This window comes from Pantoea sp. RIT-PI-b (genome assembly GCF_001187905.1).
Classification (GTDB): domain Bacteria; phylum Pseudomonadota; class Gammaproteobacteria; order Enterobacterales; family Enterobacteriaceae; genus Pantoea; species Pantoea nemavictus.
This window is the reverse complement of record NZ_LGIS01000012.1, coordinates 691,386-916,685: the sequence shown is the minus strand read 5'-3', so window position 1 is coordinate 916,685 and position 225,300 is coordinate 691,386. Positions and strand designations below refer to the sequence as shown.

Below are 225,300 nucleotides of genomic sequence, written 5' to 3'. Positions count from 1 at the left end.
GAACGCGATAAGGCAGGAACCGGACAGCGTGAGAGAACTGGATATTGAAGAGGCGCGGGCCGGGCTGGCCGGGAATTACAGGAATATCGTGTATGTGTATTAACAATATTCCTGGGGATCCCTCAGCCTGTAGGGTCGCCATTCATGGCGACCAGGTAACTTTATATGCAGCAAGCAGATCAATCAGCACGCCTATTCTCCTCGCCTGTTAGAATGACCGTCGTTCAGAAGTAAAACGATGAGGTTTAGTTGTGTCGACGTTAGTGTTTAGAGAAGCGAAGCGGGCAGATGTGGATCGTTGTTACGCGATTGAAATTGAAGCCTATGAAGGTGATGAGGCGGCAACGCACGAGAAAATCGCTACCCGCATCGCGCAATATCCACAGGGCTTTTTGTGCCTGGAAGCAGACGGTGAAGTCATCGGTTTTATCAATGCGGGTTGTGCGTGGGACGTGGTGATGTCGGATGAGGATTTCAAAGAGCTTATCGGCCACGATCCTGCGGCACCCAATGCGGTGATTATGTCAGTAGTGCTCGATCCTGCTTTCCAGGGCAAAGGCTATGCGTCGCTGCTAATGCGCCAGTTTATTGAGCGCATGAAGCTGATGAACAAGCAAACCATTCACCTCATGTGTAAAACCCAGCACGTTGAGCTGTATAAAAAGTGGGGATATCAATACATCAAACCGTCCGAGTCCGATCATGGCGGAATGGCGTGGCACGAGATGCTGATGACGCTGTAATTATTCCAGTGCGCACCCGACGAGACCGTCAGGTGCGTCATACGTGCCAAGCCTGATGCGCAAAATGCGCATCTAGGCCGCGACACCTTTCGGTTGGTCCGACATATGTCCCGCCCATAAACTCGCCACCCATTTCACGCCTTTAGCGGTAAAACGTGCCTGCGAAAACGCATGCTGATTTTCGCCGCGGCCGGATCGCAGCGTAAAATAACCCGCCTGCATATGATGCTGCTGTGGTGCCAGCGTGCCTTTTTCACGGTACATAATGTTGCGCGCTAAGAGAAATTCACGAAACTCCGTTTCCTTCACTTTCAGCATTTTGCACAACTGACGAAAGCCGAGCGAGTCTTCAACTTCGACAAAGCGGTCAAAGAATTCAGCCTTAGGCGTAGATAACGCAAGTTGCTGTTCGGCAGCGCGACGCTGTTCAAACTGTTCCGCCCAGGCGCGGGCCGCTTCGGCCGGATTGGTGAAATCGGGCAGATGAGTAAATTGTTCACGCTGCTGCCAAAGATCGAGTATTTCCGCAGTAAAGCCGGGCGAGAGTCGCGCCACGGCTAACAATGAGTCCCGCTTATTGAGCTGCAACTCCTGCCGTATTTCACCCAGATGCTCATAATGATTAACCGTCAGCGGCTGGGAAAGACGCTGGGCGGTTTCCAGGCTTTTAATCAGGCGTTTCACTTCACCGTGTGTGATGCCTGTGACCCTGGCAATTTCACGACTGCCCATCAACAAGGATGTATTCAAAGCAGACAGACTTTCGGTTGAGATCATCATCATTATCACCTCTTGCAGACTCACTTAGCCCTTTGGCTGTTGAATTAGTATACGTATCACTGTTTATATATCCAGTATTAATTTTAACCGTTCTTGTAAGATGTTCGGCTTTGCGTAACGTTTCACAAACCAGGGGCGCGGCGACCCCACAGTTCTACGTATTCTCTTAAAGTGACGCTTAACCCGTTTATTAAATTGTCGTTCCGGGTGCTGTTTGTTAATTTTGTCTCAATTTTCCGGGCTTTTATCAGCTATCTACGACCCTTTGCCGTAGGGCTAATGCACGCCTTTTTTTAACAGCAATGATTAAGTCACTAGCGGCCGTGCTGCTGGAGAAACCATGAAAAAGAATAAATTCAAAACCCATCTGGTCTCATTAGGTTTACTGGCAGAGAAAAAGCTTACCAAACGCAGAACGCTACCTGACTACAATCCGGCTGCGGAGCAGGATATCAATTTGCTGCCGCGCCAGACGGCACCTGCAGCCATACCGCGTCAGATTTGGATGTATTGGGAAAGTGAAACGTTGCCGGCGGAAGTGCAGATTTTTGTCGATAAAATCGTGCGCGAAAATCCCGGCTATCAGGTTACGGTGATTAATAACCTGAATATTCAGGACTACCTGCCGGGTTTGCACTTCGTGCATCAGGATATGCGACCTTCACACAAAAGTGATGTCATCAGGCTGGAACTGCTGCATCGCTACGGCGGGATCTGGATGGATGCCACCATTATTCTCAATCGCACCATGGATGAGTTGCTGGCGGTGAACAGCGCGGATCGTTATGACCTGATCGCGTTTTATCGCGAAAGCTCCACGCTGGATAAAGCCTATCCGGTGATTGAATCCTGGTTTCTTGCCGCGCCGAAAAATAACGCCTTTATAGCGCGCTGGCTGCACTTCTTCCGCCCGATTGTGGAAGTCGGTGCCGATGAGTTTTTCCGTCGTCTGCTCGCGCTGCCTGATTATGAAACTATTGTGCAGGGCATTACGCCGCCCGATTATCTGGTGGTGTATATCGCACAGCAGCAGGCGTTACGCGAAAACAATCAATACAACTTCTATCTGCGGAAATGCGAAGCCAGCGCGTTGCTTTATCAGAGCCTGGTGGAGTGGCGTCCGGTTAAATTGAGCCGCATGTTGATGGTGGATCGTTTGCCTGCGGTGCTGCCGCCGCTGACCAAATTGACGGGGTTTGATCGTAAATATCTCGACACTAACCTGAAATATGGCGTGGTGAACAAAGATAGCTTGCTGGGACAGATCTTGTTGACCCGCCAGCAGGGCGCTCGCCCGCAAACACCGATTCCGGCGCTGACGGGCAAGGTGTAGTCGATTAGGGTTTGATCAGCTGTTGCAGTGCCGTGGCGCTGTTTTCATCGTCCGGCACATACACCAACAGTCGATCGCCGTTGCGCGACGCCGACCACCAGTTATTTTGCCGCAGCGTGAGTTCACCCACTTCCGCGCGGTAGAAACGTTTCACGCGGTTCTCCACCTGGCCCAATTCATAGCGCTGCCAGGTGTGGGCAAACTCATCTGAACTATTCAATAAGCGGGCAAGATAGCTTTCCCAGTGTGGATCGCCAAGGTGCTCGCCCATCTGCCCACGAAACATCGCCACCATTTGCGGCATCACTTCATCCCAGTCACTAATGACGTTACGCCATACCGGATGGTTGAACGCCAGCCAGATGCAGTTGCGATCTTCCGGCGCGATTTCGGCCAGGTCGACGCCCATCAGCGCACACCATGCAGCGTTGTATCCAAGGATATCGAAGCGCGGCGTCTCAATAATGGCGGGCAACTGGATGGCGTCGAGCATTTGCTGATTATGTGCGGCGATTTTGCAGCAGGCCGCCGCAACGCGCACCGACGGCAACGAATGCCCGGCGAGCGAAAACAGGTGCTGGGTTTCCACATCATTGCACTGCAACGCGGCTGCAATCGCCGTCAGGGTTTTCGGCGAGGCCTTAATATCCCGCCCCTGTTCCAGCCACGTATACCAGGTGACGCCAACATCCGCTAACTGCGCGACCTCTTCACGTCGCAAACCCGGCGTGCGGCGATGGCGCATGCGCGGCAAACCCAGACGATTAGGGTCAAGGTTTTCGCGCCGCGTGCGCAGAAAAGTCCCCAGTAATTTGCGGTTGTTATGTTCGGCGCTAACAGGCGCGGATGCCAGGCTCATAAACAGATCCTTAGACGAAGCGGGTAGTATTTATACCATGATAAACAAGAACTGGTACCCGTTTAACGGTTAGGTGATGCTATGTGGTATAGCAACCAAAAACAAGGGCAAAACCGATGCAAACATCGCAACTACAACGCACAGGATTGATGGTCCTGCTTGCCGGGCAACTGCTGCCCATGATCGATTTTTCAATTGTTAACGTGGCGTTGGACGCGATGGCCCACACGCTACAGGCCACTGCGATTGAGCTGGCGTTAATCGTTGCGGTGTACGGCATTGCCTTTGCCATCTGTCTGGCGATGGGCGGACGTCTGGGTGATAACTACGGACGCCGTCGCGTATTCCTCGCGGGAGTATGGATCTTTGGTATTGCATCTTTATTATGCGGCATCGCTAACAGCGTCAGTCTGTTGATGTTTGCCCGTGCGCTACAGGGCGTGGGCGCAGCCTTTATCGTGCCGCAAATCCTCGCTACGCTGCACATCACGCTAAAGGGCAGAGCGCACGCGCGCGCTATCGGCTTGTACGGTGGGATTGGCGGACTGGCATTTATCATCGGTCAGGTGCTGGGCGGTTTTCTTATCAAAGCCGACATTGGCGGTTACGGCTGGCGCAGCGTGTTCCTGATTAATCTGCCGATCTGCCTGTTTGTGTTGATCACCGCACGCCGCTTTGTGCCGGAAACTCAGAACACCCAGCGAGTGCCGGTAGATGTTAGCGGCACATTGCTGCTGGCGGGCGCGATTGGTTGTCTGATGCTGGCCCTGGCGCTGGGTCCGCTGCTGCACTGGTCGTGGCCGTGCATTTTGCTGCTGGTACTGTTCCCGCTGTTTCTGCATCGTCTGCGCCAGAGTTCGCTGCGGCTGGAAGCGGCACAAGGCGCGCCGCTGCTGCCACCTTCTTTGCTGCGTCTGCCAAGCGTGCGTTTTGGTTTAACCCTGGCGGTGCTGTTCTTCTCCTGCTGGAGCGGCTTTATGTTCTCAGTGGCGTTGACGTTGCAGGCCGGATTAGGGCTGACGGCGTTCCAGTCGGGTAACGCGTTCATTGCGCTTGGCGTAGCGTATTTTATTGGCGCGATGCAATCGACGCGTGTCGTCGAGCGTTTGGGCAAGCGCGCAACCTTGTTGATGGGCTGCGGCATTCAGATGGTTGGCCTGCTGGTGCTGATCGCTACGTTACAACTCGCCTGGCCGCAGGTCGGCATTTTCACGCTGATTCCCGCCACGGTGCTGATTGGTTTTGGCCAGTCGTTTATCGTCAGTACCTTCTACCGCATCGGCATGAGCGGTGTGCCGCATCACCAGGCGGGTGCCGGCAGCGCGGTGCTTTCTACCGTCCAGCAATCGGCGCTGGGTTTAGGTCCGATGCTGCTCGGCGGGGTCTTCACGCAGATCTACGCGCACGGTAATCATCTGACGGCGATTACCGGCACGCTCGGCGTTGAGCTGGGGATGATGGCGCTGCTGGTGATTTTCACCAGCCTTAATCGCCGAACTTTTCAGCCGGTAACGGCGGAAGGGTGATTGGCAAAATTATCGCCTTCGATGAAGGCGATAATTTCAGAGATCGCATCAGGGTTTTAAACCTTGCAGAGTGTAATTAGCGGGGATCCATTGATAGGCAGGATGATTATTAATGGATGCCGCGCTAACGACATGGCCCAGGCCGGGGAAGGCATGATGCGCACCGGCGATCCACTCATGGTTATCAGCCGCATCGCGCAATATCTTTTCACGCGACTTTTCGGCCTGAATGCTGTTTCCATCAAAGGTTACGGTGACTTCAGGTTGAGACATTTGCACCGCCGTTGAATGAACCAAATCACCCCAGGCCAGCAATTTTTGGTTTTCGCTGTCAAACTGATACACCGTATGACCCGGCGTGTGGCCGCCCGCAGGGAACGCCATCACGCCCGGTAATATTTGTGTTTCACCGCTAAAGGTTTTCAATTTCCCCGCAGCAACAATCGGTTGCAGCGCATCGCTGGCCTGTTTGAATGCTTTTTGCTCCTCGCCTGCAGACTGAGCACTGTGTGCCGGATCCAGCCAGTAATCAGCGTCTAGCTTATTCACATACACGCTAGCGTTTACAAACGTCGGTTTGCCGTTGTTACTCACCCCACCAATGTGATCAGAGTGAATATGCGTCAGCAGCACGGTATCAATTTGTTCCGGTGAATAACCGCTGGCGCGCAAATTTTGCAGTAAATGCCCGCCGGCATGGCCGAAAAATTCGCCTGCGCCAGAATCAACCAGGATCAGGTGAGTGCCGGTATTGACCAAAAAAGCATTAATTGGCGTCTCAACCTGAGTAGAAAGAGATTGTGCCGCGAGCAGACGTTTTATGGTATCGACCGGCGCGCCTTGCAGCAGCGTATCCATCGGCAGAACGGCGGTACCGTCTAATAGCGCGGTGACTTCATAATTGCCAAGCATCATGCGGTAATAGCCGGGGGCCTGGGTTTTAACCTGAGCCACCGGCTGGGCGAGTAAGCTGGTCGGTAACAGCAACATGGCAAGAAGCAGCGTTTTTTTATCGCTAAAAGTTTTCACGAAAGTTCCTTTTAAGTGGTGCATTGAGAGTGTTGATTTGTCACTTCAAATTATGAAGTGACTTCGCGTGAAGCGTCAAGCTATAATATTTGCAGGCAAAAAGTCGGAGATTTTACGTTTATGAGTTGGGACACTATTTGCGAAAGCGTCTGCCCGATCGCACGATCGCTATCGGTGGTCGGTGACCGCTGGACGTTACTGATCATGAGGGAGATCTCTTTAGGCGTGCGCCGCTTCGATGACTTACAGGCGCAAACGGAGATGTCCTCATTTTTGTTATCAACACGTCTGAAGGCGTTGGAGAGTGAAGGCGTGCTGGAACGCCGCCTTTATTGCGAACGCCCTAAACGATTTGAATACCATGCCACGGAGAAAGGCAAAGAACTGGACGCCGTTTTATTGGCATTACGCAGTTGGGGAATGAAATGGGGCGGTTTTGATCCAGTTGATGAGCCTGCGGTAAAGCTCATCAACAAGCGTACGGGCGAGGAAATCGATGCCAGCTGGAGCCCAGCTGCGCAGGATATGCCATTTACCTTTAATGCGGTTGAAAGTACGTTGAGCCAAAAATTTATCGCTGAACGTGAGGCTAAAACCACACAGTTTCGTGCCGCTAAACGCACTGCCAAATCCTCTGCCACAGAAAAAACCTGACAAGCTGCCGATCCTGCCGCTACATCCTGTGCGGCAGGACGGTATTATTCAGGATTCGCTTAGGCGCGCTCCGGTCTCCGCATCAAACAAATGAATCTTCTCGGCGTTAAAGCCCAGCATAATGCTGTCGCCGCTCACCGCTGCATGGCGACCGGCGATCTGCATATGCAGCGCCTGACCATGCCATTCAAGATGCAATAAGGTTGATTCGCCGGTGATCTCCACCACTTTCACCTGCGCCGCCGCGTTGCTGCGGGTTTCCAGCAAATCGTGTGGACGCACGCCGAGCGTCACTGCTGCGCCTGCACGCTCGCGCGCCGCCGCTTGCCAGCGCGTGGGCAGCGGTTGCCACAGATCCTGGCACTGCACGCCGGGCACGCCATCACGCGTGATCAGTTGCGCCGGTAATAGGTTCATTGGCGGTGAGCCGATAAAGCGCGCAACAAAGGTATCGGCCGGACGATCGTAAATCGCCAGCGGCGCGCCTTGCTGCACAATGCGGCCATCCTTCATCACCACGATTTGGTCGGCGAGCGTCATCGCCTCCACCTGGTCGTGCGTCACGTAAACCATGGTGGTTTTAAAACGCTGATGCAGCGATTTGATCTCGGCGCGCAGCTCCATGCGTAGCTGGGCATCAAGGTTCGAGAGCGGTTCATCGAACAGAAACACTTTGGGATTCCGCACCATCGCGCGGCCCATCGCGACACGCTGGCGCTGCCCGCCCGATAAGGCGCGAGGATAGCGCTGCAGCAGCTTGTCGATGCCGAGAATCCCGGCGATGCGCGCAATTTTGCTCTGCTGCTCCTCGCGCTTCACTTTCTTCACCTGCATATGAAACGCGAGGTTTTCCGCTACCGTTAAGTGCGGATAGAGCGCATAGCTCTGAAAGACCATGGCGATATCGCGATCGGCCGGATCGCGATCGTTGATCTGCACCTTATCCATCAAAATCGCACCGTCCGACAGGCTTTCCAGGCCGGCCAGCAGCCGTAACAGCGTGGATTTGCCACAGCCGGATGGGCCGACCAAAACGGTAAAACTGCCGTCAGGAATAGTGAGATCGAGCGGATGCAGCACCGACTGTTTTGCGTAGCGTTTGGCCACTTTTACGAGTTCAACACTGGCCATAAATTAACACTCCTGAGAAAGTTGCAGTTGATGCCAGTCGGGATAGCGACGCGGCAGTGTGCTGATGGCCAGCGACGCCACCGCAATGCCCCATTGCAAAGCCGTATTAAGATCTTGCTGATGCAGCAGGGCGGTGAGAAATCCGGCATTAAAGCTGTCGCCTGCACCGATGGTATCCACCACCGTCACCGCACGCGCAGGCTGACTCACGGCACGTTCAGTTTGCCAGCAGCTGGCGCCCTGCGGGCCGCATTTCACCACGCAGCCGCCGCGTCCGCTCAGCTGCTGCGCCAGCCATTCCGCACTTTGCGTCAGATTCTCTGCCGCCGCCAATCCGCGTGTTTCCACTTCATTGAGCAGCAGCCAGTCACACAGCGGCAGCCACTGCATCACCTGCTGGCGCACCTCGTCGCTCCAGCCCTGCGGTGGCCAACCGGTATCAACGGCGGTGATAAAGCCGCGTTGCTGCAGTTCGCTAAGCAGCGCGGGATATTCGCCATACAAGTGCAGGCACAAGAAGGTGCCGCACAGCAGCACGATATCGCCGTCAGCCGCTTTCGCAGGCAGCTGATCCAGCACATCCTGCGCGCTGAGTTTCACGATATGCCCGAGATTGCTGAGGAAAGAGCGTTCATGATCCGAATGCGTGACGCCAACCGTGAGCGAGGTTTCACAGCTGTAGCGCGTCCAGTGCGCGGCGCTGTGGGGAAAATGGCTCGCCAGCCAGGCGCTTAGGCCATCGTTGCCCTGATTGGCGACCGCGCGATGGCGCACCTGCATCGCTTCCAGCGCCAGCGCGCAGTTGCCGGCCGATCCGCCAGGGCGCAGCTCGCTGTGATTGAGCATCACTTCGGTGCCGCGCTGCGGCCAGCTATCCAGCGTGCCCATGATCAAATCGACATTAATGTTACCCACCACGTAGAGCGTGGCGGTGAGTTTATGTTCCATCATCCTTTACTCCCGCCACTGGCAAGGCCGCTGACCAGCGTCTTTTGCAGCCAGATGGCAATAAACAGCGGTGGCACAGAGGCCAGAATGCCGACGGCGGCGATCAAGCCATCATCGGTGGCGCGACCGGCAGTGAATCCGGCAATGGTGACCGGTAAGGTTTGTGCTGCGATGTTGCTGGTGAACAGCAGCGCGTAGAAAAATTCGTCCCACGCCAGCAGCCAGCCAAACAGCGCCGCGGCGCCCAGCACCGGCTTGGCCAGCGGTAGCGTGATGCGCAGCAGAACCTGCCAGACGCGCAAACCATCCAGCCGTGCCGCCTGCTCAATATCCTGCGGCAGCGTATCGAACTGGTTTTTCAGCATCCAGGTCAGGAACGGCAGAATCAGCGAGCAGTAAACAATGATCAGCCCAGGCCGCGTGTTCAACAGATCAAACTGCTGTAACAGGAAGTAGAGCGGCAACACAAACGCCACCGGTGGCACCATATAGATAGCCAGCGAAGCGAACAGCCAGCCGTCGCGACCGCGATAGCGTGAGAAGCTGAACGCTGCCGGAATGGCCAGCAACAAGCAGATCAGGGTCGCGCCGGTGGCCACCAGCAAACTGTTCCCCAGCGCATGCAGGAACAGCACGCCGGGCTGGCCGGGTTCCAGCGACAGCAGTTTGCCGTAGCGGGTGAAATCCCACTGGCGTGGCAACCACTCCAGCGGCACGCGGGTAAGATCACTGGCGGCGCTGACGCTCATCAAGAACAGCCAACCCATTGGTGCCAGCACTGAAAACGCCACCAGCAGTGCGGCAGCATATTTGCCGACATGACGTAATTTAAGCTTCATGCGCGCTTCCTTTGCGGCGCTGCCGCCACAGTAACAGCATGTAAAGCGTGATCAGCACCGCGCACAACAAGGTCATCAACATCGCGTAAGCCGCGCCGCTACCGGCACGCAGATAGCTGAATGACTCCTGATAAACGTAGAAACTGAGGGTTTTGGTGCTATCAACCGGGCCGCCACGCGTCATCACATAAATGATGTCGAAGATTTTGAAGGCGTCGATGGTACGTAGCACCAATGCCACGCTGAGCGGACCGACAATCGCCGGGAAGGTGATGGCACGAAAACGGCGCCATGCCGATGCGCCATCCAGCCGCGCGGCTTCGAACAGATCGTCTGGTATGGATTGCAGCGCTGCCAGCACCAGCAAGGTCACCAGCGGATAGTTTTTCCAGATATCGGCAAACATCACTGCATTGAGCGCCGAATCGGGCGAACCCAGCCAGCTGCGATAGCCGTCAATGATGCCAAGTTGCGTCAGCAGGGCGTTGATGCTGCCGTAATCCGGGTTGAAATTCAGGCGCCACATCATGGCGTTAACGATGGTTGGCAGCGCCCACGGCAGAATCACCAGCACGCGCAGCACGTTGCGTCCGGCAAATTTCTGATTCAGCAACAGTGCCACCAGCACGCCAATCACCCCCTCAATCGCCACCGACACCACGGTGAAATAGAGCGTGCGCCACAGTGAACTGCGAAAATCTTCATCGGTAATCGCGAACAGGTAGTTTTCCAGACCAATCCAGCCCGGCGCATCACCGCTGCCAATTAAGGCCGCATCGGTGAAGCTTAGCCAGATGGTGCGTAACAGCGGCCATGCGGTGAGTAACAGCATCACCAACAGCATGGGTGCCAGCAGCACCCATGCCTGCCGTTGTTCGCGTTGACGCAAACTCAGCATTGTTGCCCCTTAGCGCAGACGCGCCGCACTCTTATCTACCGCCTGCAGCGCGGCATCTGGCGTCGCGCTGCCGACCAGCACCTGCTGCAACTGCTGCTGCAGGGTATTGGAGAGGCGTGAATAGTCGGCGGTTTCCGGACGCGACAGCATCACGTTGAGCGACTTATCCGCGGCGGCGATCAGGCTTTCCTGATTTTTCATCACCGCCGGATCCTGATACGAGCTTTTCCAGATGGGCAGACTCAGTGTGGCGTATTTGTTCTGCACCGGCTGTGAGGTCATGTAACTAATGTATTGCCATGCCTGATCTGCATGCGTGCTGCCTTTGGTGATGCCGAGGCCCATCGAACCGTTTACCGCACCAAATTTGCCTGGCGCGTCGCCCGGCGCTGGAACGATACCCACCTGGCCGGCGACCTTACTCTGTTTCGGATCGTTGGCCATGTTGTACATGTAGGTCCAGTTGAGCGCGAAGGCCGCATCACCGTTGGAGAAGGCTTTACGCACGTCCTCTTCCAGATACTCGCGCGAGGCCGGATTGCTCAAGCCTTCATCCAGCGAGCTTTTCATTAGCTTGACCGCTTGCAGCGAGGCAGGTGAGGAAAAATCGAGTTTGTCGTTGTTATAGAATTTGCCGCCGAAGCCGGAAACCAGCGTGGTGTAATCGCACACCAGCGCTTCTGCCTGCGACCAGCTCCACACCAGCGGATATTTAACGATATTTTTCTGCTTGATGATGCGCGCATCGTCCATTACCTGCTGCCAGGTTTGTGGCGGCGTGGTGATACCGGCTTTTTCCAGCATCGCTTTGTTGTAATAGAGATATTTGGTATCAAGGATCCACGGCATGCCGAGGGTTTTGCCTTTGAACTGCACGGTGTTCATCGCGCCAGGAAAAATCTGCCCTTTTTCGTCGGCACTGATACGGCTGCTAACATCCTGCAGCAGATCAAACTTGGTGAATTCCGCCGGCCAGATGGCGTCAAACAGCACCACATCGTAGCCGTTACCGCCTGCACCACGCGCTGCGACAATTTTGTCGTGCAGCGCTTCGTACGGCACAAACTCAAGATTAACCTGCACGTCCGGGTGCGCTTTCTGAAACTCCTGCGTCATCGCGCGAATATCATTTTCGCTGTACGCCGCCTGCGTCATAAACAGCGCATTTAACGTGGTTGCCGCCGCCGCGCTGCCAACGCTGGCTAACAGAACCGCTGCAAAACAACCTTTTATGACTGGATTGAATCGGATTTTCATGGTGTTTCCGCCTTGAAGCTAATGGAAAGCAATTTATTAAATCAATTTGATGGATTTAATAATGCACACAGGTAGTCAGATTGCTGCAGCTGACATCGGGTAGCTAAAGCAATTGACGTGCCAGGGCATAAATCTCGAATGCCGCTGGACACTTTTTGGCACAGATTTTTGTGGCTGTCAGGTAAACAGGTTGTAAATTGTGTGGCCGATCATAGATATTCAGGCGGGTATAAATGAGGGCAAGCCTAAGAGGTCGCAATAACTCTTTTCAGGATGCATGGTTTAGGTGCAGATGCATTGTGCATTGCGATATTAACGCGCATGCCATAATGGCAAATTAACGTCATTAGTGATGGTTGCTGACAGCAGGCGATGTACCGACGCTATTGTTCCTCCATCATCACGTATTTACCTCAGGCATACCCACGCTTGATGAAACGATGTGCAGGGGATTGAGCGAGCTGGAAGCACTCATAAATGGAAACGCCGGCAGGATAGTCGCTATTTCTTCCGGACACGTTCATCGTCCTGTTGCGGACACCTTCGAGGGTATTCAGGCCAGTATAGGTGGCTCAGTGTGCCCGGCTAATCCAGTGTGATTTGGCTCGAACTCTGTACCTCCTGTAAAGGAACCGCCCATATAGATGCTTCACCGATATGAGGAAGGGGAGCTGTGAAGTCATCAGGGCTGAATCGGGTAAATGCATTTTTGCATTAGGTTAAATTTTCCTGTCGCAGGACGGCTAAATAAAACAATGCATTGTCCGCTTAGAGCGATCAGCGGACGTCGGTGATTAGTCTCTTTAGCTAGATTACAGGTATAAGCCGCTAATTTAAGAGGTCACATCTGTTACTTATTCTGAGTAGCAGTGCTCCGCAGACGGGAAGCTGCCGTCTTTGACGGCAGCAATGTAACTTTTTAATGCGCCCTGAATGTCATCCTGACCTTTCATAAAGTTTTTGACGAATTTCGGGGACCTGCCGGTGATGCTAAGGCCGAGCATGTCGTGCAGCACTAAAACCTGTCCATCTGTATCCGGGCCAGCGCCGATGCCGATGACGGGGACGGACACCGCCCCGCTAAGCGTTCTGCCCAGCGAAGCGGGGACGGCTTCAACCAGCACCATTGCCGCGCCAGCTTCTTCAAGCTTTTTCGCGGTGTCGACAAGTGCGGCCGCCTGATGGCTGTCACGTCCCTGCACTTTAAAACCGCCAAAAACGTTAACCGACTGAGGGGTGAGTCCAATATGGGCGCAAACCGGTATACCGTTACGCGTCAGCTGACGCACTGTGTCGCACAGCCACTCTCCACCTTCAATCTTGACCATCTGCGCACCGGCCTGCATTAACTGCGCGGAGCTATGCAGTGCCTGCTCAGCCGAGCAGCAGGTCATGAATGAAAGGTCGGCTATGATGAAGCCGCCGTTGTTTCCCCGCTTAACGCAGGCCGTGTGATAAACCATATCTTCCAGTCTGACCGGCAGGGTGCTGTCATGACCCTGTAGAATCATTCCCAGCGTATCGCCGATGAGAAGCATCTCAACGCCAGCCGTGCTCAGCTCGTGTGCAAACGTGGCGTCGTAGCAGGTGAGCATGGTGATTTTCTCGCCGCGCTGCTTGAGGTTTTTCAGATGTGTCAGTGTGACTGATGACATGGTGTTCTCTGCTAATTCGTTACGTTGATGAGGGATGTTGCGGGGGCGATAATATCCGCTTTCGCAATGCTAACTGTATTGCTCGGTCTGCAAGACGCGATAAATCCCGGGCTGACGTTTCCATGACGTTGAATGTATTCATAGAGTTCCTGCAGCATGATGCGTTGTTACAAGCCTTTATGGCCAGGCGTCAGAGAAACTGCTCTGTCAGCAGTAGGGCCGCAATAATGATCATCAGGCTGCCCGAAATCCGGCTGACGTTCAGTGCGGCGCGCGGTCGCGTTTTAAGCACCGTGCCGGAGCCATACCCCACAAGCAGGTAGATCACGCCGCAGCTGATTACATGCACCATCCCCAACGCGATCATCTGCATTGGAAGCGGCCAGGTAGCGTGGACGTCAGTGAACTGGGGCAGCAGGGCTAGAAACAACAGAAAAACCTTCGGATTAAGTCCACTGATGCAAAAGCCCTTCAGCGCCCATTTCAGTGGCGAACCTGCATCATCATTCTGCCCCGCCGCTGGCGCTGTTGGATGGCGCAGCATGCCGAGGCCGAGCCAGAGCAGATAGGCCGCCCCGGCTACGTTCAGGAGCGTCAGTACGCCCGGTGTGCCTGCAATGACTGAGCCGACCCCCGCAGCCACTATTAGTGTTGCAATTAGATGGCCGCTCAGCATGCCGGTAACCGCCGGCACTACGCGGCGTCCCCGGATGCCGGCTGAAATGGCGTAAGCCCAGTCGGCGCCGGGCGTGATTACGAAAAGCACGGAAACAGCCCAGAAGGTGGCGAACATACTCAGTGACATGTGTCGTTATCCTCATTGACCTCATCTCTTAACGGCCATTTATTAGTGCCTGAAACTTGCATGTAGGGGAAACTTTTACCTGACAAATACTTTTAAAAGTTGAAGAAAGAATATCGCTTATTATGCGGAATGTGCTTTCATTTACAGCTTAAAAACGAAAGTATTATGGGAGGTTTTCAGTAATGGACAGAATAGACTGCAATATTCTTGCAGAACTACAGAAGGACGGGCGGCTTTCGCTCACTGACTTGGCGGAACGGGTGGGGATCAGCCTGTCATCATGCCAGCGCCGGGTCAGAGCCCTTGAGCAGGAAGGGGTAATCACCGGCTACCGGGCGCATTTGGATCCGGCAAGATTCGGGCTGAACTTTTCAGCCATAGTTTTCGTTACCCTGCGCGAAGGGGACCGAAAGGCGGTCAGTGCTTTCGAGGAGGCAGTAAAGGAGATACCGCAAATTATTCAGGCGCAGCGACTGTTTGGCGATCCGGATTATCTGCTTCATGTTATCACCCGTGACCTGCCGGCTTTTCAGGAACTGTACGATGAAAAACTCTCTGGTATGTCAGGCGTGCAGCGGCTTACCTCAACACTGGTTATGAAAACGGTTGTGAAAGATCGCGCGCTGCCTGTCTGACGCTTGTGCAAGGCTTCCGCCATTCGATATTTTCAAAAAATTTTTGGCATGGAGAAAATGTTGTGTTGAGGATCTGTACAAAATGTCGAACTTCCGCTTATGGCACATTGCGGACACCTAGTTATGAAAGTTCTGCTATCAACGAGAAATTGACCGACCCGCTTCCCGATAAATAACCATCAAGATATAAGTCATTCTTCATGAGTAACGTGAAGAGAACAGATCTGTGTTCGTTAGCTACGAAGTTAATGTAGCGTCCTTACCGGCATGACCAATTTGCTGTTGCACTCAGCCAACACCCATTCAGCTCCCCGAAGGGGTTGTAATCACTGTGGGCGATCAGGGATATTGATGCGGCTATTCACAGCGCGGTTGAAGAGGGAAGGGAGCAAGGTGAAAACATCGGGAACCAATCTGGAACATGCACGCGCGCACAATCGTCGCGTGATCATTGAAGCCATTCGCCTGCATGGCGAATTGACCCGCGCCGAGCTGGCTCGTCTGACCGCGCTAACCCCGCAGACCGTGTCAAACATCGTCGCTGAACTGGAGCAGGCGGAACTGCTGACCAGCCGCGAACCGCGCAAGCAAGGGCGCGGACAACCGGCCATTCCAGTGACGCTCAATCCGGCCAGCGCTTTTTCCATTGGTATCCATCTTGATCACCAAACGCTGCTGATTGTGCTGGTGGATCTCACCGGCGAAATTCACTTTCGCCGCCTGATTCTGGTGCAAAAGCCGGAGCCGGATGCCACATTAGCGCGTATTGAAGCGGTGCTGAGCGAGATCAAAACGCAAATGGGTGATCGCTGGCAAAAGGTGCTCGGCATTGGCGTGGTGATGCCGGGACCGTTTGGCGTTGAGGGCATCTCTTCGGTGGGACCCACCACGCTGCACGGCTGGGAGCAGGTGGATATTGAAGCCAAACTGGCGGCGATGAGTGGCGTGCCGGTAACGCTGGAGAACGATGCCACGGTAGCGGCGATTGGCGAGCGTTTTCATGGCGTGGCGCGCCAGCTGAACTCGTTTATCTATCTCTACATTGGCACCGGTTTGGGCGCGGGCATCATCATGGATGGTCACGTATACAGCGGCCACGCGCATAACGCCGGTGAAGTGGGACATGTGGTGGTTGAACCTGGCGGACGCGAATGTTATTGCGGCAATAACGGCTGTCTTGAGCGCTACGTGTCGCTACAGGCGGCGTATGAGTTCTGTGGCCTCGATCCAATGACGGCGCTGCCGGAAGATCTGCTCGAGGTCGATCCGGCGCTGTTCGACCGCTGGATTGATACCATGCTCACGCCGCTGCGCCAGGCGATTAATCTGCTGGAATGCATCTTCGATGCCGAAAGCGTGATCATCGGCGGCATGATGCCCGCCGCGCTGCTGGACAAAATCATCCGTCGCCTGCCGCCGCTGTATCAATCGGTGCGTGGCCGCTATCTCACCGGCACCCGCTTAAAAATCGGTATGACCGGTAGCGATACCGCCGCGCTTGGCGCCGCAGCGCTGCCGATTTTCGACGAGTTTAATCCGCAGTTTCAGGTGTTGATGAAGTGATCAGGCCGGACAACTGTCCGGCCTGACGCTTTACGCTTCCCTTCTGGTACTTTGCTCATCCAGCTTTTGATTGAACTGGCTGGCGCTCCACTCTTGCTGCACCGCTTCGTGTACCAGTGCCTGCTGCGTTTGCGGCACCATTCCGCCCAGCGGTGGATCGGTGTCGAGATTGGTGGGGAAGGAGTAACCCCGCGCAGCCACGTTGATTACGGTGTTCAGCTCCTGCTGGGTAAGCTGGCTGTTTTTCAGCAACGGATAAATCAGCTTGAGTAACTGTTCGTGGTTCACTTTCTCCATCGGCACGCCAAATGCGGAGGAAACCTGCAGCAGATTCGCGGTCCTGATGTGATCGGTGGTGGTGTTGTTACCTGCGGCATGGAACAGCGCCGGGTTAAAGAACAGACCATCACCTTTTTCCAGCGGCAGCTGGACGTAATTTTGGTTAAAGAACTCAACGAACGCCGGGTCACGATAGGCGATATAACCCAGCTCATACTGATGCGACCAGGGTAGTAAACGGGTCGGGCCCGACGCCAGCGGCATGTCGGTATGCGCTACAGCACCTTGCAAGGTCAGATATTGCGAAAGAATCTGCACCGGCACCGGGAATTCTGCAGCGAATGCGCTTTGCTGGAAGCCAAGGTGGTAATCCCGGTGCGGCTGCTGAGCTTCACCGCCGGGGCGCACCTGATTCACTTGCGAGGTCATGCTCCACGCCGGGCCCAGCCAGGCCTGACAAATTAACTCCAGCGTCGGATTGGCGTAGTAATCCACGAAGGTTTGCGGGCTGGTTTCACCCAGTTTTTGCAGCGCATTCCAGATACGCCCATTGTTGCCCGCTCGCGAGAAGTGATCGGCCTGAATTTTGGATTTGGCCTCATTGCTCATAATGGTTTCGAAAAACTGCGAAGCGCGATCAATAACGTCAAGATCGCTGTATAACCCGCGCACCACGAACACGCCAGGACCGTATGAGAGCGCTTTGTGCAGCTCGCCCAGCAGCGCTTTTTTATCTTTTTCCGCCGCTATATCCAGCGTGACACGATCGTAAATCAGCACGTTTGCCGCCGCTTCGCTCGCCAGCGGATATTCACTGGCATCGAGCTGCTGGGTACAGAATGTTTTGAAGTCTTCAACAGAGACCTGATCTTCACGGGCAAAATAGGGTGACATCATAACGACCTCATTTTCTTGATGGAGTGATAGAGCGTCATCGTACGCCAGCAGGTTATCAGCAGGCGGCATGACAGGGTTGATGAGTGTTAAAATAGCAGCTACATTTCATTAACAGCACGTCAAAAAAACCTCACTCCTACATCATGTGACCTATGCCTAAATTTACCCAAAAACAAATCTCAGCTCAGTCCGGTTTGAGCCTCGCCACCATTGATCGCGCCATGCATAATCGCGGTCGTGTGCATCCTCAAACGCAGCACCGCATCCAGCAAGCCTTAGCCGACCTGGAACTGCAGCAGAAAAGCAGCCTGGCGCAAGGGCGAACCCTTTATTTCGATGTCATCATGCATACGCCGGAGCGTTTCAGTGAGCTGGTGAAAGAGGCGTTCAGCAGCCAGATATCCAGTTTCGCCTCATTTAAAATCCAGCTCCGCTTCCACTGCAGTGAAGAGATGACGGTGGACGAAGTTGAACGGCTATTGAAAAAGTGCTCGCTTAGCACGCACGGCATCATCCTCAAAGCGATGAATTCGAGTCAGCTGGTGCCAGTTATTAATAATTTGATTAAGCAGCGTATTCCGGTGGTCACGGTGGTCACGGATATCACCGGCAGTCATCGCCTGCGTTATATCGGCATGGACAACGTTAGCGCGGGCCAGTCGGCGGCCTTCCTGATGTCAAAGTGGTTGGGAAGCGAAGCAGGCACCATTGCCGCAATCACCGGCAATAAAGCTTTCGTCGGTGAGCAGGATCGCATTCGCGGCTTTCAGCAGGGGATGAAATCCTTTTCCCCACAGCATCAGATTAAGGTTGTCGCGGGTGGATCGGGCATTGACCATTTGATGTATGAAACCCTGCAACTGTTTCTGCAGGATCATCCTCACATCGATGCGGTTTATACCGTAGGCGGAGGAAATGGCGGGATTTTGCGGGCGTTGGATGAACGTAACATTCAGCCGAAGGTTTTTGTTGGGCACGATCTGGACCGGGAGAATCGCGCCCTGATGCAGGCGGGAAAAATCGATGCGCTGATTGAGCATAATCTGCAACTGGATGCGCAACACTCGTTCAAAACACTGCTGGAGTTTCACGGATTTTTGCCGGAAGAGCGCAACTATGCGCCTTATTCGCGTATCAATATCATCATGCGCTACAACATGTACACCTAAGAAGCCTGACGGCGTCAGGCTTCAGAGGGCATCAGCGATATTTCGGCTGTTTCCACACCGTTCCCTGCTGATGGCTATCGACCACCGCATCGACAAAGGCTACGCCCTTCAGTCCATCATGGATTTGTGGAATAACTGCGCCAATGCCTGAAACAGCACGCTTTTCATCACGCGCCCGCAGTGCCGCCGCGAAGCCGCTATATAGATTGGTAAAGGCTTCGATATAACCCTCAGGATGGCCGGGCGGCGTGCGGGTGCGCGCCCGGGTTATCGCATCCAGATCGTCACGTCCCCGTTTAATGATCTGGGTATACCCTTCCAATGAGGTGTAAATCAGTTCGTTTGGCTGCTCTTGCGCCCATGTCAGGCTGCCGGTTTCACCATACACCCGCAGCCGCAGCGCATTGGAACAACCAATCGCCACCTGCGAAGACCACAGCATGCCGCGCGCGCCGCCTTCGTAGCGAATCAGTACGTGGGCGTTATCGTCCAGAGCACGTCCTTCTACAAAGGTGGCTAGATCAGCCATCACGCTCTCCGCTTTTAAGCCGGTCACATATCCCGCGAGATGATAAGCATGGGTACCAATATCGCCAATCGAGCCGCCGCGCCCATTCTTTTGCGGGTCGACTCGCCATGCCGCCTGCTGATTGTTTTTCAGCTCGACGCCGGTTGCCATCCACTCCAGCGGATACTCCACCTGCACCGTTCTCACCTTGCCAATCAGCCCGGCCTGGACGCGCATCCGGGCTTCCACAATCAGCGGATAGCCAGAATAGGTATAAGTGACACCCAGAAAGTGTCCGGTCTGACTCACAACCTCGGCCAACGCTTCAGCATCCTGTAACGTGGTGGTGAGCGGTTTCTCACAAATCACATCAATGCCGGCTTCGAGGAAAGCCTTCGCGATGGGGAAGTGGGTAAAGTTTGGGGTGCAGATGGCGACCACATCAATGCCGTCAGCGCGTGCCGCCTCAGCCTGCGCCATGCTGGCATAATCACGGTAAGATCGCTCAGTCGCGATGTAGTTTTGCGCTGCAAAGCGATGCCCCTGCTCGGCATCAACGTCAAACGCTCCCGCAACCAGTTCATACTGATCGTCAAGGCGTGCGGCAAAACGATGGATTCCGCCAATGTAGGCACCTTCGCCACCGCCAACCATGCCTAATCGGATACGACGTCCACTCAACGGTGACCTATGCATGTTTTGCTCCTTCAATGCCCAAAATTTTACGGTTAAGTGATGGGTCGGCCCAGGACTTACAGAAATCATCAAACGGTTTATCGGTAACGCGAATAATGTGGTCGCTGATGAACTGCGCGCCTTCACGTGCGCCATCTTCCGGGTTTTTAAAGCAGCATTCCCACTCCAGCACTGCCCAGCCATCGAAGCCGTAGCCGGTCAATTTAGAGAAAATGCCGCTGAAATCGGTCTGGCCATCGCCGGGTGAACGAAAGCGACCAGCGCGGCTGGTCCAGGATTGATAGCCGCCATAGGCGCCAGTTTTACCATTCGGCCTAAATTCAGCGTCTTTAACGTGGAAAGCCTTGATGCGTTGGTGGTAGTGATCGATATAGGTCAGGTAATCGATGCCCTGTAATATCAGATGACTAGGGTCATACATGATGTTGCAGCGTAGATGGTTGTGGGTTTTTTCCAAAAAACGCTCAAAGGTCAAACCATCATGCAAATCTTCCGTGGGGTGGATTTCATAACAAAGATCGATTCCCTGTTCGTCGAATGCGTTAAGAATCGGTATCCAGCGTCTCGCCAGCTCGTTGAAGCCCTCATCAATCAAGCCTTCTGGCCACTGCGGATAGGGATAGAGAAATGGCCACAGCAGCGTGCCGGAAAAAGTGACATGTTTCTCCAGGCCTAAGCGGCGTGATGCGCGCGCTGCCAGATAAAGCTGTTCAGTTGCCCACTGCTGGCGTGCTTGTGGGTCATTGCGCAGACTGGCTGGGGCAAAGCTATCGGCGGGTAAATCAAACGCAGGATGCAGTGCAACCAGCTGTCCCTGCAAGTGGCTGGCTAAATCGGTCAACTGCAGGTCATGTTCAGCCAGCACGCCAAGGATCTCATCCGCATAGGTTTGGCTCTCGGCGGCTTGCGCCAAATCAATAAGGCGACGATCCCAGCTGGGAATTTCAACGCCTTTAAATCCTTTTTCCGCTGCCCAGCCAGCCATGCCAGATAAAGAGTTAAACGGTGCATCGTCGCCAGCGAATTGCGCCAGAAATACCGCAGGGCCTTTAATGGTTTTCATAACGTCTCCAAAATAAAAATGCACCTGCAACCTTCACAGGTGCCAACGTCAGACACAGGAAAAAACGACGGTTAATTTGTCATGAACTTCTGGTAATTTTGCGGTGTGACTAACTGGAACGGAATAAAGTTAATATCCTGGACCTTTTCACCTTTGGCCGCTTTTTCCGCCATATCCACCGCACCATAAGCTTGTGATTTTGCATCCTGGAATACGGTAACGGTAAGTAAGCCGGTTTTAATTGCCTGCAATCCATTTGGTCCGCCGTCAGTACCACCGACTAAAATATCTTTACCAATTTTAATACCATTACTTTTAATGGCCATGGCGGCACCAATAGCCATTTCATCTGCGTTGGCGGAAAGAATATCAATTTTGTCGCCCGACAAAATCCAGTTATTCATCAGATTCATGCCATCTTCACGCATCCATTTCGCGGTATCTTCAACAATCACATGCATATTAGGATGTTTGGCAATGATCTCTTTTGCTCCCTGGGTTCTGAAGCGGGTAGCATCATTGCTTAATAACCCTTTCATGATGGCGACGTTAACGCTTTTACGATCTTTCACTTGATCTGCCAGATACTGCATCTGTAAACGTCCGGCTTCTATTTCATCGCTGCCGATATAGCTCACGCCATCACCCATTTTCGCATCTGAAGGCATACGGTTGAGGAAGATGAGGGGGACCTTAGCGGCGCGTGCCGCATCAGCCATATTTTTGGTTCCCTGGGTATCAACCGGGTTAACAATAATTACGTCGACTTTACCGTTAATAAAACTTTGCACCTGGCTCAATTGTTTATCAACGGCGCCCTGAGCATCCTCAAATTGAATTTTCATATCCGGATGGGTTTTCGCCTGCTCAATAATATAGCCTCTCAGGCGCGAGAGAAATACATCATCCATTTGGGCGATGCTGACGCCGACCTGTACGGCATTCACTGCAGGGCTTAGCGAAAGTAAGGTAAGACAGAGTAAGATGAATTTTTTCATAATGGTCTTCCACGTTAATTATTAGTCTCAGAACTAATCTGATGTCGGGTGTTTTATTATTAACTTCACTTACGTAGGGTTTACTAACAACGCGCTTAATTTTGTGCGTGATTTAAAGAGTAATAACGAAAATTAGGGTGGCGTCCTTGCCAATAAAGTCCTTAATTCAATTTCACTACGCTCTGAGTGTCGGCTGACAGCTGAGCGGCATCGGCAAGTCGCAGCGCCAGACAGCCATCATGAATGGTGACAGGTAGCGCGCTGCCGTTGCTGATCGCTTGAATGAAAGCGTCGATTTCCAGCCGATACGCATCGGTGTAACGCTGCATAAAGAAGTCCAGCAGCGGGCCACGCACTTCGGTGTGCTGGGCGCCAAAATGGCGCACCGTGGTTTCACGATGGTTGTCATTGATCATCATGCCGCCAGAGCCAAACGCTTCCAGACGCTGATCGTAGCCATATACCGCCTGGCGGCTGCAGTTGATCTGACACTGTTTACCGGAGGCGGTCCGCAGCTGCACCATCACCGTGTCGTAATCCCCTAACGCTTCCAGCGAAGGCTCAAACAGGCGACTGCCGGTGGCAAACACCTCAACGGGTTCCTCACCCAAAATCCAACGCGCGAGGTCAAAATCATGGATCACCATATCGCGGAAGATACCGCCGGAATGCTTGAGATAGTTCAACGGTGCCAAACCAGGATCGCGGCTGGTGATCACCACCTGGTGCAGGTCACCAATATCTCCCTGAGCAATCCGCTGATGAATTTCGTTAAAGCCTGGATCGAAGCGACGGTTGAAACCCAGCATCACTCTGCTGGCCTTCTCGCCCAGCGCTTTTTCGGCCGCCAGAGCTTTGTGGATATCAAGGTCGACCGGTTTTTCGCACAGCACGGCTTTGCCCGCGTTGGCTGCAGCCAGCATTAGTTCAACGTGGGTATCGGTCGGTGTCCCGATCACCACGGCATCGACAGCCGGATCGTTAATCGCCTCAAGCGGATCTTGCACCGCGCGACCACCCCACAAAGCCGTTAACGCATGGGCATTTTCAATAAAGGGATCGGCAACCATAACCAGCTGAGCGTCTTTATGACGCGCCACGTTGGCGGCATGAACCTGACCAATGCGGCCAGCGCCGAGGATGGCAATTTTGAGCATGATGTTCTCCGGGTCGAGAGGTTTATTATTATCAGGGCAATTGGCTCATCAGGTCGTTAAGCGCCAGAACCTGCTTATTGACCACCAGATCCGTATCGAGCTGACCAGTGAAAAAGTTGACGATGTTGGTGGCAGCGGAAATCGACATGCGCATCGCCGCCTCTTCGGTCAGTCCTGCGGAATGTGGGCTGAGAATTAATTTGTCGCGCTGGGCCAGTAGCGCGGTATTTAGCGTGGGCGGCTCCTGCTGTAATACATCAAGACCCACGCCACCCAATGCATCGTTTTGCAGGGCGGTTGCCAGCGCCTCTTCATCGACAATGCCGCCGCGCGCGGTATTGATTAAAATGGCGTGGCGTTTCATTAGCGCCAGTTCGTCCGCGTCAATCACCGCTTTATCACCGCTTAAAGGCAGATGGATAGTGACCGCATCGGCCTGTTGCAGGCCCTCATTGATGTCTGCAACGCGGGTTACGCCGCTTTCTACGAAACTGTTATCGGGCAGGAAAGGATCGTAAGCGATGACTTTCATGCGGAAGCTTTTTGCCAGGCGCGCCACTTCACGGCCGATGCGACCAAAACCGAGAATGAATAAGGTTCTGCCAGCCACCTCTACGGCGGAAAAACTGTTGCGACGATTCCATTCACCCTCACGAATGCTGCTATCGAAATAGCAGATGCGTTTTGCCAGAGCCAGCAGCAAGGACAGCGTGTGTTCCGCCACGGAAAGTGAATTCACATTGCCGACAATGGTCAGCGGAATGTTGCGTTCGGTAAGGGCGGCAACGTCAACCGAGTCATAACCCACGCCGTGACGTGACACCATGCGCAGATTTTTTCCAGCAAAGATCTCTTTAGCCGTAAGCGGCTGCGTACGGATTAATAGCGCATCCGCTTCGGCAATAAAGGGCGCATAACTCGCCACGCTGACCTCGTGCACCAACTGCACGTTGAATCCAGGCGCGTTATGCAGAATATCGAGCCCGGCCGGATGAATTTTTCCGGCAACCAGAATGTTTGGCATCTCAGTAACCTCCCGGCTGGGTTGATGGCGTTGCCTGGCCGTTACCGTTGAGTTCGCAGAATTGCTGCACGCTACTGGCTGCTGCGCCACGCAACAGCTGGACGTCGTTAGAAAGCGTGACTAAATCGAATCCCCATTGCGCCGCGTTGGCCGCATAAGCGGCAGAACCATTGTGCAGCCCCGCCTTTTTCCCAGCACGATGCGCAGTGGCGAGAATATGCTTAATCGCATCGACAATTTCCGGTTCAGTGCGATCAAAACCCGTGCGATATTTTCTGCCGGTAAGTCCTAACGTCAGATCGGCTGGGCCGATATAGACGCCGTCCAGTCCGGGGGTAGCGACAATCGCTTCGATATTGTCAAAGGCTTCGGCGGTTTCGATCATCGCCAGGCACACCACGTGATCGTCGGCCTGCTGGCCGTAATCCTGGCCGGCGGAGAATGTCACGCGCGTTGGGCCAAAACTGCGGCTGCCGTGGGGTGGATAACGCACGCAGGAGACCAGCGCCTGCGCTTGCTCTGCGGTGCTGATCATCGGACAGATAATGCCCCACGCACCGGCATCCAGTGACTTCATGATGATGCCGGGTTCCAGCCAGGGCACGCGCACCATCGGGGCAACGCCGCTGGCGCGCATCGCCTGCAGCATATGCGTTGCTTGCTCATAGCCGACAAAACCGTGCTGCAAATCGATGGTTAGCGCGTCGTAACCCTGTTCAGCCATGATTTCAGCTGTGAAGGCGTTGGCGATGCTAAGCCAGCCATTGAGTACGGTTTGCCCTGCATTCCAGCGTGCTTTGATATTATTCAGCTTCATCAATCCGTTCCTTACAGCACGATTTGCGCCGGTTTGACGTTCATATAGTCGTGAATACCTTCACTTCCGCCTTCACGCCCCATGCCGCTGGCTTTCACGCCGCCAAACGGCACTTCGGCAGCGGCCAGCGCATAGCTGTTAATACCGACCATGCCGGATTCGAGGCGCGCCACGGTTTCACGAATGCGGGCCGGATCGCGGGTAAAGGCGTAAGCGGAGAGGGCAAAATCAGAGTTATTAACGCGGCGCCACAGATCGTCGCTGTCGCTAAATGAGGTGATGGCGGCAATCGGACCAAAATTTTCTTCGGCGATCGCCAGCGCGTCGTCGGGGACGTCGGCAATCACGGTTGGAGCGAAGAAGTAGCCGCCGTTTAATTCGATACGTTCGCCGCCGACCACGATGCGTGCTCCTTTCTCGCGCGCATCCGCCACGATCGCCTCGATGGCTTTGAGGCGACGAGGATTGATCAGCGGGCCCATTTGCGTGCCTTCATCCAGCCCGTAACCGACCTTGATTTTTTTCGCACGCTCGGCAAAGCCTTGTACGAAGTCGTGATAGCGGCTTTGGTGGACATAAAAGCGATCGCAAGTGACACAAACCTGGCCACAGTTGGCAAATTTGGTGGCCACGGAAAGGTCGAGCGCTTTTTCCAGATCGGCATCGTCATAGATGATGACCGGCGCGTTACCGCCCAACTCCATGCTAAGGCGCTTAATCGTGGCCGCTGAATCGCGAATCATCTGCTGACCAAGCTGCGTTGAGCCGGTCAGCGAGACTTTCTTCACCACCGATGAAGCAATCAGCGGTTCATAGGTGGCGGCGGTTGGCCCGACGACCAGATTCGCCACGCCAGCCGGCACGCCCGCTTTGCGCAGACACTCAAAAATCATCATGGCGGAGCCAGGAACTTCACTGGAGGGACGTAATACCACCGTGCAGCCGGCGGCGAGCGCAGGTGCGAGCTTGCGTGCCACCAACACCACCGGGAAATTCCATGCGGTAAACGCCGCCACCACGCCGACCGGTTCGTGCGACACTTCACAGCGTCCGTCTGGCACCCGGCTTTCAACAATGCGGCCATAGATACGACGCGCCTCTTCGGCGTACCAGATAAATTGGTCGGTCGATAATTCCCATTCGCGTCTGGCCTGCGCCAACGGTTTGCCACTCTCCTTCGAGATGATCTGTGCGGCTTCTGCCGCCAATGCCGTCATCTCTTTTGCCACCGCCTGCAGCAAATCCGCCCGCGCCCAGCCTGAGGTGGTTCGCCATGCGACCAGCGCCGCTTCTGCGCTGGCCAGCGCAGATTGGGTGTCGGCTGCAGAGGCGGCGGCAATTTCACCCAGCGTTTGCCCGTTGCCGGGATCGGTGACGATCACCGGTTCTGCACCGCTGCCCTGACGCCATTCGCCATTAATAAACTGTCCAAAGTTTTGATACATGTTGATCCATTCCTCCGGTAGCGGTTTCAGGCTTAAAACGACGGCCTGAAACGGTCAGCTGGGAGGGAAGACCTGGGATGGGAATCCCTCAGCAGCATTGATAGTTGCAATGTTAGGATCGGAGCAATAAAAATTGCAATGCAATGGCAGGTGTGAGGTTAAAATGAGGTTTTAGTTTAAATTATCTATACAAATCAAAATCTAAAGTGGGTTGTATTTCGTCGAAAAAGGTGTTTCATTCAGACTAAAAGTGAATTCTTCGAACCAAATCACAAATATTACGCAGAGCTTTTCCCTGTTGGCAGCGAATGCGTTAGAACTAATTGCATTAAGGTTTTACTTGCAATTTTTATTGCGGTAGCGTGCTGGCGAGATGGGCTGTACGCCGAAAAGGAATGATGGATGAGCAAGATTGAGAAGATGCAAACCACGCTGCCGCATGAAAATTACGAGCAAATTGTGGATGAGATTACTAAACGCTATGCGCAGCTGTCGGTGCGGCATCAGCAGGCGGCACGCTATGTGACGCAAAACCCGAACACGGTGGCGCTGGAATCGATTAACGCTGTCGCCGCGAAATGTGGTCTGCACCCCTCGGTGCTGGTGCGTTTTGCGCAGGTGTTTGGCTATAGCGGTTTTAAACAGATGCAGAGCGTATTTCAGACCCGACTCGCCACGGCGGCACCGGGTTACAACGAGCGCATCACCGCCCTGGAGAATGATCTGCGCAAGAATGAGCAGAAGGGCAGCCTCGGCTTTTTGCAAAGCCTGGTGATACGGGACATCGCTACGCTGCAGGAGCTGCTGAGCAACGTAGCGGAAAGCGATCTCGATGCGACCGCGGGGTATCTGAAGGGGGCGGAAACTATCTATATCGCCGGTCAGTTGCGCTCCGAGCCGATTGCGTTATTGCTGCGCTACCTGCTCACCATGCTGAATCGCCGGGTGATCCTGCTGGATTCCGCCGGCGGGCTGGCGCCGGAAATGGCTAACAATATGCGTGAAAGTGACGTGCTTATCGCCATCGCGTTTCGCCATTATGCCAAAGAGGTGATCGCCATTGCCGACCATGCCAGCGCGCGCACCATTCCGGTCATCGCCATTAGCGATGGGCCGCTATCACCCTTAGCTAAAAGCGCCAGCGTGCTGTTCAACATTCCGGAAGAGGAGTACAGCTTTTCGCGATCGCTGGCCGCGCCGGTGTGTCTGGCGCAAAGCATCGCCATGGCGCTGGCAGCAGTATTGCAGCCGGAAGTGGCGCAGCCGCGCATCGAAAGCATTACTGAACGTGAGAAGCGCACAGAATCACCGCGTAAACGCAACCGCGCCTAATTGAATTAACGGGCTCCCGCTCGCAGCTGAGTGGGAGTTTTTTCGCCTGAAGTTGCAACTTATATTGCGGTTATTTGTTTTTAGCAATTTAAGTTGTGAAATATAACACCATGCTGCACAGCAGCATCTCTGAAAAGTGAGTAAGGATATGGCTACAATTCGTTGCACGACGGCTCAGGCGATAGTTCGCTATCTGAGCAATCAGTTTACCGAGGTGGATGGCAAACGCGTGCCGCTGTTCCCGGGCGTGTATGGCATTTTTGGCCACGGTAATGTCACTTGCCTGGGCGAAGCGCTAGAAGCGGCGCAAGATGTATTACCCACCTGGCGCGGGCAGAATGAGCAGTCGATGGCGTTTGCCGCCGTGGGATTTGCCAAGGCGATGGTGCGACGTCAAATCATGGTGGTCACCGCCTCGATTGGTCCTGGCACCACCAATCTGCTCACCGCTGCGGGCGTAGCGCATACCAGTCGTCTGCCGCTTTTAATGATCTGCGGTGACAGCTTTGCCCGTCGCCATCCCGATCCGGTAATGCAGCAGGTCGAGCATTTCAACGATCCGACCCAAACGGTGAATGATGCCTTTAAAGCGGTGTCGCGCTACTGGGATCGGATTACCTATCCTGAACAGATCCTCTCCTCTCGGCCACAAGCCGTGGCAACGATGCGCGATCCCGGCGACTGTGGCCCAGCCTTTATTGGTGTATGCCAGGACGTGCAGGAGATGGCGTGGGATTACCCAGAAGAGTTCTTTGCTCCGCGTTTGCATCTGATACCGCGTCCACGTCCCGATCGCCAACTGCTGGCACGCGCTGCTGAGTGCCTGAAACAAGCTAAACGTCCACTGATTATTTCCGGTGGCGGCGTGCGCTATTCGCAGGCTGAAGCAGAACTGGCGCAGTTTGCCCTGGCGCATGGCATCCCGGTGGTGGAAACAATCGCCGGAAAGGGCGCGTTTACCCACGATGACCCGATTCATTGCGGGCCGATTGGCATTCTCGGTTCAACCTCGGCCAATGCGCTGGCCGCCGAGGCGGATGTGGTGATTGCGGTGGGGACGCGTTTGATGGATTTCGTCACCGGTTCATGGACGGTATTCGATCATAAAGCACAATTTATTGCGCTCAACGCCGCGCGCTTTGATGCGCACAAGCATCTGGCCATCCCGCTGGAGTGTGATGCCCGTGAAGGCATTAGCGAACTGCACTCGGCGCTCGGCAGCTGGAAAGCAGCCGATAGCTGGCTGGAAAAAGGTCGCCGGGCGTTTGCCAAATGGAACGAACTGATTGCGGCGCGGCAGGAACGCACGGTATCGGAGGGCGATCCCACCTACGCGCAGGTGATTGGCGTAGTGAATGCGGCGGCGGCGGCAGAAGATTACATCATCAGCGCGGCGGGCGGACTGCCCGGTGAACTGGTGAAGGGTTGGCGGGTGAAGAATCTAGGCACGTTTGATTGCGAATTTGGCTTCTCCTGCATGGGCTATGAACTCTCCGCTGGCTGGGGCGTGGCGATGGCTGAGCAGGATCGCGACGTGTTCGTGATGATTGGTGACGGCACCTACATGATGATGAATTCCGATATCTACTCCAGCGTTCTTTCAGGCCATAAATTCATTTTGCTGGTGTGCGATAACGGCGGCTATGCGGTGATCAACCGTCTGCAAAATGCCAAGGGCGGCGCCTCATTCAATAACCTGCTGAAAGATTGTCGGGTACAGGAGCCGTTTCACGTCGATTTCGTTGCTCATGCACAATCCATGGGGGCACTGGCGCGCAAGGTCTCCTCGCTGGATGAGCTTGAGGAAGCGATCGGCTGGGCCAAAGGAAACGATCGCACCACGGTCATCTCCATCGATACTCATCCGTTTGACTGGACGCCGGGCGATGCCTGGTGGGATGTCGGCGTGCCGGAAGTCAGCGCACGTGACAGCGTTAACCAGGCGCGTGAAGAGCACGTTAAAGGTCGCCTGGCGCAGCGCGTCGGCATTTAATCAGGGAGTTCATGATGTTAAAAGCCAAACTGGGCATCGCGCCCATTGCCTGGTCGAACGATGACCTGCCGCAGTTGGGTGGGGATACGCCGCTCACGACCTGCTTGTCTGAAAGTCATCAGGCGGGATTTCAGGGTGTTGAAACCGGCGGTAAGTTTCCCAAAACTGCTGACGCGCTAAAGCCGCTACTGCAAGAGTATCAGCTGGATTTGGTGTCAGGCTGGTACTCCGGCACCTTGCTGGACAACAGCGTGGAGGAGGAGATCAAAAAATCACTGCCGCAAATGCAGCTGTTTCGTGATTGCGGCGCGGCTTGCCTGGTGTATGGCGAAACGGCCGGCACTATCCAAAATCAGCAACATGTGCCGCTGGCGCAGCGTCGTCGTCTTACCGATGAACAGATGCGCGAGTACGGCGAAAAACTGATCCAGTTTGCGGCGTTTTGCCAGGACTACGGCGTGCCGCTGGCGTTCCATCATCACATGGGAACCGCCATTGAGGATGAACATGATATTGACCGCTTGATGGCCGTCACCACGCCAGAAGTTGGGCTACTGTTTGACGCCGGTCACCTGGTGTTTGCAGGCGTCGATCCAATGCGCATTCTGGAAAAACATGGCGATCGCATCATTCACGTGCATACCAAAGACGTGCGCGAAGAGATCCTGCGCGCCTTAGATCGACATCGCGATTCCTTCCTCGATGCGGTGCTGCAAGGGGTTTATACCGTCCCCGGCGATGGCATGATCGATTTCAGTGCCATTGTTAATAAGTTGGCGCAAATCGGCTATCAGGGCTGGTTTGTGGTGGAAGCAGAGCAAGACCCAGCCAAAGCACCGCCGCTGGAATACGCGCTTATTGGTTATAAAACACTTCGTTCGGCGCTCGACGCAGCCGGTTATTCAGTCATTTCAGGAGCACTATGATGAACCAGTTAACAGGTAAAGTGGCCGTGGTTACCGGTGGTACGCAAGGCGTGGGCGCAGCGATTGCGCGTCAGTTTACGCAGTTGGGCGCTAGCGCAGTGGTGATTTGTGGCCGCAATCAGGAGAAAGGGACCAAGGTTGCCGAGCGTTTAAACGGGGAAAGTGCAACCAAAGTGGATTTCGTGCGCGCGGATTTATCTAACGTAGAGGATTGCCGTCACGTCATCGCCACCGCAGATAAACTGCATGGTCGCGTCGATATTTTGGTTAACGCCGGCGGCATGAGCGATCGCGGTACCATTTTAGATACCGATCCCGAACTCTTCGACCGCATCTTCGCCACCAACGTTCGTGGCCCGTTCTTCCTGATGCAGGAAGCCATCAAGCTGATGCGCCGCGATAACATTGCGGGCAGCATCGTGAATATCTGTTCGATGTCATCGCTGGCGGGTCAACCGTTTATCGCCGCGTACTGCTCGTCCAAGGGCGCGCTGGCCACCCTGACACGCAACACCGCCTACGCCTTATTGCGTAACCGCATTCGTGTGAATGGCCTCAACATTGGCTGGATGGCCTCGGAAGGCGAAGATCGCATCATGAAGCAATATCACAGCGCAGAGGATAACTGGCTGGAGAAAGCGGCGGCGTCACAGCCGTTTGGCCGCCTGATCCAACCGGAAGAAGTGGCGCGCGCGGTGGCATTCCTCGCCAGCGAAGAGTCCGGATTGATGACCGGCTCAATGATTGAGTTCGATCAGTCAGTCTGGGGTGGCTACGATCAAGCTGCTGCACCTGCTTCCCCGCTTTAAGCACTTTCCTCAGCCTGTGCAAGCAGGCTGGTTCCTCATTTTTATCGACTCATAAAAGAGGATGCGACATGAATCTAAAACAACTCGATAGCATTGCTCACTTTTATAATCAGCTGCTGCTTCAGGTTCGCTTTCTGAAATTCAGTGAGCGGCGAACACCAGAAGAGGAGAAAAAACAGTTGCTGGTTCAGTGGCTGCTTAAAGAGAAAAAGTTGAAGACCTTTGGTGAAGAGTGTCGCCATGAGATCGCCTATATGATCCTCGAAATAGAGAGCAGCAGTCTCAGCGACTTTGAAAGCAAAGTGGAGCATCTTGAGACGAACTGCGCTGCTATTCGACTGGAGATGGAAATGAGTCAGGCGCTAAAGTGGGAAACGTCAGCAAAATCGGGTTACGGCTAAGATGTCTGCCTCAGGACGAGGCAGATTTGGCGTTCAACTCACCATTCAACGATCGTGCCCGCTTCTCCTTGACCTTCCAGACCAACCACAACGCAATAAACCACGTCGGCGAAACCGCTAAAGCGGCGAGCGTGTCGGGATCGAACACCATAATCACTACCGAGAACAGGAAGAACATCAGCGTGGCCCAGGCCATGATGACGCCACCGGGCATTTTAAATTTCGATTTTTGATGCAGATCCGCACGTTGCCGGCGATACACCAGGTAGGACACCAGAATCATTCCCCAGCAGTAGATAACCAGAATTGCGGCCAGGGTGGAAACGATGGTGAACAGCGTAGAGACATTCGGCACAAGGAACAGCAGCAGGGTTCCGCTCAGCATACAGAAGCAGGAGAACAGCAGGCTGCGCAGCGGAATGCGCGTGGTGCGCGACAGAATGCGGAATTGCCAGTGCGCATGCTTCTCAACCGACAAGCCATACAACATGCGGGTACTGGAGTAGACGCCACTATTGGCGGAAGACATCGCCGAAGTGAGCGCCACAAAATTGATGATCGCCGCCGCCGCAGGCAGGCCTGCCTTAGCAAACAGCGTGACAAACGGGCTGGTGTCTGGCGAAACGCCCTGCCAGGAGGTGACCGCAATAATCACCATCATCGAGAGCAGGTAAAAAACCACAATACGCAGCGGCAGAGCGTTGATGGCGCGCGGCAGAATTTTCTCGGGATCGCGCGTTTCCGCGGTCATGGTGCCTAGCAGCTCAATCCCGGTATAAGAGAAAATAGCGATTTGGAAACCAGCGAGAAAGCCGGTGATGCCATGCGGCATAAACACGGCGGGATCGGTCAGATTATGTAGCGATGCGGTGACGCCATCAGGCGAGGTCCAGCCGGTAAACACCATCCATCCACCGGTTAAAATCAGCGCAATGATGGTAATCACTTTGATCAGTGCGAACCAGAACTCCGCTTCACCAAAGGCTTTCACCGACAGCATGTTAAACAGACAGAGAATGCCTAAGGTAAATAGCGCCGGTATCCACGCCGACATTTCCGGGAACCAATACTGCATATAGGCGCCGCATACCACCACGTCGGCAATGCAGGTGACGACCCAGCTCAGCCAATACGACCAACCCAAATAGAAGCTGGCTTTCGGCCCGAGATAATCACCGACAAAATCGGCAAATGAACGATAGTCCAGCCGGGTCAGCAGCAACTCACCCATCGCGCGCATCACCATATAGCTGAAAAAACCGACCAGAATGTAGATGATCAAAATAGAGGTTCCGGCAACGGCAATATTGCGTCCTGCTCCCATAAACAACCCGGTGCCGATGGAGCCTCCCAGCGCGATCATCTGAATATGACGTTCGCTGAGCCCGCGCTGCAGTTTTTGCGGGGCGTCGTTAGCCCGAGCAGGCTGAATCTGCTCTCGTATCGGTTTGTTAGACACAATAATTCCTTCAGTCTGGCAAAGAGGCGCATAGCGATGCCTGCCCGCAAGCATCAGTGGCAAGTTAGGGTTTTATTCTTTCCGCAAAGGCATAGCTAAACGAATCTGTTAAGCGCAGTGAAACTGGCACGTTTAAATAGTTGAAAGAAAAACAAAACTAATAAAAGCCTAATTCATGATCGATATTTCCCGCTGAGTTTCACTCATCGTGGTTGCCTGAGTTAACAAAGTCAATGCGATAAAATAACACTTTATTCACTTTTTGATGACCATCAAAGAACTGAAAAATAGGAAAAAAATCCAAGTTTATGCAGTTAAGTGAATATTTTATGCATAAAAATGCATGTCTTAAGGGGACGTTTCATTGCTTATTTATTCATTCATCAACACGATTTGGCATGGGAAAAATTAATGATTTCTTTTTTCGTCGTGATTCTGTTTTTTTAAAAGTGCTAAATTAAAGCCTGCCTAGTGCAATGCATTACCTTTCCACGTCTTTTCAATATAAATAACTCTGAATAAACAGGCTTCTCATGGAAAAGTTATCTTACGCGTCTGAAAGCAGTACATCTCCCTGGACTACCTACCTGAGCCAAATTGACCGCGTTGCGCCTTACCTCGGTGAATTGTCTCGCTGGATTGAAACGCTGCGTCATCCCAAAAGAGCACTGATTGTCGACATCCCGGTACAGATGGATGACGGCTCCATCCGCCACTTTGAAGGCTATCGCGTGCAGCACAACTTATCGCGCGGGCCAGGCAAAGGCGGCGTGCGTTACCATCCAGCGGTAGACCTGAACGAAGTGATGGCGCTCTCTGCCTGGATGACCATCAAGTGTGCGGCGGTCAACCTGCCTTATGGCGGGGCAAAAGGCGGCATCCGCGTTGATCCTCATGCGTTATCAGAAGGTGAGCTGGAGCGATTAACTCGCCGCTATACCAGTGAAATCGGTCTGATTATTGGGCCACAGAAAGATATTCCAGCGCCAGATGTCGGTACCAACGGCAAAGTCATGGCCTGGATGATGGACACGTACTCGATGAACCATGGCACTACCATTACGGGCGTGGTGACCGGTAAACCGATCCATCTTGGTGGCTCGCTAGGCCGTGAAAAAGCCACTGGCCGCGGCGTATTTATCACCGGACGTGAAGTGGCGCAACGCTCTAACATCACCATTGAAGGTGCACGCGTGGCGCTGCAGGGCTTTGGTAACGTAGGTAGCGAAGCAGCCCGTCTTTTTGCCGAAGCCGGTGCGCGCGTGGTGGTGATTCAGGATCACACCGCGACCTTGTTCAACGAGGGCGGCATCGATTTGAATGCGCTGAGTGCGTGGCAGATTGAGCACAAGCAGATCGCCGGTTTCCCCGGTGCGCGTGAAATCGAGAAAGAGCAATTCTGGACCACGGCGATGGATATTCTGATCCCGGCGGCGCTTGAAGGGCAGATTACGCGTGAGCGTGCGGAAATTATCAGTGCAAAACTGGTACTTGAAGGGGCGAACGGCCCAACTTACCCGGATGCCGATGATGTACTGGCCAACCGTGGCGTGCAGGTGGTTCCGGACGTGATCTGTAATGCCGGCGGGGTAACGGTCAGTTACTTCGAGTGGGTGCAGGATATGGCGAGTTTCTTCTGGAGCGAAGACGAAATTAATAAGCGTATGGATCGCATCATGACCGAAGCGATGATTCACGTTTGGGATAAGGCGGCAGAAAAACGCTGTTCACTGCGCACCGCCGCTTATATTGTTGCCTGCGAACGTATTCTGCTGGCACGTAAAGATCGCGGTATTTATCCTGGCTAATTTACTTTGTTGTTAACGCTGCTGTGCAAAACCGGGAGTGATACCATTTCCGGTTTTAAACTTCCTCAAATAACCGGCTTCATCGGAAAACACACTCTGTCTAGCGTCGTAATATTACGCTTCGCTTTAATTGCTTTTTTAGAATTAAACGCACTGCATTTATTTGATTAATGTAAGAAAAGCTAAGTGCATTGATAAAACGTCATCGCCGCTGCGAGAGGACGTTTATCCTGTCGTTCATGCCAGATTTACCCCACGCAGGCCTGACCAGCAGCGCGCCGCCGACTGGGTAATCATCACCGAGGGTTCCTCGCTAAACTCACTCACTAACGTAACAATCCTGTCGGTTAAACTCCTTATATTTTCACTGCCTACATAAACATATTCATTGGTGGGTAAAACGTAAGCATAACCTTTCTCACAGACCAGGCTACGCGAAAACCCATGTTCCAGCATGGCATACAGCAGTTCAATTTGCGTGCCTGCAGTGGGATCTTTCAGTTCGATGCGAATAGTGTAACTGAGCATAATGTCATCTCCGGCTAAATAAAATTTAAGTTTACTTAATTTTAATTCGTCCGAAAATTTTATTTCCAGTTTAAGATAAATCCTAACGAGCATTGAGCTATAAGCGAAGGGTGCAGGTTATTATTTTTAGTAATGACTGGTACTATTAAGCGCAGCGATATTCATTCATATGATATTAAATTAATTAACCTGGCGTTTATTACGTTCGGCTTATTTAGGTTGCTATTTAATTAGAGGTGGCGGAGTTCATAGGGCTATAATTAATTTATGGCTCATTCTGATTTGGTTGCTAAAAAAGCGTGCAAGACAGTTTCCGCAAAGGGCGATTTTTAAGAGTGGTGTTAATCCTATTTATCTTATGCCTCATGTGGAGTAGCAGATGAAATTAACCGTAACCGATTTCTACGTGTTTAGTCGGGAAGATGCTGATGGCTGTTGCTATCTTCATCGTGATGGCTGCCGTTTGAGCCCTGCCTACAACAATCGTGTGTTTATGGGATCCTTTTATTCGTCTGAACACGCCTGGCAATATTTTTATACCCATCACGGTGAGCACCGGGCAGCGCTTTGTCTGTTGTGTATGAAAGAGTGAGGTCAAGCTTACTCAGCCGAAACATGCCATAAACGGTGGGTATCACAACTGCCCCTAAAGCGGTTGCTGCGCAAAGGCCTCTTTAAGCGCATCAATCGCACAGCGAAGCCGCTGGGGCATCGCGGCGGTTTTCAACCACACCGCGTAAATCGGTAGGCTGTTACTGCGCGTGTGCGGCAAGACCTCAATCAGCTTTTTCTCCTCAATATCCCGACTGACCAGCCAGCGTGGCAACTGCGCGATGCCGTAACCTTGCTGCGTCGCAGCATACACCGCGCTCATGCTACTGAAGCGCAAGCGCTCGTCCGGCTGCCAATACACCATCTCTTCCTGCGCGTTCTTCAGCAGCCACGGCTGGGATCGCCCTTGCTCAAGCAGGGTCAGATGCGGGAAGTGAGCCAGATGGTCAGTTTGCGCCAGCGCTTTACCCGCTGCCAACAGCGAAGGGGCGGCGCACAGCAGCAGCGGTTGCTGGCCGATGAGGCGCGCGGTGAGATCGGCATGATGTCCAGGCGCGCCGATCCGTATCGCCAAATCCACACCTTCCGCTGCCAGATCGATACGCTGGGTGGAGAGTCGCACATCCAGTGACAAACCTTGCCAGCGTTGGGTGAGAGGCAATAACACCGGCATCACCCATTTTTCGCCCAGCAGAGGCGGAGCCGCGACGCGCAGCTGTCCTGTGGGTTCGCTGGCATGTGACATCAGCCGATTCTCTGCCGCGTCAAGGCTGGCGAGGATCTGCAAACAATCCTGGTAAAACTGTTCACCTTCACTGGTGAGCGACAGTGAACGGGTGGTGCGCTGGAACAGTTTTACCTGCAAACGTGATTCGAGGCGGGCCACCGCCTTTCCCACCGTCGAGCGTGATAATCCCAACTGCTCGGCTGCCGGGCTAAATCCACCGGCCTGCGCGGCCTGCACAAAGGCGCGGATGCTGTTCAACCTGTCGACGTTAATCATCAGTAAGCTCGTTTTATTGGCGATTTTAATTCGTCAGTATGGCGAATTAATGGCGTAACTGGCGAATTAAAATCGTGGCAGGCTAAGGTTTTCTTCTTTGGAAACCTGGCATGACCCGTCCAATCTCACACTCTCCGGCAACCTTGATCAGGCTACAGCTCGGTATCTGCCTGGCCAGCTTTCTCGGCTGTATTGATTTCACGATTGTTAATACCGCGTTGCCCGCGCTACAGCGGCATTTTGGCGGCGATATTGAAGATGTGCAGTGGGCGATGACGCTGTTTGTGATGGCGCTCTGTTGCTGCATGGTGATGTCCGCCAGGCTGGCTGAGCGTTTTGGTGCACGTCGGGTGCTGTACGCTGGAATGCTGCTGTTTGGTATCGCCTCGCTGGGCGCTGGACTGGCATTTAACCTGCTGGCATTGAATATTTTTCGCTTGCTGCAGGGGGCGGGCTGCGCGGTGCTGTATACCGTTAGCGCCACTATTCTGATGGAGACGATGCCTGCAGCCAGACGGGGAAGCGCGCTTGGCTGGCTGTTTGCTGCCAACGGCCTCGGGTTGGCGCTGGGGCCGGTGGCGGGCGGCGTGCTGGTCAGCTGGCTGAGTTGGCGTGCAGTGTTCTTGCTGAATGTGCCGCTGCTGGCGCTGAGCTTCCTGTTTTGCTGCGGCAGCGTGGCGGCATCAAAAAGACGTGCTGACACCCGGCTGGATATACCCGGCTGGCTGCTGATGACCGCTGGATTGGTTCCATTGCTAATCTGGACCAGCCATGTCACGCGCTGGGGTATGTTATCGCTGCCGTCAATTTTAACACTGACGCTATCGCTGCTGTTGTTGCTGGCCTTTGTCATGGTAGAGAGACGTTCGCTGCAACCGGTCATCGATTTCCGCATGCTGCGTAACAGTGGCTTTGCGGCCGCTTGTCTGTTATCGGTGCTGCTGGCGATATTTTACTGCAGCGCATTTATGCTGATGCCGTTCCGATTGATTGCCATTTTCCATCTAAACGATGCGCAGCTTGGCCTGATGCTGCTGCCGGTGACGCTGGTGATGGCGCTAATTTCGCCCTTAGCCGGTCGTCTTGCCGATCGCTTAACGGCCTGGCCGGTGATGGCGGCAGGATTTGCCCTGCTTACCGCTTCTGCGTTGCTGCAGAGCATAAGCAGCGCATCGTTATCCCATTACATGCTGGCATTTGTATTGATGGGAGCTGGCTGGGGCGCAATTCTTGGACCCTCAGTCGCCGCCGCGCTCAGCGCATTACCTGTGGCGCGCCATGCGCAGGGAATAGGCATCTCCTGGACGCTGCACAATCTCGGTGGCGCGTTAGGACTGGCGATGGCTACACAGATTTATCAAACCGCTGCGACCTTAGGTTTTCAAGCAGTGATGTGGGGATTGGCGGGCAGCGCGCTGCTTGGCACGCTGGTGGCGATAAAGGGCTGAAGCCGTACTATGAGAGAAGTGGCTGAGTGATTTATTGGTGAGGATATACAAGCCTTATTTGTTATTAACGTGTTGTAACATGAGGGCATATTGGGCAGCCAGCTAATACCCTAAAGAAATTTTATCCACTTCATCAAGTGAACCCTGAATTATGTATATTATTTCCCAGGATTCGTTAAAAATGTCACTTATATCAGTTTATCTGATAGGAGAGTTTGATGGTTAACGGATGACCGTCTACGCTGTAGCTTGTTTCATTATCCAGAGATAAAATATTGCCACTATAAACTACGCGTACGCTATCTTTCGCGTCTTGTTTAATAGACGAAATACTGCCGTAACCTTCCATAAATGGAATCTGTTTTTTTAATTCCATTAGTAAATGCTGATTGGTGCCGAGTAAATGATCCGAAAGGTAGTAGCGATAAAGGGTGGACACTGTCGCGCCGCCGCTGTCGTTCATCGTCGTATAGAGCCATAAGTGGTCACTGATTCGATGGCTATTTTGTAATGTATCGTTGGCGGGATTATCACTTTGTGTATTTAGCCATAGCAAGCTGATGAAACCTATCAATAGGCTAACTGTAATGGCGCAATGCAGCCATTTAGTAACCGAGTTGACGCGCATATTCGATGCCCTCACGGATAGCTCGTTGATCGATAGGGTCATCTCCATAAGGGGCATCGCCGTACCATCGGTTCCATTTTTCCCTGGATGATGCCATTCCGTGCTCCTAAAATTTCCCTGTTCTGACGATTATCATAAAACCTCCATTTTATTGCGGGTATTAAAATAAATCTCACTAATGTGTTATACCCTTCATTCCAGAATAAAAATCTTCCCGTTTGTCTGTTAAAACAGGATGCCTGCATTTTAGCGGCTGACTTTTTTACACCCTAAGATTTTGCAGTTGAATTATCTCTGCGACACGCATTTATCACAGGTAATGGAGTTTGATCCTCTAAACAGAAATGCTTTAAATCTGTTGGTGCTGTAACGATTATCTATTTTAATCCCTCACTTTCTCACAAGAGACTGCCGCATGCCGAAGCCCCACACTACATCCGATGCCCAGAAGCGCGCGTTGATCGCCGGTTCTGTGGGTAATTTCATTGAGTGGTATGAGTTTGCCGTTTACGGCTTTCTCGCCACGGTGATCGCGCAAAATTTCTTTCGTCTGCAGGGCGAAGCGGAGCTGACCGGTCTTATCCTGGCCTATGCTTCCTTTGCGGTGGCCTTCTTTTTCAGGCCGTTGGGGGCGATATTTTTTGGCCGCATGGGCGACCGCCTTGGGCGCAAGCCTACGCTGATTTTCGTCTTGATCATGATGACATTGGTGACGACAGCCATTGGTCTCATTCCTGTCTATGCCAGCATTGGCGTGGCGGCACCGCTGATCATTACCGGGCTACGTATTCTGCAGGGCCTGTTCGCCGGTGGAGAATACGGCGGCGCGGTTTCCCTGATGACGGAATTCGCGCCCAAAGGAGAGCGCGGACGCTACGGCGCCTGGCAATCTTTCACCGTGGCATTAGGCCTGCTGGCGGGGGCAGGCATTGTGGCACTGCTCTCTGCGCTATTGACGGCGGATGAGATGCACAGCTGGGGCTGGCGTATTCCGTTCTTCCTCGCCTTGCCGATGGGTGCAGTAGCGCTGTGGTTGCGCTATAGCATGGAAGAGACGCCGAGTTTTGTGCATCAGCAACAGGCCAAACAACAGCGTCAACCTCAACCTGTTAGCGCCAGCGTGGGGGCAACGTTAAAAACTATCTTGCTGGCAATTAGCCGCGTGATGGTGTGGTCTGCGGCGGGCTATACCTATCTGGTGATTATGCCTACTTATTTACAGTCATCGCTGCACACCGGTTTTAATCAGGCGCTGCTGATTGCGGTGATCTCGAATCTTGGCTTTGCGGCGACCATTATTCCGGCGGGCATCCTCAGCGACAAAATCGGTCGGCGCAGCGTAATGGTGATCGCGGCATGCTTATTACTGGTGCTGGCGCTTCCATTATTGAAAGTATTACAGGCCGAATCTTCGACGCTGCTGATTAAAGCGATGGTGGTGTTTTTCGCGGGTGGAATTGTCGGATTGCTGGCCGGACCGGGCCCGGCAATGTTGGCGGAAATGTTCCCAACGCGCGTGCGTTACACCGGACTTGGACTGGCCTATTCATTATCCAATGCGATTTTCTCCGGCTGTGCGGGACTGATCATCACCTCGCTGATTAAACAAACGGGTAATCTGGATATTCCGGCCTGGTACATTATGGTGACCGCCGCGATCAGTATTCCAGCACTGATGACGCTAAATAAGAGAGATCATTTGCGATCGCTGGATGAATAACTGTGAAGTCTGATGTAAAAGGGCGCCTTTTCGCTGCGCCCTGTGAAAACAATTAACTGCCGCCAACAAGGTGAGTACAACGTTTATTCACATCCCAGCTCGGTTCCGGCACCGTTTGGAATTCGGTAAACACATTCGCGGGATTGGTCTTAGCCGTAATGGTGTACGACTCTGGAATTTCGCGCGCACCGTAGCGTGGGGCGAGGAAATAGCGCTTACCCGGTTTTGGAATCAACGAAACCCACTGGGTTATCACATAGCCAGATGGGTTATAGAGGTACTGTCCGGCGACCACGGCATTGGGTCCGCCGCCGGTCAGCTGCTGAAAAGCAACCAATCTGTTTGGCGGGACTTTACGGGTGATGACGCTGCCATCGGCGCCCAGCACGCTGGAGTCTAATTCGTAACGTTCAACGCGGTCATAACAATCGCCTTTCTTTTCATAGAAAGCGACATAAAGTGTGCCGACATGGCCTTTATATTCCTGCACCACCAAGGTTGCAGCATCAGCACCTGAATAATCTTTATAGTCGAGCGGTAACAGCGCGGAGCAGCCTGCAAGTAGGCTAGCCGGAATAAAGGCCACCAGGCGTGACAATGATTGAATGGATAACAGCATGCGGTATTCCTTCCCTTATAAAATAACCGCAGCTGTTATCGGCACATTGTCGGTAAAGTTGATGGTAAAACGAAAAGCTATTTGGCCGATCCCGCCAGCCGAATAAAGAGATGCAATAGGTTTTAGTGGTTTACCATTTGCTTAACCGCTTCCTGCACCGGCACCTCTCCACCTGTCAGCTCGATGATGATGCGGCTGACGCCCGGCTGCTCGACCAGCTCTGCCAGCGTAGCCGCGACGTCATCGCGGGAGATATCGCCATAAGGGATCGCCAGCCCGGCGCGCACCAGGCCGCTGCCTTTCTCATCCGTCAGCGTGCCGGGGCGCAGGATCACCCAATCAAGGTTACTTTCCGCCAGCGCGACGTCTGCCATCTTCTTCACGCGCATATAGTTTTCAAAGGTGGCGGAGAGGTTCTTCGCTCTGCCAACTTCCGGAAACGCCGAAACCAGCAAAAAGCGCGCAATGCCGGCCTGCTGCGCGGCAGCCACGGCGGTGTTTAATCCTTCACCGTCAATAGCGTTAGTCATCTCTTCGCCGCCTTTGCCGCCGGCCCCGGCGGTAAACACCACCACGTCGCTGCCCGCCATCAATGCTGCGAGAGAAGTCACATCCAGCGCGGTTAAATCGCCGTTAATCGGCTCGGCGCCCAGCTCACGTAACGGCTGTTCCTGTTCGGCTTTACGGAACAGTGGATGGGCAACATGGCCCTTTTTAGCCAACAGGGCAGCAAGGCGGCGACCAATGTTTCCCGCACCGCCAATGATAAATACCTTGGACATATATGCCTCTCTGGTGGGTTTAAAAGTTGGCAAGTGTAGGATGCGATTGTGGTTAGCGCCACTGGCGGCTTATGGAACACGGGTTGGGTCAGGAAAAAAACAGCGCAGTTTCTGCCGCTCGCGCCCGCTATCATCGATATTCTCCGCCGCCAGCCAGCGGCTTAATGCCTGATCAATCACCGGCCATTCACCATCAATAATCGATAACCCATCAGTATCGCGATTGCGCTGTTTACGCGTCATCGCCTGACGGAAACGGCCTTCGAAGGTAAATCCCATGCGCTCTGCCGCGCGACGCGATCCCTGATTCAGCGAGTCACAGCGCCAGGCGACGCGGCGATAACCCAACGTGAAGGCCTGTTTGAGTAATAGAGTTAACGCCTCGCTGCCCAATACGTTGCGCTGCATCAGCGGCGACCAGGTGACATGGCCAATCTCGATTGCCCCGTTTTGCACATCGATATTGGCAAAGCACACCGCACCGACAGCCTGTTGGCGTGCATTGTCGATCACCGCATAACACACCAATGCGCTGTCGCTCATTTTGTTGTTAACCCACTGTTCCATCTCGATTAATGATTGCGGTTTGGCAGCGCCCAGCCAGGTCCAGTCGCGATCGTCCGGTGCCAGCGAGAAGGCAGTAAACAGCGCCTCGCTGTGCACCCGCTGTAACGGGGCTAACTGACAAAAGCGGCCCGTAAGCACTGCCGTGGGAGGAAAAGTGGCGGGTTGCCAGTCGGGTAAGGGCACACCAACGGGTTGACCATATTGATTGAGTTGTGTCACATCATCTCCTTAAAGGTAGCCTGCAACCGCGCTGGTGGTGAGCTGCACCAACATCTGCTGGGCAGCATCGTTAGCGTCATGCTGCCACAGGGCGATGCCCATGCTGCCAGGCGACGGCAACTGGGCGTTGAACGAGCGTAAACCCGCAGGTAACCCAATTTGGCTACGCAACGTGATGCCGAGCCCAGCCTGCACCGCCGCCCATACGCCACTGAGACTGTGGCTGGTAAACACCACGCGCCAGTCGATGCCCGCTTGCTCCAGCACGGCAAGTGCACGTGAACGCATCAGACACGGAGCGTCAAACATCACCAGCGGCAAGGCGTCGCCGCTTGAGAGAAGGGCGCTGAGAGAAAAATCCTCAGCGCCGATCCACGCCAGCGGTGTTTGTCCCAGCAGTTCACTTTGCGCGGGAAGATTATCACCCTGCCACAGCAGCGCCATATCGAGACTTTGCTCCGTCATCGCCTGCAGTAACGGCTGATTGCGATCCACGCGCGCGCTGATACGCACACTGGGATGCTGGCGACTAAAGGGACCAAGAATGCCCGGCATCAGTGACTCACCAAAATCCTCCTGCATACCGATACGCACTGCGCCCTGCAGCAGCTCGCCGCGCACGGCGCGCCAGGCCTCATCGTTCAGACAAAGCAGACGACGCGCGTAGCTCAGCAGGATTTCGCCGCCGGGCGTAAGCGCCAGATGACGTCCACATTTGGTCACCAGCTCCATGCCGCACTGCTGCTCCAGCTTTTTCAGCTGGGCGCTGACTGCCGATGTTGAGCGACACAGCTGCTGCGCTGCCAGCGCGAAGCTACCGCACTCAATCCCCAGCACAAAACTGCGCAGCGCATCGCTATCCAGCGAGACGGGAATCTTCTCCATAACCATCCTTCAAATCGGGATTATCAGTCCTGAATAATTTGATTTTCAGGATTGTAGCAGCGCATCACAATCGCTGCATGTTCAAGGCCGGAGAAAAACATGAGTAAGCCACTCGATCGTGATTCGTTACAGCGCGTTGCACCGAAATTAGCCGAATTAACCGAGCAGGTGCTTTTTGGCGATATTTGGCAGCGATCGCTATTGTCAGCGCGTGAGCGCAGTCTAATTACTCTCGCCACGCTTAGTGCGCTCGGTCGTGAGCAGCAGCTGCCGTGGCATCTCGATTTTGCCCAGAAAAACGGACTGAGCCGGGAAGAGCTGGTGGAACTCTTCACTCATCAGGCTTTTTATGCAGGATGGCCTGCGGCGGTAACTGCACTGGCTTTGCTGCAAGAGGAGAACCACTCATGCCCTTTAGCCGAATAACGGTGCGTGACGGCTGGAGCGATGCCGATCTGCAGACATTATCAGAGACGCTTCATGAGGTATTGGTGGCAGAATTTAACGTGCCAGCCAGCGATCGTTTTCAGGTGATTGAAACCGTCAGCGCGCAGCGATTTATTTATGATCGCAGTTACCTCAGCGGCGGTCGCAGCGACCGTTATGTGCTGCTCACTATCGTGGCGGGTAAGCCGCGCAGCATGGAACAGAAGCGAGCAACCTATCGCCTGTTGAGTGAACGCCTGCAGCAGCGGCTTGGGCTCGATCCCAATGATCTGATGATCATTACTCAACACACTCAACCCGAAGACTGGAGTTTTAGCAGCGGCGAAATGTTTGAATTGGGTATGATCCAATAGAACCGTACTTGTCGCGCATGGCATATAAATCTGTGCGTAACAAGTTGCGCCGCTACAGCATAGGCGATGGGTGAATATAAATTACTCCATCACCCAATGCCCAGCGCTCACCTCGCGGTAGCGGCGCGTTTCTGGGACAAATCCCAGCGCGCGCACCGGACTTTTTAGTTCGCTGATGTCAATCTGACGTTTCACATGACGACGAGCCGGATCGGGCACCGGCACCGAGGACAACAGTTTGCGCGTGTAGTCATGCTGCGGGTTTTCAAAGATAGCCGCACGCGGGCCAATCTCGACGATTTCTCCCAGCAGCATCACCGCGACGCGATGGCTAATGCGCTCTACCACCGCCATATCGTGTGAAATAAACAGATACGACAAGCCAAGACTCTGCTGCAGGTCGAGCAGTAGATTGATGATTTGCGCTTTCACCGTGACATCCAGCGCCGACACGGATTCATCGGCGATGATCATTTTAGGATCGAGCATTAAAGCGCGCGCGATGCAGATGCGCTGGCGCTGGCCGCCGGAAAATTCATGCGGATAACGTTTCATCATGCTGGCGGCCAGGCCAACGCGCTCCATCAGTGACGCCGCTTTTGCGCGCGCCTCGGCTTTGCTGCCTAAGCGATGCTGCAGAAAGGGTTCGGTAAGCGCCTCCAGCACCGACATACGCGGATTAAGGCTGGCGAACGGATCCTGGAAAATCATCTGCATGGTGCGGCGCAGGGTGCGCAGTTCATTGGCGGAGAGATTCAGCACGTCGTAACCATCAAAGGCCGCTTCGCCCGCCGCTGGCGTAACAAGCCGTGTTAACGATCGTCCGGTGGTCGATTTTCCGCAGCCCGATTCGCCCACCAGCGACAAGGTTTCGCCCGGCATTAAATCAAATGAGATGTTCTCCACCGCATGCACCGCGCCGGTTTTGCGGCTAAACACCCCTTCATGGATACTGAAGCGGGTGCTGAGATTTTTCACTGATAACAGCGGCTGGTGCGGTGTCGCGGCAGCTGCGGCGACCGCTGTCGCCGTATCATCAAGGGAGAACTTACGCGGGCCATCAATGCCGCGCATCGCACCTAACTGCGGCACGGTGGCAATCAGCGTGCGGGTATAATCGGCGGCGGGTGCCGAGAAGATGGCGGCGGTGGTGCCGGTTTCTACTACATCGCCCTGATACATCACCAACGTACGATCGGATACTTCGGCAACCACGCCCATATCATGCGTGATAAATAGCACGGCGGTGCCTTCCTCTTCCTGCAACGTTTTGATCAGGTCGAGAATTTGCCCCTGAATCGTCACGTCGAGCGCGGTAGTGGGTTCATCCGCAATCAACAGCTTTGGCCGCAGCGCCAGCGCCATGGCAATCATCACGCGCTGCCGCATCCCGCCGGAAAAATGATGCGGATAATCATTAAAGCGTTTGGCGGCATTCGGGATACGTACCTTCTCCAGCAGACGAATCGTCTGTTCACGTGCGGCACGTTTACTGATTTTGCGATGATTGATCAGCGCTTCCGCAATCTGATTGCCGATAGTGAAGGAGGGATTCAGGCTGGTCATCGGCTCCTGAAAAATCATCGCCACCGCGTTGCCCCGCATATCGCGCATGGCGGACTCGCTCAGCGTCAGCAGATCAACGCCATTGAGCATAACCTTGCCGCTTACGCGCGCGTGGCGCATGTTGAGTAAGCGCATAATCGCCATTGAGGTAACGCTTTTGCCCGATCCCGATTCACCGACGATCGCCAGCGTTTCGCCCGCCGCGACGGTTAACGACACATTTCTCACCACCTCGCGCCATTGATGGTCAACGCGGAAGGCGACCGTCAGATTTTCAATGCGCAGAACCGGTTCGACTGCTGCTGAGGCGCTGTTCATTTCGCTGCCACAAAACGCGCTGACAGGTGGCTTACCGGCAGGAAGCTGAAGTCGGTATCAAACGGGTAAGCAGGCTGCAATTTGCGCTTACGCGTTAAGCGTTCCACATACTGATCGACTACGCCTTCTGACAGCGCCATTAAATTAGGATTAGCCAGCGGCGCCAGCTCCGGCGACAAATAGCCCGATTTCACCACCACGATTTTGGCGCTTGCTGGATCGAGGCCGAGCAGGGCGAAATCCGCCAGGTTGTGATAGGGACGGCGACGATCGGCCACCACCAGCGTAATGCCGTCGATTTGCAGCAGCGCCTGTTTCGCCAGCGAACGGGCATCGTCGCTAAGATGCTTCACCACGAATTCGCCTTGCACTTTTCCGCCTGCCGGATCGAGCGAGGCACCCACGCTGAGCTGCAGCGTGGCGCCCACGCCAGCGGCAAACGCCGCATCGGTGGCGGGTTTATCGGTAATTCCTGCCACGATAACGTCCTGCGCCCGCTGGCGAATCAGTTCGGCCAACACATCAGCACGATCGCCCACGCCGCCGCCGGTAGGATTATCACCAGAATCCGCCAGAATGACTGGTGCGGTTTCACTGGCGATGGCCATGGTTACGCACTCATCAATGCTGCCGGTAACGCAGCCAAAACTGAATTCGTCGCGCGCCTGCCAGTAAGCTAATGCCAGTTTGGCGGCCTGCTCAGATAACACATCGGCGTCGGTACCCGTCATGATTGCAGCGGCGGTGGCACGCGGTTCATCTGCCCAAACGTAGCCAACCATCAGCGACGCATCCCAGATGTGTTCCAGCGCATTAATTGCAGGTAAACGTGCATACAAACTTTTGGCTGGCTCATCTTCCGTGCTGGTACGTTCACCGGGCAACACTACTGGAATCGGCGCCCACACCACGCCCGGTTTAACCCCGCTTTGCAGGCTTTTAACCAGCATCGATACCGAGCGGCGCATGGTCTCTTCCACATCAATGTGCGGCGCAGTGCGATAGGTGGAGAACATATCGATGGCATCGATGATACGCTGCGTAACATTGCCATGCAGATCGTAGCTCACCGTAATCGGGCAATCTGCGCCAACTAACTCGCGGGTGGCGCTGATCCAGTCGCCTTCGGCATCTTCCATGCCTTCAACGTACACCGCACCGTGCATGGCGAGATAAACGCCATCCACCGGTAAATGTGCGGCCAGGCGCGTCAGGAAATCGTGCTTAAAATCTTCGTAGGTGATGCGTGCCACCGGGCCTCCGGCGATGGCGCGCGCGTGGAAGGTGGGCAGAAACTCGGCATCATAATCCTGCAGAAAGGCAAAGTAGGGGTTGGTAATCAGGTCATCACCGCGCACGATGCGGAAGTCGTCGGCATAATTCAGCACCGGATTGTAAGTACTGCACTCAGTATGAATTCCACCAAAAGCAATGCGCATAGCAGCCTCCGCTAGTCGGGTAAGTGAATGATAAAACGATACGCCGCCACACTGGCCGCGGCTCTGGCCCAGCTCTCTTCATCAATGACCATGCTGGATATCGGCGTTTTGCCGATAATCGATGGCAACACGTGGCTATCAATCGCCTGCAGCACCACGGTTTTTAGCAGCCCGTCAAACGCATCGGGCTGATGGGCAATCACAATCATTTCGGGGTCATTCATCTGGATTATGTTGGCGATCGCCAGGCCCAGCGCATGACCGGCCTGATGTAAAATTGCGATCGCTGCGCTGTTGCCTTTCACCGCCAGCGCCTCCAGCTCGGTAATCGAACCGCTCTCCAGCGCTTTATCGCGCATGCTTTCACGAATGGCGGTTAACGACGCCAGCGTATCAAGGCAGCCGCGTTTGCCGCAGCGGCAGGGACGCCCGCCTGGTTCGATGGTGCAGTGGGCAATTTCACCGGCGCCGCCGTGCGCCCCGCGATGCAGTTGCCCCTGAAAAAAGTGCGCCGCGCCAATGCCATCACCATGGGAAATCAGGCTGAAATTGCGCGCCTTTTTCGCCACCCCGAATATCTTCTCGCTCACCGCCAGCGCTTTGGCATCGTTTTCCAGCGAAACATCCAGCCCGGTTTGCTGTTTCAACAGCTCGGCGAGCGGCACGTTCTTCCAGCCCAGCAGCGCCGACTGCACGCAAACAGCCTGATTTTCATCGACAAAGCCGGAGAGGGTAACGCCAAGACCGATCAGTTGATCCGGCGAAATCGTTTTTTGCGCAATCAGCGCCGGAATCGCAGCTGCAATGGTCACCGCCAGCTGCTGAGGATCAAGATTCAGCGCCATGTCGGTAGAAGCCAGCGTGCGGCCATGCATATCAATCAACACTAAAACTACGCGCTCACCGAGCAGCGAAGCACCGAGAAAATAGGCGCTGTCGGCGCGCATTTTTAATAAAATTGATGGACGACCCTGCCCAGTAGATTCAGCAGCACTCTCCTCCAGCAGTCCGGCGCTCAGCATCTCTTTTACCAGCGGACTAATTGCGGCTTTGCTCAACTTCATCTTTTCCGCCAGCGCGGTGCGGCTCATCCCATGCGAGGCAATAAGCAAACGTAAAATTTGTTGCTGATGGGGATTGAGCATGCGGGTTCTCACAGCGTTAACACTTATGCGCTGACAATAATAAGGCCAGAAAACAAATACAACGATATTTAGTTAATTTTCTGAATGCAGATCTAATTATAAGTAAATTATATGAACCTACATCTTGGCTTTTGTTTAGGGATTGTGGCTTATATAGCGCAACGCTGTGGTAAAGATTTCGTAGGGGCGCCATTCATGGCGACCAATACATTCAGGTGCGCATAAATGTGCACTCTACAACGACTTGTTCATTCACCGATCGTTTCAATGATTCATTGAGGGCCTTCATGGAAAGCAAACATAAGCATTTCAAGGTACTGACGCTGGCCGGTTGTCTATTGGCGTCACTGGCGAGCGCCTCCGTTTTCGCCAGTCAGCTGGTGATCATGCAAAACGAACCGCCGCGCAGCATGGACCCAGGCAACCAAACCGCGACCTTTACCGGTACGGTGCTGGACCCGATGTATGAAGGCCTTACACGTCTCGGTGATGACGGCAAAATCATTCCGGCATTAGCGCTGTCGTGGACATCCGATGAAAGCGGACTCAACTGGACATTTACCCTGCGGCCCAATGTGAAATTCCATGACGGCACGCCATTTAATGCCGATGCGGTAGTAGAAAACTTTCAGCGCCATTTAAATACGCAGCGCGGTTTAGCGGGCAGCGGCAAAATTCGCACCTTTATTCAGGATGTGAAGAAAAAAGACGATTTGACGGTCACGTTTCAGCTGAAAAAAATTAACCCGGCATTTTTAACCGTATTAGCCTCTGGTCCGGGTTTAATGGTGAGCCCAAAAGCGGATAAAGACGGCACAATTAACAATAAAGCTGACGGCACGGGCCCGTATAAATTGGTGCAATATAAATCCGGCGAATATGTGCTTGAACAAAAGAATACCGACTACTGGGGAAAATCCTCCGGTCCGGATGAAATTAAATGGACGTGGAGCAGCGAACCTTCAGTAATGAATATGGCGCTGCAATCGGGGCAGGTCGATATTATTAACCCGGTGCCGCCGCAGTTTGCTGGCATGTTGAAAAACAATGCCAACGTCAATCTGAAACAGTCGCCGGGTGCGGCGGTGTTCTGGGTCGATCTCAATACCCAGAGCAAAGCGCTCAGCGATGTCCGCGTGCGCCAGGCGTTGAATTTCGCCACGGACCAACAGGCGCTGGTCAAAGCCATCATGTTTGGCTATGCGCAACCGGCTAACTCTGCGCTGGCACCGGTTGATCCAAACTACGACAAGAATCTGCACGACTATCCGTACGATGTGCAGAAAGCCAAAGATCTGCTGAAAGCGGCGGGCTACGCCGATGGCTTCGCGCTTTCGATTGCGGTACAGGCGCCGGATGCGCGCACCGCGCAGGTGTTACAGGGCATGTGGAGCAAAATTGGCGTAAAACTTACCGTGCGCCAGATGGAGAGCGGCGTATGGACCAAAGCCGCCTTTGCCGATGGCAAAGAGAAAGCCGCGCAGGGGACCGATGCGGTGCTGGCATCCTGGTCTTCCGGCTTATACGGCTCAGACCTGCAGTTGCGTCCGCTGTATCACACCAGCAGTTTCGCGCCGGGCGGCGCCAACCTCGGCTTCTTTAGCGACAAACAGACGGATGAACTCATCGATACCGCAGCCTCCACGCTCGACGATGCCAAACGCAAAGATCTCTATTTCCAGGCACAAAAGCAGATCAGCGGATTAGCGCCGCAGGTGCTGCTGTTCTATCAGGACGATCTCTATGCCGCACGTAAAAATATCAGCGGTGTGATCATGCAGCCGGGCGGACAAATTGTCGTGCGCGATGCGGTGAAGCAATAAACCAATGGCTGATGTGAAATGAAAGCGTACGTCGCAAAAAAGGTGCTTTCGCTGCCGCTCATTATCTTCGGCGTGTCGATCATCGTGTTTATCGCCATCCGTGCGCTGCCGGGCGATCCGGCGCGGCTGATGGCCGGCCCGGAAGCGCCACAGGAAGCGGTGGACAGTATGCGAGTGCGGCTGGGGCTGGATCAGCCCTTGCCGCTGCAATACGTCAAGTTTGCCGCGGAAGCGCTGCATGGCAACCTCGGATTGTCGCTGCAGTCGCAGCGTCCGGTGATGACGGAAATCAGTGAGCGGTTGCCCTACACCTTATCGCTGGCGGCGCTGGCTTATCTGCTGGCGATTGCGATTGGCGTACCGGCGGGGATGACTGGCGCAATTTATCGCCAGCGCATTCCCGACCAAATCGTTATGGTGCTGACCATCGCCGGTGCGTCGATTGCTAACTTCTGGCTGGCGCTACTGGCGATGAACTACTTTGCCGTAGAGCTGGGCTGGCTGCCGCTGCTGGGCGCTGATTCATGGAAAAACTACATCATGCCCACCGTCACGCTGGCGATCTTGCCGATGGCGATGATTGCCCGCATGACGCGTTCCAGCATGCTGGATGTGTTGAGTCAGGATTACATTCGCACCGCCAAAGCCAAGGGATTGTCCTCTGGCAGCATTCACTGGAAGCACGCGCTGCGTAATGCGCTGATCCCCATCGTCACCATTGTCGCCCTCAACTTCGGCAGCCTGATTGGCGGCGCGGTGGTCACCGAATCGGTGTTCAACTGGCCGGGGATTGGCCGCTTGCTGGTGGATTCAGTGCGTTACCGCGATTATCCGGTGATTCAGGGCGTCACTCTGGTTGCCGTAACCGGCGTGGTGTTGATGAACCTGGTGGGCGAAATTTTGATTGGCTTGCTCAACCCGAAAATAAGGTTCGACTGATGAACAGTATTGAAAGCGCCGCGCTGCCGCCGCGTTCACGCAGCCGAAACCTGCTCAGAATGCTGATCGCCAATCCGTCAATTGCCATTGGCGGCGCGCTGGTGCTGCTGGTAGTCCTCGCCGCCGCGCTGGCTCCGCTGATAACCCATTGGGATCCGGTCGAGCAGGATTTACTTAATACCTTACAAGCGCCTTCGGCCGCACACTGGTTTGGGACCGACGATTATGGTCGCGACATTTTTTCACGCGTGATTTACGGTGCGCGCATCACGCTGTTTGAAGTGAGCCTCAGCGTGGCAATATCCATGGTGATCGGCATTCCGCTCGGCATCATCTCCGGATTGGCTGGGCGCAAGATTGATGCGCTCATCATGTGGGTGATGGATATCATCTTTGCCTTTCCCGGCATTGTGCTGGCGATTTTGATTGTTAGCGTATTGGGAGAAGGACTCACCAATATGCTGATTGCCATCTCGCTGTTCTCGATTCCGGTGTATGCGCGCCTGAGCCGCAACCTGACACTCGGCCTGAAGAATATGGAGTACATCGAAGCGGCGCATATGCTTGGCGTGCGCTATCCGCGCATCATCACGCACTATATTTTGCGCAACTCCATTGGCCCGCTGATTGTCCAGTCGACGTTAACGGCGGGCGCCGGGGGGCTTTCTGCCGCCAGCCTCTCTTTCCTCGGCTTAGGCGTGCAGCCGCCAATGCCAGAGTGGGGTACTATGATGAGCGACGGGCGCAACTTCCTTGGCCTGAATATCTATGTGTCACTCTTTCCCGGATTGGCGATTTTGATTACCGTACTGGGCTTCAACGTGCTCGGTGATGGATTACGTGATGTGATGGATAAACGTTTATGAGTGAACAACCTGCGGTAATTTGCCTCGATCTGGGCGGCTCATTTATCAAGTTAGGCGCGATGGATGCGCAGGATCAATTAACCCTGCTCGATCAGCAACCCATCCCGGCCGCCAGCTGGGAAGATTTCACCGCGCTGGTTAGCCAGATGATTGCCCAACATCAGGCGCATTTTGCCACCCATAGCCCGCTGGCGATCTCCACCGCCGGCATTGTGGCGCCAGAGTCAGGCGAGATGTTTGCCAGTAACATTCCCGCGTTTCATCAGCGCAGTCTGGCTAACGAACTGGGCGCGCTGCTGCACCGCCAGGTCATTGTGCATAACGATGCTGACTGCTTTACCGTGGCCGAAGCGTTAGCCGGTGTCGGAAGAGGGCATAAAGTGGTGTTTGGCGCCATTCTCGGTTCAGGCGTGGGCGGCGGATTAGTGGCGGATGGCCGCATTATTACCGGACAAAATGGTTTGACCGGCGAATGGGGACACGGGCCGATTACGCTCACCGAAGTGGAAATTGATGGCACCACCGTGCGCCTGCCGCGCCTGAGCTGCCCGTGCGGACAAAAGGGCTGCCTCGACAGTTACGGAGGCGCGCGCGGTCTTGAGAATCTGCATCAGACATTGCATAACTGCACCGCCAGCAGCGTTGAGATTATTACACGCTGGCAGCAGCAGGATGCGCTGGCACAGCAAACCATCAAGGCGTGGCTGCAGCTGGTCGGTCAGCCGCTCGCCTACAGCATCAATATCACTGGTGCCTCACGCGTGGCGGTGGGGGGCGGATTGGCGTCCGTAACATCGCTGATCGCAGCATTGGACGAAGTGGTGCAGGGCTATGTATTACGCCGCACCTCACAGCGTTTAGTGGTCCCCGGCGAGTTCGCGCATCACGGCGGCATGATGGGCGCCGCACTTTTGGCCCGGCAAAGTCGCCAATACTGAATTCATGCACGTTTTGTAGCGGCGCGATTTATCGCGCGAATCAATGGCTGCAGTGTGCCAATTCCTATTTTGCGCAATAAATTGCGCCGCTACGGCATGTGCGGGTTTTTACGCTATCATATGCCGCTTACTTAACTCAGTTACGACGATGGTTGCTGTTTAATGCGTCCACGATCCTGACTGAGTTCTTCACCTGTGGTTCGGAAAACTCATGTCATCAGTACAACCCCAACTTACTCAGCTGCCGAATGAGGCATCGCTGCCGCGTCAGAGCGTGCTGAAAGCCCTGTTCGCACTCGGCACCGGCGGTTTTGCCATTGGTACCGGCGAATTCGTCATCATGGGCCTGCTGCCCGATGCAGCCAAGGGCCTCAACGTATCGATTCCCTCCGCTGGGCATCTCATCAGTATTTATGCCCTCGGCGTGGTGATTGGTGCGCCACTGCTGGCGGTATTGGGCGCACGCGCCTCACGTCGTAACTTCCTGATGACGCTAATGGGCCTGTTTGCCGCCGGTAACCTGCTGAGTGCGATTGCGCCCGGCTATTACTCGATGCTGCTGGCGCGTTTCCTCGCCGGTTTCCCGCACGGCACCTTCTTTGGCGTAGCGGCGCTGGTAGCTGCTGGCCTGGTCGAACGCAAAAAGCGCGCGCAGGCGGTGTCGATGGTGCTGTTTGGCCTGACTATCGCCAACTTACTCGGCGTGCCCGCCGTCACTGCCATAGGTCAATGGTTCGGCTGGCGTGATGCGTTTGCCATTGTCGGCGGTCTGGCGCTGGTGACCTTGCTGTTGATTTGGCTGTGGGTGCCGAACGTGGCTGGCGACAAACAGGCCAGCCCGCTGCGTGAACTCTCCGCTTTGACGCGCAAACAGGTGCTTTTAACGCTAGCGATTGGCGCGGTGGGCAGCGGCGGTTTGTTCTCGGTGTTTAGCTACGTTAAACCGACCATGACCGAACTGGCGCAGATGCCGGTGAGCTGGATTCCCGCCGTGCTGGCGCTGTTCGGGCTGGGCATGATTATCGGCAACATTGCCGGTGGCCGTCTGGCCGATCGCGGCATTGAAAAGACCATCCGCATTTTGCTGATCTGGTCATTTCTGGTGCTCAGCGCCTTTGTGTTTGCCGCGCACTATGCGCTGGCGGGTGCCATCAATGTGATGCTGGTGGGCACCATGGTGGCGCTGGCGGCGGTGCTGCAAATCCGCTTGATGGACGTGGCCGGTGATGCGCAAACCATGGCGGCAGCGATGAATCACTCGGCGTTTAACCTGGCGAATGCACTCGGCGCGTGGCTGGGCGGCGTCACTATTTCAGCTGGCCTGGGCTGGCAGTCAACCGGTTGGGTGGGCGCGATTCTGGCGGTGTTAGGCCTGCTGATTCATGCGGTGGCGATGCGCGATGCGCGCCGTAAATCCATCACTTTTGCTCACGAAAGTCACTGATAATTATTAATAAGCACACACCGTAGCGGCGCAATTTATTGCGCATTGCCAGGATGGGCAAAGTGCCTCCATTGGTAAACGCGATGAATCGCGTCGCTACGTTTGGTGCAAGTCATTGATTACGCCAGCTTCTCCTGCAAAAAAGCCATAAACACCCGATTAATTTCACTGCGCTGGCGATGCTGTGGATAAAGCGCATTCAGATTCAGCGTTGCCGGTTGCCACTCTTCCAGCACGGTAATCAGCTCGCCACTGGCTAACGCCGGTGCCACGATGAACTCGGGCAGCAGAATCAGCCCCAGCCCGGCAACGGCCGCATCGCGCAGCATCTCTCCATTATTGCTAACCATCGGCCCTTGCACGCTAATCACTTTGCGCTCATCGCCTCTAAACAGTTCCCAGCCCGTTTGGCTTTCGCGCCCGTAGAGCAGGCACAAATGCTCGGTGAGCGCTTCTGGCGTGCGCGGTGCGCCGGCGCCCTGCAGGTAAGCCGGACTGGCGCAAATGACTCGCCGGAACTCGCCGAGTCGTTTGGCGATCAAACTGGAATCGGGCAGCGTGCCAATGCGGATCGCCATATCGAAACCTTCGCCCACCATATCGACATAGCGATCGGCCAGTTCAACCTGGAACTGCAATCCCGGATGCAAGCTGAGAAACTCGGCGATAAACGGCGACAGATGGCTGATGCCAAACGACATCGGCACGCTGAGGCGGAAACTGCCTTGCAGCGCCTGACGGCGTCCCGATACCGCCAGCTCGGCTTCCTGCACATCATCGAGAATGCGCTGCGCGTGCTGCGCAAACAGCTGTCCGTTATCCGTCACCGATAACTTACGCGTATTACGATTGAGCAGACGCGTGCCGAGCGACTCTTCCAGAGCGGCAATACGGCGGCTGACATATTGTTTCGACAGCATGAGCTGTTCGGCGGCGGCGGTGAAGTTACCGGCTTTGATTACGGCTACATAAATGCGAAGATCTTCAATCTGCATATTGTCCACTCATCGGTGACACTCATTGTCATTTGAACGCATTGTTAGGCAAATCAGTTTACGTATACTTATCTGCAACGGGAAGGGTAATCGCCCTCCAACAGCACATTTGAGGAGCAGATCATGATTGAACAACGCCTGTCAGAACAACGCGGAGTGGGTGACCACGGTTGGTTGAACTCACATCACACTTTTTCATTTGCTAACTATTGGGATCCGCAACAGACCGGCTTCTCCGATCTGCTGGTGATCAATGATGACCGCGTTGCCGCGGGCCGTGGATTTGGTGCGCACCCGCACAACAATATGGAAATCATCTCCTATGTGCTGGAAGGCGCGCTGGAGCATAAAGATTCCATGGGCACCGGTTCGGTGATTGTGCCGGGCGATGTGCAGCTGATGAGCGCCGGTAGCGGCGTCACGCACAGCGAGTTTAACCACTCGAAAACGGATAAGGTGCACTTCCTGCAGATCTGGATTGTGCCTGCTGAACGTAACACGCAGCCGGGTTATCAGCAGGTTTCCGTGGCAGAGAGTGACAAGCGCGGCCAGCTGCGTTTGATCATTTCGCCAAACGGTGACAACGGTTCGCTCAGCGTGCATCAGGATATTCGTATTTATGCCGGACTGTTTGACGGAGCAGAGCAGCAGACTTTCGAACTGGATGCCGATCGCTACGCCTATATTCACGTGGCACGCGGCAACATCGAAGTGAACGGCGTGACGTTCAAAGAGGGCGACGGTGCACGGGTTCGCAACGAAACTGCGCTGCAGTTCGCTAACGGTGATGATGCGGAAGTGCTGGTATTTGATTTGCGTCCGCTGGAAGTGAATCATCCGCAGCGTTAATGATTAAAAAGAGTGCAAAGAGCAGTGCGAGCCATCGCGCTGCTTTTTTTTATGCGCGATCACAGCGTATGTAACACTTTTTCTTAACATTAATTGCAGTGATTAAGATCGCAATAATTATTTCCATACTCTCTTTAATAGATAGCCATTGAACCTAAGCATCATGGCTAAACATGGAGAGGGCAGCATGCACGAAAAAATCCCCGGAACGCGTTGGTATCGCGTCATTGCCCCAATTCTTATCACCTGCATTGTTTCATTCATGGATCGCGTCAATATCAGCTTCGCGCTGCCTGGCGGTATGGATCAGGATTTGGCGATCACCAGCCAAATGGCCGGTGTGGTCAGCGGCATCTTCTTTATCGGTTATCTGTTTTTACAAGTGCCTGGCGGTCGTATCGCGGTGAATGGCAGCGGGAAACGTTTTATTGCCTGGTCGCTGGCCGCGTGGATGGTGGTCTCCATCGCCACCGGGTTTGTCACCCATCACTATCAGCTGCTGGCGCTGCGTTTCGTGCTAGGGATTTCCGAAGGCGGCATGCTACCGGTGGTGTTAACCATGGTCAGCAACTGGTTTCCGGAAAAGGAGCTGGGACGCGCTAACGCCTTTGTCATGATGTTCGCGCCGCTGGGCGGCATGTTCACCGCACCGATATCGGGCTACATCATTAACGTGCTGGACTGGCGCTGGCTGTTCATTATTGAAGGTCTGCTTTCTGCCGCTGTGCTGCTGGTGTGGTGGCTGGTGATCGCCGATCGTCCTGAGGATGCGCGCTGGTTACCCGCCCGAGAAAAAGAGTATCTGCTGCGCGAGCTGGCACGTGAAAAGGCCCAGCATCTTAAAAAGGAACCGGTTAGCAAAGCGCCGTTAAAAGCGGTGTTCCGGAACTCGGGTCTGATGAAGTTGGTGGCGCTGAACTTCTTCTACCAAACCGGGGATTACGGTTACACGCTGTGGCTGCCGAGTATCCTGAAAAATCTTACCGGCAGCAATATGGCGGGCGTTGGCCTGCTGGCGGCGATCCCGTTTGTCGCCACAGTTCTGGGCATTTACGCCATTTCCTGGTTGAGCGATCGCACCGGCAAGCGGCGTTTGTGGGTGATGGTTTCGCTGTTCTGTTTCGCCGCTGCGTTGCTGGCTTCGGTGGTGCTGCATGACAACGTCGTCGCCGCCTACATCGCGCTGGTGGTGTGCGGCTTCTTCCTGAAAGCGGCGACCAGCCCATTCTGGTCGATTCCCGGACGTATCGCCGCGCCGGAAGTGGCAGGTAGCGCACGCGGTGTCATTAATGGTTTAGGCAACCTGGGCGGATTCTGTGGGCCGTATCTGGTGGGCATCATGACGCTGCTGTACAGCCAAAACGTGGCGATTTGCTGGCTGGCGGGATCGCTGGTGATCGCGGGCATCTTTACGCTATTACTGCCAAAAGCGTGCGATATCAATCCTTCCGAGCCGCGCCGACAGGTAAAGGAAAATCATTTGATGAGTGTGAAACATTAAGTCGAGGCTAGTCAGGAAGGGGGAAGGATAATTGCCGTATAAGCAGCTGGCACTATTCTGAAAATTAACCTTGGGTACGCGTAATAATTAAAAAGGGAGCAGCTAATCCGTTGCTCCCTTTTATACGTTTCAATCAATCGAAAGATTATGAATAGCCAGCACAGCACGCGCGGCTTCTTTGCCTTTCTTGATGAAATGCTCGGTATAGAAGTTTTCGATGACATCAACCGGCTGGAAATTATGCGGGGTTAATGACACGGAAAACACCGGCACGTTGGTCGTCAGCTGTACGTTCATCAGGCCATCCACCACGGCTGCCGCGACGAAATCATGGCGATAAATACCGCCGTCCACCACCAGCGCCGCGCAGACAATCGCATCGTATTTGCCGGTTTCTGCCAGACGCTTAGCCAACAGCGGCATTTCAAATGCGCCAGGCACTTCCAGCACTTTTAATTGCGCTTCAACGGATTGATCGGCTAATTCTTTTTCGAAACCCACCAGAGCGTTATGGACAATTTCTTTGTGCCATCCGGCTTTAATAAATGCAATTTTAATATTGTTCATGATTATTCCGACATCACCTGTAATTTGTTCGCGCTATTAAATTAAGAGAGAAATCCATACTCTCAGCAATAATGTGTTTGTATACCATATGTTACGTTTGTAATCTACCAAGCCTAAGTAGCGATAAATGCCGTGATATGTAATGCCTCGTAAACTATCTGGTTATTCCGCGCTTGACGGCGACCATCGCCTGCAATACAAATAGACGCGTCGGGGGAGTCTCGCCACAGAGACTGAGAGGCTAATAGCGCACTGCGCGGCTTAGCGACCCTTTGAACCTGACCCAGTTGATACTGGCGTAGGAAGACTGATAGCTTGTTAGTTTGGCTGTCTGGCGCTAAGGCAAGCTCGATGGTTGGCGCCCTTTCCCTTCTCCTGTATCTGCGGGTCTCAGTCAACACTGAGAGGCCGATGTGAACTTCCCCTTTTTAAACATCCTGGAACAGGCGCTGTGAGCCGCTGGAGCGTGCTCGGCTGCGGCGTGGCCGGCTTGTGCGTGGCAACGTTGCTGGCGGAACGCGGTGAAGAGGTTGAGGTGATCGGCGATGCATCGCGGCGTCCGGCTTCCTGGTTTGCGGGTGGCATGCTGGCGCCCTGGTGCGAATCCGAAAGCGCACCGCGCGAGGTGATCTCCCTTGGACAGCACTCTGCCGCGTGGTGGCAACAGCGCGTCAGCAGCGTCGAGCATCAGGGTACGCTGGTGGTGGCGCCGCCACGCGATAGCCAGGAACTCAACCGTTTCGCCCGCATGACCGAGCAACATCAATGGGTCGATCCCAGTCACATCGAACCAGCGCTGGAAGGGCGCTTTGCGCGCGGTCTGTTCTTCGCTCAGGAAGCGCATCTCGATCCGCGCCTGGCGCTGCAGGAGATGCGTGAAAAGCTGATCGCCCGCGGCGTAGCCTTCAACTCGCATGCACCGAGCGGCCAGATTATCGATTGTCGAGGTATCCATGCGGCGCCCGAACTGCCGCGCCTGCGCGCAGTGCGCGGTGAGATGCTGATTCTGCACAGCGATGAGGTGCAGTTTTCCCGTCCGATCCGCCTGTTGCATCCGCGTTTTCCCTGCTATCTGGTGCCGCGTCGCGGCGGCCATTTCATGCTCGGCGCCACCATGGTTGAGAGCGACGATGCCAGCCCAATCAGTGCCCGCGCCATGATGGAGTTACTCAGCGCCGCTTACGCTATTCATCCGGCATTAGCGGAAGCGCGCGTCATCGAGAGCGGCAGCGGGCTGCGTCCGGCCTATCCGGCCAATCTGCCGGAAATTCACTTTCAAAATGACACCTTTTATCTCAACGGCATGTATCGCCACGGTTTTCTGCTGGCACCGATGCTGGCAGAGCAGCTGATGCAGCGCCTATCTGGAGAGCAATCCTATGAACATTCAGCTTAATGGCCGCGCCATCAGCACCCAGGCCACCAGCCTGAGCGAATTGTTGATCGAGCAGCAAATTGATGTGGCCTGCGTGGCCACCGCCTTTAACGGCGCCTTCGTGCCGAAAAGCCAGTACGACACGCAGCTGCTGGATGAAGGTTGCCAGCTGGAAGTGCTGTCACCGATGCAGGGAGGCTAAGCGATGTTTTACGATCTTGATCCCCAATCACGCTTCCTGCTCGGCACCGCGGGCTATCCTTCGCCGGCGATTTTACAGCAGGCGATTGCCGCGTCTGGCAGCGAAATCATCACCGTTAGCCTGCGACGTGAAGGCGCTGCCGGTGCAGCATTTCGCGATCTGCTGACCGGACTCAACATCCGCGTGTTACCGAACACCGCCGGCTGTCACACGGTGAAAGAGGCGGTCACCACCGCACATATGGCACGGGAACTGTTCAATACCGCGTGGATCAAGCTGGAAGTGATCGGCCACGCCGACACGCTGCAGCCCGATCCGTTCGCGCTGGTGGAAGCGGCGCGCATTCTCTGTGCCGACGGCTTCCAGGTATTTCCCTACACCACTGAAGATCTGATCGTTGGCGAAAAGTTGCTGGCGGCAGGCTGTGAACTGTTGATGCCGTGGGGCGCGCCGATCGGTTCCGGCCAGGGATTGCGCAATATCGACGGCCTGCGCGCGATGCGCGCCTGGTTTAGCGATGTTCCGCTGATCATTGATGCCGGGATTGGTGCGCCGTCGCAGGCGGCGCAGGCGATGGAGATGGGTTTCGATGGCATTTTGCTGAATACCGCGGTCGCGAAAGCGGGCGATCCCATCGTGATGGCCAACGCTTTCCGTCAGGCGATTGAAGCCGGGCGAGCGGCACGTAGCGCCGGATTGATGGAGAAGCGTGATATGGCGAGTGCGTCCACGCCCATCTTTGGCTTGGCAAATCTCAACTGATGGGCGGCGATATGGAACGCTATCAACGCCAGATGATGCTGCCGGAAGTGGGTGAAGACGGGCAGCGCAAACTGCGCAACGCGCGCGTAGTGGTGGTGGGTGCCGGCGGGTTAAGCGCGACGCTGCTACCGCAGCTGGTGGGCGCGGGCGTCGGCCATATTCGGCTCTATGACGACGACGAAGTGGCGCTGCATAACCTGCATCGGCAAACGCTGTTTACTCTGCAGGATATCGGCCAGCCCAAGGTGCTCAGCGCACAGCAGGCATTACAGCAGCGTAATCCCGAGGTGCAGATCGACGCGCTGCAGCAGTCACTGAGCGCCAGCAATGTGCAGCAGGCGTTGGCGCAGTGCGATCTGGTGATCGACGCGGCGGATAATTTTGCCGTCACCTATCAGCTCTCCGATGCGTGCATGCTAACGGGCATCCCGCTAATCAGCGCCTCGGTTCTACGCAGACAAGGTTACGTGGGCGGTTTTTGTGGCGGAGCGCCGAGCTATCGCGCGGTATTTCCCCGCTTGCCCTCCTCGGCGGCGAACTGCAACACCGCAGGCGTGATGGGTCCGGCGGTCGCTGCATTGGGCGCGATGCAGGCGCAGATGGCGCTCAGCGTGCTGCTTGAGCTGCAGCCATCGCCGCTTGGCTGTCTGGTGAACTGCGATTTTGTTAACTGGCACTTCCGCCCGTTCCGCTTTGATCAGGCCGAAGAACCGCAACAGGTGGTGCCGTTTATCGATCGGCAACTGCTGGCGGCGGATGACTGCATTGTCGAACTGCGTAGCCATGAAGAAGCGCCAGTCAGCGTCGCAGAGGGCGTTGAGCGCCTTCTGCCGCAGGCGATCGCCACATGGCAGCCACCGACGCAGCAACGCATTGTACTGGTATGCGCCAGCGGCATTCGTGCCGCGCAGGCGGCGTCAGTGTTGGCGCAGCGTGGCTTTAACCAGCTGGCGATTCTGGCGGCAAATCGCCCATGAGCCACGACATTCTTTTCAACGACGTGAGCTTTAGCTGGGGCGATAAGCCGCTGTGCCAGCAGCTGAATCTGCGACTGCGCGGCGGCAAAACCACGGTGATGCTGGGACGCAGCGGCATCGGCAAAAGCACACTGCTGCGCTTGATCGCGGGGTTACTTCAGCCGCAACAGGGTGCGGTGCAGGGATTGAGCGGCAATGTGGCGTGGATGGGGCAGCAGGATCTGCTCTATCCGTGGCTGACGGTGCTGGAAAACGTGATGTTATCGGCACGACTGGGCAGTGAAAAAGCAGATCGTCCGCGCGCGCTAGCGCTGCTGGAGCAGGTAAAGCTCAGCGAGGTGGCACACGCACCGCCGCATCAACTCTCTGGCGGCATGCGGCAACGCGTGGCGCTGGCGCGCACGCTCTATGCGCAGCGTGAGGTGGTGCTGATGGATGAGCCGTTCGCCACGCTTGATGTGATGACCAAACTTAGCCTGCAGACGCTGACCGCACGCTTGCTGCAAGGTAAAACCGTGTTGCTGGTGACCCACGATCCCCTGGAAGCCTGCCGCATGGCCGATGACATTTTACTGCTCGATGGCCAACCGCTGGACATCGAAAACTGGCCGGTGCCTGACGGTGTAACACCGCGACCGTTCGATGATCCCGGCGTGTTGCAGGCGCAGGCGCAACTTTTCTCCCGATTGAATACCCATGAAAACACTGTTTAGCGCGATCTATTTGTGCGTGGTGCTGCTGTGCGGCTGGCTGCTGGCGCGTCACAGCGGCGTGCCGACCTTTTTACTGCCCGCTCCGCAGGCGGTGCTTGAAGCGCTATGGCTGCATCGCCAACTGCTCTGGCATCACACGTTGTATACGCTGGCGGAAATTGTGCTGGCGCTGCTGCTCGGCGTGGGTGCCGGCGTGACGCTGGCGGTGCTGATGGCCGCCAGCCCGCTGTTGCGTCGCGTGCTGTTTCCGCTGGTGACTGCCAGCCAGGCGATCCCGGTATTTGCCCTCGCGCCGCTGCTGGTGCTGTGGCTCGGTTTTGGCATTGCGTCGAAAGTGGTGGTGGCGGCGTTGATTCTGTTTTTTCCGCTGTGCTTGTCGCTGTTCGATGGGCTGTGTCGCACGCCGAGCGGCTGGCTGGAGCTGGCGCAAACCACCACGCCATCGCGCTTCCGCATCTTCTGGCGCGTGCGCTGGCCCGCCGCCTTACCGCAGTTTTTTTCCGGCTTACAGATGGCGGCAGTGCTGGCACCGATCGGCGTGGTAATCGGTGAGTGGGTTGGGGCGAGTGAAGGGCTGGGCTATCTGATGATGCAATCGAATGCTCGCCTTGAAACCGCCACCAGCTTTGCTGCGCTGCTGCTGTTACTGATTCTGGCGCTGCTGCTTTCCGGCAGCGTAGCGCTTATTCGTAAGAAAACCCTCTGGCAAACTCTATAAGGATGCACCTTGAACACCCTACGTATCGCCATCACCGCTTTGCTGCTGCTGACGACCAGCAGCGCGCACGCTGCAGAGAAAGTTCGTCTGCTGCTCGACTGGTTTATCAACCCGAACCACGCGGCGATTTTTGCTGCCCAGCACAGCGGCGCCTTTAAAAAAGAGGGGCTGGAGGTGGAGATGATCGCACCGGCCGATTCGGCATCCGTGCCGCTGCTGCTGGCGGCGGGGAAAGTCGATCTCGCTATCAGCTACCAGCCGCAGCTGTATACGCTGGTGGAGAAACAGGTGCCGGTGATCCGCGTTGGCACTATGGTCAACCAGCCGTTGAACACGCTGACGACGCTGTCGAGTGATATCCACTCGCTCAAGGACTTTGCCGGGAAAACCCTGGGCTACGCCGTGCCGGGCACCGAGGATGTAGCGATCCGCAATATGCTGAAATCGCAGGGCGTTGATGCCGATAAAGTGAAGCTGATTAACCTGAATATGGACGGTGAATCGGCGCTATTGACGCACAAGATTGATGGTGCAATGACCATTTTCCGCAACTATGAGCTGTTAGATCTGCAGGACAAAGGTGCCCATCCGACGGTGTTCAAGCCGGAAGATCATGGTGTGCCAGCGTACGACGAGCTGATCATTTTGGCGAACCAGAAAACCGCGGCGCAGGATAAACGTATTCCGGCGTTCCTGCGCGGTCTGGATGCCGGCGTGGCGTGGCTGCGCGCGCATCCGCAAGAGGCGTGGCAGGCGTTTATCAAGCAATATCCGGAGCTGAACACCAAACTGAATCATCAAGCGTGGCAGGCGACGCTGCCGTACTTCGCTGCGCACAGCGCAGAGTTTGATCGGGCGCGCTATCAGGCATTTGGCGAATATATGAGAGCGAATGGGGTGATTAAGGATGTGGCGCCGATGGCGCGTTATTCACTGCAGTAACTTCTGCCAGGTGCGCATTAATGCGCACCCTACGAATATGTAGGGTCGTCATTCATGGCGACTGAAATACACAAAGAATTACGCTTGCACACCGCTGTATTTTTGATAATGATATTTATTCTCAACTATCAAGTCATGGACAACCTGATGCGTTTCCCCGCTCTTTCTCTGCTGCTCAGCCTATTTGTCATCTGCACTAACGTCCAGGCCAACGCCAGCTGGCCGCGCACCATCGAAACACCGCAAGGCCCATTTACGTTGCAACAGCCGCCGCAGCGTATTGTTTCGACTAGCGTCACGCTGAGCGGCACCTTGCTGGCCATTAACGCGCCGCTGATCGGCTCTGGCGCCACCAGCCGCAACAGCAGCGTCGCGGATGCGCAGGGCTTCTTTACTCAGTGGAGTGAAGTGGCGAAAGCGCGTCAGGTAAAACCGCTGTATGTGTCGCAGCCGAACGCCGAAGCGATTGCTGCCGAAGCCCCGGATTTGATTGTGATGGCCGCTACCGGCGGGGATTCGGCGCTGCGTCTTTACGATCAGCTACGCACCATCGCACCGGTTTTAGTGATCGACTACGGCGATAAGAGTTGGCAGGCGCTGGCCTTGCAGCTGGGCGAAATCACCGGTCACGACGCGGATGCGCAACAGGTCATTACGGCGTTCGATCAGCGCGTTGCCGCGGTGCGCAACCAGATTACGCTGCCGCCGCAGCCGACCTCTGCGCTGGTCTATTACGAAGATGGGCGGGGTTTAAACCTGTGGACACCGGCGTCGGCGCAGGGCGCGTTGTTAAAGGATTTAGGTTTTACCTTAGCCGCGCCGCCCGCCAGTTTCCAGGGCAGCACCAGCATGGGCAAGCGCAATGACATTATCCAGATGAGCGGGGAAAACATGGCCGATGGCATCACCGGCAATACCCTATTGCTGTTTGCCGCCGATGAAAAAACCGTGCCGCAGGTGGCGAAGAATCCGTTCCTCGCCCATTTGCCAGCGGTGCAGCAGCACGACATTTTTGCCATGGGTAACGACACTTTCCGCCTTGATTACTACAGCGCCAGCAATATGCTCAGCAGCATCGAGCGGCAGTTCTCACATTAAGCATCAGCGGTGGCCGGCTGCGGTGTCTCCGGCTGATGGCTAAGACGCGCGGTGCGCAGGCCGCGCGCCGCCAGCGACAGCAGGACCAACAGGCCCGCGGCCAGGCCGCCAAACCACAGCACGCTGCTCAGCGGCGCCAGCGCCCGTGCCAGCGCGCCTAAACCCAGCGCACCCACCGAATCGCCGGTGACATCCTGTGCCGTTCCCAGACTGTTCACGCGGCCCAGCAGCGCATCCGGCGTATGATGCTGCGTCAGCATAAACTGCAGCAGCGAGGCGATGGCGTTACTGTAGCCGTAACACACCAGCGCCAGCAGCGCGGGCAGCAAATGGCTGTAGAGACCGAGCGAGGCGATGCAGGTAAACGCCAGCAGCGCACAGCCAATCAGCACCAGCCCCGGACGCGTTAACTGTCGCACCCAGCCGCTGGTAAACGCGCCAATCATCGCACCCAGCGGCACCGCCGAGTACATCAAACCTAATGCCGAGGCATCGGCGTGAAACGCCAGCGCCAGCGCCGGGAACAGAATACGCACCGCACCGACCATGCTCAGCAGCAATCCAACCAGCACCACCGCGCCGACCACTTTATGCTGGCAGACAAACTGCATGCCGCTCGCCAGCGCGCGCAGCGGATGCTCCGGCTCCTGCTGTTCAGGCTGCATCGTCGGTAAACGCACCAGCGGAATTAGCGTGGCGAGCGTGCCGATAGCGGCGACGGCAAAGGCCCAGCCGACGCCCGCTGCGACGATGATCATGCCGCCGAGCGCGGGTGACAGAATCGCGCCGAGGCGTACCGTCAGCATGCTGAGTGCGCCGGCTTCCGCCAGATGTTCGCGACCGACAATCAGCGGGATGACCGCCATCAGCGCGGTCATCCCCAGGGCGCCAAAGAAGCCATCCCAAAAGGCGAGGAAATAGAGCGCCAGCAGCGAAGGCGCCGGGCTGAAGGCATTCAGACTGAGCAGCACAAAGCCGATGCCGCAGGTGCCGCGAGCGAACAGAATCAGCTTGCGGCGATCGTAGCGATCGGCCAGCACGCCGCCGAGCAGCAGGCCGATAAACATGCCGATGCCATCGAGCATCACCGCCACGCCCACCTGCAGCGTGGAACCGGTCATCGCCTGAATCTGCACCGGTACGCCCACTGCCAGCATGCCGAGCGCAAACACCGATAGCATGCGAGCGCAGAAAATCGCGCGGAACGATGCGTTATTTTTCAACAAACTAAAATCTAAAAATATCGAGGGCTTAGCCATATATCTCCAACATAGGTGGTAAAGGTCGCCATGAATGGCGACCCTACAACGTACTTCCAGGCCGCTGTGAATGGCGACCCTACAAAAACGTGCAGGCCATTCGTAGGGTGCGCATTCATGCGCACCGTTTCGCTAGCCGCACCGAAACTCAACCCGCTAACAGCTGATTTATCAACGGCCCCAACACTTTCAGCGAATCCGCTGAGAGAATATCGGCGTGTTCGCAATCCAGTGGGAACAGGGTGAGCTCATCGACAAACGGCGCCCAGCTGGCGCGGACATCCATATCCGGCGGCACGGTTTTTTGCGCCATAAACAGCGTAGCGCTGCCGGCATAACGCGGGGTGCGCGCTTCCGCCAGGCGCGCTACGGCGTCTTTGTAGTTGGCCACGATGGTGCTAAACATCGCCGCTTTCTCCGCCCGCAGCTGTGGATCGCGTTCGTCTTCGGTCGCGGCCATAAACTCGGCCTGCTCGCGTGCCACTTCGCGCTCCGCCTCATCGGCATCCGGCGTGCGCCAGTCCTGACCTTCTGCCGGATAGGTATCCAGCAGGCCGAGGAAGGCCACCTCTTCACCTAACGCCTGCAAACGTGCGGCGATACCTTGCGCCAGCGTGCCGCCGAGTGAATAGCCGAGCAGGAAGTAAGGCCCGCGCGGCTGCTGCTGGCGGATCGTCGCCAGATGCTGGTCGCACATCGCCTCCACGCTGTGACACGCCGCAATCACCCCGCCAGGGCGCGGCGATTGCAGGCCGACAATTGGGAAGTCGCCTTCCAGATAGTGCAGCAGGGCGCTGTACTGCCAGGCGAAACCGGATGCCGGATGGATACAGAACAGCGTGGGGCCGCTGCCTGCGCGTAGCGGCAGCAGTTCACCGTTGCCGCCGGTTTCGCTGCTGGCGCCGCCGTCGAGCAGCGCCGCCAGCTTCTCCACGCTGCGTGCTGCGATGATCTGCCCAATACTCAGCGGCGGCACATCACGACGACGCAGTTCTGCCGCCAGGCGCATTGCCAGCAGCGAATGGCCGCCGAGCGCGAAGAAATCGTCATCGGCGAACACGCTGTCGCAGCCCAGTAGCTGCTGGAACAGATCGGCCAGCAGATGTTCGTTGGCGCTGTCCGGCACTCTTCCGCTGCGCGTGCTGAGCTGCGGCATCGGCAGCGCTTTGCGATCCAGCTTACCGTTGGCGCTCAGCGGCAGATCGTCGAGCAGCAGATAGCTGACCGGTTGCATATGCGCAGGCAAACGTTCTGCCAGCTGCTGCTTCACGCGCTCGATGTCCAGCGTGGCGCCCGCATCTGCTACCAGCCAGCCCAGCAGCTGACGGTTATCGACGCCCGGTGTCGACTGCTGCGTAAGGTTGCGCGCCGCAACGACGGCCTGCGCCACGCCCGGCAGTGCGACTAATGCCTGTTCGATTTCGCCCGGCTCAATGCGCTGTCCGCGCATCTTCAGCTGATCGTCGCTGCGCCCCAGATACTCCACCGCACCGTCGGCGCGCCAGCTGGCGATATCGCCGGTGCGATACATGCGTTCCCCTTCGGCAAACGGCGCGGCGACAAAGCGCTGCGCGGTGAGATCGGCACGATGCAAATAACCATCGGCCAGCTGCACACCGCTGAGATAGAGATCGCCTGGCACGCCAACCGGCACCGGACGCAGCAGGCTATCCAGAATATGCAGCTGCGTGTTCCATACCGGACGACCAATCGGCACGCCCGGCCCGTTCAGCCCCTCCAGCACGCTGCCGCTGGCCGGTTGCCAGGTGACATCGACGGCGGCCTCGGTCGGGCCATACAGATTGTGCAGCGGCGCGGTAATCAGTGCCTGATAGCTGCGCGCCAAATCGCACGCCAGCGCTTCACCGCTGCAGAATACGCGACGCAGGCTCGGGCAAGCCTGGTCAGTTTGCGCCGCCAGATGGCCGACAAACGCGGCCAGCATCGAGGGCACAAAGTGCAGGGTGGTGACGTGATAGTCGTCGATCAGCTGCCACAGCGCCTGCGGATCGCGATGCGCCTCCGGCGGCGCCATCAGCAACTGCGCGCCGGTCATCAGCGGCCAGAAGAACTCCCATACCGACACATCAAAGCTGCACGGCGTTTTCTGCAACACCACATCGTCGGCGCGCAGTGGATAGCTGGCCTGCATCCAGCGCAGGCGGTTGACGATGGCGTGTTGATTCACCACCACACCTTTCGGTTTGCCGGTGGAACCCGAGGTATAAAGGACGTATGCCGGGCGCTGGGCATCCGCTGGCGGCAGGCTGTGGCGGGCCTGCGCCTGGCTGGCGGCTAAGGCATCAAACAGCATCAACGTACCAAAGCTGGCAAAGCGGCTCTCCAGCGCGGATTCGGTGATCACCACCCATGGCCGCGCATCGTCCACCATATAAGCCAGACGCTCATCGGGATAACTGATATCCAGCGGCAGATACGCCGCGCCCGCTTGCAGAATGGCGGTGAGCGCGATACTAAGGCGAACCGAGCGCGGCAGCGCCACGGCGACGATATCGCCCGGCATCACGCCCGCTTCAATCAGACGATCCGCCAGTAACCTTGCCTGACGCTGCATTTCGCTGTAGCTCAGCTGATGTTCAACATCTAGCAGCGCCAACGCGTCCGGGGTACGTGCCGCCTGCTGGGCAATCGCCTGCTGCAGGGTTTCGGTTTCCAGCTGCACGCCAGTATTGTTGACCCAGGCAAGCAGCGATTGCTCAGCCAGCGTTTGCAGTCGCCACTGCGCCAGCGGCAGATCCGGCGTGGAGACCAGCTGCTGCAGCAGCAGTAACAGCCGCTCGGCGAGGCGTTGCGGCTCAGTGACGCAGTAGTCGCGGTACTCCATTAACAACGTCAGCTGTTCGCCCGGCAGCACCAGCAGCGTCAGCGGATAGTGCGTGTAACCGCGGTTGTGAATCGCTTCGCAGCGCACGGCAGCATGGGCATCCAGCAGCGTTTGGTTGTCCGGATAGTTCTCCACCACCAGCAGGGTATCAAACAGCGTACCCGCGCCGACCAGCTGCTGAATCTCGGCCAGACCGAGACAATCTTGCTCAATCAGTTGAATTTGCTGCGCCTGGTGATCGGCCAGTTGCTCCAGCAGTGGCCGCTGATGATCGAACCGCATGCGTACCGGCAGCGTGTTGCTGAACAGGCCAACGTGCTCATCGATGCCATCGATATGACCAAAACGACCGGACACTGGGGCACCAAACACCACATCTTGCTGACCGCTCGCAACGGACAGCATCAGGCCCCATAAGCCCTGCATCACGCTGTTCAGGGTTAATCCGCGTGCGCGACATAGCGCATAGAGGTCGCGCTCCAGCGTGGCATCCAGCGTAATGCGCTGCTCATGAACCGCGCTGTCGGCGGCCTGCGGATAGAGCAGCGTCGGCCGCACCTCGCGCAGACACGCCTGCCACTGCTGACGCGCTTCATCGCTGTCGCGCTGGCTGAGCTGACGCACAATATCGGCGTAACTGCTGCTGTGCGCGGGCAAGGTTTGCTGGCGCAGCGCACAAAGCAGATCGTGGAGGATCACCGGCGTTGACCAGCCATCCACCACCAGATGATGCGCATTGAGCAGCAGCGTCCAGCGCAGGCCGTCGCGATGGGCGATCAATGTGGCCTGCAGCATCATCGGCTGGTTGAACAGATCCTGCGCCAGTGCCTGATGCTCCAGCGCCAGCAGCGCCTGCTCTTCGTCTTCATCAGTCAACTGATGCACCGCCAGCGGCCAGTGCAGTTCACCTGCTGGTAACAGCTGCAGCGGCTGCAGGCTGAGTTCGGCGTCGAAGCGTGCCGCCAGCTGTGGATGACGGCGCAGCACCGCGTTCAGCGCCTGCTGTACCGAGGTCACATCGATAGCGCCGCTCAGCGTCAGGCGCGTTAACGAGTTATAGCTGCCTTGCTGCGCGCTGGTTTGTGCGTGGAACAGCAGGCCTTTTTGTAACGGCAGCAGCGGCAACGCATGGCTAAAAGCGCCGTGACGCGCATACAGCTGTTGCAGCACCGCATCGTCGATGCCTTCAAGCGCGACGTCGGCGGCGACCAGCGTGTTGGCGGCCTGTTGCGGCTGCTGGTGAGCCAGCGCCATTAACGCCTGTGCGCCGCTGGCCATGGCCTGATGCAGACTTTCAATCGCTTCGGCGTTCAGCACGCCGGCGGCCCAGCTCCAGTTAAGCGCCAGCTGCGTCGCGTGCGATTGCTCCTCGACGAAGACGTTGAGTTCCAGCGCGTGCTGCAGCGGCAGCGCCTCATCCTGCAGCACCGCAAAGGTGTCGCGGAACTGCTGCGCAGTGCGCTGTGGCGACCAGTAACCGCTGCGCTGCGTGAAGCGGCCGAGGTAGTTAAACAGCACCTGCGGCGCATGTTGTGCCGCCAGCTGGGCCAGCGCCACACTACGATGCGCATCGAGCCAGCGCAGCTGACCGTAACCGATACCGCGATCCGGCACCGCGCGCAGCACCGCTTTCACCGCGCGCACGCTGTCATTGAGCGGCGCGTGTGGATTGTCTGGCAACGGCAGCAGCAGCGGGAACTCCGCCGTCAGCCAGCCGACGGTGCGCGCCAGATCCTGCTGGGCATGCAGTTCAGCGCGACCGTGCGACTCCAGCGTGACGCGTTGCAAGGCGCTGCCGTTATGCTGGCGCAGCGCAAGGGTCAGCAGCGTCAACAGTAACTCTTCGCTAGTGGCGCGATAATGGTGCGGCAGCGTGTTGAGCAGCGCATGCGTGGTGGCTGCATCCAGCAGAGTGCGCTGATGCTGTTGACGATCGCTGAGCTGTATGGCGCGCTGTCCAATGGGCGGCAGCGGTTCAGCCAGCATCTGTTGCCAGAAGGGCATTTCGTTAGCGCGCGCTGCGAGGTTCGCCAGCAAGGCTGCCGACCAATCATGCAGCGAGGTTTCCTCGGCGGGAAGGGTCAGCGGCGTGTTATTCAGCAGCGCTTCACCGGCCAGTTGCAGCTCATCCAGCAACACACGCCAGGAAACGCCATCAACGATCAGATGATGCAGCGTCAGCACCAGTGCGCAGCTGGCGCCATGTTGTTGCAGCAGCGTGGCTTTGAGTAGCGCACCGGCCGCCGGATCCAGCGCATTAGCATCCTCGCTAAACGCCTGCTCCGCCGCGCTATCGCGATCCTCCACGGCCAAGGTGCGTACGCGGGCAGGGCGTGACGCCAGCGTTTCGCCGACCACCAGCCGATCGCCGCGCGTGAAGGCATTGAGTGCCGGATGCGCCTGCGCCAGTTGATCGATCAGCTGTTCTACCTGCGCGAGCTGTAACTGCGGCGGCACCGACAGCAGCACGCCATGCGCGAAGCGTGCGTTGATGCCCGCTTGCGCATTGAACCAGTGCAGGATCGGCAATCCGCCCAGCGCGCCCTGCTGCGCCACGCGCTCGCCGCTGGTGTGCTGCGCCAGCGGCTGTAAATCACGCGCCATGCGTGCAGCGGTACGTTCAGCGAAGATTTCGCGCGGACGCAGCAGATAACCGGCGCGGCGCGCGGCGGTGCTAAGTCCCATCGCCGAAATGCTGTCACCGCCGAGCGCAAAGAAGTCATCTTCGGCACCTACGCTTTCCAGCCCGAGCAGGCCCGCGATCGCCGAGCAAATCAGCTGCTCCTGCGGCGTGCTGGCGGCGCGGCCTTGGCTCTGCTGCGCCTGTTGCGGCTTCGGCAGCGCCTGACGGTCAATCTTGCCATTCACGTTAAGCGGCAAATCCGCCATCACCATCAACACCGCCGGCACCATGTAATCCGGCAGCTGAGTGGCGAGCTGCGCCAGTAAACGCGCGTTGAGCGCGCTATCCGCACGCAGCGCGTCATCCTGCACCGAGCAGTAGCCAATCAGGCGATGCGTCGCGCCGATCACTTCGGCGATCACCACGGCGGTACTGACTTCCGGCAGCGCCACCAGCGCGTTCTCTACTTCACCGATTTCGACGCGGAAGCCGCGCACTTTAATCTGGTGATCGGTGCGGCCAATAAAGGCCAGCTGGCCATCCTGACGCCAGCGCATCAGGTCGCCGCTGCGATACATCACGTCGCCCGCGCGGAACGGGTTGGCAACAAAGCGTGCGCTGGTGAGATCGGGACGACGCAGATAGCCGCGCGCGATGCCGGTTCCGGCGATATACAGTTCGCCAGCACACCCGATGGGCACCTGCCGCAACTGGTTATCCAGCAGATAGACTTCGCTGTTTCCCACCGGACGACCAATCACCGGCTGAGGCGAGGCCATGACATTGGCGCCGAGCGTATCGATGGTGTATTCCGACGGGCCGTAATAGTTGTGGATCTCCATCTGCTGCTGTTGCTGCATCAGCTTCCACAGCGTCGGCGTCGCCGCTTCCCCGCCAATCATCACAAACGATGGGCGATGGTTGTCGGCTTCCAGCAGGCCGCTGTCGATCATCTGCGAGAAGAACGACGGCGTGATATCCAGCAAATCGACCGGCACCGCGTTCATCTGCTGAATCAATCCCCAGGCATCGCGGCGCAGATCTTCGTCAAAGATATTCAGCTCGCAGCCCATCAGCATGCAGAACAGCGGTTCCCACGAGGAGTCGAAGGAGAATGACGCGGTGTGACCGGCGCGCATGCGGCGCGGGCTATTGGCGCTAAAGCGCGCAATCGCCGGGCCGAACAGGTGTTCGCGGTGCGACAGGAACAGATTGAGCAAGCCCTGATGGGTGCTCATCACACCTTTGGGACGTCCGGTCGATCCCGAGGTGTAGATCATGTAAGCCAGATCGTCGCCGCACAGCTGGGTGACCGGCGGACAACTGGCCTGGGCGTTAAGTTGATCGTTTAGCGCTACATCATCGATGCACAGATGCGGCAGCACCGGCATCTGTGCCAGCGTGCTGGTGTGTGTCAGCAGCAGTTTAGGCTGTGCGTCATCGCACATTAGGGTTAAACGTTCGCGCGGGTAATCGAGATCGAGCGGCATATAGGCCGCGCCGCTCGCCAGCACACCAAAGATGGCCACCAGTGAATCCACCGAACGCGGTATGCCAATGGCGACTATGTCGTCAGCGCGCAGACCGCGGGCGATCAGCAGATGCGCGAGCTGCATGGCGCGATCGGCGAGCTGGCGATAGCTCAGACTATGTTCGCCGCACACCACCGCGATCTCATCGCCATGCTGCGCGGCACGTTGCAGCAGGATATCCACGATAGTGGTGGTATTGGCGGGTGGCAGGATAGTTGGGCCGCTAGACCAGCGCTGCAGATCGCGTTGCTCCTGCGGTGCCAATAATGACAGTGCACCAAGGGTGAGTGTGGGCTGTGAGGCGAGCTGACTTAACAGATGGCTGATGCGATCGGCGTGACGTTGTAGCGTTTGCCCATCGTAACGTTGCGGATTTGCCACCAGCGTTAGCTGCAGTGCGCCATCGCGGAAGCCCACTTCAAATTCCAGATCGTCAACCGGGCCCATCGCCAGCGTATGGGTGGCGGCAGGATGACCATCGAATTGCAGATCGTCGTGATAGACCTTGACGTTAATCACCGGACCATACAGCGCCTGGCTGCTGCCAACCAAACCCAAATCACGACGCAGCTGCTCTGCCTCATAGCGCTGATGGCGGCGCGCCTTGCGGATTTCACCCTGCACCTGCTGCACCAAATCCGGCAACGTCATCTCATCGCTGACGCTAAAAATCAGCGGCAAGACGTTCACCACCGGTCCGAGCGTTGAGATTGCCGCTGAACCCATGCGACGCATAAACGGGAAGCCAATTGATAAGCGCGCACTATTGCTCATGCGTGCAAGATAAGCGACCAACAGGGCGCTGACGATATCGCCTTCGCTGCTGTCAGCGAGCTGTAGTTGTTGGCGCAGCGCTGCCAGCTGCGGCAGCGTCACCTGACAGCTGATTGGGCGCGCACCCGCAGCGATCATGCTTTCGCTGGAGAGCGAAAGGGTTTCCGGCAGGTCCGCTGCGTAGCTGTGCCAGTGACTGGCTGAGCGAGTAAAGGCGGCAGAATCTTGCCACTGTTGATACTCCTCAATCACGCTGGTGAAGGGGGTAAACGGCGTGGGCGCTGGCATTTCACCGGCACACACGGCGGCGTAGATCGCCGCGACGCGCTGGGTCAGCGCTTCAAAGCTGAAACCATCCACCAGCAAATGGTGATAACGCTGATACCACAGCCAGCTGCCGTCGCCGATGCGCAGTAGCGCATGGCGATAGAGCGGTTTGTCGCCGTCGGCAGGCAGCTCAGCGACGAGATCCGCCTGCATCAGCTTGTGTGCCTGGCTGCTGGCGTCGGCGCGCTGGCTGAAATCGTGCCATTCCGGTGCGATGGGTGCTTGTGCATTGAACCACTGCGCTGGATTGCCCTCATCGTCGAGACCAAAGCGCGCCTGCACGGTATCCGCTTCGGCCATCGCCTGACGAATAGCGCTATCCAGCGCAGCGCGGTTGATGTTGCCGTGCAATACGCTGTAGTGCGCCACGGTAAACTGATTGCGCTGCGGCGCAATGCTGTCAGCAATCCAGATGCCGGGCTGCGCCGCCACCAAAGGATAGGCCGCAGAGGGAGGTTGTTTGATCGTTGCCAAGAGACAATTCCTGTCTGATTCCCTTCATCCTTCGGGCTGCAGCGGCGTTGGCTGCGTGCGCTCACCCCAGTCACTTACTTCCGTAAGCTCCTGGGGATTTGCACACTTGCCGCCTTGCTGCAGCCCGAATGATTTTGGGAATAAATTAACTAGATGATTAAAAAGGAAAATTAAGCTGCGGTAGACGACGTCTGTTGCGTCGCTGGTCGCATGTCGTGCCAGTTGGCTTCAATAAACGCGATGGCGGCGGCGCGCGTTAGCGGCCCTGCCACGTTATGCCAACCCGCCGGTACCGGGGCAAACGCTGGCCACAGGCTGTATTGCTGGCGCGCGTTAAGCAGCACCAGAAAATCCAGCGCATCGTTATCAAACGGATTTTGTTGTTCAGACATGATGAGTACCTTCAGAGGGTGAGGTTGGGGAAAGAAAATCGGCCAGCAGCCAGCGGCAGCCGTCGATCAAACCGCCACGCCAGCACAGCGCATCGTGCCCTCCGGCGTAGCGGCGAAAATGTAATTCATGGCCTGCAGCCTGAAGCGCCGGGGCGATCTGCTGGTTGACGTACACCATGTCGGCCTCGCGATCGCCCACTTCCTGAAAGATCTTCAGCTTGCCCGGCGGCAGCGTGCCTTGCTGCAGACGCTGTAGCAGCAGGCCAGGTGCGTGATGCTCGCGGTTGGCGTAATCGCGGATGTACTGCAGATTGGGCCACCAGAAGGAGCCGGATTGGGTCAGAACGCGGCCAAAGCGCTGCGGCCAGTGCAAACCGGCATAGAGCGCGGCCAGTCCGCCGTAACTTTGCCCAGCCACCAGCGTGCGATTGGCGTCGCTGCTGAACGCGGCGTGCTGGCGCGCCAGCGGTAGGAGTTCCTGCTGCACTGCTTGCCAGAAGGTGGCGTTGCACGGCAATTCAGCTTCGCGATGCTGACTGTCGATGACATCGATAAACAGCCAGCAGGTCGGCGGCAGTTCGCCATCTGCGGTGACCTGATCCAGCGCGCTGAAAATCGGTTGGCCATACACCCAGTTTTGTCCGTCGAGCAGAATCGCCAGCGGACGCTGTTCAGGCCGATCGGTTTGCCCGGTGCTGTACAGCCAGACGTTGCGCGTCACGTTGAGCAACTCGCTGTACCACTGCAAGGTTTGCAGCGCATCAGGCCAGGTTTCAGCCAGTCCGGCATCCAGCGCGCGCCATGCGGATTGATCCGGCGCATCCGGCATATGTGCGTTGCTCAGGGCAAAGCGTCGGCTGCTGAGAAACGGCGGCGTGGGGTTGAGTTTGTCGGGAATCGCCAGCGGCATCAGCGAAATCCACCATTTGCGCTGCAGCGCGCGACACGCCTCTTCGCCGCCACAAAACAGCGGCGGCAACTGCTGCGCGGTGGCGGGGATCAGGCTGTAACTGCCGCGCCAGTCTGACTCAATATGCGTCGACCAATGCCAGACGTCGCTGTCGCCCACCCGTAGCAAACTTTCCGGTGCTTCGCTGTGGTGATCGGTAACGCCGTTAATATCGACATACACCCGTCGCGTGGATGAAAGTGCGGAGTGGCCTTCGGGATCGCGCCAGAAGAAGTGCATGGTGGTTTGACCGGTGTCGTCACGCTCCACCAGCGGCGTTCCAGCGGCGTAAAGCCGCTGCCACCAGCCATCTTCACCTACATCTGCCTGCTGCAACCATTGCGCAACTGTCCCGGCGGGCAACCACTCATCTGTCGTTTTATCTGCGCTAGCTAGAAACATCCTGCAATCCATCTCCACATTTTGTTCATGATCTTTACTTAATCAAAGCTAATGCAAATGCTATTGATAACGATTTACATTTGCAATATGATTTTTCGCGCCTAATAAACCTTCGTATTTTCAGTGGATTATTTTGTGAAGGACGTCACGCAGGGAGATTAGGACCGTAAATAACTCAAGGCAGTAATATTTCAATCCGTTACAGCCGCGCCGTTGGGCATGGCGAACGAACGGATTATTTCATCTACAAGGCAGTTTGAAATAGAGATGGCAACTATGTCCGTTAACGTAAAAAAATCAGCAATACCTGCTGTGGCACTGCAATTCAGATTCAATCGGTTATATCTCTCTCTGGCCTCAATTTTGTTGCTGGCACCTGCAGCATTCAGCGCGGCCGCGGAAGAAACCCTTACCGTGAATGCCGACACGCGTGAAAGTGTGACCTCACCGCTGCAGGGTTATGTGGCGAAAGAGAGCGCGGCAGGCACTAAAACATCCACGCCGCTGCGTAAAACGCCGCAATCCATTTCGGTGATTACGCGCGAGCAGATGGACGACCAGGCGGCGGCCTCGGTGGCGGATGCGCTGAGCTACACCAGCGGCGTGCTGACTAACTATCGCGGCAACTCCAATCGTAACGATGAGATCATTGCGCGCGGTTTCCGCTATGCGCCGAAGTTCCTGGATGGCCTGAGCTACGGTTTGTCCGGTCAGGGGGGCGCAGCAGGGCAGATCGATCCCTGGCTGCTGGAGCGCGTAGAGATGATTCATGGCCCAGCTTCGGTGCTGTACGGCCAGGTGAATCCGGGCGGTATTGTTGCCATGACCAGCAAACGCCCGACCGCGCAGAGCATTCACAAAGTGCAACTCAGCAGCGGCAATCAGCATTTGGGTGAAGCGGCGTTTGATTTCGGCGGCAAGCTGAATGATGACAACACGCTGTTCTACCGCCTGAACGGCATCGCCAGCACCAAACATGAGTTCGTCAAAGACAACAAACAGCAGCGAATGGCGATTGCGCCAGCGATCACCTGGCTGCCCAATGCCGACACCAGCTTCACGCTGTTGACGATGTATCAGAACGAGCCAAAAGCGGGCTATCGTAACTTCCTGCCCGCCAGCGGGACCTTGAAAGAGAGCAGCGCAGGCTTCATTCCTTACGACTTCAACGTTAGCGATCCGAGCTTCAACGAAGCCAAGCGCGAGCAGACGTCAGTCGGGTATATCTTCGAGCACAACCTGAGCGACAACGTCAGCTTCACGCAGAATCTGCGCTACAGCAACATGGACGAATCGTACAAATATCTGGTGTATACCTTTGATGCCGATAACGATCACTCCATCAACCGTCGTCCCCAGCATGACAAGATCAAGTCGAAAGAGTTGGGCCTTGATAACCAGCTGAAAGCCATCTTTGATACTGGCAATGTCGCGCACACCGTGCTCGGCGGGCTGGATTACAAGTGGAGCGACGTAGATAACAAACTGTGGCGCGACAGCGGCGATAAATACATCCTCGACTGGGCTAATCCTACGCGTATCAGTATTAACGAGAGCGATCTGACGCTGACCACCAGCACGCGCAAGAAGCTCGATCAGGTTGGCGTTTATCTGCAGGATCAGCTGGAGTGGAATCAGTGGAATCTGCTGCTGTCGGGGCGTAATGACTGGAGCGAAATTCGCACCCAGGATCGCACCGATAACAGCGAAACCCAGCAGAATGACAACAAGTTTACCGGCCGCGCAGGTTTGCTGTATGCGTTTGATAACGGGATTTCACCTTATGTCAGCTACAGCACCTCATTTGAGCCAAACCTGAGCAGCGGCGCACCGGGCACCGATCCGTTTAAACCGACCACCGGCGAACAGACGGAAGTGGGCGTGAAGTATCAGCCGGTTGGCTGGGATGCGGTCTTTACCGTTTCGGCGTTTGATATCACGCAGAAAAATATCACTGCCTATAACAACGTTACTGGCTATAACGAGCAGATCGGTAAAGTGCGTTCGAAGGGTATTGAAACCGAAGCGCATGCGCAGATTACGCCTGAGATCAAACTGTTGGCCGCCTATACCTACACCGATGCGGTGACCAAAGAGAGCAGCATCACCGAACGTATTGGTCACTCACCGTCGAGCATTCCGCGTCATGCGGCGTCAGCGTGGGGCAGCTATACCTTCCTCGATGGCGTACTGAACGGCTTTACATTGGGTAGCGGCGTACGTTACACCGGCACCACGCCAGCGGATGAGACCGGCACCGACAATGTGCCGCACTACACGCTGTATGACGTGATGGCAAAGTATGAGCTGGGTGAAGCGATGAATTCGCTGCGCGGCACCACGCTGCAGCTGAACGTTAATAACGTAGCGGATAAGCACTACGTGGCCTCTTGCAGTAACTCCAGCGCCTGCTTCTACGGCAGCGGTCGTTCGATCGTCGCCTCGGTTAACTACAGCTGGTAATTCCCGCGGCGGCCTGACCGGCCGCCGTTTCATTGCACATCGCGTGCGGCACGCCTGCCAATGAAACATTTCCTGACCGGTTTTCGGAAAATACTGTATTTGTGTGACTGTCATCACTCTGCAAGGCACGCTAAAATGAACGCTTCTCATTTAGCAGGGGTTTTTCGTCACGATGTTATCGCGTTTCACTTTGGCCACTTTGATGGCAACAATCATGCTTACCGGCTGCGCTCGCCTTGCCGCCGTTACCGGTACATCCACTGACACCACAGCCGCCGCTGATACCTCCGCGGCCCAGCCTGCGACCGGCGCACCCATCGACAACAATGACTCGCCTTCTCCATTTGAGACCGGCCCAACGGTAATCAACGTTTCGCATCTGGTCACGCGCACCGATGACGGCTCTTCCGTTTATGTGACGGTTGATGGTCAGGATGCCGGTTTGTTGAAAAAGGGTGGGAAGCGCGAGATTCGCGTGGCGCCGGGTAAACACCAGATCGGTGGTTACGTGCAGACGCTATTTGGTTTTGGCAAAGTGACGATTGCTTCCGTGGATGTCACCACCGATCCAAACAGCCCGAAAAACGTGGTTTATTCAGTTACGCGTCAGAAGCCCGCGTTCAGCGAAACCGACGCTACGCCGCCGAATAATTCCTGATTTTGCTTTGTGCGCCGCGTGTTCTGTAGGGTCGCCATTTATGGCGTAATGCTCGTCAGTTAAGCAGCGTACTGGCTCTGCGGGGGTTCCGCCCGCTATGCCTATGGCAGTTTCAGAATGTGTGAAGCCGGCGGCCGGGCTAAGGTCCGAAGGCGCGGACCTTAGCAATCCGCGCCTGCGCCGTCCTCGCTGTTCCCTCGCTTATCACTCCGGCCTGACGGACCGCGCGGATTCGCCATCCCTGGCTCATGCCGTGCTTTCGCCGACGTCGTGTCGGCTCATCCTGGCCGTCATTCTGCGCTCGGCGCTGCGGATAGCGCCCAACACCATCGCCTGCCATTACCGCATCTGATTTGAAATTTTGCTGGCTGAAGATTTTGGGTTACCGGGTCGCCATAAATGGCGACCCTACAGACGTTCCAGCGATGATAATTCAGGGATAGGCATTGCTGCTGCAGCGCGGGTGTTGAGGCGACATCCCAGCCCGCTGAGCGAGTGAGGGATTCCAGGGCGAGCCGCAGGGATGCGGCGAGAGGCGGCGCTGAGCAGGAGCGAATCGCCGCCGGTCCGTCAGGAATCGCGAGGGAGCGAAGGCACCGCGAAGCGGCGGGATGGGCTGGCGCAGGGCCCGGGAGTGCAGAGGGCGCGGCCAGGCGTCCTCTGCTCGGTCGCCGCACGGCATAGCTGAAACTGCCTCAGCCGATGGCGAACGAAAGTCGCTCAGCGCTTAACTGATCGGTATTACGCCATGAATGGCAACCTTACCTGGTGCGCGACCTGCACGCATTTATCCGTCATAATAACCGCCCTCTTCTCCGCCGAGAGCGATCATGTCTTCTCCACAGCAAGGAATAACGGCGCGCAAGCAGCCGATGAAGCTCAATACGCTGGTCACCCTGATGCTCAGCGCGGTAATTGTGCTGGTGCTGCTCAGTGTGCACATGTTCTATTTTTTCCAGATTGGCGCGGCCACCCGCGCGCAGCTGGAGGATAAAGCCATGGCCGTGGCGCGCACGCTGGCCGACTCGCCGGAAATACAGCGCGCGCTGACCTATCCGCCGGATGGCACGCGCATCCAGCCAATCGCCAAAGCGGTTGAGGAAACCAATAATTTGCTGTTCATTACCGTGACCAACATGGACGGCATTCGCTATTCACATCGCAACCCCGAACTGATTGGCAAACACTTCATCGGCGACGATCTCGAACCCGCGCTGCGCGGCCATGAAAATGTCTCGGTGAACCAAGGTTCGCTAGCGAAAGCACTGCGCGTCTTCACGCCGGTCTTCAACGCGCAGCACCAACAAATTGGCGTGGTGGCGATAGGCATCTCACTGGATGCGGTCAGCGTGCAGATTAACGAAAGCCGCTGGAGCATTCTGTGGACCATCTTTATTGGTACGCTGGCGGGGGCGATTGGCACCCTGGTGCTGGTACGCGTGCTGAAGCGCATTCTGTTTGGACTCGAACCCTACGAAATCTCCACACTGTTTGAACAGCGCCAGGCGATTTTAAACTCGCTGAAAGAGGGCGTGGTGGCGATGGACGAGCAGGCCCAGGTTACGCTGGTCAATCAGGCGGCGCGTGCGCTGCTCAATGATTCCATGGGCACGATCACCGGCGATCGCATCTATGATGCGTCGGTGATCAACGATCATCTGCGTGATGTGCTGCAAAGCGGGCGGGCGCGGCGCGATCAGGAGCTGAATGTTAATGGCCGCGTGCTGCTGAGCAATACCGTGCCGGTGCGCAACCAGGGCCGGATTATCGGCGCGGTTTGCACCTTCAGGGATAAAACGGAAATCAGTCAGCTAATGCAGCGCCTGACCGGCATGGTAAACTATGTGGATGCGCTGCGTGAACGCTCGCACGAGTTTATGAATAAGCTGCACGTGATTCTTGGCCTGCTGCATATGAAAAACTACACGCAGGTAGAGAGCTATATTCTCAAGACCGCCAATAATTACCAGACGGAGATTGGTTTCCTGCTCGACAAAATAAAATCGCCGGTGATTGCCGGATTTTTGCTGAGTAAAATCAACCGCGCCTCGGATTGCGGCCATCGCCTGACCATTAGCGATGCCAGCTTCCTGCCCGACAGCGGTAATGAAGAGCAGATGGCGGCGCTGATTACGGTGATCGGCAATCTAATTGAAAACGCGCTGGATGCGCTGAGCGAGCAGGTTGAAGGCGAGATTCACGTGATGCTGCACTACCAAAATGGTTGGTTAACCTGTGAAGTGAGTGACGATGGCCCAGGCATTGAAGCCGATCGCCTCGCCACGATTTTTGAAAAAGGCTTCTCCACCAAAGGTGAAAACCGCGGTGTCGGGCTGTTTTTGCTGCAGCAACAAACCGAGCATATCGGCGGCAGCGTAAGCGTAGAGTCAGAACCCGGCGTGTTTACCCAATTTTTAGTCCAACTTCCCTGGGATGGAGGAAACCAATCCGCATGATCAATGTGTTAGTGGTCGATGATGACGCCATGGTCGCCGAGCTTAATCGCGCTTATATCGGCCAGATTCAGGGCTTTCACTGTTGTGGCACCGCCTCAACGCTGAAGCAGGCGAAGGAGATCCTGTTCAATAGCGATACCGCAGTGGATCTGGTGCTGCTGGATATCTATATGCAGCAGGAGAATGGTCTCGATCTGTTACCGGAATTGCGCACGGCGCAAAGCGCGGTGGAAGTGATCATCATTTCGTCAGCGGCGGATGCAGAGAATATCAAAACTTCGCTGCACTACGGCGTGGTGGATTATCTGATCAAACCCTTCCAGTTCCCGCGTTTTGAAGAGGCGCTGACCGGCTGGCGGCAGAAGAAGTCGCTGATGGACAATCAGCATTACTATCAGCAATCCGATGTTGATTTGCTGATTCACGGCAGCCCGGCAACGCAACACGATAATAAGCGCCTGCCAAAAGGGTTAACACCGCAGACGCTACGCACGCTGTGCCAGTGGATTGACGCCCATCCGGGTCATGAGTTTTCGACCGATGAGCTGGCGGCCGAGGTGAATATTTCGCGCGTCTCTTGCCGTAAATACCTGATTTGGCTGGCGCAGATTAATATCCTGTTCACCAGCATTCACTATGGCGCTACCGGTCGCCCGGTATATCGCTATCGCTTGCAGCCGGAATACCATTCGCTGCTGCAGCAATATTGTCAGTAACGGAGCTGCCAGGTGAAATCGCGCTGCTGGAATTGGAAGTGGCGCGGCGAGGAGCAGATAATCTGCCGATCGCGCGTAACAAATACCGCATCGATATCGGGCTGGTCAGCGAGATACGCCAGCCCTCTCTCTACGCCCATACCGTAGAGCAGCGTGGTATAGATATCACCATCAATTGAGCGATCGGAAATCACCGTCACGCTCAGCAGTTCATTATTGAGCGGATAGCCGCTTTGCGGATCAAAAATATGGTGCCAGCAGCGGCCATCCCGTTCGAAATAGCGCTCGTAAATGCCCGACGTCACCACCGATTTACCCTGCACTTGCAGCACGCCTAACAGCTCATCATCACGTCCAAAGGGTTTTTTCAGACCGATGCCCCAACCTTGCAGTTCATGCGGCGGCGAGCCCAGCGTTTGCACATTACCGCCCAGATTAATCAGCGCCTGCTGCACGCCCTGCTGACGCAGAAACGCCTGTACGCGATCGGCGATATAGCCTTTGGCGATGGCGCCGAGATCGATCTCCATGCCCGACTGCAGCAGAAATACCGAGCAATCGGCGGAATTAAGCACCACCTGATGCGGATCGGTCAGTTTCAACAGAGCAGCAATCTCGTTTGCCGGCGGCACCGCGCGTCCCTGAAATCCAATCTTCCAGCGCTTCACCACCGGCCCGATAGTGAAATTAAACGCGCTATCCGGTAGCAAGCTCACGGCGTGTGCCACGCTAATCAAAGCGAAAACCGGCTCACTCACCACCACCGGATTCCGGCCTGCGGCCTGATTGATCGACATCACTTCGGATTCAGCGCGATTAACGGTGAACAGATTTTCTTGCTGCTTGATGAGTTGGAAAACCTGGCGGGCTAGCGTGGGATTGTCGTCGAAGAGTTTGAGCAGAATGGGCGAACCCATGAGTACGGCAGAGTAAGAGAAGACGCCATCGGTCATTGCATGCCTCTAAAGAAAACGATGCCCGCACAAGGCGGGCATCTTTACAGCTTAGTGTCCTAGCGCCAGTTTAGCGGCATTGTGACCGGCTTTGATACCAAAGATGATGATATCGGCCACCGCGTTACCGCCGATGCGGTTAGCACCGTGGATGCCACCTACCACTTCACCTGCCGCCCACGCACCTGGAATCACCGCTTTCTGTGCATCCAGCACCGCGGTATCGGTGTTGATGGTCACGCCGCCCATGGTGTGGTGCACGCCCGGTGCGATACGAATCGCAAAATACGGACCTTTGTTCAGCGGATGACGCAGCGCCGTTTTACGGCCAAAGTCTTCGTCGTCCTGCTTCGCCACGAACTCATTGTAACGACCCAGCGTGGTTTGCAGCGCTTCCTGATCCATATTGAGTTTCACCGCCAGCTCGTGTGGCGTTGGTGCACTAATCACGAAGCCTTTGGCGATGTATTCGTCAGCCGCTTTGTTGTTAGCACGAACCTGCTCATCAAAAATGATCCACGCGCTCTTCTCAGGCAGGGCGATGATCTCGGCAGAAACTTTGTCGCGGGTTTCCATTTCATTGTAGAAACGCTTGCCCGCCTGACTGACCAGGATTGCCCCGCCGCCGCGCATCGCTTCGGAAATCAGATACGAGGTGGTTTGCTCAACCGTTGGGTGAATCTGAATCTCGCCCATATCCACCGTATCCGCGCCGATGTGTTGCAACATGGCAATGCCGCTGCCGGTGGCGCCTTTATGGTTGGTGGTTACAAAACCATCCAGCTCAGGGCGATATTTCACCACCATCTCGCGGTTTGCACTGAAGCCACCGGTGGCCACAATCACGCTTTTAGCGTTGATGATACGGCTATCGTTGTACTCATCGACCACTTTAACGCCAGTGACTGCGCCATTTTCCACCAGGATTTCGGCCACCGAGGTTTCCAGCAGCACTTCGATATTGCGGTGATTCACATTTTTAACCAAGCCGCTGATCAGGAAGCCTCCCACCGCAGAACGATCTTCCGGACGATGCGTACGATCGATGCTCATACCGCCGGTGATAGTGATGTCGCACAGCTCGATCTCTTTCGCCGCCAGCCACTCAATCGCTTCAGGTGCTTGCTCAACAAATTCGCGCAGCAGTACCGGATTATTTTTGAATTTGCCGCCTTTCAGCGTCTCTTCGTAGAACAGCTCTTTACTGTCTTCAATGCCTTTCAGCTTCTGATAACGGGTTTCAGCCGCGTTCATACCCACTGAGGCTTTAATGGTGTTGCCGCCGATGGTGGGCATCTTCTCGATGATTACCACACGCGCGCCATCGTCATGCGCCTGAATCGCTGCCGCCAGACCGGCACCGCCGGTGCCCACCACCACCACATCGTAATTAACCGGTGCGTTAGGGTTACCGCCCTCCTCAATCACATACTCTTTGCTTGAGGTGGTCATGGCGCGTGATACCGCTTTTTTCAGCGCTTCACTCTGCGTAGTGGCGCCGGTAATGGCATCCACGTGTGGGCTGTTCGCCACCAGAATGCGTTCACGCAGGCTCTCGAAGGTACTGGTGAAGTCGACATCGAGGCTCGGATCCGGCACCAGTGAAATGTCGGTAATACGGTCGGTATCCAGCGTCACGTTGATTTTCAGCTTCAGCGCTTCGGCTTCGACTTTGGCCTGATAAACGCCGGCTTTGTACTTACGCCCGGTATCGCTGACGTCGCGAATCATCGCATCCACCAGCGAGAAGCGCCACAGCGGTTCCGGGATGGTCAGCTCTTCGCGCTTGGTGCTGTCAATGTACAGCTCCATGTGCTGATTTTTGATCGCGCGATCGGCCCAGTCCGGATAGGCGATACAGGCTTTACCGACCGCAACCAAGTCGAAACCGTGCTCCAGCGCATTCTCGGCATCTTCTTTATTCACAATGCCGCCGACGCCAATCACCGGCACTTTCGCCAGGTTTGGTGAGCGCTGGGCAAGGTATTTGGTGATCAGCGGCGTTGGATCCTGGGTATCGACAATCGACGGACGCAGCAGTTGGCCGACGGAGAAGTGCACGTAATCGAGGCCGCGTTCGGCCAGTTTTTCCAGCAGGTACAGCGTGTCATCCCAGCGGATGCCTGGGACTTCCAGCTCTTCCGGTGAGAAACGATAACCAATGACGAAATCCGCCGCGGCAAAACGGTCGGCCATTTTGTGGGTGATCTCCAGCACTTCCAGTGGGAAACGGGCGCGATTATCGCGGCTGCCGCCCCATTTATCATCGCGCTGGTTCGAGTTTGGCGAGTAGAACTGTTGGATCAGATAGGTATTTGCGCCGTGAATTTCCACGCCATCAAAGCCGGCTTTGATGGCACGGTTTACCGCATCACCAAACTTGGTGATCATCACGTCGACTTCTTCTGCCGTCAGCGCTTGTGGCGTGGTGGCGCCTTCACGCGGTGCGGCGATGGCGCTTGGTGCGACCGGCGTTTTACCGCCGATCAGCGCAGGTTCCACCATACGACCGCCGTGATAAATCTGCAGAATCGCTTTGGAGCCTTGAGACTTGATGGCGTGCGCGATTTTCGCCAGGCCGGGAATTTTGTTATCGCTATCGATGCCGAGTGCGCCAGGGAACGCCGGGCCGCGGTTATCAACAAAGCAGCATTCAACAATCACGGTGCCGATGCTGCCGGCACGCACGCGATAATATTCGACAAGGTCACTGGTAACACCGCCGTCAAAGTAACCGGTACAGGTGGTCATCGGCGCCATAACCAAACGGTTTTTGAGCACCGCACCTTTCGGTAGCGTAAGCGGATTAAGAATCGGGGTGAGCGTATTCATGATGAGCAACTCCAGAATTAAGAAATTTTGTATTCAATTCTTTGGCGGTTCGGAGGAATTTATATTTATTTGAGTGGTCCGACTTCATGCCATAAATATACCATTTTATTTACTTACATAACCTTATTCGTTAGTTATATAAGTTTTACGCATGAAAATAATATTTGATGCTCATTGCTGAAAGCTGCGTTCCGCTAAGTTTTAACCAAGACTTGACAAAAATCAACTTTTTCCTTACATTTAAAACAAAACCAGCCTTATCATAAAGATAAATCACCATCCCTCTCTGTTTTTTGCTTGATTTGTGGCGTTTCGTTTGCCTCACACAGTTAATTTTCACCTAATGGTTCGTTTATTAACAGGCGCACGCTTAATGCAAAAAAAACACGAATAAATTTTATTGATCTAGATCAAAATAGATATTTTAATTAATCGCATCATATTCACATTCAATAGATAATTCGCGCATCGAATTTTGCAAATAGCGATTTATTAAAACTCAGTTTTAAATGTCACGACTAATCTGCTACAAGGGTTTTGTAACTAAATAAACCCACTTAGTTCGGGGCATATAACCGCATCTCCATAACTTGCAGACCAAAACTATGAACACACAAACCACCCAGAGTGAATCACTCCCCGCGCCGCCTGCGGCACCGGGGAAAAAGAACCGCCTGATTATGTTGTGCCTGCCAATTGTTGTCGCTGTGCTGTTGCTGCTGGTGCCGACGCCGGCAGGACTCGAGCCTTACGCATGGCACTTCTTTGCCATTTTTGTCGGGGTCATTGTTGGATTGATTTTTGAGCCGTTACCCGGCGCGGTCATCGGCTTGACCGGCGTGGTGATCATTGCGCTGTTCAGCCAATGGGTGCTGTTTAGCCCAGCGGAACTGGCCGATCCCAAGTTCAAAACCGCCGCGCAGTCATTCAAATGGGCAGTGAGCGGCTTCGGCAACTCCACGGTCTGGCTGATCTTCGGTGCCTTTATGTTCGCTGCGGGCTACGATAAAACCCAGTTTGGTCGCCGCCTGGCGCTGATTCTGGTGAAATATCTTGGTCGTCGTAGCCTGACGCTCGGTTATGCGATTACCTTCGCTGACCTGCTGCTGGCGCCGTTTACGCCGTCGAACACCGCACGCAGTGGCGGTACCATCTATCCGATTATCGCCAACCTGCCGCCGCTCTACGGTTCAAAACCTAACGATCCGAGCGCACGCAAGATTGGTTCTTACCTGATGTGGGTAGCGATCACCGCCGCGTGTATCACCAGTTCAATGTTCCTTTCGGCTCTGGCACCTAACCTGCTGGCGCTGGCGCTGGTGAAAAGCGTGGTCGGCTTCGATATTTCCTGGGGCATGTGGTTCCTCGCCTTCCTGCCGCTGGGTGTGCTGCTGATTCTCACCATGCCGCTGCTGGCCTACTGGCTCTATCCGCCAGAAGTGAAAGTGAATGATGAAGTGCCGCGCTGGGCGACTGCTGAGCTGGCGAAACTGGGCAAACTGAAACGCAACGAAATCCTGCTGCTGGGCTTCGTGGTGGCTGCGCTGATGATGTGGATCTTCGCCACGGCGTGGATTGAGCCGGCGATGGCCGCACTGTTGGTTATCGTGCTGATGCTGTGGACCGGTGTACTGAACTGGAATGACATCACCAGCAACAAAGCAGCCTGGAACACTTTTGCCTGGTTCGCCACGCTGGTCGCCCTCGCCGATGGCTTAGCACGCGTTGGCTTCATCGCCTGGCTGGGTAAAGAAGGTGCGATGCTGCTACAAGGCTATGACCCGCAAGTTTCTGCCGTGGTCCTGTTAGTCGCCTTCTATCTGCTGCACTACCTGTTCGCCAGTACCACGGCGCACACCACGGCGCTGCTGCCAGCGATGTTGACCATTGCCGCCTCCATCCCGGGCATCAACATGCCGGTATTCTGTTTGATGATGTGTGTTTCTCTCGGCGTGATGGGCATTATCACCCCGTACGGCACCGGCCCAAGCCCGATTTACTACGGCAGCGGCTATCTGCCAACCAAAGATTATTGGCGTCTCGGTACCATCTTCGGTGCGTTGTTCCTGGTTCTGCTGATGGTTGTCGCCTATCCATGGATGGTGATGATGTTCTGATGATGTTGCTTCGATGTTAAAACGGAGCCGCGTATTACCGTAAAAATGTTATGATGCTCGCCAGTCAGCCCCTGCGGAGGGCTGGCGAGAGAAAAATCAAATAACAGATTGCCTAATTTGTCGCCCGTCATGCTGGCGGGCAACACGAAGCTAAGTGAGCCAACATGTCGAACAAACCCTTCTATTACCAGAATCCGTTTCCTCTCGCCAAAGATGATACTGAATACTATCTGCTGAGCCGTGATTACGTCTCGGTAGCCAACTTCGATGGCGAAGAAGTCCTGAAAGTCGATCCTAAAGCGCTGACGCTGCTGGCGAAGCAGGCATTCCATGATGCGTCCTTTATGCTGCGCGCTTCGCATCAGGCGCAGGTCGCCGCGATTCTTGCCGATGATGAAGCCAGCAAGAACGATAAATATGTCGCGCTGCAGTTCCTGCGTAACTCGGAAATTGCCGCGAAAGGCGTGCTGCCAACCTGTCAGGACACCGGCACCGCCATCATCATGGGTAAAAAAGGCCAGCGCGTCTGGACCGGCGGCGGCGATGAAGCCGCGCTGTCACAGGGCGTCTACAACACCTTTATTGAAGATAACCTGCGCTACTCACAGAACGCCGCGCTGGATATGTATAAAGAGGTGAATACCGGTACCAACCTGCCGGCGCAGATCGATCTCTACAGCGTGGATGGCGACGAGTACAAATTCCTGTGCATTGCTAAAGGTGGCGGTTCCGCTAACAAAACCTATCTGTATCAGGAAACCAAAGCGCTGATTACGCCAGCTAAGCTGAAGAACTACCTGGTCGATAAGATGATGTCGCTGGGCACCGCGGCCTGCCCGCCGTACCACATCGCCTTTGTCATCGGCGGCACCTCCGCAGAAAGCACACTGAAAACCGTTAAGCTGGCTTCAACCCACTACTACGATTCACTGCCGACTGAAGGCAACGAACATGGTCAGGCCTTCCGCGATGTGCAGCTGGAAGAAGAGTTGCTGAAAGCGTCGCAGGAGCTTGGCTTGGGCGCGCAGTTTGGCGGTAAGTACTTCGCGCACGATATCCGCGTGGTGCGTTTGCCACGTCACGGCGCATCCTGCCCGGTGGGCATGGGCGTGTCTTGCTCCGCTGACCGTAACATCAAAGCCAAAATCAACCGCGAAGGCATCTGGATTGAGAAGATGGAAGATAATCCGGGCCGCTACATTCCGGAAGAGCTGCGTCAGCAGGGCGAAGGTGAAGTGATACATGTCGATCTGAACCAGCCGATGAGCGAGATTCTGGCACTGCTGTCGGCGTATCCGGTCTCCACGCGCCTGTCATTGAATGGCACCATCATCGTGGCGCGCGACATTGCACATGCCAAGCTGAAAGAGCGTATTGATAACGGCGAAGGTTTGCCGCAATACATCAAAGATCATCCGGTGTATTACGCGGGTCCGGCCAAGACGCCTGAAGGTTATGCTTCTGGCTCACTTGGCCCAACGACTGCAGGTCGTATGGACTCCTACGTTGATCTGCTGCAGGCCAACGGCGGCAGCATGGTGATGCTGGCGAAGGGCAACCGCAGCAAGCAGGTTACCGATGCGTGTCAAAAACACGGCGGCTTCTATCTGGGAAGCATCGGCGGCCCGGCAGCGGTACTGGCACAGCAGAGCATTAAGAGTCTGGAATGCGTGGAGTATGCCGAGCTTGGCATGGAAGCGATTTGGAAAATCGAAGTGGAAAACTTCCCGGCGTTCATTCTGGTGGATGACAAAGGAAACGACTTCTTCCAGCAGATTCACAACAACTGCGCGGCCTGCGTGAAGTAATTTACGCATCGCAGCACAAAAAAGCCGTTATCGTGTGATAGCGGCTTTTTTATTGCGATATTTCTGACAAATTGATCATCGAATGAGGCAAAGCAAAAAAGTTAAAAACGGAATTGACTCTCCAGCTGACGCAACGTCTCTATGCGCTGCGCCGTGGCGATTTCGCGCGCTTTCACTTCCAGCAGCAGGTCGGCATCATTCTGACCAATCACATACACCGCCTGACGCCCAGGCAGATTTACCGTAATAATATTTTGTTCGACACCGTCCAGCATCTCATCGTGCTGTTCCAGGTAGTTGTACAACGTGTTCATGGGATCTCCTTAAAATAGGTGGGCCATTCTGGCAAATCACGCCCTTTAAAGAACACAAGACCTGGCTTAAAGATGTTACGTAATCGGAAATTTCTTGCGACATGACTATCCTGCAGAGGCAAGATGACGGAGAGATGAACGGGCAGCAGATGACTCTGCTGCCCTTGGTGGATCAGAAGAAACCGAGCGGTTGGGTGCTGTAGCTCACCAGCAGGTTTTTGGTTTGCTGATAATGGTCGAGCATCATTTTGTGGGTTTCGCGGCCGATACCCGATTTTTTATAGCCGCCAAACGCCGCATGTGCCGGATAGAGGTGATAACAGTTAGTCCACACACGACCCGCTTTAATCGCGCGGCCCATGCGATAGGCACGGTTGATATCACGCGTCCACACGCCCGCGCCGAGACCATAAATCGAGTCATTGGCGATGGCGAGCGCTTCGGCTTCATCTTTAAAGGTCAGCACGCCGACCACCGGCCCAAAGATCTCCTCCTGGAACACGCGCATGCTGTTGTCACCTTTCAGCAACGTCGGCTGGATATAGTAGCCGCTGGCAAACTCCTCACCGATCTTCTCCACGCCGCCGCCGTGCAGCACCTGCGCGCCCTCTTGCTGCGCTATTTCCAGATAAGAGAGGATTTTATCAAACTGCTGCTGCGAGGCCTGCGCACCAATCATGGTTTCGGTATCCAGCGGATCGCCACGTTTGATGGTTTTGATACGCTTCATCACCGCTGCCATAAAAGGCTCGAAGATCGACTCCTGCACCAGCGCGCGTGACGGACAGGTACAGACTTCACCCTGATTGAGGAAGCCAAGCACCACGCCTTCTGCGGCTTTCTCGATGAAACTCTCCTCCGCGTCCATGATGTCTTCGAAGAAAATGTTCGGCGATTTTCCGCCTAGCTCGACGGTGGACGGGATGAGACTTTTCGCGGCCAGTTCGAGAATATGCCCCCCAGTGGCGGTTGATCCGGTAAAGGCAATTTTGGCGATACCCGGATGCGACGCCAGCGCTTCGCCGGCCTCTTTGCCGTAGCCGTGCACCACGTTAATCACGCCCGGCGGCAGCAGATCTTTAATCACCTCCATAAACAGCGTAATTGACAGCGGCGTTTGCTCAGCTGGTTTCAACACCACGCAGTTGCCTGCGCCCAGTGCCGGTGCCAGTTTCCATGCCGCCATCAGCAGCGGGAAATTCCATGGAATGATTTGCCCTACCACGCCCAGCGGTTCGTGGAAGTGGTAGGCGGCGGTGAACTCATCGATTTCAGCCGCTGTCCCTTCCTGCGCACGCACGCAGCCAGCGAAATAGCGAAAGTGATCGACCGCCAGCGGCAGATCGGCGGCCAGCGTTTCGCGCACCGGCTTGCCGTTATCCCAGGTCTCATTGACTGCGATGTATTCCAGATTCTCTTCCAGCCGGTCAGCAATTTTTAGCAGCACTAACGATCGTGCCTGCGGCGAGGTTTTGCCCCACGCATCGGCGGCGGCCTGCGCGGCGGCAACGGCGTTATCGATATCAGCGCGATCCGAGCGCGGAAATTCGCCAATGGTGGAAGCATTAATTGGGGAGGTGTTGAGGAAGTAATTTCCATTCACCGGCGCAACAAATTCGCCGTTGATAAAGTTGCCGTAACGCGATTGCAGAGTAATGAGAGAACCTTGTTCTCCCGGAGCAGCGTAACGCATGGTGTTTCTCCTTGCGGGACAGAGTGGCGATTAACAACTATGAAACCTGTTATTAACATTGAGCGATCGGTGCCAGCCTGTCAGATCGCAGAGCGGGAAACTGTGACCGCATCGTGGGAAATTTGGCGTGCGGTCGCTGCTACAGATAATTCCGAGTTTTCCCGCAGATGCAGCAAAAAGCGGAACATGGGCCAAATATGTGGTCAATATGAAGCAGGATACTAACCAGGAGAAACAGATGTTGGCTTCAGCCCTGACGTTAATGCGCGCCAAAGCGAACTTTGTTCAGCAATTTATCCGCAACCCGCGCAAAATGGGCAGCATCACGCCCTCTTCCGCCGCGCTGTGCCGCACCATGTGCGATGCGGTGAATTGGGATAGCAGTATGCGCATCGCCGAACTCGGTGCCGGTGACGGCGTCCTGACGCGTCATCTACTGGCTCGCATGGCGCCGGAAGCACAGCTGGATGTGTTTGAAATCAGCCCGGAACTGGTGAAAAGTCTGCGCGGCTTACCGGACCCGCGCATGCAAGTGCGTGCCTGTTCGGCTGAGTATCTCGCTGGGGAATATGATGTGATTTTTTCTGGCCTGCCGCTGCTGTCCTTACCGCCAGCCACGCGTGATGCGATTCTCAGCGCCGTACATGATGCGCTGGGTCCACGCGGCGTATTTGTTCAGTTTCAATACACCTCGTTTACCCAACCCAATTTATCGCGTTACTTCACCTGGGAACGCCAGCGGGTGCTGAAAAACATGCCACCCGCGTGGGTCTATCGCTGCACCCGTCACTACGCGCCCTGAGCCTGTACGCGCGGCTGCGGCCGCGTTTGCTGCCAGAAGCTTCGCAACAGTTCACGCGACCAATCTTCCCCCACCAATGGCGTACCCTCATCGCTGACGCCCGCCGGTAAACAAGCCGTCATAATGTCGCGGGTAAATTCCGGATGGAACTGTACCGACAGCGCCTGCGGTGAATAACGCAAAATTTGACAGCCATCCTGCGCCGAACTCGCCAGCACTTGCGCATGCAGCGGCGGCGTTAATACCGATTGACGATGGGACAACCACGCCTGGAATTCGCCCGGTAACGGCCCCAGCCAGGGATCGGTTTTCGCCTGCGCACTGCACGTCAGCGGTTTCAGTCCACGCTCCCAGCCTTGCGGATTATCGCCCACTTTGCCACCCAGCGCGTAAGCCATCAGCTGATGGCCGTAACACACGCCGAGCAGCGGCAGTTCTGCATCCAGCACGCCGCGAATCCAGGCGGCGGTGCGTTCACTCCAGTCGGCGTGATCGGTCACCATCGCCCAGGAACCGCTGAGAATCGCGCCGCTGACGCGGTCAAACGCCGGTAAATCATCGCCCAGATGCGGACGCACAATCACATAGTCATCGGGCTGCAGCTGCAGCGCATCGATAAACCACTGCGGTTGTTCACCAATTTGTGCCACAACCTGTGGCGGCGGAACGTCGAGTTGAATCAGGGCAAGGGGTAATGCGCGGGTCTGTGTCATGCCGAATACGTTCCTCATTATGGTCGCTTTTCGGACATCCACTTTGACAGTAAATCAGCAACATGTCTTATTTTTTTCCTGCATAAGCTAATGCTTCAACGAAATTTTTTTCCTCAGACACGCCCGAAGTCATCGCCTTCATGCCATCATTAGCCGGTATTAATTCTGAATGACGGTGAAGGAAGACATTGTGGCAGCGCGGCATTTTTTTATGGTTCTGATGGTGGTTTCCATCTGGGCGTTCAATAACGTAGCGGTAAAGTGGGGATTGCTGGAACTTCCCCCGCTGTTTCTTACCTGGATGCGCTTTGTGGTGGTGGCGATTGTGCTGGTGCCCTTCTGTCGCATTACGCGCGCGCAGCTGCCGTGGCTGCTGACGCTGGCGTTCACCTTTGGCTTTATGCACTTCTCGCTGCTGTTTGTCGGCATGCGTTACACCGATGCCGGCACCGGTGCCATTGTGGTGCAGCTCGGCACGCCGATTGCCATGTTGTTGGCGATGGTGATTCTGAAAGAGAAATTGCGCGCGATACAGCTGATCGGTATCGCGATTTCGTTAAGCGGCGTGGCGGTGCTGTCGGGTAGCCCCACCATTCCAGCCTGGTGGGTGCTGTGCATTCTGCTGTGCAGCGCCTTCGGCTGGGCCATTAGCAATATGATTGTGAAAAAATCGCCGCCGATTAAACCGCTGACGCTTACCGGCTGGATCTCCTTCCTTGCGGTGCCGATTGTCGGCGCAGCCTCCTGGCTCACTGAATCACACCAGTTTTACGCGCTGAGCCACGCGGGCTGGCGCGGCTGGTTTGGTATTCTTTACAGCGCGCTGGCCTCGTCGATTGTGGCCTACACGCTGTGGTACGCGTTGCTGAAGAAGTACAACGTGAATCTGATCATGCCCTACTCGTTGCTGACGCCGGTGCTGGCGGTGTTGATGGGCGTACTGGTGCTCGGCGATAGCATGAACAGCTTTAAGGTTCTCGGCGCTTCGCTGGTGGTATTGGGGACCGCGATTGCCGTGATCAATCTGCGTAACCTGCGCATGCACGCGCGTTTCCCCCGTTTACGCTTGCGTCGCCGTTAAATTGCCTCTGCTATGCTTGAGTCTCGCGCGTTATCCGGAGACTCAACATGGATTCTCAACGTGCTGCCGCACTGTGGCAGCAAATGTGGCAGGGATTACGAGGCGCAGATGCGCTTCCCTCGCTCACCTTCCTCCAACCCGAAACCTTCGCGTCTGCCTTTGCCGTCAGTGAACTGGCGGCCACCAGCATCGGGCTGGCCAGCCAGGCGCTGAGCGACTTACTCGGCCAATCCGCGCCGGTCAGCGTCAACGTCCGTCTTGCCTCACGCTGGTTTCAACACAGCCTGATTCCGCTTAATCGGCCTCCCGCTGCGCTGTGGGACGAATTCGCCGGCGATTACGCCAGCGCCGACGGCTGGATCCGCCTGCACACTAATGCCGCTCATCATCGTGCCGCGATGGAGCAGGTTCTTGGCCAGCATGCCCATCGCGCCTCACTGGCCGACGCGGTCGCACGCTGGCCCGCCGCCGCGCTCGAGCAGGCGGTGATTGAGGCTGGCGGTTGCGCCGCGCAGATGCGCAGCGAAGCACAATGGCGGCAGCATCCGCAAGGCAGCGCGGTACAACATGAGCCGCTGATTGCACAGCAGGCCTGCGGCGAGGCGCCGACGCCAGGCTGGACGTTGTCGCCCGCACGCCCGCTGCTCGGCGTACGCGTGTTGGATCTCACCCGCATCATCGCCGGTCCGGTCGCCACGCGCTTTCTCGCCAGCCTTGGCGCCAATGTGCTGCGCATCGATCCGCCCGACTGGCACGAGCCGACGCTGGAAGAGGAGATCACCTGCGGCAAACGCTGTGCGCGTCTTGATATCAAATCCCGGGCCGGGCGCGAACAGCTGCGCCAGCTGTTGCAACACAGCGATGTGCTGGTACACGGTTATCGGGCCGATGCGCTGGAGAAACTGGGACTGGATGCCGCTACCCGCCGCAAACTGGCACCCGGCTTAGTGGATGTCAGCCTTAATGCGTGGGGCTGGAGCGTGCCGTGGCGCAACCGGCGCGGATTCGACAGCCTGGCGCAGATGGGCTGCGGCATCGCCGAGCAAGGCATGCGTTGGAGCGGCAGCAACAAACCGACACCGCTGCCGGTGCAGGCGCTCGATCACGCCACCGGCTACCTGATGGCTTCAGCGGTGCTGGAAGGTCTGCGTCAACGGTTAAGCCACGGCGTCGGCTGGCAGGCGCGTTTGTCGCTGGCACGTACGGCGCAGCTGTTGCAACAGTTCGGTGCCGCGCCAGAAAATGGGCAAAACGGTATTGATGCGCAGCGCGATGATGTGCTGAGCAGCGTGGAGTTCAATCAGTGGGGCATTGCACAGAGATTGCGTGCCGCGGCTTATCTGCCCGGCACGCCAATGATCTGCGCTACGCCGGGTGTCAAACTCGGCAGCAGCGCAGCCAGCTGGTAACGATTACGCCTCGTCGCCCTGCTCTTCATTCAGCTCGTCATACATCGCCTGCATGGCTTCACGGCTCAGTGCGGCCAGCGTGCGATAAAACGCCGTGGTAGCGTGCGCTTCCACTTTACCGAGGAACGCGCCGCACCACGGCAGCAGATACTCATCGAACAGTGCCAGCTGTGCGGCGGATTCATCCTCCGCCGACTGATCTTCCAGCCACGATGCCGCGAGCAGCAGCACGCCGAAGTGATCGGCCGGGGCTTCGCTTAGTGGCATGCCGCGGGCGCTGAGAAAGGCGCGCACCTCGGCTTCCTGTGGGCCATTTGGCCACTGCGAAGCGTACGGCGGCACGCTGCACTCGCTGCCAACAAACAGCGCGTTGTAATCGGCGGACAGCGCCTGGGGATCGCTATTCTGCTGCAGACGCGTCAACAGTTCCTCCTGCTCCAGCGGCCACTGCTGTTGCAGTTTGCCTTCGCGCAGCAGCGTGAACAGCGGTACCAGCAGCGGATCCTGCGGCTGGCGATTAAACAGCGAGCCGATGACGCGGCAGAGAATGGAAAACTCATTCATGCAACAGAATTCCTTGAGGCAAAAAGTTAAAAATCAGCAAATTCAGCAATATGTTTGCCGGTGCGCTGTTCGAGGAAATCGAGCAGGCGACGCGGCGTGACATTTAACACGCGATCTTGCGGAAAATCCACTTCGCTGGTGATGCGAATGCAGTGTTCGAAATGCCCCAGCGTAAACGCGGTATGCGAATCGGAACCAAATGCCAGGCGACCACCGGCATCGCGCACGGCTTCAGCAATAGCGCGGCAGTTCGGTTCGCTGCCCGGCCGTGAATGCGTAAAGGAGGAGTTATTGATCTCCAGCGCCACATCGTAGTGCGCCGCAGCTTCGGCAATCGCGCGGATATCTACCGGGAATTTTGGGTTGCCGGGATGAGAGATGATATGCACTAAACCTCCAGCCATGGCGGCAATCATCGCTTCGGTGTGATGCGCTTTATCGCGCGGTGCATACACTGGCTCGTGGAAGCCGGCGACGATCAGATCGAGCGCATCCAGCATCGGGCCGCTGCAATCAATCTCGCCATGCTGATTTTTGATGTTGGCTTCAATACCGCGCAGTACGCCGACGCCGTCAATCACGCGCGGCCAGATGCGCATGTTGACGAAGTGCCAATAGTGCGGCGCATCGGCCATATCCGGACCGTGATCGGTAATGGCAAACAGCTTTAAGCCATTCTGTTTCGCCTGCGCCACATAATCATGCAGCGTGCTGTATGCGTGGGTGCTGGCGACAGTGTGCATATGTAAATCAACGGGATACATCTTCATCTCCTGACCAAATGTGAATTAATAACCGCGCTGGCGATCGACCAAACCGCCTGGCTTATCGCCCTGCTGTAGAGCAAGTATGGCATCCGCAATGTAATCCATCGCCTCACCCGGCAACGTGATAGCCGCAGTATGTGGCGTGATTGTGACATGCGGATGAGACCACAATGGATGATCCTGCGGCAGCGGCTCGGTCTGGAACACATCCAGCGCGGCAGCCGCCAGCTGACCGCTATTCAGCGCGGCGAGCAAATCGGCTTCCACCACATGCGCACCGCGCGCCAGGTTAAGGAAGCAGGCACCGTGTGGTAACACGCGCAACAATTGGCTATCGATTAAGTTCGTGGTCTCCGGCGTGGTGGGCAGCAGATCGATCAGCACCTGGGTGCCATCGAGGAAGGCATGCAGCTGATCGCGCCCGTGGAAACTCTGCACGCCGTCAATCTGTTTGGCGGAGCGGCTCCAGCTACGCAACGGAAAACCCCACTGACGCAGGCTTTCCAGCACGCTGCGGCCTAATACGCCCGCGCCTAATACGCCAACGGTGAAGTTGTGCCGATCCCGCCCATCAAGCTCCTGCCACTGCGATTGCTGCTGCAGTTGGCGATAGTCAGCGAAGCGGCGGAACCAGCCCAGCACGCACCAGTTGGCATACTCCTGCATCTGGCGCGCCATACCGGTGTCTTCCAGCCGGAACAGCGGCACCTCGTCAGCCAGCATCTGTGGATTTTCACGAATTTGCTTAAGAATTTCGTCGACGCCCGCGCCCATGGCAAATACACCTTTTAACTGACGGCCTGCCAGCATCTCAACCGGCGGAGAACGCACGATGGCGTAATCGGCGGGGGCCGTGTCGCCCGGCTGCCAGTGACGAACGCGCGCCTCAGGTAAACGCTGACGTAAACCGTCCAGCCAACCGTGCGGTGCCAGCGATGGGTGATACCAGATAATCTCCATACAGCTCTCCTTTTTTTCTTTCAGCCTCAGGCAAATAGCCGTACAGGGCAAGCAAAAACCTTAGCCTTAATGCAATTTCTCAGGTGATTAATTCCGGGCGCTTCACATTTCCACTGCGACACAAGGCTAAGCGACGCGATAGCGACTAAAGTTGTTCGGGTGGTCAATGCGTTAGCACACCACCTTTTCGGACAAGGAGAAAAACCGATGATAAAAAATGCCGTATTCACGCCCGCGCGTCTGACCTTTTTACTCAGCGCCGCACTGCTGGCCGGCGCCAGCGCCGCGCACGCCGATGACCAAAGCCGCATGCTCAGCAATCAACCGCAGCCACCGGATGTGCGCCTGGGACCGTTGTTCAATGCGGTGCAGCAGGCGAAATTTTATCCGGACCAGAAAACCTTCGCCGATGCGGTGCCAAAATCGAATCCCTCTTCGATTCTCGCCGACTGGCAGATGCAGAAAAGCCAGCGCAACTTCGATCTCAAGCACTTTGTCGACAGCAACTTTACGCTGCCGAAAGAGCAAGACAAATATGTACCGCCATCCGGACAAAGCCTGCGAGAGCACATCAACGGTTTGTGGCCGGTGCTGACGCGCACTGCGCAGAGCGCCAGCCAATATGATTCACTGCTGCCGCTGCCAAAACCTTATGTGGTGCCCGGCGGTCGTTTCCGTGAAGTCTATTATTGGGACAGCTACTTCACCATGCTGGGCCTGGCGGAGAGCGGTCACTGGGATCGCGTACAGGATATGGTGGATAACTTCGCCACCGAACTCGATAAATATGGCCATATTCCTAACGGCAACCGCAGCTACTATCTCAGCCGCTCGCAGCCGCCGTTCTTCAGCTTGATGATTGACCTGCTGGCGACGCACAAAGGCGACGATGTCTATCGTCAATACCTGCCGCAGCTGCAGAAAGAGTACGACTACTGGATGGCGGACAGCGATAAAGTCGCCGCCGGTCAGGCCAGCAAACGGGTGATTAAACTGAGCGACGGCACGCTGCTCAACCGCTACTGGGACGATCGCGACGCACCACGTACCGAATCCTGGCTGGATGATGTCAACACGGCGAACAAAGCGCCGGAGCGCAATAAGCAGCAGGTGTATCGCGATCTGCGTGCGGGCGCGGCGTCAGGCTGGGATTTCAGTTCGCGCTGGTTTACTGATGCCCATAATCTGGCCTCGATCCGCACCACGCAGTTAGCGCCGGTCGATCTCAACAGCCTGCTGTTCCACCTCGAACAGACATTGTCGAAAGCGTCCAAACTGGACAAGCAGGATGACAAGGCCAAAGCGTTTGCTGCGGATGCCGAAAAACGTCAGGCAGCGATCAATCGTTATCTGTGGAACGACAAACAAGGCTGGTACGCCGATTACGACTTCCAGAAAAAGCAGGTACATCCTCAGCTTACGGCAGCCACGCTGTTCCCGCTCTATATGCAGGTAGCGAGCGATAAACAAGCAGATCGCACCGCTAAAGCGGTGGAGAAACAGTTGCTGAAACCCGGCGGATTGGTTACCACCACCGTAAACAACGGCCAGCAATGGGATGCGCCAAACGGCTGGGCCCCGCTGCAGTGGGTGGCGGTAGAAGGTCTGGAGCATTACAACCAGCCGAAGCTGGCGCAGCAGATTGGTCAGCGCTTCCTGCAAAACGTGCAGGCAACCTACGACAAGGAGCACAAACTGGTTGAGAAATATGTGGTGGAAGGCGCGCAGCTGGGCGGCGGTGGCGGCGGTGAATATCCGCTGCAGGACGGTTTCGGCTGGACCAATGGCGTGACGCTGAAATTGCTCGACAAATACTGCCCGAAAGACAAAACCTGTAACAGCGCCGGTGATATTCCTGATATGCCTGCGTTGACTTCCGCGAAGTAATCCTATCCCTCATGCCGGGCGAACAGGCCCGGCAACCGCACATTCCGTCGCGGCGTAATTTATTGCGCATCCTCTGGATGGGCATAATTCCGCCATTATTATGCGCGATAAATCGCGCCGCTACGGCTTGTATGCGTCATCTGTGCATTTTCCTCACAACCCTCTTACAACAAATTCACACCTTGAAACACCCGCATTAAAAGATAATAATTCTCAATCTGATATCGATAGCCATTCCCATTAATAACAACAGGAACCCTCATGACCTCGCTGTTTACCCTTAAACGTGGCCGCGTGCTGTGTGCGCTTGCGCTGGCTCTACCCGCTGCGAGCTTTGCGGAAGAGTCGATTGTCGTTACCGCTCAGCCGCAGGAGAGCGCCACTTCACCGACGCAAGGTTATCTCGCCACGCGCAGCAGCGGTGCCAGTAAAACCGATCAACCGCTGATTACCACCCCACAATCCATCTCGGTGGTAACGCGTCAGCAAATGCAAGATCAGGGTGCGCAGGATCTCAATCAGGCACTGGGCTATACGCCGGGCGTGTTTACCAACTTTGGCGGTGCCGCCACGCGTTATGACACCATCGCCCTGCGCGGCTTCCACGGCGGTGATGTCGATAACACCTTCCTTGATGGACTGCGCGTGATGAGTGACGGCGGCAGCTTCAACATTCTGCAGGTAGATAACTGGTTCCTCGATCGCATAGATGTGATTAAAGGCCCCTCTTCTGCGTTGTATGGCCAAACCGTGCCGGGCGGATTAGTGAATATGGTCAGTAAGCGTCCGCAGTTTGCTGAAGAGGGCCATTTCCGCCTGTCTACTGGCACGAATGCCACCAACAGCGCCGCGTTTGATTACACCAACGCCATCAATGATCAGTGGGCATTCCGTGTAACCGGCATCACGCGCAACAGCGATACCCAATACGATCACACCCGTGAAGAGAAGTATGCGATTTCACCGCAGCTGATGTGGCAGCCAAGTGAAGACACCAATTTAGTGCTGCGCGCCTATCTGCAGAAAGATCCGTCTGGCGGCTATCACGGTTCGGTACCCGCAGAAGGCACGCTTTACAGTCATAATGGTCGTAAGTTAAGCGATAGCTTCTACGAAGGCGACAGCGCGCTCGATCAGTTCAAGCGCCACGAACAGATCTACAGCTATGATTTTTCACACCGCTTCAACGATGTGTGGTCAGTGCACTCTACCGGCAGCTACAGTCACTCTAATACCGAGCTCGATCAGGTGTATCAGATTGGCTGGAATGCCACCAATCCAGACTTGCTGAATCGCTACTTCTCCGGCGAGCGTTCATCACTCAACGCCTGGGCCAACGATAACCAGCTGCAGGCCGATTTTGCCACCGGCGCGCTCCAACATCGCGTGACGCTGGGTGCCGAATACCATCGTTATAAAAACGACATCAGCGACTCTAGCGGCGCAGCGAGTGCGCTGAACCCGTGGACCGGTGAAGCCGTCGGCGCGATGCCAGATTTTGCCTGGACAGCGCAAACGCGTCGCTATTATCAGACCGGCCTGTATCTGCAGGATGAGTTGCAGCTCGATCGCTGGCATCTGGATCTCTCGGGCCGCTACGACCGCATCGTGTCAGAAAATGGCAACAGCCGTCGTCAGGACGATCACATCAGCGGCCGTGCTGCGCTGCTGTACGCCTTCGACAATGGCGTATCGCCTTACGTCAGCTGGAGCCAGGCGATTACCCCCGCCTCATTGACCGATCCTGATGGCAATCAGCTGAAACCGACCACCTCCGAGCAGTACGAAGCGGGCGTGAAATATCAGCCGGTCGGCACGCGCGATATGTACACCATCGCCCTATACGATTTAACCCAGGATGATGTCGCCAACCGTAACGTGCAGGACGGTACCTACACGCCATCGGGCAAAGTGCATTCACAGGGTATTGAGCTGGAAGCACGTAATCAGCTTACCTCGCGTTTCAGCACCATCGCGGGTTACACGCTCAATCATCTACGCTTCAAAGACTCCGTAGACGGCAACGATGGCCATACACCTTACGTGACGCCAAACAGCATGGCATCGTTGTGGGGACACTATCAGTTTGATTACGGTTTGAGTGCCGGGGCTGGCGTGCGCTATATCGGTAAACAGTGGGCGGATAACGAAAACACCACGCGTTTGCCATCGGTGACGCTGTTCGATGCGTCGGTACGTGCGGATCTTGGCGCGTGGAATTCACAGCTGAAGGGAGCATGGCTGCAGGTCAATGCCAACAACCTGACGGATAAAAAGTATCTGGCGGCCTGTTATGGCACCGGTTACTGCTATCGCGGCGCCGAGCGTACCGTGATGGCAACGGTAGGCTACGACTTTTAAGCAGGTATAAAAAAATCCGCCATCCTGGTTTGGATGGCGGATTTCATCAAATCTCTGTGCGGTTAACTTCGAACTTTACGGTAAATCCACAGCACCACAATGGCACCCACTACCGCCACCACGAAGCTGCCGAAGTTGAAACCGTCAACTCTACCGAAACCAAACAGGGTACTGATCCAGCCACCGACAACCGCACCCACCACACCCAGCACTACGGTGATGATAAAGCCGCCGCCATCTTTACCCGGCATAATCCACTTGGCAATAATACCGGCAATCAGACCAAAAATAATCCATGAAAGAATACCCATGTACTGCTCCTTACGTTATTAATCAATGTGTTCACCGCAACAAGTATAGCCGGGATTTTTTGATCTGCATCGCAACTTGCCACAGTAAATCATCGTTAGCAGGCTAAAGCTCAGCGTGAATATGCCGATAACAGTCGAACAGCATTGGCAGTCGTGAAAATAACAATCGGATAATGGAGCAGGACGTGGGAGAAGCCGATAAAGAACAATACCTCAAGCGAGGCACGTTAGCTGTTTTGGGCGTGATGAAAGACCTGTTGCGTTTTCAAACCCCGTTGATGGTGAATTTTTCGCGCGGTCAGTTTATCAGCCGCATGCTGTCAGCCGATGAAGATCAGGTGATCTTTGACCTCGGCAGCAATGCGCTGGATAACGATTTAGCGCTGCAAGGTGGCGAAATCAATATTGCCGCCGAAACACACGGCGCCAAAGTGGAATTTGGCTTAACCGGTTTACAACGTATCGAATTTGAAGGTCTGCCCGCTTTTGCCGCATCGCTACCCGAATTGGTATGGCAAATTCAGCGCCGTGAATTTTTCCGCGTGAATGCGCCGCTGGAGCCGGTGTTTTACTGCCACAGCCAGTGGCCTGATGGCCGTACTGCGCGTTTCCGTCTGCAGGATCTCTCCTTAGGCGGCGTCGGCGTACTGCTGGATGAAGCGCTGCCAGAAGGTCTCAACCGTGGCGATACCTTTAAAAAACTCCGCGTTGATCTCGCAGAATATGGCCATTTTGAAGTGACGGCGCAGCTGCTACACATCGGTGAACGTACCGTGGTGACCAGCAAGAACGATACCCGCGTGACACCGCGCCTGAGCTTCCGCTTTACCGCCATCGAACCGATTCAGGAACGCCAGCTACAGCAGGTAATTTTTGCGCTGGAGCGCCTGGCGCGTGATAAGGCGAATCGGTTCCAGTAATCCCGGTACGCATCATTGTGCACAGTTTATCCGTAGGGTCGCCAGGTATGGCCACCGATGTTGCCGGTGCGCATCAATGCGCACCTGACGAAAACCGTACCGGTCAATGCGGCTGATAACGACAACGCGCCACCGCTTCGAGCCAGCCCTGATAATTCTCCTGCATGCTTTTCGCCTGCTCTTCACGCGGCATAATGACGCTGCCCCCCTGCAGCGCCTGCATCTCACTGCCCTGCTGCCACCAGCCTAACGTGCGGCCCGCCAGTAGCGCAGCGCCCAGTGCGGAAACCTCCGGCGTCGGCACGCGCTTCAGTGGCCGCTGCAATACATCCGCCTGCAACTGCATCAACCAGCTGTTTTCCGTGGCGCTGCCATCAACGCACAACGCTGGCAGCCGCACGCCGCTGGCTTGTTCCATCGCGAAAAACACGTCCGCGATCTGAAAGGTGATCGATTCCAGCGCCACGCGCGCCAGCACTTCCGGCGTGGCTGCATCGGTCAGCCCGCACACCATGCCGCGCGCTTTCAGATCCCACCAGGGTGCGCCCAGCCCGGAAAGCGCGGGCACAAAATAGATGCCCTGATTGTGCTCACTACGCTGTGCCAGAGCCGTGAGTTCACGCGGGTCCTGGATGCCCAACATGCGGCCAAGCCACGCCGCCCCCGATCCGGTATGGGTGATGTTGCCTTCAAAAGCGTAGCGCAGCGTGCCGTCATGCCAGGCCACCGTGGTGCTGAGGCCATTTTCGGTCAGCAGCGGCGTCGCCATCGACATCATCAGCGATGACCCGGTGCCATAAGTGGCTTTTACCACCTCTTCGTTGCCGTTACGCTGCGCTTGCAGCGCGGCATGCGAATCACCGATGCGCGCCAGAATCGGTGTGCCCGGCGTTAAACCGGGCATATCCTGACGTGTTACCACACCATGGGCGCTGGCCGAGGGCACAATCTGCGGTAGCGCCGCGCGTGGAATGTGGAATAACGCCAGCAGCTCATCGTCCCAGTCGCCGCTGTGCAGGTTATAAAGTTGAGTACGCGCCGCATTAGCATGATCGGTGACGAAACTTTCACCCTCACTCAGTTGCCAGCTCAACCAACTGTCCACGGTACCGATACAGAGTTCACCGGCCTGCGCCCGCGCCAGGCCGTTCGGCAACGCGGCCAGCATGCCGGTGAGTTTGCCGGCTGGAAACATCGGATCCACCGCCAATCCGGTGAGGCCGGTGATACGGGGCGCTTTGCCGGCCACGCGTAAGTCGCGGCAAAAGGCTTCCGACCGGCGATCCTGCCAGCTGACTAACGGCGTCAACGGCTGGCCGTTGTGCCGCTGCCAGATCAACACCGACTCGCGCTGATTACTGATCGCCACCGCCGCCACTGCCGCGCCCGCGCACTGCGCCAGACACTCTTCGACCGCTCGTTTTACCGCCTGCCAAATCGCCAGCGGATCTTGTTCCGCCAGTCCCGGCTGCGGATGGGCCAGCGTTAGCGGCTGGCTGCTGCGCGCCACCACCGTTCCTGCGCTATCCACCGCAATCGCTTTGGCGTTGGTGGTACCTTCATCAATCGCCAGTATCAACGAACCTGCCATCATTACGCTCCTGCACAGATACGTACCGCACTCTTCACCACGCTGGCCGCATCGATGCCATGGCGTGCCCGGGTTGAGGCACGATCGCCGGCAATCGCGTATTCGCCATCCGGAATGCCCAATCGCAGCAGGGGTATGCCGCCGCCACCTTCAGCCAACACTTCTGCCACCAGGCCGCCACCCCCGCCGTTGACGTTATGCTCTTCCACGCTAATTACCGCTGGGTAGTGATTTAACAGCTCGCGAAGCCGTTGGGTATCACAAGGTCGAATCGATGGAATGGCGATCACCCCCGCCGTAATGCCTTGTTCATGCAGTTGCTCAGCGGCGTGAACCACCTCGTGAACGGTGGAGCCCATCGCCACCAGCACGATGTCATCACCTTCACGTAAAACATCAATCTGGCCGGGACGGAATTGGTAGCCTTCGTCGTGCAGCTGCGGCAGATCTTTGCCGTCGAGGCGGATATACACTGGGCCCACATGCGCCAGCGCGTACTCAATGATCTGGCGACACTCCAGCGGGCAGGATGGCGCATAGATTTCGATGTTGCCGAAGCCGCGCATCACCGCAATGTCGTCGATGCTGTGATGGGTGCTGGCCAGCGGCCCATAGCTGGCACCGGCATTCAGGCCAAACAGTTTGACGTTGGTGTTGTTGTAGCAGACGTCGACTTTTACCTGCTCATTAGCACGGGAAACCAGGAACGGCGCGGCATTACAGGTGACGGCGACTTTGCCGCCAATCGCCAGTCCGGCAGCGGTCCCCACTAACGTTTGTTCCGCGATGCCGACGTTAATCAGGCGATCGGGAAACGCGTTGATGAACGGCGCAATTTTGGCGGTTGAGGTGGAGTCGGCCACCACCGGCACTAAATCAACGCCGCGATTCACCGCATCGATAAATGCCTCGACCATTACTGTCGCCAGGTGTTTTGCATTACTCATCTTTCAACTCCTCCAGTGCCAACTCAATCTCTTCGCCTTTCGGCACACGGTGATGCCACTCGGGCTTGCCCTGAATAAAGGAGATGCCGAAGCCTTTTTCGGTGTGCGCCACAATGACCTGCGGTTTGCCGCCGTTCCGTGGCAGCGTTTCAATGGCCTCAACCACGGCAGCCATGTCATTGCCATTGCATTCGCTCACCTCCAGACCAAAGGCGCGCCATTTTTCCGGCAGCGGATCGGTGTTCATGATGTCGCGCGTGTGGCCTGCCAGCTGCAGCTTGTTCTTATCGTTGATAATGACCAGGTTATCGAGGCCGTAATGCGCCGCCACCAGCGCCGCTTCCCAGTTACTGCCTTCCGCCAGTTCGCCGTCGCCGGTGACGACAAAAATGCGGCGGTCGCTGTTATCTTTTTTCGCCGCCAGCGCAATGCCGACGGCGACCGGTAATCCGTGTCCCAGCGCACCGGTGTTCAGTTCAACCCCCGGCGTTTTCTGTCGTACCGGATGGCCCGGCAGATGTGAATCAGCATGCTGATACGTCGGCAGCCATTCGGTAGGGAAATAGCCCGCTTCCGCCAGCACGCAGTAATAACCGCCGACGGCATGGCCTTTCGACTGGATATAGATGTCGCGTTGCGGATCGTTGGTGCGATCCGGCGCGCAGTTAAGAATGCGGAAATAGAGCGCGGTGAGAATCTCTACCTGGGAGAGATCGGCACCGGTGTGCCCACCAGCCGGGCTCCCAGCGTTAAGCTGGATGATGCGACGGCGCACAGCGCGCGCTTTGGCGGCCAGATCCGCTACCGAATATTTGAAAGGATTCATAGACACCTCTGAATTTTAAAGCATGGATGAATATTTATTCTCGATGAATAAAAAAAGGTGCAGACAATCGGCGCCTGCACCCAACCGATTAACTTTTTGCCGGGCTAACGCCCTCCTCAATCAGCGCTTTCTGCGCCACCACCGCCGCTTTCTGCTGCATGCGGCTCTGCATCTGATCGATGATCACCGCCACAATAATCACAATGCCTTTGATCACCATCTGCCAGAACTCGCTCACCCCCATCATGATTAATCCGTCGGCGAGGAAACCGATGACGAAAGCGCCAATTAGCGTACCGAGGATGGTGCCGCGTCCACCGGCCAGCGACGTGCCGCCCAGCACCACCGCAGCGATGGCGTTCATTTCGAATGAGGTACCGTTCGCCGGATGGCTGGCCACCAACTGTGAAGAGACCACGATGCCGGCAATTGCCGCGCAGAAACCGGAAATGGCATATACCCAGATTTTTACCGACTTCACCTTCACGCCCGAGAGTTCCGCCGCGCGTTCGTTATCGCCAATGGCATAAACCTGGCGGCCAAACGGCAGGCGCCGCGCAACGTACGCGATCACCAGCGCCAGCAGCACCATCATCCAGATGGCCCACGGCAAGCCGAGAAAATAGCCGGCGCCGATCTTGTCAAATCCGGTGTTACCGAGCATTTCATTGCCCTGCAAGCCGGGAAAGGTTTCGCCTCCCGAAGTAAGCATCGCGGTGCCGCGCAGGATGTACATGGTGCCGAGCGTGCAGATGAACGGCGCCACGTTATAGCGGGTGATGATCCAGCCATTCGCCGCGCCTATCACTCCGCCAATCAGCAATACAATCGGCACGATCACCCACACGCTGGGGAAGATGGCGATGCCGAACATCGGCAGCACAATGCCTTTGGTGATTAGCCAGCCGGCAATCATGCCGCACAGGCCGAGCGTAGCGCCGATGGAGAGATCGATGCCCGCAGTGATAATGACAAAGGTGATGCCGAGCGCGAGGAAGGCGTTAATGGCGATGTGTTTCACCATGATCACCATGCTGCCGACCGCGAGGAAATCCGGCACGGTAATGGCAAAGAAACCGACAATCAGGAACAGCGCAATAAAGGTACGCAGTTTTAACAGCAGCAGAATCAGGCTTTCGCGTGAGTTGAACGCTTTGCCCGGCGTTGAGAGCGCGAGCGCGCCGTTGTTTTTCATATCAGAACCCTTGTGCGCTTGCTTTAACCAGCGCCGCCTCTTCCGCTTCAGCGCGCGGCAGGTCAGCAGTCAATTTGCCGCCGGACATCACCATGATGCGGTCGGCAACGGCCATGATTTCTTTTAGGTCAGAGGTTGAGAACACCACCGCAATCCCCTGCTCCGACAGCTTCACCATCATGCGGAACACTTCCGCTTTGGCGCCGACGTCGATACCGCGACTCGGCTCATCCAGCAGCAGCAAACGCGGGTTAGTCAGCAGCGAACGGCCAATCACCACCTTTTGCTGATTGCCGCCGCTTAACGCGCTGATGGCGACATCCGGCGAGGAGATTTTGATGGCCAGATTGCCCACCGTGCTGGCCACCACCTCGCGTTCGGCCTGCTCAGAGATCACCGTACGATGGGATAAGCGCCGCCACAGGCTGGCGATGGTCAGGTTGCTCGCCACCGACGAAATAGGAAAAATGCCTGAGCGTTTGCGATCTTCCGGTACCAAACTCATGCCCATGCGAATGCGTTCCGCGGTGGGAAGCCGCGTCGGCAGCGGTTTACTGTCAAGCCACAGTTTGCCCAGATAGCTGCGCTGGGTGCCGAGCAAGCACTCAAACAGCTCGGTACGACCGGCGCCCATTAAGCCGTAAATGCCGACAATTTCGCCGGAACGCACCTGAAAACTGACGTCATCGACCAGCGTGTTGCCGTTCGGGCTGACGCAGGTGATGTGTTCGGCTTCCAGCACCGGCGCGCCAAACTGCCGGTTCGGTGGCAGGAAGGTGTTAACCGGATCGCTGCCGAGCATTTCATGCACGATCCACGGCACGTCGATATCGCTCACCTGGGCTTCAGCCTGAAAACGGCCGTCGCGCAGAATGGTGATGACATCGCCAATTGCCATCAGCTCCTCCAGCCGATGCGAGATGTAGATGATGGAAACGCCCTGGCGCGTCAGTTCACGGATCACCCGAAACAGGATCTCCACTTCGGTTTTGCTCAGTGCCGAGGTTGGTTCATCCAGGATCAAAATGTCGGCATCTTCCGCCAGCGCTTTGGCGATCTCCACCAGCTGCTGCTGGCCGACTTTGAGGTTGCCGACCTTCTCATCCGGTGAAATGGGTTGGTCGAGGCGCTGCATCAGCGCGGCGGTGCGGCGCTTCTGCTCGGCTTCGTTGATCGGACGTATGCCGTGCTGAATTTCGCGACCGAGAAAAATGTTCTCTGCCACGCTAAGGTTTTCGAACAGGTTAAGTTCCTGATGCACCATGCCGATGCCGTGGCGCGCGGCGTCACGCGTGCTGCTGAACGCCACTTTTTGTCCGTTAAGAAACATCTCGCCACTGGTCGGCTGCTGCACGCCGGCGAGAATCTTCATGAGCGTCGATTTACCCGCCCCGTTCTCGCCGATGATGACGTTGACTTTGCCGCGCCATACGCGGTAATCCACGCGATCCAAGGCTAACGTGCCGGGAAACAGCATCGACATCTGATTGGCCTGCAGAATAATCTCGTCGCTCATCATGGATTCCCCTGCTGCAGCTGAATCGCCACCACATCGTCCACCGTGCCGGCGCCCATGCTGACCGCGAGTAGCGCCTGTGCTGGCTTACCCACCCAACTGGCATCCACCGCAGGCAGCTGCTTCACCGCATGGCGATTGAGCGCTTTGGTCAGTTGCGCGTATTGCACCTGATTGGTGAACTCTTCAAAACGGAAGCTGGCGGCATCGCGAATGGCATTGCCACGCAGTACCGGGCCGATCAGCACCTTCACCGGCTTGCCGTTGATGGTCATGGTGAGGCTGCGCTCACGTTCGTTGCGGGTATCAAACGCCGTCACCGTGCCCGATGCGCGCACAAACACGCTTTCGCTGCCGCCCGCTTTGACGGTATGACTTTTGGTTTCCATATCTGCCCAGCTCAGCGCCTGCTTCTCTGCAGGCTGCTGCACGCGGCTGGCCCAGCTCGATTCGGCGATCTGCTGCGGTGTCTGATCGCGGTAACCCGGCTTAGCGTTAGGATCTTTCGGCATGATGGGATTGCCATTGGCATCCAGATCCACCACGGTACAGGCGGCTAACATCAGCGTCAGCAGCGCGACCAGCACCTTGCCCTTCATGCCGACCGCCATCTTATTGCGCCAGCTTGAAGGTTTTCAGCTTCGAGGCATTGCTGTCATCAATCAGCACGCAATCCATCAGCTGCTTCTCTTCTTTCTGCGCTTTGCCGTTCTTCAGATAATAATCCACCTGTTCAACCGCCATCTGCGCCTGATCCCAGCCCGGCTGCAGCACCGTGGCTTTGATATTGCCTTTGTTGATGATGGAATCACGGGTGTAATCACTGCCGTCGAAACCCACGATAATTACATTGGTTTTACCCGCGGCTTTTAACGCCGCTTCAGCACCCAGCGCCATGGTGTCGTTACCGGAGATCACCCCGACAATGTTTGGGTTTTTCTGCAGGATGGTTTCCATACGACTAAAGGCTTCGGTCTGGCTCCAGTTGGCACTCTGCTGTGCCACCATTTTCAGATCGGGATAATCATCCAGCACATCGTGATAACCCTGCGAACGCACGCCCGCATTGGTATCAGACTCTTTCCCCAGCAGCTCCACATAATCGCCTTTGCCGTTCAGCAGCTTGGCGAACTTCTCCGCACCGAGCTGTGCGCCCTGATAGTTGTTGGAGACAATTTGTGCCACGGCGATGCCGGTTTTATTGATTTCGCGATCGATGAGGAAGGTTGGAATACCGGCATCTTTCGCTTTCTGTACCGGTCCAACGGTGGCATCAGCGCCGGCGTTATCAAGGATGATGGCTTTAGCTTTGCGCGCGATGGCGGTTTCGATCAGCTGGTTCTGCTTGTTGACGTCATCATCATGCGATGCCACCAGCGTGCTGTAGCCCAGCGCTTTGGCTTTTTCCTGCGCGCCGTCGGCTTCCGCTTTAAAGAACGGATTGTCGTGCGAGGGCGTAATAATGGCCAGCAATCCCTTATCTGCCGCGAGCGACGCTGCCGATATCATCATGATTGAAGCAAGTAGAGAGACTTTGAGAACAGAGGCTTTCATTTGTTATCTCCGATTGAATATATATTCAATTGCGATTTTATATGCATAATGACTATGCGCTGCCTTTCTGAGCACGTCCATTGCGCGATCCTCAAAAAGCGAAAACGATCACAAAATGTTCTGCGTTGTTATTTATGGGCGGCTGATTAACAATACCAGGCAGGTTAAGAGAGAGAAAAAACCATGGCAAAACAGGATGAACAGCGGCTGATGGTGAAAATCGCCACGCTCTATTATGTGGAAGGCAGGAAGCAATCCGACATCGCGCAGCTGCTGAAGCTGTCGCAATCCTTCGTGTCGCGCATTCTCAATCGCAGCGTAAAAGAAGGTGTGGTGAAGATCAGCGTGGTACCGCCCGCCAACGTGTTTCCCGAACTGGAAAAAGCCATTGAGCAGCTGTATCAACTGCCGCAGGTGATCGTGGTGGATGTGCCGGATCAGGCATCGGCTTTGCAGATCAAACAGGCGATCGGTTCCGCTGCCGCGCACTATCTGGAAACGCGTCTGCGTGCCGATGAGCTGATTGGCATTTCGTCCTGGAGCGGCACCATTCGCGCCATGGTGGATGCCCTGCATCCGCTGAGCGCGCCCTGTAAAGGTGTGATTCAGCTGCTGGGCGGCGTGGGCGCCAATGGCAACGTGCAGGCGACGATTCTGACGCAGAATCTGGCGGCGCTGCTGGATTGTCCAGCGTGGCTGCTGCCATCGCAATCGATTGAGCATTCGGTGCAGGATCGCCAGCGTTTGTCGGTTAATCCCGAGGTGGCGGTGGTACTGGAGAAGTTTGATCAGGTGGATCTGGCGATTGTCGGCATTGGCGATCTCGAGCCATCCGCCCTGCTACGTAACTCCGGCAACTATTACGACGGCGAGATGCTGCGCACGCTGGCCGAACGTGGCGCGGTGGGTGATATTTGCCTGCACTATTTCGATGCCGATGGTCAGCCGGTGCTGAGCGCGGCAGAAGATCCGGTGATTGGTATGGAGCTGGCGCAGGTTAAACGCTGTCCGCAAGTGGTGGCACTCGCCGGCGGCAAAGAGAAAGCGCAGGCGATTCGCGGCGCGTTACGCGGCGGCTACGTGCAGGTGTTGATTGTCGATTATCCGACGGCGAGATTATTGGCTGAGGGTTGATGTGGTGAGGTTGTTAGTCAGGTCGCTATGGTAGTGCGATTGTTGATAAGGTCGCCAGGAATGGCGACCTTATCAACATTACCCGATGGTGCGATACGCGGTGGTAACCTTCCACAAATAACGCGGGGCCTGCGCCGCCGGATGTTTGTTCTGGACGTGCTGGTAAAACTCATCCGGCGTCATGGAGTTGATCATCGCAATGGCACGATCGCGGTCGCGCGAGAAGGTGCGCAACAACGCCCCTGCACCGTTGGCGTAGGAAACGATGGTGGCATAACGCAGCGTCAGCGGATCGCGAATGCCGGCCAGCGCCGAGTCCTGCAGAATTTTCAGATATGCAGCACCGATATCGATGTTCTTCGCCGGGTCGCGCAGCTCAGAAGAGGACGGCTGACCATGGCGGCCTTGGGTGCGATAGACTTCGCGACCGGCGGTGGACGCCTTAATTTGCATCAACCCAACCGCATTGGAGCGGCTCACTACGGTGGGATTGCCTCCGGATTCGACACTAATAATGGCGCTGATTAACTTCTCATCAACGCCATAATGACTGGCGGCATCTTCGGTAAACATTGACCATGCATCATTCACTTTCGACGGCGGAGCCTGGGTTAACGGCGTATTCTTCTCGGGCAGTGCCGGTTTTTCCGGCTCACTTGAACAGCCCGCAAGCAGCAGTGCAGAAAGCATAAGTAGGCGAATTTTCACTGATTTTTGGTTCCGCAATAGGGTTGGCGCAAGCTATCATACCTGGCGCAGCGCGATGCAAAATTACCGTTTATCCTAAATCGATAAAAAACCTTATGCTACCGTGACTTCAATAACGCATTTCGACATCATCGGCAGGCCACTCTACAGCAGGATGGAAGTTATGTTTACTCCCCGCACGCTACGTCTCATCGCCCCTTCCGGCTATTGCCACAATCAGGACGCCGCCCAGCGCGCGGTCAGCCGTTTACAGGCCGCAGGCCATCACCTACAGAATCAATCAGCGATTACTCGCCGCTATCAACGTTTTGCTGGTGATGATGTTGAGCGGTTGGATGATATCAATGGGTTGGCAACGCTGGAACATCTACCCGATATCGTGCTGGCCGTACGCGGCGGTTATGGCGCATCACGGTTGCTCGATAAGATCGATTACATCGGCCTGCAGCGTCGATTGCTCAATCAGCCGGTGGCGCTATGTGGACACAGCGATTTCACCGCCATTCAGCTAGCACTGCTGGCGCAAACTGGCCTGGTTACCTTCAGTGGGCCGATGCTGGCCAGTAACTTCGGCGCAGAGGCATTATCTGATTTTACCGAGGCACACTTTTGGCAAGCGCTAACATCACCTACAGTTAACCTAAACTGGCGTAGTGAAAGCCCGGATCAGGGCCGTTGGCAAGGTACGTTATGGGGCGGCAATTTGGCGATGATATGCTCGCTGATTGGTACGCCGTGGATGCCGCAAATTGAAGGCGGTATTCTGGTGATCGAGGATGTCAACGAGCACCCGTTCCGCATCGAGCGTATGCTGATTCAGCTGCAGCAGAGTGGCATTTTGCCGCGCCAGCAAGCGATTATCACCGGCAGCTTTACCAGTACCTCGCTGTCGGCTTACGACAATGGTTTTGATTTCGCCACCGTGTGGCAGCGCATGCGTGACGCGTACCAGATTCCTGTAATTAGCGATCTGGCTTTTGGTCACGATGCCGACACCGTGACGCTGCCGCTGGGTGCCAGCGCCACGTTGCAGATTGAGAATGGAGAAGCACAGTTCGCCTTCACCGGCCACCCGACATTGCGCTAACGTTTTGCCGCAGGAGACCGACAATGAAGCCACTGTACGACGACTTGTGGATCTCCACGCCCGAATTCCCCGCCGAAGAGACGGCAAGCGATTTGATGATGCACGGCTTTATGCTGCGCCATCCGCGCGGTAATTTGCTGATTGGTCGCGTGGAGCATCCGCTCGACCACGAATTCCTCGACGAGGCTGGCGGGGTTATCCGCCACTATTTCACGCACTGGCATGAAGCGGCGCCGGGCGCGATAGCCATTCAGCAACGCTTTAATAGCGCAATCTACTGCCATAGCCGTTCGCTTGGGCCGGTTAGCTTAGTGATTGAGCCTGACGAAACCTTCACGCAGCAAGAGACGCACTTCGGCGATTTTCACCTATTGCCCACGCCAGGCCACACGCCCGGCAGCAGCAGCTATCTCTATCACTCTCCGCTCGGCCATACTTATCTGTTTGTCGGCGATACCTTGACCCGCGACTACCATCGCTGGATCAGCGTGCTGATGCCAGAGAGTAATCCCAGCGAGTTGCAGCAGTCGCTGGAGCTTTACCGCTCATTGCGGCCTGATGTGGTATTGATGAGCACCACGCGCGGACATCTTTCGTGGGCGAAGGTGAATTTACAGAGCTGGCTGGCCGCCATTGATGAGGCGGAACAGTCGCCGCTGGATTTGCGCCAGCGGCAATTGATTTGAATCAGGAGTTCGGGCGCGCGCTGTCGTCGTAACGTTCCAGTGAAAGAATCTGCGCATCGCGCTTCTCCGTGCGGCTGCACGGCAGCAGCTTATTGCTGTCGGCATAGACAAAGAAGGTTTCATCGTTGTTTTTATTGACGATTAACTGATCGCCATTACGAAAACGGGTGATGGCAACTTTATCTCCCCCTTTCAGGCTGGTGCGCTGCTGCCCGGCGGCAATCTGGAAATGGCGCGTCGGCCACATCAAGGTGCTTAAGCCATATTCGGCACGCGATACCGTCATGGTGGGACGGCCGGGACAGGTGATTTGATATTCGGTTTCGCTCCAGGCGGGCGCAATCTGACAAGCCAGCACGCCAACGGCCATTATTATCGCCTTCATTGGATTCTCCGCTGAGGTTACATGATGATTTCGTTGGAATTTTCTTGCTCGGAGGGTAACACAAATTAATCGCTAATGGCATTGCTGCTGCGGCTAGCCGTATCAACCGCGCAGCAGCAATGCTATCAAATGGACAGCGTGATCAGATTACCAGCAGTGAGAATCACTCAGCGGCCACCTGCGCGGCCACTAACATCAATGCCAGCCCAGCCTCTTCGGCTTCAAAACGCTGCATCACTTCCTGGATGGCCGCTACACAGCTCATAATCTGCTTTTTTTTGTCGGCTTCTAATTTGTCGATCGCGTGCTGAAGAATCATTAAACTCGCTTCTTCTTCTTTCATTCATTTACCCTTGTTTTGCTTACCTGGTGCGCAACGCTGGCAAGAATAACGTTTATCTGCTACTAAAGTCACCCCCTTACATTCCTTCCGCTTAACGATTATACAAATGACAAATGGGAAGCAGCGTCAGACCTGCTATGATCCACTTATCAGTACGCATTGGCGTGCCATGGCAAACCAGGGAATGAAGCAGGTGCTCATGTGGCGAATCACGGTTGTACTCACCCTTTTAGTTTTAGCTGGCTGCAGTTCGGCACCCAAAGGTGTCGACTGTCCGGGCGACGTGTCGACGATTTATGGCCAGTCAATGGGCAATACTCAGGCACGAATTTTTGATTTGGTGAGCGCGTTTGCCGTCTCCCGCGATGGGGTAAAAGTCCAAAGCGGCACGCTGCACTCTACCGATCGCTTCCAGTATGTGCCCTCGGCGATTACCGCTGAAGGTTTCTATGCGCAACGCCTGTCGGATAAACAGTTCCGCCTGATCAATCCCTACCAGAACACCATGATCACCTGGACGTGCCCATAAGCCGTGCGCCGTCGCGCGCGATGGTTTATTCTCCGGCTATCTTACGTTACGGATCGGCTTTATGGAAAAGTGTCTGGATAACAACGGCTATATCGATTTCCCCTTCCCTGCCAGCACCAATGCAGATGGCTCAGTCAACCCGTGTGGATTTGACCTCACGCTGGAAACCACGCGGATTGATGAGATTGCCGCCGGGCAACATTCTGAAAATTTGCGCCGTCTGCTGGAAGAGGTAAATTTGCAGGATGGCCTGTTTATGACGCTGGCCTGCGACTGGCAGCAGCGTGAAGACGGGGTATGTGGTTTTATCGATGTGGCGTTTCGCCCGACGCTAGCAAGCGCCAGCAGTGAAGAGACACAAAGTCTCGATCAGGCGTTTGAGCTCTACCTCAGCCGCCAGGAAAAACAGCACAACATGCAGAGTGGCACGCTAATCAATTACGCGCGCGCCGTGCTCGATTGGAGCTGGTCACCGCTGCATCAGCGTCATATACGCTACGAGAAGGTCACCTTGCGCTATTACTGCCAGCAGGCCGACGATGCAGAATGGTGTTTTGATCATCTGCGCCACTTTTTGGTCAGCTGGTATCCCGCCTATCGGGGAAAACAGTAATCGTTTTTATGCCTAATTAGGCCGCACTAAACGGATGGCGTGCTCCAACATGCGCTGTTCGTCCCGCTCATCATGCGCTCGCTGATGGCGAGTGCGCTGCAGCAGCGTGGTGATCTCCTCCCGCCGGGTCTCATGCCCCAGCTCGGTTAATACAATTACGGCATCGCCGATCACCCGGCACACTTCATCATAATCGTCTTCATTCAGCACATCGCGTTTCATGATTCCTCCCGTTTAAAAGGGTCCGTTTGCGTGCAGAAAAGTACACTTGAGCACTTTTTAGTCTGGGCAGAATTTTCGCGTACTGCAAATTGCTGTTACAACCTTTACCGCTGCGTCATTTGCCGACTGCAGTTTCTCTGACTACGCTAAGTAAGACATTCACCACTATCAGGGAGTTATCATGAGCGACAAAGCGGAAGCAAAATTGAATGAAGCGGCAGGTGCCGTCCAGGAAAAATTTGGCGAATTCACCGGTTCACGCCGTCAGCAAGCTAAAGGCGCGGCGCGTCGTTATCCGGCTCAGGCCAGCTATGCGGTTCAGGATGCAGCGGATTGTGTGGTGAAATCGGTACGCGATAATCCCGCGACCGGTCTGGCTGTTGCAGCCAGCATTGGTGTGATTGTCGGTTTTCTGCTCGGACGGAAATAATCCGTCAAAACGGGGCCGCGCTGGCCCCGTTCTTCATGTTTTGTGGGATGATAATCAAACCTGCGCTCGCCGCGCCTTATAGCGCGCTACCATGGTCATCAGCGCCTGATAAATTAAGCCTGCATACAAGCTCATCACGATCACCATGCCTATCTCTTTGCCTTGTGCCTGCCATGAAACAAACCACATGAAAATGCCCCACAACAGCGAAAACAGCAGCCAGCCTTTGACGAACTTGATCACACCTTGCATACCACCTCCTCAATCGTAAGCGCTGAAGATAACGGTTTAATCGCTATGACACACGGCTGTAAATGTTTAAATGCTAGCAGTTTCAAATTTCTGTGAAAGGGATTGTAAACCCGTAATGATGTTGAATATTGCGCACGCGTCGCATATCGCCGACCGCGCATTTATGTTTGAATTCCCGCCAATACTGTCCGGCACGTGGTTGAAATGACTTATTTAAGTAATATCCAAAATTTTATTGAAGGCAATACGGTGTTGTCTGCCGCATTTAGCCTATTGTTACTGATGTTTGCCGGCATGATTGCGCATCTGATCTGCAAATTCTTCATCGTTAAAGTCGTCAGAAAGGTGTTCTTCAGCACGCATAAAAATCAGGTGCCGCTCGATAAGGACGTGCGACTTTCGGAGAAACTCTCCAACTTTATTCCGGTCATTACCGTCTATTATCTGCTGCAGTTTATGCCGGATTTGCCCGAGCATCTTTTGATAGCGATAAAGACCATCTGCGGCATTCTGTTCTTCGTCTATTTATCGTTGTTCTTTACCGAAGTGCTGGAGATTGTTAATAACTCTTACTCCAAAAAAGCCAAACGCAAGAATCATTCAATCAAAGGCTATATTCAGGTCGGTAAGATTCTGGTGCACATTATTTCGGCGATCATGATTTTAGCGATTATGTCGAATAAGTCGCCGGTGATCATTATCTCCAGTTTAGGTGCCGTGGCTGCGGTATTAATGTTGGTGTTCCAGCATACGTTGATGTCGCTGGTGGCCAATATTCAGGTATCTTCGAACGATGTTTTGCAACTCGGTGACTGGATCGAAATGCCGGACAACGGCATCAGCGGTGAAGTGATCGATATCGCGCTGCACACCATCACCATACGCAACTGGGATAATACGCTGTCGCGCATCCCGACCAAAAATTTCCTCACCGAAACCTACACCAACTGGCAGGCGATGTTCTCCTCCGGCGCACGCCGCATTATGCGCAGTTTTCATCTTGATCAAATGTCGATACGTTTTCTCGACCATGACATGGTGCAGCAGATGAGCCAGATCCGTGGCGTCAGTGAGCAGCTTTCGGCATTGATGGATGGCCGCGACAGCAATGCGGTGGGCGAACGCTGGTTTGCTGAAAACGGCATCACTAATCTGACCGTGTTTCGTAAATACCTGACGGCGTGGCTGTCGCAGCGGGACGATATTAAGAAGGATATGTATATCGTAGTGCGCGCGATGAAACCGTCGCCTGAAGGGCTGCCGGTGGAGGTCTATTGCTTTACCTCGTCAGTGCTGTGGGTGGATTACGAGAACTCCCAGTCGGCCATTTTCGAATATATCTATGCCATTGTCGGTCAATTTTCGCTGCGGATGTATCAACATCCCGGCGGCAGCGATTTCTGGCGACTTTCTCAGGAGCGTGCGCAGCAGGCAACCTCCAATGATCAGCAAGTCGACTAATCTGTCGATAAACAACGGGAGCCAGTGGCTTCCGTTTTTTTTCTGACCCGTTGCGCGGCAATACCCCGTGCAGATGTATGGCGTGTTAATCGCCGACTCTCCCCCACATATTAATTTTCCATCTGAAGCATAGTTGTCTACGCTAAGTAACAACGAAACCCTCTGGACAAACTTTCAGAATGTTAAAAATATTCTCCAGATTTTTTTCAGTTGGGATCATCAACACGCTGATTCATTGGGTGGTATTCGCGCTAATATATTCTCAACACGTTAGTCAATGGCTGGCAAACTTCATTGCTTTCAGCGTTGCCGTAACATTTTCATTTTTTGCTAATGCAAAATGGACGTTCAAAACCCAAATAACGCCTTTTCGTTATGTCATGTTTGTTGCTTTTATGGGGGCTATGGCCGCCGGTATTGGCTTGCTGGCCGATCATACTCATATCAACCCGTTCATTACGCTTGTTACTTTCTCGGCTATAAGCCTCATATTTGGCTTCATCTATTCAAACTTTATCGTTTTTAGGGTGAACAAATGAAAATTTCCCTCGTTGTTCCCGTATTTAATGAAGAAGATACCATTCCCCTATTTTATAGAGCTGTGAAAGAAAAACTCTCCTCCTACAATGTTGAGATTGTTTTTGTTAATGATGGCAGCACGGATCGAACAGAACACATCATTCAGTCGTTGAAGGAGAAGGATGAGTCAATTTTGTCGGTTACCTTTATTCGCAACTTCGGTAAAGAACCGGCTTTGCTAGCGGGGCTTGAGCATGCAACCGGCGATGCGGTGATCCCGATTGATGTAGACCTGCAGGATCCGATAGAAGTCATTCCCTTGCTAATCGAAAAATGGCAGGAAGGATGGCCGATTGTTCTGGCTAAACGCATTGATAGAAGCAGTGACAGCTTTTTTAAACGCCAAACCGCCAGCTGGTTCTACAAACTCCATAATGTGATCAGCTCACCAGAGTTAGAGGAAAATGTGGGAGACTTTCGTTTACTTTCCCGTGCTACGGTTGAAAATATAAAGCGGTTACAGGAACACAATCTCTTCATGAAAGGGATTTTAAGCTGGGTTCAAGGCGATGCAGCGATAGTCACTTATAATCGCTCTGAGCGTGTTGCAGGTAAGCCTAAGTTTAACGGATGGAAACTGTGGAATTTGGCACTTGAGGGTTTCACCAGCTTCTCAACATTTCCATTAAGAGTGTGGAGCTATATTGGCTTCTTTGTGGCGTTCTTATCATTCATTTATGCAATTTGGATGATTATCGATAAGTTGGTGTGGGGGAATGCGGTAGCCGGTTATCCTTCAATATTAGTTTCAATACTCTTTTTAGGGGGGGTACAGCTAATAGGCATCGGAGTATTAGGTGAATATATCGGCAGGATTTATATTGAATCAAAACATAGACCACGATATATAAAAAAGGATGCGAATGATAAACATGATGTTAAATAACTTTAAAGCCTTTATTTTTAATATTAACCCAATGAAAAACGGGAGCCATTGGCTCCCGTTATGCTTTCTGCCTGAGCGGCAAATTACATGTTGCTGATGATCGCGTCACCAAACTCTGAACATTTCAGCAGTTTAGCGCCGTCCATCAGACGTTCGAAATCGTAGGTCACGGTCTTGTTAGCGATGGCGCCTTCAACACCTTTCACGATTAAGTCAGCCGCTTCGAACCATTCCAGATGACGCAGCATCATTTCTGCAGACAGAATCACTGAACCTGGGTTCACTTTATCCTGACCAGCATACTTCGGTGCTGTACCGTGCGTCGCTTCGAACAGCGCACATTCGTCACCGATGTTCGCGCCTGGTGCGATACCGATACCACCAACCTGTGCCGCCAGGGCATCAGAGATGTAGTCACCGTTCAGGTTCATACAGGCGATCACGTCGTATTCAGCCGGACGCAGCAGGATCTGCTGCAGGAAGGCATCGGCGATCACGTCTTTAACGATGATCTCTTTACCGGTGTTCGGGTTTTTGAACTTCATCCACGGGCCGCCATCGATCAGCTCGCCGCCGAACTCTTCTTTCACTAACTGGTAGCCCCAGTCTTTGAAAGAGCCTTCGGTGAACTTCATGATGTTGCCTTTGTGAACCAGGGTCAGAGAATCACGATCGTTGGTGATGGTGTACTCAACCGCTGCGCGCACCAGACGTTTGGTACCCTCTTCCGAGCATGGCTTAACGCCGATACCACACTGCTCTGGGAAGCGAATTTTCTTCACGCCCATCTCTTCACGCAGGAACTTGATCACTTTGTCCGCTTCTGGCGTGCCCGCTTTCCACTCGATACCCGCATAGATATCTTCTGAGTTTTCGCGGAAGATCACCATATCGGTCTCTTCTGGACGCTTAACCGGGCTTGGCGTGCCTTTGTAGTAGCGAACCGGACGCAGACAGACGTACAGATCCAGCTCCTGGCGCAGCGCAACGTTCAGGGAGCGAATACCGCCACCGACTGGGGTCGTCAGCGGGCCTTTGATGGCAACGCGGTATTCTTTGATTAAATCGAGGGTTTCTTGCGGCAGCCAGACATCCTGGCCATAGAGTTCTACTGATTTTTCGCCGGTATAAATTTCCATCCAGGAAATTTTTCGCTCGCCGTTGTAGGCTTTCTTCACAGCGGCATCAACCACTTTCAACATTACCGGGGAAACATCAACGCCGATACCGTCACCTTCAATGTAAGGAATAATCGGGTTATTCGGAACATTCAGTTTTCCCTGATCCAGGGTGATTTTTTGACCTTCCGCCGGAACAACTACTTTGCTTTCCATCAACCTCTCCTTCGAGCGATTTTTTGTTAATGATTTGTAAGATGCGGGTCAATACTACTTGATTATTTCCGCTACGCCAATCACCGTAGTTTCGCGCTATAATGCGCCGAATGTTTCCGACTGCAAAGCCCATGCGAAAAACTTCTCAACGATTTCACCAGGATAAGCGCGCAAGCGCCCCGGCACGCAAGCCCGTGCGCCGCGATACCCGCCCGAAAGGCCCAAGACGCGTCATACTCTTTAACAAACCTTTCGATGTTTTGCCGCAATTTAGTGACGAGGCCGGACGCCGGACGCTGAAGGATTTTGTACCGGTCAGCGAGGTTTATGCCGCGGGCCGCCTCGATCGCGATAGCGAAGGTTTGATGATTTTAACCAACGACGGCGCGCTGCAGGCGGCGCTGACGCAGCCCGGCAAGCGCACCGGAAAAATCTATTTTGTGCAGGTGGAAGGTGCGCCGCAGGAATCAGATTTATCCCAGTTACGTAGCGGCGTTACGCTGAACGATGGTCCAACCTTGCCGGCAGGCGTCGAGTTAGTCGCTGAGCCCAAGTGGCTGTGGCCACGCCAGCCGCCGATTCGCGAGCGCAAAGCGATTCCCACCAGCTGGCTGCAAATCACGCTGTTTGAGGGACGTAACCGGCAGGTGCGCCGCATGACGGCACATATTGGTTTTCCCACGTTGCGCCTGATTCGCTTTGCGATGGGTGAGCACCAGTTGGGCGATTTGGCGCCGGGCGAATGGCGCGATATCAGCGCCACCATTTAATAACTTTTAGTTAACAATTCCGGAGGAAGGATGTTTAAACCTCATGTAACGGTCGCCTGTATTGTGCAGGCTCAGGGACATTTGCTGGTGGTTGAAGAGCGGGTGCACGGCCGTATTACCTGGAATCAACCTGCCGGACACCTTGAGGCCAATGAAACTATTCAGGAAGCCGCGCAGCGCGAACTGTTCGAAGAGACCGGTATTGATGCTCAGCCCGAGTATTTTCTCGGCGTGCAACAGTGGATTGCGCCGGACGATACACCTTTTGTGCGTTTCCTGTTTGGTCTCGATCTGGCCGAAAAAGTCGAAACGTCGCCGCACGATCGCGACATTGATTGCTGCTGGTGGCTGCCGCCAGAGCAGATTCTGACGGCCAATCGCCTGCGTTCGCCGTTAGTCGCAGAGAGCGTTCGGTTGTGGCAACAAGGCGCGCGTTATCCGCTGCATCTGGTCGCGCCGTTCCAGTGGCCGTTTCATGAGGGTGCGCGCCCCGCTTCTGCATGATAGAATGCGCCGCCTGTTTTTATCGTAATTTAAGAGTGCGTCATGTCTGACAACAGCCAGAAAAAAGTGATCGTCGGAATGTCCGGCGGCGTCGATTCTTCCGTTTCCGCCTGGTTACTGCAACAGCAGGGCTATCAGGTTGAAGGCCTGTTCATGAAGAACTGGGAGGAAGACGACGGCGAGGAGTATTGCACCGCCGCCGATGATCTGGCTGACGCACAAGCCGTGTGTGACAAACTCGGCATCAAACTGCATAAAATCAACTTCGCCGCTGAGTACTGGGATAACGTGTTCGAACACTTCCTGGAAGAGTACAAAGCGGGACGCACGCCGAATCCCGACATCCTGTGCAACAAAGAGATCAAGTTCAAAGCCTTCCTCGAATTTGCGGCGGACGATCTCGGCGCAGACTATATTGCCACCGGCCACTATGTGCGCCGCCAGGATGTTGAGGGCCAAAGCCGCCTGTTGCGCGGCCTCGACGGCAATAAAGATCAGAGCTACTTCCTCTATACCCTGAGCCACCAGCAGATTGCGCAAAGCCTGTTCCCGGTCGGCGAACTGGATAAGCCGGAAGTGCGTCGTATTGCTGAACAGCTCGACCTGATCACCGCGAAGAAGAAAGATTCCACCGGCATCTGCTTTATTGGCGAACGCAAGTTCCGCGATTTCCTTGGCCGCTATCTGCCCGCCCAGCCGGGTGCAATTGAAACCGTTGACGGCGACATCGTCGGTGAGCATCAGGGTTTGATGTATCACACGCTCGGCCAGCGCAAAGGGTTGGGGATTGGCGGTCGTAAAGAGAGCAATGACGATCCCTGGTACGTGGTCGATAAAGATGTGGCGCGCAATCGCCTCGTTGTGGCGCAGGGCGCCGAACATCCGCGTCTGATGTCGGTGGGCTTGATGGCCCAACAGCTGCACTGGGTCGATCGCCAACCAATCACCGCTCCGTTGCGCTGCACGGTGAAAACCCGCTATCGCCAGACTGACATTCCGTGCGAAATCATTCCGCACGGCGACGACCGTATTGAAGTCCGTTTTGACGAGCCGGTAGCGGCGGTCACGCCAGGCCAATCCGCCGTGTTTTATCTCGGTGAAGTGTGCCTCGGCGGCGGCATTATCGAACAACGCCTGCCTCTGGCAGAAGCCTAAGGTCGGCGCTGCCCGACGCGATGACAGGAGTTAAGCGTGGCTAAGAACTATTATGAGATTACGCTGGCGCTGGCGGGTGTCTGCCAGGCGGCCCATGTGGTGCAGCAACTCGCGCAGCAGGGCCAGTGCAATAATGCCGCCCTGAATGTGTCGCTGCGCAGCTTGATCGATCTCAACCCCGGTTCGACGCTGGCGGTGTTTGGCAACGATGAAGCCAACCTGCAGCCAGGATTAGAGACCTTAATGGCGGTGCTCAACAGCAGTAATCGTCAAGGCGCCAGCGCAGAACTGACGCGCTATACCCTGAGTATGATGGTGCTGGAGCGTAAGCTGCACGGTAATAAAACCGCGATGAATACGCTGGCACAACGCATTAGCCAGCTTGATCGCCAACTGGCGCATTACGAGCTGGAATCGGACACTATCACCAGCGCCATGGCCGGGATTTACGTGGATGTGATCAGCCCATTAGGCCCACGCATTCAGGTCACCGGTTCGCCGCAGGTATTACAGAATTCACAAGTGCAGAGTAAAGTGCGCGCCGCCCTGCTGGCCGGCATTCGCTCTGCGGTGTTATGGCAGCAGGTTGGCGGTGGCCGTCTGCAGCTGATGTTTTCGCGCCAGCGTCTGCTGAGCGAAGCCAAAACCATTTTATCCCGCCTGGGCCCGGCGTATTAAGCGCCGCCCCGGCATCATTGTTAAACGATTCAGGAGTTGCACTGATGGAATTATCCTCTCTGACCGCCGTTTCACCTGTCGATGGTCGTTACGGCGATAAAGTCAGCCCACTGCGCGCCATTTTCAGCGAATTCGGTCTGCTGAAATTCCGCGTTGAGGTTGAGGTTCGCTGGTTACAAAAACTGGCTACGACTGTAGAGATCAAGGAAGTTCCTGCATTTGATGCCGACGCAAACGCTTTCCTTGATGCGATTGTCGCCAATTTCAGCGAAGAAGACGCTGCACGTATCAAAACCATCGAGCGCACCACCAACCACGACGTAAAAGCCGTGGAGTATTTCCTCAAAGAGAAAGTGGCCGATGTTCCGGCGCTGCATGCGGTGTCTGAGTTCATCCACTTCGCCTGCACCTCTGAAGATATCAATAACCTCTCTCACGCGCTAATGCTGGAAACCGCACGTCGCGAGGTGATCGTGCCGTTCTGGAACCAGCTCATCGATGCCGTAAAAGGGTTGGCGCACGAGTATCGTGACATTCCGCTGCTGTCGCGTACCCACGGCCAGCCGGCAACGCCGTCAACCATGGGCAAAGAGATGGCAAACGTGGCGTACCGTCTGGAGCGCCAGCTGCGTCAGCTCAGCAAGATTGAAGTCCTCGGCAAAATTAACGGCGCGGTTGGCAACTACAATGCCCACATCTCCGCTTATCCGGAAGTGGACTGGCACCAGCTGAGCGAGCAGTTTGTCACCTCACTGGGCATCACCTGGAACCCGTACACCACGCAGATCGAGCCGCACGACTACATCGCCGAGCTGTTTGATTGCATCGCACGTTTCAACACCATTCTGATCGACTTTGATCGTGATATCTGGGGCTATGTAGCGCTCAATCACTTCAAACAGAAAACCATCGCCGGTGAAATTGGTTCTTCAACCATGCCGCATAAAGTGAACCCGATTGACTTCGAAAACTCCGAAGGCAACCTCGGTCTGGCTAACGCGATGATGCAGCATCTGGCCAGCAAACTGCCGGTTTCACGCTGGCAGCGTGACCTCACTGACTCTACCGTGCTGCGTAACCTCGGTGTCGGCATCGGCTATGCGCTGATCGCTTATCAGGCGACGCTGAAAGGCATCTCTAAGCTGGAAGTGAACCGCGATCGTCTGCTGGATGAACTGGATCACAACTGGGAAGTGCTGGCCGAGCCAATTCAAACCGTGATGCGCCGTTACGGCATCGAGAAGCCGTACGAGAAGCTGAAAGAGCTGACGCGCGGTAAACGTGTTGATGCCGCTGGCATGCAAGCGTTCATCGATAGCCTTGCGTTGCCGGAAGAGGAAAAAGTGCGTCTGAAGCAGATGACGCCAGCCAACTACCTTGGCCGTGCGATTCAGATGGTTGATGATTTGCAGTAAATCTCAACAACAGGCGTGTTCAATGTTGGGCACGCCTCTATTAACAAACGTTGATCTCTTGTTTAGCTGGCTTCGCATATACTTTTCTCCATCATTATTGAGTCGGAAGCTAAGGAAATACTATGCGTGTTCTGGTTGTGGAAGATAACGCGCTGTTGCGCCATCACCTCGCCGTGCAGTTGCGTGAAATGGGCCATCAGGTCGATGCCGCAGAAGATGCCAAAGAAGCAGATTATTTCCTGCAGGAGCACATGCCCGATATCGCCCTTGTCGATCTGGGATTGCCCGACGAAGATGGCATGTCGTTGATCCGTCGCTGGCGCACCGATGCCGTACGTCAACCGATTCTGGTATTGACCGCCCGCGAAGGCTGGCAGGCAAAAGTCGAAGCGCTGGAAGCCGGTGCCGACGACTACGTCACTAAACCTTTCCATATTGAAGAAGTCGCGGCGCGTCTGCAGGCGCTAATGCGTCGTAACAGCGGCCACGCGTCACAGATTATTTCCATGCCGCCGTTCCAGGTCGATCTGTCACGCCGTGAGCTAACGGTGCAGGATCAACCGGTAAAACTTACCGCTTTCGAGTACACCATCGTTGAAACGCTGATTCGCAACGCGGGTAAAGTGGTGAGCAAAGATTCACTGATGCTGCAGCTCTATCCGGATGCGGAACTGCGCGAGAGTCACACCATTGATGTGTTGATGGGCCGCCTGCGTAAAAAAATTCTCTCGCTCTATCCGACCGAAGTGATTAACACCGTGCGCGGCCAGGGTTATCGCTTTGATCTCTGATTTATGACGTGGTTAAAACGCTTTCGCCCCTTCTCGTTACGCGCCCGTTTCCTGCTGGCAACGGCGGCGATCGTCCTGTTTTTATCGCTCTCCTACGGCATGGTTGCCGTCGTGGGTTACGTAGTTAGCTTCGATAAAAATACCTACCGCGTGATGCGCGGCGAAAGCAATCTGTTCTTCACGCTGGCGCAGTGGCAAGACGACAAGCTCACCATCGCCCAGCCGGAGCGCATGACGCTCAACTTCCCCACGCTGGTGTTTATCTACGATGAACACGGCAAACTGCTGTGGCAGCAGCGTGACGTGCCGGACATCCGCAAAAAGATTCGCCGCGAATGGCTGCTCAAGCCCGATTTTTACGAAATCGACACCAGTAATCGCACCAGCATGGCGGCGATGGGCAACAATCCACAGGCAAAAGAGCGGCTGCACGCGCTGGATAGTGACAGCAACGATACCTTTACTCACTCGGTAGCGGTCAATCGTTACGATGCCACCACCAACCTGCCGGCGCTGACCATCGTGGTTGTCGACTCAATTCCGCAGGAGTTGCAGCATTCCGATGTGGTGTGGTCGTGGTTTAGCTATGTGCTGGCCGCCAACCTGCTGCTGGTGATCCCGCTGTTGTGGCTGGCGGCGCACTGGAGTTTACGACCAATTGGCGATCTCACCGCGCATGTGCGCGAGCTGGAAACCGGCCAACGCGAGAATCTCGATGATAATCCGCCGCAGGAGTTGCGCAGCCTGGTACGCAATCTCAACCTGCTGCTGACCAACGAACGCCAGCGTTATACGCGCTATCGCACCACCCTGTCGGACGTGACGCACAGCCTGAAAACCCCGCTGGCGGTGCTGCAGAGTACGCTACGCTCGTTACGCAGCGGCAAAGAGTTAACCGTGGAACAGGCGGAACCGGTGATGCTGGAGCAGATTAGCCGTATCTCCCAGCAGATTGGCTATTATCTGCATCGCGCCAGCATGCAGGCCGATCACAATCCGCTGCAGCGCGATTTGCATTCGGTTTCGGCGCTGCTCGACAGCCTGTGTTCGGCTCTCAACAAGGTTTATCAGCGTAAAGGCGTGGCGATCACCCTGGATATCTCTCCCGAGCTGACCTTTATCGGCGATAAAAATGACTTTATGGAAGTGCTTGGCAACGTGTTGGATAACGCCTGCAAATACTGCCTGGAGTTTATTGAAGTCACCGCACGCCAAACCGACAAAACCCTGCATCTGTTTATTGATGATGATGGCCCGGGCATTCCAGAAAGCAAACGCGATCTGATCTTCGTGCGCGGTCAGCGCGCCGATACGCTACGTCCCGGCCAGGGATTAGGTTTGGCCGTGGTGCGCGATATCCTCGAACAGTACGCCGGTCAGGTCATCGCCACCACCAGCCCGCTTGGCGGCGCGCGGATGGAAGTGATTTTCCAGCGCCAGGAAGTCGAGCATCACCGCGAGTAGAAAGGGACGCGGGCTGTTATACTTGCCATCATTCTTTGCAGCAAACGGACTCCGCATATGGACTATCAGCTCGACATCAACTGGCCCGACTTTATTCAACGCTACTGGCAGAAACGCCCGGTGGTGCTTAAACGGGGTTTTAAAAACTTCGTCGATCCTATTTCTCCTGACGAGCTGGCCGGTCTGGCAATGGAAAATGAGGTGGATAGCCGTCTGGTTAGCCATAACGAAGGCAAATGGCAAGTTAGCCACGGCCCGTTTGAAAGCTACGATCATCTCGGTGAGAGCAACTGGTCGCTGCTGGTGCAGGCGGTCAACCATTGGCATGAGCCTTCGGCTGCACTGATGCGCCCGTTCCGTTTCCTGCCCGACTGGCGCGTTGACGATCTGATGATCTCCTTCGCCGTGCCGGGCGGCGGCGTGGGCCCGCATTTCGACCAATATGATGTGTTTATCATTCAGGGCACCGGCCGTCGCCGCTGGCGCGTGGGTGAAAAAGTGCCGTTGAAACAGCACTGCCCGCATCCAGATCTGCTGCAGGTTGAACCGTTTGACGCCATCATTGATGAGGAGATGGAGCCGGGCGATATTCTCTATATTCCGCCTGGATTCCCGCACGAAGGCTATTCGCTGGAGAACGCCATCAACTATTCGGTGGGCTTCCGTGCACCGAACGGTCGCGAGCTGATCAGCGGTTTTGCCGATCACATGCTGGCTAACGAATTGGGCAGCTATCGCTACAGCGATCCGGACGTGCCGTCACGTGATTGCCCGTCGCAAATATTGCCGTCGGAGCTGGAAGGCATCCGCAAAGTGATGATGGATGTGATCAACCAGCCAGAGCAGTTTAACCAATGGTTTGGCGAGTTTATTTCTCAGTCGCGTCATGAGTTGGATGTCGCTCCGCCGGAGCCGCCTTATCAGCCGGATGAAATTTACGATGCATTGCAGCAAGGCGATGCGCTGACGCGTCTTGGCGGCCTGCGCGTGTTGACCATCGGTGATGCGGTGTTTGTGAACGGTGAATCAATCAGCTGCAACCATCCGCAGGTGCTGGCGGCATTGGCGCACAATCATGTGCTGACGCTGGAAGATTTTGGCGATGCGCTGGGCGATCCGTCAATGCTGGCGCAGCTGGCGGCGCTGGTTAATAGCGGGTATTGGTTCTTCGGCGAGTAAGTTGGTGTTACGGTCGCCATGAATGGCGTAATGCCGATCAGTTAAGCACTGAGCAACTTTCGTTCGCCATCTGCTGGGGCAGTTTCAGCTATGTCGTGCGGCGACCGAGCAGAGGGCGTCTGGCCACGCCCTCTGCACTCCGGGCCCTGCGCCAGCCCATCCCGCCGCTTCGCGGTGCCTTCACTCCCTCACGATTCCTGACGGACCGGCGGCGATTCGCTCCTGCTCAGCGCCGCCTCTCGCCGCATCCCTGCGGCTCGCCCTGGAATCCCTCACTCACTCAGCGGGCTGGGATGTCGCCTCAACCCCCACGCTGCAGCATCAATGCGTCTTACTGATTCATCATCGCTAAAACACCTGTAGGGTCGCCATTCATGGCGACCAGGGAACCCCAACTGAGCCAGTACGCTGCTTAACTGACGTGCATTACGCCATGAATGGCGACCCTAAATTTTACAGGGTGCGCATTTATGCGCACCTGGTTACTGTCACTTTTTCTGCCCCGCCAACTCAGCCAGCCGCACAATCACCTCTACTGACTGCGCCATCACGTTGAGTGAGGCGAACTCGTGCTTGCCGTGATAGTTGTAGCCGCCGGTGAACAGGTTCGGACATGGCAACCCTTTCCACGACAGCGCAGATCCATCGGTACCGCCGCGAATCGGTTTAACGTTCGGTTCAATGCCACAATCGCGCATCGCCTGCAGCGCCAGCTCAATAATGTGCGGATGCGGTTCGACTTTCTCACGCATGTTGCGATAGCTATCGCTGATCTCTACCTTCACTGAACATTCGCTTTGCAGCCCCTGGCTCACACGTTGGCCAATCTCTTCCAGCAGCTGCTTGCGCTGGGCATAGCTATCCGCGTCAAAATCACGAATCAGATACATCAGTTCGGCATGCTCAACCGTACCTTTGATGGTGTGCAGATGGAAAAAGCCTTCGTAGCCATCGGTATACTGCGGCTTCTCTTTTGCTGGCAGCTCCGCGTGGAAGCGCATCGCCAGATCCAGCGCATTGACCATCACATTTTTAGCGCTGCCCGGATGGACGTTATTGCCAGTGATCTTGACCATCGCCGTGGCGGCGTTGAAGTTCTCGAATTCGAACTCGCCGAGATCGCTGCCATCCACGGTGTAGGCCCAATCGGCGGCAAAACCTTCCACGTCAAAGTGCGACGCGCCACGGCCAATCTCTTCATCGGGGGTAAAAGCCACCCGAATTGCACCGTGCGGAATATCACTGTTCGCCAGACGCGCCATCGCCGTCATGATCTCGGCGATGCCGGCTTTGTCATCGGCGCCGAGCAGGGTTTTACCGTCGGTGGTAATCAGCGTGTGGCCAATCAGCTTATGCAGGATTGGGAACATCACCGGCGACAGAACTTCATCGCCGTTGCCCAGCGCAATGTCACCCCCGCGATAGTTTTCAATAATCTGCGGATTAACGTTTTTGGCGGTAAAATCCGGTGACGTGTCCATATGCGAAATAAAGCCGATTACCGGCGTGGCCCAGTCGACATTCGCCGGTAAGGTGCCCATTACGCAGCAATGGTCGCTTAAAGAGACATCAACAAAGCCCAGCGCAATAAGTTCTTCCTGTAATTGACGCGCCAGCGCCCACTGCCCTTCACTGCTTGGCACCTGTCGCGCCTGAGGTTTTGACTGAGTTTCTACTGCGACATAACTGAGAAAACGCTCAAGTAATTGATCCATCTGTCATCCCTCTTAAGAACCTGCGTCATTATCATGGTGGCCTGGAGCCCCCATGTTGCGTCAAATCATTATCCTTCAGGTTAGCTCTCTCAGCGTGAAATGCGCTGAAAATTCACTCACCGTCGCCTGTACGACTTGCCCGTTACGCATACTCCGGCATTTTTCAGAGTTTTCAAGGTAAATCCGTGGCAAAACATGGCATTGACGCTTTTTTGCGGTATCATCGCGCCCTTCATCACAGCAAGCTGGCACCAGCGGCTATGCTGTAACCTGATTCACCATCAGACTGAGTGACTAAAATGACGCAAACACGCGATCTCGCGCTGGTTACGCTTTCTGGCATCAGTAAAGCTTTCGATGGCAAAACCATCATCTCTGACTTCGATCTGACCATCCGTCACGGCGAATTCATCACGCTGCTCGGTCCGTCCGGCTGCGGTAAAACCACCATTTTACGCCTGATTGCCGGACTGGAAGATGCCGATTCCGGACATATCATTCTTGATGATAATGACATCACCGACCTGCCAGCCGAACATCGCCACATCAATACGGTATTTCAGAGCTATGCGCTGTTTCCGCACATGTCGGTATTTGAAAACGTCGCCTTTGGCCTGCGCATGCAGAAAACCCCAGCCGCCGAGATCACGACACGTGTCAACGACGCGCTGGCGATGGTGCAGCTGGAGAGCTTTGCCGATCGGCGTCCGCATCAGCTCTCCGGCGGGCAGCAACAGCGTGTAGCGATTGCGCGTGCGGTGGTTAATCGCCCGAAAGTGTTGCTGCTGGATGAGTCGCTTTCGGCGCTGGATTATAAGCTGCGTCGCCAGATGCAAAACGAGCTGAAAGCGTTGCAGCGCAAGCTTGGCATCACCTTTGTGTTTGTCACCCACGATCAGGAAGAAGCGCTGACCATGTCCGATCGCATCGTCGTGATGCGCGATGGCCGCATCGAGCAGGACGGCACGCCGCGTGAGATTTATGAAGAGCCGGCTAACCTGTTTGTGGCGCGCTTTATTGGCGAGATCAACGTGTTCGATGCCGAAGTGCTGAATAGCGAAAAGGCGCCCACTATCCTTGCGCGCGTTGAAGGGCGTGAATGTGAGCTGCAGTGTGATTTTCCGGTTAACGCCGGCGATAAGCTGCATGTGCTGCTGCGTCCGGAAGATCTGCGCGTGGAAGAGATCGATCATGACAGCCGCAGCGATAACCTGATCGGCTACGTCCGTGAGCGCAACTACAAAGGCATGACGCTGGAATCCACCGTTGAACTTGAGAACGGCAAGCTACTGACGGTGAGCGAGTTCTTTAATGAAGACGATCCCGATTTTGACCACTCGCTGAACCAGAAAATGGCTGTCAGCTGGGTAGCGAACTGGGAGGTAGTGCTGCCGTATGAAACGGATGCGTAACCGTCTACAGAAAGTGATTGTGCTACTTATCGTCAGTTGGCTGACGCTGTTTGTGCTGCTGCCCAACCTGATGATCTTCGCCACCAGCTTCCTGACGCGCGACGATGCGCATTTTGTCAGCATGGCCTTCACCCTGAATAACTATACGCGGCTGCTCGATCCGCTGTACGCCGATGTGCTGCTGCACTCGCTGAACATGGCGTTTATCGCCACGCTCTGCTGCCTGCTGCTCGGTTACCCGTTTGCCTGGTGTCTGACTAAACTACCGGCGCGCCTGCGTCCGATGATGCTGTTCCTGCTGATTGTGCCGTTCTGGACCAACTCCTTGATACGCATCTACGGGCTGAAGATCTTTCTCAGCACGCGCGGCTGGCTCAATGAGTTTTTGCTGTGGCTCGGGGTGATCGATAAACCCTTTCGCATTATGTACACCTCGGAAGCGGTGATATTAGGGCTGATCTACATTTTGCTGCCGTTTATGGTGCTGCCGCTCTACTCCAGCCTGGAAAAACTGGATAAATCCTGCCTCGAAGCGGCGCGCGATCTCGGTGCCAATAAAGTGAAAACCTTTCTGCGCATTATTTTACCGCTCACCATGCCGGGCATTGTTGCGGGTTGTCTGCTGGTGTTTATTCCGGCGATGGGCCTGTTCTTTGTTGCCGATTTGCTGGGCGGCGCGAAAAACCTGTTGATTGGCAACGTGATCAAAAGTCAGTTCCTGAATATCCGCGACTGGCCGTTTGGCGCGGCCACCAGTATTGTGATGACGCTGCTGATGGGCTTGATGCTGCTGGCCTACTGGCGCGCGGCGCGTATGCTGAACAGCAAAGTGGAGCTGCAATGATGGCGCGCTGGTTACGCGGCGGCTTTATGGCCGTGATTTACGCCTGGTTTTATATCCCGATCATCATTCTGATCGTCAACTCCTTCAACAGCTCGCGCTTTGGCATCAACTGGCAGGGTTTCAGCACCCAGTGGTATCGCCTGTTGATGAATAATGACAGCCTGATTCAGGCGGCGCAGCATTCGCTGATCATGGGCGTGCTGTCGGCCAGTTGTGCCACAATTATCGGCTCGCTGACTGCGGTTGCACTCTATCGCTATCGTTTTCGCGGTAAACCCTTCGTCAGCGGCATGCTGTTTGTGGTGATGATGTCGCCCGATATCGTGATGGCCATTTCGCTGCTGGTGCTGTTTATGCTGTTGGGCATTTCGCTTGGTTTCTGGTCGCTGCTGTTCTCACACATCACCTTTTGCCTGCCGTTTGTGGTGATCACCGTCTATTCGCGCCTGAAAGGTTTTGATGTGCGCATGCTGGAAGCCGCTAAAGATCTTGGCGCCAGCGAAGTCACCATTTTGCGTAAAATTCTGCTGCCGCTGGCGCTGCCCGCTGTCGCGGCGGGCTGGTTGCTGAGCTTTACCCTGTCGATGGACGACGTGGTGGTTTCGTCATTTGTCACTGGCCCGAGTTTTGAAATCTTACCGTTAAAAATTTATTCGATGGTCAAAGTTGGCGTGTCACCCGAAGTGAATGCGCTGGCGACGATTTTGCTGTTGCTGTCGCTGTTGTTGGTGGCGCTCAGTCAGCTGTTGCTCCGAGATAAAACTAAATAGAGGATAATCGATGAAAAAGTGGTCTCACTGGCTGGCGGCTGGGGCGCTGGCACTGGGCATGCAGAGCGCGCAGGCGGATGACGGCAAAACGCTCTATTTCTATAACTGGACAGAATACGTGCCGCCGGGGCTGCTGGAGCAGTTCACTAAAGAGACCGGCATCAAGGTGATTTATTCCACTTACGAGTCCAATGAGAGCATGTATGCCAAGCTGAAGACCTGGAAAGATGGCGCCTACGATTTGGTGGTGCCTTCGACTTACTTCGTTGCCAAAATGCGTAATGAAGGCATGTTGCAGAAGATTGATAAATCCCAGCTCAGCAACTTTAAGAATCTCGATCCTAACCTGCTGAACAAACCGTTCGATCCCAACAATGACTATTCGATCCCCTATATCTGGGGCGCGACCGCAATTGGGGTCAACACCGATGAAGTGGATGCCAAAAGCATCACCCGCTGGGCTGATTTATGGCAGCCGCAGTACAAGCAGAGCCTGCTGCTGACCGACGACGCGCGCGAAGTGTTCCAGATGGCGCTGCGTAAGCTCGGCTATTCGGGCAACACCCGCGATCCAAAGCAGATCGAAGCCGCTTATGAAGAGTTAAAAAAGCTGATGCCGAACGTGCTGGCGTTTAACTCGGACAATCCGGGCAATCCGTTTATGGAAGGCGAAGTGAACGTTGGCATGATCTGGAACGGATCGGCGTACGTGGCGCGCCAGGCCGGCACGCCGCTGCAGATTATCTGGCCGCAGGAAGGCGGAATTTTCTGGATGGATAATCTGGCGATTCCGGCTAACGCGAAAAACCGCGCAGGTGCGTTGAAACTGATTAACTTCCTGTTGCGTCCGGAAGTGGCAGCGCAGGTGGCGGAAACCATTGGTTATCCAACGCCAAACCTGGCGGCGAAGAAGCTACTGCCGCAGGCAGTGGCGAATGATCCTTCGCTTTATCCTTCTGAGGCGGTGATCAAAAACGGCGAGTGGCAGAACGATGTGGGTGATGTCAGCGTGCAGTATGAGACGCTGTTTCAGAAGTTGAAGGCGGGACGTTAGTCCTCTGCGCGTTTTCCCTCACCCTGCCCTCTCCCGCAAGCGGGAGAGGGTTCTAAAAAGTTCCATGTCCGCAAGCGGGAGAGGGTTCTAAAAAGTTCCATGTCCGCAAGCGGGAGAGGGTTCTAAAAAGCTCCATGTCCGCGGGTTCTAAAATAGCTCACGCCTTCAGCGGGTGAGGGTTGTTTTTAGCTCCTTCTCCCGCTTGCGGGAGAAGGTTGGGATGAGGGAAAGCGCGCACAAACTATTTATACAACCCACGCAAGAACGTGTGCACAAACTCCGGCACCACTTCACTGGCTAAACCGTAATGACGCTCGGCAAACTCATTGCCCACCTGGCTCGACTCCAGGTTCAGCTCCACGGTATGCGCGCCCTGCAGTTTCGCTTCATGAACAAAACCGGCGGCCGGATAAACATGACCCGAGGTGCCGATGGCAATAAACAGGTTTGCCTGCTCAATCGCCTGGTAAATCTCCTCCATCCCCAGCGGCATTTCGCCAAACCACACGATGTGCGGACGCAACATTGCCGGGAACTGGCAGCAGGTGCAGCGATCGTCCGGGGTTAAATCTTCTGTCCAGTCCAGCACTTGTCCACTGTTCACACAGCGCACTTTCAGCAATTCACCGTGCATATGCAGCACGCGCTGGCTGCCGGCGCGTTCATGCAGATTGTCGATGTTCTGTGTTACCAGCAGGAAGTTATCGCCCAGCACCTGCTCCAGTTCCGCCAGCGCTTTGTGCGCGGCATTAGGCTGAATCTCTGGCTGCTGCAGCTGTTGACGGCGCGCGTTGTAGAACGCCTGCACCAACGCCGGATCGCGCTGAAAACCTTCCGGCGTAGCCACATCTTCCACCCGGTGCTCTTCCCACAAACCATCGGCGGCACGGAAGGTGCGAATGCCGGACTCGGCGGAGATACCCGCACCGGTGAGTACCACCACGCGCGGTTGCGGATGCGCAGCCAGTTCAGCTTTGCGATCGCGCTCGAAGATGCGCTGGCGAAAGCGCTGATGCACTTTGCGGCGGTTTTTTTTGTCGCGGGCGAGTCGTAGGCGGCGGCGCGGTATGCGCATAAAAGCTCCTTAATCTGCGGCGTTTAACGCCGCGCTTCGGGTATTTTTCAGGCTAATTTGCCCGATAATAGCGGCTGCGTATGACGGCTGCATGCGGCAGACGCTGAAAATGTGCGCAGCCGCTAAAGCGGCTGCGCGGTCAATCTTACTGCCCGCTCAGCACGCGGGCCGGATCGATACGGCTGGCGCGCCGTGCCGGATACCAGCTGGCAATCAGGCTCAGCACAATCGCGGTGCCCAATACCGAAATCACATCAATCCAGTGCAGCTCGGACGGCAGGAAATCAATAAAGTAGATATCACCCGCCAACAGCTGATGCCCGGTAAGATGCTCAAACACCCGCATCACCGGCGTGAGATTGAGCGCCACCAGCACGCCGACCACCACGCCGCTGACGCTGCCGAGCAGACCCGCCAGCAAACCGTACCAGATAAAGATGGCGCGAATCAGGCCATCTTTGGCGCCCAACGTGCGCAGCACGGCGATATCGCTGCTCTTGTCTTTCACCGCCATCACCAGCGTTGAGACGATGTTAAAGCAGGCCACGCCAATCACCAGCACCATGGCTAAATACATAATGGCGCGAATCATCTGGATGTCACGGTACATGTAGCCGTACGTACCAATCCAGCTCTTGATGTAGACGTATGAATGCGTCACTTCACCGGCGTCGCGCACCAGCTTTTGCGCCTGGAACGGGTCATTCATCTTGAGCGCAATGCCGCTGACGCTGTCGCCCATATCCAGATATTTCTGCGCATCGGCCAGCGGCACCAGCGCCAGGCTGTGATCCAGCATACCGCTGAGCTGCAGCACGCCGCTGACCTGCAGACGAATGCGTTTCGGCTGCAGCAGCTTATTATCGCCATCGTTATTGGGGATCATGATGGTGATCCAATCGCCCTGTTTAACGTTAAGCGATTTGGCGATACCGCCACCGAGTATGATCTGTTGCTTACCGGCCGCGAACTGTGACCAGGCATTACCGGCGACGAAGCTCGGCAAGGCGCTCAGCCGTGACTCCTGCTGCGGATCGACGCCTTTCACCTGCAGCGCCTGCAGCTTCGCGCCGCTCTCAATCAGCCCGGTAAAGTTAATATAGGGCGCCGCAGCGGCAATGCCCGAAACCTGTTCAATTGGCGCGATCATCGGCTGCCAGTGACGGAACGGCTGATTAACCGGTTCGATTTCGCCGTGCGGCACCACCGCCAGAATGCGGTTGTTGAGCTCACGCTCGAAACCGTTCATAGCGCTCAGGCCGATGATCAGCACCGCCACGCCCAGCGCAATGCCAACGGTGGAGATGATGGAGATCAGCGAGACCATGCCACCACGCCGCCGACCGCGGCTAAAACGCAGCCCGAGCAGCAGGGATAAGGATGAACCCATCAGATCACTCCCAGCGTCAGTTGGTCGCTCAACTCGCCATCGCGCATCTCCATCTGGCGACTCAGGCGTTTCGCCAGTTGTAGATCGTGCGTCACCACCAGGAAGGCGGTGCCCTGCTTGACGTTCAACTCGCCCAGCAGCTCAAAAATCGCATCCGCGTTGCGCGCATCAAGATTACCGGTGGGCTCATCGGCCATCACCAAACGCGGACGATTCACCAGCGCGCGGGCAATCGCCACGCGCTGACGTTCACCGCCCGACAGCTCAGAAGGCCGGTGCGCAGCACGTTTATCCAGCCCCACCGCCGCCAGCATTTCACGCGCGCGGGATTCCACTTCTGCCTTGCCGATTTTGCCAATCAGCAGCGGCATCGCCACGTTCTCCAGCGCGCTAAAATCCGGCAGCAAATGGTGGAACTGATAGATAAAGCCCAGCTCGCGGTTGCGCAGTTCCGCCTTCGCGGCGGATGACATCGCATTCAGCGATTTGCCATCAAAAATCACATCGCCCGAGGTCGGCGCATCCAGACCGCCCAGCAGGTGCAATAAGGTACTTTTGCCTGAACCGGAGCTGCCGACAATCGCCGTCAGTTCACCCGGCTGCAGGCTGAAAGCCACATTGCGCAGCACATCGGTCTGCACGCTGCCTTCCTGATAGCGTTTACACAGGTCACGACACTGCAACAAAGGAGTATTACTCATAACGTAAAGCCTCAGCGGGTTGGACGGCGGCAGCGCGCCACGACGGATAAAGGGTAGAAATCAGCGCAACGGCCATCGAAACCAGCGCAATGGTGATCACCTGCAACACGTTGATGTCGACCGGCAGCGCCGCGCCATCCAGGAACAGACCGATCACCGGCATTAAATTATTCAGCTGGCTGGCCAGCAGTACGCCGAGCACGGTGCCAAGCAGCGCGCCAATGATCCCGGCGCTGGCGCCCTGCACCATAAATACCGCCACGATTTGGCGCCGGGTGAGGCCCAGCGTTTGCAGAATCGCTACTTCGCCCTGCTTCTCCATGATCAGCAGGCCCAGCGACGTAATGATGTTGAAAGCCGCCACCGCGATGATCAGGCTCAGCAGCAGCCCCATCATGTTTTTCTCCATGCGCACCGCCTGGAACAGATCGCCTTTGCGCTCGCGCCAGTCTTTCCACGTCAGGCCTTGCGGCAACGTTTGCTGGCTGAGCGCATCTACGCTCAGCGGCTTATCCAGCCACAGACGCCAGCCGGTAACGTTGCCGAGCGGATAGCGCATCACGCGTGACGCATCCTGCTGATTGACCAGAATCTGGTAGCCGTCAACTTCGCTGTTCGCCGCGTAGGTCCCTGCCACGGTGAAAATACGCTGACTGGGCAAGCGCCCGACCGGCGTGAACTGGCTGACCGACGGCACCATCAAACGCAGCTGATCGCCACGCTTGACACCCAGCTGTGCAGCCAGCTGTTCACCGAGGATGACGTTATATTGCCCCGCTTGCAGCACGCTTTGTTGGGTGTTAACGAGGAACGGTGTCAGCGGATCCTGTTCATCGGGATTGATGCCCAGCATCACGCCAACCGAGACGTTGCGTGCGCTCTGCAGCACCACATCAGCGGTGGTGAGCGGCGCCATGCGGGTGACGCCTTGCAGCTTGAGATCCTGCGCCGGAAGTTGTTGCGGATTGATACTGCCTTTCTCGCTGGTAACCAGCGCCTGCGGCATCAGGCCGAGGATATTGCCTTCCAGCTCGCGCTCAAAGCCGTTCATCACCGATAACACGGTGACCAGCGCCAGCACGCCGAGCGTGATACCGATGGTAGAGAGCCAGGAGACGAAGCGACCAAAGCGGTCTGAGGCACGTCCACGCATGTAGCGCAAACCGATGAATAACGCGACTGGTTGATACATGAGATCCGTCTTGGCAGTTGCCTAAAAATAAGTAGTGGGATGATAAAGGAGGTGCCTGCTTTATGAAACCTCTAACCCTCTGAGTCTGCGGCAAAGTTGTGTCAAAAACCGTCCCAGCGGAGGCTTATGCATAAAATTGCGACAAAATAATGTTGTTATTTGTACGTTTATTGGTCATAGGCTGGCGTAAACTCAATGATGTAGCACCCGATCAAGCACCGATTGTACCGAAGTAAGCGCCAGGCGCGGGAGTACAGACTATGTTGAAATTTCCTAAAGGCAGCATCGTTAAACATAAATCGGGCGAGATCAGAGGGGAGATTGTGAACGTTTTCGAACAGGGCGATTCGCCCACCGGTTATTACGTGAAGTGGGACGACGGCAACCACAGCTATCATCTGGAAAAAGAGCTGTCATGGGCCAATGTCGATCGACCCCGTATGCACTATACACAGCAATCCACCAAGTAGCAGAACCGACATAGTGTGAGAAATCGCACCACGACAGATGATCCTCAGGGCGGATTATGGAATGATGACGCCCTGTAATCCAAGGAGAGAATGTCGAGATCCCATGTCGGAACAGAGTCGTTATACCCTGCCAGTCAAAGCCGGCGATCATCGCCAGCTCGGCCAGCTAGTCGGCGCTGCACAAGCGCTTGAGTGTGCCAGCATCACCGAACGCCACAGCGGTCCGGTGTTGATGATTACCCCGGATATGCAATCTGCCCTGCGTCTGCAGGAGGAGATTCGCCAGTTCACCGATCTGCCGGTCACCAATCTCGCTGACTGGGAAACGCTGCCCTACGACAGCTTCTCACCGCATCAGGACATTATCTCCGCTCGTCTCTCCACGCTGTATCAACTGCCGAACTTAACGCGCGGCATGCTGATTATGCCGGTCAACACGCTGATGCAGCGCGTCTGTCCACACAGCTTCCTGCACGGTCATGCGCTGGTGATGCAGCAGGGGCAAAAACTGTCGCGCGATGCGCTGCGCGATCAGCTGGAGCAGGCCGGCTATCGCCATGTCGATCAGGTGATGGAGCATGGCGAATACGCCACGCGCGGCGCGCTGCTCGATCTCTTCCCGATGGGCAGCGATCAGCCCTATCGCATCGACTTCTTTGATGACGAAATTGATAGCCTGCGCCTGTTTGATGTCGATACCCAGCGCACGCTGGAAGCGGTCAACGCCATCAACCTGCTGCCTGCACATGAGTTCCCGACCGATAAAGCCGCCATCGAACTGTTCCGCAGCCGCTGGCGTGAAACCTTTGACGTGCGCCGCGAGCCAGAACACGTCTATCAGCAGGTGAGCAAAGGCACGCTGCCCGCCGGTATCGAATACTGGCAGCCGCTATTTTTCGAGCAGGAGCTGCCGACGCTGTTCAGCTATCTTCCGGGCAACACGCTGCTGCTCAACAGCGGCGATTTGCTGGCGAGCGCCGAGCGCTTTTGGCTTGACGCCAATGCGCGCTTCGAGAATCGCCGCATCGACCCGATGCGCCCGCTGCTGGAGCCGGTCACGCTGTGGCTGCGCCCCGATGCGCTGCTCAGCGAACTGAAAGCCTGGCCGCGCATGCAGCTGAGCAGCGAGACGCTGCCGGAGAAAGCCGCAAACACCAACCTCGGTTATCAACCGCTGCCGGAATTAACCGTGCAGGCGCAGGCCAAAGCACCGCTTGATCTGCTGCGTCAGTTCCTGGAGCAGTTCAGCGGGCAGGTGATTTTTTCGGTTGAGAGCGAAGGCCGCCGTGAAAGCCTGCAAGAGCTGCTGACGCGCATCAAACTGCGTCCGCACGCTATCGATCACTTCGATCAAGCCGTCGATCAGCCGTACAGCCTGATGATCGGCGCCAGCGAGCGTGGCTTTATCGATACCCAGCGCCAGCTGGCGTTGATCTGCGAAAGCGATCTGCTCGGCGAGCGCGTCAGTCGCCGCCGCCAGGATAATCGCCGCACCATCAATCCAGACGTATTGATCCGCAACCTCGCCGAGCTGCATCCCGGCCAGCCGGTGGTGCATCTGGAGCACGGCGTTGGGCGCTATATCGGCCTGACCACGCTGGAAGCCGGCGGCATCGTGGCGGAATACTTGATGCTCTCCTATGCCGGAGATGCCAAACTGTACGTGCCGGTTTCGTCGCTGCATTTAATCAGCCGCTATGCCGGTGGCGCGGATGAGAATGCGCCGCTGCATAAACTCGGCAGTGATGCCTGGTCACGCGCGCGGCAGAAAGCCGCCGAGAAAGTGCGCGACGTGGCGGCAGAGCTGCTGGATATCTACGCCCAGCGCGCCGCCAAGACCGGCTTCGCCTTTAAGCACGATCGCGATCAGTATCAGCTGTTCTGTGAAGGCTTCCCGTTTGAAACTACGCCGGATCAAGGCCAGGCGATCAATGCCGTACTGAGCGACATGTGCCAGCCGCTGGCGATGGATCGCCTGGTGTGCGGCGACGTGGGCTTTGGTAAAACCGAAGTGGCGATGCGTGCCGCGTTCCTCGCGGTCGAAAATGCCAAACAGGTTGCCGTGCTGGTGCCGACCACGCTGCTGGCGCAGCAACATTACGACAACTTCCGCGATCGTTTCGCCAACTGGCCGGTGCGTATTGAGATGCTGTCGCGTTTCCGTACCGCGAAAGAGCAAAGTCAGGTGCTGGAACAGGCACGCGAAGGCAAAGTCGATATTCTGATAGGTACGCACAAGCTGCTGTCGAACGATCTGAAATGGCACGATCTCGGCCTGCTGATCGTCGATGAAGAGCACCGCTTTGGCGTGCGTCACAAAGAGCGTATCAAGGCGATGCGCGCCGATGTGGATATCCTGACGCTCACCGCTACGCCAATTCCGCGTACGCTGAATATGGCGATGAGCGGCATGCGCGATCTGTCGATTATTGCCACGCCACCGGCACGACGTATGGCGGTGAAAACCTTTGTGCGCGAGTACGACAGCCTGGTGGTGCGCGAGGCGATCCTGCGTGAAGTGCTGCGCGGTGGCCAGGTTTACTATCTCTACAATGACGTGGAGAACATCGAGAAAGCGGCGCAGCGGCTGGCAGAACTGGTGCCGGAAGCGCGTATCGCCATTGGTCACGGCCAGATGCGCGAGCGCGATCTGGAGCGGGTGATGAACGATTTCCACCATCAGCGCTTTAACGTGCTGGTGTGTACCACCATCATCGAAACCGGTATCGATGTGCCCAGCGCGAATACCATCATCATTGAGCGCGCCGATCACTTTGGTTTGGCGCAGCTGCATCAGCTGCGCGGCCGCGTGGGCCGTTCGCATCATCAGGCATATGCGTGGCTGCTAACGCCGCATCCGAAAGCGATGACCACCGATGCACAGAAACGCCTCGAGGCCATCGCTTCGCTGGAAGATTTAGGCGCTGGTTTCGCGCTGGCAACGCACGATCTGGAGATTCGCGGTGCCGGTGAACTGCTCGGCGAAGATCAGAGCGGACAGATGGAAACCATCGGTTTCACGCTGTATATGGAGCTGCTGGAGAACGCGGTTGATGCGTTGAAAGCGGGTCGCGAGCCGTCACTGGAAGATCTCACCAGCAACCAAACCGAAATCGAACTGCGCATGCCCGCCCTGCTGCCGGATGATTTTATCCCCGATGTGAATACCCGTTTGTCGCTGTACAAACGCGTAGCCAGCGCTGCGGATGAGCAGGATTTGGCTGAGTTGAAGGTGGAGATGATCGATCGCTTTGGCAAACTGCCGGATGCGGCGCGTAATTTGCTGGACATCGCCGGGCTGCGTTTAGTGGCGCGCGAGTTGGGGATTCGTAAGATTGAAGCCAGCGATAAAGGCGGCTTCTTCGAGTTCGCGCCGCAGAACCACGTCGATCCAGGCTGGCTGATTGGCCTGCTGCAGAAAGATCCGCAGCAGTGGAAACTGGATGGGCCAACCCGTCTGAAATTCACCCGTGAAATGGCGGACCGGAAAATCCGTATGGAGTGGGTGCAGAGTTTTGTTAGCGAGCTGGCGAAGAACCGGGTTTAGTGGATATCCGCACGGAATCGTAGCGGCGCGATTCATCGCGCGCCTTTGACTCCGTGCGCCATTGATAAGGCGCAATAAATTGCGCCGCTACGAATCCGTGCGAGTTGAGGATCTCATATACAAAAAAAGCGCCTTACGGCGCTTTTTTCGTTACTGCTGCTGTGATGTAGCTTTGCCCAATTAGGCCTGATTCGAATTCAGGATCAGCTGACCGTTGCGGTCGAGCGGAATGCGGGTGCCAGGGTCATTCTCCATGCGGATCTTGCCCTGCTGGTCGCCTATTTTATAGGTCACGTCATAACCCAGCATTTTTTCCTGTTTATCGTATACCGTTTTGCAACGTTGCTCGTTGGTGGTGTAAGTATCACGATCCTGCAGCGCACCCTGCACCTGATTACCGCCGTAACCTCCGGCCAGCGCGCCAGCTACCGTCGCCACATCGCGACCGCGTCCGCCGCCAAACTGGTGGCCCAACACGCCACCCGCTACCGCACCCAATACTGAACCGGCGATACGATTCTCATCCTGTACCGCTCGGCGATGGGTTAAGGTCACATTGCGACACTCCTGTCGCGGCTGTTTGATGCTCTCTTTGATCGGCGTCGCCGACAGAACTTGTGCAAACTGCGGGCCGCGATCGAAAACATCCATGCTGGCGACTGCGGCAACACCTAACGCTGCTGCTACGCCGATACCGATACCCGCTAACATTGATTTATTCACAGGAATGTCCTCCTGAAGGTTGTTACCGCGCATTCCTGCCGCTACGAAATCCTGGTAGCCGAGGCATAACCGGCGTGCGCGCCGCGCCGTGTTTGTTGGTAATAAGTTTTACAGATGGACCGTAATTGCAACATCAGATTAATGGAGGAAACGCAGCGGAAACCCATCAGGGCCAGCTTTTAGGAGAGTTCTGAGAGCGGGTGTAATAGCGCCGTAACCTTAAGCTGAACGGGTATTTTCAGCAGGTTACGGCAGCGGGTGTGGCTTGGGGCGGGATTGCACCGCCCGAAAATCATTAGTGCAGCTTGAGGCGCGGACGCAGTACGCGGTTAAGACTGCCAACCAACATCATCAGCCCGGTCTTGAAGTATCCGTGGAGCGCAATCTGGTGCATACGATATAGAGAGATGTAGACAAAACGTGCAATACGCCCTTCTACCATCATTGAACCGCGCATCAGGTTACCCATCAAACTTCCCACGGTGCTGAAGCGCGACAGCGATACCAGAGAACCATGATCTTTATAAACGTAGGCTTTCAGCGGCTTGTCTTTACGCTGCGCGAGAATGTTTTCCAGCGCGCGGGAAGCCATCTGATGCGCTGACTGCGCGCGCGGCGGTACAAATCCGCCACCCGGCAGCGCGCAGGATGCACAGTCGCCAATGGCGTAGATATCATCATCCAGCGTGGTTTGCAGCGTCTCTTTCACCACCAGCTGATTAATGCGGTTGGTTTCCAGCCCGCCAATCTCCTTCAGAAAATCTGGCGCTTTAATCCCCGCCGCCCACACCATCAGATCGGCATCAATAAATTCGCCGCCTTTGGTATTCAAGCCGTTTTCCGTGGCGCTGGTGACCATGGTTTGCGTCAACACGCGCACGCCAAGCTTGGTCAGCTCCTGATGCGCCGCAGCAGAGATACGCGGTGGCAGCGCAGGCAAAATACGTTCACCGGCTTCCACCAGCGTGACGTTCAACGAAGAGCTGTCCAGACCTTTGTAGCCGTAGCTGTGAAGCTGTTTCACCGCGTTATACAGCTCAGCGGAGAGTTCCACGCCGGTAGCGCCGCCGCCGACGATGGCAATGTTCACTTTTTCCAGGCTGCCTTCGCTGGCCGAGAAACGCAGGAACAAGTTAAGCATTTCGTTGTGGAAACGGCGCGCCTGATGCGGGTTATCGAGGAAGATGCAGTGATCTTTTACGCCCGGCGTGCCGAAGTCGTTTGAGGTGCTGCCGAGCGCAATGACCAGGCGATCGTAAGCCAGCTCACGCTGCGGCACTAACAGCGCACCTTCGGCATCGCGGATTTCGGCCAGCTCAAGGGTTTTATTCTCACGGTTGATTTGCGTCAGCGATCCCAGCTGGAACTGGAAGCCGTGATTGCGCGCGTGCGCCAGATAGCTCAGCGCATCAATACCTTCGTCCATCGAACCGGTCGCCACTTCATGCAGCAACGGTTTCCACAGGTGGCTGTGGTTACGATCGACCAGAATGATCTCGGCTTTTTTCTTGCGTCCCAGCTTGTGACCCAGCTGCGTGGCCAGTTCTAAGCCTCCAGCACCACCGCCGATGATAACGATTTTTTCCATAGATGTAGTCAACAAAGACCCCCTCAAAGTTGTAAACCAATAGTTAATTAATGGTTAATAAAAACCTTAATAAACATAGGGTTGGCGACGTTAAATCGCGAGCTAAGGGCAGAATATCACGGCGTCGGAGACATAACATAAGAAAATTGATGTGGATCAATCTTTCAACAGCATTATCAGAATGTTACACATTTTATGCGCCGCATCACACGGCGCACGGGAGGTCAGGCGAGGAGTTTAAAGGCTTTGATGCGCTGTAAATGCGGCGCAATATTTTTAAATTTATGGCTGGCTTCGTCATCCCAGATGATTTCATAGAACGGCTGCAGCTGTGCCGCGCTGCGCTGATTATCCAGCGCTTCATCATTGCGCGACAAAATGGTCAGACAGCGGTTGCGATTCGTTGCGCGGAAATCGCTGACGCATTTGGTGGCAATATCGAGATACTCTTCCGGCCGATCTATTTTGCCTTCCATGTTTTCGAAGGGAAAAAGATTGGGATTGAAAATCGCCTGACGCATGCCGCAAAGAAAACCAATACGCTCGGCCCAATAACCGCCGAGGCCAACCCCGCAAATCAACGGATGCGCATCGTCGCCCTGTTGCAGCAACTTATCGCACTCTTTTAGCAGAAACTGCATGTCGTGTTTGGGATGACGGGTGCTGTAACTGACTAATCTGACGTCCGGGTCAATGAACTGCAGCTGCAGCACCTTTTCATGGTTGCCCGGACTGTTGGAATCAAAACCGTGCAAATAGATGATCATGATTTTCCTCAGCGTGAAGTGAGATCCGGGCAGCGACGCTTAGCTGACCGAAGCTTTATGCGCCAGCCAGCGCTGTTGCAACGCGCTGAGTTGACGCTGATTCTGCCGCCAGCGCTCGCTTGCCAGCAGGCTTTGACGGGTCATACGGCCCTGATGGTATAACTGCGTCACGCGCTCTGCCCCGATCGGCGTCAAGTTATCCAACACGCTTACTGCGCCTGCTCGCTGATTGCACACCAGGATCATATCGCAACCGGCATTCAGCGACTGCTGCGCGCGTTCGGCATAGCTGCCCATCACCGCCGCGCCTTCCATCGACAAATCATCGGAGAAGATCACGCCGTTGAAGCTGAGCTCTTTACGCAGCACGGTTTGCAGCCAGTAGGGCGAACCGCTGGCAGGAAGCGGATCCACCTCAGTATAGATAACGTGCGCCGGCATCACCGCATCGAGGAGCTGTTCGTCAATCAACTGCTTAAAGATTGCCATGTCATGCTGGCGCAGCGTGGCGGCATCGCGCGGATCGCGCGGCGTCTCTTTATGTGAGTCCGCGCTGACCGCGCCGTGACCGGGGAAGTGTTTGCCGGTGGTTTTCATGCCGGCTTCATGCATGCCGTTGATAAAACGACGCGCGATCTGCAGCGCAATCGCCGGATCTGCATGGAATGAACGATCGCCAATTGCCGCGCTGATGTGGCCAATATCCAGCACCGGGGCGAAGCTGATGTCGATGTCCATGGCGATCATCTCCGCCGCCATCTGCCAGCCAGCCTGCTGCGCCAGTTCACCGGCACTGTTGAGATCGTGCAGCGCAGCAAAAGATTGCATCGCTGGCAATTGGGTAAAGCCGTCGCGGAAGCGCTGCACGCGGCCACCTTCCTGATCCACGGCGACCACCAGCCGATTACGCGAAGCGGCGCGAATCTGGCGCACCAGCTCTGCCAGCTGCGCAACATCATGGAAGTTACGGGCAAACAGAATCAGCCCGCCCACCAACGGATGCTGCAGAATGTCGCGCTCTTCGGCATCAAGCTCATAGCTCTCGACGTCAAGCATCAGCGGTCCAGGCGTGTTCATGGTCATGATTAAAATCCTAGGTTAAAGGTCATGCCAGCTGGCCTGCGCCAGCTGTTGTAATGTTTCATCCTGACTCTGCTCGGCCCGCAGCTGGTACCAGCTGGCCATCAGCAGTTGCAGCCACGGCTGCCAGCGCTGCATCTGGCGCGCCAGTACCCGCTCATCAAGCTGCGCGCGCGCGGCGTAACCGGCAATCCACGCCGGGCGCATATCACCATCAACCGCGCAAACTGCCGCCAGCTCCAGCGCCACATCGCCGTCGGCGGCATATTCCCAGTCGATCAGGCGTAAACCCGTGGGTGTGGCGACCAGGTTGCCGGCATGTACGTCCATATGCAGAGGCGCAAGGCGCAGCGGCTGCGGCTCGGCCTGCTGTAATAAGCGTTGCAGCCGACGCTGCCAGCGCCAGTGACGCTGACGACAGAGCTGCCAGTAACGCTGCAGCAGCGGCGCTAAACGTAAACGGTAGCCGGTGAGCGGCTGTTGATGCAGACGCTGCAGCAGCGCCAGAATGGCCTCGCGCTGCGCATTAAATTGCGCGGGCGTGAGCACCTCGCCCGGTAACCAGCTCTGTAGCAGCCACGGATCGTGCCACGCCAACGCCTGCGGCCCCAGTTGCGCATGACGCAGCTGGCGCAGCACACGGTATTCGCGTTGGCGATCGACAAACGGAATCGGCTGCGGCGGCGCACGACGCGCCAGCAGCTCGCCCTGCTCGGTTTGCACGCGCACGCTTTGTCCGCTCAGTCCCGGCTGCGCGAAAAAATGACCGGCAGCTTGCGCCGTCGGCCATTGTTGCTGAATCATGTTTTGCAGCTGAGAATCAGGGTTGAGCAACACCGTTTCCTGACCAGATGATTTCACCGGTCTGCACCATCATCAGCTGCATTTGCAGCGTGGGTGCTTTCACATCGCCCTGCGCATTGCTGTACAGCACATACTGCGCGTTGACGTTACGTGCCAGGCCAATCGCTTTGCTGCGCGAGTTCAGACTGTCATCCGGCGACAAGCCCAGCGTCTGCTTGGCCTGCGCCAGCTGTTCTGGGGTGATCAGGGTGAATTTACCGTTGTTAGCCAGGGCGTTCTGAATCGCGTCGGTGGCCTTGTCGGTCTGCAACGATCCGTTGGTGCTGTTTTTAATGCGGTCCACCAGCAGCACGCTGCCTGGATTCACACCGGATGATTGCACCATCTTGCCGACCAGCGGCTGCACGCTGGCATCCCAGTTAATGGTTTTCAGCTTTGGCGGCTGTGGCACGGTTTGCGGCGGCGGCACTGGCTGCGTCGGCGGTTCTACCGGCTGGGTTGGCGGGGTTGGCTGCGTCGGTTCAACCGGTGCCGGCGTCTGTTGTTGCACCACACAACCGGTGAGCATTAGCGCAAACAACAGCGCGCCCGAACGTTTTACACTGCGAATCACAGCTTACTCCTCAAAGATAAAGATAGAGACGCACCTTACTGGCGGTCGGATTGCCCATTTGCGAGGCCACTTCTACGCTGCCATGCGCCGGTACGATTTGGCTCTGTGCCGGCTCTTCTGGCGTAATTTCCAATCCTTTGTCGTCGTACCAATAGAAACGATAGTGCACTTTTACCGGCGTTTCACGCTGGTTGTACAACACGCTCATGGCACGCTGCTGACCATCTTGTTCAGTCAACGTTGGATCATCGGTAATGATGCCTGCTGACAGCACCGCCGACTCCATCACCAGCGACTGCGAAGTATTAATCATCGGCTTATCGCTGCTGCAACCCGCAAGGGTCAGCAACAGCAAGCCACTCAGCCATTGACGCATCACATTATCCGCCTGAGTTAGATGGCCAGCATCGGGCCCAGCGGCTGACCGCCGACCAGGTGCATATGGATGTGATAAACCTCCTGACCGCCATGGCTATTACAGTTCATGATCAGGCGATAGCCATCTTCTGCAATGCCTTCATCACGGGCAATTTTTACCGCCACGGTAATCATGCGGCCCAGCGCCTGCTCATGCGCAGCCTGCACATCATTGGCGGTAGGAATCAATACGTTAGGAATGATCAGAATATGGGTGGGCGCTTTGGGCGCGATATCGCGGAAGGCGGTGACCAGTTCGTCCTGATAAACCACGTCGGCGGGAATCTCGCGACGGATGATTTTACTGAAAATGGTTTCTTCAGCCATGGTGCATTTCCTTAAGCCTGAGTTCAGTCAGGCAGTATGCGTGAGGAATTCCATTTCTTTCAACCTCAGGACCACAATTCCTGCATTAAATGGCTGCGTTTACGCCGTTTTGTCATTTTGCCTGCCCTGTGCTGCACCTCGCAATTCTCACATCTGATTAACCACAAAAATGAAACGCTGTTTTATAAATTAGAGATATCACGCCATTTTCTTTGTGATTTTGCCACGACGTTTTAAAGCATTGCGAAATCACGAAGGTTTGCCGGCTTAAGCCGCTCTACTTTCAATCCAATCCGAGCAAGTTGTACGGAGTGATGAGGGATGTGTTTACCGACTAATTCAAGGAGAACCTGCCATGCGCTCTCGTAAGATTGGCCTGGGCCATTATCTGGCCTATGGTTCCGGGGATTTCCTCGGTGCAGGCACCACGGCGCTGACTGCCGCCTGGCTGCTCTACTTCTACACCACCTTTTGCGGGCTCTCGCCGATTCAGGCCACCTTCATTTTTGCCGCCGCCCGCGTGCTGGATGCGGTCGTAAGCCCGCTGATGGGATTCCTGACCGATAACTTCGGTTCAACCTGGCTTGGCAAACGTTTTGGCCGCCGCAAGTTCTTTATCCTGCTCGGCATCCCTTGTGTGTTCAGCTACAGCCTGATGTGGGTTGGCGACATGAGTTTCTGGTGGTATCTGCTGACCTATCTGTTGTTCGATATGGTCTACACCATGATCCTGGTGCCTTATGAAACGCTGGTACCGGAGATGACCGACGATTTTAAACAGAAAACCCGCTTCTCCGGCGCGCGTATTGGCCTGGCGCAACTCTCGGCCATTCTGGCGGCATTCCTGCCGGGCGTGTTGATTGGCTGGTTTGGCAAAGAAAATCCTATCTCCTTCTTCTACGCCAGCCTGGTGTTCTCGGTAATTTGTGCGCTGGTGTTAACGCTGGTGTGGCTGTTTACCTGGGAGCGCGATCCAGACGACTTCTCTGCCGAATCACGTCGTGCAGAGCAGGAGAAATCACAGCTGACGCTGATGCAGAGCCTGAAACGCCTCTACACCGAGCTGGCCTCAACGCTGCGCATTCGCATTTTTCGTCAGCATCTTGGAATGTATCTTGGCGGCTATATTGCGCAGGACGTGTTCAACGCGGTATTCACCTGGTATGTGGTGTTTGTGTTGATGCAAAGTGCCCAAATCGCGTCCAATCTGATGGGCACCATGGCGGTGATGCAGTTTATTGCGGTGATGGCGATGATTCCGCTGTGTATCCGCCTTGGACCCGCCCCCGCCTATCGCATGGTGGTCGTACTGTTCGGTCTCAGCGCCCTCTCCTACGCTGGCTTGTGGTACGCCGGCATGAACGACAACTTCGCGCTGCTGGTACTGATTTCAGGCCTTGCCGGCCTTGGTCGCGGCGGCATCAATTATGTGCCGTGGAACACCTACACCTATATTGCTGACGTCGATGAAGTGATTACCGGCCAGCGTCGCGAAGGCATCTTCGCCGGCATTATGACGCTGACGCGTAAGGCGTCGCAGGCGGGTGCGGTGATGTTTGTCGGCATCGTATTACAGTTAGCCGGTTTCTCCTCCGGCCAAACCACCCAGGTGCCTGCCGTCGGCCATACCATTTTGGCAATTCTCAGCGTTGGCACCCTATGCGTGCTGGCCTGCGGCTTCATTATCTCACTGCGTTTCAAGCTCAACCTGCAAACTCACACCGTGCTGCGTGAAGAGACGCTGAAGATGCGCGCAGCCGGACGCGTGGTGCCTGAACGCATTACGCCACAGGCGCGCGGCATCGTCGAAATGCTGGCGGGCATGCCGTATGAAAATCTGTGGGGCAATAACAACGTCGGTTATCTCAATCGCCATAAAGCGGCTGCGCCACCGCTGCCGAGCCAGCCGCGATCTTTACCTTCTCTACCTACTACCCTGATTAATGATAGGAATGAACCATGACTGTATTTCCTGTAAAGCACAGCGCGTTGCTGCGCCAACCTGAGTATCTGTTGCCACGAACCGAACTGGTGCAGTTGATTCATCAGCTCACGCAGAATCTGGTGAATATTACCGACCATAGCGGTGAGTTTTTGCTGCGCCTTGACGATGGGCGGGTGATCGATACTAAAGGCTGGGCCGGTTGGGAGTGGACGCATGGCATCGGTCTATATGGCATGCTGCACTATTATCAACAAACCGGCGATCAGGCGACGTTGAAGATTATTGATGACTGGTTCAGTACGCGGTTGGCGGAAGGTACGCCGACCAAGAACGTCAATACGGTTTGTCCGTTTTTGACGCTGGCCTACCGTTATGAAGAGACGCGAAATGCGGCATGGCGGCCAGTGCTGGAGCGTTGGGCAGAATGGGTAATGTATGAGATGCCACGCACCGAGCAAGGCGGTTTGCAGCACATCGTCTATAACAACGAAAATACCCAACAGCTGTGGGACGATACGCTAATGATGAGCGTGATGGCGCTGGCGAAGATTGGTCAGCTGCTCGATCGCCCAGAGTTTGTGGAGGAAGCCAGCTATCAGTTCCTGATTCATACCCAATATTTGATGGATCGCCAAACCGGTTTGTGGTTCCACGGCTGGACGTTTGATGGGCGACACAATTTTGCCAACGCACGTTGGGCGCGTGGCAACAGCTGGCTCACCATCGTAATCCCTGATTTTCTCGAAATGATGAACTGGCCACAACAGCATGCAACGCGCCGTTTCCTGCAGCAGGTGCTGGAGAGTCAGGTGAAGGCTCTGAGCAGTTGTCAGCACAGCAGCGGTTTGTGGCATACCTTGCTCGACGATCCCAATAGCTACCCAGAAGCCTCTGCTACAGCCGGTTTCGCCTACGGCATTCTCAAGGCGGTGCGCAAACATTATCTCTCCGCAGAATATCTCCCCATGGCGGAGAAAGCGTTGCGCGGGGTAATCGGCAATATCGACCAGGATGGGGAGTTGAAGCAGGTATCGTTCGGCACGGCAATGGGCAGCGATCTGGAGTATTACCGCCAGATACCGCTTACCTCGATGCCGTATGGCCAGGCAATGGCGCTGCTGTGTTTGACGGAGTATTTGCGGGTCTACTTGTAATAAAAAATGCCCTCATTGGAGGGCATTTTTAGGCACCGAAATTAAAGTGCGTTGAAGCGGCGGCAGAGGAGTAAAGCATCCCAAGCCATGGATGGCTTGGGGCGAGCCCCAGGGATGGTTTATGGCGTCTTTACGATCTGACGCCGCTTCATCGCACCGGCTCTGCCCACCAACTTAGGTTACATACTGCGGATATAGTCATCCATTTCGGTTTTCAGGTTATCGGACTTAGTACCGAAAATTGCCTGAACGCCTGAACCTGCCACCACGACGCCACGTGCACCCAGCGTTTTCAATTCAGCTTGATCCACTTTACCCACATCCGCCACGCTCACGCGCAGACGGGTAATGCAGGCATCCAGATTAGTGATGTTCTCTTTACCACCAAACGCGGTAACCAGTTTGCCCGCCATTTCGCTGCCGGTTGCGCTGCTCTGCTCCATTGCAGTGTCCTCGCGGCCAGGTGTTTTCAGGTTCAGTTTCACAATCAGGAAACGGAATACGGTGTAGTAAATCAGGCCGTAAATGATGCCGACAATCGGGAATAGCCAGATTTTGCTGCTGTTGCCGCTCAGCACGATAAAGTCGATCAAACCGTGTGAGAAACTGGTGCCGTCACGCATACCGAGCAGAATACAGATTGGGAATGCCAGACCTGCCAGAATCGCGTGGATCACATACAGAATCGGCGCGACGAACATGAAGGCGAACTCGATCGGTTCGGTAATACCGGTCAGGAACGAGGTCAGCGCGGCCGAGATCATGATGCCGCCCACTTTGGCGCGGTTTTCTGGTTTAGCCGAGTGCCAAATCGCGATAGCAGCGGCTGGCAGACCATACATTTTGAACAGGAAGCCGCCTGAGAGTTTGCCTGCGGTTGGGTCACCCGCCATGTAGCGCGGAATATCACCGTGGAATACCTGACCTGCCGCATTGGTGAATTCACCAATCTGCATCTGGAAAGGAACGTTCCAGATGTGATGCAGACCAAACGGCACCAGCGAACGCTCAATCAGACCGTACAGTCCAAAGGCGACCACCGGGTTTTGATAGGCTGCCCACTGCGAGAAGTCCTGAATAGCGGTACCGATTGGTGGCCAGATGAACGACAGCACTACACCGGTGAAAATCGCCGCCAGGCCCGAGATGATCGGCACAAAGCGCTTGCCCGCAAAGAAGCCGAGATACTCAGGTAGCTTGATGCGATAGAAGCGATTAAACATATAGGCAGCAATCGAGCCGGCAATAATCCCGCCGAGCACACCGGTATCTGCCAGATGCTTAGCTTCGATTTCCGCAGCCGAGATATGCAGCACCAGTGGCGCGACCACCGCCATGGTTTTCACCATGATGCCGTAAGCAACCACAGCCGCCAGCGCTGAAACGCCGTCGTTATTGGTAAAGCCGAGCGCTACACCAATCGCAAAGATTAGCGGCATATTGGCAAATACCGAACCACCCGCTTCGGCCATTACGTGGGAAACCACTTCCGGCAGCCAGCTAAAGTTTGCAGAACCAACACCTAACAAAATACCGGCAATCGGCAGAACCGATACCGGCAACATCAGCGATTTACCTACTTTCTGCAGGTTCGCAAATGCATTCTTGAACATAGAAACTCCTGAGTATGAGTGCAATTTTTTTGCGCAGTGCGCATGGCTCAGGGGGAGGATCCTTCGCCGGGGTGACGCTGAGCGTCTTTTGATTTATTACGAAGAGTAAAATAAATCGCTAATTGTTAAATTGACGGCCATCACATTTCGCTAAGGATAGGTCTGTCCTTTCAGTCATTTCTTACTGACTTGAGCTAATAAACAGCAATAAAACACTGCCTGCGTCGATGAAGACGCAGTGCAGCTGTATAATTTGTGATTAATTACAGTGTTTGAAATAAAGCAGTTAGCAGCCGAGACGGCTCATCGGGATATGGAACAGGCGGGAGAAATTTTCCGTGGTGGCTGCGGCCAGCGTCTCAATATCGACACCTTTTAACACCGCCATGTAGTCCGCAACATCGCGGGTAAATGCGGGCTGGTTTTCTTTACCACGATGCGGCACCGGCGCCAGATAGGGTGAATCCGTCTCCACCAGCATACGATCCAGCGGCACATAGCGCGCTGCATCGCGGATCTGCTCGGCGTTGCGGAACGTTAAAATGCCGGAGAAAGAGATGTAAAAGCCGAGATCCAGCAGCTTGGCCGCGGTTTCCTTATCTTCAGTGAAGCAGTGCAGCACGCCACCACATTTTTCTACCTGCTCTTCACGCAAAATCGCCAGCGTATCCTCACGCGCATCGCGCGTATGCACAATAATCGGTTTATTCAGTGCGATGCCGGTGCGAATGTGCTCGCGGAACGAGGCTTGCTGCTGCGCTTTAGTTTCCTGCTGATAGAAGTAATCCAGCCCGGTTTCACCCAGCGCCACGACGCGATCTTCCGCGGCCAGGCGACGAAACTCTTCAACGTCGTACGGCGCCTCCTGATTCAGAGGATGTACGCCACAGGCCAACGCAATGTTTTCACGGTCGCCAACCAGCTGTTTGATTTTGTAGTAATCCGGCAAGGTGGTGGCGATCGCGAGCATAAACTTCACATCGCGCGCGGCGGCTTTTGCGATGACATCATCCAGATCGCGATGATGTTTTTCGTAATCAAGGCCATCAAGATGGCAGTGTGAATCGACAATAAACATAGAAATCTCTTTTTCACTTAGCCGACGACTGCTGGTGAGAGTAAACGTCCCCAGGCGAGTAAACGATCGGTGAGAATTAATTCACGGTTGAGCGCGGCTACATGCAGCAGTTGATCGCGGCATTGCATCCACTGCTGCGCGCTGCTGTTCAGCGAGCTGCTATTCATTTGCTGCGCCAGTTGCGTAACCACATCGGGACGATCGCCGTTACTTAGCCAGTGACTCGCGCCCTGCTGCACTTTCATTGCATCAACCAGCAGCGAAATCAACCAACTAAGGCGCTCGGCGACATCCTCGCTGTTCAGCGCGGGCAGCAGGTGCAGCACATCGCCGTTAAGCGCTTTGATCAGCGTCTCACACAGCGTTTCGCGTGCCTGCCAGCGTTCAGGCTGTAATAGCGTCAACGCGGCCGCAGGTGCGCCATTACTCAAGCGCAAGGCTGCACGCAGTTTAGCTTCCGGCTGCGGCTGCTGTTTTTGCAACCATTGCAAACTCAGAGCCTCTTCCGGCGGCGACAAATGCCACGTCATGCAGCGACTGCGTAGCGTGGCCAGCAATCGCGAAGGCTCGCGCACGCTGAGGAAAAACCAACAGTTGGCCGGTGGCTCTTCCAGCGTTTTCAATAACGCATTGGCAGCGGCTTCAGTGAGCTGTGACGCGTCGGGCAACCAGACGATCTTCGCGCCGCCCTGCTGAGCGAAATGGTAAAGCTTTTCAGTAACATCGCGCACCGCGTCAATGCCGAGCGAAGACTTGCCCTTCTCCGCTTCAAGGCGATACCAATCCGGATGCGTGTGCGCCTGCATCAGTTGGCAGCCGTGGCAGTGCCCACAGCTTTTCAGCCCTTCCGGCTGCAAACACATCAACCAACGGCTTACGCCCCATATCAGCGCATCATCGCCCATCCCTTCAATGGCCTGTACCAGCAAGGCGTGATGTGCCTGACCACTTTGATGACGCGCGATGATCTGTCGATAAGGCTGATTCAGCCACGGATACCAGTTCATACCGATTGATCTGCCAGCCAGTGACGTAATGCATTTTTAAGTGACAGCGTCACGTCTGCGATGTTTTGTGTGGCGTCAATGGTCAGGATGGTAGGATCCTCAGCCGCCAGCGCTAAATAGCGTTCACGTGTGCGTTCAAAAAAGCGCAGCGACTCTTGCTCGATACGATCCAGCTCACCGCGAGCCCGAGCGCGCTGTAAGCCAATTTCTGGCGTTACGTCGAGATACAGCGTCAGATCGGGACGGAAATCGCCCAGCACCGCATCGCGTAGCGTGGTCATCAGCTGCACATCCAGGCCGCGTCCGCCGCCCTGATACGCTTGTGATGAGAGATCGTGACGATCGCCGACTACCCAGGCACCGCGTGCCAACGCGGGTTTAATCACGTTCTCGACCAACTGCACGCGGGCTGCGTACAGCATCAGCAGCTCGGCTTTATCGGTAACCTGTTCACCTTTGATGCCCTGCTTCACCAACACCCGTAGCTGTTCCGCCAATGGCGTACCGCCGGGCTCACGCGTGAAGACGACGTCATTAATGCCATGCTCATGCAGCACGGCAACTAACGCATCACGTGCGGTGGTTTTGCCTGCGCCTTCCAGACCTTCGATGACGATAAACTTACTTTTCATTTTTTTCCTTCATGGCCAACCGATAGACCTGCACCGCTTTATTATGGCTGGCCAGATTGGTGGTAAAGGTGTGTCCACCTTTGCCATCTGCGACAAAATAGAGGTAGTTGGTCTTCTCTGGATGCGCCGCCGCTTCGAGTGACGCACGGCCTGGCATTGCAATCGGTCCCGGCGGTAAACCGCTAATGGTGTAGGTATTGTAATCGGTTGGCGTTTCCAGGTTTTTACGCGTTAGCGTGCCAGCATAGCTATCACCCATGCCATAAATAACAGTGGGATCGGTTTGCAGTTTCATGCCGGTGCGCAGGCGATTGATAAACACTGATGCCACGCGCGCGCGCTCTTCACTTACACCGGTTTCTTTTTCGATGATAGACGCCATGGTGACTAAATCCTGCTCTTTCTTGTAAGGCAGATTATCCATGCGCCCCTGCCAAATCTCATCAACCAGTTTATTCATACGCGCATGCGCACGTTCCAGCAGCGCCACATCGCTGGTATTGGCGGTATAAAGGTAGGTGTCTGGATAGAAGCTGCCTTCCAGTTGGTTAACCTCAAGCTTGAGCGCAGCGGCAACGGTGGCAAATTGATCGTCGGTCAGCGTATGTTTCAAATAGGGTGCTTTACGCAGCTCCGCTAACCACTCGGTTAAGCGTGAACCTTCAATAAAGCGCACCGGGAATTGCGCTTCTTTACCGCTTGCCAGCAGTTGCAGTAGCTGGCGCACCGTCATGCCAGTTTCAAGGCGATAGGTACCCGCTTTAAACTTTGCCAGTTCGGGCTCCAGTTTGAGTAACGGCCCAAACCAGATACTTTGTGGAATAATGTGCTGGCTTTCCAACTGCGCTTCTAACACCACGCGGCCGCTACCGGCGGGCAAGGTGTAAATGGTTTCCTGCTGCAGTGTTAACGGTGTATCGGCTAAGCGTTCAATCTGCCAATAGCTAAAGGCGGCGGCGAGTCCTGCGACAACCACTACGCCTGCGAGAATTTTTTTCATTCGAGTCATGATGCTTCCATCGTCGGGCAACTGGCGCGCAGTTGCTGGTACAGCGAGCGTGCGGTAAACGAAACGTCGTCAATTTGTCGCACGGGTAAAACGGGCATCAGGGCGTTACAAATTACCACTTCATCGGCGTTCAACACCTCGTCCCTGCTGCCATCAATCAGCTGACAAGTTTGGCCATTCGCGGCCATCTGTGCCATCAGATAACGACGCATAATGCCATCCACGCCAGCTTGTTCAAGGCGCGGCGTAAAAACGTTGCCGCCTTTGCGCCAGAATAAATTGGCCGCACAGCATTCCACCACCGTCCCTTCAGTGTCAAGCACCAGTGCCTCGTCGCCGCCCGTCTGGTCAAGATGGTGGCGAATCATTACCTGCTCAAGGCGATTCAGATGCTTCACACCGGCCAGCAACGGATTGCGCGCCAGACGAATGGGGCTAGTGTGGAGTACTGCACCCTGCTGTTGCAGGACGGCGTAGTGCTGCGGCCACGGAGAGAGCGAAACAATACGCGTAGGTGAGATGCAACCGGTGCGGCTGTAACCGCGGCCACCTGCGCCTGGCGTTAAAATAACTTTGAGTACCGCCTGCATCTGTCCATGAGCAGCCTGGCACATTTCAGCGGAGAGTTGCGGTAGGTCGGGTGCAGCCATGAATAAGCGTTCGCAGCCCTCACGCAGACGTTGCAGATGCGCATCCAGTAAAACAACCTTTCCGTTGATCACGGCGGCGGTGGTAAAACAGCCGTCACCAAATTGCACGCTGCGATCGCGTGCTGAAAGCTCGGTTTGTTGTATGCCGTTTATCCACATGCTGGTCACCTTGAACACCACAATAGCAATATAAAAAAGGCCCGCATTGCGGGCCTCTGTATAGCTCAGGAGCGATTATACCTTACGGAAGATCAGCGAGCCGTTGGTGCCGCCAAACCCGAAGGAGTTACACAACGTGTACTCCAGTCCGCTGATCTGACGCGCCGTATGTGGCACGAAGTCCAGATCACAACCCTCGTCAGGATTGTCGAGGTTGATGGTCGGTGGAATCGCCTGGTCGCGCAGCGCCAGAATCGAATAAATCGCTTCTACCGCACCAGCAGCGCCCAGCAAATGACCGGTCATCGACTTGGTTGAACTGACCATCACACTGTGAGCTGCAGTACCAAACACCGATTTCACCGCCTGCGCTTCCGCTTTGTCACCGGCTGGCGTTGAGGTGCCGTGCGCGTTGACATAGCCGATCTGCTCAGCGTTCAGCTGCGCATCACGCAGTGCATTAACCATCGCGGCTGCAGCGCCTGAACCGTCTTCCGGAGGTGACGTCATGTGGTAAGCATCGCTGCTCATGCCGAAACCAATAATTTCAGCATAAATCTTCGCACCACGTTTCTTCGCGTGTTCGTACTCTTCCAGTACGACAATGCCAGCACCGTCACCCAACACGAAACCGTCACGATCTTTATCCCACGGACGGCTTGCCGCCTGCGGATTGTCATTACGGGTAGAGAGCGCACGTGCAGCACCGAAACCACCGACACCTAATGGCGTACTGGCTTTTTCCGCACCACCAGCCAACATCACATCCGCATCGTTATACGCAATAATTCGCGCCGCATGACCAATGTTATGGACGCCGGAGGTACACGCCGTTGCGATTGAGATGCTTGGGCCTTTCAGGCCATACATAATGGTGAGGTGACCTGCCACCATGTTTACGATGGTAGAAGGTACAAAGAACGGGCTGATTTTACGCGGACCACCGTTGACCAGCGAGCTGTGGTTATCTTCGATTAAACCCAGTCCGCCAATGCCAGAACCGATTGCCGCACCAATGCGACCCGCATTCTCATCAGTTACGACCAGACCTGAGTCTGCCATAGCCTGAATACCAGCAACGATGCCGTATTGGATGAAGTCATCCATCTTGCGCTGATCTTTGCGCGAGATGAAATCATCGCAATTGAAATCTCTTACTAAGCCTGCAAAACGCGTTGCGTAGGCACTAGTATCAAAATGGTCGATCAGGCTAATGCCGCTCTGACCGGCAAGGAGAGCACTCCAGGTAGACTCTACGGTATTGCCGACAGGAGACAACATGCCAAGACCAGTCACAACTACACGACGCTTAGACACGCACGTCCTCCAGGGAGGGAAAAAATAACGCTATGTGGGGCAAACATAAAACTCAGGCGGTCGAGGTGACCGCCTGAAGATATTCATTAGCCTTGATGGCTATTGATGTAGTCGATCGCTGCCTGAACGGTAGTGATTTTCTCAGCTTCTTCGTCTGGAATTTCAGTATCAAACTCTTCTTCCAGAGCCATTACCAGCTCAACGGTGTCAAGAGAATCTGCACCAAGGTCTTCAACGAAAGAAGCAGTGTTAATCACTTCGTCTTCTTTAACACCCAGCTGCTCAGCTACGATTTTCTTAACGCGTTGTTCGATATCGCTCATACTATTTAATTTCCTATCAAAACTCGCTTTCGCGATGGTTTTCGTAGTGTATAAAATGTTGAAAAAGATGCAACAAAATCCCGGCTGGTCGAACCACGATTTTGCGTTATTCTGCGGTGTTTACCGCAGATAAAGCAAATGTTTTCGTGATTATCAGACCATGTACATGCCGCCGTTGACATGAAGCGTCTCACCCGTGATGTAGGCTGCTTCGTCAGAGGCTAAGAATGCAACAGCATTGGCAATCTCCTGCGGGTCACCTAAACGACCTGCAGGAACTTCTGCCAAAATACCCGAACGTTGATCTTCGTTCAGTGCACGCGTCATGTCCGTCTCAATAAAGCCCGGAGCCACGACGTTTACAGTAATGCCACGTGACGCAATTTCTCGCGCCAGTGATTTGCTAAAGCCAATCAAACCTGCTTTTGCTGCCGCATAGTTTGCCTGACCCGCGTTACCCATGGTCCCAACTACAGAACCGATGGTAATGATACGGCCCACGCGTTTTTTCATCATGGCACGCATAACCGCCTTAGAAAGACGGAAGACCGATGTCAGGTTGGTATCAAGGATATCCGCCCATTCATCGTCTTTCATGCGCATCAACAGATTGTCACGCGTAATGCCTGCATTATTGACTAAAATGTCCACTTCGCCAAATTCGGCGCGAACTTGTTCGAGGACGCTCTCAATTGAGGCTGCATCAGTGACGTTCAGCAGCAGGCCTTTGCCCTTGTCGCCGAGGTAAGCACTGATTGCTTCTGCACCGCTTGCACTGGTGGCAGTTCCCACCACTTTTGCACCGCGTGCAGCCAGCGTTTCCGCAATGGCGCGACCGATACCACGGCTTGCACCGGTAACCAGCGCTACTTTACCTTCAAAGCTCATGTTTTTCCTCTTATTCCTGTGTAAGCGCCGCACTCAGTGAAGCAGAATCGTTCACGGCAGCGGCACTCAGGCTATCCACAATACGTTTGGTCAGACCGGTCAGGACTTTGCCTGGACCGATCTCCAGCAGCTGTTCTACGCCTTGCGTAGCAATAAATTCGACCGCTTCGGTCCAGCGCACTGGGCTATACAGCTGACGTACCAGCGCGCTTCGAATCGCAGCGCCGTCGGTTTCACACTTCACATCAACGTTATTAACCACCGGTACGGCAGGTGCGTTAAAGGTAATAGCTTCCAGCGCAACCGCCAGTTTATCGGCTGCCGGCTTCATCAGCGCGCAATGTGACGGCACGCTCACCGGCAATGGCAGCGCACGTTTGGCGCCAGCAGCTTTACACGCTGCACCTGCACGCTCAACCGCTTCTTTATTACCGGCGATCACTACCTGACCTGGCGAGTTGAAATTGACCGGTGAAACCACTTGGCCTTGCGCACTCTCTTCGCAGGCTTTACGAATGGACTCATCGTCCAGACCAATAATAGCCTGCATTGCGCCCGTGCCTTCTGGCACCGCTTCCTGCATTAATTTGCCACGCAGCTCAACCAGTTTAATGGCATCCGCGAAGTCGAGTACACCAGCACAAACCAGTGCAGAATACTCACCAAGACTGTGACCAGCCATCAGTGTTGGCGGCAGCGCGTTCTTGCTCTGCAACACACGATAGATAGCAACTGAAGCTGCCAGCAACGCAGGCTGCGTCTGCCAGGTTTTATTCAACTCTTCAGCCGGTCCTTGCTGGACTAACTGCCATAAGTCATAACCCAGCGCGTCAGAAGCTTCACGGAAAGTGGCTTCAACCTGCGGATTTTCGGCAGCCAGCTCGGCTAACATGCCGACAGTCTGCGATCCCTGTCCTGGGAAAACATAAGCAAATTGCGTCATCTTTCGTTCCTGTCAATCAAAAGCGAACCAGTGCAGAACCCCAGGTGAAACCACCACCAAAGGCCTCTAGCAAAATCAGTTGTCCCGGCTTGATACGGCCATCACGCACCGCTTCATCCAGCGCACTTGGCACGGAAGCGGCTGAGGTATTGCCGTGGCGATCCAGCGTGACCACCACTTTCTCCATGCCCATGCCCAGCTTTTTGGCGGTTGCGCTAATTATGCGCAGGTTCGCTTGATGCGGCACCAGCCAGTCGAGCATTTCACGATCGAGATTGTTGGCTTGCAGGGTTTCATCAACAATGTGCGCCAGTTCAGTCACCGCCACTTTGAAGACTTCATTGCCCGCCATCGTCAGATAAGCCGGCTCATCCTGATGGGCACGATCCTGATACGGCAGCGTTAACAGCTTGCTGTAACGGCCATCGGCGTGTAGATGAGTGGAAAGGATGCCTGGCTCTTGGCTCTGGCTCAGCACCACAGCGCCCGCGCCATCACCGAACAGAATAATGGTGCCGCGATCGTTGGGATCGAGCGTACGTGCTAACACGTCTGCGCCGATCACCAGAGCATGTTTAACGACACCATTCTTGATGTATTGATCGGCAACGCTCAGTGCATAGGTGAAGCCCGCACAGGCAGCGGCCAAATCGAAAGCGGCGCAGTCATTGATCTCCAGCATTTGCTGGATCATGCATGCAGAACTTGGGAAGGCATGGCTGGAGGACGTCGTGGCCACAATGATCAGGCCAACGTCGCTCGCATTCACACCCGCCATTTCCAGCGCGCGTTGTGCTGCGGTGAAGCCCATGGTGGCGACCGTTTCATCCGGTGCTGCAATGCGGCGCTCACGGATGCCGGTACGGGTGACAATCCACTCGTCCGTCGTCTCGACCATTTTTTCCAGATCCGCGTTAGAGCGAATCTGCTCAGGCAAATAGCTGCCCGTACCGATAATTTTGGTAAACATCTACGCTTTGTCACTCCTGGCTAATACAGTGTCAAGGCGCGCCGCAATCCTCTCTGGGACTTGCCTTCGCACCGTCTGCTCTGCCTGCTCTATCGCCACGGCAAATGCACGTTGATTCGCCGCACCGTGGCTTTTGATCACTGTCCCGCGCAATCCTAACAGACAAGCGCCATTGTACTGGTCGGGGTTGAGGTGGCCGAAACGCTTTGCCAGGCGCTTTTGAATCCAGCGCCCCAACAATTTTAGCCACCAGGCCCGTTTTTTTCCTTCCTCTGATGATTTCAGCAGAGAGAGGAACATTCTTACCACGCCTTCCATGGTCTTCAACGTGACGTTACCCACGAAGCCATCACAGACCAGCACATCCGTCTTGCCGGTGAGGAGATCGTTCCCCTCAAGATAACCAATATAGTTGATTTGCGGTGACGCTCGCAGCACCGCAGATGCGGCGCGGATTGTTTCCAATCCTTTAGTCTCTTCCTGACCAATATTCAGCAACGCCACCCGCGGCTGGGCGATCTCCAGCACTTCTTCGGCCATCACTGCGCCCATAATCGCAAACTGCACCAGCATGGCGCTGTCAGATTCGACGTTGGCACCGAGATCCAGCACCACCGTTTTGCCATGTTGCTGATGCGGTAAAACCGTCATCAGCGCCGGACGATCTATGCCATCCAGCGGTTTTAATAACATTTTCGCCAACCCCATCAACGCGCCGGTATTTCCCGCACTGACACAGGCTTGCGCTTTACCCTCTTTCACCAACTCTAACGCCACACGCATTGAACTGCCGCGGCTGTTACGAATTGCCTGAGAGGGTTTGGCATCATTTGCAATAACCGATTCGGCAGGAATAACCTGCACACGCCTCTGTAACGAGGAATCCGCTTTGGCAAGAAATGACGAGATGATGTCGGGATCACCGACCAGAAGAAGAACCAGCTCCGAATGAGAGGCCAGTGCCTGCAAGGCTGCAGGCACTGTCACGCAGGGACCGAAATCCCCGCCCATGGCATCAACTGCCAGGGTCAAACGTGTCAAGGTATCGCCTTGTGTAATCGCGAGGATTACTTGGTGATAACCTTGCGACCGCGGTAGTAACCATCCGCAGTGATATGGTGACGCAGATGAGTTTCGCCAGAAACTTTATCTACTGACAGAGCAGCAGTGGTCAGAGCATCGTGTGAACGACGCATACCACGCTTAGAACGGGTTGGTTTATTCTGTTGTACGGCCATGGACCTTACTCCTATTACTTACGCTTTAAACTGGCTAATACGGCAAACGGATTTGGTTTTTCTGCCTCTGGAGGCAATTGACCAAATACCATGTCCGCGTCGGACACTTCACAGTGTTCAGAATCATGCACCGGAACCACGGGCAGCGCGAGGATGAGTTCATCTTCGATCACCGCCAGCAAGTCGATCTCACCAAAATCATTGACATCAACTGGCTCGTAGGCTTCCGGCAGTGCTTCGGCCTGTTCATCAGAAGAGACAGGACTGAAGCAATAGCTTACGTGAACATGACGTGGAAACGACTGGTTGCAGCGTTGACATGACAGAGTCACCTGCACTTCGGCTGTTCCTTGCAGAACGGCGAGGCGCTGGTTGTCAACCGCAAACGACATATCGCATTCAACTTCACTGTCCACACTCACGACCGTTTCGGCCAAGCGCGCCACCAATTCAGGTGCATAAACACCATGATAATCAAGGCGTTTTTGCGCGGCGCGGACCGGATCGAGCGTCAGGGGTAATTTTACCTTTTGCATAGGGCGCGCATATTAACTTTGTAACGTCATAGAGTCAAAGAAAAAGGCCGGTTTACGGCATCTTTCACCCGTTAGTCGCATCCAGTGCGGCGCATAGTTTAAAATGACTGTCATCTTTACGCTATCTATTCTGAAAAAAAATGATGACACCTTTGGTATTAGCTTCAACCTCCCCTTTTCGTCAGGCGCTGCTGAACAAATTGGGCCTGCCTTTTATTACCGCTGCGCCCGATTGTGACGAAACACCGCTGATGGATGAATCGGCACCCGAGCTGGTGCAGCGTCTGGCCTTAGCCAAGGCAGAGGCGCTTGCTGGACATCATCCCAATAGCTGGATTATCGGTTCCGATCAGGTCTGCGTGTTAAATGGCGAGATTACCGGCAAGCCGCATACCGTAGAGAACGCCTGCCGTCAGCTCGCTGCTGCCAGCGGCAACGCCATAACCTTTTATACCGGGCTGGCGCTGATACAACCGCAGAGCGGCAAACGGTGGGTTATTTGCGAACCTTTTACTGTCCATTTCCGTCAGTTAAGTGCAGAAGAGATACGCGGTTATGTGGAGAAGGAGCAGCCGCTGCAATGCGCAGGTAGCTTTAAAAGTGAGGGATTAGGGATTTGTTTGTTCGATAAACTGGAAGGACGCGATCCCAATACCTTAATTGGCTTACCGCTGATTGCTTTGAATGAGATGCTAAGAGCGGCGGGCATCAACGCGCTATGTTGATGCCCGCGTAATCAGGCTTTTTTCTGGCGCAGCTGTGCCAGGCAGTGCTTCAGTGCGCCATCCAGTGGCGCCTCCATCCGCAGCACTTCTCCGGTGTTGGGATGGGTAAAAGTCAACGCGGCGGCATGCAGGAACAGCCGAGATAAGCCGGTCGAACTAAGCTGCGCGTCAAATTCGCGATCGCCATAGCGATCGTCAAAAGCGATGGGATGTCCGCCATGCAGCGTATGGACGCGGATCTGATGCGTACGCCCCGTCACCGGGCTCGCTTTAACCAGGGTCGCAAAGCCGAAGCGCTCTTCAACCTTAAAGCGCGTCTCGGAGGGCTTACCCTCAGCACTCACGCGCACTACGCGCTCACCACTCTGCAAAATATTCTTCAGCAGTGGTGCCTGCACCACTTTCAGATGCGATGGCCAGTCACCGCGCACCAGCGCCAGATAATCTTTCTGCATGCCCTTCTCGCGCAGTTGCTCATGCAGCGAACGCAGCGCCGAGCGCTTCTTCGCCACCAGCAAGATGCCAGAAGTATCGCGATCGAGGCGATGCACTAACTCGAGAAAACGCGCTTCCGGACGCAACGCGCGCAATCCTTCAATTACGCCAAAACTTAATCCGCTGCCGCCGTGCACCGCTGTACCGGAGGGTTTATTCATCACCATCAAATAGTCATCTTCGTACAGAATGGCGTTGGTCAGAGCCGCAACTTTATCCAGCTTCGGTGAAACGGTATTTTCCTCGCGCTCGGCAACCCGCACTGGCGGAATGCGCAGCTCGTCGCCATCCTCCAGCTTGTATTCGGGTTTCACGCGTTTTTTGTTCACCCGCACTTCACCTTTACGCAAAATGCGATAAATCATGCTTTTTGGCACGCCCTTGAGTTGGGTGCGCAAAAAGTTATCAATACGTTGTCCGGCATTTTCAGCCGTGATGGCGACATACTGTACGCCGGGATTCTCTGTTTTCATGGCGGCGATTCTAATTAGTGTCCCTGGATAGCGCCACCCCTTTTTCTGTGCTTAACTCTCTCTTTGTCGCGTCACGAAACGTTGAAAATGGCGACATTTTCAACGATGCGATGATTAGCCCTGCAAATGAACAGGTTAAGGATGAATAAACTTCTCAGCTTGGCAAAAGTCGCCTTGCTATATGTTGGTGAGCAATGGAATAATGCAGGTGTTTCTGCCCTGGAAAGATTCAGGCAGGAAAAAGAGCGAAATAAGTCATTTTGCCGGATTGAACGGACACGCAGCAATGGCGTAAGACGTAATGTTAAATCAGGCACTTAGCGGGCTGCGGGTTGCGGCCTGGACGACAGACTAGGATGAGTGGATTTTTGAATACTCTGTAACACTTCCACCTTCAGGCGCTGGATTTCCTTATGAAAAACAGGCCACCGACAAGATTTGCGCCCCTTTAGCCGCCGACAACCGTGAGGTTGACGTCTGTGCATTAAGACACGGGGTCATCGGTTGATTCTCGTCCAGGGTAACGATGCCCGCAGCTACATCACTCATGTGAGAATAACGAGTAAGTCACGATGAAAAGAATGTTAATTAACGCAACTCAGCAGGAGGAGTTGCGCGTTGCCCTGGTTGATGGACAACGTCTGTACGATCTGGATATTGAAAGTCCTGGACACGAACAGAAAAAAGCCAACATATACAAAGGTAAAATCACCCGCGTTGAGCCCAGCCTTGAAGCTGCGTTTGTCGATTACGGTGCTGAACGTCACGGTTTCCTCCCTCTGAAAGAAATTTCCCGCGAATACTTCCCGGCCAACTACAACGCACATGGTCGTCCGAATATTAAAGATGTGCTGCGTGAAGGTCAGGAAGTTATCGTTCAGATTGATAAAGAGGAGCGCGGTAATAAAGGAGCAGCACTGACTACCTTTATTTCGCTGGCCGGTAGCTATTTGGTATTGATGCCGAACAACCCACGTGCTGGCGGTATTTCTCGCCGTATTGAGGGTGACGATCGTACCGAGTTGAAAGAAGCCCTTTCCGCACTGGAACTTCCAGATGGCATGGGTCTGATTGTTCGCACCGCGGGCGTCGGTAAATCTGCCGAATCGCTGCAGTGGGATCTCAGCTTCCGTCTGAAGCACTGGGAAGCAATCAAGAAAGCGGCAGACAGCCGCCCAGCACCTTTCCTGATTCATCAGGAGAGCAACGTTATCGTCCGCGCCTTCCGCGATTATCTGCGTCAGGATATTGGTGAAATCCTCATCGATAACCCGAAAGTTCTGGAAGTGGCGCGTCAGCACATTGCTGCGCTAGGCCGTCCCGACTTTAGCAGCAAAATCAAACTGTACACCGGTGAAATCCCGCTGTTCAGCCATTACCAAATTGAATCGCAGATTGAATCTGCCTTCCAGCGTGAAGTGCGCCTGCCGTCAGGCGGTTCGATTGTTATCGATAGCACCGAAGCGCTGACCGCCATTGATATTAACTCCGCACGTGCTACGCGCGGCGGTGACATCGAAGAGACCGCGTTTAATACCAACCTGGAAGCGGCCGATGAAATCGCTCGCCAACTGCGTCTACGCGATCTCGGCGGCCTGATTGTTATCGACTTTATCGATATGACGCCAGTGCGTCACCAGCGTGCCGTCGAGAACCGTCTGCGTGAAGCCGTGCGTCAGGATCGTGCACGCATCCAGATTAGCCACATTTCACGCTTCGGTTTGCTGGAGATGTCGCGTCAGCGCCTCAGCCCGTCACTGGGTGAATCCAGTCATCACGTCTGCCCACGCTGTAGCGGTACCGGCACCATCCGTGATAACGAATCGCTGTCGCTATCTATTCTGCGTCTGATTGAAGAAGAAGCGCTGAAAGACAACACCAAAGAAGTGCATGCGATCGTGCCGGTTCCGGTGGCCTCTTACCTGCTGAACGAAAAACGTGATGCGGTGAGCGCCATTGAGAAACGTCAGGGCGGCGTGCGTGCCATCATCGTGCCAAACGATCAGATGGAAACGCCACATTACTCTGTACTGCGTGTCCGCACCGGTGAAGAGACGCAAACCCTGAGCTACCATCTGCCAAAACTGCACGAAGCGGAAATGGCGCTGCCTTCTGAAGAAGAGCACGCGGAGCGTCGTCGTCCGGAGCAGCCAGCCCTGGCCGCCTTCGCGATGCCAGATGCGCCGCCAGCACCGGTTGAAGTGGTTAAAGAGACACAGCCAGCGCCAGCCGTTGAAGCGAAAGCCAAACCTGCTGTTGCCGCACCTGCAGTGACCAGCACCGGCTTCGTTGCCCGCCTGCTGAACGGCTTGAAGAAACTGTTTGCCAGCGATACGCCTGCTGCGGCTCCGGCTGAAACTCAGCAAGAGACGCCAGCGGCTGTTGAAGCGGAAAATACGCAACAGCGTGGCGAGCGTCGCAACAATAACAACCGTCGTAATAATCGTCGTGAGCGCACACCGCGTAATGGCGAGAATGGTCAGGGGCGTGAAGGTCGCGAAGCGCGTGAACCACGCGAGCCGCGCGAAGCACGTGAGCCACGTGAAGCCCGCGAACCGCGTGACAATCAGGACAATCGTCGCAACAAGCGTCAGAACGAACCGCGTGAAGCGCGTCCTGTACTGAGCGATGAAGCACTTGAGCAACGTGATGAGCAGCAGCAACAGCGCCGCGAACAGCGTGCCGATCGCCAGCGTCGTCGTCAGGAAGAAAAACGCACTCAGCAGCAGGATCAGAAAGTCGCTGAACCGGTCGTTCAGGCTGACGTCGTAGACGAAAATGTTGCGCAGGAAGAAGAGCGTGTACAGGTGATGCCGCGTCGTAAACAGCGTCAGCTGTCACAACGCGTACGTGTGGGCGATACCGGTGAAGTCACCGCTGAAGCGCCTGCGCCAGTTGTGCATGAAGCCGCCGCTGAAACTGCACCACGTGCTCAGTACATCGAACATCCGGAAGCCAGCAATGACGAGCAAGATGATAGCGAGAACCGTGACAGCGCCAATATGCCGCGTCGTTCACGTCGTTCACCGCGTCACCTGCGCGTAAGCGGCCAGCGTCGTCGTCGTTATCGTGACGAGCGTTACCCAACGCAGTCTGCAATGCCGCTGGAGTCTGCTGCAGCTTCGCCAGAAATGGCATCCGGTAAAGTGTGGATTTCTTACCCGGTTGCGCAAGCGCAGGAAGAGTACACCACGCAAGATGCCATGCATGAAGTGTCGGATTACGGCTATCAACAAACCGCCGCCGCCGTGGCTGAAACCGCTACTGTTGAAACCGCTACGGTTGAACCCGCTGCTGTTGAACCGGCCGTTGAGCAGGTTGCCGCTGAAGAAGCCGTGCATCAGGTTGAACCGCAGGCGCACACTGAGGTGCCGGTAGTGAATACTGATGACGTCACGCCGATTGCAGCGCCCGTCAACGAAGAACCATCAGTGATTTCTGCTGCTGATGAACAAGTTGCGCAGGAAACCGCAGCTGAAGCGGAACCGGCGGCCAGCGTTGAAGAAGCGCAGCCTGAAGTTAGCGCAGTGGCTGACGTTGTTGAGCAGGCGCCGGCTGATGTTTCGCCAGCAGTGGAAGCACAGGTTGAAGAAGTACTGGCTGCGCCAGTGGCTGCAGAAGCTGATGTCACACCGGTAACGGAACCGCATGCGCCGGTTGCGGCACGTGACACTGCGGTAACGACCGTTGAAACGCGCTTCAAACATCATGCTACCGCCCCGATGACCAAAGCACCGGCACCGGCATGGGAACCTGAACCGGCTCGTCATAGCGATTGGGTTCGTCCCGCGTTTGGCTTCGAAGGTCGTGGTTCTGCAGGTGGTCACAGCGCAACGCATCAGGCAACCGCTCCGGCTACCCGTCCGGAAAGCGCCTAAGCGTTAGCAAGTCAGTAAAATCGAACCCCGGCCAGTCCGGGGTTTTTTATTGCCTGCGATTGACGGCGTTAGATTGATGCCATGAAAGACACCCTATGTTTATTTAGCTGGGTTTTTGTGGGGTAAGCATTCATGCGCACCCAATTATTGCCTGAGTGAGCGGCATGACGCCCTTTATGGCTACCCGAGCAGCAGGCAAAAAAAATCCCACAGCCCCGAAAGGCGGTGGGAGAAACTAAGCGCACCCGGTTAAAGTACGCTCAAAGGTTCAGATCAATTACGAATTAAGCTGGAACAGCGACATCTGCGACATATCGGTGAAGGTCTTGTAAGACGCCTGCAAGGCCGTCTGCTGCATGGTGTAGCTGGAGATCGCCGAGGTGTAGTCCACTTCAACCAGGTCACTCATCTGCGACGCCATAATGGTGTCACGATCGTCGCCCTGCGCATCCAGCGTATCCAGTTCAGCCAGCTTGGTTCCCACGGCAGAGCGCACGGTCAACACATTGTTGAGTGAGTTGCTCAAGCCACGGTTAGTCTTGTCCAGTGCATCCTGGAAGGTCTGTTTAGTGGCATCATCAGCGTTATCCTGCGGGACTTTTAAAGCGGCAATTGCGCTATCCAGCATATTAAACAGGTTGGTTTCGCTAGGATCGCCGTTAGGCTCGGCTTTTGCGTTGCCAGTGATCGACATAAAGACCGAGTCGCCGGTATCACCCACTGTCATCGTGCGGCTGGAATCCACTTTCTGCGAAATGGCCTCGTTGCCGCCGGTATAGGTCACGCCGGTGCCAGAATCCGTGAAAGGTGCCGTATCGGTTTTGTAGCCGGCAAAAATGTAGCGGCCGTTGCCATCCTGGCTGTTTGCCTGGTTGAGTAACTGCGAACGGATGCCTTCTAACTGGGTGGCAATCGACGCGCGGTCATCATCACTCAGCGTACCGGTAGAACCATAAACAATCAGCGTCTGCGCATCCTGAATGCTGCCAGTGACACTGGAGAGCGCATTCTCTTCCATCGATAGACTCTGATCGGCGAAGCTGCGCGCGGTGGCATACTGGCTACTTTTTGCCTGTGACTGCGACAGCACGACCGAACGTGAAGCAGCAATCGGATCGTCAGAGGGATTGTTAACGCGCAGGCCGCTCGAAAGCTGCTCACCCACTTTTAACCAGGAAGCCTGGGAATCGGTAATTCCGCGTACCTGCTGGTTAAAAATCATATTAGTACTTAAACGCATGGACTTTTATCCTCTCTGCTTAGCCGCGGATGTTCATCAGCGCGCTGAAAATGGTGCTCGCTGTTTGCAGCACCTGCGCATTTGCCATGTAAAATTGCTGATACTTGGTCAGGTTGGCGTACTCTTCATCAAGGTTAACGCCCGATACGGATTGCTGACGATCGGTTAACTGATTGACCACGTTTTCCTGAGTGGTGCTGGCTGTCTCCAGCGAGCTGGTTTTGTTACCCACGGTGCTCACGATACTGGCGTAGGCTTGAGCAATGGTGGCATTGCCGTTGACCAGGTTAGCGTCCTGCAGATCCAGCATTTTTTGCGCGTTGGTGTTATCGCTTTCGCCGCTGGTGGCTGACGAGGCTGCTGCAATTTGCGACTCATCGGTAATCGCCACCGTCATGCCACCGATCACGTTCTGTACCGGTTTCACCAGGAAACTATCTTTTGCGCTCGCGCTACCGCTCACAGTGAGATCGAGACCATCAAAGCTCAATGTGGTATTGCCGCTGCCATCTGTTCCCTGCGTCGGGGTAATTTTCACGTTGTCCGACATGCGCGTCACAGACCAGTTGCTGCCGTCATAGCTCACGGTGTAGTTCGAGGCTTTTAACGCACTGCTGTCAGACCAGACGGCGCTGACGGTTGCGCTGCCGGTATTCTTGCTATTGCTGACCACGGTAGGACTACCGATGGTGAAGAAATCGGTACCCTTGTCGCCGTTACTGTCGTAGCCCTGAGTCTGCACCGCGTTGAAGCTGGTGGTGAATGCAGCAGCCAGTTGGCCCAGCTGATTCTGTGCGGTATCCAAATCCTGAGTACGGAATGCCAGTAAACCGCCTAGCGATCCGGTGGTCAGGGTTTTTTCCGGAATTTCGACATTACCCGCCAGCTTATCGACATAGCCCACAGTGGTGCGCGAAGGATCGCTGCTGGATGGCATTGCCACCAGCTGCGTGGTGTTTTTGCCGTTAACCAGCGTGGTGCTGCCCATGGAAACCACATAGCTCCCATCCTGCTGCGACACGCTGACGCCAACCACGTTATTCAGGTTATTTACTAACTGATCGCGCTGATCGAGCAGATCGTTAGGCGCCGCGCCACCGCCGGTGGTCAGCTTCGCAATCTGCGTATTAAGATCGGCGATCTGTTTGGTATAGGTATTAATCTGGTCAACGCTGGAGCCGATGTCGGTATTGACGCTGCTCTGCATATTGTTGAGATACTGCGCGGTGGTCTGGAACTGGTTAACCAGGCCTTGCGCATAACTCAGCATTGACTGGCGTGCCGACGGATCGTCCGCGTTGCTCACCACGCTCTGCACATTGGTGAAAAAGTTCTGGATCGACGTCGACAGGCTGGTGGTCGAGGTTGACAGCAAATCATCAATATTGGAGATCTGCGAGTACTGGGTGTTTACCGCGCTGTAGTTGGCGCTTGAGCCGCGCAGCTGTGCAGTAATGAACTGATCGTATTCACGTTGGACGCCGGTCACGTTGACACCATTTCCGTAGTAACTGCTGCCGGAGAGCGTGCTGTTGGCCTGGCTTAACAAAATAGTCTGACGCGAATAGCCCGCTACCGTGTAATTGCTGATGTTATTACTGGTGGTGCTTAATGCAGCCTGTGCGGCGCTCAGCCCACTCATCGCTGAGTTAATTATGCTGGACATCTCGGTTCCTTAATTTCCCGTTAACCGGGCTGGCAGTCATCAGTGCGATTGCGCGGGCGGAGAACGCCCGCGGCATGTGATTGTTATCGGCGTGCTTAAGTGAAACTTGAGGGCAAAAATCAGAACAAATCGGTGATATCGTTGCTGTACGCCTTCACCACTTTTTCGCCCATGTTTTTGAATTGTTGGATCATTCCCACCAATTTTTGCGCATACTTAGGATCGGTGGCGTAACCGGCGGCCTGCAGAGCACGGGCGCCCTGCTCGGCGCTTGGCGCATTCGCCACGGCGGCATAACGCGGATTACTGGAAAGCAGTTTGACGTAGTCGCTGAGCGCTTCCATATACGAACCATAGACACGGAAGCTGGCGCGCACTTTTTTCGCTTCGCCGCCTTCATATTCCGTGGTCATAATATCGGTGGTTTGCCCCTTCCAGTCGCCGCTCGCCTTGATGCCAAACACGTTGTAACTCGGTTTGCCATCGCGCGTCAGAATCTGACGCTGGCCCCAGCCTGATTCCAGCGCGGCCTGCGCCAGAATCAGGTGATGCGGAATACCACTCTTCTGGCTGGCAACCTGAGCAGGCTGCGCCAGCTGCGCGATAAAGTCGCTGCTGTCACTGGGCAAACTGCTCGGTGAAACTGGCAGACGTGGCACCGCTTTACGCACCATCTGCTCGAGCTGACTGGAGGGCAGATTGCTATAAATGAAGCTGTTATCCAGCTTCATCGGCACCGTGCCCGCCGTTTCGTCTGGCTCCTGCGCGGGCTGCATCTGTTTAACGATCAGATCCGCCATCCCCAGCCCGCGTTTCCCGATCTCCTGCGCAATCTGCTGATCGTACATTGAGGTGAAAAGCCGCGTCTGGTCATTGCTCAGCATGCCATCCTGCGGCAGCGCTGCGCGCATGCTCTTCATCATCATCTGCACAAACATCCCTTCAACCTGCTTTGCCACCTGCATCGCCTTCCCTTTCGGATCGGCGGCGGCTTCACGTTTTAGGTCGTTCAGTGAGCGGCTGTCATAGGCCGCATTCATCAGCGATTGCGTGTCGGTCATCAGATAATTTCCAGTTTGGCGCGTAAGCAACCTGCGCTTTCCATCGATTGCAGAATCGACATCAGATCAATCGGCGATGCACCGAGCGCATTAAGCGCACGCACCACGTTATTGAGGTTGGCGCTGGAGTTCACACGCTGTAGCGCGCCACCACTCTGACGCAGATCGATCTGGGTATTGTTGGTCGTCACGGTCTGACCACCGGCCAATGGCGTATCAGGCTGACTGACGTTCTGCTGCTGATTGACGGTAACCGACAGATTGCCCTGCGCTACGGCACAGGTGTTCAGCGTCACTTCGCGATTCATCACCACCGAACCGGTACGTGAGTTGATAATCACCTTGGCATCTTCCAGCGGTACCGAAACATCGAGGTTCTGAATCTCTGCCAGCAGTCGTACCTGCGAACTGTTATTTGGTGAGACGCGAATCTGCACGGTGCGCGCATCCAGCGGCTGCGCCGAGCCGATACCACGGCTGTTGATCGCGTCGGCGATACGCTGCGCCATGCTGAAGTCTTCATTATTCAGCTGCAGGTTAATGGTGTTCTGGCTACCGAAGTTGCTCTGCAGTTCACGCTCCACCGTAGCGCCGCCGGTAATACGGCCACCGTTGAGCTGGTTAACCTGCACGCTGCTGCCGCCGGCCGATGCACCGGCACCACCGACCAAAATGTTGCCCTGCGCCAGCGCATACACCTGGTTATCGACGCCTTTCATCGGCGTCATCAGTAGCGTACCGCCGCGCAAACTTTTGGCGTTACCCAGCGAGGAAACCACCACGTCGATGTTTTGCCCCTGACGCGCAAACGTCGGCAGCTTGGCGGTGACCATCACCGCCGCCACGTTTTTCAGCTGCATGTTGGTACCCGCAGGTACCGTAATACCGAGCTGCGAGAGCATGTTGCTAACGGTTTGCGTGGTAAATGGGGTTTGCGTAGTCTGGTCACCGGTGCCGTCGAGGCCCACCACCAAACCGTAACCAATCAGCTGGTTATCGCGCACGCCCTGCACCGAGGTGAGATCGCGGATGCGGTCAGCATGTGCCATTACGCTGAAACCGAGCAGCAAGCCCAGGCTCAGGCGGAGCAGAGTCGTCATAGTCATTCTTACTACCTCTTACATCGGCGAGACGTTCAGGAAGAAACGCTGGAACCAGCCCATCGTCTGCGCTTCATTGATATAACCATTTCCGACGTACTCAATACGTGCATCGGCCACCTGTGTAGATAACACAGCGTTGCTGGCGCTAATGGTGCGCGGATTTACCACACCGGAGAACCGGATAAATTCGGTGCCCTGGTTAATTTCGATCTGTTTCTCACCCACTACGCGCAGGTTGCCGTTCGACAACACCTGATTCACGGTGACGGTGATGGTGCCGGTAAAGGTGTTATTCGCGGTCGCGCCGCCTTTACCTGCGAAGTCATTTTTGCCATTGGCATCAAGCGTGGCTTTTTCGCCACTCGCACCCAGCAGGCCACTCAGACCGGTTGGCACGCCCGTGACGCCTAAACTGTTGCTGCCATCGCGGCTGGCGTTGGCGGAGGAGCTTTTGCTGGCGCTGACGTTTTCCTGCAAGGTGATCGTCAATGTGTCGCCAATATTGCGTGGACGGCGATCCTCAAACAGCGGCTGATAGCCGTAGTTCAGCGGTGCGACGCCCTGAAAAATGGAACCGTTCACCACCGGCGGTGCGGATGGCGTCGGCTCAGCCGTTGTCGATCCTTGTACCAGTGGCGTGCGCGGTACCAGCACACAACCGTTAAGAGTGAGTAGCAGCGTGGCTACCAACCAATGACCAGGCTTGAGAATCACTTGCTTCGCCACGGAGTTCTGACCTTATTCATGTTGCTTAATCAGGCCAGCTAAGCTGGCCCAACGACACCAGCCTTATAGCTGGGTTAACTTCGCCAGCATCTGATCGGAGGTGCTGATCGCCTTGCTGTTAATCTCGTAAGCGCGCTGCGTTTGAATCATGGTAACTAGCTCTTCCGCCACGTTGACGTTCGAGGTTTCCACATAACCCTGATACAGCAAGCCCGCGCCGTTCTGACCCGGCGTGCTCTGCGTGGCTGCGCCCGATGCCTGGGTTTCCTGATAGAGGTTTTCACCCTGGCTATTCAGGCCGGCATCGTTCATGAAGGTGCTCAGCGTCAGCTGACCAACCTGCGCCGGGTTAGTCTGGCCCTGCTGCGTCACGCTCACCACACCATCACGCGAGATGGTGATGCTGGTGGCATTGGCCGGAATGGTAATGCCCGGCTGCACCGGATAACCGGCGTTGGTGACCAGCTGGCCGTTCTGATCCACCTGGAACGAACCATCACGGGTATAGGCTGAGGTGCCATCCGGCATCTGCACTTCGAAATAACCCTGGCCGTTGATCGCCACGTCTTTCGAGTTGCTGGTCTGCGACAGGTTACCCTGCTGATGCAGACGTTCGGTGGTGACGGGACGCACACCGGTACCGATCTGCAGACCTGACGGCAGCGTGGTTTGCTCCGACGACTGCGTGCCCGGCTGACGCAGGGTTTGGTACATCAAATCTTCGAATACCGCGCGCGAACGTTTAAAGCCGTTGGTGCTCACGTTCGCGAGGTTGTTGGAGATGACGTCCATATTGGTTTGCTGAGCGTCAAGACCGGTTTTGGCGATCCATAAAGAACGAATCATGGTGTTTTCCTTACGCCTTAGCTGCTCATGTTGAGCAAGCTGTTAGCTTTTTGTTCGTTTTCATCGACGTTGGAGATCACTTTCATCTGCATCTCAAAACGTCGGGCGTTGGCGATCATATCGACCATGGTTTCCACCGGCTTGACGTTACTGCCCTCCAGCACGCCAGGCATAACGCTCACCGTGGCATCATTGGCCAATGCGGCACCGCGCGTGGCCTGCGCTTGCTGGGTTGGGCGGAACATGCCGTCATCACCGCGCTGTAACTCTTTGGCAGTGGCACGTACCAACTTCAGTTTGCCAATCTGTACCGTGGCGTTAGGCGCATCGCCGGCGTTACGCGAGGTGATGGTGCCGTCTGCCGCAATCGTCAGTTCGGAGCCTTGCGGTATGGCGATTGGACCGCCATCGCCCATCACGGGATTGCCCTGAATGGTCAAAATACCGGTTGAGCTGATCTGCATGTTGCCGTTGCGGGTATAAGCTTCAGAACCGTCAGCGGTACGCACCGCCAGCCAGCCGTCTTGCTGTACGCCCACATCCAGCGCACGGCCGGTGTTGTCCATCGCGCCGGGCGACATATCAGCGCCCGGCGTTGAAGCGGCAACCAGGGTACGCGTCGGCAGCGACCAGCCACTGACCGGCACGGCGCGCAACGCATTGAGCTGAGCACGGAAGCCCGGCGTTGAGGCGTTGGCGAGGTTGCTGGCGGTAACCGATTGCTGATCCAGTGTCTGACTGGCCGCGCCCATCGCGGTATATATTGCGTGATCCATAAAGCAATCCCGTTAGCGAATTAACGTAAGTTAACCAGGGTGTTAAGAATCTGGTCCTGAGTTTTGATGGTCTGGGCGTTAGCCTGATAGTTGCGCTGGGCCACGATCATGTTGACCAGTTCCTGGCTCATATCGACGTTGGATGCTTCCAGCGCGCCTGCCGTCAGGGAACCGTAGGTGCCGGTGTTGGCTAAACCGATAGCAGCCTGACCTGAAGAGCTGGTAGCGGACCAGACGTTGTCGCCTTCTGACTTCAGGCCTTCCGGGTTGGAGAAGCTAGCCAGCACAACCTGACCCAGCAGTTGGGTTTTCTGGTTGGAATAGGTACCAGTGATGGTGCCGTCATCATTGATGGCGTAGCTGGTGAGATCGCCCGGTGCGTAACCATCTTGCGTTGGGTTACCAAAGGTGGTGGTGCCGGTGTTCTGCTGCAGGCTGCCGGCCATACTCAGGGAGATAACCTGCCCCGCAGCTGCGCCGTTGCTACCATCAATGGTCAGATTTACGCTGGTTGCGCCAGCCGTGCCGCCCAGGCTGGTCATATTGCCGCTGGCGTCGAAGCCCGCTGCAAAATCACCCGCACTTTTACCGGTGGTGGAGTCAATAGCATGCACCGACCAGGTATTATCCGCGGTTTTGACGTAATACAAATCCAGCGCGTGGTCGTTACCCTGCGAGTCATACACGGTCACGGTGCTTTTAGCGTTATAGGTATCCACGTTAGAGGCATCGAATTTAGTGTCATCCAGCGCGGTGCTGGTGGAGTTCAGGTTAGCCACCTGCGTCGCGGTGCCAGTGGCACGGGCTGACATCTGGGTAGTCGGTACGCTCAGCGCCACCGGGTTAGCACCGGTCTGAATGGTTGGCGGCGTGCCGGTTGCCGGATAACCGGTGACGGATAAGCCTTGGGTATTCACCAGATTACGGTTTTCATCCAGCGTGAACTGGCCGTTACGCGAGTAGTAAACCGCGCCGCTGGTATCGGTCATACGGAAGAAGCCGTTACCGCTCAGTGCCACGTCCAGACCACGACTGGTGGTGGTGGTGGTACCGTCGTTAAAGTTCTGGATTACCGCGGCAACTTTAGTACCCATGCCGACGTTTGAACCGGCAAACATATCGGCAAACGAGATGGTGCTGGATTTGAAACCGGCTGTGGCGGAGTTGGCGATGTTGTTACCGATGACGTCGAGGTTACTGGAAGCAGCACTCAGACCACTCACCGCTTGTGAAAAAGACATAGTATTTCTCCTGCTAAAAGGTTAATCAGAGAATCTGACGAATTTCATCGAGGGTTGCGGAGCCCATAGTGCCGAGATCCAGTTTTGCGGTGTCATCCACGGTGCTCACGCCATTGACGTAGGCATAGTTCAGCGGTTGTGCCACCAGTTGGGTGCTGCCATTGCTGGCGGCCAGTGAAACGGTATATTTGCCATCCGGCGCGGTGCTGCCGTCGGTCAGGGTGCCGTCCCAAGAGAAGGTATGCACGCCCGCGGTCAATGCGCCCAAATCGATGGTACGAACCGTGGTGCCGCTGGCATCTTTAATGGTGGCGGTTGTGGCGGTGGATGCGCTGCCAAGCTCCACACCAAATGGCGTGGTAGTGCCGCTGCCCACCAGAACCTGGCTTCCTTTGACCATTACGCCATGGCCAATCAGGGTCGCACTCTGCAACGATTGGCTTGAGCTAATCTGTCCGGAAATTGAACCCAGCGTGGTATTCAGCTTTTCAATGCCACTCAGGGTATTGATCTGTGCCAGCTGTGTTGTCAGCTGGCTGTTATCCATCGGATTGGTGGGATCCTGGTTTTTCAGCTGCGTCACCAGCATGGTCAGAAACTGATTCTGCAAATCTTGCGCGCTGTTACCCGTGCTCGAACTGCTGGAGGAGCTCAGTACCGTGGGGTCCAGTGACTCGTTAACACCTACTGCAATGCCCATCATGTCTCTCCGTTATTGACCCATGGTGAGGGTTTTCATCATCATTGACTTCACCGTGTTCAGCACTTCCACGTTGGCTTGATAGCTGCGCGACGCTGACATGGTGTTAACGGTCTCAGACACGACGTCAACGTTCGGCATCTTGACGTAGCCTTTCTGATCCGCCATCGGATTGCCTGGGTCATACACCAGTTTTGCCGGTGTCGGATCGTCAACCACGCCGGCGACTTTCACGCCGCCGGTAGCTGCGCCCTGCGCCGCATCGGTCTGGAAAATCACCTGCTTTGCCACGTACGGCTGGCCATCGGGCCCGGTTACGCTGTCGGCGTTCGCCAGGTTACTGGCGCTGACGTTGAGGCGCTGAGATTGCGCTGTCATCGCAGAACCGGCGATATCAAAGATATTCAGCAATGCCATGCTTATTGCCCCTGCAGTACGCTCATCATGCCTTTGATCTGGCTACTGATGAGGGTGAGATCGGTTTGGTATTTCAGGCTGTTATCAGCAAACTGCGTACGCTCGCGATCCATATCCACGGTGTTGCCATCCGCGGCGGGTTGATCGGGAATGCGGTACATCAGATCCAGTGACGGCTGAGAGTTGGTTTGCGCTTCAATGTGGCGTGAGGACGTCACATTCAGCGCCAGGCTGCTGCCTTCGGCGCGACCGTTTTGCATCACCTTGCTCAGTTGGCTGGCAAAGTCGATATCCCGGGCCTGGTAACCCGGGGTATCGGCGTTGGCAATGTTTGACGCCAGAATTTCCTGACGCTGAGCACGTAGGTTTAACGCTTCAGTACCAAATCGCAGCGCGGCATCGAGTTTGTCGAGCATGCTTCCTCCGCGAATGAGAATTTCGAGCTGACAGCTTAAGTGGACAAAAGCAAGGGTGATCGTCTGAATAGCAGCAAAAATGACGGCTATTTTTGACATTGATTTTTTTGCGCAAGGCGTAGACTCAGTGCCATCTTCTCGTCAGGAGGCGTTATGCGCAGATATTCCACCTTGCTAACCACACTTTGGCTGGCACTGGCGCTACCCAGTCATGCTGCGGATCTCACCGCACAGTTGACGCAATTTTTTAAAGCGCGCGACCCGCAACATGCCGCCGGTATGACGGTGGTGGTGCGTACACCGCAGGCGCAATGGCCAAGCTGTGAAACCCCGGAGTTGCAGCTGCCGGGCAACAGCCGCCAGTGGGGCAACATCAGCATCGCCGCCAACTGCGATCAAAATCGGCGTTTCTTGCAGGTGCAGGTGCAGGTCACCGGCCAATATCTGGTGGCGAGCCGTCAGGTAGCGCGCGGCAGCAATCTCAGCCCGGCGGACGTGCGTCTGGAAACCGGCCGCCTGGATGAATTGCCGGCACGCGCATTGATGGATAGCAGCGGCGTCATTGATGCGGTAGCGCTGCGCGATATCCCGCCAGGACAACCCGTGACCGCGACCATGGTGCGTCAGCCGTGGCGGGTGAAAGCCGGTCAAAATGTGATGGTGGTGGCGAGCGGAAACGGGTTTAATGCCAGCAGCGAAGGACGTGCGCTGAACAACGCCAGCGCGGCCCAAATGGTGCGCGTGAGGATGGGAAATGGTCAGGTTGTCAGTGGTCGCGTCGACGCGGATGGGAATATTCTGATATCGCTATAAAGCGTTAAAGAACCCTGTTGTTCTGCCGATAGAGATATCAACAAAGACATTACCCTATGCTGACTCAGTTGGCTGACCCCCAACTGACCTTACAGGAGCCTTACCATGAGCATCGACAGAACGCAGCCTACTAACCCGGTTAGCACTGTTCAAACACGCGACAACAACGATAACAGCGGCAAAGTGCGCCAGAGCGCCACGCCAGCAGCCAGCACTACCAGCGAAAGCGGTGCGGAAGTGAAGTTGAGCACTGCGCAGGCGCAGCTGATGCAGCCTGGCAGCAAAGATATTAATACAGCGCGCGTTGAGCAGCTGAAAACGGCCATTCGTAATGGCGAACTGAAAATGGATACCGGTAAGATCGCCGATGCGCTGATCGCCGATACCAAGGCGTATTTAGAGGGTAACTAATCCCAATGGACAATCTGCTGATCACCTTAGATAAAATGCAGGACGTGCTGGCTTCCCTTACCGTGATAATGGATGAGGAGCAGCAGCAACTTTCTGCCGGCCAGGTTAATGGCAACATGCTGCAGCGTATTTCCGAAGATAAAAGCGCGCTGCTGACGACGTTGAATTATCTGGACGAAATGCGCCGTAATACCGAGAAAACCCTTGGTACGCAGGCGCCCTATGGTGATCACAGTGAACGCGAGATCCGCTGGACACGCATTCAGCAGCATACGCGCCGCCTGCGTGATACCAACACGCATAACGGGATTCTGCTGCAGCATCAGATTGGCTTCACCAATGAAGCCCTGGCGGTGTTGCGACCCCATCAAACTCAGGCATTTTACGGCCCGGATGGTTTAGGTAAAGGTCAGGCGACCTTAAGTCGTAAAGGGTAAAAACGCTGTTCGTGGCGTAATATTGCGGGTTTGATTAAGGCTGCCATCTTGCGGGATGGCGGCCTTTTTGTTTTGCTTTTAGACAGAACGCATGAGAGATAAATAGCAGTCGGGCGATTATTTTGGGCAGGCATCCACAGCGCTGAAGGAGAAAGGAAGCCAGCATTTGCCCGCAGGACGCGGGCAAAAGGCTCAGCCGGGACAAGGAGGTCCCGTCTGAGCCGGTCCGTCAGGCTGACGTACGACGTGAAGGTACCGCGCAGCGGCGCGAGGACCGCCGGGCCAAAATAAAATCCCGTCTGCGTGAGTGCATAATTATTACGCCAGCGTACGGCGCGCAAAATCGCGGGGACGGAAGCCAAGCAGGCCGAGCATCACAAAATAAGCCCCGCCGCCGATGGCGCAGACTGCCGCCAGACGAATCAGGCGCCACCACATCTGCCCCTCTTCCCAGGCCGGCATCACCTGCAAAATACCCAGCAGCGCCGCAGCCATCACCACCACCGCAATTAGCAAGCGCGACAGGAAACTGAACCAGCCTGGCTGCGGCTGAAAGATATCCTGTTTACGTAACTGCCAGTAGAGCAGCGCGGCATTCAGGCAAGCTGCCAAACCGATCGACAGTGACAAGCCGGCATGCTTCAACGGACCAATAAACACCAGGTTCATCAACTGCGTGACAATCAGCGTCACGATGGCAATTTTCACCGGCGTTTTGATGTCCTGACGTGAATAAAAGCCCGGTGCCAGCACTTTCACCACGATCAGCCCCATCAAACCTACCGAATAGGCAATCAGCGCGCGCTGCGTCATTAACGCATCAAAGGCGGTAAATTTACCGTACTGGAACAGCGCTACCGTCAGCGGGCCGGACAAAATGCCCAACGCCACCGCGCTCGGCAACGCCAGCAGGAAACAGAGGCGCAGGCCCCAATCCATCAAGCGTGAATACTCATCCTGGTTACCGCTGGCAAAGCTTTTCGCCAGCGATGGCAGCAAAATGGTCCCCAGCGCCACACCGAGCACGCCAGAAGGAAACTCCATCAAACGATCGGCGTAGTACATCCACGAAACCGAACCGGACACCAGAAACGAGGCGAAGATGGTGTTGATGATCAGTGAAATCTGGCTGACCGAGACGCCGAGAATCGCCGGCCCCATTTGACGCATCACGCGCCACACGCCCGCATCGCGCAAATTCAGGCGCGGCAAGACCAGCATGCCAATCTTCTTCAGGTGCGGCAGTTGATAGAACAGCTGCAGCACGCCGCCCATCACCACCGCCCAGGCCAGCGCCATCACCGGCGGATGGAAATGTGGCGCGGCAAACACCGCAAACCCAATCATGCTGATGTTTAGCAGCGTTGGCGCAAACGCCGGCACCGAAAAACGGTTCCAGGTATTAAGAATGGCCCCCGCCAGCGAGGCCAGCGAGATCAGCAGAATATAGGGAAAGGTGACGCGCAGCAGTGCGCTGGTTAAGGCGAATTTATCGGGCGTATCGGCGAAGCCTGGCGCGGTCACCACAATCACCCAGGGCGCCGCAATCATCCCCAATACGGTCACCACCGCCAGTACCAGCGTTAATAAACCGGAGACGTAGGCGACAAATACACGGGTGGCATCTTCGCCCTGCTTACTTTTATATTCCGCGAGAATCGGCACAAAGGCCTGAGAGAACGCGCCCTCAGCGAAAATACGACGCAGCAGGTTGGGCAGTTTGAAGGCAACAAAAAAGGCATCGGTTGCCATGCCAGCACCAAACACACGCGCCACAATGGCATCGCGGGCAAAGCCCAGCACGCGGGAAAACAGGGTCATCGAACTGACCGCAGCCAGCGATTTCAACAAATTCATATTGAGTGGCGCATCCTGAAAAGTGTCGGAGAAATGAGCGACTTAGCGCGGACATCCCTTGATGTCCGGCGATAGTCTACTGACACGGCGGGAAATGACCAGCATTGAGTGTTACAAGGGGTTATTCCTGTTCGGCATCGCGCCACAGTTTTTCCACCAGACGCTGCGCCGCCAGTGCTTGCTCGCCACTGGTTTCAGGCATCGTCTGATTTTCTACACACTGGATGAAATGCTGCGCTGCGCCGCTGAAACCGCGCTGGGTAAGATGACTTTGCCACGCGGGCGGCACATCACGCACGATTCCGCTGCGGTTCTCCTGCTGCCAGTCGCGCATCTCATTAATTTCAATGTAATCGCCGTCACAGATGGCGCTCACCACCTCGCGCTGCGTACCCGCACGACGGTGCATGCTAGTGGTGATTTGTAGCGATCCGGCGGAGAAGTGGTGCTCGGCGAAAAGCATCGCGCCATCATCATTGGTTTCGATGTGTCCCAACACGCGCTTTAGACTACCGCCAGCCAGCCACAGCGCGGTATCAACCACGTGCAGATAATCGTCCAGTAAGGTAAAACGCAGATCGTGCGGGCCGACGCTATCTGCACGGTGCTTCTCAATGCGCAAGGATGCGGCACGCGGCATTTCATTTTTCAGCTGCTGATAACGCGGCGCAAAACGGCGATTGAACGCCACCATCAGCTTACGCTTATGCTTGTCAGCCAGCGCCACCAGCGCCTCGGCCTGCTGCAGGGTTTCGGCTAATGGCTTATCGACGCACACATCCTTGCCCGCCAGCAATAGCGCCTTGACGACTTCGTAATGGCTGGCGGTGCTACTGTGCACGAACACCGCATCGCTGGCCGCCGCCAGGGCATCCAGCTGGCCAAAGTACGGCATGCGATAGCTGTCGCAAATCGGTTGTGCCTTTGCCTGGTTGGGAGAAAATGCCCCCGCCAGCTGCCAGCTGCTGGCCTGAGATAGCACCGGCAGCCACGCTTTTTGCGCGATACCGCCTAAACCCACAATGCCAATACGTAGCGTCATCTCAGTTCTCCTTTGCCAGCAGCTGTTCCAACTGCGACTGCAACTGTGCAACCGTTTCTTCCAGCTGCGCCACGCGCGCCGCAAGCGTGTCATTATCCGCTGCGGTTTCGCCGTTGGACGCCTCTTCCACCACCTCGCCACCGAACAAGTGCATATAGCGGCTCTCACGTTTGCCCGGCTCACGCGCCAGCCGCACCACCATCGGACCATCATCGCGCGTGGATAATCCGTTGAGTGTCTGCTCCACTTCATTCATATCGCTGAATTCATGCAGGCGGCCGCTGCGCGTACGCAGCTCGCCGGGCGTCTGCGCACCGCGCAGGAATAACAGCGTCAACACCGCCACTTCGGCGCTACTCAATTGCAGATTGCCGAAAGCCGAGTTACAGAAACGTTGCTCATATTTACTAACGCGCTGGCCAAAACCGTTATTGGCCGTCACCAGATGCTTTTTCACCAGCTCATCGAGCTGCGCTTGCACCTCCATTTCGCTGAGATTCAGCACCGGTTCACGGTTGGATTTTTGATTACAGGCGGTCACTACGCCATTGAGTGAGAGCGGATATTGATCCGGTGTGGTGACCTGCTTCTCCAGCAGGCAACCAATCACGCGCAACGCCTGCGCGGATAGGGCCATTTTCATTGGGATATCCTTTTTTATTGTCCACGGCGATCCGGGGTCCACTCCCGGTAAGTGAGCGCAGTCAGCACGTGATCCTGCCAGCGCCCATCAATCAATAAGTAATCTTTGGCGTAGCCCTCTTTTTCAAATCCGAGGCGCGCCAGCAAGTCGCCACTGCGCTGATTGTGCGGCATGTAATTGGCCATAATGCGGTGAATGCGCTGCTGCCGTTGCATATAACGAATCGTGGTGCTGAGCGCTTCAAACATCAGCCCCTGACCTTGCCACTTCTCCCCGAGCGAATAGCCGAGGTAGCAAGCGTGGAACGATCCGCGCAGCACGTTGCTGTAGTTAGCAACGCCACGCACTTCATGCTCTTCCGGGTCCATCAGCACAAAATAGTAGGCAGAGCCCTGTTTGTGCATGTCGGCGATCAGTCCGAGGCGCGCTTGCCAGCCCGAAGGATAACAATGGCTTTCGTCGCGAACCGGCTCCCAGGGCTTAAGAAATGCACGATTCTCCGCATAATAATCGGCCAACCGCCAGGCATCGCGTTCATGTACTAAACGGACCACTAAGCGATCGGTAGTGAGGCGCACGCGTGGGCCAGCAGAACGATAGCCAAACATCATGACTCCTGAAATCCATAACTTAAGAAAGATGTACGCCAGCGGCGATACTTCTCACTATAACCGTCACCCTGCTTGCGGTAAAACCCTGCAACGCGTTCCAGGTGATTGATCCTGAATTAGGATTAATATTTCTGCGGATTCGATGAAAAAATATCATCCTGAGAAAGCTGTTTTTCGCCCTGCTGCAGGTGGAAAATAGACCAACTGGTCTCTTATCTCCTCTCACTTGCTCAGGAATTAGCATGTCTCGGGTTGCGCGGGCACGACGCCTCGGTAAAACTTTTCTTTTAGTCGATAACATGCTGGTGGTGTTGGGATTTTTCGTGGTATTTCCCCTCATCTCCATCCATTTTGTTGAACAGCTGGGTTGGGCCGCGCTGATGGTTGGCATCGCGCTCGGCTTGCGTCAATTCGTTCAGCAGGGATTTGGCATTTTCGGCGGTGCTATCGCCGATCGCTTCGGTGCGCGTCCGCTGATTGTGACCGGCATGCTGATGCGTGCGGCGGGTTTTGCCTGCATGGCGCTGGCGCATGAGCCCTGGCTGTTATGGCTCGCCTGTTTGCTCTCTGGTCTGGGCGGCACGCTGTTTGATCCACCACGCAGTGCGCTGGTGATGAAACTGGTGCGCGCGCGTGAACGCGGTCGCTTCTTCTCGCTGTTGATGATGCAGGACAGCGCCGGCGCGGTACTGGGTGCGCTAATAGGTAGTTGGTTGCTGGCGTGGGATTTTCGTCTGGTGTGCTGGGTTGGCGCAGCGGTGTTTGTTAGTGCAGCACTGTTTAACGCGATTTGGCTACCGGCATGGCGCATCTCGACCGAACGCATCGCGATGCGTGCGGGCATGCAGCGCGTCTGGCAGGACAAGCGCTTCCGCCTGTATGTGCTGACGTTGACCGGCTACTACATTCTCGCCGTACAGGTGATGTTGATGCTGCCGGTGATGGTGAATCAGGTGGCTGGGGCACCGGCTGCCGTGAAGTGGATGTACGCCATTGAAGCGCTGCTGTCGCTAAGTCTGCTCTATCCGCTGGCGCGCTGGAGCGAAAAACGCTTCCGCCTGGAAACGCGCCTGATGGCAGGGTTGTTCCTGATGACCTTCAGTCTGCTACCGGTTGGCATGACCGATTCGCTGCCGTCGCTGTTTATGCTGATCGCGATATTTTACCTCGGTTCGATTATTGCCGAACCGGCGCGTGAAACGCTCAGCGCGTCGCTGGCCAGTTCGCGCGCGCGTGGCAGCTATATGGGCTTTAGTCGTCTCGGCCTCGCCATTGGCGGCTTAATCGGCTATTCCGGCGGCGGCTGGATGTTCGATATGGGCCAGCAATGGGCGCTACCCGAACTGCCGTGGATGCTGCTCAGCAGCGTGGGCATGGTCACGCTTTTCGCTCTGTGGTGGCAGTTCCAGCCGCGCCCGGTGGCTCCGGCGATTTTCAGCAGCTAGTTTGCTCCGGCCAAAGATCTCTTCCATACTTCCCGCACGTCCGAAAAAAGGGTGACCTCCGTCACCCTGAGAACCACAGGAGAAACGGGATGAAACTTTACATCTACGATCACTGCCCTTTCTGCGTGAAGGCACGCATGATTTTCGGGTTGAAAAATCTGCCGTTAGAACTGATCGTGATGCTCAATGACGATGAGCAAACACCGAAAAGGTTGATTGGCCAGAAAATGGCGCCGATTCTGCAAAAAGCCGATGGCAGTGCCGTGCCGGAAAGCATGGATATTGTACGTCTGGTGGATAAATCCGATCATGAACCGCTGCTGAATGGCAAAAGTAATCCCGCGATTAGCGACTGGCTGCGCCGCGTGAACGGCTATGTCAATAAGCTGCTGATACCGCGCATCGCCGATGCGTCCTTTGCCGAATTCGCCACGCCGGAAGCACGCCGCTACTTTAGCGAGAAAAAACAGGCCAGCATCGGTGACTTCAGTGAGTTGCGTAAACACGCGCCGGGTCTGATCAAAAACATCAGCGATGATCTTCGCCAGCTCGATAAGTTGATTGTCAAACCTAACGCCGTTAACGGCGAGCTTTCCGAAGATGACATTCATCTGTTCCCGCTGCTGCGCTCCCTGACGCTGGTTAGCGGCATTGAATGGCCGAGCCGTGTGGCCGATTATCGCGACAATATGGCGAAACAAACCCAGGTTAATCTCCTCTCCTCTATCGCCGCTTAATCATCCTGCAATGAGAAGCGCAGTTGCGCTTCTCAGCTCTGGCCTGGTGACACCTTGTCCATATTCAGGCAGGCTATCGCTGTTTTGCCGTTTCGATCAGGATGAGGACACTATGAAAAAGGCGTTTTCCGGGCTGCTGGCCCTGTTTTTAGCCGTGCTACTCAGCGGCTGTAACCAATTAACGCAATACACTATCAGCGAGCAGGAAGTGAATCAGGCGCTGCAAAAGCGCAATAACTTTGAAAAAGACATCGGCGTTTCCGGGCTGGTAAATGCGCATATCGTGCTGAGTGAACTCAATAGCCAAATTGGCCGCGAAGAGCCGGGCAAAATCACGCTTTCCGGTAAAGCCAATATCAATGTCAGCTCGCTCTTTGGTCCGCAGCAGGCAGAAATGCTGCTGAAGATGAAGGCGCAGCCGGTGTATAACGCCCAGGAAGGCGCGATTTATTTGCATGATATGGAAATTGTTGATGCGCAGGTGCAGCCAGAGAAAATGGCTTCCATCATGAAAACGCTGACGCCTTATCTCAATGAGTCGCTGAAACGCTACTTCAATGAGAAGCCGGCCTATGTGCTGAGTGCAGACCGCAGTAAAGGCGAAGCGCTGGCGAAGAAACTCGCTAAAGGGATTGAAGTAAAACCGGGACAGTTAGTGATTCCGTTTACCGAATAATCCGCGCAACCGCACCTTCGGGTGCGGTTTTTGTATGTCACGATAAAATCCCGTGCAAACGGTTGCCCACATCCTTATGATTACTCCCCGGCCTAAACGCGCCTCTCGTTTTCTTCTCAGCCGGAGTCTTTTTGAATGACAGCCCAACCTCAGCAAATCACTATTCGCCGCCCTGACGACTGGCACATCCATCTGCGCGATGGCGCGATGCTTAACGCCGTGCTGCCTTATACCAGCGCCGTGAATGGTCGTGCGATTGTCATGCCAAATCTGGTGCCACCGGTCATTAGCGTGGCGGCTGCCGTAGCCTATCGCGAACGTATTCTGGCCGCGTTGCCTGCTGAGCATGCTTTTACTCCGCTGATGACCTGCTACCTCACCGATTCGCTCGATCCTGATGAGATCGAACGCGGTTTCCGTGACGGGACCTTTACCGCAGCCAAACTCTATCCTGCACACGCCACCACCAACTCCAGCCATGGTGTCACCAACATCGCTTCCATTGCTAAGGTGCTGGATCGCATGCAGCAAATCGGAATGCCAATGCTGGTGCACGGCGAAGTGACCGATGCGCATATCGATATTTTTGACCGTGAAGCCCGCTTTATCGAAACCGTGCTGGAACCGCTGCGCAAACAGTTCCCGGCGTTGAAAGTGGTGATGGAACATATCACCACTCAAGAAGCCGCCGAGTATCTGGCTGCAGGTAACGATCTGCTGGGCGCAACAATTACGCCGCAGCACCTGATGTTTAACCGAAACCACATGCTGGTGGGCGGCGTACGTCCCCATCTCTATTGCTTGCCGATTCTGAAGCGCAATATCCATCAGGAAGCGCTGCGCAAGCTGGTCGCCAGCGGTAATCGTCGTGTATTTCTCGGTACCGATACCGCACCGCATCTGCGCCACCTGAAAGAGGCCAGCTGCGGTTGTGCAGGCGTGTTTAATGCCCCCACCTCGCTGCCGGCTTACGCCACGGTATTTGAAGAGTTGCATGCGTTAGAACATTTCGAAGCTTTCTGCTCTGAGAACGGCGCCAATTTCTATGGTCTGCCGTTGAACGAAGGCACCATAACGCTGGTGCGTGAGTCCTGGAAGGTTGAGGAGAGTATTGCGCTGGCTGACGATACGTTGGTGCCGTTCCTTGCCGGTGAAACCCTGAACTGGCGCATTAAAGATTAATTCAATGCTGCTTGCCTTCGGGATAACTATACTGTACAAATAAACAGTATATTATTCCGGAGGCTTCTATGCGTGTTGAAATTACCGTAGCAAAAACTTCGCCCCTGCCCGCAGGTGCACTGGACGCACTGAGCATCGAACTGGTCCGTCGCATTACGCAGGATTTTCCTGACGACGATCATCACGTCAAAGTCCGTTATGCCGGCGGCAATCAGCTCAGCGTCTTTGGTGGCTGTAAAGCGTCACGTGAGCGCATCAGCGAACTATTACAAGAAACCTGGGAAAGCGCTGACGACTGGTTTAATAACGATTAACTGCCACTGTGCCGTTTTTGCCGGGTTTCGCCACCCGGCTTTTTTGTTTTTATTTCGCTCTCGCCAGAAAAACTTCCTGCATCTAGACTCATGTTAAACGATCCCCTATTCTTGCCTCGTCATGCTTACAGGAGGTGTTTTACATGACTACTGAAAAACCAGAAGAGGCGATGACCTTTGGGGAATTGCTGGCATTTATTGCTGACCAACAGCGCCGCTTAACCGTATTAGAAAATGCTTTTGCCACGCTGACCTTCTGTCTCGACGATCGTGCCAACCAGCTGCTGGTACACAATTTGACGCTTGAAGCGCAAAATCAGAACCATGACGAGCAGTTACAGCAGCATTTTACCCGGTTGGCCGAAGAGATTCAGAAGCGTCACGGCCTGCTGCCGGCAGAGTCACAACCGTAACAGCACCACCCTTTTTGCGTTAAAGTTTCGCGGTAAAAATGCCGATAATCTCTTACGTCCCGGCAGTAATATTGCCAATAAAATGCCTGACGCTTCGGGCATTTTATTATTCGGTAAAAAGGGTTTTATAAACGCGTTTATTTCAACGCCGTTAACTTTCGTCATACCTTTTAACTATTGTACCCGCTGATCCATGTTATAATTGTTTCGCTAGTGCACGATACAGCCGCATTGAACCTCAAGAAGCACTTCGTTTAACGAGTAATACGGAGGTTATAATGGACAGAAATAAAGACGTCATCCAGACTCATCCGTTGGTGGGATGGGACATCAGCACCGTAGACAGTTATGACGCCATGATGATTCGCCTGCACTCGCTCTCCTCGCAGGATCAGAAAGAAGAAGAAGCTGACGTGGGTCCGACCTACTGGCTGACTACCGATGTCGCCAGACAGTTTATCTCCCTACTCGAAGCTGGCATTGCAAAAATAGAGTCGACCGAGCAGTATCTACGCGACAATCAAAAGCATTAATTTCCACTATCGCGTGAAAGGGCACCCAACAGGGTGCCTTTTTCATGGGCGCTCTCTTTTGATATGCTATTGAAAAATTTCGCCGTTTTGCTGGAGTGATGTCGTTATGGTTTATGATCTGATTGTGGTAGGAAGCGGTTCGGTAGGTGCAGCCGCTGGCTTTTACGCGACTCAGGCCGGCTTATCCGTGCTGATGATTGACAGCGCCCATCCACCGCACAATCAGGGCACCCATCATGGTGAAACCCGCCTGATTCGCCATGCTTACGGCGAAGGCGAACGCTATGTCCCGCTAGTGCTGCGCGCCCAAACGTTATGGGATGAACTGGAGCGTCAGAGCGGGGAGCGCATTATGCATCGTAGCGGCATTCTCAATTTAGCGCCGATCACCTCCCCGTTTATTCAAAATGTCATCGACAGCGCAAAAGCGTGGCAGTTGGATGTCACCCTGCTGCAGGCTGACGAAGTGCGGGCACGCTGGCCGCAATTTACCGTGCCGGATGGTTATATCGGCGTGTTCGAACCCAACTCCGGCTTCCTCAAATGCGAGCAGGCGGTGCGCAGCTGGGTGCAGCTGGCTGAGCAGGCGGGCTGCGCGCAACTGTTTAACTGTCCGGTGACGGAAATCGGCCGCGACGGTGATTTACAGCAGGTCACCACCAGCGACGGTATTTTCCGCGCTCGCAAATTATTGATCAGCGCCGGAACCTGGGTCAGTCATTTAGTTGATGGTTTGCCGGTGGCGCCGGTGCGCAAAGTGTTCGCCTGGTATCAGGCCGATGGCCGCTATAGCGAGAATAACAAGTTCCCAGGTTTTACCGTGGAGATGAGTGATGGCAGCCATTTTTACGGCTTCCCGGCGGATAACAATGCTCTGAAAGTGGGACGTCATGATGGTGGGCAGTTAATGCATGCACCTGCAGATCGTAAACCTTTTGGCAGTATCGCAGTCGACGGTAACGAGTCGTTTAACTTCCTGCGCAAGTTTTTGCCGGGCGTCGGTGTCTGTTTGCACGGCGAAGCGTGCAGTTATGACAACACGCCGGATGAAGATTTCATTATTGATACGCTGCCGGGTGAGCCCAATCGCCTGATTATTACCGGCCTGAGCGGGCATGGTTTTAAATTCGCCAGCGTGCTGGGTGAGCTTGCCAGCGAATTTGCGCAAAATAAACCCTTCTCTTTCGATATTAAGCCCTTCTCGCTGAGCCGTTTTTACTAATATTTTCTGGTCGGCGCATAAAGTGCGCCGACTCAATTGACGCAACCTGACAATAAATTACCTTTCATGACGCTTAATTCCCTCATTCAGCGCATTTAGTGAAGTATTCCCCCTCGCTTGCACGATTGCCTTTCACTGTGACTTAACCCTTTCAATTATCCTGAAGGAGTTACCGTTAATTACTCATTTAATCCGAAGATCATTTTCAACTTTATAGAAAAGTAAGGTGAATTGATTTTGTATTACAAAATGTAGATGCTCATTACCACTTATTTCATTTTGCTGGACATTTAATATGTGGCGCAATTCCACACAGCACTTCGGCATCGTCTCAATTTTCATGCACTGGCTCATGGCGCTGGTTATTTACGGCATGTTTGCGTTGGGATTATGGATGGTTGGATTAGGTTATTATGACGGCTGGTATCACGATGCACCTGAGATTCATAAAGGCATCGGCATTCTGCTTTTTGCCGCTCTGCTGTTGCGTGTCGGCTGGCGATTTATCTCGCCACCACCTAAACCGTTGCCAGGCTATTCACCTGCAGTGCGCCGTTCAGCCACTGCGGCACACTGGATGCTATACAGTCTGCTGATCGTATTGCTGATCAGCGGCTACCTCATCTCCACCGCCGATGGCAAAGCCATCTCCGTATTTGGCTGGTTCGACGTGCCAGCCCTGTTCAGCGGCGCCGGCCAACAAGCCGATTTGGCTGGAGACATTCATCTTTGGCTGGCCTGGGGTTTAGTGCTGCTTTCAGCACTGCACGCGCTGGCTGCCTTGAAACACCATTTCATCGACCGTGATGTGACTCTGAAAAGGATGTTGGGCTACCGCATCCCGTTAACCTCTGAAAAGGAAAAGTAACATGTTAAAGAAAACATTACTGGCAGTAGCCACGGCCGGATTATTGAGCGCCAGCCTGACTGCCAGCGCAGCGGATTATAAGTTTGATAAGGAAGGTCAGCATGCGTTTGTTCAGTTCCGTATTCAGCATCTGGGCTACAGCTGGTTGTACGGCACGTTCAAAGATTTCGATGGCGGCTTTACCTTCGATGAAACCAATCCGTCGGCGGACAAAGTGAATGTCACCATTAACACGAATAGTCTCGATACCAACCATGCCGAACGCGATAAGCATCTGCGTAGCGCAGATTTTCTTAACACCGGCAAATTCCCGCAGGCAACTTTTGCTTCAACCGCGGTGAAGAAAGAGGGTAAGGATTACAAAATCACCGGCGATTTGACGCTGAACGGCGTGACCAAACCGATCACCCTGGATGCAAAATTGATGGGTGAAGGCAAAGATCCGTGGGGCGGTTATCGTGCCGGATTTGAAGCCAGCGGAGAGATTGTGCTGAAAGAGTTCAATATCAGCAAAGACCTTGGCCCGGCATCACAAAAAGCAGAACTGATTATTTCGGTTGAAGGCGTGCGCAAGTAATAAAATGCAGCCTGAACGCTTCAGGCTGCACTGAAATTACTTTTTATCCGGTGCCGGAATCGCCATCGTCATGTTCAGTAAACCACGCGATTTATTGAACACCTTATTGCCATTCTCACGGCCCGCACGGCGTGCGCGCTGCTCTTCTGGCGACAGCGTTGACTCTTCCATGCAGATGGGGCTACAGCAGTTGTGATACTTTTCAGCGCAGCTTGGGCACTGAATGAACAACAAATGACAGCCATCATTAATGCAGTTGGTATGGCTATCACAAGGCGTACCACACTGATGACAGCTGGAAAGAATATCGTCGGAGATGCGTTCGCCCATGCGCTCATCAAAGACAAAGTTCTTGCCCTTAAAACGCACCGGTAAACCCTGCTCACGCGCACGACGGGTGTACTCAATAATGCCGCCTTCAATGTGGTAAACATCATTGAAGCCGTTATGTTTCATCCACGCGCTGGCTTTTTCACAACGAATGCCGCCGGTGCAGTACATAACAATCTTTTTGTCTTTCTTATCCTGCAGCATATCCACTGCCATCGGCAGCTGATCGCGGAAGGTATCTGCGGGGACTTCCAGCGCATTATCGAAGCGCCCTACTTCATATTCGTAGTGATTGCGCATATCGACAAATAACGCATCAGGATCGTCGAGCAGCGCATTAACGTCGGCGGCTTTCAGGTAAGCGCCTACATCGCTGGCATCAAAGCTGTTGTCTTCAATTCCATCAGCAACAATGCGCTCACGCACTTTCAAACGCAGAACCCAAAAGGATTTGCCGTCATCGTCCAGCGCGATATTCATGCGCAGATTATTCAGCGCCGCATCGAAGGCGTACAAGGTCGCCTTCATTTTTTCATAACGGCTGGCGGGCACGCTGATCTGCGCGTTGATGCCTTCATGCGCCACATAGACGCGGCCAAACACCTTGAGCTTAGTTAACTCAACGTAGAGGGCATCACGGAACGCTTTGGGATCGGCAATCTGGAAGTATTTATAAAAAGAGACTGTGGTACGTGGTTCGGTTTCCGCCAACATACGTTCCTTCAGCTCTTTATTGGAAACAAGGTTATGTAACACTGGCATGGTGTTCGTCCTGTTAGCAATCAGAGAAATTAAGCGCGCGTATGATACCCGAATTCTGCCGGATGCAAAATTTTTGGTGTGTTAAGCCTAACGCGAGACATAACCGGCGTAATTCTGCGTCACAATTGCATTTTCGTGCGCATAGCTGCTGCCGGATGACAGTCCACCGTCTATGCTTGATTTCAGCCAGAGTGAAAAAATGGCATAATGCTAAAAAATTACAGAAACCGGACTCTCTGGCATAAGACGCAGGATACTGACATTTTCATGACTCAACTTCCCCAACTCACCCGCGAACTGCTTCATCCACGCTATTGGCCGACCTGGATCGGCATTGGTTTTCTTTATTTATTGGTGCTCTTACCTTATCCAGTGCTACACGCGATTGGCTGCGGACTGGGGCGCATCGCGATGCGCTTTATGAAGCGGCGCGTCGAGGTGGCACAACGCAATCTGGAGGTGTGCTTCCCGACTATGCCGACTAATGAACGTGAAGCGATGGTGAAACACAATTTTGAATCGGTGGGTATGGGACTGATTGAAACGGGGATGGCGTGGTTTTGGCCGGACTGGCGTATTCGTAAATGGGTGGCCACCAGCGGACTTGAGCATGTTACCCATGCGCTGGAACAGAAGCGTGGCATCTTATTAATTGGTATGCACTTCCTGACGTTGGAACTGGGTGCCCGCGTGTTTGGCATGCATAATCCAGGCATTGGCGTGTATCGCCCCAACGACAACAAGCTGATCGATTGGCTGCAAACCTGGGGCCGCATGCGCTCCAACAAAAGCATGCTCGACCGTAAAGATCTCAAAGGCATGATTCGCGCGATGAAGAACAACGACATTATCTGGTATGCACCGGATCATGATTACGGCCCGCGCAGTAGTGTGTTCGCCCCTTTCTTTGCGGTGCCGGATGCGGCGACCACCACCGGGACACATATGCTGATCCGTCTCGCCAATCCGAGCGTAGTGCCGTTCCTTGCACGACGCCTGCCGAATGCGCGCGGCTATGAACTTAAAATGATGCCGGACATCCGCGATAAGTTCACACTTGAAACTGAGCTTGATACCGCGGTAGTGATGAATAAAGTGGTTGAAGAAACGGTCCTGTTGGCTCCAGAGCAATATATGTGGTTGCACCGCCGCTTTAAAACCCGTCCTGAAGGACAACCTTCCGTTTATTAAAATCTTTTCGGGGTACTGCTGGTGCCCCACACATCTCCATTCTAATTTGCCTTATCCCGCGATTTTCGCCGGTTATTAATAAGCGAGTCGGACCAGCCTGAACTTAGGCTGATAGTTAACTTAGCGCCAGATAAAGTCAGACAGCATGCGGATATCCTGCGACAATCTTGCTTAAAGTGAGGATTAAGTGAGTTAACCAGCGCGAAAATCTGCGCTTCGAGCTGATTATTGATTTGCGCCTCATTAATATTTACTCACCAAATTGTGCCGCCACGGACCTGATTCCGATCATTTCCAGGGCTATTCCTATTTAATATTGCTAAACCCTTCGACTTCACTTATCAATGCAGTAAAATTAACTTAATAAACAAGGCATTGTCTGAACAAAAAACGCCATATTCCATCCAGGTAAAATAATCAGCCTTCTTATATCATTATGGAATTTGTCGCCAAAATCGAATGCAGTTAATTTCGGTGATGACAGTTAGCATAATAAGTACAAATTTTAAAAAATATAAAAAGATTTCACACAGCAAATATATCTCAGGATACATATTATATGAATAAAGGCATCTACTACTACGTGACGGTCAGTACCGATCAAGAAGGTTATCATCTGCTGCATCGGAAAGAGTGCAAACGTTTACCTGTGAAGGAGGATATGGTTTTTATCGGCACGCTGTATAATTTAAATCAGGCACTTACAACCGCTCGTATTAATTTCAAAAAAGTTAAGCCCTGTATTAAATGTTGCATTCGTTACTCTGCTCCCATTATTCATGAGTCTGTACGCCCGGTATTACACTTTCCCCAGAAATTAGCCTGAAGGGTTGGGCGGTTGAATTTCACTCAACCGCCCAACCGATATTCACTCTCTTCCCTTCACTTGCTGTTTTTTCGTCTATCCTTCTGTGAAATCCCTTTTTTACAGACATGGAGTTGATGATGAGCCTGTTTAGCACCCTGGAAGAAGCCATTGAAGCGGCACGCGAGGAGTTTCTCGCCAGCCAACCCGAGATTGCACAAGAAGATGCCAATGTCAGCCAGTTCGCCCTGCAAAAGTACGTGATGCAGGACGGCGACATTATGTGGCAGGCCGAATTTTTCGCTGAAGAGGATGGCCAGGGCGAATGCCTGCCCATCTCCAGCGGTGAAGCCGCACAGGCGATATTCGACGGTGATTTCGATGAAGTCGAGTTACGTCAGGAGTGGCAAGCTGAAAATACCCTGCACGAATGGGATGAGGGCGAATTTCAGTTAGAGCCACCGCGCGACCTTGAAGAAGGTGAAGCGGCGGCGCAGGAGTGGGAAGACGACAACAGCCCTTCCGACAACTTGCCTTAAGCGTTATTCGTACGGGCCGTGATTGGCATCAACCGGCAATAATAGCGTGTCCATGACCAGCGATAGCGGTAAATCGAGAATGGTCAGCACACGCCACGGTCCGTCACGAACGTCCCACTGCACGCCAGGATAATATTGGTTGCCATGCCCCTGTCCGGGAAAGGTGCGGCTAATAATACTGCCACAGCCGGTAAGCAGCAGAATGGTGGCGCTAAGCGCAGTTATTTTCAGAAAAGCATTCACAACGTGTACTCACAATGAACTGGCGCCAGTTTAACCCTCTCTCAGAGGAGTGACTACTTCTTCAGGTGTAAAGGTTGCGTTATTCCTAGCAGATTAACGGCATAAAAAAAGCGGCATCTCTGCCGCTTTTTACTTTATTACCCTTAGCGCTGTGGCAGCGCCTCAGGGTTGAGCTTCAGCTTTTGATAGCTTTCCACCCACTGATGATATTTGTCCGCACTTTCCCACAAGCGTGAGTGAACACGTGCCAGCACCACCGGATCGCTAATCAGCTGCAAACGCTGCTCGCGGTTAAGTTTCTCTGGCGCATCACTCAATGCCTGATCAACGCGACGATCGCGCGCATGGTCCAGCAAATCACTCTGTTTGTGACGCGATGTGGCCATCGCCGTCGCCAGCGCGTTAAACGCAGGGTTAAACAGCGCGTGCATAAAGCCATTTTTCAGCGCACGTTGACGGTTGATCTGCAGATAGTGATCGGTATCGACCAGCTCTTTTGGCTGCTCGTACTCTTCGGGAATCAGGAACAGCTTAGCGTTCTTGCTCTTCTGCCCTACCGTCGCACGGCTCGACATCACCGACACAAATGGCGACAGGATCAGCGAGAAGACAATCGGCGACAGCCACCACAGGAAGTTCAGATCCAGCAAGCCCATGCCGCCCGCCCACACGATACCCAACAGCATCTGTGAACCGTGACGACGGAAGGCTTCGCTCCACGGCGTCGCATCATCGTCACGCTGCGGTGAATTCCATACCACTTCCCAGCCAAGGAACGCGCTGACCACGAAGACGGTGTGGAACAGCATGCGCACCGGTGCTAACAGCACCGAGAACAGCATCTCCAGAATCAGCGAGCAGAACAAGCGGATGGCGCCACCGTAAGGTTTCGCTCCCTTGAACCAAATCAACACCACGCTCAACAGTTTCGGCAGGAACAGCAGCACCAGCGTGGTTGAGAACAGCGCAATCGCCAGATCAGGACGCCACTGCGGCCACACCGGGAACAGCTGGCGCGGCTGCAGGAAGTAGGTCGGTTCCATCAGCGTGTGCACCACCTGCAAGGCGGTGGAGAGCGCAAGGAACATAAACCACAACGGCGCAGAGAGATACGACATCACGCCCGTCAGGAACACCGCACGGTGTACCGGGTGCATACCTTTTACCAGAAACAGGCGGAAGTTCATCAGGTTACCGTGGCACCAGCGACGGTCACGCTTCAGTTCATCCAGCAGGTTCGGTGGCAGCTCTTCATAAGAACCCGGCAGATCGTAGGCAATCCACACGCCCCAACCCGCACGACGCATCAGCGCCGCTTCAACGAAGTCATGCGACAGGATCGAACCGGCGAAGGAACCTTCTCCCGGCAGCGGAGCCAGCGCACAATGTTCAATGAACGGTTTCACACGAATGATGGCGTTATGGCCCCAATAGTGCGATTCACCCAATTGCCAGAAGTGCAGACCGGCGGTAAACAGCGGACCGTAAACACGCGTGGCAAACTGCTGACAACGCGCATACAGCGTATCCATGCCAGACGCTTTTGGCGAAGACTGGATAATACCGGCGTTCGGGTTAGCATCCATCATGCGCACCAGACCGGTAAGACACTCACCGCTCATCACGCTGTCGGCGTCCAGCACCACCATGTAACTGTAGTTGACGCCCCAGCGACGGCAGAAGTCATCAATATTGCCGCTTTTACGCTTCACACGACGACGACGACGACGATAGAAAATCTTGCCCGCACCACCGACATCGCGCACCAGCTCCATCCAGGCTTTCTGCTCGGCGATAGCGATGTCCGCATCGTAGCTGTCACTCAGAATGTAAACGTCGAAATGCTCGGCATTACCCGTACGTTTGACCGATTCCCAGGTCGCACGCAGGCCCGCGAACACGCGCTCAACGTCTTCATTACAGATCGGCATGATTAACGCAGTACGATGTTCCGGATTCAGCGGTTCATCACCGGTGGTCGAGTACGAAATACTGTACTTATCGCGGCCAATCAGCAGCTGTAGGAAGCCCATCAGCGCGGTCCAGAAACCGGCTGAAACCCAACAGAACAGAATGGCAAACAGGAACAGAATCCCGGTCTGCAAGATATAAGGCAGAATCAATTCAACCGACTGCAACCAGTTCTGGTTAAACATCTCGATCGGATCGATCAGCGTCCAGCCCTGATACGGCAGAATGGTTTTCATGTACCAGGTGGCCACCACGGTTTGCAGAATCGTCAGAATCAGCAACACGTAACGACGCATTGAACCCACGTGACGCCACTTGTCCTCGGTTTTTTGCTCTTCCACCGAGGCATAGCGCGGCGTGGATTTCTTACCACGGACAGAATCCCAGGCGCGCGCAATGGGGTTGGTGCGCCAGATCTCCGGGAACATCAGCGAACGCTTCACCTTCGGCATCGCCTTCAGCGTGGTGCGGTCGAGATAATCCTTGCTCAGCTGCTGACCATCCGCCAATGAGTCTGGCCAGGCCATTTGCACACGGGATGACACCGATTTCAGCGGCGCATCATCCGGGCGCTCGCTGGCGGCAATATCTTGCCCCAGCGACGTATGAATAGCGTGGAACGCCTGCGCATTCTGTAGCGAATCGCTCAGACGGGCGCGCCCTGCCGCATCAAGCGGCAGAGCCTCCACGTAAGATTGAGGTAAAAATATCGATTTATTCATTGGCAGGTAGCTGATAGCTCCAGGTTTCCGTCAATGTCTTGTCGCCGCTTACCAGCGCCGCACGCATTTCGGTCGGCTGCTTGTTATCTTTCACACGCAGACGCAGCACTAAACGCCAGCCTTTGGTTACCGGGTTGTAGCGTACACTCTGCTCAACCACGTCAGCGTTGTCACCCACGCTAACCTGCGGCGCCACTTGCGTATCTTCCGGCAGCTTGCTCATCGCTTTGCCGACAAAATCCACGGTGAAGGCGATAGAACCATCCGGCTGACGCACCAGGTTCGACTGTTTCACATCACCCGCTGAACGCAGCGTATCTTTCACCCAGGCGATGTCATCTGAATGCAGCTGATTTTCATCACGTGTGAAGTGCAGGCGATACTGGAAGTTCATCTCTTTGCCTGGCTCTGGCAGTTTTTCCGGCGTCCAGAACGCGACGATATTATCGTTGGTTTCATCGGCAGTCGGAATCTCTACCAGCTCAACGCGGCCTTTGCCCCAGTCGCCCTGCGGCTCAACCCAGCCACTTGGGCGCAGATCGTAGCGATCGTCGAGATCCTGGAAACGGCTGAAATCACGCGTGCGCTGCAGCAGACCAAACCCTTTCGGGTTCTCAACGGTAAAGGTGCTTACCGCCAGATGTTTCGGGTTATTCAGCGGACGCCAAATCCACTCACCGTTACCGGCGTGAATCGAAAGACCGTTTGAATCGTGCAGCTCTGAACGGAAGTTAGTTACCGGCGAAGGCTGGTTAGCCCCAAACAGGAACATGCTGGTTAACGGCGCAACGCCCAATTTGCCGACGTTATCACGCAGATAAACTTTGGACTGCACGTCAACCGTTGATTCTTTGCCCGGACGAATGGTGAAGCGATACGCACCGGACGCGCGTGGCGAATCCAGCAGCGCATAAATCACCAGCTGTTTGTCCTGCGGTTTTGGACGTTCAATCCAGAACTCTTTAAAGCGCGGGAACTCTTCACCTGACGGTAATGCAGTATCAATCGCCAGACCGCGCGCCGAAAGTCCGTAAACCTGGCCTTCGCCAATTACACGGAAATAGCTGGCACCAAGGAAGCTGGTGATCTCGTCGTCTTTGCCCTTTTTATTTAAAGGATACAACACCTTAAACCCAGCAAAGCCGAGGTTTTTGACTGAATCAGCATCGTGCTTAACGTTGCCAAAATTGAAATAGTCAGGGTCATATTTAATTTCACGTACTGAAGACGCCGTGACTTCGTTAATTTTCACCGGCGTATCGAAATACATACCCTGATGGTAGAACTCAAGCTTAAACGGCGTACGCAGTTTGCCCCAATAAGCTTTGTCGTGGTTAAACTGGATCTGCTGATAGTCAGCAAACTTCATTTCACGAAACTGAGAGGGTAAATTGCTCTTTGGCGCTTCGAAACTTTTCCCTGCCAACGCCTTGGCTTGTTTTGCTACATCATCGATGTTAAACGCCCAACTATTGTTGGCATACAAAGCCAGCAGAACTGCCGCGCCTACCCAGCGCATCTTTACCAGTCCCACTTTATTATTCACATTATTCAGCACATCCCCCCCTTTCGTGTGCTTAGATCAAACCCGATTATCTTAAAGGATTATTCGGTTTTCCGACAGCGTATGTAATAGATTGTTCCGCTGATTTGTAAGCTGAAAGTGTGCTTTTCGGATAATTAAACCCTGCAAAATCACATACAGATTCACCTGATAGTATACCCTGTTTACAGCCGGTAGAATTTTCCTTCGGCATAATCTGGTTTCAGGGCGAAACCGGCAAGTAAACTGACTATTGGAAGATTATGAGTTCAGCTAAACCCGAACGTGAATATTTCCTCGATTCGATTCGAGCGTATTTAATGTTATTAGGCGTGCCTTTTCACGTCTCACTGATTTACTCCACGCAAAAGTGGGCGGTGAACAGCCATGACGCCTCGATGTGGTTGACGGTACTTAATGACTTTATTCATGCCTTCCGCATGCAGGTATTCTTTGTTATTTCTGGCTATTTTTCCTACATGCTCTACTTACGCTATCAGCCCCAGCGCTGGCTGAAAGTGCGTCTGGAGCGCGTCGGCATTCCCATGTTGACAGCCGTTCCGCTGATTACGTTGCCGCAGTTTTTCATCACCAAAAATCTCACCGATAAAATCGGCGACTGGAACAGTTTCTCACTGTACGACAAGTACAATACGCTGATGTGGGAGCTGATTTCGCATCTGTGGTTTTTACTGGTCCTGGTCATTCTCACCACGCTCGGCATGTTGACGTTTCGCTGGCTGAATAAACAGCAGCGCGTTATCAATTATCAGCAAATCGGCTGGGGGAAACTGACGCTGGCGCTGCTGATTTATGCCTTGATATGGTGTGCGTTCCGCCGCGTGCTGTTTTATTTCGTCCCGGCGGTTTTTGCCGATGGCCTGTTCAGCATTGCCGTGATGCAAATGTTGACGTTCCTGCCGTTCTTTATGTTGGGCGCGTTGAGCTGGAAGCATCAGGAGCTGAAAGCGCTGTTTGTGCGCTTTAATCCGGTGATGTGCTTTGGCGCCATTGCAGTGTTTATCGCCTACAGTCTGAATCAGCGTTACAGCAGTGGCGAAGGTTGGCTGTATGAGATTGATATGATCATCACCACGCTCATGGGTTTGTGCATGCTCAACGTCTGCTTTAGCTTCGGTCACAAGCTGCTGAACAGCCATTCACCGCGCATCATGTATCTGGTTAATGCCTCGCTGTTTATCTATCTGGTGCACCATCCGCTGACCATTTTGTATGGCATCTACATCACGCCGCACATTGGTAATAACACGCTCGGCTTCTTCCTCGGTTTATTGATGGTGTTTGGCGTGGCCTTTACGCTGTACGAAATTCATCTGCGCATTCCACTGCTGCGTTTCCTGTTCTCCGGGAAGCCACAGCGCAAATAAACAACGGGCCAGCTAAAAGCTGGCCCGTTTTTTTAGAGCAACCACTCCACCGGCAGACGCCACACCAGGCGCACCAGCAAGCGCTGCAGCAGCGTGCACTGCGGTTCATGCTTGTGCACCACTTCGCCCTGCTCATGAGCATACTCCACCCAGTTGACGCGCCCCCACTTATCGAGACGCAGAGTCCAGGCGCGATCGCGCATGCCGGCAATAAAACGTTGGTGGGTTTGCTGTGCCAACGCTTCGCTCTCAATCACCAAACCCATTTCGGTATTCAACATCGCCGAGCGCGGATCGAAATTAAACGAGCCGATAAACACTTTACGGTTGTCCACGGTAAAGGTTTTGGCATGCAAACTGGAGCCTGAGTTACCGGTTAAACCGCGGTCGTGCGGCGCGCTTTGCGGATTATCCTGTGGCTTCAGCTCATACAGCGCGATGCCATGACGCAGCAGTTTTTTACGCCAGCGCGCATAACCGGCGTGCACCACCGTAACGTCATTAGCCGCCAGCGAGTTGGTGAGTATGGCGATTTTAACCCCGCGCCGCTTCAGCGCCAGCAGCTGCGCCACGCCAGAACGCGTAGGAACAAAATAGGCGGAGATAATATCGAACTGCTGCTGCGGCATCCCGATCACCTCCAGCATGCGCTGCGGCAACAAATTACGCCGCTTCGCCTTGCCGAGGCCTTTGCGCGGGTCATCGCTCAGTAAGCGCGACTCCGCCCACGTCATCTCCAGCTCGCCCTGCTCCATCTGGTTGATGAATGAGGAGTGCTCCAGCCGCGCCAGATAGCGTTCCACCGCTTCACTCTGCTGCCACTCCACCGGCAAGCGCACCGCCTGATGCGCCTCGCCGCTGACGTCAACCACCTTACGCAGCGTTGATACCGCTTTACTGCGCCAGTAGCGCTCGAAATCCTGCGTCACCTCGTCCACCACCGGACCGATCGCCAGCACATCAAGATCGGTAAACAGCGGTTCATCGCCCGTGCCAAAATATTCATCGCCGATATTGCGTCCGCCCACCAGCGTGGCCGCACCATCGACCGTCAGACTTTTATTGTGCATGCGTCGATTAAGACGCGAGAAATCGGTGAGATAACCCAGCGCGCGCAATGTGCGAAACGAAAAGGGATTGAACAAGCGCACGGCAATGTTGGGATGGCGATCGAGTTGGGCCAGCGTCTCATCCAAACCCGGCGTGTTGTTGTCATCGAGCAGCAAACGCACTTTCACCCCGCGCTCGGCGGCATCCAGCAGCGCGCTAAACAGCAAGCGGCCGGACATGTCGTTGTGCCAGATGTAGTACTGCACATCAATGCTGTGCTGCGCCCTGCTCATCATCTGATAGCGCGCAGCAAAAGCGTCTAAGCCATCGTTGAGCGGATGAATACCGCTCATGCCAGGATGCTGTGCGCAGCGCGCATCAACATTCGGTTTCAGCCCTTTGCCCGGATGCTCCTCGGGCGGCAAAGATTGTGCTGCTTCACTCATAGTGAATCCCTGAAAGCTGTGGACCTATTATTGTTAGTATCGGCGCGATAAATGGCAATCGGAGCCTTCCTCATCTGCCAAATGGCGCGTCGTCAATTTAGTCTAGACTTAGCCAAGCGTTCTGCATCCGGCGTTCACCGTGAGGAGAGGATTATGACTCAGCAATCCCTGCGCCATCACCCTCAGCTGTTCCGAAGCTTTTTTCAAGGCAGTTTTCCCTGTTCCACCGCATGTCGCGCGGGCGGACGTCGGCTGGATATGGTGATCAGCAGCGGCCACGATATGCTGCTGGAGAAAGATTATGCCGCCCTGGCGCGAGAGGGTTTGCACACCGCGCGCGATGGCGCACGCTGGCACCTGATCGAAGCCGTGCCCAACGAATATGACTGGCGCACCTTTCTACCGATGGTGCACGCCGCTGCGCGCCATGATATGCAGATTATCTGGGAGCTGGCGCACTTTGGCTATCCCGATCACCTTGATATCTGGAAAGCCAGTTTTGTTGACCATTTCGAACGTTTCGCACGCGCCATGGCGCAGCTGATGCGCGATGAAGGTATCGAAAAACCCTTTTTCACACCGATCAATCAAATTTCATTCTGGTCATGGGCGGGTGCCGATGTCTCCTGGCTCGATCCCTACGCCAGCGATCGCGGGCGTGAGCTAAAGCGCCAACTGGTGCGCGCCTCGCTGGCGGCGATGCATGCGATTCGTGAGGTCTATCCCGATGCACGCTTTGTGCTGACCGATCCGCTGGTGCAAGTTGCCACCCATCCCGATAATCCCGACAGCAAACCTTATGCTGATGCCCAGCATCAGGCCCAGTTTGAAGCCTGGGACTGGCTTGCCGGACGCGATGCGCCTGAACTGGGTGGACGCGAAGATTTTCTCGATGTTCTCGGCCTGAACTACTATCCGGATAATCACTGGTTCTTCTCCGGCGACACTATTCCGCTCGATCATCCCACGCGGCAACCGTTGCACCGTTTATTGCTGCAGTGCTGGCAGCGCTACCAGCGGCCGATGATCCTGGCGGAAACCGGCGCCGAAGGCGATGCGCGCGCGCCCTGGCTGCGTCAGGTGAGTGAAGAAGCGCGATTGGCGCTAGAGCAAGGTGTGGCGCTGGAAGGGATTTCGCTCTATCCGGTGGTGGAGTATCCGGCATGGGCCGACGATCGGCGTTCCCCAGGCGCGCTGTTTGGCCTCGGCGATCCCAACGGTAATCGCACCTTACATGAGGCGCTGGCGCTGGAGTTGCGCAGTCAACAGATTAAGTGGCAGAACCGGCAGACAAAAGATTAAGAGTGTTGGGTGGTGACGCTTTGTTGCGGGCAGGTTTGTACATCAAGCGAGGGATCGGCGGGATGCCGCACATCGGTAAGCCAGGTCATGGTGAAGAGAAACACCACACCAATCAGGCAGGCGGATAACAGGCCAATTATGGCGATCAGTTTGTCATCTCTGGCTTCCATCGACATCTCCTTACCGGCTTCCGTTTCCCGTTGCTGACGTTAACTCATCCACAGCGTAATCATCAGGACGAAGATTATAAGCGTAACCGACGTCACTGCAAGTACCACAATGGCGAAGAGCGCGTCGTCGAGCGGCTGTCGATAGGGTTCGTCGTGATCGTCTGGTGGTGCAGGTGAACTCATGATGACTCAAACATAAAGGCGAGTTTTCGAGCAGGATTGCCGCACAGAGTGTAATGCAACGCGCCGTAAGTTACAGGAATATTTCTGCCAGAGAAATAACGGGGCGCGTGCACGCCCCGCCTGGAGGAGGTTAGAAATCGTAGCTCAGCGAGACTTTCACCGTACGCGGTTCACCCTGCGACAAATAGGTGCCGCTGTCATCCACGTTGGCCCAATATTTCTCATTGGTGACGTTTTCAACGCCCACGCGCCACACCATATCATTCTGGTTAACCTTCATGCGGTAACGCAGACCTAAATCCAATGTGGTGTAGTCATCCAGCTTGGTGGTGTTTGCCAGGTTGGCATACTGAGAACCGGTGTAGTTCAGCAATGCCGTGGCGGTCAAACCCTCAACCGGCTTGATGTCATACTCAGCACCCAGCGCCGCCGTAAAGCGCGGCACGCCAATGGCGTTCTTGCCATCCTGACCGCTATCGCCGGTTTTGGTCATATCCGGATCGATCCAGGTGGCGCTGCTGTTCAGACGCAAACCCAACACCGGCTCACCGAACACATTCAGCTCAACACCGCGGTTACGCTGCTCGCCATTCAACTTGTAGACCGTATTATTCAGCACACCGACCGGCTGTTTAATTTCAAACAACGCCAGCGATCCGCCAACACGACCAAAGTCCGCTTTCACCCCGACTTCGTTCTGCTTAGCGTGCACAATGCCGGTGACGCTACCGTAGTTGCTGGCGGTAAACGGCGCGGCGGTGCCCGGCGTCAGTGACTCGGTATGGTTGGCATACAGCGAGATATTTTGCGTCGCTTTATACAGCAAGCCATACGCCGGTAACCAACGGCTGCTGTCAAAACGTGTCGCTGTATCTTCCGCGCCGTCATAACCGTAGTTACGCACCACCACTTTCTGGTGACGCGCGCCCACCGTTGCCAGCAAGGTGTCATCAAAGAAGCCCAGCGTATCGCTCAGCAGATAACCCTGCGAGCGCGAACGGTAAGTGGTCAGCGGGTCGCTGAATTTGTCGCCACCGGCAAACACGCTGTCTGGCTCGGCCACATCCTGCGGATGGTAGATATTGATGTCAGCATCGTTACCTGATGACATGCGATAGCTGTTTTTCGCATTTGCCGTCATCGCCGAATAGCCAAAGTTCACTTTGTGCGTCACCGGGCCGGTGGTGAAATCACCACGCAGGCCAACCATGCCGCTCATGTTGTCCTGCACGCGATTGGTACGGAAACGGCCGATGGTGGCATTACCAGCGCTATCTAGAATCTTCGGCGTGCCGTAGTTGCCCACTTCATGGGTATGCTGCGCACCCAGGCCGGCATAGGCAGTCCACTGATCGTTCAGATCGTACTCGGCTTTCGCCAGACCAAATTCCGACTCGATATCGCTGAACACCCAATTCTGGCTGTAGTTTTTCGAGTTAGAGGGCACATCAGGAATGAAATCGATGCCGCTGATATTGATGCCGTTGCGCGCATCGTGGAAGGTCTTCTTCTGGTAACCGACGTCGAGCGAGGTGCGCAGACGATCGCCACGGTAATCCAACCCCAGCGAGGCGGCGGTGGTACGTTTTTTCTCGCCGTCGACTTCAGTGCCGCCTTCGCGGTTGACCGCATTCAGACGCACGCCAAACTGGTTATTGTCGCCAAAACGACGACCAATATCGGCGCTGCCGCCCACCTGTGAACCGGAGGTGTAATCCACACCGATACGCGTCAGTGGCGTGTCATCAGCGTGCTTTGGCTCAAGGTTAATCATGCCGCCAACGCCGCTCTCAGCTGAACCGTTCAGCAGCGCGTTGGCACCTTTGAAAATTTCCACCCGGTCAATCAGCGAAGCATCCATCACCTGGCGCGGCACGATACCGGCCAGACCGCCATAGGTCATAGCATCGCCATCCAGCTTGAAGCCTCGAATGCGATAGCTTTCAGCGAAGTTGCCGTAGCCTTTCAGATTCTGCACGCCAGCATCGTTGCGCATGACGTCACCGATGGTTTGCGCCTGCTGGTCCTGAATCATTTTCGAGGTGAAGCCAATCACGTTGAACGGCACGTCCATCGCGTTTTGCTCACCCAGCATGCCCAGGCGGCCGCCGTGGGCGATTTGACCATCCAGAAACGCAGGCACTAAATCATTGCCGCCTGGCTTGAAATCGGTTGGTGGTGCTGCGGTCACGGTCAGCGTCTGCTGTTCGTTTTTCGCGTTAGTTGAGGTTGTGGTGTTGGTAGTAGCAGCCATCACTGGCAAACAACCGGCGCTGACCATTACGGCCAACAGCGTCGGTTTCAGTCCGGGATTGAAAGGCATAGCGCGCATGGGATCCCCTAATGCAAAAGAAGTGATAATCATTATTATTTCGGTTTGCGATTATGCGCAGTCGTTGCGCGAAAGCAAGAAAAATCCCACTTTCTGCATTCACTTTATGGAGGGGAAAGGCATTCGGTCGCCATGAATGGCGACCCTACGATGATCTTGAGCGGTTTTGTAGAGTCGCCATTGATGGCGACCTGCTATCAGGCACCGCGCCAGCGTTTAAACACCAGCGAGGTGTTGATACCGCCAAACGCGAAGTTATTGGATTGGATGTAATCGGTCTCCACCTGCCGCGCCGCGCCGATGATGTAATCCAGCTCACCGCACTCCGCTGCCGGTTGCGTCAGATTCAGCGTCGGCGCGAACCAGCCTTCACGCATCATCTCAATGCTCATCCACGCTTCCAGCGCTCCGCAGGCACCCAGCGTATGGCCAAAATAGCTCTTCAGTGAGGAGATTGGCGTGCTGCGGCCAAAGATCGCCGCCGTTGCCTGGCTCTCGGCGATATCGCCGCGATCGGTAGCGGTGCCGTGGGCGTTGATATAGCCAATCTGATCCGCCGTGACACCGGCCGTTTTTAGCGCGCGCTCAATACAAATCTGCATAGTTTCGCGCTGCGGCTGGGTGATATGCGCGGCATCGCAGTTAGTGTGGAAACCCACCAGCTCGGCGTAAATGGTGGCACCGCGCGCCTGTGCATGATCCAGCGACTCGAGGATCAAGGTGCCCGCGCCTTCGCCAATCACTAAACCATCGCGCTGCTGATCAAACGGCGCAGGCGAGCTGTGTGGCGCATCGTTGCGTTGGCTGGTGGCGAACAGCGTGTCGAACACCGCCGCTTCGGAAGGACACAACTCTTCCGCACCACCGGCGACCATCACGGTTTGATAGCCGTGGCGGATCGCTTCCCATGCGTAGCCAATCGCCTGGCTGCCCGATGTGCAGGCGCTGGACGTCGGTATCACCCGGCCGCGCAGGCCAAAGAATAGACCGGCATTAACGGCGGTGGTGTGCGGCATCATCTGCACATAGGTGGTGCCGGTAATGTTATTGGTGTGCTTTTCCGTCAGCATGGTGGCGAACTCGCTCACCGGGCCGGTGCTGCCGGTTGAGGAGCCGTAGGCAATGCCGGTTTCACCGCTGGTCAGCACCGGATGATCGATCAAGCCGGCCTGCTCCAGCGCCAGTTCGGTCGCGCGCGTCGCCATCAGCGAGACGCGCCCCATCGAGCGAATGCGCTTACGCGTGTAATGGGCAGGCAGCGTGAAGTCGTCCACCGGCGCACCCAGCAGCGTGTGCAAGCCATCGTAAACCTGCCACTCCGGCATGTGACGCACGGCATTTTTGCCCTGCTTAATGCGCTCGGCCACCGCGCTCCAGCTGTCACCAAAGGCGGTTACGCCACCCATACCGGTTACCACGACGCGCTGAATCACAGCATACCTCCATTGATTGAAATCACCTGACGCGTGACGTAGCCGGCGATGTCCGACATCAGATAACTGGCCAGTCCGGCCACTTCCTCCGCCGCGCCCATGCGCTTCATCGGGATCAGCTTCATCGCCTCATCAATCACCAACGGCTCGAGATCGGTCATGCCGGTATCAATTAAACCCGGTGCGATGCAGTTAACGGTAATTTTGCGTTTTGCCAGCTCAATCGCCAACGCTTTGGTGGCGCCGATAATGCCAGCTTTGGCCGCGCTGTAGTTGACCTGACCACGATTGCCCATTATTCCCGATACTGAGGAGAGCGTAATAATGCGTCCGCCTTGGCGCAGGCCAATCATTGGCATCACGCATGGATGAATCACATTGTAAAAGCTGTCGAGATTGGTGTGGATTACGCTGTCCCACTCATCGTCGGTCAACGCCGGAAACGCCGCATCGCGCGTGATACCCGCATTGCTCACCACGCCGTAATAGGCGCCGTGCGCGGCGATATCCTGCTCCAGCGCGTTGCGCGTGGTTTCACGCTGCGCCACGTCAAACTGCAAGGTGCGTCCGCGTCCGCCCGCCTGTTCAATCCCGGCCAGCGTTTGCTGTGCACCGCTGGCATCGCGATGGTAATGCACCACAATCTCAAAACCGTCCAGCGCCAGACGTTGCGCAATGGCGCGGCCAATCCCTTTACTGGCGCCGGTGACTAATACGCTGCGTGTCATGGCTGAACTCCTTGTTTTAACGGCGTTTGTTGCAATTGAATTAACTCTTGTTGATTAGGCTGATAGGTGTTCAGCCGCCCGCTGGCGATCATTACGTCGTTGCAGCGGATCTCCCCTTCGAAGCTGCCCAGCCGGTCGTCACGCATCAGCAGACGCATCTCAACGCGCAGCGTGCTATTGGCGGCAAAGGTGGCGCTATTGGCGCGATAGCCACGTCCACCGAGCAGCATGCCGGGATGAATCTCGCTCTCGCCGCGCTGGCGGGCATGAAAGCCAGACCAGACGCCAATGGTTTGCGCCATGATCTCCACGCCGTACCACGCCGGCAAATCACCTTGTGGCGTAAGAAACGGCGCCAGCACGCCGTCAGCGTTGATGCTGACTTCGCAGATCACGCTGTCATCGCTGACCAGGATAGCGCGGTCGAGCAGCAGCATCGGCGCGCGGTGCGGCAAATAAGCCGCGACCGGCAGAAAATCAGTCATGAGGCTTTCCTACAATCAGGCAGGTATTGTTCCCGCCAAAAGCAAATGAGTTTGAAGCGATGATTGGACGCTGCAAAGGTTGTGGCGTGGTGAGCAAACCGCATTCCGGCAGTAAGGCATCACGTGCTGCCACAGAGAAATCCTGCGGCGGCAGCGGCAAATTTTGCTGCAGAATCAGCGCCGCTAGCGCCGCTTCAGTGGCACCCGCCGCGCCTAGCGTATGGCCGGTGAGATGTTTGGTCGAGCTGCACGGCACGCGCTCGCCAAACAGGCGATGAATAACCGCAGATTCCACCCGATCGTTGAGCGGCGTCGCGGTGCCGTGCAGGTTGATGTAACCGACATCCTGCGGCTGTAATCCCGCCTGCTGCAGCGCCATCAGCATCGCGCGCTCCGCACCGACGCCTTCCGGATGCGGTGCCGACATGTGCCACGCATCCGATGACTCACCGCAGCCGAGCAGCGCCAGCGGCTGCTTCTCCCGCGTCAGCAACAGCAGCGCCGCGGCTTCGCCAATCGAAATGCCGTCGCGGTCGGCGCTAAAGGGTGCGCAGTGGCGATCCGAGAGCGAATCAAGACTGGCGAAGCCGTTGATCGGCATGCGGCTCAGCGAATCCGCGCCGCCCACCAGCGCCACATCCACTAACCCGGCATCAATCAAACGTTGGCCGCTGATCATTGCGCGCGCGCTGGAGGAGCAAGCGGTAGAAATCGTATAAGCCGGGCCCTCCAGTGCTAAAAAGTGGGCAAGGAAGCGCGACGGATCGCCCAGCTCCTGCATGCGGTAATCGTAGCCCGGCAAGCCGCCAGCGACCTGACGATCGCCTTCATCCACGCCGGACGTGCTGGTGCCGAGCACAATCGCCACGCGATCGCGCCCATATTGCGCGATGGCCGCCTCCAGCGCTGGACGCAGCTGCGCCAGCGCCGCCAGCAGCAGCTGATTGTTACGCGTGTTGTGTGCGGCTAACGCGGCAGGGATTGCCGGTAACTCGCCCTGCACCTGCCCCAGCCAGCAGCGTTTGCCTGCCTGCAACCAGCCGTCACGCGGCTGCATGCCCGGCGCGCGGCCCGCTTGTAGCTGCACAGCAATCTGCGCCAGGTTATTGCCCAGCGCATTGACCATGCCAAAGGCGGAAATGTAGATCATGATGACGCATCCAGTTGTTGGATTTGAATCTGATAACCAAAGGCGCGTTGATCGATGCTGATCGGCTCACGCTGCGCACCGCGTTGTAAATAACGAATCAACGTCACCACCTTGCCGGCCGGATCGCGCAGCTCGCGGCGATCATCAATATCGATCAGCGTCCAACCGCGCGGCAACTGCGGCTGCCACGCGCTGATTGGCCAATGGCTCAGCATCACGTCGGCCAGCACCTGACTGGCGGGCGGCATTTCCGTTAGCGCCATCATCTGCTGGGTGTGAATGCCGTTTTTATCATAGGTGACGCGGAACAAACGAATGCCGAGCGACGACAATCCCGCCAGGCTCAGCTGCTGCGCATCGGCGCTGAGTAATACCAGCAGCGACTGGGTTTTCCCTTTGGCGTGCCCGGTCAGCAGTTGCTGCTGCTGAAAAGCGGGCGAAATTCCTGGCGGCGGTAGCGTCACGCGTACGCCCGGTTTCAGCCAGGCGGTTGGCCGATTAATTTCGCTGGCATGCTCAGCACAACCGCTTAGCAGCAGGCTCAACATCAGCACAAGCGCACCCATTTTCATCGTTGCTTCCTTTTCCCCGGCGCCAGCGCCAGTGGCGCCAGCAAGAATGCACAAAAAATCCCGCTACACAGCACGGTACCAAAGCCGCTGATGGCGGCGGTGCTGCTGAACACCAGCATGCCAAGCGTTAATAGCGTGGTCATCATTGCCAGCGTTACCGCCAGCATTGAGGTTAACGGCGTACCGCGCGGATTGCTGAAGAACAGCGTGTAGTTGATGCCGATGCCGAGCACCAGAATCAGCGCCAGCAGAGCAAACAGATTGAGGCTCGCGCCGATCCAGCCCAGTGTCGCCAGCGCCGCCGCCAGCGACAACCACGACGGCAGCGCGCTGCGCATGCCGGCTTTTACCCCCAGCCGCAGCATGTAGCTGGCAGTAATCAGCAACAGCGCCAGCGCCAGTAAGCCGCTCAGCAAGGTGCGCCAGAAGCGGAACAGTTCATCGTAGCTGGCCTTGCGATCGACCCAGCTCACGCCTGCCTGCTGGGCTGCCAGCTGTTGCAGCGCGGCGCTGTTTTTCACGCCGCTGACCGGCACCAACACGCTGCTGCGCCCGTCCGGCAGCGACAGCCATAACAGCCGCCAGCCTTCACTCAGTGGGCTTGCCAGCCAGTCGGCGGCGCTCACCGGCATCGCGCTAAGATGGGCGTTCGCCACGCTAATGCCCGCTTGCTGCAAGCGTTGCAGAATGTTGGGTGCCGCCTGCTGCAACAGCACCACATCCTGCTGCTGCTGCGCCAGCGAACTGAGCGGCAAGATGCGATAACCGGCCAGCCAGCCTTGCTGCTGCGCCTGCTGCAGCTGCGGTGCCAGCGCGCTAAGCCGCTGCAGCGCTTGCTGCTCATCATCGCCCCACACCACAAACCAGGTTTGATCGGCCTGCTGGCCGGTCAGTTGCGCCAATTGACGATCCTGTGCCAGCAGCTGCGCCGGTGCACTCTGCAGATGGGCGATATCATCGTCGACGTGCAGCTGCAGCATGCCGCTCAGCGCATAGATCGCCACCAGCGCCGGCAATCCGCGCTTCAGCCAATTATTGCGCCGCCAGGCTGCCAGCCAGCGTGCCAGCCATACCATCGCCGGAATGGGACGCACCGGTAAGCCACGTACCAGCCACGGATAAAAGCAGATTACCGTCAGGCAGGAGGCGCTCAATCCGCTGGCGGCAAACACCGCCAGCTGGCGCAAGCCGGGGAACGGTGCCAGCAGCATCAGCAGCCAGGCAATCGCCGTGGTGCCAAGCGCCAGCAGCAGCGTGCCGCGCACCTTGTGCAAACTCTGCCACGGCGTGGCTTGCTCGCCGTGCACCATGCGCTCCGTCAGATAGTAGAGGGTATAATCGGCCGAGATGCCGACAATGCTTAGGCTCATCACTAAGGTGGTGAGATGCAGTTCGCCAAAACAGAGTAGCGTCAGCACCGTGCCCGCCATCGCGCCTATTGCCACCGACAGCGCACACAGCGCCAGCGGCCGCAGTGAGCGAAATACCCGCCACACCAGCAGCAGCAATCCTGCCAGCGTCGCGCTGCCGAGGGTTTCCACATCATGCTGCGCGCGCTGGCTGGCATCATCACTGAATAACACCGTGCCGCGCGTTAGCAGCTGCGCATCCGGCCAGCGCGTTTTAAGCTGGGATTGCAGCTGATTGAGCGCCGTCACCAGCTGATGGCTCTCTTTAATGCTGAAGGCATTGCTCGCCAGTTCACCGTGCAGGAAATACCAGCGGCGCTGCTGCGCATCTTTCACCGTTAGCCAGCCGTTATGCAGCAGCATCTTGTTGGCGCTTTGCTGCAGCGCCAGCTGCGCACCGCGCACCAGCAGCAGCGGATCGTTGCCGATCTCCTTGCTGCCGACGCCGGCGAACGCCGAGAACAGCTGCGCCAGAATCCAGTCGGCCTGCGCATCGCCGCCGTTTTGCAGCCGGCCGCGCGTGGCGGGATCGATCAGGCCATTGCGATGCTGAAACGCATACGCGCCCCAGCGCTGCAGCTGATCGTCATCCAGCTCGCCGCTTACCTGTTTCAGCATCGGCAGGGCTTGTAACTGCGTTTGCCACCAAGCTGCGACCGCATCACCCTCCTGATCGTTGGCGCTCACCAGCCACACCAGTTGACGATCGAGGCGCTGCATAAAGCCCTGCTGAATCTCCACCGGTGCCTGACCGAGGTTCTGCTGCGGCAACAGCGCCAGCACGCTGCTATTGAGCTGACTGCGCGGCAACAGGATCGCCAGCGCTACCGCTAACGTCAGGCACACCGCCAGCCACAGCAGCGCGACGGTTTTCTCACTGCGCTGGGGCAAAACGCGCTCGCTCTTCATCGGTCAACTGTTGCGGTTCGGTGCGGGTATCGCTCAGGGTGATGTCGGTCTTATCGCCCTGCTTATCATCCAGCGTAATGCGATTGAGGAATTTATCGCCCTGCAGATCGATGCGGTTAAAGATCTTATTCAGCGGCGCGGCTTTCGGCGTCAGACCCAGCTGCCAGCGGTCATTGCCACGATCGTGGAAATCGAGCACAAAATTCTCGCGCAGCACTTTTTCATCGGCCTGGAACAGCGCGCGCAGCAGATGGTTGAACTGGAACATCTGTGGATTGCTGTCGGCGGTGATCACCTGCGGCGGCTGGCCGCTGATGCTCTGCACCATGCGCTTTTCATCGAGGATCAGCATCAGCGGGAACGGCGTCGCTTGCTGCCACCACAAGCCCTGCTGCTGGGCGATCAACAGCTGACCGCGCGACACCAGCGGCTGCGCCATGCCAGCAATGGTGCGCACCTGCACAAAATTGGCGCGAATCACCGGCTGGCTGGCGAAGCGCTGTTGCAGCTGCTCGAGCGTTACCGCGCTGGCGTTGGCACACACCATCAGCAACAGCAGACAAAAGGTTCGAATCACGGCTTCACTCCCAGGCGGGCAAACAGAATGTCAGGCGAGACAAAACACATCTCCTGCGTCGCGGCGTTGACGGCGACCTGCAGCGTGTGGGCTTTGGTGGTCACCTGCCCTACCGCGTTACGAATCACATAATCGATGCGCAGACGGTTTTCATATTCACTGATACTGGCGGCCACGCGCACCACCTCTTCACAGCGCAGCGGCTGGCGATATTTTACGTGGGTATCGACCACCGGCCAGACGAAGCCGCTGGCGGCCATTTCGCCGTAGCTGTAGTTGATGCTGCGCAGCAGGGCTTCGCGCGCCACCTCAAAATAGCGGAAGTAGTTGCCGTGCCACACCACGCCCATCGGATCGCAGTCGTGAAACGACACGGTTATCTCCACCTCTGCGCGGTAGTTGCTTTCACTCATCGCGGCTTTTCTCCTCGGGCAACGTCCAGAAATCGTAAAAGTTAAACCAGTCGAGCGGCGCCATCAGCGCATGCTGTTGCAGCCGCTCGGCATAGCGATCAACCGTGGCCTGCAACGCCTGCTGGCGCTGGGCGCGTGGCAGCAGTAGCGGATCGGCAAAGGCTTCACAATGCACCCGCAGGCGGCCCTGTTCGCGCAGGGCAAACATCAGCAGCACCGGACAGCGCAACGCGGCCGCCAGCACAAACGGCCCTTGTGGAAACGGCGCAGGACGTCCCATAAATTCGCTCCACACCACGCGACGCTCACCGCCGCGCTGGCGATGGATCGCCGTGCGATCGCCAACAATCGCCACCCATTCACCGGCATCCAGTTTTTGCTGCAGCAGAATGGCGGTATCCGGACCGATATCGGTCACCGGCATCAAATTCACGCCCGCCTGCGGCGCAATGCTCTCCAGCACCTCGCGAAAACGCTGCGCGTTGTCGGTAAACACCAGCGCGTTAATCACCAGCCCGCTTACCTGTTTGGCCATCGCGCGGCAGGCTTCGATATCACCTAAATGGGATGCCAGAATCAGATGGCCTTTGCCTTCGGCAGCACGAATAGTGGCTTCAGCGCCGGGCGCGAAATCGATATTGCGACCCCACTGCAGATCGCCGCGCCAGCTGGCCACTTTGTCCAGCATGCTGTAGCCGAAACGCAAAAAGTGACGATAGCTATTCACCGGCGCAGGCAGCGTGATGTTCTGCTGCTGCGCCACCGCTTGCACACGCGTCAGCCACTGCTGCGACGCGGCGCGCGCGGCGCGGCCGGTTGGCCAGAAACCCGCCACTACCGGCCACAGCAGCAGCACAAAGGGCAAGCGTCCAGCACGGCGATAGAGCCACAGCATAAAGCGCATACCGCTCTGCCCACGGCGTTCCGGCGTGGCCGACCAGTGCTGCGCATCGCCACGCTGGCGCAGCAACTGCGGGATCCGCGGCAACATGCCGAAGAACAGGCGCGTGTGCATCCACGAAATACGCAGGTTGTCACGCAGCGCATCGAAATGCGACACGCCGCTCTCTGGATAGGTGACGCGCGTGGCGAGAAAACGGCTCGGCGTGCCCTGCCAATAGAGACGCACCATGATCTCGGTATCGAAATCCATACGCTGGCCAATGGGACGGCGGTCGCAAAGCCTGAGCGACGGCGCAAGCGGATAGACGCGGAAGCCGCACATGCTGTCTTTAAGTGACAGCGACAGCGTTTCCACCCACACCCAGAAATGGGTGATGTAGCGGCCATACAGGCGCGATTTAGGGATCGAATCATCGTAAATCGGCTGACCGGAGATCAAACAGTGCGGATAGCGTTGCGCTTCGTCCAACATGCGCGGCGCATCTTCCACCTGATGCTGACCATCGGCATCCAGCTGCAGCGCGTGCGTATAGCCCGCCGCCGCCGCCGCGCGCATGCCGGCAATGACTGCCGCCCCTTTGCCCTGATTGTGCGGCAACGTCAGCACCTGCAATTGCGGCGCCGCCAGCGCGGCGATCTGCCGTTTGGTCTCGGCATTACTGCCATCGTCCACCAGCAGCACCGGCAAGTTAAACGGCGCCAACCGCGCCAGCACCGAGGCCAGCATCGCGCCGTGGTTATAGCAGGGAATCAATACGCAGGGCGTGAAGTGAGGGCTCAACACAGGCGGATCTTCCCGCTGCTGGCCACCGTCGCCACCTCGCCGTTGATCAGGCTGTAGCTGAAACTGAGCAGCGATTTTTCCGCTTGCCACTGTAGCCGTAACTCCAGTTCGGCATCCGGCGGCACCGGCTGCTGGAATTTAATATTATCAATCGAGGCGAAGCTTTTTCCCGGCGCTAAACGCTTCAGACCGTAATGCAGCGCCCAGTCGAGCTGCGCCACGCCAGGCAGAATGGGCAAGGTGGGAAAGTGACCACGAAACCAAAACAGATCGGCGGCAGCGTGCAAACGCAACGTCAGCGCATCGCCCTGCTGTTGGGCATCTAATTCAACCGGCAACATCAAACAACTCCTCAATTTGCGGCCACGCGCGCTTGCTTTGCGCCGTGACAGGAATCGACGTCACCACGCGCCAATAGCGCGGCATCGCCACCGGCTCCAGCCAGGGTTGCAACGCGCGCTTCCACGCGATTTTTAGCTGATGCAGCGTCGCCGCATCCCTCTGCTCGGCTAGCGCCAGCACCACGCCGATGGCGTGACGTCCATGGCGCTGAATCGCCAGCGCGGCGGCATCTTCTACGCCCGGCAGTGCCAGCAAGCGCCGTTCAATTTCACTCAGCGACACGCGTTTATCTTCAATCTTCACCACGCGATCCTGGCGGCCCGCCAGCTGAAACTGGCCGGACGGCTGCTGCACAATGCGATCGTCGAGCGCGCAACCCTCTTCGGTGTCCAGTAAGGCGGAGAACACCCGCCAGCGACCGGCTTCCTGCTCGCGCAGGGTGATGTGCGGGAAACAGTGCCACAGCACGTTTTCCGCCGTGGCGCAGCGCCAGCCAATTACCCCGGTTTCGGTGCTGCCATAGATTTCATCCACCGCACAGCTCAGCGTCTGTTGCGCCTGCTGTGCCGCCGTCCACGGCAACGCACCGCCGGCAGAGACAATCAGCTCACAGCGTGGTGCAGTAAGCGACGTATCCAGCCGACGGAGAAACGCCGGGCTGCTGATAAAAGCGTAGCGACGGTCGCTGGGTTGATCCGCCAGTTGTTCGCCGTAAAAAATCTGTTGCGCGGCAAACGGTAAACCCAGCGCCATCGGCAAGATAATGCGGAAACTCAGACCATACAGATGTTGATGACTCACCGAGGCAATCACATGGCAATCGCGCAACCGATCGCCCCACAAGCTGTGGAGCCAGCTGGCTTCGAGATCGAGCGCGCGCAGTGATTTCGTTACCCGGCGCGGCGTGCCGGTCGAGCCGGAGGTAAACAGCACGAGGTGAGCATCATCGGCGATTGGCGGCAGTTCGCCGCTGGCCAGCCTACCGTCCCAGCGCAGCTGCGGTAATGACACCGCCAGCGGCATATCGCAAAGCACGCCGTCGAGGCTGTCGGCCATCTCTTCCAACTGGGCCGCGCGGCAGTGTCCGGGGATCACCGGCGTTTTTCCCGCATACCACAGCGCCAGCAGCGCGGCGGTGAATGCATAGCTGTTGTCAAAGCACAGCGCCCAATGCTGGCCTGGATGCTGGAGCAGCCGCTCGACCAGCGCCTGTACCTGCTGGCGCAGGGTGTGCAGCGTAGTGTGCTGCGTGCCGTGCCAGGCAACCGTGCGATCCGGCGCAGTGAGCCAGTCGCGGATGCTGCGTAGCTTCATGTCTGTTTCCTTATGCGCTGACGCAGCAGCCATTCGCCGCCCATCAGCGTGCCCATCAGCAGGTAGCTGATGCACCCATTCCAGAGTGTCCAAAGCGTGACATCATTGAGCAGACAGGTGACCAGCGCCACGCTGCCGTTGAAGATGAAAAAGCCGCACCACACTTGCGTTACCCGGCGGGTGTAGCGCACCGCGCGCGCGGGTAAATCTGCTTCACGCAGTCGCGCCAGGCGTTCCACCAGCGGCATCGGGCTCCACAGCGACGCGCCAAACAGCAGCAGCATTACAGCGTTGACCACCAGCGGATACCACAGCAGCAGATGTTGCGAGCGCAACAGCAGGCTGGTGAGACACAGCACGGTGCCAACCAGCGCCAGCAGCAGCATCACGCGGCCCATCGGGCCCGCCGCGCGGCGTAAACTCCAGACGCGCAGTACAAACAGCAGCGCCAGCAGGCCGGTGATGCCGCGCCACTGCGGCTGGGTGAGGGTTAACCACACCAGAAAAGGCCAGGCCAACAGCGCCGCGCCATTCAGCAGCCGCAGAAGCGTGCACATGACAGAAATCAGGCTTCGTCGCGCATCAGCTGGTCGACGGCGTCAACCACGTCCTGCACGGTACGCACCGCACGGAAGGTTTCCGGTTTGATCTTCCGGCCCGTGCGCTTTTGCAAATGCACCACCATATCCACCGCATCAATGCTATCCAGCTCGAGATCTTCATACAGACGGGCATCTGGTCGAATCGCATCCGGCTCAATTTCAAACAGCGAAGTGAGTAGCGTGGCCACTTCCTGGTAAATTTCGTTTTTGTTCATCATGTTGACTGTTCTCAGGCTTGCTGTTGTTCAACAAACGCGGCCAGTGTAGCCACGGAAAAAAAGTGCGCACGCAGCGTTTCACTCTCGGCGGAGAGCTGTACGCCAAAGCGATTTTTGACCGCCAGTCCCAGCTCCAGCGCATCGATAGAATCGAGTCCCAGCCCTTCGCCAAACAGCGGCGCATCGGTTTCAATGTCGTCAGGGCTGATATCTTCCAGATTCAGCGTGTCGATAATCATCTGTTTGATGTCGTTGATCAGTACTTGCATAACTTAGTTAGTCTCTTCAGGCACCAGCGCCTGTTGCAGATGTCGCGTCAGGCGACGGGCGGCCAGCGGCTGCGCATCCTCTTCGGCTTCACTAAAGGCCTGGCTAGCGATACGCGATTGTACGCGTACAGTAAAAAGCGGTTTAACCAGCGGAATCTGATACCAGCGGCTTTGCTTATCAAGCATGCGTTCGCTGCAGGTGATATGAACCACGCGCAGGTCGCATCCGGCACGCACCGCAATATTGGCGGCACCGCGCTGCAGCTTCAGTGGCTCGCCGTAGCGCGTGCGCGTTCCTTCGGGAAAAATCAGGATGGTATCGCCGCGCGCCAGCCGCTGCTGACTATCCGGCAGCAGCGTATCGGCTTCGCTATTAATCAGATAATCGGCGGCACGAATCACGCCGCGGAAGAAGATGTTGTGCTGCAGCTCGGCTTTGACCAGACAATCCATCTCCGGCAACACCGAGGCAATCATCACGTAATCGATCAACGACGGATGATTCGCGACGATCAGGCAGCCACGATCCTGGCGCAGCTGTTCTGCGCCGATAATCTGGTAATCGTAAACACCGACAAAACGGCAGAAGCGCAGGAAGCAGCGGAAGCTCCAGGCGATACTGCTGCGCGCGATTTGCCGACGACGCAGGCCATCGCGCTGCACCAGCAGCAGCACATTAAACCAGATGAGCGACAGTAATAGGCCGCCGACGCTGAACAGCGTGAAGCTGACGGCGGTCATCGCCAGTCGCCAGTAATAG

At 55.6% G+C, this 225,300-nt stretch carries 214 protein-coding genes and 1 riboswitch (1 of these 215 cut by a window edge); of the genes, 91 read left to right on the top strand and 123 right to left on the bottom strand.

What is annotated here, in order from left to right:
* Positions 1 to 251 precede the first annotated feature (251 nt).
* A complete protein-coding gene (locus tag AC790_RS05940) occupies positions 252 to 743 on the top strand; it encodes a GNAT family N-acetyltransferase (RefSeq protein ID WP_049851198.1) in 492 nt (163 codons plus the stop codon).
* 72 nt (positions 744 to 815) lie between these two features.
* On the opposite strand, the gene AC790_RS05935 is transcribed toward AC790_RS05940, so the two are convergent.
* Entirely contained in the window at positions 816 to 1,523 is a 708-nt protein-coding gene (locus AC790_RS05935) for a phage antirepressor KilAC domain-containing protein (RefSeq protein WP_200902258.1), read from the bottom strand.
* A 340-nt stretch (positions 1,524 to 1,863) separates the two neighbouring features.
* Here AC790_RS05935 and AC790_RS05930 point away from each other — a divergent pair, with 340 nt between their 5' ends.
* On the top strand, positions 1,864 to 2,856 hold the full coding sequence (locus AC790_RS05930; protein WP_049851196.1) for a glycosyltransferase family 32 protein: 993 nt from the start codon (positions 1,864 to 1,866) through the stop codon (positions 2,854 to 2,856).
* A gap of 4 nt (positions 2,857 to 2,860) precedes the next feature.
* Here the strand turns inward: AC790_RS05930 and AC790_RS05925 are convergent, their stop codons facing one another.
* Positions 2,861 to 3,715 (bottom strand): helix-turn-helix transcriptional regulator, encoded by an 855-nt coding sequence (locus AC790_RS05925; RefSeq protein ID WP_007891173.1) that lies wholly within the window; start codon positions 3,713 to 3,715, stop codon positions 2,861 to 2,863.
* A gap of 116 nt (positions 3,716 to 3,831) precedes the next feature.
* On the opposite strand from AC790_RS05925, the gene AC790_RS05920 reads away from it, so the two are divergent.
* Positions 3,832 to 5,241, top strand: a complete 1,410-nt coding sequence (locus AC790_RS05920) for an MFS transporter (protein ID WP_049851195.1) — start codon at positions 3,832 to 3,834, stop codon at positions 5,239 to 5,241.
* A 48-nt stretch (positions 5,242 to 5,289) separates the two neighbouring features.
* Here AC790_RS05920 and AC790_RS05915 read toward each other — a convergent pair whose 3' ends face one another.
* Entirely contained in the window at positions 5,290 to 6,270 is a 981-nt protein-coding gene (locus tag AC790_RS05915; protein ID WP_235440729.1) for an MBL fold metallo-hydrolase, read from the bottom strand.
* A 120-nt stretch (positions 6,271 to 6,390) separates the two neighbouring features.
* On the opposite strand from AC790_RS05915, the gene AC790_RS05910 reads away from it, so the two are divergent.
* Complete coding sequence (locus AC790_RS05910) at positions 6,391 to 6,924, top strand: helix-turn-helix domain-containing protein (protein WP_049851193.1); 534 nt, start codon at positions 6,391 to 6,393, stop codon at positions 6,922 to 6,924.
* 48 nt (positions 6,925 to 6,972) lie between these two features.
* On the opposite strand, the gene AC790_RS05905 is transcribed toward AC790_RS05910, so the two are convergent.
* From AC790_RS05905 to AC790_RS05875, 7 genes are all read right to left on the bottom strand, one after another.
* A complete protein-coding gene (locus tag AC790_RS05905; protein ID WP_049851192.1) occupies positions 6,973 to 8,055 on the bottom strand; it encodes an ABC transporter ATP-binding protein in 1,083 nt (360 codons plus the stop codon).
* Positions 8,056 to 8,058: 3 nt separating this feature from the next.
* On the bottom strand, positions 8,059 to 9,003 hold the full coding sequence (locus AC790_RS05900; protein ID WP_049851228.1) for a carbohydrate kinase family protein: 945 nt from the start codon (positions 9,001 to 9,003) through the stop codon (positions 8,059 to 8,061).
* Positions 9,003 to 9,842 carry a carbohydrate ABC transporter permease gene (locus AC790_RS05895; RefSeq protein WP_007891180.1) on the bottom strand — a complete coding sequence of 280 codons (840 nt, stop codon included), beginning with the start codon at positions 9,840 to 9,842 and terminating at the stop codon, positions 9,003 to 9,005. Before AC790_RS05895 ends, AC790_RS05900 begins: the two co-directional genes overlap by 1 nt.
* Positions 9,832 to 10,740, bottom strand: a complete 909-nt coding sequence (locus tag AC790_RS05890) for a carbohydrate ABC transporter permease (RefSeq protein ID WP_049851191.1) — start codon at positions 10,738 to 10,740, stop codon at positions 9,832 to 9,834. Before AC790_RS05890 ends, AC790_RS05895 begins: the two co-directional genes overlap by 11 nt.
* 9 nt (positions 10,741 to 10,749) lie before the next feature.
* A complete protein-coding gene (locus tag AC790_RS05885) occupies positions 10,750 to 11,997 on the bottom strand; it encodes an extracellular solute-binding protein (protein WP_049851190.1) in 1,248 nt (415 codons plus the stop codon).
* 854 nt (positions 11,998 to 12,851) lie between these two features.
* Positions 12,852 to 13,652: a 3-methyl-2-oxobutanoate hydroxymethyltransferase gene (gene panB, locus AC790_RS05880; RefSeq protein WP_049851189.1), complete on the bottom strand. Its 801-nt coding sequence runs from the start codon at positions 13,650 to 13,652 to the stop codon at positions 12,852 to 12,854.
* Between the two features lie 190 nt (positions 13,653 to 13,842).
* Positions 13,843 to 14,457, bottom strand: coding sequence for a LysE family translocator (locus tag AC790_RS05875; RefSeq protein ID WP_049851188.1), 615 nt, complete (start codon positions 14,455 to 14,457; stop codon positions 13,843 to 13,845).
* 182 nt (positions 14,458 to 14,639) lie between these two features.
* Here AC790_RS05875 and AC790_RS05870 point away from each other — a divergent pair, with 182 nt between their 5' ends.
* Together AC790_RS05870 and AC790_RS05865 are read left to right on the top strand one after the other, a co-directional pair.
* Complete coding sequence (locus tag AC790_RS05870) at positions 14,640 to 15,092, top strand: Lrp/AsnC family transcriptional regulator (protein WP_049851187.1); 453 nt, start codon at positions 14,640 to 14,642, stop codon at positions 15,090 to 15,092.
* A 393-nt stretch (positions 15,093 to 15,485) separates the two neighbouring features.
* On the top strand, positions 15,486 to 16,655 hold the full coding sequence (locus AC790_RS05865) for an ROK family transcriptional regulator (protein ID WP_049851186.1): 1,170 nt from the start codon (positions 15,486 to 15,488) through the stop codon (positions 16,653 to 16,655).
* A gap of 30 nt (positions 16,656 to 16,685) precedes the next feature.
* Here the strand turns inward: AC790_RS05865 and AC790_RS05860 are convergent, their stop codons facing one another.
* A complete protein-coding gene (locus tag AC790_RS05860; protein WP_082204268.1) occupies positions 16,686 to 17,831 on the bottom strand; it encodes a phytanoyl-CoA dioxygenase family protein in 1,146 nt (381 codons plus the stop codon).
* Positions 17,832 to 17,983: 152 nt separating this feature from the next.
* Here AC790_RS05860 and AC790_RS05855 point away from each other — a divergent pair, with 152 nt between their 5' ends.
* On the top strand, positions 17,984 to 19,000 hold the full coding sequence (locus AC790_RS05855) for a substrate-binding domain-containing protein (RefSeq protein WP_049851185.1): 1,017 nt from the start codon (positions 17,984 to 17,986) through the stop codon (positions 18,998 to 19,000).
* 31 nt (positions 19,001 to 19,031) lie between these two features.
* Here AC790_RS05855 and AC790_RS05850 read toward each other — a convergent pair whose 3' ends face one another.
* The 7 genes from AC790_RS05850 to AC790_RS05820 form a co-directional block, all read right to left on the bottom strand.
* Complete coding sequence (locus tag AC790_RS05850; protein WP_200902254.1) at positions 19,032 to 20,204, bottom strand: Gfo/Idh/MocA family protein; 1,173 nt, start codon at positions 20,202 to 20,204, stop codon at positions 19,032 to 19,034.
* Positions 20,197 to 21,267, bottom strand: a complete 1,071-nt coding sequence (locus tag AC790_RS05845; RefSeq protein ID WP_049851184.1) for a sugar phosphate isomerase/epimerase — start codon at positions 21,265 to 21,267, stop codon at positions 20,197 to 20,199. The genes AC790_RS05850 and AC790_RS05845 overlap by 8 nt, the downstream gene beginning before the upstream one ends.
* A 71-nt stretch (positions 21,268 to 21,338) precedes the next feature.
* Complete coding sequence (locus AC790_RS05840) at positions 21,339 to 22,265, bottom strand: substrate-binding domain-containing protein (RefSeq protein ID WP_049851183.1); 927 nt, start codon at positions 22,263 to 22,265, stop codon at positions 21,339 to 21,341.
* Between the two features lie 161 nt (positions 22,266 to 22,426).
* The gene (iolG, locus tag AC790_RS05835) at positions 22,427 to 23,422 is read right to left on the bottom strand and encodes an inositol 2-dehydrogenase (protein ID WP_049851182.1); all 996 of its coding nucleotides are present in this window, start codon (positions 23,420 to 23,422) and stop codon (positions 22,427 to 22,429) included.
* Between the two features lie 31 nt (positions 23,423 to 23,453).
* On the bottom strand, positions 23,454 to 24,446 hold the full coding sequence (locus tag AC790_RS05830; protein WP_049851181.1) for a hydroxyacid dehydrogenase: 993 nt from the start codon (positions 24,444 to 24,446) through the stop codon (positions 23,454 to 23,456).
* Position 24,447: 1 nt separating this feature from the next.
* Entirely contained in the window at positions 24,448 to 25,263 is an 816-nt protein-coding gene (locus AC790_RS05825; RefSeq protein ID WP_049851180.1) for an HpcH/HpaI aldolase/citrate lyase family protein, read from the bottom strand.
* An 11-nt stretch (positions 25,264 to 25,274) separates the two neighbouring features.
* On the bottom strand, positions 25,275 to 26,708 hold the full coding sequence (locus AC790_RS05820) for an NAD-dependent succinate-semialdehyde dehydrogenase (RefSeq protein WP_049851179.1): 1,434 nt from the start codon (positions 26,706 to 26,708) through the stop codon (positions 25,275 to 25,277).
* 402 nt (positions 26,709 to 27,110) lie between these two features.
* On the opposite strand from AC790_RS05820, the gene AC790_RS05815 reads away from it, so the two are divergent.
* From AC790_RS05815 to AC790_RS05795, 5 genes are all read left to right on the top strand, one after another.
* Positions 27,111 to 28,040, top strand: a complete 930-nt coding sequence (locus tag AC790_RS05815; protein ID WP_049851178.1) for a MurR/RpiR family transcriptional regulator — start codon at positions 27,111 to 27,113, stop codon at positions 28,038 to 28,040.
* A gap of 148 nt (positions 28,041 to 28,188) precedes the next feature.
* Positions 28,189 to 30,033 carry a 3D-(3,5/4)-trihydroxycyclohexane-1,2-dione acylhydrolase (decyclizing) gene (iolD, locus tag AC790_RS05810; RefSeq protein WP_049851177.1) on the top strand — a complete coding sequence of 615 codons (1,845 nt, stop codon included), beginning with the start codon at positions 28,189 to 28,191 and terminating at the stop codon, positions 30,031 to 30,033.
* 14 nt (positions 30,034 to 30,047) lie between these two features.
* Positions 30,048 to 30,959, top strand: coding sequence for a myo-inosose-2 dehydratase (gene iolE, locus AC790_RS05805; protein WP_200902253.1), 912 nt, complete (start codon positions 30,048 to 30,050; stop codon positions 30,957 to 30,959).
* Positions 30,959 to 31,768 carry an SDR family oxidoreductase gene (locus AC790_RS05800; protein WP_082204267.1) on the top strand — a complete coding sequence of 270 codons (810 nt, stop codon included), beginning with the start codon at positions 30,959 to 30,961 and terminating at the stop codon, positions 31,766 to 31,768. Before iolE ends, AC790_RS05800 begins: the two co-directional genes overlap by 1 nt.
* Positions 31,769 to 31,836: 68 nt before the next feature.
* A complete protein-coding gene (locus AC790_RS05795) occupies positions 31,837 to 32,169 on the top strand; it encodes a hypothetical protein (RefSeq protein ID WP_049851174.1) in 333 nt (110 codons plus the stop codon).
* Positions 32,170 to 32,179: 10 nt separating this feature from the next.
* On the opposite strand, the gene AC790_RS05790 is transcribed toward AC790_RS05795, so the two are convergent.
* Entirely contained in the window at positions 32,180 to 33,613 is a 1,434-nt protein-coding gene (locus tag AC790_RS05790) for an amino acid permease (protein ID WP_161804872.1), read from the bottom strand.
* Between the two features lie 548 nt (positions 33,614 to 34,161).
* Here AC790_RS05790 and AC790_RS05785 point away from each other — a divergent pair.
* Complete coding sequence (locus AC790_RS05785; RefSeq protein WP_049851172.1) at positions 34,162 to 35,436, top strand: Glu/Leu/Phe/Val dehydrogenase; 1,275 nt, start codon at positions 34,162 to 34,164, stop codon at positions 35,434 to 35,436.
* Positions 35,437 to 35,673: 237 nt separating this feature from the next.
* Here the strand turns inward: AC790_RS05785 and AC790_RS05780 are convergent, their stop codons facing one another.
* Positions 35,674 to 35,964 (bottom strand): hypothetical protein, encoded by a 291-nt coding sequence (locus AC790_RS05780; RefSeq protein WP_049851171.1) that lies wholly within the window; start codon positions 35,962 to 35,964, stop codon positions 35,674 to 35,676.
* 379 nt (positions 35,965 to 36,343) lie between these two features.
* Here AC790_RS05780 and AC790_RS24120 point away from each other — a divergent pair, with 379 nt between their 5' ends.
* A complete protein-coding gene (locus AC790_RS24120; protein ID WP_007891215.1) occupies positions 36,344 to 36,556 on the top strand; it encodes a hypothetical protein in 213 nt (70 codons plus the stop codon).
* Between the two features lie 54 nt (positions 36,557 to 36,610).
* Here AC790_RS24120 and AC790_RS05775 read toward each other — a convergent pair whose 3' ends face one another.
* Positions 36,611 to 37,519, bottom strand: a complete 909-nt coding sequence (locus AC790_RS05775; protein ID WP_049851170.1) for a LysR family transcriptional regulator — start codon at positions 37,517 to 37,519, stop codon at positions 36,611 to 36,613.
* A 110-nt stretch (positions 37,520 to 37,629) separates the two neighbouring features.
* On the opposite strand from AC790_RS05775, the gene AC790_RS05770 reads away from it, so the two are divergent.
* On the top strand, positions 37,630 to 38,967 hold the full coding sequence (locus AC790_RS05770; protein WP_049851169.1) for a DHA2 family efflux MFS transporter permease subunit: 1,338 nt from the start codon (positions 37,630 to 37,632) through the stop codon (positions 38,965 to 38,967).
* A gap of 193 nt (positions 38,968 to 39,160) precedes the next feature.
* Here AC790_RS05770 and AC790_RS24650 read toward each other — a convergent pair whose 3' ends face one another.
* A complete protein-coding gene (locus AC790_RS24650; protein ID WP_152929113.1) occupies positions 39,161 to 39,643 on the bottom strand; it encodes a hypothetical protein in 483 nt (160 codons plus the stop codon).
* A 367-nt stretch (positions 39,644 to 40,010) separates the two neighbouring features.
* On the opposite strand from AC790_RS24650, the gene AC790_RS05760 reads away from it, so the two are divergent.
* Entirely contained in the window at positions 40,011 to 41,315 is a 1,305-nt protein-coding gene (locus AC790_RS05760) for an MFS transporter (protein ID WP_049851167.1), read from the top strand.
* A gap of 52 nt (positions 41,316 to 41,367) precedes the next feature.
* Here the strand turns inward: AC790_RS05760 and AC790_RS05755 are convergent, their stop codons facing one another.
* From AC790_RS05755 to AC790_RS05740, 4 genes are all read right to left on the bottom strand, one after another.
* Complete coding sequence (locus AC790_RS05755) at positions 41,368 to 41,934, bottom strand: hypothetical protein (protein ID WP_049851166.1); 567 nt, start codon at positions 41,932 to 41,934, stop codon at positions 41,368 to 41,370.
* Between the two features lie 122 nt (positions 41,935 to 42,056).
* A complete protein-coding gene (locus AC790_RS05750; protein WP_049851165.1) occupies positions 42,057 to 42,716 on the bottom strand; it encodes an NAD(P)-binding oxidoreductase in 660 nt (219 codons plus the stop codon).
* 69 nt (positions 42,717 to 42,785) lie between these two features.
* Positions 42,786 to 43,502 carry a GNAT family N-acetyltransferase gene (locus AC790_RS05745; RefSeq protein ID WP_049851164.1) on the bottom strand — a complete coding sequence of 239 codons (717 nt, stop codon included), beginning with the start codon at positions 43,500 to 43,502 and terminating at the stop codon, positions 42,786 to 42,788.
* Between the two features lie 9 nt (positions 43,503 to 43,511).
* Complete coding sequence (locus AC790_RS05740) at positions 43,512 to 44,387, bottom strand: LysR substrate-binding domain-containing protein (RefSeq protein WP_049851163.1); 876 nt, start codon at positions 44,385 to 44,387, stop codon at positions 43,512 to 43,514.
* A 99-nt stretch (positions 44,388 to 44,486) separates the two neighbouring features.
* On the opposite strand from AC790_RS05740, the gene AC790_RS05735 reads away from it, so the two are divergent.
* Entirely contained in the window at positions 44,487 to 44,813 is a 327-nt protein-coding gene (locus AC790_RS05735; protein ID WP_049851162.1) for a carboxymuconolactone decarboxylase family protein, read from the top strand.
* Positions 44,795 to 45,187, top strand: a complete 393-nt coding sequence (locus tag AC790_RS05730) for a tautomerase family protein (protein WP_049851161.1) — start codon at positions 44,795 to 44,797, stop codon at positions 45,185 to 45,187. The genes AC790_RS05735 and AC790_RS05730 overlap by 19 nt, the downstream gene beginning before the upstream one ends.
* A gap of 81 nt (positions 45,188 to 45,268) precedes the next feature.
* On the opposite strand, the gene AC790_RS05725 is transcribed toward AC790_RS05730, so the two are convergent.
* From AC790_RS05725 to AC790_RS05715, 3 genes are read right to left on the bottom strand one after another with little or no spacing between them, the layout of a single operon-like run.
* Complete coding sequence (locus AC790_RS05725; protein ID WP_049851160.1) at positions 45,269 to 47,071, bottom strand: ABC transporter ATP-binding protein; 1,803 nt, start codon at positions 47,069 to 47,071, stop codon at positions 45,269 to 45,271.
* Positions 47,068 to 48,510 (bottom strand): M81 family metallopeptidase, encoded by a 1,443-nt coding sequence (locus AC790_RS05720; RefSeq protein WP_007891225.1) that lies wholly within the window; start codon positions 48,508 to 48,510, stop codon positions 47,068 to 47,070. Before AC790_RS05720 ends, AC790_RS05725 begins: the two co-directional genes overlap by 4 nt.
* 11 nt (positions 48,511 to 48,521) lie before the next feature.
* Positions 48,522 to 49,655 carry an ROK family transcriptional regulator gene (locus AC790_RS05715; RefSeq protein WP_049851159.1) on the bottom strand — a complete coding sequence of 378 codons (1,134 nt, stop codon included), beginning with the start codon at positions 49,653 to 49,655 and terminating at the stop codon, positions 48,522 to 48,524.
* Between the two features lie 287 nt (positions 49,656 to 49,942).
* Between AC790_RS05715 and AC790_RS05710 the strand changes: the two genes are divergently transcribed.
* From AC790_RS05710 to AC790_RS05690, 5 genes are all read left to right on the top strand, one after another.
* Positions 49,943 to 51,478, top strand: a complete 1,536-nt coding sequence (locus tag AC790_RS05710; protein ID WP_049851158.1) for an ABC transporter substrate-binding protein — start codon at positions 49,943 to 49,945, stop codon at positions 51,476 to 51,478.
* Positions 51,479 to 51,496: 18 nt separating this feature from the next.
* Complete coding sequence (locus AC790_RS05705; RefSeq protein WP_049851157.1) at positions 51,497 to 52,417, top strand: ABC transporter permease; 921 nt, start codon at positions 51,497 to 51,499, stop codon at positions 52,415 to 52,417.
* Complete coding sequence (locus tag AC790_RS05700) at positions 52,417 to 53,283, top strand: ABC transporter permease (protein ID WP_049851156.1); 867 nt, start codon at positions 52,417 to 52,419, stop codon at positions 53,281 to 53,283. Before AC790_RS05705 ends, AC790_RS05700 begins: the two co-directional genes overlap by 1 nt.
* Complete coding sequence (locus tag AC790_RS05695) at positions 53,280 to 54,221, top strand: ROK family protein (protein ID WP_049851155.1); 942 nt, start codon at positions 53,280 to 53,282, stop codon at positions 54,219 to 54,221. The genes AC790_RS05700 and AC790_RS05695 overlap by 4 nt, the downstream gene beginning before the upstream one ends.
* 211 nt (positions 54,222 to 54,432) lie before the next feature.
* Positions 54,433 to 55,665, top strand: coding sequence for an MFS transporter (locus AC790_RS05690; protein WP_007891232.1), 1,233 nt, complete (start codon positions 54,433 to 54,435; stop codon positions 55,663 to 55,665).
* Positions 55,666 to 55,784: 119 nt separating this feature from the next.
* Here AC790_RS05690 and AC790_RS05685 read toward each other — a convergent pair whose 3' ends face one another.
* Complete coding sequence (locus tag AC790_RS05685; protein ID WP_049851154.1) at positions 55,785 to 56,660, bottom strand: LysR family transcriptional regulator; 876 nt, start codon at positions 56,658 to 56,660, stop codon at positions 55,785 to 55,787.
* A 123-nt stretch (positions 56,661 to 56,783) separates the two neighbouring features.
* Here AC790_RS05685 and AC790_RS05680 point away from each other — a divergent pair, with 123 nt between their 5' ends.
* Positions 56,784 to 57,509, top strand: a complete 726-nt coding sequence (locus AC790_RS05680; RefSeq protein ID WP_049851153.1) for a pirin family protein — start codon at positions 56,784 to 56,786, stop codon at positions 57,507 to 57,509.
* Between the two features lie 187 nt (positions 57,510 to 57,696).
* Positions 57,697 to 59,010, top strand: coding sequence for an MFS transporter (locus AC790_RS05675; protein WP_049851152.1), 1,314 nt, complete (start codon positions 57,697 to 57,699; stop codon positions 59,008 to 59,010).
* Positions 59,011 to 59,139: 129 nt separating this feature from the next.
* Here AC790_RS05675 and AC790_RS05670 read toward each other — a convergent pair whose 3' ends face one another.
* A complete protein-coding gene (locus tag AC790_RS05670; RefSeq protein ID WP_007891239.1) occupies positions 59,140 to 59,577 on the bottom strand; it encodes a 6,7-dimethyl-8-ribityllumazine synthase in 438 nt (145 codons plus the stop codon).
* 202 nt (positions 59,578 to 59,779) lie between these two features.
* Positions 59,780 to 59,899: riboswitch (TPP riboswitch) on the top strand.
* 129 nt (positions 59,900 to 60,028) lie between these two features.
* Between AC790_RS05670 and AC790_RS05665 the strand changes: the two genes are divergently transcribed.
* The 8 genes from AC790_RS05665 to fepB all read left to right on the top strand — a co-directional run bounded on the left by AC790_RS05665 (position 60,029) and on the right by fepB (position 66,364).
* The gene (locus AC790_RS05665; RefSeq protein ID WP_049851151.1) at positions 60,029 to 60,973 is read left to right on the top strand and encodes an FAD-dependent oxidoreductase; all 945 of its coding nucleotides are present in this window, start codon (positions 60,029 to 60,031) and stop codon (positions 60,971 to 60,973) included.
* Positions 60,957 to 61,154: a sulfur carrier protein ThiS gene (gene thiS / locus AC790_RS05660; protein WP_007891245.1), complete on the top strand. Its 198-nt coding sequence runs from the start codon at positions 60,957 to 60,959 to the stop codon at positions 61,152 to 61,154. Before AC790_RS05665 ends, thiS begins: the two co-directional genes overlap by 17 nt.
* 3 nt (positions 61,155 to 61,157) lie before the next feature.
* Positions 61,158 to 61,916 (top strand): thiazole synthase, encoded by a 759-nt coding sequence (locus AC790_RS05655; protein ID WP_049851150.1) that lies wholly within the window; start codon positions 61,158 to 61,160, stop codon positions 61,914 to 61,916.
* A gap of 11 nt (positions 61,917 to 61,927) precedes the next feature.
* Positions 61,928 to 62,893 carry a HesA/MoeB/ThiF family protein gene (locus AC790_RS05650; RefSeq protein ID WP_049851225.1) on the top strand — a complete coding sequence of 322 codons (966 nt, stop codon included), beginning with the start codon at positions 61,928 to 61,930 and terminating at the stop codon, positions 62,891 to 62,893.
* Positions 62,890 to 63,606 carry an ABC transporter ATP-binding protein gene (locus tag AC790_RS05645; protein WP_049851149.1) on the top strand — a complete coding sequence of 239 codons (717 nt, stop codon included), beginning with the start codon at positions 62,890 to 62,892 and terminating at the stop codon, positions 63,604 to 63,606. The genes AC790_RS05650 and AC790_RS05645 overlap by 4 nt, the downstream gene beginning before the upstream one ends.
* A complete protein-coding gene (locus AC790_RS05640) occupies positions 63,590 to 64,324 on the top strand; it encodes an ABC transporter permease (protein WP_072093394.1) in 735 nt (244 codons plus the stop codon). The genes AC790_RS05645 and AC790_RS05640 overlap by 17 nt, the downstream gene beginning before the upstream one ends.
* Positions 64,325 to 64,333: 9 nt before the next feature.
* A complete protein-coding gene (locus AC790_RS05635; protein WP_049851148.1) occupies positions 64,334 to 65,266 on the top strand; it encodes an ABC transporter substrate-binding protein in 933 nt (310 codons plus the stop codon).
* Between the two features lie 147 nt (positions 65,267 to 65,413).
* The gene (fepB, locus tag AC790_RS05630) at positions 65,414 to 66,364 is read left to right on the top strand and encodes a Fe2+-enterobactin ABC transporter substrate-binding protein (RefSeq protein WP_235440727.1); all 951 of its coding nucleotides are present in this window, start codon (positions 65,414 to 65,416) and stop codon (positions 66,362 to 66,364) included.
* On the opposite strand, the gene entS is transcribed toward fepB, so the two are convergent.
* The 4 genes from entS to fes form a co-directional block, all read right to left on the bottom strand.
* On the bottom strand, positions 66,361 to 67,623 hold the full coding sequence (gene entS, locus AC790_RS05625) for an enterobactin transporter EntS (RefSeq protein ID WP_049851147.1): 1,263 nt from the start codon (positions 67,621 to 67,623) through the stop codon (positions 66,361 to 66,363). The two genes, fepB and entS, sit on opposite strands and share 4 nt — an antisense overlap.
* A gap of 148 nt (positions 67,624 to 67,771) precedes the next feature.
* On the bottom strand, positions 67,772 to 76,198 hold the full coding sequence (locus AC790_RS05620; protein WP_049851146.1) for a non-ribosomal peptide synthetase: 8,427 nt from the start codon (positions 76,196 to 76,198) through the stop codon (positions 67,772 to 67,774).
* Between the two features lie 170 nt (positions 76,199 to 76,368).
* Complete coding sequence (locus AC790_RS05615) at positions 76,369 to 76,590, bottom strand: MbtH family protein (protein WP_049851145.1); 222 nt, start codon at positions 76,588 to 76,590, stop codon at positions 76,369 to 76,371.
* Complete coding sequence (gene fes, locus AC790_RS05610) at positions 76,583 to 77,941, bottom strand: enterochelin esterase (protein ID WP_049851144.1); 1,359 nt, start codon at positions 77,939 to 77,941, stop codon at positions 76,583 to 76,585. Before fes ends, AC790_RS05615 begins: the two co-directional genes overlap by 8 nt.
* A gap of 276 nt (positions 77,942 to 78,217) precedes the next feature.
* Between fes and AC790_RS05605 the strand changes: the two genes are divergently transcribed.
* From AC790_RS05605 to dcuR, 4 genes are all read left to right on the top strand, one after another.
* A complete protein-coding gene (locus AC790_RS05605; protein WP_049851143.1) occupies positions 78,218 to 80,404 on the top strand; it encodes a TonB-dependent siderophore receptor in 2,187 nt (728 codons plus the stop codon).
* 172 nt (positions 80,405 to 80,576) lie between these two features.
* Positions 80,577 to 81,062: a hypothetical protein gene (locus tag AC790_RS05600; protein WP_049851142.1), complete on the top strand. Its 486-nt coding sequence runs from the start codon at positions 80,577 to 80,579 to the stop codon at positions 81,060 to 81,062.
* Between the two features lie 830 nt (positions 81,063 to 81,892).
* Positions 81,893 to 83,518 carry a sensor histidine kinase gene (locus AC790_RS05595; RefSeq protein WP_007891599.1) on the top strand — a complete coding sequence of 542 codons (1,626 nt, stop codon included), beginning with the start codon at positions 81,893 to 81,895 and terminating at the stop codon, positions 83,516 to 83,518.
* Positions 83,515 to 84,234, top strand: coding sequence for a two-component system response regulator DcuR (gene dcuR, locus AC790_RS05590; RefSeq protein WP_007891598.1), 720 nt, complete (start codon positions 83,515 to 83,517; stop codon positions 84,232 to 84,234). The genes AC790_RS05595 and dcuR overlap by 4 nt, the downstream gene beginning before the upstream one ends.
* Here dcuR and AC790_RS05585 read toward each other — a convergent pair.
* Positions 84,228 to 85,187 carry an FAD:protein FMN transferase gene (locus AC790_RS05585; RefSeq protein ID WP_049851141.1) on the bottom strand — a complete coding sequence of 320 codons (960 nt, stop codon included), beginning with the start codon at positions 85,185 to 85,187 and terminating at the stop codon, positions 84,228 to 84,230. The genes dcuR and AC790_RS05585 overlap by 7 nt on opposite strands.
* Positions 85,188 to 85,238: 51 nt before the next feature.
* The gene (locus tag AC790_RS05580) at positions 85,239 to 88,019 is read right to left on the bottom strand and encodes a flavocytochrome c (protein WP_049851140.1); all 2,781 of its coding nucleotides are present in this window, start codon (positions 88,017 to 88,019) and stop codon (positions 85,239 to 85,241) included.
* A 605-nt stretch (positions 88,020 to 88,624) separates the two neighbouring features.
* Between AC790_RS05580 and AC790_RS05575 the strand changes: the two genes are divergently transcribed.
* Both AC790_RS05575 and fumA read left to right on the top strand, forming a co-directional pair.
* Positions 88,625 to 90,136: an anion permease gene (locus tag AC790_RS05575; RefSeq protein ID WP_007891586.1), complete on the top strand. Its 1,512-nt coding sequence runs from the start codon at positions 88,625 to 88,627 to the stop codon at positions 90,134 to 90,136.
* A gap of 164 nt (positions 90,137 to 90,300) precedes the next feature.
* Complete coding sequence (fumA, locus tag AC790_RS05570) at positions 90,301 to 91,944, top strand: class I fumarate hydratase FumA (RefSeq protein WP_049851139.1); 1,644 nt, start codon at positions 90,301 to 90,303, stop codon at positions 91,942 to 91,944.
* Positions 91,945 to 92,045: 101 nt separating this feature from the next.
* Here fumA and AC790_RS05565 read toward each other — a convergent pair whose 3' ends face one another.
* Together AC790_RS05565 and AC790_RS05560 are read right to left on the bottom strand one after the other, a co-directional pair.
* Positions 92,046 to 92,258, bottom strand: coding sequence for a hypothetical protein (locus AC790_RS05565; RefSeq protein ID WP_007891580.1), 213 nt, complete (start codon positions 92,256 to 92,258; stop codon positions 92,046 to 92,048).
* A 172-nt stretch (positions 92,259 to 92,430) separates the two neighbouring features.
* The gene (locus AC790_RS05560) at positions 92,431 to 93,951 is read right to left on the bottom strand and encodes an aldehyde dehydrogenase family protein (protein WP_007891579.1); all 1,521 of its coding nucleotides are present in this window, start codon (positions 93,949 to 93,951) and stop codon (positions 92,431 to 92,433) included.
* A 238-nt stretch (positions 93,952 to 94,189) separates the two neighbouring features.
* Here AC790_RS05560 and AC790_RS05555 point away from each other — a divergent pair, with 238 nt between their 5' ends.
* On the top strand, positions 94,190 to 94,753 hold the full coding sequence (locus tag AC790_RS05555; RefSeq protein ID WP_007891578.1) for a class I SAM-dependent methyltransferase: 564 nt from the start codon (positions 94,190 to 94,192) through the stop codon (positions 94,751 to 94,753).
* Here AC790_RS05555 and AC790_RS05550 read toward each other — a convergent pair.
* The gene (locus AC790_RS05550) at positions 94,741 to 95,466 is read right to left on the bottom strand and encodes a glutamine amidotransferase (protein ID WP_049851138.1); all 726 of its coding nucleotides are present in this window, start codon (positions 95,464 to 95,466) and stop codon (positions 94,741 to 94,743) included. The genes AC790_RS05555 and AC790_RS05550 overlap by 13 nt on opposite strands.
* A 190-nt stretch (positions 95,467 to 95,656) precedes the next feature.
* Between AC790_RS05550 and AC790_RS05545 the strand changes: the two genes are divergently transcribed.
* Both AC790_RS05545 and AC790_RS05540 read left to right on the top strand, forming a co-directional pair.
* Entirely contained in the window at positions 95,657 to 96,547 is an 891-nt protein-coding gene (locus tag AC790_RS05545) for a DMT family transporter (RefSeq protein WP_007891574.1), read from the top strand.
* A 47-nt stretch (positions 96,548 to 96,594) separates the two neighbouring features.
* Positions 96,595 to 97,956 carry a CoA transferase gene (locus AC790_RS05540; RefSeq protein WP_049851137.1) on the top strand — a complete coding sequence of 454 codons (1,362 nt, stop codon included), beginning with the start codon at positions 96,595 to 96,597 and terminating at the stop codon, positions 97,954 to 97,956.
* A gap of 3 nt (positions 97,957 to 97,959) precedes the next feature.
* Here the strand turns inward: AC790_RS05540 and AC790_RS05535 are convergent, their stop codons facing one another.
* Genes AC790_RS05535 through ghrA form a run of 3 tightly spaced genes read right to left on the bottom strand, consistent with a single transcriptional unit; the run spans position 97,960 to position 100,247 of the window.
* Positions 97,960 to 98,520, bottom strand: a complete 561-nt coding sequence (locus AC790_RS05535; protein WP_049851136.1) for a molecular chaperone — start codon at positions 98,518 to 98,520, stop codon at positions 97,960 to 97,962.
* Between the two features lie 26 nt (positions 98,521 to 98,546).
* Positions 98,547 to 99,284: a phosphatase gene (locus AC790_RS05530; RefSeq protein ID WP_049851135.1), complete on the bottom strand. Its 738-nt coding sequence runs from the start codon at positions 99,282 to 99,284 to the stop codon at positions 98,547 to 98,549.
* 24 nt (positions 99,285 to 99,308) lie between these two features.
* On the bottom strand, positions 99,309 to 100,247 hold the full coding sequence (gene ghrA / locus AC790_RS05525) for a glyoxylate/hydroxypyruvate reductase GhrA (RefSeq protein WP_049851134.1): 939 nt from the start codon (positions 100,245 to 100,247) through the stop codon (positions 99,309 to 99,311).
* A gap of 207 nt (positions 100,248 to 100,454) precedes the next feature.
* Here ghrA and treA point away from each other — a divergent pair, with 207 nt between their 5' ends.
* Both treA and AC790_RS05515 read left to right on the top strand, forming a co-directional pair.
* Positions 100,455 to 102,134 carry an alpha,alpha-trehalase TreA gene (gene treA / locus AC790_RS05520; protein ID WP_007891562.1) on the top strand — a complete coding sequence of 560 codons (1,680 nt, stop codon included), beginning with the start codon at positions 100,455 to 100,457 and terminating at the stop codon, positions 102,132 to 102,134.
* 261 nt (positions 102,135 to 102,395) lie between these two features.
* The gene (locus AC790_RS05515; RefSeq protein WP_007891555.1) at positions 102,396 to 104,495 is read left to right on the top strand and encodes a TonB-dependent siderophore receptor; all 2,100 of its coding nucleotides are present in this window, start codon (positions 102,396 to 102,398) and stop codon (positions 104,493 to 104,495) included.
* Positions 104,496 to 104,557: 62 nt separating this feature from the next.
* Here AC790_RS05515 and AC790_RS05510 read toward each other — a convergent pair whose 3' ends face one another.
* The gene (locus AC790_RS05510) at positions 104,558 to 104,806 is read right to left on the bottom strand and encodes a GlsB/YeaQ/YmgE family stress response membrane protein (RefSeq protein ID WP_049851133.1); all 249 of its coding nucleotides are present in this window, start codon (positions 104,804 to 104,806) and stop codon (positions 104,558 to 104,560) included.
* A 185-nt stretch (positions 104,807 to 104,991) separates the two neighbouring features.
* Here AC790_RS05510 and AC790_RS05505 point away from each other — a divergent pair, with 185 nt between their 5' ends.
* The gene (locus AC790_RS05505) at positions 104,992 to 105,726 is read left to right on the top strand and encodes a flagellar brake protein (RefSeq protein WP_007891548.1); all 735 of its coding nucleotides are present in this window, start codon (positions 104,992 to 104,994) and stop codon (positions 105,724 to 105,726) included.
* A gap of 103 nt (positions 105,727 to 105,829) precedes the next feature.
* Here the strand turns inward: AC790_RS05505 and AC790_RS05500 are convergent, their stop codons facing one another.
* The 7 genes from AC790_RS05500 to AC790_RS05470 form a co-directional block, all read right to left on the bottom strand.
* Positions 105,830 to 107,317, bottom strand: coding sequence for an FGGY family carbohydrate kinase (locus AC790_RS05500; RefSeq protein WP_049851132.1), 1,488 nt, complete (start codon positions 107,315 to 107,317; stop codon positions 105,830 to 105,832).
* Between the two features lie 2 nt (positions 107,318 to 107,319).
* Positions 107,320 to 108,264, bottom strand: coding sequence for a transketolase family protein (locus AC790_RS05495; RefSeq protein WP_049851131.1), 945 nt, complete (start codon positions 108,262 to 108,264; stop codon positions 107,320 to 107,322).
* Positions 108,257 to 109,090: a transketolase gene (locus tag AC790_RS05490; RefSeq protein ID WP_007891543.1), complete on the bottom strand. Its 834-nt coding sequence runs from the start codon at positions 109,088 to 109,090 to the stop codon at positions 108,257 to 108,259. Before AC790_RS05490 ends, AC790_RS05495 begins: the two co-directional genes overlap by 8 nt.
* An 88-nt stretch (positions 109,091 to 109,178) precedes the next feature.
* Positions 109,179 to 110,285, bottom strand: coding sequence for an ABC transporter permease (locus AC790_RS05485; protein ID WP_049851130.1), 1,107 nt, complete (start codon positions 110,283 to 110,285; stop codon positions 109,179 to 109,181).
* 1 nt (position 110,286) lies between these two features.
* Positions 110,287 to 111,801: a sugar ABC transporter ATP-binding protein gene (locus AC790_RS05480; protein ID WP_036621842.1), complete on the bottom strand. Its 1,515-nt coding sequence runs from the start codon at positions 111,799 to 111,801 to the stop codon at positions 110,287 to 110,289.
* A complete protein-coding gene (locus AC790_RS05475; RefSeq protein WP_049851223.1) occupies positions 111,801 to 112,400 on the bottom strand; it encodes a DUF2291 family protein in 600 nt (199 codons plus the stop codon). The genes AC790_RS05480 and AC790_RS05475 overlap by 1 nt, the downstream gene beginning before the upstream one ends.
* 13 nt (positions 112,401 to 112,413) lie before the next feature.
* A complete protein-coding gene (locus tag AC790_RS05470) occupies positions 112,414 to 113,355 on the bottom strand; it encodes a D-ribose ABC transporter substrate-binding protein (RefSeq protein WP_049851129.1) in 942 nt (313 codons plus the stop codon).
* A gap of 183 nt (positions 113,356 to 113,538) precedes the next feature.
* Here AC790_RS05470 and AC790_RS05465 point away from each other — a divergent pair, with 183 nt between their 5' ends.
* On the top strand, positions 113,539 to 114,489 hold the full coding sequence (locus AC790_RS05465; protein ID WP_007891536.1) for a sugar-binding transcriptional regulator: 951 nt from the start codon (positions 113,539 to 113,541) through the stop codon (positions 114,487 to 114,489).
* A 78-nt stretch (positions 114,490 to 114,567) separates the two neighbouring features.
* Here AC790_RS05465 and emtA read toward each other — a convergent pair whose 3' ends face one another.
* Positions 114,568 to 115,197, bottom strand: a complete 630-nt coding sequence (gene emtA / locus AC790_RS05460; protein WP_072093393.1) for a membrane-bound lytic murein transglycosylase EmtA — start codon at positions 115,195 to 115,197, stop codon at positions 114,568 to 114,570.
* A 163-nt stretch (positions 115,198 to 115,360) separates the two neighbouring features.
* Between emtA and ldcA the strand changes: the two genes are divergently transcribed.
* Both ldcA and AC790_RS05450 read left to right on the top strand, forming a co-directional pair.
* Positions 115,361 to 116,284 carry a muramoyltetrapeptide carboxypeptidase gene (ldcA, locus tag AC790_RS05455; RefSeq protein ID WP_049851128.1) on the top strand — a complete coding sequence of 308 codons (924 nt, stop codon included), beginning with the start codon at positions 115,361 to 115,363 and terminating at the stop codon, positions 116,282 to 116,284.
* 23 nt (positions 116,285 to 116,307) lie between these two features.
* The gene (locus AC790_RS05450; RefSeq protein ID WP_007891525.1) at positions 116,308 to 116,970 is read left to right on the top strand and encodes an MBL fold metallo-hydrolase; all 663 of its coding nucleotides are present in this window, start codon (positions 116,308 to 116,310) and stop codon (positions 116,968 to 116,970) included.
* 1 nt (position 116,971) lies between these two features.
* Here AC790_RS05450 and AC790_RS05445 read toward each other — a convergent pair whose 3' ends face one another.
* Both AC790_RS05445 and AC790_RS05440 read right to left on the bottom strand, forming a co-directional pair.
* Positions 116,972 to 117,355, bottom strand: coding sequence for a hypothetical protein (locus tag AC790_RS05445; protein WP_049851127.1), 384 nt, complete (start codon positions 117,353 to 117,355; stop codon positions 116,972 to 116,974).
* 163 nt (positions 117,356 to 117,518) lie between these two features.
* Positions 117,519 to 117,698: a hypothetical protein gene (locus tag AC790_RS05440; RefSeq protein ID WP_049851126.1), complete on the bottom strand. Its 180-nt coding sequence runs from the start codon at positions 117,696 to 117,698 to the stop codon at positions 117,519 to 117,521.
* A 199-nt stretch (positions 117,699 to 117,897) separates the two neighbouring features.
* On the opposite strand from AC790_RS05440, the gene AC790_RS05435 reads away from it, so the two are divergent.
* Positions 117,898 to 118,227, top strand: coding sequence for a hypothetical protein (locus AC790_RS05435; RefSeq protein ID WP_049851222.1), 330 nt, complete (start codon positions 117,898 to 117,900; stop codon positions 118,225 to 118,227).
* A 61-nt stretch (positions 118,228 to 118,288) separates the two neighbouring features.
* Entirely contained in the window at positions 118,289 to 118,840 is a 552-nt protein-coding gene (locus AC790_RS05430) for a hypothetical protein (protein WP_049851125.1), read from the top strand.
* Positions 118,841 to 118,852: 12 nt separating this feature from the next.
* On the opposite strand, the gene AC790_RS05425 is transcribed toward AC790_RS05430, so the two are convergent.
* Positions 118,853 to 119,062 (bottom strand): DUF2767 family protein, encoded by a 210-nt coding sequence (locus tag AC790_RS05425; RefSeq protein WP_007891512.1) that lies wholly within the window; start codon positions 119,060 to 119,062, stop codon positions 118,853 to 118,855.
* A 181-nt stretch (positions 119,063 to 119,243) separates the two neighbouring features.
* Between AC790_RS05425 and AC790_RS05420 the strand changes: the two genes are divergently transcribed.
* Positions 119,244 to 119,492, top strand: coding sequence for a CsbD family protein (locus tag AC790_RS05420; protein ID WP_007891510.1), 249 nt, complete (start codon positions 119,244 to 119,246; stop codon positions 119,490 to 119,492).
* A gap of 54 nt (positions 119,493 to 119,546) precedes the next feature.
* Here AC790_RS05420 and AC790_RS05415 read toward each other — a convergent pair whose 3' ends face one another.
* Positions 119,547 to 119,744, bottom strand: coding sequence for a DUF6404 family protein (locus AC790_RS05415; protein WP_007891509.1), 198 nt, complete (start codon positions 119,742 to 119,744; stop codon positions 119,547 to 119,549).
* Between the two features lie 204 nt (positions 119,745 to 119,948).
* Between AC790_RS05415 and AC790_RS05410 the strand changes: the two genes are divergently transcribed.
* From AC790_RS05410 to AC790_RS05400, 3 genes are all read left to right on the top strand, one after another.
* Entirely contained in the window at positions 119,949 to 121,205 is a 1,257-nt protein-coding gene (locus tag AC790_RS05410) for a mechanosensitive ion channel family protein (protein WP_049851124.1), read from the top strand.
* 179 nt (positions 121,206 to 121,384) lie between these two features.
* Complete coding sequence (locus tag AC790_RS05405) at positions 121,385 to 121,744, top strand: GtrA family protein (protein WP_007891506.1); 360 nt, start codon at positions 121,385 to 121,387, stop codon at positions 121,742 to 121,744.
* Positions 121,741 to 122,670 carry a glycosyltransferase family 2 protein gene (locus AC790_RS05400; protein WP_007891502.1) on the top strand — a complete coding sequence of 310 codons (930 nt, stop codon included), beginning with the start codon at positions 121,741 to 121,743 and terminating at the stop codon, positions 122,668 to 122,670. The genes AC790_RS05405 and AC790_RS05400 overlap by 4 nt, the downstream gene beginning before the upstream one ends.
* An 83-nt stretch (positions 122,671 to 122,753) precedes the next feature.
* Here the strand turns inward: AC790_RS05400 and icd are convergent, their stop codons facing one another.
* On the bottom strand, positions 122,754 to 124,004 hold the full coding sequence (icd, locus tag AC790_RS05395; protein WP_007891496.1) for an NADP-dependent isocitrate dehydrogenase: 1,251 nt from the start codon (positions 124,002 to 124,004) through the stop codon (positions 122,754 to 122,756).
* A 131-nt stretch (positions 124,005 to 124,135) separates the two neighbouring features.
* Here icd and rluE point away from each other — a divergent pair, with 131 nt between their 5' ends.
* The 8 genes from rluE to AC790_RS05355 all read left to right on the top strand — a co-directional run bounded on the left by rluE (position 124,136) and on the right by AC790_RS05355 (position 131,960).
* Positions 124,136 to 124,774: a 23S rRNA pseudouridine(2457) synthase RluE gene (gene rluE / locus AC790_RS05390; protein WP_369817575.1), complete on the top strand. Its 639-nt coding sequence runs from the start codon at positions 124,136 to 124,138 to the stop codon at positions 124,772 to 124,774.
* A gap of 30 nt (positions 124,775 to 124,804) precedes the next feature.
* Positions 124,805 to 125,278 (top strand): NUDIX domain-containing protein, encoded by a 474-nt coding sequence (locus AC790_RS05385; RefSeq protein ID WP_049851122.1) that lies wholly within the window; start codon positions 124,805 to 124,807, stop codon positions 125,276 to 125,278.
* Between the two features lie 42 nt (positions 125,279 to 125,320).
* Complete coding sequence (gene mnmA / locus AC790_RS05380; RefSeq protein ID WP_049851121.1) at positions 125,321 to 126,433, top strand: tRNA 2-thiouridine(34) synthase MnmA; 1,113 nt, start codon at positions 125,321 to 125,323, stop codon at positions 126,431 to 126,433.
* A 36-nt stretch (positions 126,434 to 126,469) separates the two neighbouring features.
* Positions 126,470 to 127,111 carry a high frequency lysogenization protein HflD gene (hflD, locus tag AC790_RS05375; RefSeq protein WP_049851120.1) on the top strand — a complete coding sequence of 214 codons (642 nt, stop codon included), beginning with the start codon at positions 126,470 to 126,472 and terminating at the stop codon, positions 127,109 to 127,111.
* 44 nt (positions 127,112 to 127,155) lie between these two features.
* Complete coding sequence (gene purB / locus AC790_RS05370) at positions 127,156 to 128,526, top strand: adenylosuccinate lyase (RefSeq protein ID WP_007885712.1); 1,371 nt, start codon at positions 127,156 to 127,158, stop codon at positions 128,524 to 128,526.
* 122 nt (positions 128,527 to 128,648) lie between these two features.
* Positions 128,649 to 129,317: a two-component system response regulator PhoP gene (gene phoP, locus AC790_RS05365; protein ID WP_007885713.1), complete on the top strand. Its 669-nt coding sequence runs from the start codon at positions 128,649 to 128,651 to the stop codon at positions 129,315 to 129,317.
* Between the two features lie 3 nt (positions 129,318 to 129,320).
* A complete protein-coding gene (gene phoQ, locus AC790_RS05360) occupies positions 129,321 to 130,781 on the top strand; it encodes a two-component system sensor histidine kinase PhoQ (RefSeq protein WP_007885714.1) in 1,461 nt (486 codons plus the stop codon).
* A 57-nt stretch (positions 130,782 to 130,838) separates the two neighbouring features.
* Positions 130,839 to 131,960, top strand: coding sequence for a cupin domain-containing protein (locus tag AC790_RS05355; protein ID WP_049851119.1), 1,122 nt, complete (start codon positions 130,839 to 130,841; stop codon positions 131,958 to 131,960).
* Positions 131,961 to 132,448: 488 nt separating this feature from the next.
* On the opposite strand, the gene pepT is transcribed toward AC790_RS05355, so the two are convergent.
* On the bottom strand, positions 132,449 to 133,675 hold the full coding sequence (gene pepT, locus AC790_RS05350; RefSeq protein WP_007885720.1) for a peptidase T: 1,227 nt from the start codon (positions 133,673 to 133,675) through the stop codon (positions 132,449 to 132,451).
* A 299-nt stretch (positions 133,676 to 133,974) separates the two neighbouring features.
* Between pepT and potA the strand changes: the two genes are divergently transcribed.
* Genes potA through potD form a run of 4 tightly spaced genes read left to right on the top strand, consistent with a single transcriptional unit; the run spans position 133,975 to position 137,755 of the window.
* The gene (potA, locus tag AC790_RS05345; protein WP_007885722.1) at positions 133,975 to 135,087 is read left to right on the top strand and encodes a spermidine/putrescine ABC transporter ATP-binding protein PotA; all 1,113 of its coding nucleotides are present in this window, start codon (positions 133,975 to 133,977) and stop codon (positions 135,085 to 135,087) included.
* Positions 135,071 to 135,931, top strand: coding sequence for a spermidine/putrescine ABC transporter permease PotB (potB, locus tag AC790_RS05340; protein WP_049851118.1), 861 nt, complete (start codon positions 135,071 to 135,073; stop codon positions 135,929 to 135,931). The genes potA and potB overlap by 17 nt, the downstream gene beginning before the upstream one ends.
* Positions 135,928 to 136,701: a spermidine/putrescine ABC transporter permease PotC gene (potC, locus tag AC790_RS05335; protein ID WP_007885724.1), complete on the top strand. Its 774-nt coding sequence runs from the start codon at positions 135,928 to 135,930 to the stop codon at positions 136,699 to 136,701. The genes potB and potC overlap by 4 nt, the downstream gene beginning before the upstream one ends.
* A 10-nt stretch (positions 136,702 to 136,711) precedes the next feature.
* Positions 136,712 to 137,755, top strand: coding sequence for a spermidine/putrescine ABC transporter substrate-binding protein PotD (gene potD / locus AC790_RS05330; protein ID WP_049851117.1), 1,044 nt, complete (start codon positions 136,712 to 136,714; stop codon positions 137,753 to 137,755).
* 241 nt (positions 137,756 to 137,996) lie between these two features.
* On the opposite strand, the gene cobB is transcribed toward potD, so the two are convergent.
* From cobB to lolC, 4 genes are all read right to left on the bottom strand, one after another.
* Positions 137,997 to 138,830 carry a Sir2 family NAD+-dependent deacetylase gene (gene cobB, locus AC790_RS05325; protein ID WP_049851116.1) on the bottom strand — a complete coding sequence of 278 codons (834 nt, stop codon included), beginning with the start codon at positions 138,828 to 138,830 and terminating at the stop codon, positions 137,997 to 137,999.
* A gap of 145 nt (positions 138,831 to 138,975) precedes the next feature.
* Positions 138,976 to 140,220 (bottom strand): lipoprotein-releasing ABC transporter permease subunit LolE, encoded by a 1,245-nt coding sequence (lolE, locus tag AC790_RS05320; protein WP_049851115.1) that lies wholly within the window; start codon positions 140,218 to 140,220, stop codon positions 138,976 to 138,978.
* Entirely contained in the window at positions 140,220 to 140,921 is a 702-nt protein-coding gene (gene lolD, locus AC790_RS05315) for a lipoprotein-releasing ABC transporter ATP-binding protein LolD (protein ID WP_049851114.1), read from the bottom strand. Before lolD ends, lolE begins: the two co-directional genes overlap by 1 nt.
* Positions 140,914 to 142,113, bottom strand: a complete 1,200-nt coding sequence (lolC, locus tag AC790_RS05310) for a lipoprotein-releasing ABC transporter permease subunit LolC (RefSeq protein ID WP_049851113.1) — start codon at positions 142,111 to 142,113, stop codon at positions 140,914 to 140,916. Before lolC ends, lolD begins: the two co-directional genes overlap by 8 nt.
* 260 nt (positions 142,114 to 142,373) lie before the next feature.
* Between lolC and AC790_RS05305 the strand changes: the two genes are divergently transcribed.
* Together AC790_RS05305 and mfd are read left to right on the top strand one after the other, a co-directional pair.
* Complete coding sequence (locus AC790_RS05305) at positions 142,374 to 142,583, top strand: hypothetical protein (protein WP_007885732.1); 210 nt, start codon at positions 142,374 to 142,376, stop codon at positions 142,581 to 142,583.
* A 103-nt stretch (positions 142,584 to 142,686) separates the two neighbouring features.
* On the top strand, positions 142,687 to 146,130 hold the full coding sequence (gene mfd / locus AC790_RS05300; protein ID WP_007885733.1) for a transcription-repair coupling factor: 3,444 nt from the start codon (positions 142,687 to 142,689) through the stop codon (positions 146,128 to 146,130).
* 180 nt (positions 146,131 to 146,310) lie between these two features.
* On the opposite strand, the gene AC790_RS05295 is transcribed toward mfd, so the two are convergent.
* The 8 genes from AC790_RS05295 to hinT form a co-directional block, all read right to left on the bottom strand.
* Entirely contained in the window at positions 146,311 to 146,853 is a 543-nt protein-coding gene (locus tag AC790_RS05295; RefSeq protein WP_007885735.1) for a glycine zipper 2TM domain-containing protein, read from the bottom strand.
* Positions 146,854 to 147,148: 295 nt separating this feature from the next.
* On the bottom strand, positions 147,149 to 148,453 hold the full coding sequence (locus AC790_RS05290; protein WP_085982480.1) for an NAD(P)/FAD-dependent oxidoreductase: 1,305 nt from the start codon (positions 148,451 to 148,453) through the stop codon (positions 147,149 to 147,151).
* 212 nt (positions 148,454 to 148,665) lie between these two features.
* Positions 148,666 to 149,208, bottom strand: coding sequence for an alpha/beta hydrolase YcfP (gene ycfP / locus AC790_RS05285; RefSeq protein WP_007885741.1), 543 nt, complete (start codon positions 149,206 to 149,208; stop codon positions 148,666 to 148,668).
* Between the two features lie 39 nt (positions 149,209 to 149,247).
* The gene (gene nagZ, locus AC790_RS05280) at positions 149,248 to 150,291 is read right to left on the bottom strand and encodes a beta-N-acetylhexosaminidase (protein ID WP_049851112.1); all 1,044 of its coding nucleotides are present in this window, start codon (positions 150,289 to 150,291) and stop codon (positions 149,248 to 149,250) included.
* 15 nt (positions 150,292 to 150,306) lie between these two features.
* The gene (gene thiK, locus AC790_RS05275; protein ID WP_369817580.1) at positions 150,307 to 151,092 is read right to left on the bottom strand and encodes a thiamine kinase; all 786 of its coding nucleotides are present in this window, start codon (positions 151,090 to 151,092) and stop codon (positions 150,307 to 150,309) included.
* Between the two features lie 16 nt (positions 151,093 to 151,108).
* Positions 151,109 to 151,705 carry a penicillin-binding protein activator LpoB gene (gene lpoB, locus AC790_RS05270; RefSeq protein ID WP_049851110.1) on the bottom strand — a complete coding sequence of 199 codons (597 nt, stop codon included), beginning with the start codon at positions 151,703 to 151,705 and terminating at the stop codon, positions 151,109 to 151,111.
* A 10-nt stretch (positions 151,706 to 151,715) separates the two neighbouring features.
* Positions 151,716 to 152,081, bottom strand: coding sequence for a YcfL family protein (locus tag AC790_RS05265; RefSeq protein WP_007885751.1), 366 nt, complete (start codon positions 152,079 to 152,081; stop codon positions 151,716 to 151,718).
* Between the two features lie 17 nt (positions 152,082 to 152,098).
* Positions 152,099 to 152,449, bottom strand: coding sequence for a purine nucleoside phosphoramidase (gene hinT / locus AC790_RS05260; RefSeq protein WP_049851109.1), 351 nt, complete (start codon positions 152,447 to 152,449; stop codon positions 152,099 to 152,101).
* A 355-nt stretch (positions 152,450 to 152,804) separates the two neighbouring features.
* Between hinT and AC790_RS05250 the strand changes: the two genes are divergently transcribed.
* Both AC790_RS05250 and AC790_RS05245 read left to right on the top strand, forming a co-directional pair.
* Positions 152,805 to 154,412 (top strand): MFS transporter, encoded by a 1,608-nt coding sequence (locus AC790_RS05250; RefSeq protein ID WP_049851107.1) that lies wholly within the window; start codon positions 152,805 to 152,807, stop codon positions 154,410 to 154,412.
* Positions 154,409 to 155,548: a glycoside hydrolase family 105 protein gene (locus AC790_RS05245; RefSeq protein ID WP_049851106.1), complete on the top strand. Its 1,140-nt coding sequence runs from the start codon at positions 154,409 to 154,411 to the stop codon at positions 155,546 to 155,548. Before AC790_RS05250 ends, AC790_RS05245 begins: the two co-directional genes overlap by 4 nt.
* 179 nt (positions 155,549 to 155,727) lie before the next feature.
* Here AC790_RS05245 and ptsG read toward each other — a convergent pair whose 3' ends face one another.
* From ptsG to yceD, 14 genes are all read right to left on the bottom strand, one after another.
* Positions 155,728 to 157,161 carry a PTS glucose transporter subunit IIBC gene (gene ptsG / locus AC790_RS05240; RefSeq protein WP_049851105.1) on the bottom strand — a complete coding sequence of 478 codons (1,434 nt, stop codon included), beginning with the start codon at positions 157,159 to 157,161 and terminating at the stop codon, positions 155,728 to 155,730.
* A gap of 286 nt (positions 157,162 to 157,447) precedes the next feature.
* Positions 157,448 to 158,239, bottom strand: a complete 792-nt coding sequence (locus AC790_RS05235) for a metal-dependent hydrolase (RefSeq protein ID WP_007885767.1) — start codon at positions 158,237 to 158,239, stop codon at positions 157,448 to 157,450.
* 17 nt (positions 158,240 to 158,256) lie between these two features.
* Positions 158,257 to 159,246 (bottom strand): DNA polymerase III subunit delta', encoded by a 990-nt coding sequence (holB, locus tag AC790_RS05230; RefSeq protein ID WP_049851104.1) that lies wholly within the window; start codon positions 159,244 to 159,246, stop codon positions 158,257 to 158,259.
* Complete coding sequence (gene tmk, locus AC790_RS05225; protein WP_049851103.1) at positions 159,243 to 159,878, bottom strand: dTMP kinase; 636 nt, start codon at positions 159,876 to 159,878, stop codon at positions 159,243 to 159,245. Before tmk ends, holB begins: the two co-directional genes overlap by 4 nt.
* Positions 159,868 to 160,887 (bottom strand): endolytic transglycosylase MltG, encoded by a 1,020-nt coding sequence (gene mltG / locus AC790_RS05220; protein WP_049851102.1) that lies wholly within the window; start codon positions 160,885 to 160,887, stop codon positions 159,868 to 159,870. The genes tmk and mltG overlap by 11 nt, the downstream gene beginning before the upstream one ends.
* Complete coding sequence (pabC, locus tag AC790_RS05215) at positions 160,884 to 161,696, bottom strand: aminodeoxychorismate lyase (protein WP_049851101.1); 813 nt, start codon at positions 161,694 to 161,696, stop codon at positions 160,884 to 160,886. The genes mltG and pabC overlap by 4 nt, the downstream gene beginning before the upstream one ends.
* 75 nt (positions 161,697 to 161,771) lie before the next feature.
* Complete coding sequence (gene fabF / locus AC790_RS05210) at positions 161,772 to 163,013, bottom strand: beta-ketoacyl-ACP synthase II (RefSeq protein WP_049851100.1); 1,242 nt, start codon at positions 163,011 to 163,013, stop codon at positions 161,772 to 161,774.
* A gap of 86 nt (positions 163,014 to 163,099) precedes the next feature.
* Positions 163,100 to 163,336 carry an acyl carrier protein gene (gene acpP / locus AC790_RS05205; RefSeq protein WP_007885774.1) on the bottom strand — a complete coding sequence of 79 codons (237 nt, stop codon included), beginning with the start codon at positions 163,334 to 163,336 and terminating at the stop codon, positions 163,100 to 163,102.
* A 153-nt stretch (positions 163,337 to 163,489) separates the two neighbouring features.
* Positions 163,490 to 164,224 carry a 3-oxoacyl-ACP reductase FabG gene (gene fabG, locus AC790_RS05200; protein WP_007885776.1) on the bottom strand — a complete coding sequence of 245 codons (735 nt, stop codon included), beginning with the start codon at positions 164,222 to 164,224 and terminating at the stop codon, positions 163,490 to 163,492.
* Between the two features lie 10 nt (positions 164,225 to 164,234).
* Positions 164,235 to 165,167 (bottom strand): ACP S-malonyltransferase, encoded by a 933-nt coding sequence (gene fabD, locus AC790_RS05195; protein ID WP_049851099.1) that lies wholly within the window; start codon positions 165,165 to 165,167, stop codon positions 164,235 to 164,237.
* 16 nt (positions 165,168 to 165,183) lie between these two features.
* Positions 165,184 to 166,137 carry a beta-ketoacyl-ACP synthase III gene (locus AC790_RS05190; protein WP_007885779.1) on the bottom strand — a complete coding sequence of 318 codons (954 nt, stop codon included), beginning with the start codon at positions 166,135 to 166,137 and terminating at the stop codon, positions 165,184 to 165,186.
* Positions 166,138 to 167,178 carry a phosphate acyltransferase PlsX gene (gene plsX, locus AC790_RS05185; protein WP_049851098.1) on the bottom strand — a complete coding sequence of 347 codons (1,041 nt, stop codon included), beginning with the start codon at positions 167,176 to 167,178 and terminating at the stop codon, positions 166,138 to 166,140.
* 26 nt (positions 167,179 to 167,204) lie between these two features.
* On the bottom strand, positions 167,205 to 167,375 hold the full coding sequence (rpmF, locus tag AC790_RS05180) for a 50S ribosomal protein L32 (protein WP_007885783.1): 171 nt from the start codon (positions 167,373 to 167,375) through the stop codon (positions 167,205 to 167,207).
* 14 nt (positions 167,376 to 167,389) lie between these two features.
* The gene (gene yceD / locus AC790_RS05175) at positions 167,390 to 167,911 is read right to left on the bottom strand and encodes a 23S rRNA accumulation protein YceD (RefSeq protein ID WP_007885785.1); all 522 of its coding nucleotides are present in this window, start codon (positions 167,909 to 167,911) and stop codon (positions 167,390 to 167,392) included.
* Between the two features lie 143 nt (positions 167,912 to 168,054).
* On the opposite strand from yceD, the gene AC790_RS05170 reads away from it, so the two are divergent.
* Positions 168,055 to 168,636, top strand: a complete 582-nt coding sequence (locus AC790_RS05170; RefSeq protein WP_200902257.1) for a nucleoside triphosphate pyrophosphatase — start codon at positions 168,055 to 168,057, stop codon at positions 168,634 to 168,636.
* 11 nt (positions 168,637 to 168,647) lie between these two features.
* On the opposite strand, the gene rluC is transcribed toward AC790_RS05170, so the two are convergent.
* On the bottom strand, positions 168,648 to 169,604 hold the full coding sequence (gene rluC / locus AC790_RS05165; RefSeq protein WP_007885787.1) for a 23S rRNA pseudouridine(955/2504/2580) synthase RluC: 957 nt from the start codon (positions 169,602 to 169,604) through the stop codon (positions 168,648 to 168,650).
* 141 nt (positions 169,605 to 169,745) lie between these two features.
* Here rluC and AC790_RS24640 point away from each other — a divergent pair, with 141 nt between their 5' ends.
* Both AC790_RS24640 and rne read left to right on the top strand, forming a co-directional pair.
* The gene (locus AC790_RS24640) at positions 169,746 to 169,925 is read left to right on the top strand and encodes a hypothetical protein (RefSeq protein WP_152929112.1); all 180 of its coding nucleotides are present in this window, start codon (positions 169,746 to 169,748) and stop codon (positions 169,923 to 169,925) included.
* Between the two features lie 251 nt (positions 169,926 to 170,176).
* Entirely contained in the window at positions 170,177 to 173,482 is a 3,306-nt protein-coding gene (gene rne / locus AC790_RS05160; protein WP_049851096.1) for a ribonuclease E, read from the top strand.
* A gap of 277 nt (positions 173,483 to 173,759) precedes the next feature.
* On the opposite strand, the gene flgL is transcribed toward rne, so the two are convergent.
* The 11 genes from flgL to flgB all read right to left on the bottom strand — a co-directional run bounded on the left by flgL (position 173,760) and on the right by flgB (position 183,674).
* Positions 173,760 to 174,722 (bottom strand): flagellar hook-associated protein FlgL, encoded by a 963-nt coding sequence (gene flgL / locus AC790_RS05155; protein WP_049851095.1) that lies wholly within the window; start codon positions 174,720 to 174,722, stop codon positions 173,760 to 173,762.
* 19 nt (positions 174,723 to 174,741) lie between these two features.
* Positions 174,742 to 176,388, bottom strand: coding sequence for a flagellar hook-associated protein FlgK (flgK, locus tag AC790_RS05150; RefSeq protein ID WP_049851094.1), 1,647 nt, complete (start codon positions 176,386 to 176,388; stop codon positions 174,742 to 174,744).
* Between the two features lie 119 nt (positions 176,389 to 176,507).
* Complete coding sequence (flgJ, locus tag AC790_RS05145; protein WP_049851093.1) at positions 176,508 to 177,449, bottom strand: flagellar assembly peptidoglycan hydrolase FlgJ; 942 nt, start codon at positions 177,447 to 177,449, stop codon at positions 176,508 to 176,510.
* Positions 177,449 to 178,555, bottom strand: coding sequence for a flagellar basal body P-ring protein FlgI (locus AC790_RS05140; protein ID WP_007885796.1), 1,107 nt, complete (start codon positions 178,553 to 178,555; stop codon positions 177,449 to 177,451). Before AC790_RS05140 ends, flgJ begins: the two co-directional genes overlap by 1 nt.
* Before the next feature lie 12 nt (positions 178,556 to 178,567).
* Positions 178,568 to 179,278 (bottom strand): flagellar basal body L-ring protein FlgH, encoded by a 711-nt coding sequence (locus AC790_RS05135; protein WP_049851092.1) that lies wholly within the window; start codon positions 179,276 to 179,278, stop codon positions 178,568 to 178,570.
* 63 nt (positions 179,279 to 179,341) lie between these two features.
* Positions 179,342 to 180,124, bottom strand: a complete 783-nt coding sequence (gene flgG / locus AC790_RS05130; protein WP_007885801.1) for a flagellar basal-body rod protein FlgG — start codon at positions 180,122 to 180,124, stop codon at positions 179,342 to 179,344.
* A gap of 17 nt (positions 180,125 to 180,141) precedes the next feature.
* Positions 180,142 to 180,900 carry a flagellar basal body rod protein FlgF gene (locus AC790_RS05125; protein ID WP_007885802.1) on the bottom strand — a complete coding sequence of 253 codons (759 nt, stop codon included), beginning with the start codon at positions 180,898 to 180,900 and terminating at the stop codon, positions 180,142 to 180,144.
* 20 nt (positions 180,901 to 180,920) lie between these two features.
* The gene (flgE, locus tag AC790_RS05120) at positions 180,921 to 182,141 is read right to left on the bottom strand and encodes a flagellar hook protein FlgE (RefSeq protein WP_049851091.1); all 1,221 of its coding nucleotides are present in this window, start codon (positions 182,139 to 182,141) and stop codon (positions 180,921 to 180,923) included.
* A gap of 25 nt (positions 182,142 to 182,166) precedes the next feature.
* Positions 182,167 to 182,841, bottom strand: a complete 675-nt coding sequence (flgD, locus tag AC790_RS05115; protein WP_049851090.1) for a flagellar hook assembly protein FlgD — start codon at positions 182,839 to 182,841, stop codon at positions 182,167 to 182,169.
* 12 nt (positions 182,842 to 182,853) lie between these two features.
* Complete coding sequence (flgC, locus tag AC790_RS05110) at positions 182,854 to 183,258, bottom strand: flagellar basal body rod protein FlgC (RefSeq protein WP_049851089.1); 405 nt, start codon at positions 183,256 to 183,258, stop codon at positions 182,854 to 182,856.
* Between the two features lie 2 nt (positions 183,259 to 183,260).
* Positions 183,261 to 183,674, bottom strand: coding sequence for a flagellar basal body rod protein FlgB (gene flgB / locus AC790_RS05105; protein WP_007885812.1), 414 nt, complete (start codon positions 183,672 to 183,674; stop codon positions 183,261 to 183,263).
* A gap of 153 nt (positions 183,675 to 183,827) precedes the next feature.
* Between flgB and flgA the strand changes: the two genes are divergently transcribed.
* The 3 genes from flgA to flgN all read left to right on the top strand — a co-directional run bounded on the left by flgA (position 183,828) and on the right by flgN (position 185,335).
* On the top strand, positions 183,828 to 184,487 hold the full coding sequence (gene flgA / locus AC790_RS05100) for a flagellar basal body P-ring formation chaperone FlgA (protein WP_007885817.1): 660 nt from the start codon (positions 183,828 to 183,830) through the stop codon (positions 184,485 to 184,487).
* A gap of 105 nt (positions 184,488 to 184,592) precedes the next feature.
* Complete coding sequence (gene flgM, locus AC790_RS05095; protein WP_007885819.1) at positions 184,593 to 184,898, top strand: flagellar biosynthesis anti-sigma factor FlgM; 306 nt, start codon at positions 184,593 to 184,595, stop codon at positions 184,896 to 184,898.
* A 5-nt stretch (positions 184,899 to 184,903) separates the two neighbouring features.
* Positions 184,904 to 185,335 (top strand): flagellar export chaperone FlgN, encoded by a 432-nt coding sequence (gene flgN / locus AC790_RS05090; protein ID WP_007885821.1) that lies wholly within the window; start codon positions 184,904 to 184,906, stop codon positions 185,333 to 185,335.
* Positions 185,336 to 185,653: 318 nt separating this feature from the next.
* Here flgN and murJ read toward each other — a convergent pair whose 3' ends face one another.
* The 4 genes from murJ to rimJ all read right to left on the bottom strand — a co-directional run bounded on the left by murJ (position 185,654) and on the right by rimJ (position 189,485).
* Entirely contained in the window at positions 185,654 to 187,192 is a 1,539-nt protein-coding gene (gene murJ, locus AC790_RS05085) for a murein biosynthesis integral membrane protein MurJ (protein ID WP_007885822.1), read from the bottom strand.
* 121 nt (positions 187,193 to 187,313) lie between these two features.
* Complete coding sequence (locus tag AC790_RS05080; RefSeq protein ID WP_049851088.1) at positions 187,314 to 188,234, bottom strand: Gfo/Idh/MocA family protein; 921 nt, start codon at positions 188,232 to 188,234, stop codon at positions 187,314 to 187,316.
* 1 nt (position 188,235) lies between these two features.
* Entirely contained in the window at positions 188,236 to 188,877 is a 642-nt protein-coding gene (locus AC790_RS05075) for a DUF480 domain-containing protein (RefSeq protein ID WP_049851087.1), read from the bottom strand.
* 14 nt (positions 188,878 to 188,891) lie between these two features.
* Complete coding sequence (gene rimJ / locus AC790_RS05070) at positions 188,892 to 189,485, bottom strand: ribosomal protein S5-alanine N-acetyltransferase (RefSeq protein ID WP_007885825.1); 594 nt, start codon at positions 189,483 to 189,485, stop codon at positions 188,892 to 188,894.
* A gap of 245 nt (positions 189,486 to 189,730) precedes the next feature.
* Here rimJ and mdtH point away from each other — a divergent pair, with 245 nt between their 5' ends.
* The 10 genes from mdtH (at position 189,731) to AC790_RS05020 (ending at position 197,455) form a co-directional block, all read left to right on the top strand.
* On the top strand, positions 189,731 to 190,933 hold the full coding sequence (gene mdtH, locus AC790_RS05065; RefSeq protein WP_049851086.1) for a multidrug efflux MFS transporter MdtH: 1,203 nt from the start codon (positions 189,731 to 189,733) through the stop codon (positions 190,931 to 190,933).
* A gap of 89 nt (positions 190,934 to 191,022) precedes the next feature.
* On the top strand, positions 191,023 to 191,670 hold the full coding sequence (grxB, locus tag AC790_RS05060) for a glutaredoxin 2 (RefSeq protein WP_049851085.1): 648 nt from the start codon (positions 191,023 to 191,025) through the stop codon (positions 191,668 to 191,670).
* Positions 191,671 to 191,782: 112 nt separating this feature from the next.
* Positions 191,783 to 192,346, top strand: coding sequence for a lipoprotein (locus tag AC790_RS05055; RefSeq protein WP_049851084.1), 564 nt, complete (start codon positions 191,783 to 191,785; stop codon positions 192,344 to 192,346).
* Between the two features lie 135 nt (positions 192,347 to 192,481).
* Entirely contained in the window at positions 192,482 to 193,528 is a 1,047-nt protein-coding gene (pyrC, locus tag AC790_RS05050) for a dihydroorotase (RefSeq protein ID WP_049851083.1), read from the top strand.
* 68 nt (positions 193,529 to 193,596) lie between these two features.
* Positions 193,597 to 193,842 (top strand): DNA damage-inducible protein I, encoded by a 246-nt coding sequence (dinI, locus tag AC790_RS05045; RefSeq protein ID WP_049851082.1) that lies wholly within the window; start codon positions 193,597 to 193,599, stop codon positions 193,840 to 193,842.
* 143 nt (positions 193,843 to 193,985) lie between these two features.
* Positions 193,986 to 194,255, top strand: a complete 270-nt coding sequence (locus tag AC790_RS05040; protein ID WP_007893663.1) for a hypothetical protein — start codon at positions 193,986 to 193,988, stop codon at positions 194,253 to 194,255.
* Positions 194,256 to 194,533: 278 nt separating this feature from the next.
* On the top strand, positions 194,534 to 194,788 hold the full coding sequence (gene bssS / locus AC790_RS05035) for a biofilm formation regulator BssS (protein ID WP_007893664.1): 255 nt from the start codon (positions 194,534 to 194,536) through the stop codon (positions 194,786 to 194,788).
* Positions 194,789 to 194,894: 106 nt separating this feature from the next.
* Complete coding sequence (gene solA, locus AC790_RS05030) at positions 194,895 to 196,010, top strand: N-methyl-L-tryptophan oxidase (protein WP_049851081.1); 1,116 nt, start codon at positions 194,895 to 194,897, stop codon at positions 196,008 to 196,010.
* 295 nt (positions 196,011 to 196,305) lie between these two features.
* Positions 196,306 to 196,878, top strand: coding sequence for a cytochrome b (locus tag AC790_RS05025; RefSeq protein ID WP_049851080.1), 573 nt, complete (start codon positions 196,306 to 196,308; stop codon positions 196,876 to 196,878).
* Between the two features lies 1 nt (position 196,879).
* A complete protein-coding gene (locus tag AC790_RS05020; protein WP_049851079.1) occupies positions 196,880 to 197,455 on the top strand; it encodes a YceI family protein in 576 nt (191 codons plus the stop codon).
* Positions 197,456 to 197,491: 36 nt separating this feature from the next.
* On the opposite strand, the gene AC790_RS05015 is transcribed toward AC790_RS05020, so the two are convergent.
* A complete protein-coding gene (locus tag AC790_RS05015; protein ID WP_049851078.1) occupies positions 197,492 to 198,547 on the bottom strand; it encodes a rhodanese-related sulfurtransferase in 1,056 nt (351 codons plus the stop codon).
* 267 nt (positions 198,548 to 198,814) lie between these two features.
* Between AC790_RS05015 and AC790_RS05010 the strand changes: the two genes are divergently transcribed.
* The 3 genes from AC790_RS05010 (at position 198,815) to AC790_RS05000 (ending at position 201,082) form a co-directional block, all read left to right on the top strand.
* Positions 198,815 to 199,738: a Kdo(2)-lipid IV(A) acyltransferase gene (locus AC790_RS05010; protein ID WP_049851077.1), complete on the top strand. Its 924-nt coding sequence runs from the start codon at positions 198,815 to 198,817 to the stop codon at positions 199,736 to 199,738.
* A 559-nt stretch (positions 199,739 to 200,297) separates the two neighbouring features.
* The gene (locus AC790_RS05005; protein ID WP_007893676.1) at positions 200,298 to 200,564 is read left to right on the top strand and encodes a hypothetical protein; all 267 of its coding nucleotides are present in this window, start codon (positions 200,298 to 200,300) and stop codon (positions 200,562 to 200,564) included.
* 119 nt (positions 200,565 to 200,683) lie between these two features.
* The gene (locus tag AC790_RS05000) at positions 200,684 to 201,082 is read left to right on the top strand and encodes a MysB family protein (protein WP_007893677.1); all 399 of its coding nucleotides are present in this window, start codon (positions 200,684 to 200,686) and stop codon (positions 201,080 to 201,082) included.
* A 3-nt stretch (positions 201,083 to 201,085) separates the two neighbouring features.
* Here AC790_RS05000 and AC790_RS04995 read toward each other — a convergent pair whose 3' ends face one another.
* From AC790_RS04995 to AC790_RS04985, 3 genes are all read right to left on the bottom strand, one after another.
* A complete protein-coding gene (locus tag AC790_RS04995; RefSeq protein ID WP_007893679.1) occupies positions 201,086 to 201,325 on the bottom strand; it encodes a YceK/YidQ family lipoprotein in 240 nt (79 codons plus the stop codon).
* Positions 201,326 to 201,468: 143 nt separating this feature from the next.
* Positions 201,469 to 204,018, bottom strand: a complete 2,550-nt coding sequence (gene mdoH / locus AC790_RS04990) for a glucans biosynthesis glucosyltransferase MdoH (protein WP_049851076.1) — start codon at positions 204,016 to 204,018, stop codon at positions 201,469 to 201,471.
* Positions 204,011 to 205,546, bottom strand: a complete 1,536-nt coding sequence (locus AC790_RS04985; RefSeq protein ID WP_180823737.1) for a glucan biosynthesis protein G — start codon at positions 205,544 to 205,546, stop codon at positions 204,011 to 204,013. Before AC790_RS04985 ends, mdoH begins: the two co-directional genes overlap by 8 nt.
* A gap of 278 nt (positions 205,547 to 205,824) precedes the next feature.
* On the opposite strand from AC790_RS04985, the gene mdoC reads away from it, so the two are divergent.
* Positions 205,825 to 206,949, top strand: coding sequence for a glucans biosynthesis protein MdoC (mdoC, locus tag AC790_RS04980; RefSeq protein WP_049851075.1), 1,125 nt, complete (start codon positions 205,825 to 205,827; stop codon positions 206,947 to 206,949).
* Between the two features lie 32 nt (positions 206,950 to 206,981).
* On the opposite strand, the gene AC790_RS04975 is transcribed toward mdoC, so the two are convergent.
* Entirely contained in the window at positions 206,982 to 208,445 is a 1,464-nt protein-coding gene (locus tag AC790_RS04975) for a phosphatidylserine/phosphatidylglycerophosphate/cardiolipin synthase family protein (RefSeq protein WP_049851074.1), read from the bottom strand.
* A 153-nt stretch (positions 208,446 to 208,598) separates the two neighbouring features.
* Here AC790_RS04975 and AC790_RS04970 point away from each other — a divergent pair, with 153 nt between their 5' ends.
* Positions 208,599 to 209,747 (top strand): hypothetical protein, encoded by a 1,149-nt coding sequence (locus tag AC790_RS04970; RefSeq protein ID WP_007893688.1) that lies wholly within the window; start codon positions 208,599 to 208,601, stop codon positions 209,745 to 209,747.
* Here AC790_RS04970 and AC790_RS24970 read toward each other — a convergent pair.
* From AC790_RS24970 to AC790_RS04890, 18 genes are all read right to left on the bottom strand, one after another.
* Complete coding sequence (locus AC790_RS24970) at positions 209,744 to 209,917, bottom strand: hypothetical protein (RefSeq protein ID WP_007893690.1); 174 nt, start codon at positions 209,915 to 209,917, stop codon at positions 209,744 to 209,746. The genes AC790_RS04970 and AC790_RS24970 overlap by 4 nt on opposite strands.
* Before the next feature lie 39 nt (positions 209,918 to 209,956).
* A complete protein-coding gene (locus AC790_RS24965; RefSeq protein WP_007893692.1) occupies positions 209,957 to 210,100 on the bottom strand; it encodes a hypothetical protein in 144 nt (47 codons plus the stop codon).
* Between the two features lie 130 nt (positions 210,101 to 210,230).
* The gene (locus AC790_RS04965; protein ID WP_049851073.1) at positions 210,231 to 212,432 is read right to left on the bottom strand and encodes a TonB-dependent siderophore receptor; all 2,202 of its coding nucleotides are present in this window, start codon (positions 212,430 to 212,432) and stop codon (positions 210,231 to 210,233) included.
* Positions 212,433 to 212,629: 197 nt separating this feature from the next.
* Positions 212,630 to 213,865, bottom strand: coding sequence for a beta-ketoacyl-ACP synthase (locus AC790_RS04960; protein WP_200902252.1), 1,236 nt, complete (start codon positions 213,863 to 213,865; stop codon positions 212,630 to 212,632).
* A complete protein-coding gene (locus AC790_RS04955) occupies positions 213,862 to 214,593 on the bottom strand; it encodes a 3-ketoacyl-ACP reductase FabG2 (RefSeq protein WP_049851072.1) in 732 nt (243 codons plus the stop codon). Before AC790_RS04955 ends, AC790_RS04960 begins: the two co-directional genes overlap by 4 nt.
* Complete coding sequence (locus AC790_RS04950; protein ID WP_049851071.1) at positions 214,590 to 215,078, bottom strand: hotdog family protein; 489 nt, start codon at positions 215,076 to 215,078, stop codon at positions 214,590 to 214,592. Before AC790_RS04950 ends, AC790_RS04955 begins: the two co-directional genes overlap by 4 nt.
* Entirely contained in the window at positions 215,071 to 216,228 is a 1,158-nt protein-coding gene (locus AC790_RS04945) for a beta-ketoacyl-[acyl-carrier-protein] synthase family protein (protein ID WP_049851070.1), read from the bottom strand. The genes AC790_RS04950 and AC790_RS04945 overlap by 8 nt, the downstream gene beginning before the upstream one ends.
* Complete coding sequence (locus tag AC790_RS04940; RefSeq protein ID WP_049851069.1) at positions 216,225 to 216,800, bottom strand: DUF3261 domain-containing protein; 576 nt, start codon at positions 216,798 to 216,800, stop codon at positions 216,225 to 216,227. Before AC790_RS04940 ends, AC790_RS04945 begins: the two co-directional genes overlap by 4 nt.
* Positions 216,797 to 219,118, bottom strand: a complete 2,322-nt coding sequence (locus tag AC790_RS04935) for an MMPL family transporter (RefSeq protein WP_049851068.1) — start codon at positions 219,116 to 219,118, stop codon at positions 216,797 to 216,799. The genes AC790_RS04940 and AC790_RS04935 overlap by 4 nt, the downstream gene beginning before the upstream one ends.
* Positions 219,084 to 219,665: an outer membrane lipoprotein carrier protein LolA gene (locus AC790_RS04930; protein WP_193372774.1), complete on the bottom strand. Its 582-nt coding sequence runs from the start codon at positions 219,663 to 219,665 to the stop codon at positions 219,084 to 219,086. Before AC790_RS04930 ends, AC790_RS04935 begins: the two co-directional genes overlap by 35 nt.
* 26 nt (positions 219,666 to 219,691) lie before the next feature.
* The gene (locus AC790_RS04925) at positions 219,692 to 220,108 is read right to left on the bottom strand and encodes a thioesterase family protein (RefSeq protein ID WP_049851067.1); all 417 of its coding nucleotides are present in this window, start codon (positions 220,106 to 220,108) and stop codon (positions 219,692 to 219,694) included.
* Positions 220,101 to 221,738, bottom strand: a complete 1,638-nt coding sequence (locus tag AC790_RS04920; protein ID WP_369817579.1) for a glycosyltransferase — start codon at positions 221,736 to 221,738, stop codon at positions 220,101 to 220,103. The genes AC790_RS04925 and AC790_RS04920 overlap by 8 nt, the downstream gene beginning before the upstream one ends.
* A 50-nt stretch (positions 221,739 to 221,788) precedes the next feature.
* Positions 221,789 to 222,136, bottom strand: a complete 348-nt coding sequence (locus tag AC790_RS04915) for a 3-hydroxyacyl-ACP dehydratase FabZ family protein (protein ID WP_049851065.1) — start codon at positions 222,134 to 222,136, stop codon at positions 221,789 to 221,791.
* Positions 222,123 to 223,451: an AMP-binding protein gene (locus AC790_RS04910; protein WP_049851064.1), complete on the bottom strand. Its 1,329-nt coding sequence runs from the start codon at positions 223,449 to 223,451 to the stop codon at positions 222,123 to 222,125. The genes AC790_RS04915 and AC790_RS04910 overlap by 14 nt, the downstream gene beginning before the upstream one ends.
* Positions 223,448 to 224,008 carry a hypothetical protein gene (locus tag AC790_RS04905; protein WP_049851063.1) on the bottom strand — a complete coding sequence of 187 codons (561 nt, stop codon included), beginning with the start codon at positions 224,006 to 224,008 and terminating at the stop codon, positions 223,448 to 223,450. Before AC790_RS04905 ends, AC790_RS04910 begins: the two co-directional genes overlap by 4 nt.
* 8 nt (positions 224,009 to 224,016) lie before the next feature.
* On the bottom strand, positions 224,017 to 224,271 hold the full coding sequence (locus AC790_RS04900; RefSeq protein WP_007887281.1) for an acyl carrier protein: 255 nt from the start codon (positions 224,269 to 224,271) through the stop codon (positions 224,017 to 224,019).
* Positions 224,272 to 224,282: 11 nt separating this feature from the next.
* On the bottom strand, positions 224,283 to 224,540 hold the full coding sequence (locus tag AC790_RS04895) for a phosphopantetheine-binding protein (RefSeq protein ID WP_007887282.1): 258 nt from the start codon (positions 224,538 to 224,540) through the stop codon (positions 224,283 to 224,285).
* A 3-nt stretch (positions 224,541 to 224,543) separates the two neighbouring features.
* Positions 224,544 to 225,300 carry the 3' portion of a 1-acyl-sn-glycerol-3-phosphate acyltransferase gene (locus tag AC790_RS04890; protein WP_049851062.1) on the bottom strand. Its footprint extends 41 nt past the window's final position, so only the last 757 of its 798 coding nucleotides appear in the window; its start codon lies beyond the right edge, outside the window; its stop codon occupies positions 224,544 to 224,546.

Excerpts from the sequence above, each read along its gene's own strand:
- AC790_RS05700 (WP_049851156.1), top strand. The coding sequence starts at position 52,417 with ATGAACAGTATTGAAAGCGCCGCGCTGCCGCCGCGTTCACGCAGCCGA.
- AC790_RS04950 (WP_049851071.1), bottom strand. The coding sequence starts at position 215,078 with ATGACTGATTTTCTGCCGGTCGCGGCTTATTTGCCGCACCGCGCGCCG.
- AC790_RS05025 (WP_049851080.1), top strand. The coding sequence starts at position 196,306 with ATGTGGCGCAATTCCACACAGCACTTCGGCATCGTCTCAATTTTCATG.
- AC790_RS05575 (WP_007891586.1), top strand. The coding sequence starts at position 88,625 with ATGAACACACAAACCACCCAGAGTGAATCACTCCCCGCGCCGCCTGCG.
- AC790_RS04915 (WP_049851065.1), bottom strand. The coding sequence starts at position 222,136 with ATGTTGCCGGTTGAATTAGATGCCCAACAGCAGGGCGATGCGCTGACG.
- AC790_RS05015 (WP_049851078.1), bottom strand. The coding sequence starts at position 198,547 with ATGCCAGTGTTACATAACCTTGTTTCCAATAAAGAGCTGAAGGAACGT.
- AC790_RS04955 (WP_049851072.1), bottom strand. The coding sequence starts at position 214,593 with ATGACACGCAGCGTATTAGTCACCGGCGCCAGTAAAGGGATTGGCCGC.
- AC790_RS05725 (WP_049851160.1), bottom strand. The coding sequence starts at position 47,071 with ATGAACAGCGCCTCAGCAGCAGTCGAACCGGTTCTGCGCATTGAAAAT.
- AC790_RS05245 (WP_049851106.1), top strand. The coding sequence starts at position 154,409 with ATGACTGTATTTCCTGTAAAGCACAGCGCGTTGCTGCGCCAACCTGAG.
- AC790_RS05430 (WP_049851125.1), top strand. The coding sequence starts at position 118,289 with ATGGAAAAGTGTCTGGATAACAACGGCTATATCGATTTCCCCTTCCCT.
- AC790_RS05405 (WP_007891506.1), top strand. The coding sequence starts at position 121,385 with ATGTTAAAAATATTCTCCAGATTTTTTTCAGTTGGGATCATCAACACG.
- AC790_RS05760 (WP_049851167.1), top strand. The coding sequence starts at position 40,011 with ATGCCGAAGCCCCACACTACATCCGATGCCCAGAAGCGCGCGTTGATC.
- potA (WP_007885722.1), top strand. The coding sequence starts at position 133,975 with ATGACGCAAACACGCGATCTCGCGCTGGTTACGCTTTCTGGCATCAGT.
- AC790_RS05720 (WP_007891225.1), bottom strand. The coding sequence starts at position 48,510 with ATGCGCATTGCTTTTGGTGGAATTCATACTGAGTGCAGTACTTACAAT.
- AC790_RS05410 (WP_049851124.1), top strand. The coding sequence starts at position 119,949 with ATGACTTATTTAAGTAATATCCAAAATTTTATTGAAGGCAATACGGTG.
- pyrC (WP_049851083.1), top strand. The coding sequence starts at position 192,482 with ATGACAGCCCAACCTCAGCAAATCACTATTCGCCGCCCTGACGACTGG.
- potD (WP_049851117.1), top strand. The coding sequence starts at position 136,712 with ATGAAAAAGTGGTCTCACTGGCTGGCGGCTGGGGCGCTGGCACTGGGC.
- flgG (WP_007885801.1), bottom strand. The coding sequence starts at position 180,124 with ATGATTCGTTCTTTATGGATCGCCAAAACCGGTCTTGACGCTCAGCAA.
- AC790_RS05595 (WP_007891599.1), top strand. The coding sequence starts at position 81,893 with ATGTCTTCTCCACAGCAAGGAATAACGGCGCGCAAGCAGCCGATGAAG.
- AC790_RS05040 (WP_007893663.1), top strand. The coding sequence starts at position 193,986 with ATGACTACTGAAAAACCAGAAGAGGCGATGACCTTTGGGGAATTGCTG.
- AC790_RS05055 (WP_049851084.1), top strand. The coding sequence starts at position 191,783 with ATGAAAAAGGCGTTTTCCGGGCTGCTGGCCCTGTTTTTAGCCGTGCTA.
- phoP (WP_007885713.1), top strand. The coding sequence starts at position 128,649 with ATGCGTGTTCTGGTTGTGGAAGATAACGCGCTGTTGCGCCATCACCTC.
- AC790_RS05435 (WP_049851222.1), top strand. The coding sequence starts at position 117,898 with ATGTGGCGAATCACGGTTGTACTCACCCTTTTAGTTTTAGCTGGCTGC.
- AC790_RS05735 (WP_049851162.1), top strand. The coding sequence starts at position 44,487 with ATGAGTAAGCCACTCGATCGTGATTCGTTACAGCGCGTTGCACCGAAA.
- dinI (WP_049851082.1), top strand. The coding sequence starts at position 193,597 with ATGCGTGTTGAAATTACCGTAGCAAAAACTTCGCCCCTGCCCGCAGGT.
- AC790_RS05420 (WP_007891510.1), top strand. The coding sequence starts at position 119,244 with ATGAGCGACAAAGCGGAAGCAAAATTGAATGAAGCGGCAGGTGCCGTC.
- AC790_RS04925 (WP_049851067.1), bottom strand. The coding sequence starts at position 220,108 with ATGAGTGAAAGCAACTACCGCGCAGAGGTGGAGATAACCGTGTCGTTT.
- icd (WP_007891496.1), bottom strand. The coding sequence starts at position 124,004 with ATGGAAAGCAAAGTAGTTGTTCCGGCGGAAGGTCAAAAAATCACCCTG.
- rluE (WP_369817575.1), top strand. The coding sequence starts at position 124,136 with ATGCGAAAAACTTCTCAACGATTTCACCAGGATAAGCGCGCAAGCGCC.
- lolD (WP_049851114.1), bottom strand. The coding sequence starts at position 140,921 with ATGAGTAATACTCCTTTGTTGCAGTGTCGTGACCTGTGTAAACGCTAT.
- AC790_RS05820 (WP_049851179.1), bottom strand. The coding sequence starts at position 26,708 with ATGTATCAAAACTTTGGACAGTTTATTAATGGCGAATGGCGTCAGGGC.
- AC790_RS05905 (WP_049851192.1), bottom strand. The coding sequence starts at position 8,055 with ATGGCCAGTGTTGAACTCGTAAAAGTGGCCAAACGCTACGCAAAACAG.
- iolG (WP_049851182.1), bottom strand. The coding sequence starts at position 23,422 with ATGCTCAAAATTGCCATCCTCGGCGCTGGCCGCATTGGTCAGGTTCAT.
- AC790_RS05885 (WP_049851190.1), bottom strand. The coding sequence starts at position 11,997 with ATGAAAATCCGATTCAATCCAGTCATAAAAGGTTGTTTTGCAGCGGTT.
- AC790_RS05530 (WP_049851135.1), bottom strand. The coding sequence starts at position 99,284 with ATGTATCCCGTTGATTTACATATGCACACTGTCGCCAGCACCCACGCA.
- AC790_RS24120 (WP_007891215.1), top strand. The coding sequence starts at position 36,344 with ATGAAATTAACCGTAACCGATTTCTACGTGTTTAGTCGGGAAGATGCT.
- AC790_RS05755 (WP_049851166.1), bottom strand. The coding sequence starts at position 41,934 with ATGCTGTTATCCATTCAATCATTGTCACGCCTGGTGGCCTTTATTCCG.
- ghrA (WP_049851134.1), bottom strand. The coding sequence starts at position 100,247 with ATGGAGATTATCTGGTATCACCCATCGCTGGCACCGCACGGTTGGCTG.
- AC790_RS05475 (WP_049851223.1), bottom strand. The coding sequence starts at position 112,400 with ATGAAGGGCAAGGTGCTGGTCGCGCTGCTGACGCTGATGTTAGCCGCC.
- AC790_RS05140 (WP_007885796.1), bottom strand. The coding sequence starts at position 178,555 with ATGACTATGACGACTCTGCTCCGCCTGAGCCTGGGCTTGCTGCTCGGT.
- AC790_RS05440 (WP_049851126.1), bottom strand. The coding sequence starts at position 117,698 with ATGAAAGAAGAAGAAGCGAGTTTAATGATTCTTCAGCACGCGATCGAC.
- AC790_RS05645 (WP_049851149.1), top strand. The coding sequence starts at position 62,890 with ATGAGCCACGACATTCTTTTCAACGACGTGAGCTTTAGCTGGGGCGAT.
- iolD (WP_049851177.1), top strand. The coding sequence starts at position 28,189 with ATGGCTACAATTCGTTGCACGACGGCTCAGGCGATAGTTCGCTATCTG.
- AC790_RS05860 (WP_082204268.1), bottom strand. The coding sequence starts at position 17,831 with ATGATGTCACCCTATTTTGCCCGTGAAGATCAGGTCTCTGTTGAAGAC.
- purB (WP_007885712.1), top strand. The coding sequence starts at position 127,156 with ATGGAATTATCCTCTCTGACCGCCGTTTCACCTGTCGATGGTCGTTAC.
- AC790_RS05400 (WP_007891502.1), top strand. The coding sequence starts at position 121,741 with ATGAAAATTTCCCTCGTTGTTCCCGTATTTAATGAAGAAGATACCATT.
- AC790_RS05415 (WP_007891509.1), bottom strand. The coding sequence starts at position 119,744 with ATGCAAGGTGTGATCAAGTTCGTCAAAGGCTGGCTGCTGTTTTCGCTG.
- AC790_RS05190 (WP_007885779.1), bottom strand. The coding sequence starts at position 166,137 with ATGTTTACCAAAATTATCGGTACGGGCAGCTATTTGCCTGAGCAGATT.
- bssS (WP_007893664.1), top strand. The coding sequence starts at position 194,534 with ATGGACAGAAATAAAGACGTCATCCAGACTCATCCGTTGGTGGGATGG.
- AC790_RS04905 (WP_049851063.1), bottom strand. The coding sequence starts at position 224,008 with ATGTGCACGCTTCTGCGGCTGCTGAATGGCGCGGCGCTGTTGGCCTGG.
- AC790_RS05890 (WP_049851191.1), bottom strand. The coding sequence starts at position 10,740 with ATGCTGAGTTTGCGTCAACGCGAACAACGGCAGGCATGGGTGCTGCTG.
- AC790_RS05535 (WP_049851136.1), bottom strand. The coding sequence starts at position 98,520 with ATGAATGAGTTTTCCATTCTCTGCCGCGTCATCGGCTCGCTGTTTAAT.
- AC790_RS05705 (WP_049851157.1), top strand. The coding sequence starts at position 51,497 with ATGAAAGCGTACGTCGCAAAAAAGGTGCTTTCGCTGCCGCTCATTATC.
- AC790_RS04945 (WP_049851070.1), bottom strand. The coding sequence starts at position 216,228 with ATGATCTACATTTCCGCCTTTGGCATGGTCAATGCGCTGGGCAATAAC.
- AC790_RS04965 (WP_049851073.1), bottom strand. The coding sequence starts at position 212,432 with ATGCGCGCTATGCCTTTCAATCCCGGACTGAAACCGACGCTGTTGGCC.
- fumA (WP_049851139.1), top strand. The coding sequence starts at position 90,301 with ATGTCGAACAAACCCTTCTATTACCAGAATCCGTTTCCTCTCGCCAAA.
- AC790_RS05795 (WP_049851174.1), top strand. The coding sequence starts at position 31,837 with ATGAATCTAAAACAACTCGATAGCATTGCTCACTTTTATAATCAGCTG.
- AC790_RS04935 (WP_049851068.1), bottom strand. The coding sequence starts at position 219,118 with ATGAAGAGCGAGCGCGTTTTGCCCCAGCGCAGTGAGAAAACCGTCGCG.
- fepB (WP_235440727.1), top strand. The coding sequence starts at position 65,414 with ATGCGTTTCCCCGCTCTTTCTCTGCTGCTCAGCCTATTTGTCATCTGC.
- AC790_RS05750 (WP_049851165.1), bottom strand. The coding sequence starts at position 42,716 with ATGTCCAAGGTATTTATCATTGGCGGTGCGGGAAACATTGGTCGCCGC.
- AC790_RS05585 (WP_049851141.1), bottom strand. The coding sequence starts at position 85,187 with ATGACCGATGGCGTCTTCTCTTACTCTGCCGTACTCATGGGTTCGCCC.
- flgJ (WP_049851093.1), bottom strand. The coding sequence starts at position 177,449 with ATGACCGACACGCAATCGCTGATGAATGCGGCCTATGACAGCCGCTCA.
- flgN (WP_007885821.1), top strand. The coding sequence starts at position 184,904 with ATGGACAATCTGCTGATCACCTTAGATAAAATGCAGGACGTGCTGGCT.
- AC790_RS05555 (WP_007891578.1), top strand. The coding sequence starts at position 94,190 with ATGTTGGCTTCAGCCCTGACGTTAATGCGCGCCAAAGCGAACTTTGTT.
- AC790_RS05080 (WP_049851088.1), bottom strand. The coding sequence starts at position 188,234 with ATGACGCTACGTATTGGCATTGTGGGTTTAGGCGGTATCGCGCAAAAA.
- mltG (WP_049851102.1), bottom strand. The coding sequence starts at position 160,887 with ATGACTCGAATGAAAAAAATTCTCGCAGGCGTAGTGGTTGTCGCAGGA.
- dcuR (WP_007891598.1), top strand. The coding sequence starts at position 83,515 with ATGATCAATGTGTTAGTGGTCGATGATGACGCCATGGTCGCCGAGCTT.
- AC790_RS05695 (WP_049851155.1), top strand. The coding sequence starts at position 53,280 with ATGAGTGAACAACCTGCGGTAATTTGCCTCGATCTGGGCGGCTCATTT.
- AC790_RS05510 (WP_049851133.1), bottom strand. The coding sequence starts at position 104,806 with ATGGGTATTCTTTCATGGATTATTTTTGGTCTGATTGCCGGTATTATT.
- yceD (WP_007885785.1), bottom strand. The coding sequence starts at position 167,911 with ATGCAAAAGGTAAAATTACCCCTGACGCTCGATCCGGTCCGCGCCGCG.
- flgE (WP_049851091.1), bottom strand. The coding sequence starts at position 182,141 with ATGTCTTTTTCACAAGCGGTGAGTGGTCTGAGTGCTGCTTCCAGTAAC.
- mdoH (WP_049851076.1), bottom strand. The coding sequence starts at position 204,018 with ATGAATAAATCGATATTTTTACCTCAATCTTACGTGGAGGCTCTGCCG.
- AC790_RS05690 (WP_007891232.1), top strand. The coding sequence starts at position 54,433 with ATGTCATCAGTACAACCCCAACTTACTCAGCTGCCGAATGAGGCATCG.
- AC790_RS05685 (WP_049851154.1), bottom strand. The coding sequence starts at position 56,660 with ATGCAGATTGAAGATCTTCGCATTTATGTAGCCGTAATCAAAGCCGGT.
- AC790_RS05450 (WP_007891525.1), top strand. The coding sequence starts at position 116,308 with ATGAAGCCACTGTACGACGACTTGTGGATCTCCACGCCCGAATTCCCC.
- AC790_RS24970 (WP_007893690.1), bottom strand. The coding sequence starts at position 209,917 with ATGGAAGCCAGAGATGACAAACTGATCGCCATAATTGGCCTGTTATCC.
- AC790_RS05910 (WP_049851193.1), top strand. The coding sequence starts at position 6,391 with ATGAGTTGGGACACTATTTGCGAAAGCGTCTGCCCGATCGCACGATCG.
- lolE (WP_049851115.1), bottom strand. The coding sequence starts at position 140,220 with ATGGGTTCATCCTTATCCCTGCTGCTCGGGCTGCGTTTTAGCCGCGGT.
- ldcA (WP_049851128.1), top strand. The coding sequence starts at position 115,361 with ATGTTTACTCCCCGCACGCTACGTCTCATCGCCCCTTCCGGCTATTGC.
- AC790_RS05815 (WP_049851178.1), top strand. The coding sequence starts at position 27,111 with ATGAGCAAGATTGAGAAGATGCAAACCACGCTGCCGCATGAAAATTAC.
- AC790_RS05895 (WP_007891180.1), bottom strand. The coding sequence starts at position 9,842 with ATGAAGCTTAAATTACGTCATGTCGGCAAATATGCTGCCGCACTGCTG.
- AC790_RS04940 (WP_049851069.1), bottom strand. The coding sequence starts at position 216,800 with ATGAAAATGGGTGCGCTTGTGCTGATGTTGAGCCTGCTGCTAAGCGGT.
- AC790_RS05540 (WP_049851137.1), top strand. The coding sequence starts at position 96,595 with ATGGATTCTCAACGTGCTGCCGCACTGTGGCAGCAAATGTGGCAGGGA.
- rne (WP_049851096.1), top strand. The coding sequence starts at position 170,177 with ATGAAAAGAATGTTAATTAACGCAACTCAGCAGGAGGAGTTGCGCGTT.
- AC790_RS05470 (WP_049851129.1), bottom strand. The coding sequence starts at position 113,355 with ATGAAAGCCTCTGTTCTCAAAGTCTCTCTACTTGCTTCAATCATGATG.
- AC790_RS05605 (WP_049851143.1), top strand. The coding sequence starts at position 78,218 with ATGTCCGTTAACGTAAAAAAATCAGCAATACCTGCTGTGGCACTGCAA.
- AC790_RS05675 (WP_049851152.1), top strand. The coding sequence starts at position 57,697 with ATGCACGAAAAAATCCCCGGAACGCGTTGGTATCGCGTCATTGCCCCA.
- AC790_RS05785 (WP_049851172.1), top strand. The coding sequence starts at position 34,162 with ATGGAAAAGTTATCTTACGCGTCTGAAAGCAGTACATCTCCCTGGACT.
- murJ (WP_007885822.1), bottom strand. The coding sequence starts at position 187,192 with ATGAATTTGTTGAAATCGCTGGCTGCGGTCAGTTCGATGACCCTGTTT.
- rluC (WP_007885787.1), bottom strand. The coding sequence starts at position 169,604 with ATGAAAACAGAGAATCCCGGCGTACAGTATGTCGCCATCACGGCTGAA.
- fabD (WP_049851099.1), bottom strand. The coding sequence starts at position 165,167 with ATGACGCAATTTGCTTATGTTTTCCCAGGACAGGGATCGCAGACTGTC.
- treA (WP_007891562.1), top strand. The coding sequence starts at position 100,455 with ATGATAAAAAATGCCGTATTCACGCCCGCGCGTCTGACCTTTTTACTC.
- thiS (WP_007891245.1), top strand. The coding sequence starts at position 60,957 with ATGAACATTCAGCTTAATGGCCGCGCCATCAGCACCCAGGCCACCAGC.
- AC790_RS05490 (WP_007891543.1), bottom strand. The coding sequence starts at position 109,090 with ATGAATCCTTTCAAATATTCGGTAGCGGATCTGGCCGCCAAAGCGCGC.
- AC790_RS05715 (WP_049851159.1), bottom strand. The coding sequence starts at position 49,655 with ATGCTCAATCCCCATCAGCAACAAATTTTACGTTTGCTTATTGCCTCG.
- AC790_RS05600 (WP_049851142.1), top strand. The coding sequence starts at position 80,577 with ATGTTATCGCGTTTCACTTTGGCCACTTTGATGGCAACAATCATGCTT.
- panB (WP_049851189.1), bottom strand. The coding sequence starts at position 13,652 with ATGTCATCAGTCACACTGACACATCTGAAAAACCTCAAGCAGCGCGGC.
- flgK (WP_049851094.1), bottom strand. The coding sequence starts at position 176,388 with ATGTCCAGCATAATTAACTCAGCGATGAGTGGGCTGAGCGCCGCACAG.
- AC790_RS05855 (WP_049851185.1), top strand. The coding sequence starts at position 17,984 with ATGCCTAAATTTACCCAAAAACAAATCTCAGCTCAGTCCGGTTTGAGC.
- AC790_RS04970 (WP_007893688.1), top strand. The coding sequence starts at position 208,599 with ATGACTCAGCAATCCCTGCGCCATCACCCTCAGCTGTTCCGAAGCTTT.
- AC790_RS05580 (WP_049851140.1), bottom strand. The coding sequence starts at position 88,019 with ATGAATACGCTCACCCCGATTCTTAATCCGCTTACGCTACCGAAAGGT.
- pepT (WP_007885720.1), bottom strand. The coding sequence starts at position 133,675 with ATGGATCAATTACTTGAGCGTTTTCTCAGTTATGTCGCAGTAGAAACT.
- potB (WP_049851118.1), top strand. The coding sequence starts at position 135,071 with ATGAAACGGATGCGTAACCGTCTACAGAAAGTGATTGTGCTACTTATC.
- flgB (WP_007885812.1), bottom strand. The coding sequence starts at position 183,674 with ATGCTCGACAAACTCGATGCCGCGCTGCGATTTGGTACTGAAGCGTTA.
- AC790_RS05875 (WP_049851188.1), bottom strand. The coding sequence starts at position 14,457 with ATGTCACTGAGTATGTTCGCCACCTTCTGGGCTGTTTCCGTGCTTTTC.
- cobB (WP_049851116.1), bottom strand. The coding sequence starts at position 138,830 with ATGCGCATACCGCGCCGCCGCCTACGACTCGCCCGCGACAAAAAAAAC.
- AC790_RS05355 (WP_049851119.1), top strand. The coding sequence starts at position 130,839 with ATGGACTATCAGCTCGACATCAACTGGCCCGACTTTATTCAACGCTAC.
- AC790_RS04920 (WP_369817579.1), bottom strand. The coding sequence starts at position 221,738 with ATGCTGGCCTCGGTGCTGGCGCGGTTGGCGCCGTTTAACTTGCCGGTG.
- AC790_RS05495 (WP_049851131.1), bottom strand. The coding sequence starts at position 108,264 with ATGAGTAATGCAAAACACCTGGCGACAGTAATGGTCGAGGCATTTATC.
- mnmA (WP_049851121.1), top strand. The coding sequence starts at position 125,321 with ATGTCTGACAACAGCCAGAAAAAAGTGATCGTCGGAATGTCCGGCGGC.
- thiK (WP_369817580.1), bottom strand. The coding sequence starts at position 151,092 with ATGATTCAGCAACAATGGCCGACGGCGCAAGCTGCCGGTCATTTTTTC.
- flgC (WP_049851089.1), bottom strand. The coding sequence starts at position 183,258 with ATGGCATTGCTGAATATCTTTGATATCGCCGGTTCTGCGATGACAGCG.
- AC790_RS05425 (WP_007891512.1), bottom strand. The coding sequence starts at position 119,062 with ATGAAACGCGATGTGCTGAATGAAGACGATTATGATGAAGTGTGCCGG.
- iolE (WP_200902253.1), top strand. The coding sequence starts at position 30,048 with ATGTTAAAAGCCAAACTGGGCATCGCGCCCATTGCCTGGTCGAACGAT.
- AC790_RS05845 (WP_049851184.1), bottom strand. The coding sequence starts at position 21,267 with ATGAAAACCATTAAAGGCCCTGCGGTATTTCTGGCGCAATTCGCTGGC.
- AC790_RS05305 (WP_007885732.1), top strand. The coding sequence starts at position 142,374 with ATGTTGAAATTTCCTAAAGGCAGCATCGTTAAACATAAATCGGGCGAG.
- AC790_RS05775 (WP_049851170.1), bottom strand. The coding sequence starts at position 37,519 with ATGATTAACGTCGACAGGTTGAACAGCATCCGCGCCTTTGTGCAGGCC.
- rimJ (WP_007885825.1), bottom strand. The coding sequence starts at position 189,485 with ATGTTTGGCTATCGTTCTGCTGGCCCACGCGTGCGCCTCACTACCGAT.
- AC790_RS05075 (WP_049851087.1), bottom strand. The coding sequence starts at position 188,877 with ATGAAAATGGCCCTATCCGCGCAGGCGTTGCGCGTGATTGGTTGCCTG.
- nagZ (WP_049851112.1), bottom strand. The coding sequence starts at position 150,291 with ATGACCATGAACACGCCTGGACCGCTGATGCTTGACGTCGAGAGCTAT.
- AC790_RS05900 (WP_049851228.1), bottom strand. The coding sequence starts at position 9,003 with ATGGAACATAAACTCACCGCCACGCTCTACGTGGTGGGTAACATTAAT.
- AC790_RS04975 (WP_049851074.1), bottom strand. The coding sequence starts at position 208,445 with ATGAGTGAAGCAGCACAATCTTTGCCGCCCGAGGAGCATCCGGGCAAA.
- AC790_RS04895 (WP_007887282.1), bottom strand. The coding sequence starts at position 224,540 with ATGCAAGTACTGATCAACGACATCAAACAGATGATTATCGACACGCTG.
- solA (WP_049851081.1), top strand. The coding sequence starts at position 194,895 with ATGGTTTATGATCTGATTGTGGTAGGAAGCGGTTCGGTAGGTGCAGCC.
- holB (WP_049851104.1), bottom strand. The coding sequence starts at position 159,246 with ATGAACTGGTATCCGTGGCTGAATCAGCCTTATCGACAGATCATCGCG.
- hinT (WP_049851109.1), bottom strand. The coding sequence starts at position 152,449 with ATGGCTGAAGAAACCATTTTCAGTAAAATCATCCGTCGCGAGATTCCC.
- AC790_RS05930 (WP_049851196.1), top strand. The coding sequence starts at position 1,864 with ATGAAAAAGAATAAATTCAAAACCCATCTGGTCTCATTAGGTTTACTG.
- AC790_RS05515 (WP_007891555.1), top strand. The coding sequence starts at position 102,396 with ATGACCTCGCTGTTTACCCTTAAACGTGGCCGCGTGCTGTGTGCGCTT.
- entS (WP_049851147.1), bottom strand. The coding sequence starts at position 67,623 with ATGGCTAAGCCCTCGATATTTTTAGATTTTAGTTTGTTGAAAAATAAC.
- AC790_RS05005 (WP_007893676.1), top strand. The coding sequence starts at position 200,298 with ATGAATAAAGGCATCTACTACTACGTGACGGTCAGTACCGATCAAGAA.
- grxB (WP_049851085.1), top strand. The coding sequence starts at position 191,023 with ATGAAACTTTACATCTACGATCACTGCCCTTTCTGCGTGAAGGCACGC.
- mdtH (WP_049851086.1), top strand. The coding sequence starts at position 189,731 with ATGTCTCGGGTTGCGCGGGCACGACGCCTCGGTAAAACTTTTCTTTTA.
- AC790_RS05550 (WP_049851138.1), bottom strand. The coding sequence starts at position 95,466 with ATGACACAGACCCGCGCATTACCCCTTGCCCTGATTCAACTCGACGTT.
- pabC (WP_049851101.1), bottom strand. The coding sequence starts at position 161,696 with ATGTGGATAAACGGCATACAACAAACCGAGCTTTCAGCACGCGATCGC.
- AC790_RS05000 (WP_007893677.1), top strand. The coding sequence starts at position 200,684 with ATGAGCCTGTTTAGCACCCTGGAAGAAGCCATTGAAGCGGCACGCGAG.
- AC790_RS05840 (WP_049851183.1), bottom strand. The coding sequence starts at position 22,265 with ATGAAAAAATTCATCTTACTCTGTCTTACCTTACTTTCGCTAAGCCCT.
- AC790_RS05800 (WP_082204267.1), top strand. The coding sequence starts at position 30,959 with ATGAACCAGTTAACAGGTAAAGTGGCCGTGGTTACCGGTGGTACGCAA.
- mfd (WP_007885733.1), top strand. The coding sequence starts at position 142,687 with ATGTCGGAACAGAGTCGTTATACCCTGCCAGTCAAAGCCGGCGATCAT.
- AC790_RS05670 (WP_007891239.1), bottom strand. The coding sequence starts at position 59,577 with ATGAACAATATTAAAATTGCATTTATTAAAGCCGGATGGCACAAAGAA.
- AC790_RS05850 (WP_200902254.1), bottom strand. The coding sequence starts at position 20,204 with ATGCATAGGTCACCGTTGAGTGGACGTCGTATCCGATTAGGCATGGTT.
- AC790_RS04910 (WP_049851064.1), bottom strand. The coding sequence starts at position 223,451 with ATGAAGCTACGCAGCATCCGCGACTGGCTCACTGCGCCGGATCGCACG.
- acpP (WP_007885774.1), bottom strand. The coding sequence starts at position 163,336 with ATGAGCGATATCGAACAACGCGTTAAGAAAATCGTAGCTGAGCAGCTG.
- AC790_RS05655 (WP_049851150.1), top strand. The coding sequence starts at position 61,158 with ATGTTTTACGATCTTGATCCCCAATCACGCTTCCTGCTCGGCACCGCG.
- AC790_RS05250 (WP_049851107.1), top strand. The coding sequence starts at position 152,805 with ATGCGCTCTCGTAAGATTGGCCTGGGCCATTATCTGGCCTATGGTTCC.
- AC790_RS05020 (WP_049851079.1), top strand. The coding sequence starts at position 196,880 with ATGTTAAAGAAAACATTACTGGCAGTAGCCACGGCCGGATTATTGAGC.
- potC (WP_007885724.1), top strand. The coding sequence starts at position 135,928 with ATGATGGCGCGCTGGTTACGCGGCGGCTTTATGGCCGTGATTTACGCC.
- AC790_RS05830 (WP_049851181.1), bottom strand. The coding sequence starts at position 24,446 with ATGCCAAACATTCTGGTTGCCGGAAAAATTCATCCGGCCGGGCTCGAT.
- AC790_RS05170 (WP_200902257.1), top strand. The coding sequence starts at position 168,055 with ATGACACCTTTGGTATTAGCTTCAACCTCCCCTTTTCGTCAGGCGCTG.
- AC790_RS05920 (WP_049851195.1), top strand. The coding sequence starts at position 3,832 with ATGCAAACATCGCAACTACAACGCACAGGATTGATGGTCCTGCTTGCC.
- phoQ (WP_007885714.1), top strand. The coding sequence starts at position 129,321 with ATGACGTGGTTAAAACGCTTTCGCCCCTTCTCGTTACGCGCCCGTTTC.
- flgL (WP_049851095.1), bottom strand. The coding sequence starts at position 174,722 with ATGCGTTTAAGTACTAATATGATTTTTAACCAGCAGGTACGCGGAATT.
- AC790_RS05485 (WP_049851130.1), bottom strand. The coding sequence starts at position 110,285 with ATGAAAAACAACGGCGCGCTCGCGCTCTCAACGCCGGGCAAAGCGTTC.
- AC790_RS05235 (WP_007885767.1), bottom strand. The coding sequence starts at position 158,239 with ATGTTTATTGTCGATTCACACTGCCATCTTGATGGCCTTGATTACGAA.
- AC790_RS05265 (WP_007885751.1), bottom strand. The coding sequence starts at position 152,081 with ATGCGTCAATGGCTGAGTGGCTTGCTGTTGCTGACCCTTGCGGGTTGC.
- AC790_RS05870 (WP_049851187.1), top strand. The coding sequence starts at position 14,640 with ATGGACAGAATAGACTGCAATATTCTTGCAGAACTACAGAAGGACGGG.
- AC790_RS05825 (WP_049851180.1), bottom strand. The coding sequence starts at position 25,263 with ATGAAGCTGAATAATATCAAAGCACGCTGGAATGCAGGGCAAACCGTA.
- AC790_RS05010 (WP_049851077.1), top strand. The coding sequence starts at position 198,815 with ATGACTCAACTTCCCCAACTCACCCGCGAACTGCTTCATCCACGCTAT.
- fes (WP_049851144.1), bottom strand. The coding sequence starts at position 77,941 with ATGTTTCTAGCTAGCGCAGATAAAACGACAGATGAGTGGTTGCCCGCC.
- fabG (WP_007885776.1), bottom strand. The coding sequence starts at position 164,224 with ATGAGCTTTGAAGGTAAAGTAGCGCTGGTTACCGGTGCAAGCCGTGGT.
- AC790_RS05445 (WP_049851127.1), bottom strand. The coding sequence starts at position 117,355 with ATGAAGGCGATAATAATGGCCGTTGGCGTGCTGGCTTGTCAGATTGCG.
- AC790_RS05500 (WP_049851132.1), bottom strand. The coding sequence starts at position 107,317 with ATGGCAGGTTCGTTGATACTGGCGATTGATGAAGGTACCACCAACGCC.
- AC790_RS05650 (WP_049851225.1), top strand. The coding sequence starts at position 61,928 with ATGGAACGCTATCAACGCCAGATGATGCTGCCGGAAGTGGGTGAAGAC.
- flgM (WP_007885819.1), top strand. The coding sequence starts at position 184,593 with ATGAGCATCGACAGAACGCAGCCTACTAACCCGGTTAGCACTGTTCAA.
- ptsG (WP_049851105.1), bottom strand. The coding sequence starts at position 157,161 with ATGTTCAAGAATGCATTTGCGAACCTGCAGAAAGTAGGTAAATCGCTG.
- AC790_RS05615 (WP_049851145.1), bottom strand. The coding sequence starts at position 76,590 with ATGTCTGAACAACAAAATCCGTTTGATAACGATGCGCTGGATTTTCTG.
- AC790_RS24640 (WP_152929112.1), top strand. The coding sequence starts at position 169,746 with ATGAATAAACTTCTCAGCTTGGCAAAAGTCGCCTTGCTATATGTTGGT.
- flgA (WP_007885817.1), top strand. The coding sequence starts at position 183,828 with ATGCGCAGATATTCCACCTTGCTAACCACACTTTGGCTGGCACTGGCG.
- AC790_RS05565 (WP_007891580.1), bottom strand. The coding sequence starts at position 92,258 with ATGAACACGTTGTACAACTACCTGGAACAGCACGATGAGATGCTGGAC.
- AC790_RS05480 (WP_036621842.1), bottom strand. The coding sequence starts at position 111,801 with ATGAGCGACGAGATTATTCTGCAGGCCAATCAGATGTCGATGCTGTTT.
- AC790_RS05710 (WP_049851158.1), top strand. The coding sequence starts at position 49,943 with ATGGAAAGCAAACATAAGCATTTCAAGGTACTGACGCTGGCCGGTTGT.
- AC790_RS04900 (WP_007887281.1), bottom strand. The coding sequence starts at position 224,271 with ATGATGAACAAAAACGAAATTTACCAGGAAGTGGCCACGCTACTCACT.
- AC790_RS24650 (WP_152929113.1), bottom strand. The coding sequence starts at position 39,643 with ATGGAGATGACCCTATCGATCAACGAGCTATCCGTGAGGGCATCGAAT.
- AC790_RS05465 (WP_007891536.1), top strand. The coding sequence starts at position 113,539 with ATGGCAAAACAGGATGAACAGCGGCTGATGGTGAAAATCGCCACGCTC.
- tmk (WP_049851103.1), bottom strand. The coding sequence starts at position 159,878 with ATGAAAAGTAAGTTTATCGTCATCGAAGGTCTGGAAGGCGCAGGCAAA.
- AC790_RS05780 (WP_049851171.1), bottom strand. The coding sequence starts at position 35,964 with ATGCTCAGTTACACTATTCGCATCGAACTGAAAGATCCCACTGCAGGC.
- AC790_RS05925 (WP_007891173.1), bottom strand. The coding sequence starts at position 3,715 with ATGAGCCTGGCATCCGCGCCTGTTAGCGCCGAACATAACAACCGCAAA.
- AC790_RS05560 (WP_007891579.1), bottom strand. The coding sequence starts at position 93,951 with ATGCGTTACGCTGCTCCGGGAGAACAAGGTTCTCTCATTACTCTGCAA.
- AC790_RS05935 (WP_200902258.1), bottom strand. The coding sequence starts at position 1,523 with ATGATGATCTCAACCGAAAGTCTGTCTGCTTTGAATACATCCTTGTTG.
- lolC (WP_049851113.1), bottom strand. The coding sequence starts at position 142,113 with ATGTATCAACCAGTCGCGTTATTCATCGGTTTGCGCTACATGCGTGGA.
- AC790_RS05770 (WP_049851169.1), top strand. The coding sequence starts at position 37,630 with ATGACCCGTCCAATCTCACACTCTCCGGCAACCTTGATCAGGCTACAG.
- ycfP (WP_007885741.1), bottom strand. The coding sequence starts at position 149,208 with ATGATCATCTATTTGCACGGTTTTGATTCCAACAGTCCGGGCAACCAT.
- AC790_RS05740 (WP_049851163.1), bottom strand. The coding sequence starts at position 44,387 with ATGGAGAAGATTCCCGTCTCGCTGGATAGCGATGCGCTGCGCAGTTTT.
- AC790_RS05680 (WP_049851153.1), top strand. The coding sequence starts at position 56,784 with ATGATTGAACAACGCCTGTCAGAACAACGCGGAGTGGGTGACCACGGT.
- AC790_RS05640 (WP_072093394.1), top strand. The coding sequence starts at position 63,590 with ATGAAAACACTGTTTAGCGCGATCTATTTGTGCGTGGTGCTGCTGTGC.
- AC790_RS05730 (WP_049851161.1), top strand. The coding sequence starts at position 44,795 with ATGCCCTTTAGCCGAATAACGGTGCGTGACGGCTGGAGCGATGCCGAT.
- AC790_RS24965 (WP_007893692.1), bottom strand. The coding sequence starts at position 210,100 with ATGAGTTCACCTGCACCACCAGACGATCACGACGAACCCTATCGACAG.
- flgD (WP_049851090.1), bottom strand. The coding sequence starts at position 182,841 with ATGGGCATTGCAGTAGGTGTTAACGAGTCACTGGACCCCACGGTACTG.
- AC790_RS05385 (WP_049851122.1), top strand. The coding sequence starts at position 124,805 with ATGTTTAAACCTCATGTAACGGTCGCCTGTATTGTGCAGGCTCAGGGA.
- AC790_RS05125 (WP_007885802.1), bottom strand. The coding sequence starts at position 180,900 with ATGGATCACGCAATATATACCGCGATGGGCGCGGCCAGTCAGACACTG.
- AC790_RS04930 (WP_193372774.1), bottom strand. The coding sequence starts at position 219,665 with ATGGTGTGTGCCAACGCCAGCGCGGTAACGCTCGAGCAGCTGCAACAG.
- rpmF (WP_007885783.1), bottom strand. The coding sequence starts at position 167,375 with ATGGCCGTACAACAGAATAAACCAACCCGTTCTAAGCGTGGTATGCGT.
- mdoC (WP_049851075.1), top strand. The coding sequence starts at position 205,825 with ATGAGTTCAGCTAAACCCGAACGTGAATATTTCCTCGATTCGATTCGA.